The 161632-nt window shown below is 62.2% G+C and carries 144 protein-coding genes, 5 tRNA genes and 5 pseudogenes; 97 read left to right on the top strand and 57 right to left on the bottom strand.

The genetic code is table 11. The features are described 5' to 3' along the window. The 5 genes and pseudogenes from HMPREF2757_RS11900 to HMPREF2757_RS05360 form a co-directional block, all read right to left on the bottom strand. Positions 1-1456, bottom strand: a pseudogene (locus tag HMPREF2757_RS11900) (hypothetical protein); the annotation flags it as partial. Between the two features lie 188 nt (positions 1457-1644). Further along, positions 1645-2892: a hypothetical protein gene (locus HMPREF2757_RS11895; protein ID WP_070574026.1), complete on the bottom strand. Its 1248-nt coding sequence runs from the start codon at positions 2890-2892 to the stop codon at positions 1645-1647. 174 nt (positions 2893-3066) lie between these two features. After that, positions 3067-4992 (bottom strand): alkaline phosphatase, encoded by a 1926-nt coding sequence (locus HMPREF2757_RS05370; protein WP_070574024.1) that lies wholly within the window; start codon positions 4990-4992, stop codon positions 3067-3069. Positions 4993-5144: 152 nt separating this feature from the next. Further along, positions 5145-5486, bottom strand: coding sequence for an LPXTG cell wall anchor domain-containing protein (locus HMPREF2757_RS05365; protein WP_070574022.1), 342 nt, complete (start codon positions 5484-5486; stop codon positions 5145-5147). A 164-nt stretch (positions 5487-5650) separates the two neighbouring features. Next, positions 5651-6112, bottom strand: coding sequence for a hypothetical protein (locus tag HMPREF2757_RS05360; RefSeq protein ID WP_070574020.1), 462 nt, complete (start codon positions 6110-6112; stop codon positions 5651-5653). Between the two features lie 106 nt (positions 6113-6218). Here HMPREF2757_RS05360 and HMPREF2757_RS05355 point away from each other — a divergent pair, with 106 nt between their 5' ends. Both HMPREF2757_RS05355 and HMPREF2757_RS05350 read left to right on the top strand, forming a co-directional pair. Then, a complete protein-coding gene (locus HMPREF2757_RS05355; RefSeq protein ID WP_070574017.1) occupies positions 6219-6803 on the top strand; it encodes a TetR/AcrR family transcriptional regulator in 585 nt (194 codons plus the stop codon). 57 nt (positions 6804-6860) lie between these two features. Continuing rightward, positions 6861-7793 carry an acetamidase/formamidase family protein gene (locus HMPREF2757_RS05350; RefSeq protein ID WP_070574015.1) on the top strand — a complete coding sequence of 311 codons (933 nt, stop codon included), beginning with the start codon at positions 6861-6863 and terminating at the stop codon, positions 7791-7793. 142 nt (positions 7794-7935) lie between these two features. Here HMPREF2757_RS05350 and HMPREF2757_RS05345 read toward each other — a convergent pair whose 3' ends face one another. The 7 genes from HMPREF2757_RS05345 to HMPREF2757_RS05315 form a co-directional block, all read right to left on the bottom strand. Beyond that, positions 7936-8895 carry a siderophore-interacting protein gene (locus tag HMPREF2757_RS05345; protein ID WP_070574013.1) on the bottom strand — a complete coding sequence of 320 codons (960 nt, stop codon included), beginning with the start codon at positions 8893-8895 and terminating at the stop codon, positions 7936-7938. A gap of 15 nt (positions 8896-8910) precedes the next feature. Continuing rightward, entirely contained in the window at positions 8911-9774 is an 864-nt protein-coding gene (locus tag HMPREF2757_RS05340) for an ABC transporter ATP-binding protein (RefSeq protein WP_070574011.1), read from the bottom strand. A gap of 29 nt (positions 9775-9803) precedes the next feature. Then, positions 9804-10820: a FecCD family ABC transporter permease gene (locus HMPREF2757_RS05335; protein WP_256278267.1), complete on the bottom strand. Its 1017-nt coding sequence runs from the start codon at positions 10818-10820 to the stop codon at positions 9804-9806. Continuing rightward, positions 10817-11863, bottom strand: coding sequence for a FecCD family ABC transporter permease (locus tag HMPREF2757_RS05330; protein ID WP_141750183.1), 1047 nt, complete (start codon positions 11861-11863; stop codon positions 10817-10819). The genes HMPREF2757_RS05335 and HMPREF2757_RS05330 overlap by 4 nt, the downstream gene beginning before the upstream one ends. Further along, the gene (locus HMPREF2757_RS05325; RefSeq protein ID WP_256278266.1) at positions 11844-12704 is read right to left on the bottom strand and encodes an iron-siderophore ABC transporter substrate-binding protein; all 861 of its coding nucleotides are present in this window, start codon (positions 12702-12704) and stop codon (positions 11844-11846) included. Before HMPREF2757_RS05325 ends, HMPREF2757_RS05330 begins: the two co-directional genes overlap by 20 nt. Positions 12705-13028: 324 nt before the next feature. Further along, complete coding sequence (purU, locus tag HMPREF2757_RS05320; protein ID WP_070574008.1) at positions 13029-13871, bottom strand: formyltetrahydrofolate deformylase; 843 nt, start codon at positions 13869-13871, stop codon at positions 13029-13031. Positions 13872-13998: 127 nt separating this feature from the next. Then, positions 13999-15060, bottom strand: coding sequence for a 2,3-butanediol dehydrogenase (locus tag HMPREF2757_RS05315; protein WP_070574004.1), 1062 nt, complete (start codon positions 15058-15060; stop codon positions 13999-14001). 305 nt (positions 15061-15365) lie between these two features. Here HMPREF2757_RS05315 and HMPREF2757_RS05310 point away from each other — a divergent pair, with 305 nt between their 5' ends. The 18 genes from HMPREF2757_RS05310 to HMPREF2757_RS05225 all read left to right on the top strand — a co-directional run bounded on the left by HMPREF2757_RS05310 (position 15366) and on the right by HMPREF2757_RS05225 (position 33832). Further along, the gene (locus HMPREF2757_RS05310; RefSeq protein ID WP_083304115.1) at positions 15366-17177 is read left to right on the top strand and encodes an ABC transporter substrate-binding protein; all 1812 of its coding nucleotides are present in this window, start codon (positions 15366-15368) and stop codon (positions 17175-17177) included. Positions 17178-17293: 116 nt separating this feature from the next. Next, on the top strand, positions 17294-18358 hold the full coding sequence (locus tag HMPREF2757_RS05305) for an ABC transporter permease (RefSeq protein WP_070574002.1): 1065 nt from the start codon (positions 17294-17296) through the stop codon (positions 18356-18358). Beyond that, complete coding sequence (locus tag HMPREF2757_RS05300) at positions 18359-19321, top strand: ABC transporter permease (protein WP_176745891.1); 963 nt, start codon at positions 18359-18361, stop codon at positions 19319-19321. Further along, positions 19321-21093 carry an ABC transporter ATP-binding protein gene (locus tag HMPREF2757_RS05295; protein WP_070574001.1) on the top strand — a complete coding sequence of 591 codons (1773 nt, stop codon included), beginning with the start codon at positions 19321-19323 and terminating at the stop codon, positions 21091-21093. Before HMPREF2757_RS05300 ends, HMPREF2757_RS05295 begins: the two co-directional genes overlap by 1 nt. After that, on the top strand, positions 21086-22057 hold the full coding sequence (locus HMPREF2757_RS05290) for a S66 peptidase family protein (RefSeq protein WP_070573999.1): 972 nt from the start codon (positions 21086-21088) through the stop codon (positions 22055-22057). Before HMPREF2757_RS05295 ends, HMPREF2757_RS05290 begins: the two co-directional genes overlap by 8 nt. 14 nt (positions 22058-22071) lie before the next feature. After that, positions 22072-23244 (top strand): DUF819 family protein, encoded by a 1173-nt coding sequence (locus HMPREF2757_RS05285; RefSeq protein ID WP_070573996.1) that lies wholly within the window; start codon positions 22072-22074, stop codon positions 23242-23244. A 54-nt stretch (positions 23245-23298) separates the two neighbouring features. After that, the gene (locus HMPREF2757_RS05280; RefSeq protein ID WP_070573994.1) at positions 23299-24105 is read left to right on the top strand and encodes a serine hydrolase; all 807 of its coding nucleotides are present in this window, start codon (positions 23299-23301) and stop codon (positions 24103-24105) included. A 33-nt stretch (positions 24106-24138) separates the two neighbouring features. Further along, positions 24139-25179, top strand: coding sequence for a dipeptidase (locus HMPREF2757_RS05275; protein ID WP_070573992.1), 1041 nt, complete (start codon positions 24139-24141; stop codon positions 25177-25179). Then, complete coding sequence (locus HMPREF2757_RS05270; protein ID WP_083304114.1) at positions 25176-25913, top strand: type 1 glutamine amidotransferase; 738 nt, start codon at positions 25176-25178, stop codon at positions 25911-25913. Before HMPREF2757_RS05275 ends, HMPREF2757_RS05270 begins: the two co-directional genes overlap by 4 nt. Before the next feature lie 163 nt (positions 25914-26076). Beyond that, positions 26077-26709 (top strand): hypothetical protein, encoded by a 633-nt coding sequence (locus tag HMPREF2757_RS05265; protein WP_070573990.1) that lies wholly within the window; start codon positions 26077-26079, stop codon positions 26707-26709. Further along, positions 26706-27224, top strand: a complete 519-nt coding sequence (locus HMPREF2757_RS05260; protein WP_070573987.1) for an OmpA family protein — start codon at positions 26706-26708, stop codon at positions 27222-27224. Before HMPREF2757_RS05265 ends, HMPREF2757_RS05260 begins: the two co-directional genes overlap by 4 nt. A gap of 17 nt (positions 27225-27241) precedes the next feature. After that, entirely contained in the window at positions 27242-27961 is a 720-nt protein-coding gene (locus HMPREF2757_RS05255; RefSeq protein ID WP_070573985.1) for a response regulator transcription factor, read from the top strand. Beyond that, positions 27958-28869, top strand: coding sequence for a sensor histidine kinase (locus HMPREF2757_RS05250; protein ID WP_070573983.1), 912 nt, complete (start codon positions 27958-27960; stop codon positions 28867-28869). Before HMPREF2757_RS05255 ends, HMPREF2757_RS05250 begins: the two co-directional genes overlap by 4 nt. Positions 28870-28939: 70 nt before the next feature. Next, a complete protein-coding gene (locus HMPREF2757_RS05245; protein WP_070573981.1) occupies positions 28940-30445 on the top strand; it encodes an MFS transporter in 1506 nt (501 codons plus the stop codon). 85 nt (positions 30446-30530) lie between these two features. Continuing rightward, on the top strand, positions 30531-31811 hold the full coding sequence (locus HMPREF2757_RS05240; protein ID WP_070573980.1) for a dicarboxylate/amino acid:cation symporter: 1281 nt from the start codon (positions 30531-30533) through the stop codon (positions 31809-31811). After that, positions 31811-32224 (top strand): YchJ family protein, encoded by a 414-nt coding sequence (locus tag HMPREF2757_RS05235; RefSeq protein WP_070573978.1) that lies wholly within the window; start codon positions 31811-31813, stop codon positions 32222-32224. The genes HMPREF2757_RS05240 and HMPREF2757_RS05235 overlap by 1 nt, the downstream gene beginning before the upstream one ends. Before the next feature lie 4 nt (positions 32225-32228). Beyond that, positions 32229-32879: a phosphoribosylanthranilate isomerase gene (locus HMPREF2757_RS05230; RefSeq protein ID WP_070574058.1), complete on the top strand. Its 651-nt coding sequence runs from the start codon at positions 32229-32231 to the stop codon at positions 32877-32879. Positions 32880-32986: 107 nt separating this feature from the next. Continuing rightward, positions 32987-33832, top strand: a complete 846-nt coding sequence (locus HMPREF2757_RS05225) for a poly(ethylene terephthalate) hydrolase family protein (RefSeq protein WP_070573976.1) — start codon at positions 32987-32989, stop codon at positions 33830-33832. Between the two features lie 77 nt (positions 33833-33909). Here HMPREF2757_RS05225 and HMPREF2757_RS05220 read toward each other — a convergent pair whose 3' ends face one another. After that, complete coding sequence (locus tag HMPREF2757_RS05220) at positions 33910-34887, bottom strand: aldo/keto reductase (RefSeq protein WP_256278265.1); 978 nt, start codon at positions 34885-34887, stop codon at positions 33910-33912. A 92-nt stretch (positions 34888-34979) separates the two neighbouring features. Here HMPREF2757_RS05220 and HMPREF2757_RS05215 point away from each other — a divergent pair, with 92 nt between their 5' ends. The 4 genes from HMPREF2757_RS05215 (at position 34980) to HMPREF2757_RS05200 (ending at position 38375) form a co-directional block, all read left to right on the top strand. Next, a complete protein-coding gene (locus HMPREF2757_RS05215; protein ID WP_070573972.1) occupies positions 34980-35237 on the top strand; it encodes a hypothetical protein in 258 nt (85 codons plus the stop codon). A gap of 127 nt (positions 35238-35364) precedes the next feature. Next, positions 35365-37371, top strand: coding sequence for a BCCT family transporter (locus HMPREF2757_RS05210; protein WP_070573970.1), 2007 nt, complete (start codon positions 35365-35367; stop codon positions 37369-37371). Between the two features lie 73 nt (positions 37372-37444). Next, the gene (locus tag HMPREF2757_RS05205; protein ID WP_070573968.1) at positions 37445-37813 is read left to right on the top strand and encodes a DUF488 domain-containing protein; all 369 of its coding nucleotides are present in this window, start codon (positions 37445-37447) and stop codon (positions 37811-37813) included. A 40-nt stretch (positions 37814-37853) separates the two neighbouring features. Continuing rightward, on the top strand, positions 37854-38375 hold the full coding sequence (locus HMPREF2757_RS05200) for an O-acetyl-ADP-ribose deacetylase (RefSeq protein ID WP_070573966.1): 522 nt from the start codon (positions 37854-37856) through the stop codon (positions 38373-38375). Positions 38376-38541: 166 nt separating this feature from the next. On the opposite strand, the gene HMPREF2757_RS05195 is transcribed toward HMPREF2757_RS05200, so the two are convergent. Then, positions 38542-39057 (bottom strand): adenine phosphoribosyltransferase, encoded by a 516-nt coding sequence (locus HMPREF2757_RS05195; RefSeq protein ID WP_070573964.1) that lies wholly within the window; start codon positions 39055-39057, stop codon positions 38542-38544. Positions 39058-39152: 95 nt separating this feature from the next. Here HMPREF2757_RS05195 and HMPREF2757_RS05190 point away from each other — a divergent pair, with 95 nt between their 5' ends. The 4 genes from HMPREF2757_RS05190 (at position 39153) to tpx (ending at position 41934) form a co-directional block, all read left to right on the top strand. Beyond that, positions 39153-39953 carry an alpha/beta fold hydrolase gene (locus tag HMPREF2757_RS05190; protein WP_070573962.1) on the top strand — a complete coding sequence of 267 codons (801 nt, stop codon included), beginning with the start codon at positions 39153-39155 and terminating at the stop codon, positions 39951-39953. Positions 39954-40036: 83 nt separating this feature from the next. Then, the gene (locus HMPREF2757_RS05185) at positions 40037-40942 is read left to right on the top strand and encodes a sulfurtransferase (RefSeq protein ID WP_070573960.1); all 906 of its coding nucleotides are present in this window, start codon (positions 40037-40039) and stop codon (positions 40940-40942) included. Beyond that, on the top strand, positions 40939-41379 hold the full coding sequence (locus HMPREF2757_RS05180; RefSeq protein ID WP_070573958.1) for a SufE family protein: 441 nt from the start codon (positions 40939-40941) through the stop codon (positions 41377-41379). The genes HMPREF2757_RS05185 and HMPREF2757_RS05180 overlap by 4 nt, the downstream gene beginning before the upstream one ends. A 57-nt stretch (positions 41380-41436) precedes the next feature. Next, positions 41437-41934: a thiol peroxidase gene (gene tpx, locus HMPREF2757_RS05175; RefSeq protein ID WP_070573956.1), complete on the top strand. Its 498-nt coding sequence runs from the start codon at positions 41437-41439 to the stop codon at positions 41932-41934. An 87-nt stretch (positions 41935-42021) separates the two neighbouring features. Here the strand turns inward: tpx and HMPREF2757_RS05170 are convergent, their stop codons facing one another. The 6 genes from HMPREF2757_RS05170 to HMPREF2757_RS05145 form a co-directional block, all read right to left on the bottom strand. Beyond that, the gene (locus HMPREF2757_RS05170) at positions 42022-42936 is read right to left on the bottom strand and encodes a patatin-like phospholipase family protein (RefSeq protein ID WP_070573954.1); all 915 of its coding nucleotides are present in this window, start codon (positions 42934-42936) and stop codon (positions 42022-42024) included. Continuing rightward, the gene (locus HMPREF2757_RS05165; RefSeq protein ID WP_070573952.1) at positions 42933-43643 is read right to left on the bottom strand and encodes a PIG-L deacetylase family protein; all 711 of its coding nucleotides are present in this window, start codon (positions 43641-43643) and stop codon (positions 42933-42935) included. The genes HMPREF2757_RS05170 and HMPREF2757_RS05165 overlap by 4 nt, the downstream gene beginning before the upstream one ends. A 112-nt stretch (positions 43644-43755) precedes the next feature. Beyond that, positions 43756-45522 (bottom strand): N-acetylmuramoyl-L-alanine amidase, encoded by a 1767-nt coding sequence (locus HMPREF2757_RS05160; RefSeq protein WP_070573951.1) that lies wholly within the window; start codon positions 45520-45522, stop codon positions 43756-43758. 328 nt (positions 45523-45850) lie between these two features. Further along, positions 45851-46174, bottom strand: coding sequence for a putative quinol monooxygenase (locus HMPREF2757_RS05155; RefSeq protein WP_070573950.1), 324 nt, complete (start codon positions 46172-46174; stop codon positions 45851-45853). A 48-nt stretch (positions 46175-46222) separates the two neighbouring features. Beyond that, on the bottom strand, positions 46223-46615 hold the full coding sequence (locus tag HMPREF2757_RS05150) for a LapA family protein (RefSeq protein ID WP_070573948.1): 393 nt from the start codon (positions 46613-46615) through the stop codon (positions 46223-46225). Between the two features lie 149 nt (positions 46616-46764). Then, positions 46765-48984, bottom strand: a complete 2220-nt coding sequence (locus tag HMPREF2757_RS05145) for an NADP-dependent isocitrate dehydrogenase (protein WP_070573946.1) — start codon at positions 48982-48984, stop codon at positions 46765-46767. Positions 48985-49129: 145 nt separating this feature from the next. Between HMPREF2757_RS05145 and HMPREF2757_RS05140 the strand changes: the two genes are divergently transcribed. The 3 genes from HMPREF2757_RS05140 to HMPREF2757_RS05130 are packed head-to-tail and all read left to right on the top strand — an operon-like array spanning position 49130 to position 51677. Continuing rightward, positions 49130-49759: a thymidine kinase gene (locus tag HMPREF2757_RS05140; protein ID WP_070573944.1), complete on the top strand. Its 630-nt coding sequence runs from the start codon at positions 49130-49132 to the stop codon at positions 49757-49759. Positions 49760-49811: 52 nt separating this feature from the next. Further along, the gene (locus HMPREF2757_RS05135; protein WP_070573942.1) at positions 49812-50597 is read left to right on the top strand and encodes an alpha/beta fold hydrolase; all 786 of its coding nucleotides are present in this window, start codon (positions 49812-49814) and stop codon (positions 50595-50597) included. Positions 50598-50603: 6 nt separating this feature from the next. Beyond that, positions 50604-51677, top strand: a complete 1074-nt coding sequence (locus tag HMPREF2757_RS05130) for an NADH:flavin oxidoreductase/NADH oxidase (protein ID WP_070573940.1) — start codon at positions 50604-50606, stop codon at positions 51675-51677. Here the strand turns inward: HMPREF2757_RS05130 and HMPREF2757_RS05125 are convergent. Both HMPREF2757_RS05125 and HMPREF2757_RS05120 read right to left on the bottom strand, forming a co-directional pair. Next, positions 51625-52002, bottom strand: coding sequence for a DMT family transporter (locus HMPREF2757_RS05125; RefSeq protein ID WP_070573938.1), 378 nt, complete (start codon positions 52000-52002; stop codon positions 51625-51627). The two genes, HMPREF2757_RS05130 and HMPREF2757_RS05125, sit on opposite strands and share 53 nt — an antisense overlap. Next, a complete protein-coding gene (locus tag HMPREF2757_RS05120) occupies positions 51999-52328 on the bottom strand; it encodes a DMT family transporter (RefSeq protein WP_083304112.1) in 330 nt (109 codons plus the stop codon). The genes HMPREF2757_RS05125 and HMPREF2757_RS05120 overlap by 4 nt, the downstream gene beginning before the upstream one ends. A 78-nt stretch (positions 52329-52406) precedes the next feature. Between HMPREF2757_RS05120 and HMPREF2757_RS05115 the strand changes: the two genes are divergently transcribed. From HMPREF2757_RS05115 to HMPREF2757_RS05100, 4 genes are all read left to right on the top strand, one after another. Beyond that, a complete protein-coding gene (locus tag HMPREF2757_RS05115) occupies positions 52407-53039 on the top strand; it encodes an MBL fold metallo-hydrolase (RefSeq protein WP_070573936.1) in 633 nt (210 codons plus the stop codon). 88 nt (positions 53040-53127) lie between these two features. Then, positions 53128-55041, top strand: coding sequence for a translational GTPase TypA (gene typA / locus HMPREF2757_RS05110; RefSeq protein WP_070573934.1), 1914 nt, complete (start codon positions 53128-53130; stop codon positions 55039-55041). Beyond that, a complete protein-coding gene (locus tag HMPREF2757_RS05105) occupies positions 55041-56306 on the top strand; it encodes a PIG-L family deacetylase (RefSeq protein WP_070573932.1) in 1266 nt (421 codons plus the stop codon). The genes typA and HMPREF2757_RS05105 overlap by 1 nt, the downstream gene beginning before the upstream one ends. 1 nt (position 56307) lies before the next feature. Next, positions 56308-57978, top strand: a complete 1671-nt coding sequence (locus HMPREF2757_RS05100; RefSeq protein ID WP_070573930.1) for a VanW family protein — start codon at positions 56308-56310, stop codon at positions 57976-57978. Here HMPREF2757_RS05100 and HMPREF2757_RS05095 read toward each other — a convergent pair. Continuing rightward, entirely contained in the window at positions 57975-59033 is a 1059-nt protein-coding gene (locus HMPREF2757_RS05095; RefSeq protein WP_070573928.1) for a GNAT family N-acetyltransferase, read from the bottom strand. The genes HMPREF2757_RS05100 and HMPREF2757_RS05095 overlap by 4 nt on opposite strands. Positions 59034-59153: 120 nt before the next feature. Here HMPREF2757_RS05095 and fdxA point away from each other — a divergent pair, with 120 nt between their 5' ends. The 8 genes from fdxA to HMPREF2757_RS05055 all read left to right on the top strand — a co-directional run bounded on the left by fdxA (position 59154) and on the right by HMPREF2757_RS05055 (position 65462). Continuing rightward, complete coding sequence (fdxA, locus tag HMPREF2757_RS05090; RefSeq protein ID WP_061942434.1) at positions 59154-59480, top strand: ferredoxin; 327 nt, start codon at positions 59154-59156, stop codon at positions 59478-59480. After that, positions 59477-60616 (top strand): succinyldiaminopimelate transaminase, encoded by a 1140-nt coding sequence (dapC, locus tag HMPREF2757_RS05085; RefSeq protein WP_070573926.1) that lies wholly within the window; start codon positions 59477-59479, stop codon positions 60614-60616. Before fdxA ends, dapC begins: the two co-directional genes overlap by 4 nt. Positions 60617-60721: 105 nt before the next feature. After that, positions 60722-62002: a citrate synthase gene (locus HMPREF2757_RS05080; RefSeq protein WP_070573924.1), complete on the top strand. Its 1281-nt coding sequence runs from the start codon at positions 60722-60724 to the stop codon at positions 62000-62002. Positions 62003-62063: 61 nt separating this feature from the next. Continuing rightward, positions 62064-62840 carry an LOG family protein gene (locus HMPREF2757_RS05075; protein WP_070573922.1) on the top strand — a complete coding sequence of 259 codons (777 nt, stop codon included), beginning with the start codon at positions 62064-62066 and terminating at the stop codon, positions 62838-62840. Then, positions 62837-63709: a dihydropteroate synthase gene (gene folP, locus HMPREF2757_RS05070; RefSeq protein WP_070573920.1), complete on the top strand. Its 873-nt coding sequence runs from the start codon at positions 62837-62839 to the stop codon at positions 63707-63709. The genes HMPREF2757_RS05075 and folP overlap by 4 nt, the downstream gene beginning before the upstream one ends. A gap of 22 nt (positions 63710-63731) precedes the next feature. After that, positions 63732-63998 (top strand): DivIVA domain-containing protein, encoded by a 267-nt coding sequence (locus HMPREF2757_RS05065; RefSeq protein WP_070573918.1) that lies wholly within the window; start codon positions 63732-63734, stop codon positions 63996-63998. Next, positions 63979-65196 (top strand): hypothetical protein, encoded by a 1218-nt coding sequence (locus HMPREF2757_RS05060; protein WP_070573917.1) that lies wholly within the window; start codon positions 63979-63981, stop codon positions 65194-65196. Before HMPREF2757_RS05065 ends, HMPREF2757_RS05060 begins: the two co-directional genes overlap by 20 nt. 95 nt (positions 65197-65291) lie before the next feature. Then, entirely contained in the window at positions 65292-65462 is a 171-nt protein-coding gene (locus tag HMPREF2757_RS05055; RefSeq protein ID WP_070573915.1) for a DUF3117 domain-containing protein, read from the top strand. 58 nt (positions 65463-65520) lie between these two features. Here the strand turns inward: HMPREF2757_RS05055 and HMPREF2757_RS05050 are convergent, their stop codons facing one another. Then, positions 65521-66144, bottom strand: coding sequence for an O-methyltransferase (locus tag HMPREF2757_RS05050; protein ID WP_176745890.1), 624 nt, complete (start codon positions 66142-66144; stop codon positions 65521-65523). 129 nt (positions 66145-66273) lie between these two features. On the opposite strand from HMPREF2757_RS05050, the gene HMPREF2757_RS05045 reads away from it, so the two are divergent. Beyond that, positions 66274-66654: a twin-arginine translocase TatA/TatE family subunit gene (locus tag HMPREF2757_RS05045; protein ID WP_070573909.1), complete on the top strand. Its 381-nt coding sequence runs from the start codon at positions 66274-66276 to the stop codon at positions 66652-66654. 87 nt (positions 66655-66741) lie between these two features. Here HMPREF2757_RS05045 and HMPREF2757_RS05040 read toward each other — a convergent pair whose 3' ends face one another. From HMPREF2757_RS05040 to HMPREF2757_RS05030, 3 genes are read right to left on the bottom strand one after another with little or no spacing between them, the layout of a single operon-like run. Then, positions 66742-67869 carry an Mrp/NBP35 family ATP-binding protein gene (locus HMPREF2757_RS05040; RefSeq protein ID WP_070573907.1) on the bottom strand — a complete coding sequence of 376 codons (1128 nt, stop codon included), beginning with the start codon at positions 67867-67869 and terminating at the stop codon, positions 66742-66744. Positions 67870-67924: 55 nt separating this feature from the next. Beyond that, entirely contained in the window at positions 67925-69073 is a 1149-nt protein-coding gene (locus tag HMPREF2757_RS05035; protein ID WP_070573905.1) for a P1 family peptidase, read from the bottom strand. After that, a complete protein-coding gene (locus HMPREF2757_RS05030; protein WP_070573903.1) occupies positions 69074-70567 on the bottom strand; it encodes an aminopeptidase P family protein in 1494 nt (497 codons plus the stop codon). It lies immediately after the preceding gene. Positions 70568-70623: 56 nt separating this feature from the next. Between HMPREF2757_RS05030 and HMPREF2757_RS05025 the strand changes: the two genes are divergently transcribed. Continuing rightward, positions 70624-71469: a PHP domain-containing protein gene (locus tag HMPREF2757_RS05025; RefSeq protein ID WP_070573901.1), complete on the top strand. Its 846-nt coding sequence runs from the start codon at positions 70624-70626 to the stop codon at positions 71467-71469. Positions 71470-71494: 25 nt separating this feature from the next. Here HMPREF2757_RS05025 and HMPREF2757_RS05020 read toward each other — a convergent pair whose 3' ends face one another. Then, complete coding sequence (locus HMPREF2757_RS05020) at positions 71495-73000, bottom strand: DEAD/DEAH box helicase (RefSeq protein ID WP_070573900.1); 1506 nt, start codon at positions 72998-73000, stop codon at positions 71495-71497. A gap of 58 nt (positions 73001-73058) precedes the next feature. Here HMPREF2757_RS05020 and HMPREF2757_RS05015 point away from each other — a divergent pair, with 58 nt between their 5' ends. Further along, positions 73059-73688, top strand: coding sequence for a ferritin-like fold-containing protein (locus HMPREF2757_RS05015; RefSeq protein WP_070573898.1), 630 nt, complete (start codon positions 73059-73061; stop codon positions 73686-73688). Positions 73689-73806: 118 nt separating this feature from the next. On the opposite strand, the gene HMPREF2757_RS11890 is transcribed toward HMPREF2757_RS05015, so the two are convergent. Then, positions 73807-74028, bottom strand: a complete 222-nt coding sequence (locus HMPREF2757_RS11890; protein ID WP_070573896.1) for a DUF3107 domain-containing protein — start codon at positions 74026-74028, stop codon at positions 73807-73809. Between the two features lie 55 nt (positions 74029-74083). Next, on the bottom strand, positions 74084-74698 hold the full coding sequence (locus tag HMPREF2757_RS05005; protein WP_083304111.1) for a TetR/AcrR family transcriptional regulator: 615 nt from the start codon (positions 74696-74698) through the stop codon (positions 74084-74086). A 194-nt stretch (positions 74699-74892) separates the two neighbouring features. Here HMPREF2757_RS05005 and HMPREF2757_RS05000 point away from each other — a divergent pair, with 194 nt between their 5' ends. Further along, complete coding sequence (locus HMPREF2757_RS05000) at positions 74893-78135, top strand: PD-(D/E)XK nuclease family protein (RefSeq protein WP_070573892.1); 3243 nt, start codon at positions 74893-74895, stop codon at positions 78133-78135. After that, entirely contained in the window at positions 78132-81548 is a 3417-nt protein-coding gene (locus tag HMPREF2757_RS04995; RefSeq protein WP_070573891.1) for an ATP-dependent DNA helicase, read from the top strand. The genes HMPREF2757_RS05000 and HMPREF2757_RS04995 overlap by 4 nt, the downstream gene beginning before the upstream one ends. Before the next feature lie 73 nt (positions 81549-81621). Here HMPREF2757_RS04995 and HMPREF2757_RS04990 read toward each other — a convergent pair whose 3' ends face one another. After that, a complete protein-coding gene (locus HMPREF2757_RS04990) occupies positions 81622-82683 on the bottom strand; it encodes a phosphotransferase (RefSeq protein ID WP_070573889.1) in 1062 nt (353 codons plus the stop codon). Positions 82684-82774: 91 nt separating this feature from the next. On the opposite strand from HMPREF2757_RS04990, the gene nudC reads away from it, so the two are divergent. Together nudC and HMPREF2757_RS04980 are read left to right on the top strand one after the other, a co-directional pair. Then, positions 82775-83773, top strand: coding sequence for an NAD(+) diphosphatase (nudC, locus tag HMPREF2757_RS04985; protein ID WP_070574053.1), 999 nt, complete (start codon positions 82775-82777; stop codon positions 83771-83773). Continuing rightward, entirely contained in the window at positions 83770-85848 is a 2079-nt protein-coding gene (locus HMPREF2757_RS04980) for an ATP-dependent DNA helicase UvrD2 (RefSeq protein WP_256278264.1), read from the top strand. Before nudC ends, HMPREF2757_RS04980 begins: the two co-directional genes overlap by 4 nt. Here the strand turns inward: HMPREF2757_RS04980 and HMPREF2757_RS04975 are convergent. Beyond that, on the bottom strand, positions 85743-86729 hold the full coding sequence (locus tag HMPREF2757_RS04975) for a hypothetical protein (RefSeq protein WP_141750180.1): 987 nt from the start codon (positions 86727-86729) through the stop codon (positions 85743-85745). The genes HMPREF2757_RS04980 and HMPREF2757_RS04975 overlap by 106 nt on opposite strands. Before the next feature lie 474 nt (positions 86730-87203). Here HMPREF2757_RS04975 and HMPREF2757_RS04970 point away from each other — a divergent pair, with 474 nt between their 5' ends. Further along, positions 87204-87752: a M48 metallopeptidase family protein gene (locus tag HMPREF2757_RS04970; protein ID WP_226829139.1), complete on the top strand. Its 549-nt coding sequence runs from the start codon at positions 87204-87206 to the stop codon at positions 87750-87752. Between the two features lie 120 nt (positions 87753-87872). On the opposite strand, the gene HMPREF2757_RS04965 is transcribed toward HMPREF2757_RS04970, so the two are convergent. Beyond that, a complete protein-coding gene (locus HMPREF2757_RS04965) occupies positions 87873-89165 on the bottom strand; it encodes a zinc-dependent metalloprotease (RefSeq protein WP_070573883.1) in 1293 nt (430 codons plus the stop codon). 166 nt (positions 89166-89331) lie between these two features. Here HMPREF2757_RS04965 and HMPREF2757_RS04960 point away from each other — a divergent pair, with 166 nt between their 5' ends. The 3 genes from HMPREF2757_RS04960 to HMPREF2757_RS04950 all read left to right on the top strand — a co-directional run bounded on the left by HMPREF2757_RS04960 (position 89332) and on the right by HMPREF2757_RS04950 (position 93621). Further along, positions 89332-90411, top strand: a complete 1080-nt coding sequence (locus HMPREF2757_RS04960) for a YlbL family protein (RefSeq protein ID WP_176745889.1) — start codon at positions 89332-89334, stop codon at positions 90409-90411. A 20-nt stretch (positions 90412-90431) separates the two neighbouring features. Next, on the top strand, positions 90432-93392 hold the full coding sequence (locus HMPREF2757_RS04955) for a UPF0182 family membrane protein (RefSeq protein ID WP_070573880.1): 2961 nt from the start codon (positions 90432-90434) through the stop codon (positions 93390-93392). A 152-nt stretch (positions 93393-93544) separates the two neighbouring features. Then, positions 93545-93621: transfer RNA gene (locus HMPREF2757_RS04950), tRNA-Met, on the top strand. 341 nt (positions 93622-93962) lie between these two features. Here HMPREF2757_RS04950 and HMPREF2757_RS04945 read toward each other — a convergent pair. Next, positions 93963-95045 carry a hypothetical protein gene (locus HMPREF2757_RS04945; RefSeq protein WP_070573878.1) on the bottom strand — a complete coding sequence of 361 codons (1083 nt, stop codon included), beginning with the start codon at positions 95043-95045 and terminating at the stop codon, positions 93963-93965. A 787-nt stretch (positions 95046-95832) separates the two neighbouring features. Between HMPREF2757_RS04945 and HMPREF2757_RS04940 the strand changes: the two are divergent. Both HMPREF2757_RS04940 and HMPREF2757_RS04935 read left to right on the top strand, forming a co-directional pair. Continuing rightward, positions 95833-97046: pseudogene (locus HMPREF2757_RS04940) on the top strand (ammonium transporter). 42 nt (positions 97047-97088) lie between these two features. Next, positions 97089-97427, top strand: coding sequence for a P-II family nitrogen regulator (locus HMPREF2757_RS04935; protein WP_070573876.1), 339 nt, complete (start codon positions 97089-97091; stop codon positions 97425-97427). Positions 97428-97740: 313 nt separating this feature from the next. Here the strand turns inward: HMPREF2757_RS04935 and HMPREF2757_RS04930 are convergent, their stop codons facing one another. Genes HMPREF2757_RS04930 through HMPREF2757_RS04910 form a run of 5 tightly spaced genes read right to left on the bottom strand, consistent with a single transcriptional unit; the run spans position 97741 to position 102551 of the window. Further along, a complete protein-coding gene (locus HMPREF2757_RS04930; protein WP_070573874.1) occupies positions 97741-98988 on the bottom strand; it encodes an aminotransferase class I/II-fold pyridoxal phosphate-dependent enzyme in 1248 nt (415 codons plus the stop codon). Beyond that, on the bottom strand, positions 98985-99749 hold the full coding sequence (hisN, locus tag HMPREF2757_RS04925) for a histidinol-phosphatase (protein WP_070573872.1): 765 nt from the start codon (positions 99747-99749) through the stop codon (positions 98985-98987). The genes HMPREF2757_RS04930 and hisN overlap by 4 nt, the downstream gene beginning before the upstream one ends. A 23-nt stretch (positions 99750-99772) precedes the next feature. Further along, a complete protein-coding gene (gene rsgA, locus HMPREF2757_RS04920; RefSeq protein ID WP_070573870.1) occupies positions 99773-100783 on the bottom strand; it encodes a ribosome small subunit-dependent GTPase A in 1011 nt (336 codons plus the stop codon). Then, entirely contained in the window at positions 100783-102081 is a 1299-nt protein-coding gene (gene aroA, locus HMPREF2757_RS04915) for a 3-phosphoshikimate 1-carboxyvinyltransferase (protein WP_070573868.1), read from the bottom strand. Before aroA ends, rsgA begins: the two co-directional genes overlap by 1 nt. Continuing rightward, entirely contained in the window at positions 102081-102551 is a 471-nt protein-coding gene (locus tag HMPREF2757_RS04910) for a DoxX family membrane protein (RefSeq protein WP_083304108.1), read from the bottom strand. Before HMPREF2757_RS04910 ends, aroA begins: the two co-directional genes overlap by 1 nt. A gap of 263 nt (positions 102552-102814) precedes the next feature. Here HMPREF2757_RS04910 and HMPREF2757_RS04905 point away from each other — a divergent pair, with 263 nt between their 5' ends. Beyond that, positions 102815-103426, top strand: a complete 612-nt coding sequence (locus HMPREF2757_RS04905) for a sigma-70 family RNA polymerase sigma factor (protein ID WP_070573867.1) — start codon at positions 102815-102817, stop codon at positions 103424-103426. A 29-nt stretch (positions 103427-103455) separates the two neighbouring features. Next, positions 103456-103695, top strand: a complete 240-nt coding sequence (gene rsrA / locus HMPREF2757_RS04900; RefSeq protein ID WP_083304107.1) for a mycothiol system anti-sigma-R factor — start codon at positions 103456-103458, stop codon at positions 103693-103695. A gap of 151 nt (positions 103696-103846) precedes the next feature. Here the strand turns inward: rsrA and HMPREF2757_RS12200 are convergent, their stop codons facing one another. The 3 genes from HMPREF2757_RS12200 to HMPREF2757_RS04890 all read right to left on the bottom strand — a co-directional run bounded on the left by HMPREF2757_RS12200 (position 103847) and on the right by HMPREF2757_RS04890 (position 108327). Then, a complete protein-coding gene (locus HMPREF2757_RS12200) occupies positions 103847-103927 on the bottom strand; it encodes a 50S ribosomal protein bL37 (RefSeq protein WP_370919328.1) in 81 nt (26 codons plus the stop codon). A 78-nt stretch (positions 103928-104005) separates the two neighbouring features. Next, complete coding sequence (locus HMPREF2757_RS04895) at positions 104006-104584, bottom strand: GDSL-type esterase/lipase family protein (protein ID WP_370919384.1); 579 nt, start codon at positions 104582-104584, stop codon at positions 104006-104008. Positions 104585-104610: 26 nt separating this feature from the next. Next, positions 104611-108327 (bottom strand): multifunctional oxoglutarate decarboxylase/oxoglutarate dehydrogenase thiamine pyrophosphate-binding subunit/dihydrolipoyllysine-residue succinyltransferase subunit, encoded by a 3717-nt coding sequence (locus tag HMPREF2757_RS04890; protein ID WP_070573861.1) that lies wholly within the window; start codon positions 108325-108327, stop codon positions 104611-104613. 267 nt (positions 108328-108594) lie between these two features. Here HMPREF2757_RS04890 and HMPREF2757_RS04885 point away from each other — a divergent pair, with 267 nt between their 5' ends. The 4 genes from HMPREF2757_RS04885 to HMPREF2757_RS04870 all read left to right on the top strand — a co-directional run bounded on the left by HMPREF2757_RS04885 (position 108595) and on the right by HMPREF2757_RS04870 (position 112330). Further along, a complete protein-coding gene (locus HMPREF2757_RS04885; RefSeq protein ID WP_256278263.1) occupies positions 108595-109902 on the top strand; it encodes a hemolysin family protein in 1308 nt (435 codons plus the stop codon). Next, positions 109899-110948 carry a hemolysin family protein gene (locus tag HMPREF2757_RS04880; protein WP_070573859.1) on the top strand — a complete coding sequence of 350 codons (1050 nt, stop codon included), beginning with the start codon at positions 109899-109901 and terminating at the stop codon, positions 110946-110948. The genes HMPREF2757_RS04885 and HMPREF2757_RS04880 overlap by 4 nt, the downstream gene beginning before the upstream one ends. 154 nt (positions 110949-111102) lie before the next feature. Beyond that, a complete protein-coding gene (locus HMPREF2757_RS04875; RefSeq protein ID WP_226829143.1) occupies positions 111103-112215 on the top strand; it encodes a M15 family metallopeptidase in 1113 nt (370 codons plus the stop codon). Between the two features lie 42 nt (positions 112216-112257). After that, a tRNA-Arg gene (locus HMPREF2757_RS04870) sits at positions 112258-112330 on the top strand. A gap of 377 nt (positions 112331-112707) precedes the next feature. On the opposite strand, the pseudogene HMPREF2757_RS11395 reads toward HMPREF2757_RS04870, so the two are convergent. After that, positions 112708-112905, bottom strand: a pseudogene (locus tag HMPREF2757_RS11395) (integrase core domain-containing protein); the annotation flags it as partial. Positions 112906-113296: 391 nt separating this feature from the next. On the opposite strand from HMPREF2757_RS11395, the pseudogene HMPREF2757_RS12090 reads away from it, so the two are divergent. Further along, positions 113297-113667, top strand: a pseudogene (locus HMPREF2757_RS12090) (IS21 family transposase); the annotation flags it as partial. A 279-nt stretch (positions 113668-113946) separates the two neighbouring features. Here the strand turns inward: HMPREF2757_RS12090 and HMPREF2757_RS04860 are convergent. From HMPREF2757_RS04860 to HMPREF2757_RS11670, 5 genes are read right to left on the bottom strand one after another with little or no spacing between them, the layout of a single operon-like run. Continuing rightward, positions 113947-115005, bottom strand: coding sequence for an ArsO family NAD(P)H-dependent flavin-containing monooxygenase (locus HMPREF2757_RS04860; RefSeq protein WP_070573856.1), 1059 nt, complete (start codon positions 115003-115005; stop codon positions 113947-113949). 11 nt (positions 115006-115016) lie between these two features. Next, positions 115017-115427 (bottom strand): arsenate reductase ArsC, encoded by a 411-nt coding sequence (locus tag HMPREF2757_RS04855; protein ID WP_070573854.1) that lies wholly within the window; start codon positions 115425-115427, stop codon positions 115017-115019. Between the two features lie 20 nt (positions 115428-115447). Next, positions 115448-116449: a metalloregulator ArsR/SmtB family transcription factor gene (locus tag HMPREF2757_RS04850; protein ID WP_070573852.1), complete on the bottom strand. Its 1002-nt coding sequence runs from the start codon at positions 116447-116449 to the stop codon at positions 115448-115450. Further along, the gene (gene arsB, locus HMPREF2757_RS04845; protein ID WP_070573851.1) at positions 116446-117540 is read right to left on the bottom strand and encodes an ACR3 family arsenite efflux transporter; all 1095 of its coding nucleotides are present in this window, start codon (positions 117538-117540) and stop codon (positions 116446-116448) included. Before arsB ends, HMPREF2757_RS04850 begins: the two co-directional genes overlap by 4 nt. Beyond that, positions 117537-117650, bottom strand: coding sequence for a thioredoxin domain-containing protein (locus tag HMPREF2757_RS11670; RefSeq protein WP_370919382.1), 114 nt, complete (start codon positions 117648-117650; stop codon positions 117537-117539). The genes arsB and HMPREF2757_RS11670 overlap by 4 nt, the downstream gene beginning before the upstream one ends. Positions 117651-118312: 662 nt before the next feature. On the opposite strand from HMPREF2757_RS11670, the gene argS reads away from it, so the two are divergent. From argS to murA, 21 genes are all read left to right on the top strand, one after another. Then, entirely contained in the window at positions 118313-119950 is a 1638-nt protein-coding gene (argS, locus tag HMPREF2757_RS04840) for an arginine--tRNA ligase (protein ID WP_070573849.1), read from the top strand. Then, positions 119950-121389, top strand: a complete 1440-nt coding sequence (gene lysA, locus HMPREF2757_RS04835; protein WP_070573846.1) for a diaminopimelate decarboxylase — start codon at positions 119950-119952, stop codon at positions 121387-121389. Before argS ends, lysA begins: the two co-directional genes overlap by 1 nt. Beyond that, complete coding sequence (locus HMPREF2757_RS04830) at positions 121386-122681, top strand: homoserine dehydrogenase (RefSeq protein WP_070573845.1); 1296 nt, start codon at positions 121386-121388, stop codon at positions 122679-122681. Before lysA ends, HMPREF2757_RS04830 begins: the two co-directional genes overlap by 4 nt. A gap of 8 nt (positions 122682-122689) precedes the next feature. After that, on the top strand, positions 122690-123760 hold the full coding sequence (gene thrC / locus HMPREF2757_RS04825) for a threonine synthase (protein WP_070573844.1): 1071 nt from the start codon (positions 122690-122692) through the stop codon (positions 123758-123760). Between the two features lie 2 nt (positions 123761-123762). Continuing rightward, positions 123763-124692, top strand: coding sequence for a homoserine kinase (gene thrB / locus HMPREF2757_RS04820; RefSeq protein WP_070573842.1), 930 nt, complete (start codon positions 123763-123765; stop codon positions 124690-124692). A 304-nt stretch (positions 124693-124996) separates the two neighbouring features. Beyond that, positions 124997-126805, top strand: a complete 1809-nt coding sequence (gene rho / locus HMPREF2757_RS04815) for a transcription termination factor Rho (RefSeq protein ID WP_370919383.1) — start codon at positions 124997-124999, stop codon at positions 126803-126805. Continuing rightward, positions 126805-127884: a peptide chain release factor 1 gene (gene prfA / locus HMPREF2757_RS04810; protein ID WP_070573840.1), complete on the top strand. Its 1080-nt coding sequence runs from the start codon at positions 126805-126807 to the stop codon at positions 127882-127884. The genes rho and prfA overlap by 1 nt, the downstream gene beginning before the upstream one ends. Continuing rightward, a complete protein-coding gene (gene prmC, locus HMPREF2757_RS04805; protein ID WP_083304104.1) occupies positions 127885-128796 on the top strand; it encodes a peptide chain release factor N(5)-glutamine methyltransferase in 912 nt (303 codons plus the stop codon). It abuts the gene before it with no gap. Beyond that, on the top strand, positions 128780-129541 hold the full coding sequence (locus tag HMPREF2757_RS04800; protein ID WP_070573838.1) for an L-threonylcarbamoyladenylate synthase: 762 nt from the start codon (positions 128780-128782) through the stop codon (positions 129539-129541). The genes prmC and HMPREF2757_RS04800 overlap by 17 nt, the downstream gene beginning before the upstream one ends. Further along, positions 129541-130653 carry an MraY family glycosyltransferase gene (locus tag HMPREF2757_RS04795; protein WP_070573836.1) on the top strand — a complete coding sequence of 371 codons (1113 nt, stop codon included), beginning with the start codon at positions 129541-129543 and terminating at the stop codon, positions 130651-130653. The genes HMPREF2757_RS04800 and HMPREF2757_RS04795 overlap by 1 nt, the downstream gene beginning before the upstream one ends. Then, positions 130650-131090: a Cg1360 family ATP-synthase-associated protein gene (locus tag HMPREF2757_RS04790; RefSeq protein WP_070573834.1), complete on the top strand. Its 441-nt coding sequence runs from the start codon at positions 130650-130652 to the stop codon at positions 131088-131090. The genes HMPREF2757_RS04795 and HMPREF2757_RS04790 overlap by 4 nt, the downstream gene beginning before the upstream one ends. Positions 131091-131283: 193 nt before the next feature. Continuing rightward, positions 131284-132072, top strand: a complete 789-nt coding sequence (gene atpB / locus HMPREF2757_RS04785) for a F0F1 ATP synthase subunit A (RefSeq protein WP_070573832.1) — start codon at positions 131284-131286, stop codon at positions 132070-132072. Between the two features lie 85 nt (positions 132073-132157). Further along, entirely contained in the window at positions 132158-132388 is a 231-nt protein-coding gene (gene atpE, locus HMPREF2757_RS04780) for an ATP synthase F0 subunit C (protein WP_062021720.1), read from the top strand. A 20-nt stretch (positions 132389-132408) separates the two neighbouring features. After that, positions 132409-132963 (top strand): F0F1 ATP synthase subunit B, encoded by a 555-nt coding sequence (locus HMPREF2757_RS04775; RefSeq protein WP_083304103.1) that lies wholly within the window; start codon positions 132409-132411, stop codon positions 132961-132963. Further along, positions 132963-133763 (top strand): F0F1 ATP synthase subunit delta, encoded by an 801-nt coding sequence (locus HMPREF2757_RS04770; protein ID WP_070573828.1) that lies wholly within the window; start codon positions 132963-132965, stop codon positions 133761-133763. Before HMPREF2757_RS04775 ends, HMPREF2757_RS04770 begins: the two co-directional genes overlap by 1 nt. Before the next feature lie 42 nt (positions 133764-133805). Continuing rightward, entirely contained in the window at positions 133806-135437 is a 1632-nt protein-coding gene (gene atpA, locus HMPREF2757_RS04765; RefSeq protein WP_070573826.1) for a F0F1 ATP synthase subunit alpha, read from the top strand. A 25-nt stretch (positions 135438-135462) separates the two neighbouring features. Beyond that, a complete protein-coding gene (locus HMPREF2757_RS04760; RefSeq protein WP_070573824.1) occupies positions 135463-136383 on the top strand; it encodes a F0F1 ATP synthase subunit gamma in 921 nt (306 codons plus the stop codon). 39 nt (positions 136384-136422) lie between these two features. After that, a complete protein-coding gene (gene atpD / locus HMPREF2757_RS04755) occupies positions 136423-137877 on the top strand; it encodes a F0F1 ATP synthase subunit beta (protein ID WP_061942531.1) in 1455 nt (484 codons plus the stop codon). A 3-nt stretch (positions 137878-137880) separates the two neighbouring features. Next, positions 137881-138138: a F0F1 ATP synthase subunit epsilon gene (locus HMPREF2757_RS04750; RefSeq protein ID WP_070573822.1), complete on the top strand. Its 258-nt coding sequence runs from the start codon at positions 137881-137883 to the stop codon at positions 138136-138138. Between the two features lie 34 nt (positions 138139-138172). Next, complete coding sequence (locus tag HMPREF2757_RS04745) at positions 138173-138640, top strand: DUF2550 domain-containing protein (RefSeq protein WP_070573820.1); 468 nt, start codon at positions 138173-138175, stop codon at positions 138638-138640. After that, positions 138640-139923, top strand: coding sequence for a UDP-N-acetylglucosamine 1-carboxyvinyltransferase (gene murA, locus HMPREF2757_RS04740; RefSeq protein WP_070573818.1), 1284 nt, complete (start codon positions 138640-138642; stop codon positions 139921-139923). The genes HMPREF2757_RS04745 and murA overlap by 1 nt, the downstream gene beginning before the upstream one ends. A gap of 10 nt (positions 139924-139933) precedes the next feature. Here the strand turns inward: murA and HMPREF2757_RS04735 are convergent, their stop codons facing one another. Beyond that, complete coding sequence (locus HMPREF2757_RS04735) at positions 139934-140914, bottom strand: pirin family protein (protein ID WP_070573815.1); 981 nt, start codon at positions 140912-140914, stop codon at positions 139934-139936. A 135-nt stretch (positions 140915-141049) separates the two neighbouring features. Further along, complete coding sequence (nucS, locus tag HMPREF2757_RS04730; protein WP_070573813.1) at positions 141050-141745, bottom strand: endonuclease NucS; 696 nt, start codon at positions 141743-141745, stop codon at positions 141050-141052. 22 nt (positions 141746-141767) lie between these two features. Here nucS and HMPREF2757_RS04725 point away from each other — a divergent pair, with 22 nt between their 5' ends. Next, the gene (locus tag HMPREF2757_RS04725) at positions 141768-142076 is read left to right on the top strand and encodes a hypothetical protein (RefSeq protein ID WP_226829147.1); all 309 of its coding nucleotides are present in this window, start codon (positions 141768-141770) and stop codon (positions 142074-142076) included. Between the two features lie 86 nt (positions 142077-142162). Here the strand turns inward: HMPREF2757_RS04725 and HMPREF2757_RS04720 are convergent, their stop codons facing one another. Further along, the gene (locus HMPREF2757_RS04720) at positions 142163-143581 is read right to left on the bottom strand and encodes a cell division protein (RefSeq protein WP_070573809.1); all 1419 of its coding nucleotides are present in this window, start codon (positions 143579-143581) and stop codon (positions 142163-142165) included. A 220-nt stretch (positions 143582-143801) separates the two neighbouring features. Here HMPREF2757_RS04720 and HMPREF2757_RS04715 point away from each other — a divergent pair, with 220 nt between their 5' ends. The 8 genes from HMPREF2757_RS04715 to ettA all read left to right on the top strand — a co-directional run bounded on the left by HMPREF2757_RS04715 (position 143802) and on the right by ettA (position 153572). Beyond that, positions 143802-144992 carry an acetyl-CoA C-acetyltransferase gene (locus HMPREF2757_RS04715; RefSeq protein ID WP_070573808.1) on the top strand — a complete coding sequence of 397 codons (1191 nt, stop codon included), beginning with the start codon at positions 143802-143804 and terminating at the stop codon, positions 144990-144992. 129 nt (positions 144993-145121) lie between these two features. Further along, positions 145122-145194 (top strand) — tRNA-Arg (locus HMPREF2757_RS04710). 143 nt (positions 145195-145337) lie between these two features. Continuing rightward, a complete protein-coding gene (locus HMPREF2757_RS04705; protein WP_218079071.1) occupies positions 145338-146963 on the top strand; it encodes an inorganic phosphate transporter in 1626 nt (541 codons plus the stop codon). Between the two features lie 266 nt (positions 146964-147229). Beyond that, positions 147230-148942, top strand: coding sequence for a GTPase domain-containing protein (locus HMPREF2757_RS04700; RefSeq protein WP_070573806.1), 1713 nt, complete (start codon positions 147230-147232; stop codon positions 148940-148942). Continuing rightward, positions 148939-150528: a GTPase gene (locus HMPREF2757_RS04695; RefSeq protein WP_070573805.1), complete on the top strand. Its 1590-nt coding sequence runs from the start codon at positions 148939-148941 to the stop codon at positions 150526-150528. The genes HMPREF2757_RS04700 and HMPREF2757_RS04695 overlap by 4 nt, the downstream gene beginning before the upstream one ends. Positions 150529-150677: 149 nt before the next feature. After that, positions 150678-151244, top strand: coding sequence for a single-stranded DNA-binding protein (locus HMPREF2757_RS04690; RefSeq protein WP_070573803.1), 567 nt, complete (start codon positions 150678-150680; stop codon positions 151242-151244). A 67-nt stretch (positions 151245-151311) separates the two neighbouring features. Beyond that, entirely contained in the window at positions 151312-151836 is a 525-nt protein-coding gene (locus HMPREF2757_RS04685; protein WP_070574032.1) for a DUF6993 domain-containing protein, read from the top strand. Positions 151837-151889: 53 nt separating this feature from the next. After that, the gene (gene ettA, locus HMPREF2757_RS04680; RefSeq protein ID WP_070573801.1) at positions 151890-153572 is read left to right on the top strand and encodes an energy-dependent translational throttle protein EttA; all 1683 of its coding nucleotides are present in this window, start codon (positions 151890-151892) and stop codon (positions 153570-153572) included. 86 nt (positions 153573-153658) lie between these two features. Here ettA and HMPREF2757_RS04675 read toward each other — a convergent pair whose 3' ends face one another. Next, positions 153659-154567 (bottom strand): acyl-CoA thioesterase, encoded by a 909-nt coding sequence (locus HMPREF2757_RS04675; protein WP_070573799.1) that lies wholly within the window; start codon positions 154565-154567, stop codon positions 153659-153661. A gap of 99 nt (positions 154568-154666) precedes the next feature. Here HMPREF2757_RS04675 and HMPREF2757_RS04670 point away from each other — a divergent pair, with 99 nt between their 5' ends. Further along, the gene (locus tag HMPREF2757_RS04670) at positions 154667-155203 is read left to right on the top strand and encodes an acyl-CoA thioesterase (protein WP_070573797.1); all 537 of its coding nucleotides are present in this window, start codon (positions 154667-154669) and stop codon (positions 155201-155203) included. Between the two features lie 2 nt (positions 155204-155205). Next, entirely contained in the window at positions 155206-155868 is a 663-nt protein-coding gene (locus HMPREF2757_RS04665) for a DUF8185 domain-containing protein (protein WP_083304101.1), read from the top strand. Positions 155869-155926: 58 nt separating this feature from the next. Here HMPREF2757_RS04665 and HMPREF2757_RS04660 read toward each other — a convergent pair whose 3' ends face one another. From HMPREF2757_RS04660 to pepN, 3 genes are all read right to left on the bottom strand, one after another. Further along, the gene (locus tag HMPREF2757_RS04660) at positions 155927-156370 is read right to left on the bottom strand and encodes a globin (protein WP_070573795.1); all 444 of its coding nucleotides are present in this window, start codon (positions 156368-156370) and stop codon (positions 155927-155929) included. Positions 156371-156418: 48 nt separating this feature from the next. Then, positions 156419-157441 (bottom strand): mechanosensitive ion channel family protein, encoded by a 1023-nt coding sequence (locus tag HMPREF2757_RS04655; RefSeq protein WP_070573794.1) that lies wholly within the window; start codon positions 157439-157441, stop codon positions 156419-156421. 69 nt (positions 157442-157510) lie between these two features. Further along, positions 157511-160123: an aminopeptidase N gene (gene pepN / locus HMPREF2757_RS04650; protein ID WP_070573791.1), complete on the bottom strand. Its 2613-nt coding sequence runs from the start codon at positions 160121-160123 to the stop codon at positions 157511-157513. Between the two features lie 133 nt (positions 160124-160256). Here pepN and HMPREF2757_RS04645 point away from each other — a divergent pair, with 133 nt between their 5' ends. Continuing rightward, entirely contained in the window at positions 160257-160718 is a 462-nt protein-coding gene (locus tag HMPREF2757_RS04645; protein ID WP_070573789.1) for a ribose-5-phosphate isomerase, read from the top strand. A gap of 78 nt (positions 160719-160796) precedes the next feature. Here HMPREF2757_RS04645 and HMPREF2757_RS04640 read toward each other — a convergent pair. Next, positions 160797-160870 (bottom strand) — tRNA-Pro (locus HMPREF2757_RS04640). Positions 160871-160990: 120 nt separating this feature from the next. Between HMPREF2757_RS04640 and HMPREF2757_RS04635 the strand changes: the two genes are divergently transcribed. After that, positions 160991-161064: transfer RNA gene (locus HMPREF2757_RS04635), tRNA-Gly, on the top strand. 114 nt (positions 161065-161178) lie between these two features. On the opposite strand, the pseudogene HMPREF2757_RS04630 reads toward HMPREF2757_RS04635, so the two are convergent. Beyond that, a pseudogene (locus HMPREF2757_RS04630) lies at positions 161179-161632 on the bottom strand (IS256 family transposase); the annotation flags it as partial.

Here is a 161632-nt window from a genome sequence, read left to right as displayed (position 1 = left end):
CTGCGAGTGCTCCCATGATGTGGGTGCCTGTTCGAGGCATGGCGCTCGGTGAGTCACCCGGGGTCGGTGTTGTGGATTCCTTTGGCGCTGGTGCGGGGGTGGGAGCGCTGGTCTCGCTCGGTTCCGGAGTCGGCGCTTCGCCCGGCGTTGAACTCTCACTTGGCGTTGGCGAAGGTTCAGGTGACCGAGTTTCTTCAACGCTCGGACTGGGTGACGGGTCCGGTACCGGGGTCTCATCACCTTCAGGGGTGGGAGCGCTGGTCTCGCTCGGTTCCGGAGCTGGGGTTTCGCTCGGCGCTGAACTCTCACTTGGCGTTGGCGAGGGTTCAGGTGTTGGGGTCGGGGTTTCGCTTGGGGTTGGCTCTGGGTTAGAGCTGTCGCTGTGCGAAGGGTCAGGTGTCGGAGCTTCCTCATCGCTTGGAGTGGGTGAGGGCGCCTGCGTCGGGTCTTCACTTGGGTTAGGCGAAGGCGCGGGTGTTTCAGGCTCGTCTTCACTTGGGGCTGGTGAAGGATCCGCAGTTGGGTCGTCGCTCACCGCAAAAGAGGAACATGCAGTAAGGGTAGAAATATGCCTAACGATGCCATCGCGCGGCAGTCCTTTTCTTTCAAGCGATTCCACCCTGTTCTTTAGCTTCTGGCTGGAATCGCGAAAATACTGCTTGACATCTTCATTGTCAAACTCTTCAGCGTAGCTTTCGCCGAAGTCTGGTTCGAATTCTACTGCTCCAAAACTTGTCGAAGCCGAAGTTCCGTCGAAGAAGAAGCTATAAGGCCCTACAGGGAAGCTTCCGTCAGATTCTCCAAAGGAGTCTGAGCTGAGATTGAAGCCGATGGAATAGGTGCCCTTGACGTCTACAGTGTCGTTTGCTGCCCTGGGGAAATCCGGTGCGCTGTCGTTAAGTCCAGCTATTAAGTCGTCAGCTTTGTCGCCATACTCGTTTCTAAGCGCCTGTTCTAATTCAGGTGGAACAGGCGAGCTCCGCTGGTTCTGTTCTTTTCCACCAAAGGTGAAGGATACGGTTCCGTCAGGCCTCGGAGTGAAATACTGAAAATGGACGATCCTTTCGGGATCAATGGTCTCGAAGAAAAAGCCGCTTAAAGTAGAACTGAAAGGGAAAAACTTCATGTTCGTTTCCTTCATCAGGGAAGCGAACTGCTGCATCTCTGGACTGCTGTCTTCAGTGAGTTCATCTACGTAGGGGTGATTTCTCAAATCGCCTTTGACCACAACCATTTGGCCAAGCGCCTTGGGGTTTCGAGGCAGTCCCTTAGCGGTAATGGTGACGCCGTCCTGTCGGAACTGGGTTTCGGTGACGGGCATGGGCGCAGTGTTGATGAACCCCGGCGAATTCAAACACAGTGCCGACGCAGCTTGTGCTTGAGCTGGTGTTGTTGCGGCGATCGTGCTGGCAAGTGCAGTGCAGACAACAGCGGCGCTTGCAATGAGTTTCTTCATGGAGAGATCCCTTGGGTTGCTGTAGCTGTCCCTGACAGCACTGAGCTTCTAGGTGTAGTTCCTTCTGATGATGTTGTTCGGTTCCACAGTTCCACGCGCGGCGTTTATGGTTTGCGTTCCTGCTGAGCCTGAGAGGGGCTTGGCCCCTCTCAGGCTGCTGCTGGGTCAGTGCCCGTGGGCTGTGGTTATCACTGGCGCTGTGAACGGCGGCGTGAGAGCACGGTGATGGCTGTTCCCACTGCCAGGAGCGTTCCTGCTGCCGCGAGTGCGCCCATGATCTGAGCGCCTGTGCGCGGCATGGTACTCGGTGAGGAATCACCCGGGGTTGGAGGGGTGGATTCCTTTGGTTCCGGTGCGGGAGTAGGAGTGCTGCTCTCGCTCGGTTCCGGCGTTGGGGTTTCGCTAGGCGTTGAACTCTCACTCGGCGTCGGTGACGGCTCCGGCGTGGGAGTGCTGCTTTCGCTCGGTTCCGGTGTTGGGGTTTCGCTGGGCGTTGAACTCTCACTCGGCGTCGGCGAAGGTTCCGGCGTCGAGCTTTCGCTCGGTGTGGGCGAAGGTTCAGGTGTTGGGGTTTCGTCAGGTTCCGGTGTCTCAGGCGGAGCGTCGGTGACTGTGAAGCCGGTGCAGCCTAGAACCGGTGTGAATTCAGCATAACCGCGCGATCGATCTTCTGACACCCCCTGTTCGCGAAGCATGGCCTCACGGTTGTCGATGATCGGTTTGTACTCATCTTCGTACATGCGGTCGAGGGGAATCGGGACCAGGGAGTTGTTTTCATCGAAAGCAAGTCCGTACAGGTCATACGGGCCGCTTCTTGGAAGGGCCAGCAGCACAGTGTAATCGCCCCGATAATCGTCGTCTTTGCTTTCTGGAAGCTGCGATGACCACGGGGTCGTATTCAATTCATTGACGAGTTCTTCTTGTTCGGCACTCAGCGGTGATTTTTCTTTTGCCTCTTCTGCGCCGCCGAAAGTAAACGAAACCGTGCCGCTTTCATCAGAGACGACGTACCCTGTGCGCGCGATAACACCGGTGTTGTTCGGGTCAATGTCATCGAATATATAATTGTTGGGGTTTGCGTGCGAGATGTTCATAGCCTTAAGGGCTTTGAATTCTTCTAACCGAGAGGCGCTAAGCTCGCCGCCTGCCTCTTCGCGCGCCTTTTCCAGTAGGTCGTCGGTCGTCTGAAGCTTGCCCTTGATCACCAAAGCCACTCCCAGTGTGTTCGGGCGCAGGCCTTTGGCGTTGACGGTGATCTTTGCACCCTGCTGTTTCAGCTGAGTTTCTGTTATAGGCGAGGGGCTGATATTGAGAAGCCGCGGATCATCGAGGCAGAGGGGCCAGCGTCTGCTGTCTGCGTTGGCAGGCGCCGCCGTGGTGATGGAGCTGGCGAAGCCAATGCAGACAATGGCTGCCGCAGCGAGAAGTTTCTTCATAAACAGGACCTCAGTGTGTTGTCAAGTGTCGTATTAGCTACCATTTTCGTGATTTTGTTCGAACTTGCAAGTAGAGGTCAGGATTCACTCAGACTCTTTGGGCATGCAAAGGGCGGGCCTCGGGTTTCCCGAGGCCCGCCCTTATATCAGGCTGCTGTTGACTGAGCCCGTCGATCAGGCGTCGGCAGCTTCGCGCTTGCGCCTGCCGACCAGCACGGCTGCGGTGCCAGCTGCCAACAGGCCTGCTGCGATTGCAGCTGCTGCGCCGATCTCCGTACCTGTGCGGGGGAGCGCACCGTCGCCGCTGTTCGAGCTGGTGCCCGCTGCAGCGGGTGTTTCCGATGCCTCGTCATCCGAAGCCGGTGAGGAATCGTCGTCCTCACGCTGCTCGTTCCGCGGTGCCTCGCTGTTTGACTGTTCGTCTTCGCGGGGTTCCTCTGCCGGTTTCTCGGAATCGCTGCCCTCCGGCTGCTTGGTGGGCTTATCAGAGGGGTCTTCGCTCGATTCCTTCATAAGGTCGAACGAAATGTTGGCTACGTCGGTGTTGTCGATGTAGTCCCCGCGCACGGGGTCGGTGCCTTTCACGTAATTGCCGACGCTGTCAGCACCAGCGCCCTGGGTGAAGAACGGAACCAGGTGATTGGTGTGCTCTGGGGAGTTCCAGCTGTCGACGGGGAGGGCGCCCTTCTCACCAGTCATCGGCGCCCACTGTTTGGTGTCCGCCTTGTCTGCTTCCGAAGGCGACGGTGCCGCTGCCGCAGGAACACCGAAAGCAGCAGGGGCAGCAGGATTCTCTTCAGTGGCGCTGTCGTCAGATGTGCTGTCATCGGTCGCACCCTCACTGGGCGTGCCCTCACCGGCAGCTTCTTCGTCGGTGGAGCTGTTCACAGCACCGTTGAGGTAGCCGGTTTCGTGATCCGCGGTCACAATCAGGAGGGTTTCCTCCCAACTGGAGTTCTTTTCAACCCAGTCGGTGACGGCTTCCACGGACTTGTTGAAGTCGTCCATTTCTTCCAGGTTGCCGACGGTGGCGTTGCCGTGGCCGGCCCAGTCGATTGCACCTCCTTCGATCATGGTGAAGAAGCCGTCTTCGTCCTGCGACAGGACGTTCAAAGCGGCCTTTGTCATGTTCTCCAGCGATACGACGTCGTTCTTCTTTGCCTCGCCCGGCAGAGGTGCGTCGCCGGTGATCGGCTGACCGTCAACGCGACCGTTGTTGGTGTTTCGCGGTTCGGCTGCAGCCAGGCTGGATCGGTTGAACTGGAGTGTTTCGGCGACGGGAGCGAGGCCGAACAGGCGTTCGGGAACGTTTTCTCCGCGGGCAATGGCGTCAATGCCGTTTGAATCCTCGACGAATGTGCGTCCCGAACCGTCCTTTTGAAGGCCGGTGTACTGATCTTCTGTCAGCCAGTCCCACTTTGCTTCGCGCGGCTTGGCGTCATCGTCGAACTTCGGGTGGCCTGCGCCCATGACCACGTCGAGCGAACCGTCGATCATCTGCTGCGCGATTTTGTGGTTGTCTTTGCGGCTGTTGACGTGAGCGCCCCATGCTGCTGGGGTCGCATGGCCGAAAGGCACCGATGACACGACGCCGGTTGCCCGGCCGGTTTCGTGCGCGTGCTCAGCGGCGTTCTTGACGGGGTTCTTCTTTCCGTCGATGCCCAGGTAGCCGTTGTGGGTTTTCTTGCCGGTGGCAAGTGCGGTGCCCGAGGCTGCCGAATCTGTGGGGTTGTTGTTGGCCCAGCCGAAATCGCCCCAGGCGTCTTCGCTCTTGTATTCGGGGGAGTCGAGTGAGGGGTGCTTCATAGAAAGCTGCACGTCGAAGCCCTCGTATACCTGCGACGGTGTTTTTCCGTAGCCGTCCTGCTTGGCTATCTTCTCTCCGGGCTTGCCCTGAATCTGCCAGTTGGTTTTGCCGTTTGTGTAGAGGCTGGAGGCGTCAACGTGGTTGAAGCCCATGCCGTCGCCGATCATGATGATGATGTTGCGCGGTTCGGACTGCGGTTCGGCCATGGCGGGTGCGGCGAAGCCCGTGGAGCCGGCCACAGTGCAGACGACCGCGCCGCCGAGTGCTCTGCGAGCGGTTGATGCGAAGCTCATTGCGTTCCTTCAAGTTGTAGTTGCCTGTCTCTACAACCTCATCGAAGGGGCTTGACCGCGGGCTATCTGCGAAGCGAGCGTGAAGTTAACTTCGCGTCAATTCGCCACTGTGAACGGCGGACTTCCACATTAGAGTCTCGCGGTTTTGAATCTCAGGCTTCGGCGGCTGTGCGTTTGCGCCGACCGGCGAACACCGCCGCGGCACCGGTGGTCAGCAGACCGCCGGCAACAGCGGCCGCAACTGTGAGTTCAGTTGTCGTCTGCGGAAGTGAGCTTCCGCCGCCGTCGTAGACAGCGCGAATGCTCTCGACATCCGGTGGGCTGCCAAAGTGCTGAGGGACGGCTGCCTTTGATTCCGTCGTCGAGGCGCCGCCTGCCATGATCTGTTCCGTCTGGTCTGGTGCCGCTGAAGCCGGTGCGGCACCAGACACAGCCAGGGCGGTAAGGACAGCCGTGCCGATCGCGAAGCGGCCGACAGTGCTCGCGAAGCTCATGCTGTGCTCCTCAGAAGATTGTTCATCGGACCTATTGCACGCGCAAAGAGTGGCTGGATGCTGGCCGGTGGTTGGCCCGGCGGCAAGCCCGAGGTGAACGCACGGACAATACCGTGCGTTCACCTCGGGCGTGGTGCGGTCAAGAGGGCTGCCTGAGTCCGTCTTCAGCCCAGAAGATTGAATCCAGCGACTGTCAGAACCCCAAACAGGATGCCCCACACGGCAATCGAAATGATCTGCCATACGGCAACAACATTGCGCGAAGCGCCAAAGGAAACCATTGCCATTGATGTGATCTGACTGGGCAGGACCGTCTGCCCGAGCAGGCTGACGCCGGGAACGCCCCAGCGGTCGAACATTTTGCGCAGACGCTGTGTGCTGCGTTTGGGTTCGCGTTTGGCAAAGCGGCGACGCAGACTGTGTGCGCCGAAAACCAGAACGAGCATTGACACTGTGTTGCCGATGACTGCGGAAGTCACCGCGACAACAGGGTGGACGCCAGCGATGATGCCCACAGCGGATCCGCCGTAGGATTCAACGAAAGGCAGTGCGGCAATGAGCATGACTCCGGCCCATCGGGCCCATTCGGGCAGTGACTGCGTGAAGTTCTGAAGTGCTTCGATCATGGTTCCTCCGCGATTGGTACACCGTGCTAGTTCAGTGTACTGGCACAGCGTGCTAGGTTGTCAACAGAAAAACGGACACCAGTTTCTCAGCCAGGTGGGGGTCTAAGTGGCTGATAGGCGCGAACAGATTCTCGAGGCAGCACTGCAGTTGGCGCATGAAAGCGGGCCAGGTGCGCTCAGCGTGCGTGCGGTTGCCGAACGAGCGGGGATCGGAGCGAGCACTCTTCGCTACTACTTTCCAGCGCAGAGTGATCTTGCGTTTGCTGTATCGGAGCGAATGATGCTGCGCACCATCCCCGACCTCAACATCGAAGACTCGTCATTGCCCCCGCAGCAGCGGCTCACGGAGTGTGCGATGCAGTTCCTGCCGCCGAGTGCTGACGAGGTTTCGCATCTGGTCAGCGCCTGGGCGGAACAGATTGGTGCGGGATTCGGCCCGGGTGCGGGCGAGGCTTCGAGGCGTCTTTTGGAACGGCTGTATCGACTGGGCATAGGCCGCTTTGAGGCGTGGCTGGGCGTCCTTGCCGCAGAGGGGCACGTGGATGAAGGCGAGGTTGCCGAAACAGCTTCGATCTTGTCGGCTGCCTGCGACGGCTTCATGCTGCAGCTGGCCGCGGGCGAGGTTGACCTTGAGCAGGTGCGCGAGCGTTTAGAAACACTGTGCGCTCTGATTGTGCACGGTGAGCAGTGAGGGTCCGCATGGCGAATCCGCCGGTCACGCTGCCGTGAAATCGGCGATGGTTGAGCCATGACAACGATTGACCATTTCCTCTCCAACGAAAACGGCAAAGGCTCTTTCAGCGCCGCCATCGAACCAGTCCTCAGGATCAAACCGGGAACTGGTGAAACCATCGGCTTTGAAACTGACGACGAGGTCTACGACCAGCTGTACGAAGGCAAAACCCTCGACCAGATCACAGCACAGATCAACCCCGTCACCGGACCGGTCTACGTCGAAGGCGCAGAGCCGGGGGATACCCTCGCAGTCCACATCCACGACATTGAGCTGACCGAGTTCGGCTACTCGGTGTACCTGCCCAGTGCCGGCGCCCTGGCCGAGCGCATGGGCCAGGACCAGATGGCCCGCCGCATACCAGTGAAGAACGGCAAGGTGGCCCTGCTCGATGGTGTGGAAGTCGATGCCCTGCCGATGATCGGCTGCATCGGCACCGCGCCCGCCGAAGGCGAAGGCTCCGTCGTCATGCCCAGCTTCGCAAACGGCGGCAACATGGACCTCACGGATGCCAAGCCCGGCTCGACCGTCTACCTGCCGGTGGACGTGCCCGGTGCGCTCCTGTCGATCGGCGACATCCACGCCATCATGTCCCGCGGTGAATCCAGCTTCGTTGCGATCGAAGCACAGGGCACGACGATTGTGTCTGTCGATCTCATCAAGGGTGTGAAGCACCGGGCCCCGCGCATTGAAACGGAAGATGAATGGATCTTCATCGGCCTGGGCAACCCCGTTCAAGAATCCATCCAGCGCGGCTACGAAGACCTTTTCGACTTCCTCGTTGAAGACAACGGCTATTCGCGCGAGGACGCCTACGTCGTCATGAGTGCTCTGGCGCACTCTGAGCTGGGCGGGCCCACCGGTTCGGAAGATCCCGACCCGCTGCACCCGTTCACCGCAATCGGCGCGGTCACGGTCCACCGCCTGCCGAAGTCGCTGCTGAAGTGATCCCATGGCTGGCCTGTGTCCCTACTCGTGGTGCACTTTGCAGTCGTTGTTCGGACATTCCGGTGCTCAAGCGGTGTGGGCTGACATGTAACCCTCGGCGTGGCGCGCAAGGGGCTAGGCGTTGGAAACGCTGTGAACTGCCTCAACCCTTATGGGCAACGCCCTTCTTCCAATAGCCCATGAACGACACGCACTGGCGTGGGACGCCACGCTGCTGGACGAGAAGGCGTCGCATGGCAGTGACCGCCCCGGATTCTCCGGCAATCCAGTAGTAGACATCGTCTGCTTCGGCGTGCTCGACAGGGGTGAGGTCCTCTCCGCTGCGCGAGAACTGCGGTGTTTCCCATACCATTGCGCTCGCGCCGTCAGCAGGAACATCGAGTTTCAGCTGGTCGCTGGGTTCGCTGCCAGACTGCGCGATGGGTGCAGCTGCTTCGAGTGCGCTGATCAGGAGGTCGCCGTGGTCGGCATTGTCGCTTTCGCGGACGAGCCAGTGGATCCTGACACCAGCAGGAGCGTCGATGCTCTGCTTGTCGGCCTCGGTCGGGACCTCGATGAAGGCTTCCCCTATGGTGCCCTCCGGCCATTCCGAGAGAGTCTTGGCAATGGCCGGCAACGCGGTTTCGTCACCGTACAGCTGCACGGTCTTGCAGTCTCCGGGCGAGAACTCAATACCAGCGCCTGAATCATCGTCGATGCTCGGGGCGATTACGTACAGCTCATCGCCCGGCTTGGCTTCTTCTGCCCAGCGCGAGGCGGGGCCGGAGTGTCCGTGCTCGTCGGTGTGGAGAACGAAGTCGATGTCGAGCTCTGCTCGGTCCTGCGTTCCCTGGTCCGGGTCTTCGGGACGGCGGAAGTCGCGAACGCTGTATGTTCGCATGATTCCGCGCTCGTCTGCCGGCAGGGCCCTTCTGACGTGGATCGCTTCCGGGGACTCAGGCAGATCTGGAAGGCCTGGTGGTCCCGGGAGGATGATCTTGATGCGCAGGTCGCGGGTCACTCGCGCCGGTCCCATCTGGTCGACACCTGTGAACGTCACCCGCTGAAAGTTCGGGGTGATGCGCTCGCTGCGCAGAACGCTGACGCGAAACGGCAGGTACATGGGTGCTCCTTACTATCAGTGGGGTGCGTTGATGTGTGATTGGCGGATGAAGCCGCCAGCGTGGTGGCGGCCGATGGGCATGATCGACGGCAATCCCGATACAGGATCAGCGACGATTGACGCTTCGAGGTCAAAGACTTCCCGCAGCGCTGCATCGGTGATGACATCGTGAGAGCTTCCAGCGCGCTTGACAGTTCCGCTGCGCATTGCGACAAGCTCATCCGAGTACCGGGCTGCGAGGTTGAGGTCATGGAGAACCATGATGATCGTTGTGCCGCGCTGCTGGTTGAGATCTGTCAGCAGGTCGAGCACCTCAAGCTGGTGTTTCAGATCCAGATACGTCGTCGGCTCATCGAGCAGCAGCACATCTGTCTGCTGGGCAAGCGCCATGGCAATCCACACGCGCTGGCGCTGGCCGCCGGACAGCTCGTCGACAGGGCGGTCTGCGAGATCTGCGGTCTTCGTGTCCTCCAGTGCGCGCGCTGTTGCCTCGAAGTCCTCGGCACTCCAGCGGCCGAAGAGTCCCTGGTGAGGTGTTCGTCCGCGCCCGACGAGGTCGAACACCGATATGCCCTCAGGCGCGGTCGGCGTCTGCGGCAGCATCGCAACCCTGCGGGCCAGCTCCTTCGTCCCGAAGTCAGATAGTGTCCGTCTGGCCAGCTTCACAGTCCCGCCACTGGGCTTGATGAGGCGGGCAAGTGTTCGCAGGAGAGTCGACTTGCCGCAGCCGTTGGGGCCGATGATTGATGTGATCCGCCCTGCGGCGAATTCATGGTTCACCGAGTCGACGATGCGGCGATCGCCGTAGCCCGAGCTGAGGTTCTCAGCCGACAGGCTCCAAGCGTCTTCGGGCGACGGGGGTGAGGAGAGCACAGTCATCGTCGATCAGGCCTTTCTGTTTCGGTGTGTCATTTTCGAGTGCGGATGAGCAGGGCAATGAGGAGCGGAGCGCCGAGTGCGCCGGTGACGACGCCGACGGGATAGCGCGTCCCGAACGCGAATTGGCCGATCGCGTCGGCGGTGAGGATGAGTGCCGCACCCACCAGACCGGAGGGAAGGATGAGGGACGTCCCGGCAGGGAAGAGCCGGGAAGCAATCGGACCGGCCATGAAAGCCGCGAACGCGATGGGGCCCGCAACGGATGCAGCGGCCGCAAGGAACAGAACTGCGGCCATCAGCAGCGCTGGACGAAGAGCCCGCGAGCGGACGCCCAGAGCTTCGACAGTGTCATTGCCGAAACGCAGCAGTGCTAGGCGATTCGAGCCGAGAACTCCCACACTCAGAGCAGCGGCCGCTGCGATGAGGGCGGGCCAGCCCTGTTCAAAGCTCACGCTGTTGAGAGACCCTGTCAGCCACCGAACCGCCGCCGGAGCGTCCCATGCGGCAGCTCGTGACAGAACATAGGACGTCCACGACTGCATCACGGCGCCAACACCGATGCCGATGAGGATGAGCTTCGGTCCCGAACGAGGTTGTGGCACCAACCAGAAGACCGCCGCGGCAACGACAAGCGAGAAGATCAGCGAAGACGCAGACACCGCCGCGGTTCCCCAGTGTAAGAACACGATTGCCGTTGCGCCGGCGGCCGAGGCCGCGCTGGAGATTCCGATGATGTCCGGTGAGGCCAGCTGATTGCGAAGCAGAGTCTGGAACAGTGCGCCCGAGACGCCGAATGCAGCCCCGACGGCCGCGCCGACCGTGGCGCGCGGCAGCCGCAGGTCGCCAACGGCAAACGATGCGCCAGGGACGGTGTGGCCGGTGAGAACGGCCCAGACTTCGCCAGGGGAATAGAACACATCGCCGATCATGAGGCTGCAGAACCACAGGACGAGGACCACTGCTGTAAGAGCCGTCAACCGGACCGCTGCGCTCAAGCGCGCTGACCGGCGAGCAGAGCGCAGACTTTGGGTGATAGCAGCAGTCACAGTCCGCCTCCTTTCGCTCGCCGAGCCAGCCAAATGAACAGAGGTGCCCCCAACAAGGGCGTGATGATGCCGACCGCAATCTCACTGGGTCGGCCGACAACGCGCCCGAGGGTGTCCGCCGCGGTGAGGATTACGGCACCTCCCAGGAACGAGGCTGGAATGAGAAGTCTGTGATCTGTACCCAGAAGCAGGCGCAGGGTGTGGGGAACGATGAGCCCGATGAATCCGACCGGCCCTGCGACCGCGACAGCGGTTCCGCACAGGATCACCGCGCCGATGACGGCAAGCAGTCGGGTTCTGCTCGCTGGTACGCCCAGGCCAGTCGCCGCTTCATCGCCCAAAGCCAGAGCGTTCAGTCCGGGAGCGGACATCCACACGATGACAGCGCCGATTACGAGCAGGGGAGCGGCGGCCGTGAGCGACGACCACTCGGCGCCTCCTACAGAGCCGATCTGCCAGAAGCGGAACCGGTCCATGACGTCTTCCCGCGGAAGTATGACAGCGCTGGTCAGGCTCGACAGGGCGGCGGCGGTCGCAGCTCCCGACAAAGCGAGCTTCAGGGGAGTTGCACCGCCTCGGCCCAGGGACCCGACGGCGTAGACGAAGGCGGCCGCGACGAACGCTCCCACAATGGCGACGGCCATAGTGGGAGCGGGAAGCGACATTCCGGTGAACGCCATAGAAGCTGATACAGCCAGTGCGGCACCCGCGAGTATCCCGAAGATGCCGGGGTCCGCCAGCGGATTGCGGGTGACAGCCTGCAGTGTGGTTCCCGCCGCGGCAAGCGCCGCACCGACGCTCATGGCCAGCGCGGTGCGCGGAATCCTGACCGCCGCGGCTGCCTCGCCGGCAGTTGACGTGCCGCCGGTCAGAGCGCCGAGTGCGTCAGAAGCCGAAATGCTTCGCACTCCGAACATCAGCGAGCACACCGCGGCAGCGGCCACAAGGCCAATGAGCAGGACAATCGCCGTTGCCGACTTGAGGCCGCCTGCTGACGAAGCAAGCGGACTCAGCGGCTTCGCGTCAGCCCTTGAGGCCTTCATTCAGCTGTTCGAAGTAGCGGTCAATGCCCCACGGAATCGACAGCGGCGACGGGTTTGCGGCTGCTCCCACAGGTCCGTTCTCAAGGAATGCGACACGGCCGTCGGCGATTGCGGGGATCTTCGACAGGAGCGGATCGGACTGCATGCTCTTCAACTGCTTTTCGTCGTCTTCCTTGCTGCCTGACGAGTACGACACAACGAGGTCGGCGTCCTTGAACACCTCGGGCTTCTCCGCTGACACCTCGAGCCAGAACTCATCGCTCTTCTCGGATTCGCTCTTGACGTAGTCCGGTGCGGCAAGGCCGTGTTCAGCCAAAAAGCCCATGCGGGGATCTGTTGTTGAGAAGAAGCCGACCTTAGATGAATCCTCGGTACCGCTGAACGACGTGAACAGCACCTTCTTGCCCTTCAGGTCTGGATGCTTGTCGAGAGCGTCGGCAACCTTCTTTTCAGCGTCCTGAACAAGCTTTTCGCCATCGGCCTTTCGTCCCAGGGCCGCAGCGTTCATCTCCGTCATGTCCTTCATCGACGTTCCCCAGGGAATGTCGGGGTAGGCCACAACCGGGGCGATCTTGCTGAGGGTTTCGTAGTCTTCCTTCGTCAGCCCGGAATAGGACGCGAGGATGACATCGGGCTTTGTGTTGGCAACTTCCTCAAACGGGATGCCGTCGGTTTCGTCGAAGAGGACCGGCGCTTCTCCGCCGAGTTCCGAGAGCTTCTCTTCGTTCCACGGCATGATGCCGTTGCCATCATCATCTCCCCACGTGGCCTTCGACATTCCGACCGGCACAATTCCGAGGGCCAACGGGACTTCGTGGTTGGCCCATCCGACCGTCGCCACTCGCTGAGGGTTCTGCTCGACGGGGTCTTGCCGAATGCGTGCTCGACCGTGACCGGGAATTCGTCAGTGGCCGTGGCGGCCTGTGTTTGGCTGCCGCTGCTGCCGGACTGCTCGGTGCCGCAGGCAGCGAGGGTGAATGCGAGTGAGCCGGCGATTGCCGCTGCTGCGAGAGCTCGCCTGGCGCGAGCGGTGGGGAATGGAGACACAGGGTTCCTCTGTTTCGATCTGGATTAAAGAGACGAAACATTAGGTTAGGCTAACCTCATCTTATAACGCAACAAAACTATGTCGTATGTTCTCCGACAAGGGCTGAAGAGGGGTGTATCAGCTGAACACGACGGTGCGGGTTCCGTCCATGAGCACACGGTGGTCGGCGTGCCAGCGCACCGCCTGAGCCAGAGTCCGCCCCTCAACATTGCGGCCGATGGCGATGAGCTCACCCGGTGACTTGCTGTGGTCGACGCGTACGACGTTCTGTTCGATGATCGGGCCTTCGTCAAGGTCGGCCGTCACATAGTGGGCCGTGGCACCGATGAGCTTTACGCCGCGCGCGTGTGCCTGATGGTAGGGGCGGGCCCCCTTGAATGCAGGCAGGAACGAGTGGTGGATGTTGATGACTCGCCCCGCCAGCCTCTCTGCGAGGTCGTCTGACAGGATCTGCATATAGCGGGCGAGGATGACCAGCTCGATGTCATGTTCCTCGATGAGTTCCAGCAGGCGAGCTTCGGCATTGGCTTTCGTGTCCTTGGTGATCGGGACGTGCTCGTAGTCGATGCCGTAGAAGTCGGCGTGCTTCTTCAGGTCCATGTGGTTCGACGCCACGAGCGGCACATCGATGTTGAGCTGGCCCAGGTGGTGATCGAACAGCACTTCGTTGAGGGTCCGCGGGTCTTTTGAACACATGATGAGAGTGCGCACCCTGTCGGCCTTGCGGTGCAGGCCAAGCTCCATGCTGAAGCGCTCCCTGACCGGCGTCATTGCTGCTTCCAGCTGGTCGCGGCTGCACGGTGCGTCGACTTCAACGCGCAGGAAGAATGTTCCGGAGTCCGGCGAGGTGAACTGCTGGGACTCGACAATGTTCCCGCCTAAGCCAACGAGGACCTCCGTGACGGCGTGGACTATGCCCGGTGTATCTGCGCAGGCGACGGTGATGATGAAGCGCTCCATGGCTCTCACTTTGTTTGACGAGATCGGTTAAGGCTATTGAACCAGCAGCCGTCGGCCCGGTGGGAAACCGTACTGGTTTCCCGCCGGGCCGGATCATCTGTTTGAGCTTCGTTCAGCCCTGAACCGATCAGGCGTTCGGGTCTACGAGAATCTTCACGTGCTGCTCATTGTTGTTGATGAGCTGGTCGAAGCCCTTGTCAACCAGTTCCTCAAGCTTGATGCGGGCGGTGATGAACTTCGACAGGTCGAGCTTGCCTTCCTGCACCAGCTTGATGGTGGCCGGGTGGTCGTTCGAGTAGCCGATGGTTCCGCGCAGGTCGATTTCCTTGAGAACCAGAGTCGGCATGTCGACCTCGGGCTTGTGGCCCCAAATGGACACGTTGACGATGACACCGCCGGGGCGAACGGCGTCCATGAGCATGTCGAGGACAACCGGGACAGACGAGCATTCAAAGCCCACATCAGCGCCCTTGCCGCCGGTGAGTTCCTTCACCTTGGCTGCGACATCGACTTCGCGGGGGTCGAAGACTTCGTCGGCCACACCGGTGTTGCGGGCCATTGCCTTGCGGGCCTCGGACAGTTCCGAAATGTAGACGGTCAGACCCTCAGCCTTGAGCACGGCTGCCGTCAGCAGGCCGATGGGTCCTGCGCCGCCGACGATCGCAACGTCGCCGGACTTGGCGTCGGAGCGGACAAAGGCATGGTGGCCCACTGACAGCGGCTCAATAAGAGCGGCTTCGTCCAGCGGGACGTCGCCGATGGGGTGGACCCAGCGCTGCTCGACGACGATCTTCTCGGACAGGCCGCCGCCGCGGCCGCCCAGGCCGATGAAGTTCATGTTTTCGGACAGCTGGTATTCCTGACCTTCGCCGGTGTCGACATCTTCACCGATGATGTAGGGCTCGACGACGACGTTCTGTCCGACCTCCAGGCCGGTGACGCCCTCACCGAGAGCGGTGATGGTGCCGGAGAATTCGTGGCCCATGGTGACCGGCGCCTCTTCGCCCGAAATGGGGTGCGGGTGGCCCTTCGGCGGGATGAAGATGGGGCCTTCGAGGTATTCGTGGAGGTCCGTGCCGCAGATGCCGCACCACGCGACGTCAATGGCAACGGTGCCGGGCTTCAGTTCGGGTTCGGGGATGTCTTCAATGCGGATGTCTTTACGGTCGTAAAAGCGTGCGGCCTTCATACCACTGCTCCTCATGCACTGTGATGTCTGTGTGTGAGAACAACTGTGAATTCGAGCTTGTGGCCCGATCATCGTCGCTGCCCTCACTTCCAGGGTACTCGGCTGAATTTCATGCCGACAGGGGTGGGGGATGGGACTCGAGCACTTCGCACCAGGTTGTTCGGCGAATGATTTTGATCACTCAGGAGTCTGTGATGTAACTTACAGAAACAGCTTCTGAGGGGCGGTCGAATCAGCACACATTCGGCCCGCCCCAAACGCCACGCGAAGAAGCTGGCGCTGAAGAAGCAAGCCGGAAGGAAGATATGTTCAGATCAGCTCTCAAACGGTGCACGGCAGCAGCCGCGGTGGCCGCTATGACGGTTCTCGGATCAACCGGAGCCGCACTGCCCGCAGCAGCCCAGTCGACCGAGCAGGCGGCGTCGGAAACGACCATGCGGATTGCCACATCGGGCCTTGTTGACAATTTCAACCCGTTCACTTCGATTTACCTCACGCCGACGGCCATCAATCGCTACGTGTACGAAAACCTCGTGCAGTACGACTCGAAGGACTTCGCTCCGACCGAAGGACTGGCGGAGAAATGGGACGCCAATGACTCAGGTGACGAATGGACGTTCACCATTCGCGAGGGAATGAAGTGGTCCGACGGCGAGCCGATTTCGGCAGACGACGTTGTCTACACCTACAAACAGATCATGGACGACTCGGCCATGGGTGCGGCCAACGGCTCGCTGGTGGAGAATTTCGAATCGGTCGAAGCCTCTGACGAACACACCGTGGTCATCAAACTCAAGTCGCCGCAGGCGCCGAACCCCGGTGTCGAAATTCCTGTCGTCCCCGAACACGTGTGGTCCAAAAAGAAGGACCCCGCCAAGGACGCCAACGACTCTGAAGTCGTAGGCTCCGGTCCGTACGTTCTGGACAGCTACAAAGCCAACCAGTCGATCACGCTGAAGGCCAATCCGAACTTCTGGAAGGGCAAGCCGAAGATCGACACCATCCAGTACACCTACTACACCAACAGCGACGCCATGGTGCAGGCGCTGCGCGCCGGTGACGTCGACTTCGTGACCGGGCTGACCCCCGAACAGATGTCAGCGCTGGAAAACGCCGACAACATCGAAACCAATGTGGGCGAATCCCGCCGCTTCACAGCTCTTGGCGTCAACCCCGGCTTTGAAACCCCTGAAGGCGAAGCCTACGGAACCGGCAATGAAGCGCTCAAGGACGGCAAGGTTCGCCAGGCTCTGCGCTTGGGCATCGACACCGACACCCTGCGCGAACAGGTCATGAAGGACTACGCGACGGAAGCGACCAGCTTCGTTCCCGAATCCTTTGAAAAATGGCACCTGCCCAAGTCCGACAAGATCGTCTCCCACGATCCCGAAGCGGCCAAGAAGCTGCTCGATGAAGCCGGTTGGAAAGAAGGCTCTGGCGGCATCCGCGAAAAGGACGGCAAGAAGCTCTCCCTGCGCCTGCTGACAGATGCCGAAACCCCGACGGAACAGTCCATTGCAGAGTTCATCACGCCCTGGCTGAAGGAAATCGGAGTTGAAATCAAAGCCGAATCCAGCGACTCCGACACGATTTCCGACCGCACGATGAAGGGTGACTTCGACATCTACGTGACCGGCTGGTCGGTTACCCCCGACCCGGAATACCAGCTGTCGATCAACACCTGCGCATCACGTCCAGACGCTGAGGGCAACGGCCCGACCTCGCAGGACGGCTACTGCAGCAAGGAGTTCGACGAACTGTACAAGAAACAGCACACCGAACTCGACGAAGGCAAACGCCAGGAGTACGTCCACCAGGCCCTCCAGCAGCACTACGACGACGCCCCGCAGATCACTCTGTGGTACCCCAAGCAGCTCGAGGCCTACCGCTCCGACCGCTTCGGCGGCTTCACCACGCAGCCCGAAGACGGCGGTGTGATCGGCAACCAGTCCGGCTACTGGGGCTTCCTGACGGCGGCTCCCGCAGACGAAGTCGACGACGGCAAGGGAAGCGGCTCCTCGGCAGGACTGTGGATCGGCATCGGAGCGGTCGTCGTGATCGCCGCTGTGGCAATCCCGCTGATCCTGCGGCGCCGCAGCGCCGACGACCGAGCGTGAGACCACGGGCCACCTAGCCCACAGATTCGAGGCGCCGGACACACGAGTGGTGACCGGCGCCTCGAGCACCGTTAACGCCCTGCCGCAGATCCAAGCAGAGCGTGGAAAGCAGAAACATGTCTGTGAACGCAGAAACACAGGCCGAAGAGCAGAAGCTCAAGAGCGGAGCTTCCGGCGGTCCTGACGACACTGACGCGCCCCCGGCGGGCCAGTACTACCTCAATTATCTGCTCAGAAAGGTCGGCGGAGCTCTCATCAGCCTCCTCATGGTTGTTGTGCTCGGCTTCTTCGCCTTTCGAATCCTGCCGGGCGACCCGGTGCAGAAGATTGCCCGCGAAAGGCAGATGAGCCCCGAACAGATGGCACAGCTGCGCGCTGAATACGGACTTGACAAGCCTGTGCTGGTCCAGTTCTGGGACTACCTGGTGGGCATCTTCACCGGGAACCTGGGCACCAGCTACGTCTACAAGCAGTCAGTCAGCAGCCTCATTGCCGAATACGCGTGGCCGACCCTGCTGCTGACCGGCACCGCAGCGATTCTGGCCATCAGCCTGGGCCTGTGGATGGGGCAGTTGGCCGCCTGGAAGCGCGGATCGCTGTTCGACAAGCTGACAACCTCCACGAGCCTGATCTTCTGGTCCGTGCCGACATTCTGGCTCGCACTTCTGCTGCTCATGGTGTTCTCCGGCAGGCTGCAGTGGCTGCCGACCGGCGGCATGGTCTCACCGGGAATCGAACCGGGCGGTATTGACTATATGCTCGATGTCGCCAAGCACCTCATCCTCCCGGTCATCACGATGACAGCGGTCGTCTACGCGCAGTACCTCATGGTGATGCGCGCATCACTGCTGGGTGAGATGAGTGCTGACTACCTGACCACCGCCCGCGCCAAGGGGCTGCGCGAAGACGACGTCCGCCTCAAGCACGCCGTCCCCAACGCCCTGCTGCCGACGGTGACGCTGGTGTTCATGCACATCGGCGGCCTGATTGCCGGTGCGCTCACGGTCGAAACCGTGTTCTCGTGGCCCGGGCTGGGGAAGCTGACCTACGAGGCGATATCCGGGCCTGATCTCCCTCTGCTGCAGGGGACCTTCGTCGTCTTCTCAGCTGCCATCATCATCATGAACCTGCTGGCTGACCTCGTGTACCGCCAGCTCGACCCGCGCGTCAGGAGGGCCTGAATGACATCCCGCAACGCCTCCTCTGAACAGCAGACGGCAGCCGATGACGCTGGACAGCGTGCCGCGGTTCCCTCGAGCGCCCGCGCACTCGCGTGGAACCGGCGTGCCGAGGCTGCCAAGAAGAACTGGAAGATCTTCCTGGAAGACCGCGCGGGCATCATCGGTGCGATCGTTCTGCTCCTGGTGATCATCGTGGCCGTGTTCGCCCCGCTCATTGCCGACCGTGCAATGCTCGACGTCACCCAGAACCTCGATAATCCGCGCTACGCACCCCCGAGTGCCGAGCACCCGCTGGGCACAGACAACTACGGTCGCGAACTGTGGGCGCGCCTGGTGTGGGGCGCCAGGGTTTCGCTCATCGTCGGTGTGGCCGCCACCGCGATGTCCATGATCATCGGAACGATCATGGGCATTGCAGCCGGTCACTTCACCGGCTGGGTCGGCGGGCTCATCATGCGGATCATCGACTTCTTCCTCGTGCTGCCCTCGCTGCTGCTGGCAATTGTCCTTTCATCCGTGCTTGAACGCGGTGTCTTCACAATCGTCATTGCGATCGGCGTGACCTCGTGGGCGGGGACAGCGCGCATTGTCCGCGCACAGACGCTGTCGGCCGAATCCCGCCTCTACATTGAGCGGGCAAAGGTCTTAGGCGCCGGTCACTGGCACATCATCACCACGCACCTGCTGCCGGCGGTCATGCCGCTGGTGTTGGCCAACACCACACTGACGGTGGGCAGCGCGATCATCGCCGAATCGACACTCGCCTTCCTTGGCCTGGGCGACACAACACAGCAGTCCTGGGGAACCATTCTGAAAAACGCCATGGATGTTTCGGCAGCAACCTCCGGCTACTGGTGGTTCATCCTCACCCCGGGACTTGCGATCGTCGCGGTGGTCCTCGCCTTTACCCTGGTGGGCCGCGCCATTGAAGCCATTGCCAATCCGACACTCAGGAGCCGCTGATGAGTCCAGCAGAAAAATCTGCCGCTGCATTGGGCAAGGACCTTGTTTTTGACGATGTGTCGATTACGTACTCGTCGAAAACCTCTCGCGGCGACATTCCCGCCGTGTCGAACGTCAGCCTCGAACTGCCGGCTGGCAGCACCCTGGGCATTGCGGGCGAATCCGGTTCGGGTAAGTCCACGCTGATCCTCTCCGTGCTGCGCCTGCTGCCGGACAATGCGACTCTGACTGGACGGGTGCTGCTGGGCGGAACCGATATTGCCGAACTGAACTTCGGCCAGATGCGCGCCGTGCGCTGGTCAGAAGCCGCGATCGTCTTCCAGGGTGCCCTGCACTCGCTCAATCCGGTGCGCGCAGTGGGCAAGCAGATACTCGAAGCGCTCAACCTGCACGTCAAAGACGAATGGCGGTCCGAAGCTGAGCGCAAAGCGCGTGTGGTGAGCCTGCTGGAACAGGTTGACCTCGACGCCCAGATCGCCCAGGCATATCCGCACGAACTGTCCGGTGGCCAGAAGCAGCGGGTCATGATCGCAATGGCGCTGGCGTGCGATCCCGACATCATCATTGCCGACGAACCGACCACGGCACTCGACGTCATCGTCCAGGCGCAGATCCTCACGCGCCTGCGAGAACTCGTCGAGGCTCGCGGAATTTCGCTGCTGATGATTTCGCACGACCTCTCCGTGCTTGCCACGGCGTGTGAGCGGATCGCGATTATGAAGAGCGGGCGAATCGTTGAAATCGGCCCCGCCGAGCAGATCTGCAGCAAGCCGGAGGAGCCCTACACCCAGCAGCTGGCGGATGCGTTCCCCACCATCGGCGACCCTGCGTCAAGGCTCAACCCGATCACCCGCAACCCGGCCCGAGTTGACGTCGAAACTCCCCACACCATGACCGACGAGGTGGTGCTCGAGGCGCGCAGCCTCAACGTCACCTTTAAGGCTCGCGGGCGGTTGACAAAGGCCGTCAACAACGTTGACCTCAAGCTGCACCGCTCTGAGATTCTTGCTGTTGTCGGTCAGTCCGGTTCGGGCAAGACTACGCTTGCGCGCACGCTCTTGGGCCTGCAGCCGCCCGACAGCGGATCAGAGCTTCTGTTCCAGGGCGAGTCCCTGCCGAGCACCAAGCGCGGTCTGCGCAGGTTTCGGCGCGACGTGCAGATGATTCTGCAGGACCCGTCGGGATCGCTGAACCCTTCGCGCTCGGTCTATGAGTCCGTCGCCGAAGGCCTGCGCGTGCAGAAGTTCACCGGTGACGAACGGGCGCGGGTGCGCGAAAGCCTGGAAGCTGCGGAGCTGACCCCCGGGGAGGACTTCTTCGAGCCCATCCCGCAGGAGCTTTCCGGCGGGCAGCGCCAGCGCGTTGTTATTGCCAGCGCGCTGGCACTCGAGCCCGATGTGCTCATTGCCGACGAACCGGTGGCCTCCCTCGACGCTTCGGTGCGCGGCGAGATCCTGTCTCTTTTCCTGGCTTTGAAGAAGAACATCGGGCTGACCGCGCTTGTCATCACCCACGACCTCGGTCTGGCCTGGAACATCGCCGATACGGTTGCGGTCATGTATCGCGGTGAAATCGTTGAGCACGGCCCGGTTGAGGACGTTCTTCTGGACCCCCAGCACGACTACACGCGCAGACTGCTGGCAGCTGTGCCCGGCTTCCGTGCTGAGCGGGCCGCACAGTCGAACACCGCACCGGCACCTGCGGCACAGGTGAGCGCCGCTTCATCAAACACCACCGAAACACCGGAAACAGGAGGCGCCGCCGATGGCTGATCGCAATCCCTTCGCTGAGCAGGCTCCGCTGGCGCCGGGCGATCGAGTGTGGCTCGTAGCCCCCTCGGGGCCGGCTCCCGAAGGCACGGTTGAACCGGCAATCGCAGCGCTTGAACAGTGGGGGCTTAACGTGCAGGTCGGTGAGAACCTCCGCAAAGTCGACGCTCGGGCCTCGTACCTGGCTGGCAGCGACGACGAGCGCCGCCGCGACCTGGTGGAAGCCTGGTGTGATCCTGAAGCGGCGGCGGTCATCGCACTGCGCGGCGGCTATGGAGCCATGCGTCTGCTTGATGAAATCGACTTCGGGCGCATGGCCGACAGCGCTCTGAGGCCCGATGGCCGACCAAAGCTGCTGACGGGCTCCAGCGACATCACCGCCCTGCACCAGGCCTGGGCGCACCACGTGGGAGTGCCCACGCTGTTCTGTCCCATGGTCGGCAATGCTGTTTTCGGTGACAGTGAACGCGTGCGCGCCGACATCAAACGCTGGCTGTTCTCGTCGTGGTCAGATGAGCAGATCCGCCTGGGCAAGTCCGCACAGACTCTCACGGCCGGTGAGTTCACGGGAATCACCTACGGGGGCAATCTCAGTCTGCTCGCTGCCGGGGTCGGCGCACCCGAATTCCAGCCGGGAGCGCCCGATCAGCCGGGCATCCTCTTTCTGGAAGACGTTGACGAGGACGTGTACCGCCTGGACAACCTGCTTCTGCAGCTCAAGCGCATCGGCTGGCTTGAACGCGCCGGTGCGGTGGTCTTGGGTTCGTGGGAGAGCTGCGGTGAAGATGCCGACCGCAGGGCGCTTCTGCGGGAGTACTTCGGTGAGGCAGGGGTGCCGGTCGTGTGGGAGGTTGAACTGGGCCATCACCCGCACGCCGGTTCGATACCCTTGGGCGTGCGCGCCAAGCTGAGCGCACCGGAAGACGGCACAATGCCCACTGTGACGATAGAGCCGAGCGAGGAGTGAAGCCCTAAGCAGCCATGATCACTGACGGTTTTCTGTTCATCAGCCTGCTCATTGCGATAGCCGCGATTCTCGTCTACCTGGACAAAGCCCGCGGGCTTCCGGTTTTCCGGTACGTACCTGGATTCGTCTTTCTCTACCTGATAGCAGCGCTGCTGAACACCGTCGGGGTCTTCGGTGAGTCTGATTCGATCGACGCTGTTGGCGGAGGAGTCAAAGACGCTCTGCTGCCGGCGATGATCATGTTGCTGCTGTTCCAGTGCGATGTCCGAAAGATCATCAAACTGGGACCGAAGCTGCTGCTGACCTACGCTGCGACCGCAGTTTCGATCATGCTGGGATTCATCATCACCTTCGCCGTGTTCAAAGGTGTGCTGGATGCCGAAGCGTGGAAGGGCCTGGCAGCACTCGCGGCTTCGTGGACCGGTGGTTCGGCGAACATGGCTGCCGTGCAGGGCATCCTCAACCCACCGGAGAACATCTTCGGTCACGTGCTCATCGTCGACACCATCGTGTACTCCCTGTGGCTGCTGGTGATGTTTTCGTCCGTCGGCGTATCCGACAAGTTCAACGCGTGGACAAAAGCCGACACCGCGGCCCTGTCTCATGCCGCATCGACCGCTGAAGGCGCCGAGGAAAGCGCATCTGATGCCGACACAATGGACCTCGTGGCACTGTTGCGAGTGCTGGCCATCGGGCTGTTCGGTTCGGCGCTGGCCACCGTGATCGGCGGAAAGCTGCCGGAAATCGGCGTCGTCGTGAACTCGACAACCTGGACCATCCTGATCGTGAGCATCGTGGGTCTGGTGATCGGTTCGACCCGGTACGGGAAGATGACCGGCGCTTCGGACGTCGCGTACATCATGCTGTACATCATCATCGGCGTCATCGCAGCCGGTTCGGACTTCACATCGCTGTTCGAAGCGCCGATCTACCTGCTCGCAGGACTCATGGTTGTGGCCATCCACATGGTCCTCATGATCATCTACGCCAAACTCACCAAAACGGAGCTGTTCAGCCTGGCTGTCGCTTCGACCGCGAACATCGGCGGTGTGGCGTCCGCCCCCGTCGTCGCCGGTGCCTTCAACCGCGAACTTGTTCCCGTGGGCGTTCTCTTCGCCCTCATCGGGGCATTCGCCGGTACGTTCTTCGGTCTGGCCGCCGGCCAGGTCATGAGCCTCTTCGCATAGTTTTAACGTCGTCTAAACAGCCGGTTGCCAACAGCGCCGGAGAAAGGCAGCACAATGACAGCGGACCTGTTCACACGTCTAGACGAAGTTGAATTCTCAGCACGTGCAATCGACATCGACACGGGCGAAGAGGTATTCAGCCACGAACCCCACCGGGTGCTCTCAACCGCCTCGATCGCCAAAATCTTCCTGCTGCACGCAGCACTGAAGATGAAGAACAACGGCGAACTGCGCCTGGATGAACGGCTGACCCGCAACGCCGCCGAACGCGTCGACGAATCCGGCATCTGGTACCTGTTGGACCAGCCGGACCTCACAATCCACGACGTCGGCATGCTCATCGGAGCGTTCAGCGACAACTTCGCCACAAACGTGCTCATCTCTCGGGTCGGCCTGGACCGCGTGGCCAAGGAAATCGAAGCACTGGGCTACAAAGACTCTGCACTGCACGATTTCCTGCGCTGGCCGCGACCGGCAGGAGCACCCCGTCGTCTGTCATCGGGCACCGCCTATGAACTGAGCGACTACATGGCGCGGCTGTCACGTGACGAACTGTTCGACCCGATGTCTTCTGAAATGCTGCGCCGCTGGCTCGGCGCTGGGGCGGATACGTCGATGGTGGCGTCCTACTTCGAACCCGATCCGCTCGCGCACTACTACTACACGCGCGGCGAATGGATTGTGAACAAGACCGGCACCGACTCCAGCGTTCGGGCCGACACCGGAATCGCGTTCACGCGCGAACGCCGCGTGGCCTACGCTGTCTTCGCCAACTGGGCGGCAGATGAGGACCGAGTGCTCGAAGTCATGCCGATCATGCGCGAAGCCGGCGGTCTCATCAGCGCCCACCTGCACGCCTGACTAACCCCATCCGGACTGAAGAAAGGACCCGCGATGTCGTCTCCACTCATCCCCATTTTCGATGGCCACAATGACCTCCCGTATCTGCTGCGCGAAACCCGCGGCTCATCGGTCACTGATCTCGACCGGCCCGACGAGGTTGTCGAAACCAATATTCCGCAGCTGCGCGACGGCGGTGTCGCCGCACAGTTCTGGTCGGTGTTCGTCGACTCGGCCATCAAGGGCGACGAAGCTGTCCGCTGGACACTCGAGCAGATCGACCTCGTTGACCGCATGATCAGCACCTATCCGGCTGACCTCGCCTGGGCGACAACAGCGGAAGCCATCCGCGCAGCACGAGCTGCCGGGCGCATCGGCGGTCTGCTCGGTGTTGAGGGCGGCAACCAGATCAACGAATCACTTGGTGCCCTGCGCATGTTCGCCAAGCTCGGCGCTCGCTACATGACACTGACGTGGTCGACCACCCACAGCTGGGCAGACTCCGCAACTGACGAGGCGGTGCATGGGGGACTGAGCGACTTCGGCCGGGAAGTGGTCACGGAGATGAACCGGATCGGCATGATCCCGGACCTGTCTCACGTGGCGCCCAGTGTCATGGACCAGGTGCTTGGCATGACCGACCTGCCGGTGCTCTTCACCCACTCAAACGCTATGAGCCTGTGCTCGCACCCGCGCAATGTGCCCGATGACATCATCGACCGGCTGCCGGCAAACGGGGGAGTGCACATGCTGACCTTCGTGCCCTCCTTCGTTTCACAGGACCGATACGAGTGGGTCAAAGACGGCGAAAAGGGCACAGCTCCGGAAGTCACCATCAGCGAAGTCGCCGACCACATCGACTACGTGCGCGAACGCATCGGAATTGATCACGTGGGCATCGGCTCGGACTTCTGCGGAACGGATTCCTTCCCCACCGGGTTGGACAATGCCAGCACCTATCCGGCGCTCATCGACGAACTGCGCTCGCGTTCCTGGTCAGAAGAAGACCTTGAAAAGCTCGGCTTCGACAATGCGCTGCGCGTGCTGGAAGCTCACGACGACCGCTACCGCAGCTTCCTGCGCTCGGGAGAGTGAGCATCGTGGCCCGCATCCTCATAGTCGTCAACGACATCGATTCACAGCCCAGGCGACTGCTCCCACGCCTCATTGACCACCACATCGAGTTTGATCTGCGGATCGGACCGGGACCCGACGGCACTGTCAACGACATTCCAGGCCCGGAAGTGGTCAATGACTATGACGGCTTCGTCTACTTGGGCGGCGGGTACATGCCGGATGAAACCGACCGGGCGCCGTGGCTGGAGCGTGAAGCTGAACTCGTACGCGCCGCGTGGGATGCCGACAAACCGCAGCTGGGCATCTGCTTGGGCGGCCAGCTGCTGGCCCACGTGGCAGGCGGCACGGTGAAGGCCGAAACCGGGGCACCCGAAAAGGGCGCAACCGAAATCACATTCACCTCAGAGGCTGCCGATGACCCCGTGTTCGGCAAGGTGGGGCCGAAAGCCCACTTCATCGAAAGCCACGTGGACCGCATCACCGAGCTGCCGGCCACAGCCCAGCTGCTGGGCAGCAGCGAACTGTGCGAAATCCAGGCTTTCCGCATTGGACGGTCGTGGGGCATGCAATTCCATCCCGAAGCGTCCGCTGACTCGGTGCGCCGTTGGGAAGCAGACGGTCTGGCCAAGCTGGGCTTTGACAAGGACGCTCTTGTTGAACACGCAGACCGCGTTGAAGCAGACAGCGCACGCAATGCGCAGGCGCTGTTCGACGGCTTTGCACGCGAGGTGATTGAGTCAAGCCGCCGCTGAGGCGTACACGCTGAGTTCACCTGTGTGTCTCAGAATGTCGCGAAGCTGGTACAAGTTTCCGGACTCTTGCGACTTCTGTGCGACGAACAGTGCTTTCCGCGTTCGTAGTCTTGAGTCAGCAAGCACGACAGGGCCCACCCGGTCCGCTACCGAAAGGTTTCGCATGCGCACGACAAAAGCACGAACAGTCATCGCCGCTGCGGCCGTGGCTGCATCCCTGGGTCTGACAGGGTGCTCGGTTGACTTCAACACCGGCTCTGACGACAAAAAGGAAACCTCTGAAGAGTCGCAGAAGAACGACAGCTCTGACAGCTCTGACAGCGGTTCCGGTGAAGCGGCGTCCCAGAGCGGTGAAGATTCTGCCGGTGACGATTCGCAGGACTCAGGCAGCGGTTCAGAAGCGGCTGCTTCGGGCGAATCGCTGGGTGAAGCCGAAGTTCCGGTGGAGATTGACGGCGACAAGAATGCCAAGCTCAAGGTTCGCCTGATCAGCGTCAAGCGCAACCAGCAAACGGTAGAAGCTGTCTACGGCTTTACTCTGGAAACCACGATGGACGACCAGAAATCGCTGTTCAGGGTCCGCGGTTCCGGTTTCCGTCCATACGCGGTTGACACGAAGAACTTCAACAAGCACAAGGCTATTGACGAACTCACCGATGTCACAGACACCAAGCTGAACCCGGGCCGAGAGGCACAGGCCAAGGCCGCTTTCGGTGCTCCGCCGGAAGACGTTGACACGATGGACATCTTCCTGTGGGAAGGTGAGCCGCTGGTCAAGGGCGTGAAGATCCAGTGAGCGCCCGCGCCAAGCTCGCAGCCGTCGGCTTGGTCGGAGTCATGGCGTTCGGCGCTGTTCCCGCAGCAGCTGCCGTGAAAGCGGAAATCAACCCGATCAAGGCCGAGATCATCCCGCTGGAAGACAACATCGAGCCGATGGACGACACGCGCGAAGACGCCGGCGAAAAAGTCGTCACGCTGTCCTCGGATGTGCTGTTTGACCTCGGCAAATGGGACCTGTCTGACGGTGCGAAGAAGAAGATCGCCGAACTGGTCAAGAAAGTGCCGCAGAACGCTACCGTCCGGGTTGAAGGGCACACGGACAATCTGCCCTACAAGGAAGGCAACGACGTTCTGTCTAAGCGTCGCGCCGAGGCAGTGTCGAAAGCCATTAAGGAAGCCCGGTCTGACATCAAGACCGAAGTCAAGGGCTTCGGTGACAGCAAGCCGATCGAACCGAATGACAAGGGCGGCAAAGACAATCCGGAAGGTCGCGAGAAGAACCGACGGGTTGAAATCCGCTACGACGGCTGAGTCCGCGAAGGAACACAATGTCCGCCCAGACGCGACCGCATGTGCTGCTCGTCGATGATGACTCCACCATCCGCGAGCACTTGGCCCCCGTGCTGCGCCGCAGCGGCCTCGACACTGAAACCGCAGCTGACGGTGTCGAGGCGCTGCAGGCTATCGAAGCCCGCCGCCCGGACCTTGTCATCCTTGATGTACTTATGCCGAACCTCGACGGTCGTGAGGTCTTGCGCCGCATCAGGGCCGACGACGAATGGCTGCCCGTCATCCTGCTGACCGAGGTGGGGGAGACTTTCGAACGGGCAGCCGCCCTCGATGACGGTGCGGATGACTATATGACCAAACCGTTCGATCCGGTTGAGCTCATGGCGCGCGTCCGCGCGGTTCTGCGCCGCACCCAGCGGGGCCAGACGCCGTTGAGCGCCGCCCAGGCTCTGGTATCGGGTGAGCTTCGTTTGGACCGACCGGCCCGCAGGATTTTCGTCGACGGATGCGAACGACAGCTGACGCCGCGCGCCTTCGCTCTGCTGGAGTTCCTCATGAGCCACCCTGACGAGGTGTTCTCTCGCCAGCGTCTGCTGGAAACCGTGTGGGGCTTCGAAGCGATTGTGACCACGCGCGCGGTTGATCACAGAATTGCTGAAATCCGCAGGGAACTGGGTGATGATTCGAGCGATCCCGCCTACATTGAGACGGTGTCGGGTGCAGGATATCGATTTCTTGGAGCAGTGGATCGCGGATGAGCGAACAGAAACAGCAGCGGACGCCGCTGGTCATCGCCTCTGCGCTGCTTGCGCCCCTGCTCATCGGGCTGATCGTGACGGTGGGGTGGCTGTTCGTCGACTCCCAAACCCAGGCGGTCATCACGGCCCGGGTAGCGTGGGCGCCCCTCGTTTTCGGCCTGCTGCTGTCCGGCCTGTTCGCGGCTGGTTTCGCCGCCGTCGTCCTTGCCAGGCGCGGTGCCGTCAAAGCCTCAGCGCAGGTGCGCGATGAGCAGATGCGCCGCCGCCAGCGCCTGCTGGCCCGTCTGGACCACGAACTGAAGAACCCCATTCAGGGCATTCGCGCAGCCCTGGCCGACGAACCGTCCCAGCGGCAGCGCGACAGCATCGATGCTCAGGCTGTGCGCCTGAGCAGTCTGCTGAACAATCTGCGCAAGATCAGCGAAGTCGAACACGCTGAACTCGAACCCTCCGCGGTCAACATCGGCGCTCTTGTTCACGAGGCAGTGCAGACGGTTCTTGAAATTCCGGGTGCCCGGGAGCGCAGGTTCCAGGTGTCTCTGCCTCAGGCACCGCGGCCCCTGCCGCACGTTCGAGGTGACTCAGATCTTTTGTTCTTGGCCGTGTCAAACGTGTTGAGCAACGCGGTGAAGTACTCGCCACCGGGAGCACACATTGAAGTTCGCGGCCGTGAAGAGAACGGTTGGGTTGTCATTGAATGTGCCGACACGGGCCGCGGGATAGCGCCGGATGAGATCGAAACCGTATGGGAAGAGCTCGGCCGTTCACGCGAGGTCCGCGGGACGGAAGGCAGCGGGCTCGGACTGCCGATGGTCCGTGCCATCGTCGAACGCCACGGCGGCACCGCCGCGCTGCAGTCCTGGTACGGACAGGGTTCAACTGTCACCCTGCGCCTGCCGGCCATGTAGATTTTCCTGCTTTAGCCATCGTCACTGCTCTCCGTTACAGTGATTGATGTCTCGAAACAGGAAGGTTTGTATGAGTTCTGACAGCAGCTCAGAAGAATTGCTCGCATCAGACTACGCACGCGAAGCCGAAGACCACGCGGCTGATCCAAAGGTTGTCCGCAGGGCAACAGCAGCCTCGGCCATCGGCAATATGACCGAGTGGTACGACTACGGCGTCTACGCGATCGCCGCAACGTACATCGCCCATCACTTCTTCGATGCACTCGGCGAATACCAGATCATGGCCACCATGGCGACGTACGCCATTTCCTTCCTGGCGAGACCCCTGGGCGGATTCTTCTGGGGGCCCATGGGCGACAAGATCGGCCGCAAGGGCGTGCTGGCCGCCACGATTCTGCTCATGGCCGGGGCAACAACCCTCATCGGCCTGCTGCCCACTTATCAGACGATCGGCATCTGGGCGCCCATCCTGCTCATCGTCCTGCGTCTGGTGCAGGGCTTTTCCACCGGCGGTGAGTACGGCGGTGCAGCCACCTACATGGCTGAGTACGCTCCCAACCGCCGTCGCGGCTTCTTCGGTTCGTTCCTCGAGGCGAGCTCGCTGACCGGCTATGTCATCGGTGCGGCACTCATGCTCATCATCCAGTTCACCGTGACCCCGGAGCAGATGGACTCCTTCGGCTGGAGGATCCCGTTCCTCATCGCACTGCCCATGGGCTTCATCGGCTGGTACCTGCGCTCGAAGCTTGAGGACACCCCGGTGTTCAACGAAATCCAGGAAGATCCGGAAGAGGACGACACCTCGACAATGGACCGCTTCCGCGCGGTGTTCAAGGAGTACCGCCGCGACGTCATCATCCTGTTTGCACTCGTTGCAACCGTCAACATGGTCAACTACACACTGCTGACCTACATGCCGTCCTACTTCGAGGCGCAGATCGGCATGGATTCACAGACATCGCTCATCGTGATCCTCGTGGGCGAGCTGTTCATCGTGCTGTTCATGCCGATCTTCGGCGCGGCATCGGACAAGTTCGGCCGTCGCCCGCTGTGGTTCTTCACGACCATTGCGGTGGGCGTTCTGGCCATCCCCATGTTCAAGATGATGTCGCTGGGCTTCGGCTTTGCGCTCGTGGGCTTCGCCGTTCTCGGCATCGCCTACGTACCGATGCTCGCCACGATTTCGGCGACCTTCCCGGCGATGTTCCCCGCACACGTGCGTCTGCTGGGCTTCTCGGTCACCTACAACCTGTCCGTGTCGGCTCTCGGCGGCACGGCCGGCCTGATCAACGAAGCCGGCGTCAAGGCAACAGGCGACCTCCTGTTCCCGGCGTATTACATGATCCTCGCCTGCGTCATCGGTCTGGTGGCCACGTGGTTCATGCCAGAAACTGCGGGTGCTTCGATTCACGGCCGCCAGCAGCCCGGCACTATCGGCACGCGCGTTATGCCGCAGTCTCCCGCGGACAAGGCGCTGGCTGAGGGACGCCAGCCCGACCAGCGCGACATGACGCATGACGAAATGGTCGAAGAGGCCGAACGGGTCGCAGAAGAAGACGAGTCCAGCGGTGGCTGAGTGCACCAGCCGCACAGGGTTTTCCTAGAATCCTGTGTATTCCCCTCATCCGCCTCTTTGCCCACCGCAGAAAGCACAACGACCAATGAAGCTGTCCCGATCACTCCCGCTGCTGGTGTGGATCGTCATCGCGATCGTCCTCGGAATCCTTACCGGCCCAATCCTGCCGGAATGGCTCGGCGGAATCTCCGCCACCTACAATTCGGTGTTCTCGGGACTGCTGGCGTTCGTGGTGCCGCTGATCATCTTCGGTCTTGTCGCCCCGGCGATTGCGGAACTGGGCAAAGGGGGAGGCAAGCAGCTGGGCCTGACCGCGGGAATCGCCTACACCTCGACCTTCATTGCGGGCCTGCTGGCCTACTTCACCGCCAGCTGGCTGTTCCGCTCTTCACTTGAGGGTACTGACATCAAGGGCATTGCAGAAGCAGAGGGGGACGGCTTCGAACCCTACTTCACGGTGGTCAGCGCACCCACTGAAGTAGATGCCGCTGATCCGACGGCAGCTGCGGAAGTCGCCACCGAAATCGTGCTCGAACCCGTCATCGGCGTTATGAGCGCCCTCGTTCTGGCGATCATCATCGGCGCTGGCCTGACGGGGTTCCGCAGCCGGGTTCTCTACCGCGGCGCAATCGAGTTCCGCTCGATTGTCGAAAGCCTCATCCGCAACGTCATCGTCCCGGCCCTGCCGCTGTTCATCTTCGGCATATTCGCGGACCTGTCCCACAGCGGTGCAGCCGTCATCGTGGTGCAGAAGTTCCTGCTGGTGGTCATCGTGTCGTTCGCGCTGACCGTGCTGATGCTGCTCATCCAGTACACCGCGGCCGGAGCGATTGCCGGGCGCAATCCGCTCAAATCCCTGTGGAACATGCGCGATGCCTACTTCACCGCTCTGGGAACATCGTCTTCGGCCGCCACGATCCCGGTGACCCTGCGCTCGGCGAAGAAGAACGGGGTGTCCGACACTGTGGCCGGTTTCGTCGTTCCCCTGTGCGCAACCGTCCACCTGTCCGGTTCGATGATCAAGATCACGTGCTTCTCCATGGCGGTTCTCATGATCACCGGCGGTGATACGGCGTTCCTCACGTATCTTCCGTTCATTCTCATGCTGGGAGTGATGATGATTGCCGCACCGGGCGTTCCCGGTGGCGCGATTGCCGCTGCGGCCGGTCTTCTCACTCAGATGCTCGGCTTTGGGCAGATGGAAGTCGGTCTCATGTTCGCCGCCTACATAGCGCTGGACAGCTTCGGAACTGCGGCAAATGTCACCGGCGACGGTGCGATTGCCATGATCGTCGATAAGATCGGCGGTCGCCGCGCAGAAGGTTCGGGCCAAGACGAAAACGACCGGATCATAGAAGCCAGCTGATGATTCCACGCCCTACCTCTGACGTGTGCCCATGCGGCGGCCTGCCCCGCGGGAGTGCCCTGGGCGAGTGCTGTCTGCCTCTGCTTGAGGGAACTCGTACAGCGGACACGGCTGAGGCGCTCATGCGCTCGCGGTTTACGGCTTTTGCCTTAGGCGATGCCGATTACCTGTTCCGCACGTGGCATCCCCGCACCAGGCCGGCTGATACTCAGCCGGATGCCGAGGTGGAGTGGACTTCTCTTGACATCCTCGACGCGGTCGACGGGGGAGTGTGCGATCAGACGGGGGTCGTCGAGTTCGCGGCCCACTATCGTGAAAACGGACGGCCAGGCACCATGCGGGAGCGCTCGTCTTTTGCTGTCCGCGCCGGCCGTTGGTTCTACGTTGACGGTGAACACGAAAGCGCAGGCTGAAACTGTGACCGACTCCCTTTTCGTCAAAATCTGCGGTGTGCGAACACGTGAGGACGTGCGGGCAGCTGTCGAAGCGGGTGCGGACGCGATGGGCATCATGCACTACGCGCCATCGCCTCGGCACGTGGACGAGGACACCGCGAAACAGATTGTCACGTGGATTCACGAGGCGGGGTCAGCACTCGCTGTTCTCGTGGTCTTCGACATGGACGCGGCTGATGCTGCTTCTATGGCTCAGCGGATCGGCGCTGATGCTCTGCAGCTGCATGGCCACTACGAGCACTCTGATTTCACTGCCGCACGCGCTGCGGCACCGGGTCTGAAGCTGTGGCGTGCTGTGTCGCTCGCTCACGACCCTGAAGCCCGCGCCGGTGCCTATGGTGACGACCTCCTGCTGCTTGATGCTCCCGCGCCGGGTGCAGGCCAGCGCTGGGACCAAACACAGCTGCACGAACGCGACCGCGGGCCGTTTGTCCTCGCCGGAGGCCTGACACCCGACAACGTCGCGCAAGCTGCGGCTTCATCGGGGGCGATCGGCGTCGATGTGTCATCCGGCGTGGAATCCAGTCGGGGAGTGAAGGATCCCGAACTCATTCGGGCCTTTATCGAAAAGGCGCGGACCGTGCGGAAGCAGGCGGCGCCTCGTCAGTCCTGAGCCTTCCAGTACAGCCGGGCGGACCAACACGCCCGGTCGGCACTTCAGCCGAAAACGAGCAGGCGAGCGTTACATTGAATGGGTCTTCCCCACATTCCAGGAGTGCCATGTCCGGCAGGTTCGTCAGCAGACGATCATTTGCACTCGGCAGCCTCGCAGCCGCCGCACTGACAGTCATGCCCGCTGCCCGCACACAGCCGGGACAGTTCGGTGCGGTCAGCGCTTCCGCCGCTGATGTGCGCGTTCCCGGACCCCACAAACTCCTCCAGTCGCGCCTGGTCAGGACACCCGGCTACGGCGCTGCCACCCTTTTCTGGCCCCGAGAACCGCAGAACCGCTGCCCCGTGGTCGTGACCTTCCCCGGCTATACGGGCAGGGCGGAGGAAATGCACATCATCGGCAAACGGCTTGCCACCCACGGCTGTGCGGTTCTTGCCGCCGGTTCAACCGAACCGAAGGCGTTTCCGGAAAACCGAGCCGAACAGATCCTCAGAGCACTCGACGACGCGCGCGGCCGCGGTGAATGGGCAAGCGTCATCGACCCTGCGAAAACCGCTTTCGTCGGCTATTCCATGGGCGGGGGAGGATCCTTGATCGCCGCGGAGCGCGAAAGCGTCTCCGCGGTCGTCGCCCTCAACCCGTGGGCCAAGCGCGGCTTCAGCAAGGTCACAGCGCCGGTGCTCATTGTCGGCGGCAGCAACGACACGGTCGCACCCATGAGCGAACACGCCCGGCCCATCTACACCAGCATGAAGAAGTCGCGGCAGCGCGCGATGCTCACCCGGATTGCCGGCCGACACGACAGCGGAATCATCAACGACCCGCGCATTCTGTCGCGCATCACGGCGTTCATCAAAGTGCACGCCGCGGGTGAAGCCGCCTACCGGCCAGCCCTCACGGCCGAAGCAGAGCCACTGACCCGCTGGCAGATCGACCCTGCACCGGGTGCGTAAAGTCTGTCGGGCAGCCGGATGCTTCGGCACTGTCCGTGCAGAGCGCCCCGTCTTGCACAGCACTCTGCCTTACGGATTCAGCTGAAGATCTCGTCCAGCTGAGCTTTGGCGCTGTCGTCAAGGCGCTCCTTGGCCGCGAGCGCACCCATATTGTCCTTGACCTGGTCGACGGAGCTTGCTCCCGTGATGACCGTCGAAACACGCGGGTTCTTGAGCAGCCAGGCCAATGACAGCTGCGCCGGTGTGACATTGAGGTCGCGGGCCATGTCGACAACGCGGCGCACCCGGTCAGCGGTTTCCCGCTTTGCGGACTCTTCGGCCAAATGGCTGTGGCCTTGTGCCGTCGCACGTGAACCTTCGGGAACGCCGTCGAGGTACTTGCCTGTGAGGATGCCGCCTGCAAGCGGGCTCCACGTGGTCAGACCCAGCCCGATGTCGTCATAGAGGCGCGCGTATTCGTCTTCCACGCGGGTGCGGTTGAGCAGGTTGTACTGCGGCTGTTCCATGTAGGGCTTGTGCAGGTGGTGGCGCTCTGCGATTTCGTAGGCGCCGCGGATCTCCTCGGCAGACCATTCGGAGGTTCCCCAGTAGAGAGCCTTGCCGCTGGAGACGATGTCACTCATCGCCCACACCGTTTCCTCCAGGGTCGTCTCCGGGTCTGGACGGTGGCAGAAGACAAGGTCGACGAAGTCAAGCCCCAAGCGCTCAAGCGAGCCGTCAATGCCCTGCATCAGATACTTGCGGTTGAGGGTGTTCTTGAGATTGACGTTGTCCTCAATGCCCCAGAACAGCTTGGTCGAAATGACATAGGAATTGCGCTTCCAGCCGAGCTCTTCAATAGCCCGGCCCATGATCTCTTCGGACTTCCCACCGGCATAGACCTCGGCGTTGTCGAAGAAGTTCACACCCGCCTCGGCAGCTGTCTGCATGCACTCTTTGGCAAGACCGGTGTCGATGGAATCGCCGAATGTGACCCACGAACCGAACGACAGTTCGCTCACTTTGAGGCCCGCACGGCCCAGGCGGTTGTACTTCATCTGCGTGCTATCACTCATACGCCCAGCCTAGGTGCGCATCGGGCAGAATGTCAGCCGCGCTGTGGGGTCGCCTGGGAGCTGCGCGCGGCGTTTGCTTGAATAGAAAGGTGATGAAGACAGATGTAAACATCCGCCCGTTCACAGAAACCGCACCCGCTGCGTTCAGCCGCGAGCAGTTCGCCGAGGAATTCGGCATTCCCGAAAGCGCCTGCGAAGAGTTCATTCGACTGGCTGTTCTCAACGACAGCTTCGCCTACGACGCACAAACGGACGTCTTTTCCGAAAAAGCCCCGCGCGAAGACTACGCCCCCTGGGTGCGCGGCCTCCTCAACTACAACCGGGCCCGCCAGAGGGCGGCAGCTGTCTGACTCAGCTCAGCGAACAACCCCAAGGCACGAGGCGGAAGGCGACTTCCGCCTCGTGCTTCTGTTCTGCTTTCCTCTCCGAAAAACGGTGTCCTTGCAATAGTTCTGCGGTTTCCTAAGGTAGAAAACTATGAACGACAAACCACAGACGCCTTCGAAAGCAGAGGACACTCCGCCGGAAAAGCCCCACGGCAAGCTCGATAAGACCCTGCGTGCGGGCAAGAAGATCTTCCAACCGCCAAAATATCCGCACGGGGTTCACCCCGCCCTGGTGCCCGGCGTGTCCATCGAAGATCAGCGCGTCCGCTACGGCATTGACAAGCCGATTCTTGTGGTTGTCGGTGCGCTGATCATTGCATTCGTGGCCTGGGGCATTGTTCAGCCAGAAGCTGTGAAGAGCATCTCCGGCACCATGCTCACCTGGACTATGCAGAACCTCGGCTGGATATTCACGGTGATCGCAGCCGGTCTGCTCGTCTTCCTGTTGGTGCTGGCCTTCAGCCGAGCCGGCTGCATTCCCCTTGGGCTCGACGGCGAAAAGCCCGAATTCTCCACCGGTTCGTGGGCGGCCATGCTGTTTGCGGCAGGAATCGGCATTGCGCTGATCTTCTTCGGCCCCTATGAACCGCTGCTGCATTACCTTCAGCCGCGGCCGAACGCATATGAAGGCGGCACTGACCCCGCGATCGTCGGCGGTCTCGTGCAGACAGCGCTGCACTGGGGCCTCAACGCGTGGGCCATCTACGCGATTGTCGGCCTGGCTGTTGCCTACTTCTCGTTCCGCCGCGGCCGTGTGCCGCTTATGTCGTCCATCCTCAGCTTCATCACGGGTGACTCGAACTCGCTGGGTTCGAGGATCATCGACGGTCTGGCTATCATCGCGACCCTGTTCGGAACCGCCGCCTCGCTGGGCATCGGCGCACTGCAGATCGCCCGCGGCGCAGAGGTTGTCACCGGCTGGAACACGACCGGCAACACGATCGCCATTCTCATCATCATGGTGCTGACAATCGGCACCATCATATCCGCAGTATCCGGTGTTTCGAAGGGCATTCGCCTGCTGTCGAACACCAATATGTGGCTGTCGGTGGGCCTGGCGTTCTTCTTCCTCATCGTCGGTCCCACTGCGTTCCTGCTCAACGTCGTACCGGGTGTTGTCATCGACTACGTGGGCGAACTGCCGACAATGCTGGCACGCAACATGTCCGAAGGCGACGACACGGAAGAGTTCCTGACCAACTGGACGATCTTCTACTGGGCGTGGTGGGTCAGCTGGTCGCCGTTCGTCGGCATCTTCACCGCGAAGATCTCCCGTGGTCGCACCATCCGCCAGTTCGTCATGGGCGTGCTGCTCATCCCATCGTCGATCATCGTGCTCGCATTCACCATCCTGGGCGGCACCGCGATCTACCTTGAACACACTGCGGGCGCAGTCACCGGCGGAACCGGTGAAATGCCCGCACCGGAAGAGACCATCTTCATTGTCCTCGACCACCTGCCCGGCGGGCAGATTGTGGCGCCGCTGCTTATGTTCATGCTGGCGATTTTCTTCATCACAACCGCTGATTCAGCATCGCTGGTCAACTCGCAGCTTGCGCAGAAGGGCAATCCCTTCCCACGCCGCGGTGTGACCGTGTTCTGGTCGCTGTGCATGGCGGGAATCGCCATCGTGATCTTGCTGACCGGGGGAGACGACGCTCTGACCGGCCTGCAGAACCTCATCGTCATCACAGCGCTTCCGTTCTCGGTGATCATCGTGCTCATGTGCGTTGGACTGTGGAAGGCACTGCGCAGCGACCCACGCACGTACCGGCAGAACTACCAGCGCAAAATCCTCGACAGCGCCGTGCGCTACGGGCTGGAGAACTACGGCGATAACTTTGCCGTCAAAGTTGTGCAGACCGAACCGAACTCGGAGTACTCCGCCGGGTACGGGTTCGATTCGACATCGCCAGAAGCCACCGACTGGTACCAGCGAACCGATTCCGAGGGCAATCCGGTGCCATACGACTACGAAACCGGCGAATACCTCGACCCGCACGGACAGCTTGACTCCATGACAAAGGAACAGCGCCGCGAACGCGCCAAACTGGAAAAGGAAGCACGCAAGCGTGCCAAGCGCATGAACAAGCGCTGAGCCGTGTCCGCTCGCCTCACCCGGGGTGCAGCGAGGCACTGGGAATCAGAAAAGCACAGTGAAAGGAGCCGCAATGGCTGAGCTCAGTTCGAAGTGGACCTTCCGGCGGACCTACGGAGAAGAGTCCGAGACAAAGGGCACCCGTGTCCTCGTGGATCGCATGTGGCCCCGAGGCATCAAGAAAGAAGACCTCAACATCGACGAGTGGGCCAAAGACGCTGCCCCCAGCAGCCAGCTGCGGTCGTGGTTCCACGATGACCGCGAAGGCCGCTGGCAGGAATTCCAAAGCCGGTACCGGGCGGAGCTCGATGAGAACAGCGAAGCCGCAGCCCTTGCCGAGCGGCTTTCCCACAGCGCCCACGTCACCCTGCTGACAGCCGCCAAAGACGTTGAGCACTCCCACGTGCCCGTACTTGCCCAGTGGCTGCAGGACAGCGTCTGAAACGGTCAGCCGTTTTCGACCGCACAGAGGAGCGATAGGCATGGAACTGATCATTGAACCGGGCGATATCACTGAGCAGAAAGTCGACGCGATCGTCAACGCGGCAAACTCCACGCTCATGGGCGGTGGAGGCGTTGACGGTGCGATTCACCGCGCGGGAGGGCCCGCGATTCTGACCGAGTGCAAACAGCTGCGTGAGCAGTCGTACCCTGATGGGCTGCCGGCGGGCCAGGCTGCCGCAACAACCGGGGGAGAGCTTTCCGCATCCTGGGTGATCCACACCGTCGGTCCGGTGTACGCGAAGAAAGAAGACCGTTCGGCGACACTGGCGTCTGCTTACCGCGAATCGCTGCGCGAAGCCAAGCGGCTTGGCGCGCACAGTGTTGCGTTTCCGGCCATCTCCGCCGGTGTGTACGGCTGGCCCATGGACGATGCCGCCCGCATTGCGGTCGAAACCGTCAAGAGTACGGATGACGAGGTCGGGGACACCGTGAGTCGGGTTGTGTTTGTGCCCTTCGGGGAGAAAGCTGAACGCGCTTTCCGCGCTCAACTCGATTCTTGACGCACCGACTGCAGTTCGACGCTCTGGGCAGCGCGCCGTCCCATCGCAGGTTCACGCTGTAATGCAGGTTTGCGCGTTAATGCGCTGCATCAGCGCGTGAATCTGCACTACAGCGCAAACCTGGCTTCGAGAGGGCGGGCAGCACCAAGGGGGTCCGCACCGACGGTCACACAGCGAACAGCGAATGCACGTTCGGGACTCGCCTATGGCCCTCAAGATCCTGCAGCTCCAGCAGGACGGACGTTCCGACTGTCTGTGCTCCCAGCGTGCTGATGAGCTCCAGGCCCGCGGCGAGCGTTCCGCCGGTGGCGAGGATGTCGTCGATGAGCAGCACTCGAACTCCGGGGGCCAGTTGGTCGCTTGCTTCGATTGCCGCCGAACCGTATTCGAGGTCGTAGTCAACCCGCGCAGCGGCGATCGGCAGTTTGCCGGCTTTGCGCAGCGGCACAAAGCCCGTGCCCGTCAGGGCGGCTGCGACACCGGCGAAGATGAATCCGCGCGCCTCGATTCCTGCTACAACATCGAACTGTCCGGCAAACGGCTCAACCATGAGTTCGGCCGCCCTGCGCAGCGCCCAGGCATCAGCCAGCAGCGGCGTAATGTCCTGGAACTGGATGCCCTCGGACGGGTAGTCCGGAATGACGCGAATATACGAGCTCAAGCGAGAAAGATCATCAGTCACGCCCCGCAGTCTAGCGGCGGGGCCCACCGGCACCTCGCCCGCGGAGCGGCTGCGGACGACTAAGATCGAACACTGGATCAGTTTAGGGAGGCCCCATGCAGTTGTCCTACACCGCCTACGGCACGACCGGACCGGCAGTCGTCTTCCTCCACGGCCTGATGGGCCGCGGACGCAACTTTCTCACCGCCGCCAAGGCGCTTGAAGATCAGTACCGCTGCTTCCTGGTGGATCTGCCCAATCACGGCAGCTCGCCGTGGACCGAGGATTTCAACTACGAGGACATGGCCCAAGCCGTCATAGAGTTCATAGAAACCACGGTGCGTCCCGAAACCGGTGAAGAATCAGTGGTGCTGCTGGGACATTCGATGGGAGCGAAGACGGCAATGGTCGCAGCCTTGCGCAAACCGCAGCTGTTTAAGTCGCTGATTGTCGAAGACATGTCGCCGGTCAGTTCGGAGGACTCCAACTTTGTGCCGCTGCTGAGCGCACTGGCCGGCCTCGACCTCGCCGCGCTTGAAAGCCGCAGCCAAGCCGATGCTGAACTCGAAAAAGCCGGTGTGTCTGACTCCACTGTCCGCGGTTTTCTGCTGCAGAATCTGCGCCGGACAGACAGCGGCTTTGAGTTCCAAGCGAACGTCGCCATGCTCAACAGCGCGGTCAGTGACATCAACGCGTTCCCCGATTTCGCCGGCGAGACCTACGACGGTCCCGTCCTGTGGATGGGCGGCGCGAAGTCGAACTACATCCGCGATGAACACGATAAGCCGATGCGGGCCCTCTTCCCGCGAGCACAGAAAGTCATGGTCAAAGACGCCGGCCACTGGGTGCATTCAGAAAAGCCGGAGGAATTCCTGGCGGTGCTTCGCGGTTTCCTTGGGCAGACCGCCGACAGCTGAGGTCGTCCTCAATTGCTTCGACGGCACATATGTCTATTAGGCTAGAAAACAATGACCTATTGTCTAAGCCGTACGGAGGCCCAGTGAACGCTTCACCCGACACGACCGACCCGAAGTTCGCCGACTACGCGCACCCGGAAGCGCTTGTCTCCACCGCGTGGGTGGCAGAGAACCTCAAGACCCCCGGAGTTGTCATCGTCGAATCTGACGAAGACGTCCTGCTCTACGAAAGCGGACACATTCCCGGCGCCGTCAAGATCGATTGGCACACCGAACTGAACGACCAGGTGATTCGCGACTACGTGCAGGGGCCCGAATTCGCCGAAATGATGAGCTCCAAGGGCATCAGCCGCGACGACACGATCGTCGTCTACGGCGATAAGTCCAACTGGTGGGCCGCATACGCCATGTGGGTGTTCAAGCTCTTCGGCCACGCCGATGTGCGGCTCATGGACGGCGGTCGTGCCAAGTGGGAGGCCGAAGGCCGCGAAATGACGCGCGAGAAGCCGCAGCGTGAACGCTCCGACTACCCGGTTGTGGAGCGCAACGACGCACCCATCCGTGCTCTCCTGCCAGAGGTGCTGGAAGCCATCGGCCAGATCCCGCTGATCGACGTGCGCAGCCCGCAGGAATACACCGGTGAGCGCACCCACATGCCGGACTACCCGGAAGAGGGCGCTCTGCGCGGAGGACATATTCCGACCGCGCACTCCGTTCCGTGGGCAACCGCGGCCAATGACGACGGCACGTTCAAATCGGCTGAGGAACTGCGCAAGATCTACATTGACGATCTCGGATTGGGCAAGACCGATGTGGCCTACGCTTACTGCCGGATCGGCGAACGCTCCAGCCATACCTGGTTTGTCCTGTCTTACCTGCTGGGCTTTGAAAACGTGAAGAACTACGACGGCTCCTGGACCGAGTGGGGCAACGCTATGCGCGTGCCCATTGTTCAGGGAGACCAGCCGGGAGAGGCTCCGCAGAAGTGACCATCCCGCAGGCACTGCAGGAAATCGCCGACGACTTCGGCGCTATGGAGGAAAGCCAGCGGCTGGAGTTGCTGCTGGAATTCAGCGACGAACTGCCGGACCTTCCGCAGCGGCTGAAGGACGACCCGAAGCTTCTCGAGCCGGTTCCGGAGTGCCAGTCGCCGATCTTCATCCGGGTGGAGGTTGACGGCACCCAGCCGGACAGCACTGTGCACCTGTTCTTTTCGGCACCGCCAGAAGCTCCGACCACGCGCGGCTTTGCGGGCATCCTCAACGAAGGGCTCAACGGATCGACCGTGCAGACAGTCCTCGACGTTCCCGCAGATTTCCCGCTTAAGCTCAATATTGAAAAGCAGGTCAGTCCACTTCGGCTGAACGGAATGTCGGGGATGCTCGCCCGCATTCAGCGGCAGGTTCGTGAAAAGGCCGACCAATGACCTCCCGTCCGGTGGTCTGAGCACCGCAGGATCGGCCAATCTACGAAAGGAATTCTCATGGCAGACATCACTTTCCAGAGCAATCCCATCACCACCGTCGGAACGCTCCCCGAGAAGGGCGCGAAAGCTCCTGTGTTCACACTTGTGGGAACGGACCTTTCTGACGTCGCACTGACAGATTTTGGGGGCAAGCAGATTGTCCTCAACATCTTCCCGAGCATTGACACGGGTGTGTGCCAGGCAAGCGTCCGTGCGTTCAACGAGAAGGCCGGCGGCCGTGACAACACGGTCGTTCTCAACGTTTCGAAGGACCTTCCGTTTGCGCAGGAGCGCTTCTGTGCGGCGGAGGGCATCGACAATGTTGTAAGCGGGTCGGCCTTCCGCTCGTCTTTTGGTGAGGACTACGGGGTGACGATGACTTCCGGCCCGCTGCAGGGTCTGCTGTCGCGCGCTGTCGTCGTCGTCGATGCCGAAGGTTCGGTTGTCTACACCGAGCAGGTTCCCGAAATCGGTCAGGAACCGGACTACGAGGCGGCGCTGAGCGCTCTTCAGTAAAGCTCAGTTGGTCAGCACGCGGCTGACGTCGTGGGGTCGGCGGGACTTTTCCCGCCGACCCTTCTGCTTTGCAGGAGCCTCAGAAGCTCAGGCGTAGGGCAGCCCCAGGAATTCCCGCAGCCTTGGAAGTTCGCGCCGGCCGATGAACAGTCCGTGTCGGTGTGCGGCAGCCAGCTGTGAAAGGTTCCGGGTGGAGTTGCCGATGCGCATGATGTCCGGTTCGATGATGAAGGCCTTGCCGTCTGCTTCGAGGTCGAACAGCTGCTTGCGGGTGCTGTTGTAGCGCTGCGCCCGGGTTTCCATGGCTGCGGGAACTGCCGGCAGGCGGCGGAAGATCTGCCGGGTGCTGTGTTTGAACCGTGAGGGCGGTTTGCGGTAGTTCCGCTCTTGGGTGAGAACAAATACGCCCCGGTCGAAGCCTGCGTTGAGCATGGCCGGCAGCGCGATTCCGCCGCCGTCGCCGAGTGCACCGTCCACGTAGAGCGTGCCGTCGACGTCGGTGACAGGCATGACGATGGGCATAGTCGAGGATGCGCGCACTCGCAGCAGGTAGTCGTCCATGGCGGGAAAATCTGCGCGCTGCCATTCGACGGTGGATCCGTCCTCAGCGTTGAAAGCCACTACCGACACCTGCGACGGGTGGGCGCAGAAGGTGTCCCAGTCAAGGGGGAGGGCCTGGTCGGGCAGTGCTGTGTTCTGATAGATGTACTCGGCGTTGAACAGTCCCTGCCCGCGGGCGAAAGTGCGCAGTGAACCGAACTGCGGGTCGGTGGAGAACTCGACAAAGCTGCGTCTGGCCCGCGTGATGTCGCGTGACACCAGGTTCGCGGTGGTCGAACTGCCCGCACTGACCCCGAACGTGTGCGGAAAGTCGATGCCCGCGCGAATGAGCGTGATGGCTATCCCCGCAGAGAACGCCGCTCGCATGCCTCCGCCCTCAAATACGAGTGCCGTGTCGGTGACGCTCGGCTCGGACTCCGGCTGCCAGGGGTTAACAGTCATAGTCGCACCTCGCGCAGCGGCAGGGCAGCTTCAATCCCGAGGCGCCTGCCGGCTTCCTCCGTCACACCTCGGTTGATCTCTTCTGGGCTGGGATGTTCGGGCAGCGCTTCGAGATACTGCGTGTGGGCGGCCAGTGAAGCGATGCCCTTCTGCAGGGGTTCGCCGGATACGTCTACGTAGTGCGTTGGGCGGTTTGCTGCGCAGAAGAGGGCCCGGTCCACCTTCCAACGTTCAAGGTCCAGGTCTTGGAAGATCCAGGGGTTGTCGGCGTCCCGGATTGCATCGATCAAAGCCATTCCGCAGGCGCGATGGTCGACGTGGTTGATGCCGAATCCGACTTCGAGTTCCCACGTCAGAGAGATTGCCATGTGCGGGCGAACCGTGCGGATTCTGCGGGCAATCGCCTTGCGCACACTGTGATCGGGTTCCAGCATTCCGTCGCGAAAGTCGAGGATCTCCAGCGAGGCCGCACCGACGATCTCACAGGCGGCTTTCTGCTCCGTAGCGCGAATATCGGCGGTTCTGCACGGTTCGATTGAGGCGATGCCCGCTTCTCCGGCGGTCAGAAGCAGATAGTGGACGTCAATTCCCTCAGCCGCCCATTTGGCGACTGCTGCCGATGCGCCGTATTCCATGTCGTCCGGGTGGGCGACGACCGCAAGCACCCGTTCAACGCCTTCGGTGTCCAGCTTCGCAAGCTCAGTCATATCAACCACTCTAACCTCCGCCTCGGCGTCGGCCGCAGATGCTCAGCCAAGCCACCGCAGGCAAGTGGGGCGGCAGTTCGCAGAGAACTGCCGCCCCACAGGCTTTATACGATCATTTCTTGTTGTGCTGCTTTACTCCTTCACCCTTCTTCCAGGTGAGGTAGCCGCCTTCGAAGTTGACGCGCTTGTACTTGCCCCACGTGAACTCTTCGGTTGTGGGGTAGCCGAGTTTGCCGCGTTCAAAGCCCTGCTTGGCCCATTCCTTGCGGATACCGGAGTTGTACATGAGCTTGCGCGCACCGACCTTCGGCGACCAGTGGATCGAGCCGTTCTGGAACGCCTGGTAGCAGCCGCCGTCCTTGATGGTGCACGACTCTTCGCCTGTCGGGTAGCCGAGCTTGCCGCGTTCGTAGGCCTGAGCGGCCCACGCCTTCTGAATACCGGAGCCGAACCGGGTGAAGTGGGTGCCTGTCTTGGGGGAGTGGTGCACCGCGCCCTTTTCAAACGCACGGTAGGCGCCGCCGCCGGGCAGTCCACCGTGCTCCTTGCCCGTGGGCTTGCCGGTCTTGGACTTGTTGGCCTCGTGGAACTTCTGGATGGGGCTCTTGGGCTTTTCAGCCGGTGCCGGAGGCTTGCCCTTCTGGAAGCCGATGGCCTTCTTGCGGATGTCACCCAGCTGGCTGTACAGACCGTCGCCGGGGCAGTCGGTGTTGCCGATGTCCCTGTGGCTGGATACGCGCTGCACGGTCATCTTCGCACCCTTGGGGTACTTGCGGGTGGCGCCGCCTGCCGAGGTCAGGGTGACCTTGGAGTCGATCTTCCAGTTCCACTTCGAGGACTGCCAGGCGACGATGCGGGCAACCGAGTTGATTGCTGCCTCAGGCGCCTTCTTCTTGTAGGAGCCGATCACCGAAATGCCGAACGTGCCGCGGTTGACGCTCGATGCGTGGGCACCGATGGCGGCTTTGTCGAGCTTGGGGCGACCCTCGTAGATGTTGCCGTACTTGTCAACGAGCATGTTGTAGCCGATGTCGCACCAGTGACGGCTGCCCTGGTGGTAGGACTGGATACCGCGGAGGATGCCCGGAACCTGCTCCTTGGAGTAGCTGTTCGAGCCTTCCGTGTGGTGGATGATCGTCGCGGTGTTGCGGTTGGTCGTCGAAGTCGAGCAGCGAGCCTTCCGCGCACCCCACTGCTTGCGCGAGAAGTACTTGAAGCCGCCGATGGATGCGGCTTTCTTGGCGTTGAGTTTGCCGCCGGCGATGGGGCCGCTGCCGGCTGCCGAGGTGGAGTCGGCTTCCGGCGCGGACGATGCGGGTTCGTTGAGGTCGGGGGAGGAGAATGTGCCTTCGTCGTTGACGCCGCCGACCATGGTGCGGTCGGCGTCCGTGATCGGGGTGGTCGTGACGGTCACGGTGACGGGTGCGCCCTTGGTGCGCACTTCGATCTTTTCGTTGTAGGCAGCGCTGACGGCTCCCGTGCCGGGGGTGTTGGCCTCGTTCGAGCCGTCGTCGGGGCCTTCGTCAGGGTCGGCCTCGAGTTCCTGCCACATCGACCATTTGAGGCTGTTGGTGACTTTCGAGCGGTACTCGATGGTGGGGTCAGCGTCTGATGACCATGTGGCACCGAAGATGACAACGGAGTTTTCATTGCCCTTGCCGGTTGCGCTGATGAGGGCCGATGTGCCGTCGTCAACTTTCTGTTTGACGGTTTCGACCTTGGGATCCTGCCCGTCGCTGTCCTTTTCCTGCGGAGTGCTGGCGGGGGTCTCCTGCGGTGCCGGTTCGGAGCTGCTGCCGGCGCTCGGCGCCGCGGCAGCGGGCACGGCTACCGCAACGGCGAGCCCAATGGCGCCGAGTGTTGCCGGTAGGTGTCGCATGTGAGTCCTTTTCATGGGGAAGACAAAGGTTTTTCTCACTGTACGGGCTGATAAGCCGCTGTCGGCGTATTGTTGTGGGCGTTTTGCAAAAGAGTCCTAGCCCGTGCCGCGCTGCGCGCACTGTCGAACGGGCCCTCGCCCACGCCCACGGGAAGACGTGCAGTGTTGCACGCACCCTTGAGAGGACAGCCGAGGTGCGGGCAGAGTCCGAAGTGAGCTTCAGCTTGGGCGAGGAAAGCTCGGAAGACTAGGGCACCAGCAGAAACGGGGACCGCGGAAGGTTCCGCGGTCCCCGTCTGTACGCATCGACTGCGTGTGCCCTAAAGGGTCAGTCGACCGAGATTTCGCCCATGCGGTCCCAGTCGCTGCCTTCGACCTTGCGGGACACGATGAGCGGGGTTTCCTTCAGGTGCTGCGGGAAGTCCTGCTGCATCTTCTTGAAGTGCTCCGAATTGACGTGAGTGCTGGCGGCTTCGTCATCGGCAAAGCCCTCGACGAGCACGTATTCATCATCGCGCTCCAGGCTCTTGGACCAGTCGAACCACAGGTTGCCCGGCTCTGCGCGCGTGGCCTCCGTGAATTCGCGGGCGATGTTGGGCCAGTCGGCCACGAACTCGTCTTTGACACGGAATTTGACGACGATGAAGTACATATCCTGTCCTTTCTCAGGGTGTGGCAGATCCTCGGTGGGCCTGCCGTATCAGCGCTTGTTGGCGCGTTTGATCTGCCGGCCGAGGATGAACATGCGGACTGTGCCGAAGATGCCGGCGATGACGATGCCCGCAATTGCGGCAAGCAGAATGGATACGCCCAGCGGCAGGGTGAACTCCCAGCCGAAGTAGTAGAACTGGGTCGGCTCGTTGTTTTGGATGATGAAGATGAGCAGAAGCACCAGAATGAGGGCACCGATGATGAGCGAAGCCCAAATGCCCGCCGACAGTCCGCCGGAAGCCTTCACAGCAGGCGGCGGTGTCTGGGCCTGGGACTGTGCCGGTGTCTGTGCCTGCTGGGGTGCAGTTTCAGCTGCCTGTTCGACGGTTTCGGGGGAGCTGCTTTCAGGAACGGGGGAGTGATCGCCGTTGGGCTGAGTCATGGGGACGTCCTTTCTCTCTGCACCCATTCTTTCATCCGCGCCCGCGCAGGTCAGCTTGTCGGGGCATCGGGTTTGTCACTGTGCACACAGCGCTGAGGGCCGGAAGCGGTGAACTTCCGGCCCTCAGCTGTTGTCTGTCAGATCGACGCTCAGCCCAGCTCGTCGATAATCGCGTTGAACGTCTGCGACGGGCGCATGAGTGTGCTCAGCGTTTCGTCAGCAGGGTTGTAATAGCCGTTGAGGTCGACCGGCTGGCCCTGAACAGCCAGCAGCTCCTCGGTGATGACGCCTTCCTTTTCGCGCAGCGCTTCGGCAATGGGAGCCAGTGCCTTGGCGAGCTCGGCGTCGTCAGTCTGCTTGGCCAGCTCTTCTGCCCAGTACAGGGTCAGGTAGAAGTGGCTGCCGCGGTTGTCGATTTCGCCGACCTTGCGCGAAGGCGAGCGGTTCTCGTTGAGGAACGTCTCCGTTGCCCGGTCCAGGGTGTCTGCGAGAACACCGGCACGCTGGTTGTCCTGCGAGTGCAGGAAGTGGCGGAAGGACTCGGCAATGGCGAAGAACTCGCCGAGCGAATCCCAGCGCAGGTGGTTTTCCTGCTGCACCTGCTGGACGTGCTTGGGCGCCGATCCGCCAGCACCGGTCTCAAACAGCCCACCGCCGGCAAGCAGCGGAACCACCGAGAGCATCTTCGCCGATGTGCCCAGTTCGAGGATCGGGAAGAGATCGGTGTTGTAGTCACGCAGCACGTTGCCGGTCACCGAAATGGTGTCCTGGCCGTTGCGGATGCGGGCCAGGGAGTGCTTGGCGGCATCCACGGGGCTCATGATCTGGATGTCCAGGCCCGAGGTGTCGTGATCCTTGAGGTAGGTGTTGACCTTCTCGATGAGGTTGCGGTCGTGTGCCCGGTTCTCATCGAGCCAGAACACGGCAGGGGTGTCCGACAGACGAGCGCGGGTCACAGCGAGCTTGACCCAGTCGCGAATCGGAATGTCCTTCGTCTGGCATGCGCGCCAGATGTCGCCGGTCTGGACTTCGTGGGACATGAGGACATCGCCCGCGGCGTTGACGACTTCAACCGTGCCGGGGCGGTCGAGGATGAACGTCTTGTCATGGCTGCCGTACTCTTCGGCTTTCTGCGCCATGAGGCCGACATTCGGCACGGTGCCCATAGTGGCGGGATCGAGCGTGCCGTTGGCCTTGCAGTCCTCAATGGTGGCCTGGAAGACCCCGGCGTAGCTGGAGTCGGGGATGACAGCCAGGGTGTCGTGCTGACCGTCGTCAGCGCCCCACATCTTGCCGCCGTCGCGGATCATTGCGGGCATGGAAGCGTCCACGATGACATCCGAGGGCACGTGCAGGTTTGTGATGCCGCGCGAGGAGTCGACCATGGCCAGTGCGGGGCCGTTTTCGAAGCCCGCGTCGATTTCGGCCTTGACACCCTGAGCAACTTCGGGGTCGAGAGCGTCAAGCCCGTTGAGCAGGGCTGCCAGGCCGTAGTCCGGGGTGAGGCCTGCGGCGGTGAGCTCTTCACCGTACTTTTCGTAGACCTCCGGGAAGAACGCGCGGACAACGTGGCCGAACAGTTCGGGGTCGGACACCTTCATCATGGTGGCCTTGAGGTGGACGGAGAACAGAACGCCGTCCTTCTTGGCCTGGGCGATCTGCTCCTTGAGGAACTTCTCCAGGGCGCGGACGTTCATGAAAGTCGAGTCGACGACTTCGTCCTTGAGGACCTTCAGGCCGTCCTTGAGAACAGTGGTTTCGCCGTCTTCGCCGCGCAGGCGGATCTGCAGGGTGTCGTCGGCTTCCATGACGACAGACTGTTCGTTCGAGCGGAAGTCGTCAGCGGACATGGTTGCCACGCGGGTGCCGGAGTCCTTCGTCCATTCGCCCATCCGGTGCGGGTGGGCCTTGGCGAAGTTCTTCACAGCCTGCGGTGCCCGTCGGTCGGAGTTGCCTTCGCGCAGGACCGGGTTGACGGCCGAACCGAGGGCACGTCCGTAGCGTTCGCGGATGTCGCGCTCTTGTTCGGTCTTCGGCTCTTCTGGGAATTCGGGAAGGTCGTAGCCCTGGCTCTGCAGTTCGGCAATAGCCGCCTTCAGCTGCGGAACGGATGCGGAGATGTTGGGCAGCTTGATGATGTTGGCTTCAGGCTTCTTGGCCAGTTCGCCGAGCTCGGCCAGGGAGTCGGGGTGCTGCTGGTCTTCGGGGAGGACATCGCCAAACTGTGCCAGGATTCGACCGGCCAGTGAGATGTCGCGTGTTTCGACCTCGACACCGGCGGTGTGCGCGAAGGCTTCAACGATCGGCTTGAGCGAATACGTTGCAAGCAGAGGCGCTTCGTCGGTGCGGGTGTAGATGATCTTAGCCATTAAGAGGATCACTCCAACTCGCTATGGGATTGACGGGGGCCATTCTATCTATCCGCGGGTTCGCCCTCCGGCGGCCCTCGCATCAGCTGGGCGCCGCTGCCGGTGCCGGTATCCTGTTGCCGTTCGCGAAGGAAGGACGGACAGGGTGGCCAAACTGTATTTTCGGCACGGAGCGATGAACTCCGGAAAGTCGACAGCACTCCTGCAGGCTGCGTTCAACTACGAAGAGCGAGGACAGCGGATTCTGCTGGCCAAGCCGCACGTCGACACAAAGGGTGCGGACAAGATCATTTCGCGTCTGGGAGTCTGTCGCACCGTCGACATCCTCGTGCGCGAAGACGACGATGTCGAGACCGTTTTCCGCGAAGCCGCCGAGTACGCCGATCCCTCCGCCCTCATCACCCACGTCGACCAGCCGGTGCAGCCGGTTTCCTGCCTTCTGGTGGACGAAGCCCAATTCCTCACCGCTGAACAGGTTGAGGGCCTCATGCGAATCGCGGTGGGCCAAAACGTTCCTGTCATGTGCTACGGCCTGCGCACAGACTTCCGCACGCAGGCGTTCCCAGGTTCGCGCAGGCTGTTGGAGATCGCCCACACCCTCGAAGAGCTCAAAACCATCTGTCGGTGCGGAAAGAAGGCCATGTTCAACGGGCGCAAGGCCGACGGCGATTTCGTCTTCGCCGGTTCGCAGGTGGCGATCGAGGGGGCTGATGTCACCTATGAGTCGCTCTGCCCGCAGTGCTATCTGGAGAAATCAGGCGGATCATTCGGCTGACCGCCGTGTGCTTCGCAGGAAGAAATAACGAACACTCACCGTTGGAGCTGATATGACTACACTGACCTACTCCGTTCTCAACCCCGAATCAGAAGACCTCCCGCTGCTCATCTTCGGCCCGCCCCTGGGCACACACGCTTCCGTGTGGGCATCTGTCGCAGCACGGCTTGCCGATGACTTCCGGGTGGTTCTCACGGAACTGCCCGGTCACGGCGCCGATGCTGGACGGGACTTCTCTGCTGAAGAGCCGGTGTCAGTTGCCTCCATGGCCCGAGGCGTCGTTGCGGTTGCCGACGAACTCGGTGCCGACTCCTTCGGCTACGCAGGCTGTTCGATCTCCGGTGGGGTAGCGCAGGAACTGGCGCTCAATCACTCCGACCGGGTGCGCGCGGCAGCTCCCGTGGCAACCGCGGCGAAGTTCGGTCAGCCGCAGGACTGGCACGACAGGATCGCAGGCGTGCGCAAAGACGGCATCGCCCCGTCCGTGCCGGACACACTCGACCTGTGGTTTGCGGCAGGCTTCCTCGATGACGACATCGCCGCGGGCCACATGGCCGCCCACCAGCTTCTGACAACACCGGCTGAGGCCTACATCGCGTGCTGTGAGGCGCTCGCCGACTACGACCTCTCCGAGCGCACCGCCGACATTGCGGTGCCCACGCTGTGGATATCGGCAGCCCAGGACGTCGTCAACACACCGGAGTCCATGGTGCAGTTGGCTGAGACGGCGCAGAACGGCACGCATGTCACCATTCCCGATGCCGGACACGTGTTCATGATCGAACACCCCGAACTCGCCGCCGAACACCTGGGCAAGTTCTTCCGCACCCACCTGTGAGGACCCATGACACAGCTGTTCAGTCCCATGACCCTGCGCGGACTCACCGTGCGCAACCGCGTGTGGCTGCCACCCATGTGCCAGTACTCGTGCGAAAACCGCGACGGAGTGCCGGGTCAGTGGCATCTGATGCACCTCGGCGCGCGTGCCGCAGGCGGCTTCGGCCTCATCATCACCGAGGCTTCCGCCGTTGTTCCCGAAGGACGGATCTCACCGCAGGACGCAGGCATCTGGAACGACGAACAGGCCCAGGCGTGGAAGCCCATTGTCGACTTCGCTCACGCTCAGGGAGCGGCCATTGGGATTCAGCTGGCGCACGCCGGTCGGAAGGCGAGCACGCACCGGCCGTTCCCCGGGGAAGAAAAGGGGACGGTGTCCAAGGAAGCCGGAGGATGGCCGACACTTGGACCCAGTGACCTCGCCTACCCGGGGCTTGCCGAACCGACTGCCATGAGTGCCGAAGACATCAGGGACGTCGTCGAAGCTTTTGGTGCGGCCGCCGAAAGAGCCGTCGCTGCCGGATTCGACACCGTCGAAATCCACGGCGCACACGGCTACCTGATCCATTCCTTCCTCAGCCCGCTGTCGAATGACCGCGACGACGAATACGGTTCAGGCACCGGCCGGTGGAAGCTGCTGCGCGACGTGCTGGCCGCGGTGCGTGCTCGGGTGCCGGAAGACTTTCCCGTGCTCGTGCGCATCTCCGCTGAGGAATGGGTCGACGGCGGTTTCGGGATTGACGAGGCTGTTGAACTTTCGCGCGTTCTGCACGAAGAGGGGTGCGATCTCATCGACGTGTCCGGGGGTGGGAACACTCCGGCTGACATCCCCGCAGGGCCGGGCTATCAGATCGGCTTTGCGCAGAGAATCCGCCAGGCCGGAGTGCCGACGGCGGCGGTCGGCCTCATCACCGACCCAGCACAGGCGCATACCATACTTGCCACGGGCCAGGCAGACGCCGTTCTCATCGGGCGGGCGGCGCTGCGCGAACCGTCGTGGCCGCTGCGCGCAGCCTGCGAACTCGGGCTCAGTCCTCGGGGGATTCCGTATCCGCCACAGTACGTGCGTGGCCGCTGGTGAGCTCCAGACCGGCAACACCGATCACCACAAGGACCAGACTTGCGATCTTGAGCAGGGGAAACGGCTCACCGGCAGCAGCCGCCCACACGGCGGTTGTTGCCGCGCCGATCCCCGTCCACATGGCATAGGCGGTACCCATCGGGATGATCCGCATTGCCAAGCGCAGACCCGTCAGAGACACCAGAAGTCCCGCATAGAACAGCAGAATCCAGCCGAAGCTTCGCAGTCCGCTGCTCAGGGCGTGTGCCCACAGGGCCTCACACGCTCCGGAGACCAGCAGAACAATCCACGCTCCGGCACGGGTGTTGGGTGCAAAGCGGTTCACGAGAACACCCCCAGGCCCACGATTCCGGCAATGAGGACAAAAACGAAGAAAAGCCGCTTCAGTGTGAGCTGTTCGCGACCGCGCAGAGCCGAATAGACAAGAGCGGCGACTGCGCCGACCCCAACCCACGCGGCGTAGCCTGCACCGACGGGAATCACCATCAGGCCCGCGTAGAGGCCGCCCATCGACACAATCGTGCCGATGCTGAACACAATGATCCGCTTGCGCATTGACCACGACGATTCACCCATAGCCGCAGCCCACATGGCTTCGAACGCGCCGGATATCAGCAGCACTGCCCACGCAACAGCAGAAGACTCGAACACGACACCCTCTCTGTGATGGACTGGGACTCAACGATAACAGCAGCATCGGGCCTTTCCCGGTGCGTCAGGGAGGCTGAGATGACCGAAAACACGATCAACACCCCTTCGCTCGAGATCCGCTGGACTGCGGTTTCGGATATGGAGAACAACGTCTACCTGGTCACCGACCGCGACAGCGGAGCCCGTCTGCTGGTCGACGCGGCGGACGACTGGCCCGCCATCAGGCAGTTCATAGGGGATGAGCCCGTGGAGCGCGTGCTCACAACACATCGCCACTGGGACCACATCCGCGCTCTGCGCGACGCGCTCGCAGCCACCGGCGCCGAATCCGCGGCAGGAGAATACGACGCGGCGGCCATTGAGGAAGAAACGGGCGTCGTCATCACCGAGCGCCTGCACCACGGAGACATCATCACCGTCGGCGACGTTGCCATTGAAATCGCCCACCTGCGCGGGCACACACCCGGTTCTATTGCGCTCATCATCCGCGACGGCGAGGACACCGTGCTCATTTCCGGGGACTCTCTGTTTCCCGGCGGGCCCGGCAAAACCTGGTCCGCCGAGGACTTTGCGAGCCTCATGGCCGACCTGCGCTCTAGGATCTTCGACGCGCTGCCCGACAACACGGCAGTGCTGCCGGGCCACGGTGCGCCGACCACAATCGGCGCGGAGCGACCACATCTGGATGAGTGGCAGGAGCGCGGCTGGTGAACACCGCCCGAATGCGCCGGGCACAGCCTTATAATTAGGGGTTGGGCCCACGCAGTGCGCCCGGATCTTCTGAGAAGAAAGTGAATTGATGGCAGCTGAGACATCACGCAAAAACAACCTCCGCAACGTAGCGATCGTGGCGCACGTCGACCACGGAAAGACCACGCTGGTCAACGCGATGCTCAAACAGGGCGGCGCGTTCGGGGACCACGGCGAGGTCCAGGACCGCGTGATGGACTCCGGCGACCTGGAACGTGAAAAGGGCATCACGATCCTGGCGAAGAACACCTCGATCATCTACAACGGCCCGTCAGCACCCGGTGAGCCCGTCACCATCAACGTGATCGACACCCCCGGCCACGCCGACTTCGGAGGTGAAGTCGAACGCGGCCTGTCAATGGTCGACGGGGTTGTGCTCCTGGTCGATGCTTCGGAAGGTCCGCTGCCGCAGACCCGCTTTGTGCTGCGCAAGGCCCTTGCGGCCAAACTCCCGGTGATCCTGCTGATCAACAAGACCGACCGCGGGGATGCCCGCATTGACGGTGTTGTTGAAGAAGCCCAGGACCTCCTGCTGGGACTGGCCAGCGACCTTTCCGAAGAAGACCCCGACATCGATGTCGACGCCGTTCTCGACGTGCCCACCATCTTCGCCTCAGCCCGCGCTGGAATCGCCTCGGCCGAACAGCCCGCAGACGGCGAAGTGCCAGCAGGCACCGACCTCGAACCGCTCTTTGCGGCCATCATGGAGAACATTCCAGCCCCGACCGTCACCGACGACGGCGTGCTGCAGGCCCACGTGACGAACCTCGACGCATCGCCGTTCCTGGGTCGTCTGGCACTCGTGAAGATCTACGGCGGCGTGCTGCGCAAGGGCGCCCAGGTCGGCTGGATCAACAAGGAAGGCGACCTCAAACAGGTCAAAATCACCGAACTGCTGGAAACCCGCGGTCTGGAGCGCGTGCCAGTCGAAGAAGGCGGAGCCGGTGACATCTTCGCAATCGCGGGCATCCCAGACGTCATGATCGGCGACACCATCACCGACCTTGACGATCCGCGCCCGCTGCCGCCCATCCACATCGACGATCCGGCGATCTCCATGACAGTCGGCACCAACACCTCGCCCATGGCCGGCCGCGAAAAGAACACCAAGGTCACCGCCCGCATGGTCAAGGACCGCCTCGACCAGGAACTGGTCGGCAACGTCAGCCTCAAGGTGCTGCCCACCGAGCGCCCCGACGCTTGGGAAGTCCAGGGCCGAGGCGAACTCGCCCTGGCCGTGCTGGTCGAGCAGATGCGCCGCGAAGGCTTCGAACTGACCGTCGGCAAACCGCAGGTCGTCACCAAGACGATCGACGGCACCCTGCACGAACCCGTCGAGCTGCTCACGGTCGATGTGCCCGAAGAGAACCTCGGGGCGGTCACCCAGCTGCTGGCCAGCCGCAAGGGCCAGATGGAGTCGATGACAAACCACGGCACCGGCTGGGTCCGCATCGAGTTCCGGGTCCCGGCACGCGGTCTCATCGGCTTCCGCACGCGGTTCCTCACCGAAACCCACGGTGCGGGCATTGCCAACTCCATCAGCGCCGGCTACATGCCGTGGGCCGGTGAAATCGAGTTCCGCAACACCGGTTCGCTCGTCGCCGACCGCGCGGGTGCGGCAACCCCGTACGCCATGATCGCCCTGCAGGAGCGCGGTTCGTTCATTGTCGAACCCACCTCGGAGGTCTACGAGGGCCAGATCGTCGGCGAGAACAGCCGCAACGAAGACATGGACGTCAACATCACCAAGGAAAAGAAGCTCACGAATATGCGCGCAGCCAGCGCCGACAGCTTCGAACACCTGGCCCCCTCGCGCAGACTCACGCTCGAAGAGTCCCTTGAATTCGCCGCGGAAGACGAATGCGTCGAAGTGACTCCCGGCGCCATTCGCCTGCGGAAGGTCATCCTCGACCAGGCTGAGCGGCGCAAGGCGGCCAACGCCCGCCGTCGCCGGGATTCCTGATGGACGGAGTCCTCTTCGTCCACGCCCATCCGGACGACGAATCTATCCTCACCGGCGGCACCATTGCCAGACTGCGCGAAGCTCAGGTGCCCCTCACGGTCCTCACCGCCACCCGCGGGGAGGGCGGTGAGGTCATCGGTCCGCTGTCAAGCACCCTGGAAGGCCGCCGCGAAGCGCTGGCCGCCCACAGGGAGGGCGAGCTTGCCGATGCGATGAGAGTCCTCGGCGTGGACGACTGGGCGTTTCTCGGCACTCCCACCGGCGGGGCCGGTCAGCTGCCAGAACGCCGCTTTGAGGACTCGGGAATGGAATGGGGTCCTGACGGCCATGCGCAGGTGCCAGCGGACACCCCGCCCGAATCGCTGTGCGCAGCGAAAGTCGATGACGTCGCCGCATATATTGCAGCAGTCATCGAAGACCGTCGGCCGCGCCTCGTCGTGACCTACCCGGCAGGCGGGGGATACGGCCATCCGGACCACGTGCGCGTGCACGAAGCAACACTGCGCGCGATGTCGAAGCTCAAACGCAAACATCGGGCGCGGATCATCTACGTCGACACACCCCAGGATGCCGTCGACCAGATGTTCAACGTGGACCGTCCCGGCTTCGACCTCACCGGCTTCGAAGCCGCCCAAAAAGTCCCCACGATCCCGGCCGAAGACCCTGTTGTTCTCAGCCAGGACATCAGCGCTCAGCGCGCCCGCAAAGCCCGCGCGATGGCAGCCCACGCCACTCAGCTGCAGGTTGCCGGGGATTTCTACGCCCTGTCGAACAACATCGGCACCGTGCTGCTGGACACCGAATACTTCACAGCCCCCCGCGGTGCATCCGGTGCCGACATCCTCGAGTTCCTGGTTGAGGATGACCACCCAGAGCCGCCCACTCCTGCAGCGATGGTGTTCTCAAGTGTCTTCCTCGGGTTCATCGCCGGTGCTCTCGGCACATTTCAGCATCTGGGAGCGTCCCTGTTCGATCTTGCCGGACAGGCGGTCATTGTGCCGTGGGGACTGCTTTTGGCACTGGCTCTGGCCGGCTGCGTGCTGTGGTACGTCGCCGAAGCCAACCGCTCAACTGCGGCACTCGTGCTCAGCGCGGTGACCATGAGCCTGACGGCGTTCATCGGCTCACAGCCGGCCCTGCTTCCCGGCGGCAGTGTCCTGGTCACTGGGACTCTGCGATCCGTGGCCTGGCTTTTCGGACCCATGATCATCGCCGCCGTCTTGTCATTCACCCTGCCGAGTCTGCGCACAAACCGAAAGCTCTGATATGTCAAAAGCTCTGCGGGCCACCCTGACGGCTGCCGCGGTTGTTGTCATCGGCTATGTGGCTTTGGCTTTTTGGACGGGCCGGGCTGTTCCCGCCGGAACTCACGTGGCTGGAATCGATATCGGCTCGATGAGCCGCGAGGAAGCCGTGAAGGCTCTCGACGAAGGGCTTGCGGAGCGTTCTGAAGCACCCGTCCTGCTCAGTGCGGGGGAGGGCACGGAGGCCGAGTTCTCACCGGCTGATGTTTCGCTGGACTATTCGGCCGAAAACACGGTCGATGCGCTCACCGGCGCCCGGTTCAACCCAGTTGACATCTTTCGCGGCCTGACCGGAAGGCCAAACCACAAATCACTGGCCATTGAGGTCGACAGCCAGGCGCTCGACACGACGGCGGAATCTTTGGCTGAAGACCTCAGCGTGACTCCGAAGAACGCCGAGCTGGCCTTCTCCGGGGACAAGCCGGAAATCACCGAGGGCAAAAACGGGCGCGAGGTCACAGCAGCGGACATTGTCGATGCCGTTGAGACCCAGTGGCCCGCACAGGACGGTAAACCCCTGAGCGCGGAGGCGGAGGCCGTTGAGCCCGACATCACCGATGCTGAAGCACAGCGGGCAAAAACGGATATTGCCGAACCGGCCGTCGCATCCCCGGTGATCTTGGAGGCAGCCGGCGAAAAGTCCGGTGAAGAACTCAAGCTCTCACCCAAGGCAATTGCCCAGGCGGCTTCCTTTGTTCCCAGAGACTCCGAACTCGCTCTGGAACTCGACGGCAAGGCGCTGAAGACAGCGCTGTTTGAGGAAAACGACGGTGTGGGCGAAGAAGCCCAGAACGCCAGCTTTGAGTTCTCCGACGGCAAGATGTCGGTGGTGCCTTCGAAGGACGGGATTTCGGCAAAGGACGCTGATGTGCAGAAAGCCGTCGACGCCGCCCTGTCAGCTGACGACCGCAGGGCCGAGGTTCCCCTGACTGCGAAGAAGGCGTCATTTACGACAGACGATGCCAAGAACATGAAGATGGAGACGATCGGCAAGTTCTCCACCCCGTACTCGTCACAGGCGGGTCGAGACACGAACCTCAAAGTCGCGTCCGGAAAGGTCGACGGCACCGTTGTTCAGCCGGGTGAGCAGTTCAGCCTCAACAAAGCACTCGGGAAGCGCACCGCCGCCAACGGCTATCGCAAAGCCGGTGTGATCTCGGGTGGAGAGATGAAAGACGACTACGGCGGCGGCGTTTCGCAGGTGTCGACGACGCTGTTCAACGCCGCGTTCTTCTCCGGTATGCAGCTGGACGAGCACAAAGCCCACTCGCGCTATATTTCGCGCTACCCGGAGGGTCGCGAAGCCACGCTCGACTGGCATTCGATCGACATGGCCTTCACCAACACCTCGGACAAACCAGTCGTGCTTCACATGTCGGTGTCCGACGGCAAGGTCAATGCTGAAATCAAGGGTGAGAAGACTCTCGAAGTCGAAGCCGGAAAATCGGGCCGCTTTGCCCACACGAGTCCGTCCACCGTGAAGAAGTCCGGGCCGAGCTGCAAACCGCAATCGCCCAGGGGCGGCTGGTCGATCACGATCTATCGCACGATGAAGAACATTGAGACCGGCAAAGTGAGCAAGGATCAGTTCACGACCGTGTACTCGCCGGTCAATCGGATTGAGTGCGACTAGGCTCCCTGGTTCTGCGCCGCGTCGTTCTGCACTGCGAACCAGAAGCGGTGGTGCTCCGCAAAGCCCAAACTGGACAGCAGCGCCGTCGCATCTTCGTTTGCCGCGGGAACATCGCAGCCGAGAGACCGAATGCCCTGAACCGCAGCCAAGCGGGCGGCAGCCTGCACGAGGGCCCTCCCGGCACCGCGGCGGCGAAGCTGCGGATTGACAACCAGATTGTCCAACCAGCCCCACTTGCTGGCAACAGCCAGCCGCACAGCACCCACAAGCGACTTCGACCCATCAGGGTGCACTGCGACGGCTGAGAGAATAATCACCTGCGGTGCACTGTGGACAAGCGCGCGCACGTCCTCGGTGTCGTCATGACCCCACGCTGACAAGTGCACCGCGTGGGCCCTGTCGGACTGCACGATCTCGAGCCCCTGCGGCGGCTGGGCGGCACCAGCGGCTTCGCGGGCCGGAGCTGTCATCGTGATCCAGGTGTCGCTGGGGGTGAAACCTGCCGGTCGCAGCAGCTGGGACACCTGGGCCGAGGCGGAGTCGAGTTCGCCTTGTGCTCCAGCTGAGAAGATCTGCAGGGCAGGGTGAAGGTCTCGGTCGGCGTACCACTTCTGAACGGCCCCCAGGGCCTCTTCCGCGGGGAACTGAGGGTCGGTGAGCACGAGGGCGGAGTTCGCCCGCGCATCGGCCCCGGGAGCGGCGCGCAGAAGCCACCCGGACTCCACTGCCGACTGCGCACCCTCATCAGAGCTGAGCTCTTCGGCAACCGCGTCCCGGTTGAGCCACACGGTTTCACCCGGCAGCCACACCTGCGCTGAAATGCGGCGCAGATCCGCTGTCGACACCGTGGAGTGGACAGGGCCGGGGCGCTGAGGCGCCGGTGGGATTTCGTGGGCGAGCTCAATTGAGGACCGATCAATCCGCACGGGGCCGCGCTTGGAGTCGACCGTCACGGAGTCAGCATCTGCGGCGAGAACACTCCCGAGAGCGTCTGTCAGCTGTCCGCCGTCGCTGTAGCGGATGACCACGCGCATGCCCGGCTGCGGTTCGAACACTCTTCTGACCTCCGATGGCGACCGAGACTGGAAACGTCACCACCTTAGCGGGGGAGTAGTCTTGGACCAGACGAATTCAGCCGGGAGCGTGTCACCGCACGCTCAGCAGAAGGAGCCCCAGTGACCTACATCATTGCCCAGCCCTGTGTTGACCTCAAGGACCTCGCCTGCGTCGACGAATGTCCCGTTGACTGCATCTACGAAGGCGAGCGGATGCTCTACATCCACCCCGACGAATGTGTGGACTGCGGCGCCTGCGAACCGGTCTGCCCCGTTGAGGCCATCTACTACGAAGACGATGTTCCAGAAGAGTGGGCGGAGTACTACACGGCCAATGTCGACTTCTTCAACGACCTCGGCTCTCCCGGCGGTGCCGCCGGAGTCGGCAATGTCGGCTACGACCACCCGATCGTCGCAGCACTTCCCAAACAGGAACACGACGAGTGACCTACGAACGCTACGGCCTTCACCTGGAGGCCTACCCGTGGGACCGCCTGGCCGCCGTACGGCAGACAGCCGAAGCACACCCCGGTGGCATCGTCGACATTTCGATCGGCACGCCCATCGATCCCACACCGGAACTCGTGCAGGAGGCCCTGCGGGCCGCGGCAGACGCTCCGGGCTACCCCACAGTCGACGGCACGGCACAGCTGCGCGAAGCGATTGCCAGCTGGTCCAAGCGCGTGCGGGGAATCGAACTTGACCCGGACAGTGAAATCCTGCCGACCGTCGGGTCGAAAGAGTTCGTTGCCGCCCTGCCGAGCCTGCTGGGGCTCGCTCGACTGGGACTGCGTGTGGCCTGCCCGTCCCAGGCGTACCCCACGTACGAAATCGGTGCGCGCCTGGCCGGTGTCGAATGCGTGCGCATCAATGCTGCCGACATTGCCGCGGGAGCATCGCTGGAAGGCGTGGGACTGCTGTGGCTCAATTCGCCGAGCAATCCCACCGGTCGCATTGATTCGCTGGAAGAGCTGCGGGCGGTCGTTGCAGAAGCGCGTCGCCACGGCACTGTGGTGGCCGGGGATGAATGCTACGCAGCTCTCAACTGGAGGGGCGAAAGGCCGACCCCGTCAGTGCTGGACCCGGACGTCATCGGGGATGACCGCAGCGGTGTGCTGAGTGTTTACTCGCTGTCGAAGCAGTCAAACCTCGCCGGATACCGAGCGTCATTCGTCACGGGCGACCGGGTGCTCATCCGCGAGCTGACCACCACGCGCAAGCATCAGGGCATGATTGTTCCCGCGCCCGTTCAGGCCGCGATGGTTGCCGCACTGAACGACGATGCGCACTGGAAACAGCAGCGTGAAGCCTACCGGCGCCGCCGTGAGATTCTGCGCCCTGCCGTCGAACAGGCTGGGCTGCGCATCGACCATTCGGAAGCGGGCCTGTACCTGTGGGCAACCCGCGGCGAAGACTGCATGGCAACGCTGGAGTGGCTGGCTGGACTGGGCATTATGGCCGGCCCCGGCTTCATCTACGGACCAGAGGGCGGGCAGCACGTCCGGCTTGCCCTGACAGCACCGGACGACAGGATCTGCGCGGCAGCGCAACGACTGCGCGGAAGCTCAAATATCACACGTTGAGTGAACTCTCAGCGATTTACTGTTTTTCCCACAATTGGGTAATCTTCTTCATGTCTCTCAACCACAGCGGAACAGAGAGTGCGAAGTTCGAACAGAGGAGAATCAATGGCGGCGGACGGCTTCCTTCGGGTAGATGACCATGAGCTCGAACTCGAAGGCATCGGGTCAACAGCCGGTACTGAGGGGCTGAACATCAGCAAGCTCCTGACCGAAAGCGACCGTGTGACGTTTGACCCCGGCTTCGGCAACACCGCCCCGTCAACTTCCGCCATCACCTTCATCGACGGGGCTGAAGGCATCCTGCGCTACCGCGGCTATGCCATCGAAGACCTCGCCGAGAACGCATCATTCGTCGAAGTCGCCTACCTCCTCATCAAGGGCGAACTGCCCACTGCTGAACAGCTGAAAGCCTTCGAAGACCGCATCGCCCAGCACGTGGAAGTTCCCCAGGGCGTCTACGACATCGTCGCGGCCATGCCAGAAGACGCCCACCCCATGTCGATCCTCTCAACCGCCGTTTCGGCTCTGGGCACCTTCAACCAGGACACCATCGACGTCTACGACGACGCACAGATGGAAGAAGCTGCCGTTCGCCTGCTCGGAGCCATGCCGGTTCTGACCGCTCTTGCCCACCGTCGCCGCTTCGGCGTTGACTCAGTCGTCCGCCCCGAACCGCAGTACGGCCTCGTCGGCAACTTCTTCCGCAGCAACTTCGGCGTCACCGGCGAAGAATTCGCCGACAGTGAGAATGTCCGCAAGGCACTTGACCTGCTGTTCATCCTGCACGCAGACCACGAACAGAACTGCTCGACATCTTCGGTGCGCCTGGTCGGTTCGTCGGAGGCCAACCTCTACCAGTCGATTGTCGCCGGCATCAACGCACTTGCCGGTCCGCTGCACGGCGGCGCGAACTCCGCAGTGCTGGAAATGCTCGAAGAGATTTCGCAGTCCGACGACGGCGCTGAAAGCTACATGGAGCGGGTCAAGAACAAAGAGCGCGGCGTGCGGCTGATGGGCTTTGGCCACCGGGTCTACAAGAACTACGACCCGCGCGCTGCCATCATCAAGCACACCGCACACGACATCATCGAAGAACAGGGCGGCAACGACGACCTGCTTGATCTGGCAACTGCGCTGGAGAAGGTTGCCCTTGACGACGACTACTTCGTCAGCCGCAAACTGTACCCGAACGTCGACTTCTACACCGGCCTGATCTACAAGGCCCTTGGATTCCCCACGGACATGTTCACGGTGATCTTCGCCATGGGCCGTCTGCCCGGCTGGATTGCCCAGTGGATTGAAATGCGCGGTGACGACACCACCCGCATCGGCCGTCCGCGCCAGATCTACACCGGCGAAAAGCATCGGACCTACCCGTCGCACTGACGGCTGGGCGAAGGCGGGGTGGGGCACTGTGCCCGCCCCGCCTTTTTCGTGAAAGGACACTATGACCAGCTCTGATATTTCGAACGACGAACTCTTCTACACGAAGGGGTCACTGCACCTGCGCAGCCAGCACGTACCGGAGACAACCGCTGACCAGAGGCTGCTGGACAACCGCCCGGATTCGGAGTGGGTACACGAAGACCCGTGGCGGACCATGCGGATCCACGCGGAGTTCATCGAGGGGTTCAGTTCGCTGGCAGGACTGCCGACGGCGGTGTCGATCTTCGGCTCTGCGCGCCTGAACGAAGGAACAGAGGAGTACGCCCTGGCCGAAGAGCTCGGCCGCAGACTCGTGGCCGAGGGCTATGCTGTTGTCACCGGAGGCGGGCCCGGAATCATGGAGGGCGGCAACAAGGGCGCGGCCGAAGCCGGCGGGACATCGGTGGGGCTGGGCATCGAGCTGCCGTTCGAATCGGGGCTCAACCCCTACGTGGGCATCGGCATCAACTTCCGCTACTTCTTCGTGCGCAAGACGATGTTCATGAAGTACTCCTCGGCAGCAATTGTGCTGGCCGGCGGCTTTGGAACCCTCGATGAGCTGTTTGAGGCCCTCACACTTGTCCAGACCCGCAAGAAGAACCGCTACCCGGTGGTGCTCATGGGCACGGATTTCTGGTCGGGTCTCGTCGATTGGATTCGCACCGCGCTCGTTGAACGCGGCACGATTTCGCCAGGTGATGCTGAACTGTTCCACCTGACCGATTCGGTCGATGAAGCCATAGCCTTTATTCACGAATCCGCTGACAAGCCGATTCCCACCGGTCGTTTTCGTCCGTGACGTTCCGAGTTCGCGGGGTTGAGGCAGGGCCGCTGCAGCCGGTCATCATGGCCGTCATCAACCGGTCGACGGATTCTTTCTACACGTCTGCCGCAACCGTCGATGATGCTCTGCGCAGCGCCGAGCCAGCCGTCGGCGAAGGCGCCCGGATCCTCGACATCGGGGGAGTGCGTGCCGGTCGCGGGCCGGCCGTGTCTGAAGCCGAGGAGATTGCTCTGGTCACACCGGTGATCTCTGCTTTGGCCGAGGAGCACCCGGATGTGCTCATCTCGTGTGATACCTACCGGGCGCCGGTAGCCCGCGCTGCCGTTCAGGCCGGTGCTGGCCTGATCAACGACACGTGGGCGGGTGCTGATCCGGACGTCGCATACGCCGCCGCCGAGGCGAAGGCCGGCTTGGTCTGCTCCCACACCGGCGGCCTGACGCCGCGGACGGACGCGCATCGCAATCAGTTGGGACTGTCTTCGGCTGAGGTCATGCCCACGGTCATGGCGGGGCTTGCGCAGCTGCGCACAAAGGCGCTGGCGGCAGGCGTACCCGAGCGGGCCATCATTCTTGACCCGACACCAGACTTCGGAAAGAACACCTATCAGTCGGCTGCTGTTATGCGGGACCTCGGCATGCTCACGGCCGGGGAGAGCGCTGTGATGCTCGCGATCTCGCGCAAAGACTTCGTGGGCGAGCTCGTGGGCTCGCAGGGGCCGAACGATCGCCTGGCTGCCACGATTGCCGCCACCGCGCTGGCGGTTGATGCAGGCGCCGCCGTCATCCGCACGCACGACCCGGCAGAAACCCGTCAGGCGGTTGATGTGGTTGTGGGCATACGCGGTCTGCGGCCGCCGGTGCGCGCACAGCGGGGCCTGCGCTGAGCACCTGTGAGAGGATAGGCCCATGGCCTGGATGATCATTGGAGTGTGCGCTGCTCTCATCATGTTCGCAGCGGCTGCCGCCGGCGCCTTCGGCATTTTCGACTCCGGTATGAGTCAACCCGAAGCAGCTCTGCCCTCGCAGGATGCATCCGCGGCTGATATCGCCCAGATGCGGTTCTCACCGGCCGTCGGCGGCTACCGCCGGGATCAGGTCGATCGGGCCATCGAGATCCTTGTTGCACGCATAGAAGAACTCGAAGAAGCAGACGGTGTCTCAAGCGAACAGTGAAGCAGCGCGGGAACGCACGTCGTGGTTTTCCGCCGAGCAGCTGACTTCGTCGCTGCTGCGGCTGCCGGTGTGGGCGCAGGCCGCGCTTGTGTATGCCGTCAGCCGTGCGGTGTCACTGCTGCTGTTCAGCATTGTCATGCGCTTCCAGGCGCCCACGTTCTGGTCGGAGAACAAACCGCCGACTCTCTATGAGTTTCTGGGGTTTTGGGATGCTGACTGGTACCGCCGAATTGCCGATGAAGGCTATCCGCGAGTCCTTCCGCTCAATGACAGCGGCGAAGTCAAGCAGAACCAGTGGGCCTTCTATCCGCTGCACCCCACGATCGTCGGCTGGCTGCGCGACCTTACGGGCATTGACTACAAGATCCTCTCGCCGATCGTGTCGCACATCTTCGGGCTTGCCGCAGCGATCGCCATTCTGTATCTGTTCCGTCGGCACGCAGATGGTGTCCGCGCTCTCGCCGGGACGGCGCTCGTCTTCTTCTTTCCCGCGGCGGCCGTGTTCTCGACGGGCTATTCGGAAGCCGCCGGCATCTTCTTCTTGGCCCTGGCCCTGCTGTGCGTTGACGCTCGTCGCTATGTGCTGGCCATTCCGGCCGTTCTGCTCATGGACCTCGCCAGGCCCATAGGGGTGGCGTTTTCGTTCTTCATGCTCATCCACCTGCTGGACCGGATTCGTCGACGAAGAACAGAGCCGTATCCGGTGCGCGAAGCCGTCACGTCGTGGACGCTGGGTGTGCTGTCGTGCTTCTTTGCAGTGCTGCAGCCGCTGGGCGCCTGGATGCTCACAGGAGAGTTCGACGCGTACAGGAAGACCGAGGCCGCGTGGACGGGACACACGGAGGTCTTCACGCAGTGGCTGACCGCATCGACCCGCTACCTGGGCTGGTGGGGGCCGATTGCGCTGGCACTGCTGATCGTGCTGTTCGTGTGGGGAACACTCGGACCGAGCGGTGAGCTGATCGGCCGGACGCAGAAGCAGTTCCTGTTCGGCTACGCCGTGTATCTGCTGATGTTCTTCACTCCGCAGACTTCAACCCTGCGCCTGATCCTGCCGATGTTCGGACTGGCGATGGTGCAGGCGCGCAGTCGATCCCGCACCGCTTTGGCCACTGCGCTCATCGGCTTCACGATTCTGCAGCTGCTGTGGATATCGCTTCTATGGCGTCTTGTCCCGCCAACGGGCTTCCCGCCGTGATCGGTGCGCGTATGACGAAGATGGTCTCGTTATGTGCGAAACCCTACAAAGTGTTGGATAATGGCTGATAACTGTGTTCGGCGAAAGGATTTGGAATGGCAGCTCAGAAGCCTCGCACTGGTGACGGCCCTCTTGAAGTGACGAAAGAGGGACGCGGCTATGTCCTTCGCCTGCCCGTCGAAGGCGGCGGTCGTCTGGTAATTGAAATCAGCCAGGACGAAGCTCAGGATCTCAAGGGTGTCCTTGCCGGAGCTCTTGACGGCTGATCATCGCTTCGCAAATCCCGTTCTCCCGGTGGGGAGGGCGGGATTTTTCGTTCTGGGATCAGTGCCGCACCGCAAGCAGTCCCGCATCAACGGGCAGGAGTACGCGGTTGGGGGAATCTTGAAGATCGGCCAGAACACGGCGCAGAGCAGTCGAGGTGGCGTCGCGGGTCGCAGGGTCAGCGACGGTTCCCGACCCCAGAGCGTCATTGACTACCAGCAGCCCACCGCTGCGCACTTTCGTCAATGCCTGCGGCACGATCTCCGGAAAGCCCGCGGGGTCGGTGTCAACGAAGACGAAGTCGTAGCCACCCGGTGAGAGTCGGCTGAGAACAGATTCTGCGAAGCCCTGAATGAACCGGATCCGGTGGGCTTTGAAACCGGCGACCTCGGCCAGTTCAGCGGCGACCGACTGCCGCTCACGGTCGATGTCGACGCTGGTGAGCATTCCGCCGGGCCCGAGTCCGGCGAGTATCGCCAAGGTTGAAGCTCCGGTGCCCGTGCCGAGCTCGACGACGTTCTTGGCACCCGTCAGCTTGACGAGCATCGTCACCAGTCTGGCCGATGTGGCGCCAAGCGGTGCACTCTGGTAGTCGGCCGCGATTGTGCGCGCAGCTTCTTCCGCAGCTGTCGCGGTGTTGAACCGAGAAGCGTAGTGGCTGTCAGCCGCCCAGTTCCTGGACAATCGCTCCTCCTGTTCAGCATTCGCTCGCTTCGGGCTTGCAAAACCCCGTGAGATAAGCATAGTCACAGGCCCAAGCGCGTGCTTGACCTCGGCGGAAGGCGGTGGTTGCCACGGCTTAGAATGGTGTGCATGTTCGGGATCAACGGGACTGAGTTCATCATCATCGTGCTTGTTGTTCTCATTGTCGTAGGACCCCAGCGCATGCCGGAGTACGCCGCCCAGCTGCGTGATTTCGTGAAGACCCTGCGTCGGCAGATAGTCAGCCTGCGCGACAGCGTGCAGGACGAAATGGGCGATGACTTCAAAGACGTCGACTGGCAGAAGTTCGATCCTCGCCAGTACGACCCGCGCCGGATCGTGCGTGAAGCCCTCATGGAAGACGATGAGCCTGAACCTGCTGACGATCGCCCCCTTGAGCCCATGCGGCTCTCACCGCTGCAGAGGTACTCCGAACAGGCCAGCCAGCGCGACACATCGAAACCGGCGCCGTTCGATACGGAAGCCACCTGACAGCCGACCCACTGTTGTGAAACCAGAAGAGGGGCGTGCGAAGGTTCAACACCTCGCACGCCCCTCTTCTTCAGCTGTCTGCAGCGCTCAGGCCGGCGACAGTCCCAGCGAACGACCGGCGAGGCCTCGCGAACGGCGGCTGAGCTGCTGGGCAATTGCGCGCAGCGTGACCGAGGCGGGGGAGTCTGGGTGCGACAGAACCGCCGGTGCCCCGGCGTCTGCGCCGGAGCGAACCGGTTCGTCCAGGGGAATCTGGCCCAAGAGGGGAACTTTAGCCCCCGTGGTGCGGGTCAGCTGTTCGGCAACCTCGGTTCCGCCTCCGGAACCGAAGATCTCCATGCGCTCACCCGAGGGCAGTTCGAGCCAGGACATGTTCTCAACAACACCGGCAATGCGCTGGCGGGTCTGCGTGGCCACCGTGCCGGCGCGTGCGGCAACCTGAGCGGCCGCCTGCTGCGGAGTGGTGACCACCAGAAGTTCCGAAGTGGGCAGCAGCTGGCCCACCGAAATGGCAATGTCGCCCGTACCCGGCGGCAGGTCAAGCAGCAGAATGTCGAGGTCGCCCCAGAACACGTCGGTGAGGAACTGCTGCAGAGCGCGGTGCAGCATGGGGCCGCGCCACACGACAGGCTGTGACGGCGGGACGAACATACCGATCGACATGACCTTTACGTTGTGCGCCACCTGCGGGATGATCATGTCGTCCACGCGCGTGGGGTTGCCGGACAGTCCCAGCATGCCGGGGATGGAAAAGCCGTAGATGTCAGCGTCCACAACACCCACGGACAGGCCCTGCTGGGCCAGGGCGACAGCGAGGTTGGCGGTCACGGAGGACTTCCCCACGCCGCCCTTGCCGGAGGCCACCGCGTAGACGCGGGTGAGCGAGTTCGGTTCGTTGAAGGGGATGGGGCGCGAGGCGCCGGGGCCCTGGAGCTTTTCGCGCATCTCCTGGCGCTGCTCGGGTGTCATGGTGCCCAGCTCCACGTTGACCGCAGTGACACCGTCAACGGCCTGCACGGCCTTCGTGGTGTCGCTGATGATGGTGTCCTTGAGCGGACAGCCGGCTACTGTCAGCAGAACCCGGACGTCGACGGTGCCGTCTTGCGCGATGGTGAACTCGTCGAGCATACCCAGTTCGACGATGCTGCGGCGGATTTCAGGGTCTATGACGCCTTTGAGGGCTTCATAGACCGCGTCCCTGTTGGGAGATGTCACTGACCGGCCTTCCTCTGACGACGATATTCGACTGGCTATTCTACTTCGCCGCCATTCAGCGCGGCTTCGCGGTGTCCGCCACCGCCAGCACCGTGTCCAGGCGCTGTCGCGCGTGTCGGCTCCATGAGCTGTACAGCTGCGGAAAGACATCGGCGAGCGCCGGTGGAAGATCAGCGCTGGCAGGTCGGCAGTGCTGACCGCCTGCGGTGAGCACCGCATCGACGATTGCAGCCGACAGAGCATCGGCTGCTGCGATATTGAGCCGCGTGAGCATTTCGACTGAAGCCGCGCAATCCCCGGCGGCGCCAGCCGCTGAGCTGCCCGGACGCTGGCCGGTGCTGAGAGCGAAGACGGTATCACCGTCGAACATGGTGTGTGAGGGCCACACGGCCCGGGCGATGCCGGCGTGGGCGGATGCCGCCAGCCGGGTTGTCTGTGAGTCTGTCAGAGAAGCATCAGTGCAGATGACGGCAATCGTCGTGTTCGTCGGCGCCTGTTCTTGACGCTGTCGAGCACGTTCGCTCATGCGGGAGGTCTCTTCCGGATCAGCCGACGGCAGCTGCAGTCCGTAGGCGCTGAGCACACCCGCGGCGGCCAGTCTGCCGTCAGGCTCAAACACGGTGCCCATCGGGTTTGCGATGACGACCGCACTTACCCACTGCCCGTCGGCGGTGAGAATGGACGCACAGCCCATTCCGCCTCGGCAGAAGCCCCGGCCTGTCCACGCGCCGATGCCGGCACCTGCGCTGCCGCGGAACTCACACAGGGCGGCAGCGGTGGCAGCCGGGCGATTCAGCGCATTGTCCGCCGCCCGATAGCCATCCGGAGCCGATGGGGGAGAAGGCGGACCGCCCCGGCCGATGTCGAAGATCGCGGCAGCGGGAACAATCGGCACCCGGGTGCCCGCAACCGGTGTGCCCACACCAGCCTCCACCAGGCGGTCCTGCACTCCTCGGGCGCAGGCCAGTCCCAGAGCACTGCCGCCGGTCAGCACAATCCCGTCAGCACCGAACGGCAGAGTTCCCGGCCGGGCGATGTCGGTTTCGTGCGTGGCCGGACCCCCACCTCGGGAATCAACCCCGACCGTGCTTCCCGCGGGCGGAATGAGAGCCGTGACACCGCTGAGAGATTCCACAGCGCACGTGCCGACCCGCACACCGATGTGCTCGGGACCGACCCCGGGAAGCAGACGGCCCGGTTCCACTCAGCTGCGCCCCTGCACCCAGGCTTCGATTTCTTCGCGGGTTCGCGGGAAGCCGACTGACAGGTTTTCCACGCCGTCGTCGGTGACGAGAATGTCGTCTTCGATCCGCACGCCGATGCCGCGGTACTCTTCGGGCAGCAGCAGATCCTCTTCCTTGAAGTACAGCCCCGGCTCAATCGTGAAGATCATGCCCGGCTTGAGATCAGCTCCCAGATACATGTCAGCACGCGCCTGAGCGCAGTCGTGAACGTCCAGACCCAGGTGGTGGCTGGTGCCGTGGACCATCCACCGGCGGTGCTGCTGCCCTTCCGGTTTGAGCGATTCCTCAGCCGAAACGGGCAGAAGCCCCCACTCTTCCAGCCGATGCGCGATGACGCGCATAGCGGCGTCGTGAATCTCCGCGAACTTCACGGGCCGGTTGACGTGCTCACCGGCGAGGGCAAAGGCGGCATCGGCAGCTTCAAGGACCGCGTCGTAGATGCGCGCCTGGACATCCGTGAAGCGACCGCCGATCGGGATGGTGCGGGTGATGTCGGCCGTGTACAGGCTGTCGGCTTCTGCCCCGGCGTCTACCAGCAGAAGATCACCGGGGTTGACCTTGCCGGTGTTCTTCGTCCAGTGGAGGGTGCAGGCGTTGTTGCCGGCAGCGGCGATCGTTTCGTAGCCGACGTTGTTGCCCTCGGTGCGGGCGGCCTTCCAGAATGCGGTTTCGATGACCCTCTCGCCGCGGTGGTGGCCTACGGCTTCGTCGAGGCTGTCGATGATGTGGTCGAACCCGTCGCGGGTGATGGCGATTGCCCGGCGGACTTCGCTGATCTCGTAGTCGTCCTTGATCAGGCGCAGCTCAGACAGGAACTGGGCGAGTTCGTCGTCACCGGCCTGGCTGGCCTCGAGGTCGGCCTGGACTGCCCGTCGAGCGGAATCAACCTGGGCTTCAAGGCTGGTGTCAGCACCGCGCAGCAGACGCACCGACGTGCTTCCGAGGTCTTTCGTGATCGAATCGGCGGCTTCGGAGACGGGCCGGCAGGACACGCCTGTCATGGTCTCCATGGTTTCCAGCTCCGGGCGCTTGCCGACCCAGTATTCGCCGTAGCGTGAGTCCGAAAAGAACTCTTCTGTGTCCGCTCCTGCACGCGGGCTGAAGTAGAACGTGACATCGTGGCCGTTTTCGGTCGGTTCGAACACCAGCACCGAGTCCGGTTCGAGATCAGCGTGCAGCCCGGTCAGATGAATGAACGCCGAGTGCGGGCGGAAAGGATAGTCGGTGTCATTGGACCGGACCTTGAGACTTCCGGCCGGCACGACAACCCTTTCGCCGGGAAACGCCTGGGAGACTGCTTCGCGGCGGGCGGGGGTGAAGCGGGACGCTTCGAGGGCTTCGGCGGGAACGGGAGTGCGCTCCCACCCCTGAGCTACAAAATCGCGGAATGCTTTTGAGTTCGGCCTGCGGGAACGGTTGTTGACACGGTCTTCAAGAGCCTGATCAGTAGTCATGCCACCAGCATAGTCGCCAGCCCTGTCGTGTCAGTCGCCTCAGTAGACTGTGTGGCATGTCGATCGATCTGCACACCCACTCGAGCTTCTCCGACGGCACACAGCCGCCTGGCGAACTGCTGAAAGAAGCCGCGCAGGCCGGTTTGACGACCGTGGGGCTCACAGATCACGACACGGTCCGCGGATGGGCCGAGGCGGCCACGGCTGCCAAGCGGGAGGGCATCAGCCTGGTGCGCGGTATGGAAGTCTCGTGCAAACACGACGGGGTGACAGTGCACCTGCTGAGCTATCTGCACAATCCCGAGGGCACAGAGCTTGCTGCCGCGATTGCCGATATGCGCAGAGCCCGCCTGGAAAGGGGCCGGCGCATGGTCGAACTGCTCAGCAGAGACTTCCCGCTGAACTGGGACGATCTTCTGGCAGTCGTAGGCCCCGAAACTACAATAGGGCGGCCGCACATTGCCGATGCACTCGTGGCAGGCGGATTCGCAGCCGACCGGACCGCGGCGTTCGCCCATCTGCTTTCGCCGCGCGGACCGTACTACGTTCCGATCCCAGCGATCTCCGCGATCGACGCGGTGCACATGGTTCACGACGCCGGGGGAGTCGCCGTGTTCGCTCATCCGCTGGCATCAGCTCGCGGCCGCGTACTCGGCGATGCGGCTATTCGCGAACTCATTGAGGCAGGGCTGGACGGCCTGGAAATCGAACACAGGGACAACCCACCCGAAGGCCGACGCCGACTGCGGCGCATGGCTGCGAAGCACGACCTCATCGTCACGGGATCATCCGACTACCACGGCGCGGGAAAGCCGAACCGGCTCGGGGAGAACACCACCGAACCGGAGCAGCTGGAAAGAATCGCCGAACGAGCTCGCGGAGTCGAGATCCTCGAAGCCTGAGCCGTTCGGCACTTTCTGAAGCTGGTCAGCCTTCGGAAGCTCCACCCCGGGTGCGACGGCGACGGCGACGAGGTTTCGGGGCATCTCCACCAGAGTTCTTCGGCTGCTGCGCTGAATCGGACTTCTGCGCGACTGAACCCTGCTCGACGCTCTTGCCCCCGCGGGTGCGGCGACGCGGGCGCCGAGGTCTGCTGTCATCGCGACGGCGCTCGCCGCGTGCTGGTCTTCTCTTGTCACCGCCGCGTCCAGAGCGTCCGCCCGAACCTTCAGACCGCGCAGCCTGAGCCCGCGGCAGGCGCCCCTTGGTGCCCTTGGGAATGTTCTGCTCTTCAAACAGGTGAGAGGACGTGGAGTAGGTTTCCTTGGCTTCGAGGTCCTGCTCCAGAGTGCGCGCGATCATGTTCCAGCGCGGAATGTCGTCCCAGTCGACGAGTGTGATCGCGATGCCGGTGCTGCCGGCACGACCAGTGCGGCCCACCCGGTGAATGTAGGTGCTTTCGTCATCCGGGCACTGGTAGTTGATGACGTGGGTGACATCCTCAACGTCGATGCCGCGGGCAGCGACATCGGTGGCGACCAGAATGTCGGTTTTGCCGGTGCGGAAGTTCTTCAGAGCGCGCTCTCGCGCCTGCTGGTTGAGATCTCCGTGCAGCGGACGGGCGTTGAAACCGCGATCCGTGAGCTCTTCGGCCAGACGGTCGGCGGTGCGCTTGGTTTTGGCGAAGATGATGGTTCGGCCGCGGCCCTCTGACTGCAGGACGCGGCCGACAAGCTCAGCCTTGTCCATGGCGTGTGCACGATAGGCGAACTGCTTGATGTTCGCAGTCTTTTCGTGAGCCGACTGCTCATTGACCGCGCGAATGTGAGTGGGCTGACTCATGTAGCGACGAGCCATGGTGACAACCGCACCCGGCATAGTCGCCGAGAACAGCATCGTCTGACGATTGTCCGGCAGGGCGGAGATGATCCGCTCGACATCCGGCAGGAAGCCCAGGTCGAGCATTTCGTCGGCCTCGTCGAGAACCACGGTCGTGATTTCGCTGAGCTTGAGAATCCGGCGGCCGTACAGGTCCAGCAGGCGGCCCGGAGTTCCGACGACGACATCGGCGCCGGCCTTGAGCGATTCAATCTGCGGTTCGTAGTCCCGACCGCCGTAGATGGTGACGACCTTGACCTGCAGCTTGGCCGCAGCGGTCGCAAGCTCACCGGCGACCTGCTGGGCGAGCTCACGCGTCGGCGCAACAACGAGACCGCGCGGGGCACGACCGGCTTCGGGAACCAGCGGGGCAGGGCTTTCCGCCGGAGCGAACTCCGGACGGACCGGGGCGTCGAGGCGCTGCAGCAGCGGCAGGCCGAAGCCGAGGGTCTTGCCGGTGCCCGTCTGCGCCTGGCCGATGATGTCTGCCCCGCCGAGCGCGATCGGCAGGGTCATCGATTGGATGGGGAAGGGCTCGGTGATGCCGTGATCGGCAAGAGCCGCGACAATGGGGCCGGAAACCCCGAAGTCAGCAAAAGTCTTCTGTTCAGTCACATTTTTCCTATTGTCTATCCGGTGCGGCGAACGCACTCGCGGCGGTTAGGCTAGGGCCATGCCCGACTCCAACACGCCTGAAGAAGTCCACGCGGCAACGCTGTCCGTTTTGGCCTTCCACGCACTTTCGACGTTTGAACTCACATCAACGGACTCACAGCACGCGCCAAGCATCCGCGAATCCATCGGCCTTGCGCGTCTTGCGGGGCATTCGCTCGAACACTTCGAGCGGCTGGCGTCGCGGGTGGCGGACTTGGGCGGGGATCTGACGAGCCTCATGGAAAGCCAGGCGGGTTCGTTCCGCGCTTTCCGGGAACGCACTCGACCCAAAGACTGGTACGAATCCGTCATGAAGGTCTACGTCTACGACGGGATCATGACCGAGTACTGCCGAAGCGCCCTCACAGCTCTTGACCCCAAGAGTCGAGAGGTCGTCGATTCCGTGTTCGATGATACACGCTCGGCCGACTATCTCCGGGAATGCCTGCACTCTGTTGTTGCAGGCGACGAGGTGATCGGCAGCCGCCTGGCACTGTGGGGACGCAAGCTCGTCGCCGAATCGCTCACCCGCATTCGCGAATTCGCAGCGATTCCGGACACGGTGTTCAAAAAGCCTGACGAACCTCTTCTGCAGCGGCTGCTCGCAGGACACTCCAAGCGCATGTCGGACCTCGGGCTCACCGCCTGAGCCCGCGTTCACCCCGGCGTGAACGCGGGAGGGGCCCGGCGCCTCGTGCGATGGACGCCGGTGCGAACTCAAAAAAGGGGGGGGGGAGGCCCACAGCCTCCCCCTTTTTCTGTGCCGATCAGCTGATGCCGAAGCCGACCCTGCCCTGAGTGGACGGACCGGAATCAACATAGGCGATGGAATCGGCCGGCACGACAACGCGGCGCTGACCGTCCTCCAGTACGAGAGGGGTGCGGTTCGTCAGCGCGGAATCGACGAGCTCTTTGAGCTGTTGAGCGTCAAGATCGGATTCGACGGTGATCTCACGCGTGGACTGCGTGATGCCGATTTTGATTTCCATAGCGCCTCCTTGGCGGGTTCGCGGTTGGCAAGGGCAACCTCTCACGAGGCTGAGCTTATTCCCCCAGGCGCAGATCCACCTGGGGGTCCTCAATGGCCGACAGCCCGTCAAAGGCGAGGATGCCGACCAGACGAGCACTTTCATAAGGATCGTAGTCGCGGTTGCGCGACCATTCGAAAGCCGCCTGCTTCGCCATCCCGACAAGGGCGTGGCCGAGGATGTTCGCTTCGGCCTGCGTGACAGTCGTGTCGCGGCGGATAGACCGGCTGACGGTGTCGGCAAAGCTGTCCAGCGCGTCACGCCAATGCCTGCGGCTTTCGTCGTTTTCGTTGTCGGCGCGGATGAGCACATCAAAGGCCTCGCGGTCTTCAACCGCGAACATGAAGAAGCTCTTAATGGTCGAATGCACGCGCTCGCGTCGGTCGTGACCGCTTTCGAGCAAAGCGGCGAGCATCCGCTTGAGCTTCTCGATAGCCTCGTCGAGGACCGTAAGGAAAAGGTCGAGCTTAGATTCGAAGTGCTGGTACAGGACCGGTTTGGACACCCCTATGCTCGCGGCAATCGAGTCCATCGATGTTGCGTGGTAGCCCTCTTGCGCAAACTGGCAAGTGGCAACGCTGATGATCTGCGCGCGGCGCTGAGCGCGTCTCATACGAGGTGTCGGCGGCATGCTGTAGCTCTTATCTGGCGGCGGGTGCGGGACAGGATCCGGTGCGGGGTGAATGACAGATCATTCTAGTGCTTTTCAAAGCACGCGGATGGGCCCGGCGTGGTTGCCGGGTTCGGGCTGAGCCCCTGGACGGCGGCTGACAGCTGTTCGACACGCACGCGACTCGTGTCAGTGCTTCGTGGTCGAATAGCAGTATGAGGACAAACGAAGCCGCAGGAAACTGCGCTGCAGAAACTCTGCTCGCCGGACAGCGGACCGCGGTCTTCGGCGGTCCGGGCACGGGAAAGACCGCGCAGCTGATCGATTCCTACTCCGTGCTGGCCAAGCGCGGGGGAGAACCGTCCGTTCTTGCGCTCACGCCCAGCCGAGAGCACGCAGATGCACTGCGCGATCGCCTGCCGACGGGTGACGGCATTCGCTCCGCACCAGCCGCCCGGTCAGTCCACTCCTACGCCTTTTCGCTCGTCTCAGCGCACTCTGCCGCCGTTTTCGGCCGGCCTCTTGACTTCATTTCCGGTGCGGACCAGGAATATCTTCTCGCCTCAGTTCTCGAAGGCTATGAATCCGGGCGGGTTTCGGGCCCCCGGTGGCCAGGCGGATTCAGCGCCGAACTCCTGACAACCGCAGGCTTTCGCCGTCAGCTGCGCGACGCTCTCAACGCCGTCATGGGCTACGGCGTGACACCAGCCCAGCTCGAACGGCTGGGCAGACAGCGAGGACTTGCGCAGTGGCAGGCCCTGGCTGTCGTGCTCAAAGACTACGAAAACCTCCTGGCGGTCCCCGGTTTCGGCGGAGTCGACACCGCTGCGGTCTTCGCCCGCGCAGCCGCAGTCGTCACAGCCGACGGCACGAGGGCCGGTCAGAAGTGGTCTTTCTCCTCTGAACCCCTGCCGGCGCACATTCTGCTTGACTCAGCACAGGACTTCCCGGACACCGCGCTTGACTTCCTGCTGGCGCTCGAATCCAAAGGCGCCACGATAGGACTGTGGACATCTCCCGACACGACCGTGCAGGGATTTCGCGGTGCCGGCGGCAGGCTGTTCCAATCGCTTGCAGCCGGCGCGCAGACCTTCACTCTCGACGGAGCATCCCGTGTGCACCGCGGTGCAGGTGGTGTGCGCCGCGCCTACGATTCCCTGGCCCGCATCATTTCGTCTGATCTGCACCGCCGGCACGTTCCAGCTTCAGCCGAAGATTTTGCCGCCGGAGCGTCAACCGTGTGTGCCAGTGCCGTCAGCACCCAGTCCGACCAAGCGCGCTTGGCGGCCTCCCTCATCCGCACGTGGCACGACGACGGCGCACAATGGGACGACTGCGCTGTGCTGTCACGCTCATCCGGGTCTGCGTCCGCGCTCGCGGCAGAGCTCGCAGCCCACGGAATACCGGTGCAGAAGCAGGTTCAGCCGCTGAGTTCGCAGCCGGCAACCGCCCACATTCTTCGTCTGCTGGCCCTTGGGGACAGCTGCGAACCGGGTGAACGCGAACGCCTGTGCGAAGACATCGCCACCGGCCCCTACGGGGAGCTCGACGTTGTCGGCGCGGGAAGTCTGCGTCGAGCGCTGATGCGCACTGACAGCAGGGACGACGGCGGTGACCGCAGTCTGGGTGCTCTTCTGGCGGCCGCTGCAGCAGCACATGCTGAAAGCGCCGACGCGCCGACAGGTGTGCACGGCCCAGACGCTGCATCGAGCGCGCCCCGGACGGTGCGCATGCTCGCAGACGTGCTGATTGCGGCAGACCGGGTGCGCAGGCTCGAACCCGAAGCGGCCGTATGGGAGGTCTGGGAGGCCTTCGGTGTTGCCGATGACTGGCAGCGGCGTGCGGAATCTGATCCAGAAGACGAACGCAACGCGGACCTCGACGCCGTCATCCGACTGCAGACGCTGGCACAGAAGTTCACCGACCGGAGAGAAGTCGACGCCGAAAGCTTTGCGGTGACAGTTCTCGGCCAGGCGGTTGCCCAGGACTCCCTGGCGCACTCCGGACAGAGCCGCGAAGTCATTGTGTCCACACCGGCCGCGGTGGCACATCGCGATTTCGAACACGTCATCATCGCCGATGTCCAAGAGGGCACGTGGCCCAACACCAGGGTCCGGGGATCCGTTTTCCTCCAACAGCGTCTCGACGAAGACCTAGCCGCCGGTGTGTGGCGCATCGCCGATGGTGACGAAGGCGGCGGTGGCATCGATGCTTTCGCGGCCCTCGACAGCGCCCCCAGCTACCGTGAACTGCAGAAGGCCACGGTCCGCGACGAAGGCCGCATGTTCCTAGCAGCGCTGTCCCGGGCCCGCTCCACGGCGGTGGTTCTTGCCGTCAATGACGGTGAAATCCTGCCGTCAGTGTTCTTCGAGCACACGCAGAAAGCCGCCGCCCAGTTCGGCCGTGAGGGCACACAGCCGGCCCCCGAACCCCGTGTTCTCAGCCCTGTATCCGACCACGCGACCGTGGGGCCGGCGTCAATGCGCCAGCTGGTGGGATTTGCGCGCGGCCGGTTTGAAAACAGCAGAGACGACTCTGCACCGTGGGCGCTGCTTTTGGCGGGCCTCGCCGAAGCCGGTGTAGAAGCCGCGTCGCCTCATACGTGGAGTGCATGGCGCGAACGGTCCACCGTCGATCCCGCAGCAGCCGATGACGCCCCCGTGACGATCTCACCGTCAACCCTCGAAATGTTCTTGGAGTGTCCGCTCAAATGGCTGCTGTCGCGCCACGCCGGCGCACTGCCGTCGACAAACGCCCAGCGGCTGGGAACCCTCATACACTCTCTGGCCGAAAGACATCCGCACGGCGGTTACACAGAGCTGAAAGCGGCATTCGAAGAGGGCTTTGAGCATCTTGAGTTCGCCTCACGATGGGAGCGCGACAGACAGTACGCCGAAGGGCTCGACATGGTGGGCAACCTCAACGACTTCCTCGTGAGCAGACGCAGCGACGGCTACCGGTTTATGGGCGCCGAAAAGACCCTTGTCGCCGACAGCCGCGAAGGCTGGCTGATTCGCGGGCGCATCGACCGACTGGAACGCGACAGCGAGGGCCGGCTGCACATTGTCGACTTCAAGACCGGAAAAACCCCGAAATCCAAAGAAGACGCGCAAGCCGATCCGCAGCTGGCCGCCTATCAGGCAGCCATGGGTCTGCCCGGGGCCCGCATAGCGGAGGAAACCGCTTCGGCTCCGCTGCAGGACTTCGGCAACGGCGCCGGGGGCGGCATGCTCATGTATCCCCGCAAAGCTGCCGGGGCGCGTGGAACATCGAACGTGCGCACCCAAGACGCCATGAGTGAAGAAACACGACGTGCATTCCTGGCCGACAGCGTGCGGCCAACCGCAGCCGGCATTCGCTCGGCCCAGTTCCCAGCCACACCTAGTGCCCAGGCCTGCCGCTATTGCCCGGTCAAGCGCTCGTGCCCCGCCGTCCAGACCGGAGAGGACGAATCGTGAACCAAACCCCGCCGCAGTATTCAGCCGAAGACCTAGCCCAGATTGTCGGGACGCCTCTCAAAGACGGCACCAAACCGATGCCCACGGCCGAACAGAAGAGGATCATCGAAAGCCCCGTCGACGCCCCGGCAGTCGTCATCGCAGGTGCTGGTTCGGGCAAGACCGCGGTTATCGCCCAGCGCGTGCTGTGGCTCGTGGCCAACGGCTACGTCGCCAAGGACCGCATTCTTGCACTCACTTTCACCCGCAAAGCAGTTGGTGAACTCGCCAAGCGCATCAATGACTTCATCCGCGCATTCGAAGTCCACGCAGCATCCTGCCGCGACGGCGCAGAGCGGTGGAACGTCGAGAGGCAGACCCGCGCGGCAGAAGGGCAGCGCGGCACAGTGGGCGCATCTGACCCGCTGGATGCACTGTTCGGGCCGACCGTCCAGACCTACAACTCCTATGCCGCCGCACTCGTCAGCCAGTACGGCCTGGCCGTTGGAATCGAAGACGGCACCGCCATTCTGGACGACGCCGAAGCCATCCAGGAGTTCGGTTCGCTCGTCGACCAAGCGACCGACGCAGATATTCCCTCTGAAAAATCACGCGCCACAGTCATCAAAGACGCACTGCACTTGGCCTCGCAGATTGACGAACACCTCAAGACATCCGCTGATGTCATCGACTACCTGGACCTCTCTTTGGCCCACGCGGTCGGCTCCGAGCAGCTGGTCAAACACGCTGCCGCGGTTCGCCGCAAACGCATTCCCAAAGAAGAAAAAGACGCCCTGGGCGCCCGTCTTGAACAGCTGGCCGGCGAAGCCGCGGGCATGCGCACGCTGACACCTGAATTCACCGACCGAGCCGTGGCAGCAGTGCGCGAAGCCGGAACATCGGAGCTCATCGAATCGCTGATGCGCAAAAAACAGTACGCGCTGCTGGCCGGCCGGTGGAAAGAACACAAGCGCGAAACCGGGCGCATGCAGTTCTCCGACCAGGTCGCATCGGCCTACACCATCATGAATGCCGACGAACAGGCCCTCACCGAAGAGCGCGGCCGCTGGGACATCATTCTGCTCGACGAGTACCAGGACACCTCGGACAGCCAGTTCAAACTTCTGCAGACCCTGTTTGCGGGCAAAGCAGTGACCGCGGTCGGGGACTACCGGCAGTCCATCTACGCCTGGCGAGGGGCTTCGGCCGGAAGCCTTCGAGACTTCCCAGAGCAGTTCAGATTCCGCGGCCATCCGGCACAGGAATACACGCTCAGCATTTCCTTCCGAAACGCGCAGCTCATCCTCGATGCTGCCAACGCCGTGTCAGAACCGCTCAAAGCAATTTCCGAAACCGCGTCGGAGCCGCTGAAGCACAAATCGCACGCCAAGACAGGCGGCCCCGCCGAGCCGCAGTCAGACCAGGCGGCGGTCGGCACCGTCACCTTCTGTGTGACAGAGGGCAACACAGATGTTGACTACGGCCTTGACCAGTACCGAGAACTGGCCCTGTGGATGAAGGATCGGACGGGCAGCCGCGCGGTGCTGGTTCGGGCTCGCAAGTCCATCGGGCCCATTGCGGACGCGCTGCGCGCAGCGGGAGTGCCGTACGCGATCGTCGGGTCGCGCGGGTCGCTCGACAACCCATACACCGCCGATGCGGTTGCAGCCCTGGCATCGGCCGTCGACATTACGGCGGCAACCGAGGTCATGCGACTGCTCAGCGGTCCGCAGACCGCACTGGGGGCTAAGGACATACGCGCACTCAGCCGATTCTGCCGGATGCGCGGTGAAGGACTCGACGAAGAAGCAGTCCCAACGCTCATTGAGTGCATTGACGAGTTCGTCGACGACACCACATCAGCCGATCTCGCAGAGCAGGCGGGACTGTCCACGGCGGCGGTCGGCCGCCTGCGCTCCCTGGCGCTGCGGCTCAGAGCGGTCCGCCGCAGTGCGTCTTCACCCGTCGAAGCCCTGCGCTCCGTCGTCCGCGTATTCAATCTCGACTTGGACATCGAAGCTCTGCCCAATCCCGAACCCCACCGCAGGGCCGTCGATTCTCTGAAGACGATGGCGCAGAACTACGGGGCACAGCACCCGTCTGCAACGGCTGCGGACTTCCTCGCCTGGCTCATGGTGGCAGAAGAAAGCGAAGCGCTCGAAGCAGCTGCAGAAGAAGCCGACCCAGATTCTGTCCAGATCATGACGATCCACGCGTCCAAAGGGCTTGAATTCAGTGCGGTGGCCATTCCCGACAACACCGTCGGCGACCTCCCGACCCTCCCGAAGAGCACAAAGGCCTGGCTGACGGGCGCCGAACTGCCATACCCTCTCCGCGGAGACCGGCAGCACCTGGTGGACCTGGACACAACGCGGCAGGATCTGAGCACGGCAGCGGATGCGAAAGAGCTGTTCGGAGGGCCCATCGGCGAGCAGATCAAAGACGATCATCTGGCGGAAGAGCGTCGCCTCGCCTATGTTGCGGTCACTCGCGCGGAGTCACACCTGTGGCTCGGCGCATCGGCAATCACCAGCCGTACCAAGCCGAACACCCTGTCGCCGTTTTTGGAGGAGATCGGCGCAGCACTCGGCCGGGAGGTGCAGATGCCCGAAGCAGTTGACGGCGTCAGCCGACCCCCGACGAGCGTGGAATGGCCGCCGGCGATTGACGATCAGACACGCTCGCACAGGCAAGAACTTCTCGCGGTCTACCGGTCAGCTGCCGGGATCGAACTGCACGAACTTGCCGACAGGCCCGATATCGGACCGCTGGTCAGAAGCGCGCAGGCGCTGCTCGAACCGGAACCGCACAGCGAACCGGCAGAACTGAGCCGGCTGTCAACGACAGCCCTGGTCGACTTCGTGGGAGACCGCGAAGAATTCGACCGGCAGCGCAGCAGGCCCATGCCGCAGAAGCCCTCTTCGGCGGCAGCCCTTGGCACGGAGTTTCACGCCTGGGTCGAGAACAGGTTCGGCCAGTCCAGTCTGCTCGAACTGGACGACCATGCTCCCAGACGTCTGGGGGAACACGAAAGAGCACGGCTGGAGAAGCTCAAAAACAGGTTCGAAAGCTCAGAGTTTGCCAGGCGGACGCCGGCTGCGGTCGAACTGCCCTTTGAACTCAAGGTCGGACCGAAGGTCATCTCCGGAAAAATCGATGCCGTATTCGACTTGGGAAGCGCGCTTGAAGTCGTTGATTGGAAGACCGACTCCGCGCCGCGCAGTGAACGCGAAATGACAGATCGTGCTGTCCAGCTGTCCATGTACGCCCACGCCGTCGCCCGCATGCCGCAGTTTGCGGGCCGGGATGTGTCAGCGGCGTTTTACTTTTTGGGAAGCGACACCGTCGTGCGCTTCGCCGCGGCGGGCACGCCCGGCAGCGAACCGAGCCTGCTCACGTGGGAACAGCTGGTGGCAGCCGTCAGCGGTCAATGACGTCGGTGGCATCACCGTCGTCATCAGAAGCGTCGAAGGACAGCGGGCGCAGGCGGTCGGGTTCACCCGCCGACTATGGATCGTCGACTGCTGCGGTGTTGCCGGAAGCTGCTTCGTCGGCCGCAGCGTCACTGTCCTTGTCGACTGCCTGCGAGGTCTCTTCCTGCGAGGCGTCGGGTTGGGGTGCAGCTTCGCTGTCCGCGGCAGCGTCATTGCCGCCCTGCGGAGCAGTGAGCGCGGCAAGGTCAGCGAGCATAACCTCTACTTCTTTGATCTGTGCTTTCTCACCCGAATCGACGGCGGTCAGAAGAAGTTCGAGAACAGCCATTTCGCTGCGCAGGTCAATACGACTGCGCAGACCAGCGTCGTCATGGCGCACACGTTCCGCGTACACGCGGAGGAAACGGTCAAACTCTTCGGGATCCAGCAGATGCGATACCGCTTCGAGGTCAACGGCAGGGTCGCCCACGCGCAGGGAACTGAAATCTGCGACCGTCACAATGGACTTTCCGTTCGTGCGCAGGGCATCGATCGTGAGATCGCCGTGCAGGGGAACCGGCAGAAAATGCCACACGGCGGGAGTTTCGAGAACAGTCTCCCACCGCTCCAGCAGTTCGGGTGGCACTTGGCCGGTGGCGGCACCTCGGTCCAGGAGGTCCCACAGCAGGCCCCGAACCTCCTGAGACTCGTGAACCACAAGCCCCGCATCGGCAATCGGACCGGTCTCCGCACTGTGCAGAACCGCAAGACACTCGGCGAGAGAATCAACGTGACTCGGTGCCGTGCGGAAATCCTCCGTCGACATGGGCGCGCCCTCAAGCGGCTGCGAAATCGCAATGCAGCATTCGTCGTCGCTGAACTGTCCCGGACGGAAAGTCCGCGACTCAATAACGCGGGGCACGGCGAAGCTGCGTTCTGTCGGCAGAATAGAGCGCAGAACAGCGGATGCGAGTTTTTCCGCTTCGGCGTCAATCGCCGCCGCCTGGTCAAAGGCTGCTACGACGACGGTGCGGTCATCGTCACTGACCAACAGGCGCGGGCCGCGTTCGTCATCGAGCCGTTTCCAGCGCTTGGCCTTGAAACCGTCCAACATGACGGTGCTGATTGCCACTGCACGAAGATCGAAAGTGTCCACGTCCCCCAATCTACCCGGGCAGGACCTGCTCTTCAGGTTCGCCGAGGCGCGTGTCAGATCAGTGTCAGTGCTGACGGCTATCGTGGTGGTCATGAACCGCTACCTGCTGCCGACCCGCTCACTGTCCCGTGTTGGGACAGACCGCAACCACACCGACCGCGGCGCTGACGGCAGCGTTGCAGATGTCCTGGCCCGCAGCGGCACACGGATCTTCTTCTGCCACCGCGGCAGTCTTCTCGTGTCCCGCGAAGGTCTGCACATGTTCTCATTGGCCGATCTCAAGCCGCACTGGGACAAACTGACCGGCACGCGGGTCTACATCGGCCGCAGCGGGGCCGCGGACCTCGTGGCGCTGCTGCTTGATGACGCCGGCCGCTCAACAGCCGACAGTGCTGTTCTTGACGACAGCGCGGCCTCAGCCGACGACTTCCTGCTGGCCCCGGCGGCCGGTGCCGCAATGGACGACCCCACGTGGGTTGACCTGCGCGCTCTTGCCGCAGAACTCAGCGATGCTGACATTGATGCGGCAACCACCGCCGTGGCACTCGACAACTGGCACAGAACCCACACGCATTCACCGCGCACTGGAGACCCTACGGTGCCTTCGGCAGGCGGGTGGGTGCGCGTCGATCCCGCAGCCGGAACGGAGCACTTCCCGCGCACGGATCCGGCCGTCATAACAGCCGTTCTGCACACTGACGACAGCGGAACGGAGCGCATTCTGCTGGGCAACAACGCACTGTGGCCAGAAGGCCGCTATTCGCTTCTGGCCGGGTTCGTCGAACCCGGAGAAACTCTGGAACAGGCAGTGCGGCGCGAAGTCCAGGAAGAATCCAACATCGACTGCGACACCATCCGCTATCTCGGCTCGCAGCCGTGGCCGTTTCCCTGTTCGCTCATGCTCGGGTTTGCAGCGCGAGCCCGGTCGGCCACGATCACAGCCGACGGCTGCGAAATCGCTGACGTCAAATGGTTCAGCCGTGACGACATCGCATCGGCAACAGCTGACGGCTCGCTTTCCCTGCCCGGCGAAGTCTCCATTGCCGGACAGATCATCAGCGCGTGGATGAACGGAGAACAGCTGCTGTGACATCCAATGCTGTGACATCCAAAGCGGCACAGCTGCTGGAAGCGCTCGACACCGAACAGCGCGCAGTAGCCGAACACTCCGGCGGTCCTCTTGTCGTGCTGGCAGGGGCCGGCACCGGCAAGACCAGGGCCATGACACACCGCATTGCCTACGGTGCGCTTACCGGCCAACGTGACCCCAAACAGACTCTGGCTCTGACGTTCACGGCAAAAGCAGCGGGTGAGATGCGCTCTCGGCTGCGCTCCCTCGGTGTTGCGGGCGCCCAGGCTCGCACATTCCACGCCGCGGCACTGCGCCAGCTGCGCTACTTCTGGCCGATGTTCGCCGAAGGGCCGTTCCCGGAACTCATGCCCAACAAAGCTGGTTCCGTTGCCCGCGTTATGGGAAACCTCGGCTTGACGGTCGAGCGCGAACTCGTCCGCGACGTAGCTGCGGAAATCGAGTACGCGGCTGTCAGTCTGCTGGGCATCGACGAATACGCCCAGCAGGCCCACAGTCGGGAACTGCCCGGCGGGCTCAGCGCTTCGGCGATTGTCGACATCATGCGCGGCTACAGCGACCTCAAAACAGAACGGCGCCTGCTCGACTTCGAGGACGTTCTGCTGACGCTCTCGGGAGTGCTGGGCACGCGTGCCGATCTCGTTGCCACGGTGCACAGTCAGTATCGTCACTTCGTCGTCGACGAATTCCAAGACGTGTCGCCCCTGCAGTACGACCTGCTCATGCGCTGGCTGGGCGATCGAGACTCTCTGTGCGTTGTCGGGGACCCCGCTCAGACTATCTACACCTTCGCGGGAGCCACATCGAACTACCTTCTCAGCACCGCCCAGCGGTTCGCAGGCACCACGACCATCGAACTGGTGCGCAACTATCGGTCACGCGCATCCATTGTCGAGGCCGCCAACAAGGTCCTCTCTCACACCGGCAGCGGCGCCCTGCAACTGCAGCCGGTGCGCGAAGGCGGTCAGCCGCCCTCCGCCTCGGAATACGCTGACGACGCTTCGGAAGCCGCTGCGGCAGCCCAGAGGATTCAAGCGCAGATAGCGCAGGGCGTGCGGGCATCTGACATCGCCGTGCTGTTTCGCACCAACGGGCAGAGCAGAGCTGTAGAGGAAGCCCTCGAAGCCCGCGGTATCAGCTACGTGCTGCGCGGGGGAGAGCGCTTCTTTGCTCGCAGGGAAGTCAAAGAAGCCATGGTCCTTCTGCGCTCGTCTGCTGCCGCACGGCGCACGGAGCGGCTCGATACGGCAGTCGCCGAGGTGCTCTCCAGCATCGGATGGCAGGCCCAGCCTCCCTCGGCAACGGGTGCGCTGCGAGAAAAATGGGAATCGCTCAATTCGCTCGTGCAGCTGGCCTCGGATATGCAGCGCAACTCGCAGCTGCCCATTACTCTGCCGCAGTTCAGCGCAGAACTCGAAGACCGCCGTGAACACCAGTTCGCCCCGACCGTTGACGGAGTAACGCTGGCCAGCGTGCACGCCGCGAAGGGCCTGGAGTGGAGCTGCGTACACCTCATTGGGCTCACCGAGGGGCTCATGCCCATTTCCTATGCGCAGACTCCGCGCGACATAGCCGAAGAGCGCCGACTGTTCTATGTTGCAGTGACCCGTGCCCGGGATTCACTCGACCTGTCATGGGCGCGCATGCGGCAGTCGGGGTCGCGCACCCAGCGCAGAGTGTCGCGCTTTGTTGCAGAAATGCGCGGGGCTCAGGCTGTACGCCGCGAAGATGCACCGCGCAGCACAGTAGTCAGCAGAGCCTGTCGGCAGTGTGGAAAGGCACTTTCGGAACCTGCCGATCGGCGCATGGGCAGATGCGCCAGCTGTGCGTCTCCTGCAGACAGCGGGCTGCTGAGCGAACTCAGCCGGTGGCGGGCCGCCAAAGCCGAAGAACTCCGCGTGCCCGAATACATGGTGCTGACACAGGCGACGCTGAGTGCTCTAGCCGAAGCGATGCCGGGCAACAGGGATCAGCTGGCTCTTATTCCAGGGCTTGGGTCGGTCAAACTCGCACAGTTCGGATCGGAGCTGCTGGACATTACGGCCGCCGCTTCCGGAGTGGCTTCGGAACCCTGACGGCACCGGCAGTCGGGGTGGAACGCGACATCGTCTTCTTCGATTCCCCAATCTGACACGATCAGCTTTCTGTGCAGGCCCGGCATCCCTGCGCGATCTGCGCGCAGTCGGGATGCCGTGTGAGCGGCCGTAATGGCTACGAGTGCAGGGTCAGCCTGCGAAGCCCGCGGGCCGCTGCGATGAACAGCCTTCCAGGCGTCCAGCCAACCGGGATCATGCTGTTTGGCCCAGCGCACGCCGCAGTGTGAGCACGGTGATGCGCCGGGAACAACGACTCCGCCGACAGTTCCGAAGTGGTCGCCGATGACAGCATGGACGTGGTCGATGTCGCGGGCATACAGCGAATCGGCGCTGAGCAGGTCCGGCATCCACACCGCAGTGAGGATCACCAGGCTGCCGGGGTGGATTCGCGGGTCATTGCTGCTGTCCGCCGGTGCGGCCCGCATTCCCGCAGCCTCAGCTGCCGAGGCGAACTCGCCTTTGAAAGGGCCGATGGCGTAGACGGGGGAGCGGCGCACCTTTGCGGCGAGCTCGAGGGGATCGGCCGAGTTCTGTGCTGCCCAGGTGCGCAGGCGCCACGGGGCAGATGCGCCGGGAACCTGGGTGACGACAAGCACCCCTGCATCCGTCAGGAGTCTGCACAGTTCGTGCGCTCGGTCCGCTTCGACTCCGAGTTGTTGGGCTTCGGATATGAGGTCGTGTTCTTCAATGCCCAGGCGCAGGGCGTCCAGCAGGGCGGACTCGCTGTCGCTGAGTCCGGACAGGATAACGGGGGCATCGATTCCGAATTGAACGCACGCGTGTGTTCGGCTGATGACGGCAACGGCCGGATCGACTATGAGCATCTTCACCTCCGGTAGTGCAGTCAATCTACGGGGCATGCTCAGAAGATGGAAGATGCTTTCCGCATCTGTGGAAAACCTGTGGATAAAACGCAAGCAGGGCCTACTGTGAGGCCGTCGGCGGGTGAGCGCCGAAGTCACTGTGCAGGCCCTGCTCGGGTGGCGGACCCGCAGGGCCGTCAGTTTTCACGTGCCTTCCCCTTGCCCGTGATCACTGCGTTTTCCGCGGGTCCATTCCTAAAGTTAGAGGGCTGTGTGGGGTGCCGTCAAAGCGATTTCCCGGCGGCAGTGTGGACATGTGCGGATTCTCTGTGGAGACTTCTCCCGGGCTTGTGGAAACTGATGTGGATAACGGTGCTGGCAAAGGGTGCGGAATCCCGGAAACACAAGGCTTTCGGGTGTTGATTCATAAAATTCGAGAAACTGTTGGATTTAACAGTGTGGTGTCTATCACACCAGTTGTCTTTTGGTGTCACTTTGTTCTCGAACGCGGCCTCTGCTTGGATGAGCACCATGACTGCGGCAGAAGTTGAACGGATGCTGCGCAGCGGCGAGATGACGGTTGTGCGCTCTGCGCGCAGAAAGAAAACCTACACGCTCCAGCCTGCGGGCGACGCTTGGAAGCTTGCGGTGCCCCAGCGTTTTGACGTCACTGCAAACCTTGCTGGAATAGCCGAGCTCTTAGAGCGTGCGCAGCGCCGGCGGGCTAACGCTCCGCGAAGTGACGACAAGCTTCGCGCCTTGGCAGAAGAGCTCAACCAACGGTATTTCGGCGATGGAATCGAACCGGGCTCGGTGCGCTGGACAGGCAACCAGCGGCGCAGATTCGCCTCTGCCAGCGGCCTGACGGGCGACATCAGGGTGTCGGACCGTCTGCGGAACGTTCCTCGCTGGGTGCTTGAAGCGGTTCTTGTTCACGAACTCGCGCACTTGCGGCACCTCGACCACTCGCCGGCTTTTCGGGCGCTGGCGAACCGGCACCCGCGAACGGCTGATGCGGAGATCTTTCTCGCAGGCTTCGCTCACGGCGAGGATGCCGCTGAGGCCGCGGTGTGCGGCTGACGCACGATCGTGCGGCAGGCAGCTGAAGTCCGCAGCTGACGCGAAGGGCGCTGGGGGTATGCCCACAGCGCCCTTCCGTTGAGTTCGGCTTCAGCACGGTACAGCAGAAGCCGCCGATGCTCAGTCGTTCTTGCCGGACTCCTCGTCCAGAAGCCGCTGGAGTGCTTCATCCATGTTGTCAATATCGGCATCCCCGGTTTCGGGGCTGCGGCGCTCCAGGTAGCCCAGTGGGTCGTCAAGATCAACAGCAGACGGCAGGGACTCGGCCTGGTTGAACACCGCGTCGCGCGCTTCGGCGCCTTCTGTCTGTTCGAGGAAGGTGAACAGCTGAACCGCATCGTTGAGGCGGGTCGGGTGGATGTTCAGGCCGATGAGCGAAGCGAATTCGGCTTCTGCTTCGGACTGGGCGCTGTAGCGCTCCCGCAGTGCTTCGCGGATCTGGTCGCGCTTCTCGAGTGGTTCAACCGCGGCGTAGGCGACGACATCAGTCCAGCCGGCCACCGTCGACAGCAGGCGCTGGAGATTCTGCTCGGCGGCTCGGCGCTCCGCCGTGTCGGCTGGTTTGAACAGTTCCTTCTGCATCTGTTCGGCCGCTTCCTGCATTTTCTGCGGATCCATGTCCGGTGCGATTCCGCCGAGTGCGCTGCCGTTGACTTCCACCGTCGCGGCGTAGGCGCGCACGGCGTCTTCAATGTGCTTGCGCAGCCACGCAGCGCGCGCAAAGAGTGCGTAGTGCGCCAGTTCCAGTGTGGCCAGGTAGACGCGCAGCTCGTTGACGTCGACGTCGATTTCGGCGGCGAAGCCGGTGATGTTCGCGCTGACCATGGACGGACGTCCGCTGGCTGCAAGCGGCAGGCCGTACTCCGTGCCGGTGAGTACGGAGCCGGACAGTGCCGCCGCGGCCTGTCCCAGCTGAGAGGCGAACATCGAGGTGGTCATGGAGGCGAGCATCGGCTGCGCGCTGCTGAGAAAGCCGCGCATCTCCTCGGGAATCTGCTCAGAAATGCTCTCGGTCAGTCCCGAGGCGGTGCGCTCCTGAATGGGGGAGGCCAGCGACAGCCAGCCGCCGATGGTTTCCTTGACCCAGCCTCGACGGCTGAGTGCTTCAACACTCGCAGCCTCTGACGAGGCGTCTGTCACCTTCGACAGCCACAGTTCGGCAAGTCGGAATGCGTCTGCCGCGGCTTGGCTGGTCTCGCTCGTGACGGTCGGGTCAGGTTGGGGGACGGCGCTTTCGGCTGTCTGCAGAGCGGCGTCTTCGGGATCGGGAGGGGTCATCATCGATTGGAAGCGGCTCATCATCGAGCCCAGCTGGCCTGGATCCATGCTGAAAGGTCCCTGCCCGCCGCTGAAGAACATGCCGAACATGTTGTTCATCGGGTCGTCATCTGGACGGTCTTTGTCATCACTCATGTTGGCCCCCAAGGGTTGATCGTTCTTCTCAGAGTAACGAAGCCCGGGCTCAAAAGATTTCCCTGCGCCGCAGGGAGTGCGCATTTCGCTGAGGACGTAATGCCAAATGGTGGTCGCGCTGCAGCACCGACTAGAATGCTGCAAGCCGACAAACCGAAAGGACACTGTGGCCAGGCCCTCTCACCAGCCCCGCAGGCGGATCTCCGCATTCGCTCTTTCGGGCTTTCTCGCGTTCGTGTTCGTGCTCATCGCCGCTGTTGTGCCCGTGGCGTACATCGTAGAAACTCCGGGGCCGGTGTTCAATACGCTCGGCAAAGTCGAAGACACCGACAAGGACGTCGTTGAAATCACGGGTGCGCAGACCTATCCCACTGACGGGCAGCTCAATATGCTCACCGTCGGCGTGGTGGGAGGCCCAGATCGACACATGAGCGCCCTGCGCGCATTCATCGGGCTGGTCAAGGGTACAGAGACGGTCGTGCCGACCGAGTCCCTCTACCCGCTGGAAATCACGGGAGAGCAGGTCAGCCAGACGAACACGGCGCAGATGACCAGTTCGCAGGACGTTGCGACAGCCGCGGCACTCAGCGAACTGGGCATGGACTACACGGTGCGCATGCGGGTGGCTGAAGATCCAGCAGACGGGCCGGCGCGCGGCAAAGTCACCCAGGGCGAAACTGTGCTCGCCATCAACGGCAAAGAAGTCGAAGGGCCCGACGCCCTGCAGACAATTCACGGCGAAGTCGAAAAGGGCCAGCCAGTGGAGCTCCGCCTCGAAAGCGAAGGGCAGCAGCGGACCGAAACGATCCAGCCGACGATGCTCGACGGCGAACACCGGATGGGAGTCCTGCTCGACCAGGACTTCGATTTCCCCGTTGACGTGAAGTTCAACCTCGACAACGTCGGAGGGCCGTCAGCGGGCACCGTGTTCGCCCTGACGATCATCGACAAGCTGACCGAAGGCCCGCTCGCAGGCGACAAGAAGGTCGCCGGAACCGGAGCGATCACGGCCGACGGCACAGTCCAGCCCATTGGGGGAGCGCGCCAGAAGGTAGCTGCCGCTGACGACGCGGGCAGCGAGTATTTCCTGTCTCCGCGCGGCAACTGCCCCGAAGCGCTTGAAGCCGCCGAGAACCGTGAAATCACGGTCATAGGAATTGACAATCTCCACGCGGCGAGGACCGCGCTGGAGGACATTGCAGAAGACCGAACATCCGACCTGCCTTCGTGCAGCGCCGACAAGTGAGAGCCTTCGAAAGGAACCCAGTGTCCAACAGTCAGGAAACAGCGAAGCGAAAGGGCCCATCGCCCCTCGTGCTGACGATAGCCGCGGTCATTGCCCTGCTGGCGCTCTACGTGCTCTTTGCGCAGATCTATACGGATGTCCTGTGGTTCTCCCAGGTTGACTACCTGGCGGTGTTCACCAAGGAGTGGATCACCCGGATTGCACTGTTCGCAGTCGGACTCATCGTCATGGGTCTTGCTGTCTTTCTTCCGCTGACGCTGGCGTACCGCAAGCGTCCGGTCTATGTGCCGCAGACTCCGCAGCAGGAAAACCTCGACCGCTATCGGGAAGCCATTGAACCGCTGCGCCGTCTCATGACGATTGTCATGCCCCTGGTCATCGGCGGTATCGGCGGAGTGTCGTTGAGTGGTGCGTGGAAAGAGGTCCTCCTTTTCCTCAATCCCACGCCGTTTGGCAAAGCAGACCCGGAATTCGGTCTGGACATTTCGTTCTACGTGTTCACCTTGCCGATGCTGAAAGTGGTTGGTGACTTCCTGGCGATGGCGGCGCTGCTGTCGCTTGTCGCTGCAGCTGTCGCCCACTACCTTTTCGGCGGGATCCGACCCGGCGAAGAGAAGGGCATTCAGCTGACCCGCGCAGCTCGCGTGCAGCTGGCGGTGACGGCAGCGATCCTGGTTCTTATTCAGGCTGGCCGCATCTTCCTGCAGCGCTACACTCGGCTGATGGACGAATCCGGTCTCATGGCCGGTGCCACCTACACCGCCGTGAACATCACGATTCCGGCACTGCTCATCATCGCCATTGCCGGCGTGGTCGTTGCGGCCCTGCTTGCTGCCAATGCCTTCCGAGACATGTGGAAGCTTTCGGTGGTGTCAGTCGTCATGCTGCTGGTGCTCGGCGCTGTTTCCATCATCGGCCTGCCCGCGGCAGTGCAGCAGTTCATGGTGCAGCCGAGTGAGCAGAGCCTTGAGAAGGACTACCTGCAGCGCAACATTGATGCCACGCGGGATGCCTACGGCATTGACGATGTCGAAGTGCAGCAGTACAAGCCCTCCACAGAAGGCGAACGAGGTGCCCTTCGGGCTGACGCTGAAACTGCGGCTTCTATTCGACTCCTGGACCCGAACCTGGTGTCGGACACGTTCCGACAGCTGCAGCAGCAGCGGTCGTTCTATTCCTTCCCCGAGCAGCTGGACGTCGACCGCTATGAAATCGACGGCAAACAGCAGGACACCGTGATTTCGGTGCGTGAACTCAATCCGGAATCACAGGCTTCTGCTTCGTGGCTCAACCAGGCGGTTGTCTACACGCACGGCTTCGGAATTGTTGCCGCCTACGGCAACAAACAGGGAGCCGACGGGCGTCCGGCGTTCCTTGAGTCCAACATCCCGCCAACCGGCGAGCTCGGCGAATACGAACCGCGCGTCTACTTCGGCGAACAGTCGCCCACCTACTCGATTGTCGGCGGACCCGAGGACGGTGAGAAGCGCGAAATCGACTACCCGACCGACGATGAAAAGGACGGCGGCGCTCAGGTCTACACGACCTTCCAGGGTGAGGGCGGACCGAACGTGGGCAGCCTGTTCAACCGTCTGGCCTTCGCGGTGAAGTTCCAGGACGAGCAGATCGTCCTCTCGGATGCCGTCAATCCGGAATCGCAGATTCTGTTCAACCGACAGCCACGCGAACGCGTCAAGAAGATCGCACCGTTCCTCGAAGTGGACGGCGATCCGTATCCGACCGTGGTCGACGGCCGCATCAAGTGGATCGTCGACGCCTACACCACGAGCTCGAACTACCCGTATTCAACACCGCAGGTTCTCCAGAATGTGACGGAAGACTCCAACACCCAGCGGCAGGGTTCTGTGGCTGCGCTTCCGCCGCAGAAGGTCAACTACATTCGCAACTCAGTCAAGGTTGCTGTCGATGCGTACGACGGTTCTATTGACATGTACGCCTGGGATGAAGAAGATCCGCTTCTGCAGTCATGGTCGAAGATCTTCCCGAACGCGCTCAAGCCGATTTCGGAGATCAGCGGTGACCTCATGAGCCACGTCCGCTACCCGGAAGACCTCTTCAAGGTTCAGCGTCAGCTGCTCACGCAGTACCACGTGCCGGATGCGAACTCGTTCTACACCAAGCAGGACTTCTGGACCACTCCGCTCGACCCGACGGTTGACCGCGAGGAACGGCTCATGCAGCCGCCGTACTACATGACCCTGCAGATGCCGGGTCAGGATCAACCCACGTTCTCGTTGACCTCGAGCTTCATTCCGCGTCCCATTGAGGGGCAGACGCGCAACAACCTCACCGGCTACTTCGCCGCCAGCGGTGACGCGGGCAGCGAAAAGGGCAAGGTCAGCGAGGAGTACGGCCGGCTGCGCCTGCTGCAGCTGCCGCGCAACACCACCGTGCCCGGTCCCGGTCAGGCGCAGAACAACTTCAACACCGAACCGGCCATTCAGCAGAACCTCAACCTGCTGCGTCAGGGCGAATCGAAGGTGGAGAACGGCAACCTGCTCACACTGCCAATCGGCGGTGGCCTGCTCTATGTGCAGCCGGTCTATGTGCGTTCGCAGGGTGAAACCTCCTATCCGGTTCTGCAGCGAGTCCTTGTGGCATTCGGCGAGCAGATCGGCTTTGCGCCCACTCTTGACGAAGCGCTCGACCAGGTGTTCGGGGGCGACTCCGGTGTGTCCGCAGGCGACCACGGTCAGTCCGGTCAGGCTTCAGACGAAGAAAAGGGGTCCGTCACCGCTGACGGTTCGGATGGCGGCGACAAGAACGCCTCTGGAGGCGGTTCCGGACTTGACGCGGCTCTGAAGGAAGCTGACAAGGCCATGAAGGACTCGGACGATGCTATGAAGGAAGGCAACTGGGACGAGTACGGCAAGGCTCAGGATCGCCTGCGTGACGCACTGGACAAAGCCATGAAGGCTGACGGTGCAGACGCCGGTGCGGGACAGGGCGCAGGGGATTGACCTCAGCGGCGTCCGTTCCGTTCGCTCCGGCGACCGTGAGGTGGTCGGAGCGGGCGCGGTGGCCCCGCTCGCTTCAGCGAGGGTGGTGCGATGCACATCACATGCCTGTAATTTGGTGTTCACCGCAATGTTCCGTATAGTTGAACACGCACCGCGGGGTGGAGCAGTTCGGTAGCTCGCCGGGCTCATAACCCGGAGGTCGAGGGTTCGAATCCCTCCCCCGCCACCACGTAAAAATCCCGGGATACCTAGCACAGGTATCCCGGGATTTTTTGTGTTTGGGCTGCATATGCGTCGGGTCATGGTTCCTGCGCTGAAGGCTCTATATGTTCGCCGCCGTCGGTGCTTGTCGGGACGAAGTGCGGCGCGGCGGCCGTGTTGGCTTCCCGCCGATGTTCGTTGCGATGGGTGCTCGCTTTAATGTGCTTTCACGCTTTAATGCAGCGCATTTGCGCGTGGATCTGCATTAGAGCGCGAGGCTGGGTTGCGCTGGGCAGCGGACGGCAGTCGTCTTAGCGGGAACAAGGGCGGGGCCGCCCAAGCTGGCGCGCAGCCCCAGCCAGATATCGCTCAGCTGTTCTCGACCGTGTCGTCTGTGCTGTTGTCTGTATAGATTCGCTGCCGCATCCGCTGACCATGAGTCAGCCTTCGCACGTCGGTGTCAGTGTCGAAATTGGCGCCGATGCCGCCGGCCACCACACCCATGGCTGCGCTGAGCCATGCGATATCGAGATAGTTGGTCAACGATGCGTCTTGCTGAATCTGCTGGGTCATAAACTCCGGATCGATCACGACGAGGCCGCCCAGGAGAATGAGGACGACCAATGTCGCGAAGAGTGCGAACACAGTGACCAGGAGTGTGAGCACGGTGGAGAGGTTGTAGTACATGACCACTGTGGCCAGTCGTTCGTTGATCGGTTGGTCCCAGAGTCTGTGACTGATGATCAACCAGGCGACCATTACCACGATGGCGAGAGCGCCGATTGAGAGCAGGCGGAGCGTGGACAGGTAGGTCGACATCTGCCAGATCGAACTGTAGAAGATGCCGAAAGCTCCGGTTGCAGATGCTGCGGCGAGAGCTCCTGAGAGTTTTGGCGCTGTGCGCCAGGGTTCGTTGGAAATCGTCATTCCCAAGATCAGCCGCGGGCCTCCGGTGAGGGTGTGGGCATGCAGGGACTGATGGCCGGAATCTTCATTATGGGACCAGTTCGACCATCGGAGAGAAAATCTGGGCGTTGTGGTTTCGGGACCCCAAGGAACCAGTTTGTTGACTGAGCCCATCATGACTTTGATGATGCGACGCTTGGTGGCCCACGCTCCGAGTGTGGGGCAGGAAACAACTGCGAGGCTGCGGTCGGAGTAGGCCTCGGCAATGAGAGGGGCACCCTGGGTGTGTCGGGGGATCTCTGTGAGGATGAGGATGACGCTGACATCGGGGTAGTCAGCACGAAGGTCTTCAGCTGCGTCTAAATCCAGCTCGCTTTCGGGCGTCAGATAGACCGTATCGGTGCAGGTCTGCAGCGTCGTTGCGGCCCCATACGCCTCGCGCAGGCAGCGTTCCAACGAGGCCTGGATAGACGCCGCTCGTCTGCTGGGCAGCCCTGGATCAGCTACGAGGAGTACGTGCAGGGGCTGAGATGAGGGGGTGGGCATCGTGGTCCTCCGCGAGTCGACGAGCGAGCTGACTAGAAGATTGTTCTGTTGGAGAAGCCTACTGCGGATGGTCGCCAGGGGGGGGGCAGTCCGATTTGTCGGCGTCGCCGTCTGAAATTCCGTCGCCGGCGTGACCGCTGCGCCGCGGAAGCACGTGACAGGCCCGTGCCGAGATACAGGGCGAGATGCAGTTTGCTGTACTGCATAAGGCGTGGTCCCGGGAGGGGTTGAGCCAGGGGAGCCATGAAGGAGTTCCGAAATCGCGGACAAATGCGGGTGTGCAAATACAAAGATTGTTGGGGTTGGGAGGCTCCGCCAAAATGTGCATACCTGTTTATATGCGCATCTTGAATAGTGGGCGCGTGGATCTTTGAGCGAATGGCACTTATGCAGCTCGCTGCTGTGCCGGAATGGGTTGGTGAGCCGCGTCTTTTAGGGGAAGTGTCGGTGCGTGGGGATCTGTGGATCGTAAGGCTGCGCATCCCTGCGCAATTCGCGGAACCCCTCGGAGGGGTGAAAGCATCTTTTGGATTCTATCACCCGGCTTCAAATATTCAATGGACATTTCAGCTAGCTTTGTGAAAGCAGTTGGAGTGGGCGCCCGCTCACAGCTTCACGCCTCTCCGTAAAGCCAGCAATCCATTACATATCCGAGTTATGTGTTGTAGCGTTAATCCGTCGATCGCCGGGAAAGAGGTCAGAGAGATCAGAAAGACGGTCGACGGCACAGGAAGGAAGAACAATGACTCCGGATCAGGCAGCGGCGGCATCGGGCAACGCGAGTTGGATGCTGATCGCAGCCTCTCTCGTATTATTGATGACTCCCGCATTGGCGCTGTTCTACGGCGGTATGTCAAGGCAGAAGTCCGTTTTGAACATGATGCTCATGAGCTTCGGTGCGGTCGCCGTCGTGAGCATCGTGTACGTGCTGTGGGGCTGGTCGATGTCCTACGGTTCCCAGTCAATAGGCGGTCTGTTTGCAAACCCATTCGAATTCTTTGGTCTGAAAGATTCTATTCTGGATTCGCGCGGAAACTATATTGAAGGTGCTAATGGATATGCCAACATTGTTGACGTTGGGTTTCAGCTGACATTTGCGGCTATTTCGGTTTCTCTAATATCCGGTGCTCTCGCGGAGCGCGTGAAGTTCGGCACTTGGTTAGCATTCGCGGCGCTTTGGGCCACCTTCGTCTACTTTCCACTTGCTCACATGGTGTGGGGCGGAGGGTTCCTGTCGCATTCGGCATCCGGCCTGTCGGCAGCGCTGTTCGGAACAGCGAGTGAGGAGGCATCGGTCGCACCCATCGATTTCGCGGGCGGCACGGTTGTTCATATCTCAGCGGGAACTGTCGCGTTGGTGCTTGCGCTCATCGTGGGTAAGCGCGACAACTTCATGAAGTCTCCGCACCGGCCACACAATGTTCCGTTTGTCATGCTCGGCTCGGCGCTGCTGTGGTTCGGCTGGACTGGCGTGGATCAACACGACTGTCGCAACCGGCGCGGCGATGCTCGGGTGGCTCGCTTACGAGAAAGTCACGGAAGGTCAGCCGACTTCACTCGGTGCGGCCTCCGGTGTTGTTGCGGGGTCTCGTCACAATCACCCCGGCAGCGGGAGACCTCACACCTCTGACGGCAATCGTTCTGGGCTTCATCGGCGGTCTGCTGGGAGCTTGGGGAGTCGGCTTGAAGTTCAAGTTCGGATTCGACGATTCGCTTGACGTCGTCGGTGTGCACTTGGTGGCCGCGCTGTGGGGAACAGTCGGCGTCGGACTGCTTGCAACCGATCGAGGACTGCTGACAGGAGGTGGCGTTGAAGGCCTCAAGCTGTTCGCTGTTCAGATCCTCATTGCGGTCGTCGCAATGCTGGTTTCGGCCATCTTCACTGCGCTCATCGCCTGGGTTCTGAAGGCGACCATGGGCTGGCGCGTGCAGCCGAAGCAGGAGTTCACCGGCATTGACATCACCTGTCACGGTGAATCCGCTTATGAGCGCAGCGTTTGAGCGTCAAACACCACGGATCGAAAAGCACAGTAGGGAGTTCACATGAAGCTCATCACGGCAGTCGTAAAGCCGTTCAAGGCATCTGAAATCAAACAGGCGCTCGAAGCCCAGGGGATACACGGAATGACGGCCTGGCAGGTTCGGGGCTACGGACAGCAACAGGGACACACCGAGATGTATCGCGGCGCTGAGTACGAAGTCGACTTCGTAGACAAGGTCCGCATCGAAGTGCTGGTTGATGATCCACTACTGGATTCTGCTGTCGAAGCAATCGTCTCTACGGCCCACACCGGAGAAATCGGGGACGGAAAAGTCTGGGTCACACCAGTTGAAGATGTGATCCGCGTGCGCACAGGCGAGCGGGGAACAGACGCAGTCTGACCGACACCGCGTCCTGCCCCCACAGCCACCGGAAAACGCCCGAGGTGGAAGGCAGGGGAGCGTGGCACCTCGGCAGGGGTGAGCAGACCGGGCCCCGGCACAGAAGTGCCGGGGCCCTAGACGTTCCTGGTCATCGCCATGGCGAGCTGTTCTCACGCTGTAATGCAGGTTCGCGCGTTAATGCGCTGGATTAGCGCGCAAATCTGCATTACAGCGTGAGTCTGGTCTACGAGCCGGGACGTACGCGGCTTAGGCGTACATCTGCGGTGAGGGGAGAAGCCCGCGCAGCTCGTACCCGCGCCCACTTCAAACCTCAGAGATTTTGGAACACATCGAGGTTGCTGCGAATGCGCTGGGCGGCGTCTTCGACCTCTTCGGTTGACTTGCAGAAGCTGAAGCGAATGAAGCTGCGGAAGCGCTTCGCGGTTTCCGAGCCCTTGCGGCACAGCGCGGGTGCGGGAATGCCCGTCACGCCCACCTTTCGGGTGAGTGTGTCATTGACCTCCGTCGCATCCTTGTCCGTCAGCTGCGAGAAGTCAGCCAGCAGGAAGTAGCCGGCCTGCGGTGCGTGGACACGCAGACCGGGAACATCTTCGAGTGCTCTGACGATGATTTCGCGGTTGTGCTGCAGAGTGTCGCGGTTCTCCTGTGGGAAGGACCAGCCTTCGCCGATTGCCTGCGCAAGTGCTGCCTGCAGCGGATTGCCCGCGGCGAACGTCATGTACTGCTGAATTGCCTGGCAAGCGGCACGCACGCGAGGTGCTGCAATGAGCCAGCCGATCTTCCAGCCGGTGATGTTGAACGCCTTTCCGGCAGAGGACACTGAGACGATGCGTTCAGAATCCGGGAAGCGGGCGGCAAACGGCTGATATTCGTGTTCGTCGAACACCAGGTGCTCGTCGAACACCAGGTGCTCGTAGACCTCGTCTGTGAGGATCCACGCGCCCGCGCGCTCCGCCGCGTCATAGATGCGATCGAGAGCCTCAGCGGAGAACACGGTGCCGGTGGGGTTGTGGGGCGAATTGACCAGAATGATCGAGGCACCCTCGACCTCGCGTTCGAAAGCATCCCAGTCCGGCTGCCAGCTGCCTTCAGCGGGCAGGAGCGGCACTGTGGCGAATGCGCCCCCGGCCATTGCAACAGCCGCAGGGTAGGAGTCGAAGAACGGTTCAAAGGTGACAAGTTTGCCACCGCGGGGCAGCAGCGCCATGATGGCGCTCGTCAGTCCCTGAGTGGCACCCACAGTGATGAGCACCTGATCGGGCTCAATCCTGTGATCGTATTCGCGTTGCCGCTGCGCGCACACCGCTTCAATGAGATCAGGGCGGCCCTGCCCGGGCGGGTACTGGTTGTCGCCGCCGCGCATAGCGCGGTCGACCGCGTCGAGCAGCCGTTCCGGCGCGGGGATTCCAGGGGCTCCCTGCCCGAGGTTGACGGCACCGTGTTCGGCCGCGAACTTCGTCATGACGCCGAAGATCGTTTCGGTGGGATTGCCGTTAGCATCCAGCAGTCCGGCAGCGCGGTTGACCTCTTCGGGCAGCGGGCTGAGCTCAGGTGTCATGCGAGTTTCTCCAAGGCGGCTCGGTGCAGGTGTCCGTTTGATGCGACCGCGTTGGGCCCAAACGGCCCGGGACGACCGTCGACGTCAGTGAAGACGCCGCCGGCAGCCTGCACAATGGGAACAAGGGCGGCCATATCGTACAGTTCGAGCTCAGGTTCCGCTGCAATGTCGACGGCCCCTTCTGCTACGAGCATGTACGACCAAAAGTCACCATAGCCGCGCAGGCGCCACACCTGGTCCGTCAATGAAATAAATGCGTCGCGGCGGCCCAGGTTGCGCCAACCGGACAGCGATGAGAACGCCAGCGACGCATCGGCCAGTTCACTGACTTCGGAGACCGAAATCCTGCGGTCATCACCGTCGAACCTCAAGAATGCCCCACCTTCGGGAGTACCCCACCAGCGGCGGCCGAGTGCCGGAGCGCTCACCATGCCCAGAAGGGGAGTGGCACCTTCGTACAGGCCGATGAGTGTTGCGTAGACGGGAACTCCGCGGACAAAGTTCTTGGTTCCGTCGATGGGGTCGATGATCCAACGACGCGAGCTTTCTCCAGATGCGCCGAATTCCTCCCCGTACAGCGAATCGTCGGGGCGGTTGTCGACGATGATTTCGCGCAGGGCGTGTTCAACAGCGCGGTCGACATCAGTTACGGGGGTCATGTCCGGTTTCTGTGCGACGCTGAAATCCTGAGCGCGGAACGCCGGCAGCGAAAGCGCGTCAGCCTTGTCTGCCAAATAGTGGGCAAGTTCGAGGTCGTCCATGCCCACCAGGCTAGTCGAATGGCCTAAGCAGTGCCGAGACTGTCCAGAAGGCGGCGAAGCGAGTCCAGCCGCGCGGCCCCTCCTTGGCCGGCGCGGCCATCGGCGACCCACCTGTCCAGCGCACAGCCGGGGGAGTCCGCCCGGTGTTCGCACCCGCGCGGACAGTGTGCGGTCGCCGGTGCGAGGTCGGAAAATGCTGTGATCACAGTGTCAACATCAACGTGGGCAAGGCCGAAGGAGCGCACTCCGGGAGTGTCGATGACCCATCCGCCGTCGGGCAGCGGAAGGGCGAGGGCCGATGAGCTGGTGTGCCGGCCGCGTCCGGTCACCTGGTTGACGTGCCCGACAGCACGGTCGGCCTCGGGGACGAGCGCATTCATGAGTGTTGATTTGCCCACCCCGGAATGTCCCAGCAGAACGCTGATTCTGCCGTGCAGACGGGCAGCCAGCTCAGTCGTCTTCGGCTTGCCAGAAGAATCGAAACCGCACGCGATGATGGGGACGCCCGTGTCCGCGAATCGTTCACACAGAGAGTCAATCGGCGCAAGGTCGAGCTTGGTGACCGCGAGGATCGGTTCGATGGACGCATTGAAGGCCGCAGCAATCGCCCGGTCGATCAGCCCTTCCGAGGGAGCTGGGTCAGCTGCCGCCGTGACAATGACCAGTTGGTCGGCGTTGGCGACGATCACCCGTTCGGAGTCGTCATTGTCGTCTGCGCTGCGCCGCAGAATCGTCTTGCGGTCGTCGAGCACGACAATGCGGGCCAAAGTTCCCTCGGTTCCCGAAGTATCGCCCACCAGCCGTACACGGTCGCCCGGGACCAGGGGAGTGCGCCGCAGGTGCGAGGCGCGCACGCCCGTAACGTCAACACCCGTGTCGAGCTGAACCCTGTAGCGGCCCCGGTCGACCGATGTGATCATCCCGCCTATCGCTCCGTCATAGCTTGGCAGCTCTTTTGTCCGCCGACGCTTGCCCTTGCGGTTGGGGCGAGGACGATAGTCCTCTTCTGTGAAGTGCGCGTAGCGGCCCGCCATCAGCCGAAAGCCTCGTCCCACATTCGGGTGAATGCGGGCAGTGTTTTGCCGACGGTGTCGGGGTCGTTGATGACAAGCCCCGGGGTGACCAGCCCGAGGACCGCTCCGGCCATGACCATGCGGTGATCCGCGTAGGTGTTCCAGCCCCGGTCTGTGCGTGGGCTGACGGAGTGGGAGGGCTGGCCGGTGATCGTGAGGGAATCCTCACTTTCCTCTACTTTGACGCCTAAGCTCGAAAGTTCGGTCGCCAGTGCGCTGAGCCTGTCGGTTTCGTGCCCGCGCAGATGCCCGATTCCGGTGATTCGCGAGGTGCCGCCGACCGCAGCTGCCACTGCTGCTGTCACCGGGGTGAGTTCGCCGACGGAGGACAGATCGAGGTCCACGGGTGTCAGCTGCCTGGGGCCGCGGACTGTGAGTTCGCCGCCGGTGAGTTCACATTCACCGCCGAATGCCTGCGCAATGCGGCGGAACTCATCGCCTGCCTGCGTTGTGCGATCCGGCCAGTGGGGCACTGTCACTTCGCCGCCGGTGACCAGCGCGGCAGCGAGGAATGTCGCGGCGTTCGACAGATCGGGTTCCACCGTAACGTCCAGCGGCGCAATGGGGCCGGGGCGAACGCTCCACACATTGGGCTTTGGGGTGTCGACCGCGACACCGGCTAAGCGAAGCGTTTCGATCGTCATGTCGATGTGCGGAACAGAAGGCAGGGACGCGCCCGTATGGCGCACGGTGAGGCCATTGGCAAAACGCGGTGCGGCCAGCAGCAGGCCGGAGACGAACTGGCTGGATCGGCTGGCGTCGATGTCGATGGATCCGCCCCGGGGCACAGAGTCGACCGTCATGGTGAACGGCAGGGCCTCGTTTTCGGAGCTGACAGCAACACCGAGGTCGCGCAGTGCCGTGAGCACGGTGCCCATGGGGCGAACGCGGGCCTGTTCGTCTCCGTCAAAGCGGGCGGAAACACCGGCGGCAGCACACGTAAAAGGAACAAAGCGCATGACAGTCCCGGCCAGACCGCACGCGACCTCAACAGGAGCACTGCTGGAAACGCCCGGGATGGGTGTGATACGCACGGAGTCGCCGTCGAGCTCAGCAGAGCCGCCGAGAGCGGTGACCGCATCGAGCATGAGCTGAGTGTCCCGCGAGATCAGCGGTGCCCGCAGAATCGAGGGTGCCTCGGCGAGGGCTGCCAGCACAAGCAGACGGTTGGTGAGAGATTTCGAACCGGGGACAGAAACACGAGCCCGCACCGGCTGAGAAACAGCGGGTGCGGGCCAAGTAGTGCGGGTGTCAGTCATCAGGATGTCGGCGAAATTGCGTCCATTGCCTTAGCGGACTGCTTTTCAATGCTGTCCCACGCGCTCTCGGCAGCGTGGCGGGCACGCCATGCCAGGCTGGGGCGGCCGGCGGTGTCGACAGCGGCCAGCAGGGCTCCGCCCAGCAGCGAAGTCTTGGTGACCAGGGAGGTCTTCTTCTCAGCCTCACTGTCGAGCTGTTCGGCAACGACATCGATGAGGTAGGTGCTCACCAGCAGACCGGCCGACAGGCGCGGCATTTTGCCGATGGCAAGCAGGCTGCCGGCTGCGATCTGTGCAGCACCGGCACCGCGGGCAACGAGTTCGGGGCTGACCTGGACGTCGAACTTTTCGTCCAGCAGTCGGGTCAGAGGGGCGATAGAAGCGGACTGGGGGCGGCGTGCCCGGCTGACGCCGTTGGCGATGAACGACGTGGCAAGCATTGGGCGGGCAATAAGCCGTACGAGAGACAAAGCTGCGTCCTTTCTTTCGAGAGCAGTTCAAGCATATCGCCCACGACCGCGAACGGCAGAGTCGGCCGAACCTGCGGTCGGGCTGCCGCGGAATAGTTGCCCGGCACCGGCCGTTGTGCCCAGTGAAAAGACCGAGAGGAGATCGCATGGTGCTGTGCCAGGAGCGACGGTCGCCAGCTCAAACCGAAGCGACAGGCTCCGCTGGTGCTTCCGCGGATAGTTTCCCAGAGCGCGCACATCGCGGGGACGTAGCATTGACCGTGATGAGTGAACCGATTGACCTTGAACGCGAAACGGACGAAGAGCGCGCAGCGCGCTTTGAAGCCGACGCCCTGCAGTATGTCAACCAGCTGTATGCAGCCGCCATGCGCATGACGCGCAATCCGGCAGATGCCGAAGACCTCGTGCAGGAGGCGTATCTGAAGGCATACGCGGCCTTCCACCAGTACAAGCCGGGAACCAATCTCAAAGCATGGCTCTACCGGATCCTGACGAACACGTTCATCAACAACTACAGGAAAAAGCAGCGTCAGCCGCTGGAATCCAGTGATGACGACATACAGGACTGGCAGCTGCACCGAGCGGCCAGCCACACCTCGGATCAGGGCCGTTCTGCAGAACTCGAAGCGCTCGACCAGATGCCTGACTCCGACGTCAAAGAGGCGCTGGCCAGCCTGCAGGACGACTTCCGCATGGTGGTCTACTACGCGGACGTCGAGGGACTCCCGTACAAAGAAATCGCCGAAATCATGGATACGCCCATCGGCACGGTGATGTCACGACTGCACCGCGGACGCCGCCAGCTGCGTGAAAAGCTCACCGACTACGCAGCTGAGCGAGGCATCGGCACTGCGAAGACGGAGGTCAAGAAATGACTGAGACAAACCGATGGAGTTCGTGTCGCATGGAAAGCCTGGAACGCATCTACGGGTACCTCGACGGTGAACTCAGCCCCGAAGCCTGTCGGGCAATCGAAGCTCATCTGCGTGACTGTGAAGAATGTTCGGATGAATACCAGATCGAATCAATGCTGAAGAAGCTTGTGCGCCGTTCGTGCAACTGCGATGTCGCACCTGAAGGACTCGTCGAGCGAATCCGGGCCAGGATCACAGTCGAGAGCACCCAGATACGCTGGCAAAGCTGAGATGTGCCGGGTGATGCTGCGGTTTGACAGGGAACCTCGGAGCATCAGACAGCTGAACCAGGCTTCGCGTTTCATAAAAGCCTGAAGCAGACAAAGAAGGGCGTGATGGTGAAGAACACCATCACGCCCTTGCGTCTGTAGAGACCGAGGATCAGCGACCTGCGTTGGGGCGCTTGCCGTGGTTAGCGGGCTTATTCCTGCGGTCCTTGCGCTTACGTCCGCGCTTGCTCATAATGATCTCCTCCTGGTCAACTACGGTATTCTTTCACACTGCCGCTCCCACGCCAAATAGAGTGAGCAGCGCCTCGAATCAGACGACGGCGTCCTCCACGCCCAACCATTCAAACCATCCTCGGTTGAGCACGAGCCACGACAGCAGTCCGTAGCCCTCCTGGCGCGGCAGACCGTCGTTTGACGCCGCCAGTTCCCGCTGCCAGACAGCGTGGTCTGCCAGGGGAGTGAAGCAATCCACGTAGGGGATGCTGCGGCGCAGGGCAACTTCTGAAAATCCGCGGTTGAGTTCTTCAATCCTGCGGTTGTCGGCGTGGTCGCGTGCGGGGGTTGGGCCGACGACAAAAGCCGAGTACCCGCGGCTGAGAGCCTGGTCGAGAAGATTAGCCAGATTCAGCCGGGAACGCGCCGTGGAAGTTCCGGCGGCGATATCGCCGCAGCCTGGAGCGAGCACCAGCCGATTGTCACCGTCATCGTCGAAGCGCAGTGGGGCTTCGGCCATGCAGCGGTCTGCAAACTTCGCGGAATCTTCGCCCGGGGCAGCCAGAGTATAGAATCTGGCCCCCTCGAGCACTGGGTGCGTGCGGACAGCCACACGGCCAACCCATCCCAGGGCACGACCATCGCCGTGGCCGGCAACCAGATGGTCACCGGCCACGACGATCGATGTGCTCCTGTGCGGAGTCACTTATCGAAGACCCGCTTGATGACTTCGGCCTGTTCGAAGTCGTGAACCTTCTTCAGGCCGGTAGCCGGTGCTGCAGACGATGCGCGGCCGACGGGGCGCAGCGTGCGACCGTCGAGCGCGGGGTCCAAGTGCAGGGCCATGAACGGGTAAGCGCCCTGGTTTTCGGGCTCTTCCTGCGCCCAGACGATTTCTGCATCGGCCGGGTAGGCGCTGAGTGCTTCCTTGACCGCGTCGGTGTCGAGCGGGTACAGCTGCTCCATGCGGACAATAGCCGTGGTTTCGTCGTTGCGCTTGGAGCGCTCAGCCACGAGGTCCCAGTAGAACTTGCCGGAGACAAGAACCACCCGGTTGACCTTCGAAGCATCGACGGTCGTGTCGGCAATGACCGGTTCGAAACGGCCCGAGGTGAACTGCTCGACATCTGTTGCGGCAGCCTTGAGGCGCAGCATGGACTTCGGCGTGAAGACCACCAGGGGGCGCTTGTTCTCGGTGTGTGCGTGGCGGCGCAGCAGGTGGAAGTGCGAGGCGCCGTTCGACGGGTTTGCAACCGTCATGTTGTTCTCTGCACACAGCTGGAGGAAGCGCTCAATGCGGGCCGAGGAGTGGTCCGGGCCCTGGCCTTCGTAGCCGTGGGGCAGAAGAAGAACGAGACCGGAGAGCTGTTCCCACTTCTGTTCAGAAGACGCGATGTATTCGTCGATGATCGACTGCGCGCCCTGAGCGAAGTCGCCGAACTGAGCTTCCCACAGCACGAGGGCCTTCTTGTTCTCAACGGCGTAGCCGTACTCGAAGCCCATGGCGGCATATTCGCTCAGCAGCGAGTTGTAGACCCAGAAGCGAGCCTGATCATCGGTGAGGTTGGCAAGCGGAGTCCATTCGTTGCCGTTGTCGTGGTCGATCAGCACAGCGTGGCGCTGGGTGAAGGTCCCGCGGCGGGAGTCCTGACCGGCAATGCGGACCGGGATGCCCTCCATGAGCACCGAACCGAAGGCCAGCAGCTCAGCGAAGCCCCAGTCGATGCCGCCCGAACGCGACATTTCCTGACGCTTCTTCAGAAGGCTGCGCAGCTTCTTGTGAACTTCGAAGTCTTCGGGGACGTCGACGTGGGCGTCGCCGATCTTTTCGATGACGTCGCTGGACACAGCGGTTTCGATCTCCGTGCCGAAGTCGGTCGGCGCGATGTCGATCTTCTGCGGGAATCCGGCGTCGGCACCTGCGGACTTCTCGGCTTCCTTCGTCTCTTCGAAGGCGGCTTCGAGCTTGTTCTGGTAGTCCTTGACGACTTCGGAGACCTGTTCGTCGCTGATGAACTTCCTTCCGACAAGGGATTCGGTGTAGAGCTTGCGCACCGAGGCCTTCTTGTCGATGAGCGAGTACATGACCGGCTGGGTCATCGACGGGTCGTCGCCTTCGTTGTGCCCGCGGCGGCGGTAGCACACGAGGTCGATGAAGATGTCGCGGTGGAACGTCTGGCGGAATTCGAATGCCAGGCGGGCCGCACGGAAGACGGCTTCGGGGTCATCGCCGTTGACGTGGATGACCGGAGCCGAGATCGACTTGGCGACATCGGTGGAGTAGAACGACGAGCGGGCCGATGCCGGTGATGTGGTGAAGCCGACCTGGTTGTTGATGACCACGTGGATCGTACCGCCGGTGCGGTAGCCGCGCAGTTCGGACTGCTGAACGGTTTCGAAAGCCACGCCCTGACCGGCGACGGCTGCATCGCCGTGGACCAGAATCGGAAGAACGCCGAAGCCCTCTTCGCCGTGGTCGAGTTCGTCCTGCTTGGCGCGCACAATTCCGCCGAGAACGGGGTTGACGGTTTCGAGGTGGCTGGGGTTTGCCGCGACCGACACCTTGGTGGTGTTGCCTGCCGGCGAGGTGAAGGAGCCGTCCATGCCCAGGTGGTACTTGACGTCGCCGGAGCCCTGGAAGGATTCGGGCGACTGCACACCGTCGAACTCGCGGAAGATCTGTGCGTAGGACTTTCCGGCGATGTTCGTCAGAACGTTGAGGCGGCCGCGGTGGGCCATGCCGATAGCCACTTCTTCCAGGCCTGCGTCGGCGGCTTCGTTGGCGATTTCGTCCAGCAGGACGATGGTCGATTCGCCGCCTTCGAGCGAGAAGCGCTTCTGGCCGATGTATTTGGTCTGCAGGAAGGTTTCGAAGGCTTCTGCTGCGTTGAGCCGGCCGAGGATGTGGCCTTGTTCTTCGCGGGTGAGCTCTTCGTGCGGAACTTCGATCTTCGACTGGAACCAGCGGCGCTGCTCCGGGTCGGCGATGTGCATGTACTCGTAGCCGGTCGTGCGGCAGTAGGCGTCGCGCAGCAGCCCGAGGATGTCGCGCAGAGGCATGACCGGTTTGTCACCGAAGCCGCCGGTTGCAAAGGAGCGCTCGAGATCCCACAGGGTGAGGTCGTGGTTGTTGATGTCGAGGTCCGGGTGCGTGCGCTGGCGGTACACCAGCGGGTCGATGTTCGCCATGAGGTGGCCGCGGGTGCGGTACGAGTCGATCAGCTCGATGACGCGGGCGGTCTTGTTGACATCGTCGGTATCGGATGCATCGAGGTCGGGCAGCCAGCGCACTGGTTCGTAGGGAAGCTGGAGGGACTCGAAGATTTCGTCGTAGAAGCCGTCGGCGCCCAGCAGGTATTCGTGGACGAGTTTGAGGAATTCGCCCGAGCCTGCACCCTGGATGACGCGGTGGTCGTAGGTCGACGACAGGGTCACGACCTTGGAAACGGCTAGACGGTTGATGGTCTCCTGGCTTGCGCCCTGGAATTCTGCGGGGTAGTTCATGGCGCCGACGCCGACGATTGCGCCCTGACCGCGCATGAGGCGGGGGACGGACATCATGGTGCCGATGCCGCCGGGGTTGGTCAGCGACACGGTGGTGCCCGCGAAGTCTTCGGCTCCGAGCTTGCCGCCCCGGCCGCGTTCGACGAGGTCGTCGTAGGCCGCCATGAATTCGCGGAAGGTCAGAGTGTCGGCTGCCTTGACGTTGGGCACCAACAGCATGCGCGTGCCGTCGGGGCGGGGCACGTCGATTGCCAGCCCGAAGTTGACGTGGGCCGGCTGTACCATTGCAGGTTTGCCGTCCTGTTCGTCGTAGTAGACGTTCTGGGTGGGCATCGCCTTGAGTGCCCGGATCACGGCAAAGCCGATGATGTGGGTGAAGGAGACCTTGCCGCCGCGAGTGCGCTTGAGGTGCGAGTTGATGACGATCCGGTTGTCGATCATCGCCTTAGCCGGAAGCTGACGGTAGGACGTAGCGGTGGGAACGTTGATGGAGTCGTCCATGTTGACGGCTACGGCCTTGGCAGGTCCGCGCAGTTTGGTGACCTTGTCTTCAGCATCTTGAGGCGCTGAGGTGGTCTTCTGCGCACTGCCGGCTGCGGTCTTCTTGGAGGCGGCGGTCTTGGATTCGGCCTTAGGGGTTTCCGCTTCCGTCGACGAAGGGGTTACGCCCTTGGACGACGTCGAGCTCTTCTTCTTTGTGCTCTGCGAAGATGTGGCAGGGGCCTTCTTCTGCGGAGCCGCCTTCTGTGCGGCAGGGGCCGAATCGCTGCTCTGAGCTTCGTACTTCTCAAAGACGGGCCACCAGGCCTTGTCTACTGAGTTCTTGTCTTTTCGGTACTGCTCGTAGAGTTCCTCAACCAGCCATTCGTTCGAGCCGAAGTCATCGGCCGTGATGGTCGGGTTCGATTCAGACACGGCGCTGATCGCCTTCTTCCTAAGCTTTGGTGGGTACAACGACGTCGCGAACCAGTCTAGCCAATTGATTCGGCAGTATCCCGCACGGTTTAGATTTCTCCTGTGTCGTCCGTCACCCCGGTCGAAGCGCGGCCGATCTGCCGCGCGGTTGGCGACTCGAATCCCGCTGACTGTTCGCTAGGATGGCGTCATGAAATATGCCAGTTTCGGCCCGGCGTTGACCGTCGGGTTCTTGTGCGCCTCGGTGACGTTCGAGGTGGTTTCGTAGTGGAGTGGCTGTATCTGGGCTTGGCCCTCCTCATGATCGTCGGCACGGGCTATTTTGTGGCCGGCGAATTCTCTCTTCTGACACTCGATCGGCACGATGTCGACAAGGCTCTCGCCGAAGGGAAGCGCAGTGCTAAGTACCTGGATTTGGGGCTGAATCACCTGTCGACGCAGCTGTCTGCAGCACAGCTGGGCATTACGCTCACCACGCTTCTCACGGGCTTCTTGATGGAGCCGTCAGTCGGTGTGCTGCTCAGGCAGCTGTTCACCGGCTTTGATGTTCCCGCTGCTGCGGCGCAGACCCTGTCAATTGTCATTGCGCTCATCATTTCGACCGTGCTGTCGATGGTGGTCGGCGAGCTCATGCCGAAGAACATGGCGATCTCCGCTCCCATGACCGCGGCTAAGATCGCCGTGCCGTTTCAGTACTTCTTCTCTGTTGTCTTCAAGCCGGTGATCGCGCTCCTCAACGGTTCGGCCAATAGGGCGCTGCGTTCAATGGGAATTGAACCGCAGGAAGAGTCGACGGCGGGGCGGTCGGCAGATGAGCTCACCGCACTTGTGCGCCATTCTGCCGATGAAGGTGCGATTGACGAACAGACGGCCGACCTGGTTACCCGCACTCTGAGCTTTTCTGAACTCACGGCGGAGGACATTATGACTCCGCGCACGCGCATGGTGTCGGTCAACAAGGACTCGACTGCCGCGGACATCATCGCGCACGCACGTTCGACTGGCTTTTCGCGCTTTCCGGTGGCGGGTGACTCGCGCGATGACATCGTGGGCATTGTGCACGTCAAGCACGCGATTGCCGTTCCGTTCAGCAAACGTGAGGACGCCTACGCCGGGGGTCTTATGTCCGATCTGCGCGAGGTGCCGGACACCTTGGAACTGGAGCCTCTCCTCCTGCTCCTGCGCCAGGAGGGCAACCAGGTGGCTGTCGTCATCGACGAGTACGGCGGCACCGCGGGTCTTGTCACGCTGGAGGACGTTGTGGAAGAGCTCGTTGGGGAGGTCGCCGATGAGCACGATCGTCTGCGCGTCATGGTGCGGCCGGCCCGCGACGGCTCGTGGATTGTGCCGGGCATGATGCGCCCGGACGAGGTGGTGGAGGCTACCGGCATGGCGATTCCCTCGAATTCCGATTACGAAACCATGGCCGGCCTGGTTCTCTATCGTTTGGGAGAGATCCCGAAGGTCGGCGCGCGCATCAGCATTGACGGCGCCGATCTCGTTGTCGAGAGGATGATGGGCCATCGGATCGAGCGGCTGCGCATGATCCCCGACTTTTCGAGGACGGCACTGTGAACGACTGGTTGGGACTTTTCTGGCTGGTGGTGCTCATTCTGGGCAATGCCTTCTTCGTGGCCGCTGAATTCAGTGTTGTGGCGGCTCGCCGTTCGCAGATCGAGCCTTTGGCTGACGCCGGGCGCCGTTCAGCCAAAACCGCGCTGTATGCAATGGAGCACGTGTCGCTCATGCTGGCCATCTGCCAGTTGGGCGTCACGGTCTGTTCGCTTATGCTCGGCGGCATTGCCGAGCCTGCAATCCACCACCTTTTGGCCGGCCCGCTCGAGTGGATGCAGATACCTCCCGCGGCTGCCGGTGCCCTCGGCTTTGCGATTGCGCTTTCGGCTGTGACCTTTCTGCACGTGGTCGTCGGCGAGATGATTCCGAAGAACATTGCGCTGGCAGAAGCGAAGCACTCTGTGCTGATTCTGGCTCCGCCGCTGGTCTTCCTGGCGAAGATCTTCGGCTTCGTCATTCATCCGCTCAATGCCTTTGCCAATGGCCTGCTCAAGCTGTGCGGGATCACTCCGCGCGATGACGTCAACGCCGCCTACACGGTCGAAGAAGTGCAGGCGATTGTCGCTGAGTCCAAGCGCGAAGGTCTCTTGGCCGACGACGGCGGACTGCTCAAAGGGGCCTTGGAGTTCTCCGACAAAAAAGCTTCCGATGTCATGGTTCCCATCCAGAAGGTTGTCACTGTTGCGCCGGACGTGACGCCTGAGCGCATTTCAGCTCTTGTTGGGCAGAAGGGCTTTTCGCGGTTCATTGTGCTCGATGCCGACGGTGCGCCCGACGGCTATATCCACGTCAAGGACGTCCTGTACGTCGAAGACGAGGTCGACTATGAAAGCCCCGTGCACTCCAAGCGCTTTCGCTCGCTGGTGACGATTTCGGCGGACGCTGAAATCGAAGATGCTCTGCAGAAGATGCAGGAGGCGGGAAATCACGTCGGCTGCGTGATCAGCGCGGCAGGAAAGCCGGTCGGCGTTCTGTTTCTGGAAGACGTTCTCGAAGAGCTTGTCGGCGAGGTCCGCGACGTGATGCAGCGCGGATCGGCCAGCTGACGGGCTGAATGAGCACTCCATAGGTGATCTGTCTGTGATTAACATGCCAAGGCGATAACAGAATTGTGAAGATGGCTATTGGTCGTTACACTGTTGTGACATCGGACGCTGTCGATGACGGCGCATCCGTGAGGTTGTTACCCGAGGGAGGATTGTGGACGCAGGAACGAATGGCCAGCCTATGAGCCGCCGTGAAGCGCTCCTGGCTGAAAAGCGCGCCGCCCGCGGGGAAGCCTCCGCCACGATGCCGAATGCGCAGCCTATCAGCCGCCGTGAAGCGCTCCTGGCTGAAAAGCGCGGCATGCGCGGAAGTGCTGTCGAGGCGGTGCCCAATCGCCAGCCTATGAGCCGACGCGATGCTCTCATGGCTGAAAAGCGCTCTGCGAAAAAGAGCAAGTTCAGCTTTATGCGCCGTGCGGACGCCGTGTCGTCGGCTGCGGGTAGGCGCGCCTCTGTTGTCCCCTTGGCTCCGGTCAATAACGGGCCGGTCCCGGCGGCGATCGGCCGTGGCTCTGACGGTTCTCGCCTGCGCGCATACCGCATGCGCCGCCAGCTTGCCGGTTCCTCAGTCGCTGCAGTCGCCGCGATCGGCGTGATCGGAGGCGGTTTCGCCGTTATGAGCTCAAGTCTGGGCTCTTCGGCCTATGCCAAGGCCGAAGAAGTCGGGGATTCACCTGATGGCCTGCTGCTGGAAGCAGTGGACGGTGCAGGCGCACAGAGCGGCGATTCGACTCTCGGCCAGACGAGCAGCCTCTCGGGCGGTGTTCTGCAGTCTGAGGGCGACAAAGCCCACGCTGCTTCGCGCACCATTGAACGCACCGCTCTTCCCGGCTGTTCCGGCGATGCTCCCTCGGGCGATGCCCAGAACGGACAGCTTCCGGACGAATGGATGTGCAAGATCGGTGTTGGTGGACACCAGCTTCGTGCTGACGCTGCGGTTGCCTTCGCTCAGATGAACGCTGCGTACAAAGCGGACACCGGCAAAGAGCTTGAGGTCACCGACAGCTACCGGCCCATCGGTTCCCAACAGGCAGTAGCGGCCTCCAAGCCGGGACTTGCCGCAAAGCCTGGAACCTCAATGCACGGCTGGGGCATTGCCATCGACTTCGGCGGCGGGACGGAAACCGCCAGTGGACAGCAGTACGAGTGGCTTGTCGCAAATGCCGGGGAATATGGCTGGGAAAACCCGGACTGGGCAAAGTCGAGCAAGTACGAGCCCTGGCACTGGGAATACGTACCAGCTCGCAAAATGATCAAGGGCCAATGACCGACACGGCTCTCTGATGCGTGATACAGTTGGAGAGCTTTTGCCCGCGTAGCTCAGTGGATAGAGCGTCTGCCTCCGGAGCAGAAGGTCGTAGGTTCGAATCCTGTCGCGGGCACGAGAACGAGCCCCTGGTCAGCGGAAACGTCGATCAGGGGCCTTCTTCATGCCTGTCTCTAGGGGCATGTATGCACTGAAGTGCGCAATATTCAACGGGCCGCCGGCTGCACGTGGGGGCCGCCCAAGGGATGATGAGCTCATGCGCATCGACGAGTTCTTCCAGGAGTCGCCAGTCACTGGGAGCCCCTGGGGCTCACATGAGACCGTGCTCAACGCTGAGCTGCTGACCTGACAGGTCCAGGGCACTGCGCAAGACCCGAATCCTCTGGAGGCAGCGTTGTCGCTCACCAGACTCGTCCGCGCAGAGCTGCGAGTCCTACGGCACTGAGACGGCGCATGGTCGTCGATCGGCTGTCGTGTCGATCTTCCGCCGCTTTAGGTGTATGGGGTCACGACGTGGTCGACACGTTCGTGGACGCGGGTGGCCGGTGGCTGATATGCACAGGGGGTATGAGGCCGATGACAGTTGTAGTGATGGCCCCGCACCTCTATTGCCTTCCGGTGATCCTGCTTGGACTCATTGACGCGGGCAAAGAGGCATTCCTCGGAAAGCAGTCGCTGGTATCGCTCGATAACTTGGTCCCTTTCTCCGGCACGACGCGAATGAGGCGCGTGATGCCGGTGCGCAGGCCGCGGTGGTGGCCCAACTGTGTCAGTTCGAGATGGATGCGCCGAGCTGACCGTTTGTGTTCGGGACGGAGCCGGCTGTCGTCGAGGACGCGGGTTACGAAGCTGTGTCTTCTTTCCGGGGCCAGCGGGGTAATAGCGTGGGTCATCGGAACGGGGCTCGTTCTGCTGGATGGTTGCTCAGACACCACCCATCGTGCAGTTCGGGTGCCCGTTCCTTCATCCCGGTTGGCGACTGCAGCGTCATGCCCACAACATCTCGGCTCCTTCTGCCGTGTGGCCGATCACACGGCAGAAGGAGAAAGTCGAATAGCACGCAAGTATACGCGATTGGTCGCCGGGGCGCGGGGAACGCGAAAGCGTCTATGCACCCAGCCTGATTGGGACTTCGTCCACCGCGAACTCGCCGGTGTCGGAGCAGCGCTGAAACTGCTGCATGGTGAGCACCGCGATGCGTGCACTGCGATGGGGGCGCCGTCGATGGGGTGCAACAGGTTCTGCAAGACGTGTCAGCAGCATGGCCTCGTCACCGGACTCTCAACGCGAGTCCGCCGCAAAGCAGGTCAGAGCGTCGAGGTCGACTGGTCGGGCAAGACGATGCGTCTGTCGGATCCCGTCGGCGGTCGCAGTCAGCGGGTGCACGCGTTCGTCGGGTGCCTGCCGTTCTCACGGTATGCATTCGTGTGGCCGACGTTGGACATGAAGCAGGGCGCCTTGCCAAGCTCCGGGTTTCATAGATGCTCTGCTTCTTGGTCTTCTGCGCAGTCTCCACCGCACCGATGACGTTTGTCGGTGCCTTTGCCCCTGTGGCCGGACCCGCTTGAGCCGGTCTGCTGAGCGGATATCCTGCTATGGCAATTGTGATGGCAGTATTGCTCATTGGTGCCGGTGGGCTGACAACTCGATACTGATGTCAGGTTCCAGGGCTGTCCCGTCCACTGTAGCGCCAGCTGAAGCAGTACTCGATCCGCATTGGTGTCGCGGTAGCTACTGTGCTTGAGTGCTTGGCACGTATTCGCTCACGTCCGCGACCGCAGACTTCGCTGTGCGGGCGGCACCGATGATGGTCGCGGAGGAAAACCCCGTCCAATCGCCATACCCCAGCAGGTGCAGACCAGGAACATCGATGCTTCGAGTGCCCACGGTGACTGGATGCCCGTTCTCCCAGGTCAATTCGAGCCCCTTGAGATGCTTGAGGTGTGGTTTGAAGCCGGTGCACCAGATGATGGCATCACAGCTGTACTCACTGCCGTCGGCCCACGAAACCCCAGCCGAGGTCAATCGCTCGAACATCGGCGAAGCGCTCAGGTCGCCACGATCGCGTGCAGCCCGCACGGGAGGGACCATGACGATATCGCCGAGCCCCGACACGCCATCGTGGTCGCGCCCGGCCCGCTGGGCCGCCTCGCGGGCGGTGGCAACATCGAAGAGCACTCGTCCATCGACGTCATCAGGCATGAACCGTGGTCGGCGCTGCGTCACCCACAGTGTCTGCGCCACGGTCGAGACTTCCGAGACGATCTGGGCGGCGGAGTTCCCACCGCCGACGATGACAACCCGTTGGTCGGTGTAGTCCTCGGGCGAATAGTACTCAACGGTGTGCAGCTGTCGTCCCGTGAAATCCTCACAGCCCGGATAGTGAGGGACATAGGGGCGTTGCCATGTTCCGGTGGCGCTGATGACCGCCGTGGTCTCCAGGGTGCCGGTATCGGTATCGACGAACAGCTGCCCCCGATCCTGGTAGACATTGCTGACGTGAACCGGGCGTTGAACGGGCAGATCGTAACGGTGTTCGTACTGGGTCAGGTAGTCAACGACATGATCGGCGGTGGGAAATGACTCACCCTTCTGCGCAGGCATCGGCCAGCCTGGCAGTGGACTGTATTCGGCGGGTGAAAACAGACGCAACGACTGCCACCCGTGCTGCCAGGCTCCGCCGGGGCCGGCGTGGTCGTCGAGAATCACGAATTCGAGACCTGCTCTGCGAAGAAAATATCCAGCGGCGAGGCCGGCCTGCCCACCGCCGATGACTACGACATCAGTCATCCGGTGCCCCCTCAATCTTGACCGAGTAAGTCAGCCACGAGCGCCTCGATGCGGATCTTGATGTCGTCGCGGATCAGGCGAACCGCTTCGATGCCCTGGCCTGTTGGGTCATCGAGTTCCCAGTCTTCGTAGCGCTTTCCCGGGAAGAAAGGGCATGCGTCGCCACAGCCCATTGTGATGACCACGTCTGAGTCCTGCACAGCCTCGTCTGTGAGAACTTTCGGCTGCTCGGCGGTGATGTCGATGCTGTCTTCGCTCATCGCCTCGACCGCGATGGGGTTGATGTGTTCGGCCGGGACGGATCCTGCTGAGCGGACTTCGATGCGGTTGCCCGCATAATGGCGCAGGTAGTCGGCGGCCATTTGGGAACGTCCAGCGTTGTGGACGCACACGAATAAGACAGATGGTTTGTGGTCAGTCATAGGGGCGGTCTCTCTTTCGATCAGCTGGTGAGGGAATCGAGTAGGGCCTGGACGCGGGCCGCAAGATCGTCGCGGATGAGTGTCGCTGTTTCAGGAGAGGCCAGTGCTGGGTCGGCGACTGGCCAATCCTCGTAGCGCAGCCCGGGCACGATGGGACAGACGTCGCCGCAACCCATCGTGATCGCAACATCAGCCGCACGAATCGCGTCATCGGTCAACGGCTTTGGGAACAGTTCCCCGACGTTCTCCCCGTCCAGGTTGCTGATGAGTTCGGCGACGTTCGGGTTGATTCCGGCCGCGGGAGTCGAACCTGCGGAGCGGGCGATGACCTTACCTCCGGATAAGTGACGTGTCAGGGCCGCGGCGAGTTGGGACCGGCCTGCATTGGCGACACAGATGAAGAGGACCTGCGGAGGCGCGCTGGCTCGGTCCCGGGTGATGTCAGCCAAGCGCTGCTTCGCGAAGCGCTCGGTCAAGGGGAAGAGGCAGCGAGTGGTTTTCGCCGATCGAGCCAGCGCTGTGTAGGAATCGCGCACGATGCCGGTGACGGTCTCTGGCGACACACCAGCCGACGTTTCCGACAGGTCTGCGGCCAAACGGCTGATGTGGGCATCGACGTCGAAGGCAGTGCCCACCATTGTTGCCTCGCGCGGCGGGTTTGGTGCGATGACGGCGGGGGCGAACCCTTCCAGTAGAGCGCTCACAGCGGCATGGCGACCAGCAGCAATCGAATACCAGACCCAGGTGCCGCGACGTTGAGAGTCGAGCAGCCCCGCTGTCTTCAGCACTTTCAAGTGATGAGAGACAGTTGGCTGGGAAACATCGGCAAGCTCTGCAAGGTCGCAGACACATGACTCTCCACGCGGATCGGTGCTGATCGCTGAGAGCATCCGCAGCCGCAGAGGGTCAGCGAGTGCCTTGAGTGTGCCGGCAAGCGTCGTCGCGACGTCGAGAGCGATGGCGTGGGACGGGTCGGGGGCGCACGGTTCATCGGCAGTCGCGATCACAGTGGTTTCAGTCATGACGATCTCGACTCCGTGGCGTAGGGGTCAGTGCGGAACCATGCCTTCGCGGCCCAGAGTGAGACATAGACGAGGCCGACCAGAACAGGAACCTCGATGAGGGGGCCGACGACTCCAGCCAGGGCCTGGCCGCTGGTAGCGCCGAAGGTGCCGATGGCGACGGCAATCGCGAGTTCGAAGTTGTTGCCCGCTGCCGTAAACGCCAGTGTTGTGGATCGAGCGTAGCCAAGACCGAGGCTCTTGCCGAGCAGGAGGCCGGCGAACCACATCAGCGAGAAGTAGACCAGCAATGGCAGTGCGATTCGAGCCACGTCCAACGGTTGACTGGTGATCTGCTCGCCCTGGAGCGCGAAGAGCAGCACGATCGTAAACAACAGACCGTAGAGCGCCCACGGCCCCACTCGGGGAATGAACTTCTCTTCGTACCACTGACGGCCGCGACGTTTCTCGCCGATCCACCGTGAGGCGAATCCGGCGATCAGGGGGACGCCGAGGAAGACGAGCACGTTGAGAGCGATCTGGCCCATTGACACATCCAGGCCCTGTGTATCAAGTCCCAACCACGTGGGCAGGACAGTGAGGTAGAACCAGCCGAGGACTGAGAACATGACCACCTGGAAGATCGAGTTGATCGCGACCAGCACAGCGGTTGCCTCTCGGTCACCGCAGGCGAGGTCGTTCCAGATCACGACCATGGCAATACAGCGGGCCAGGCCGACGATGATCAATCCTGTGCGGTATTCGGGGAGGTCTGGCAGGAACGTCCAGGCCAGAGCGAACATTACGGCGGGCCCGACCAACCAGTTGAGGATCAATGACGAGATCAGCAGCTTCTTATCGCCGGTGACATCGGCGACCTTGTCATAACGGACTTTAGCGAGGACGGGGTACATCATGACCAGCAAGCCAAGGGCGATGGGCACTGAGATGCCGCCGACTTCCAAATGGGAAAGAAGCTCAGAGACCCCTGGGGCCAGCCGGCCGAGGAGGAGGCCCGCGATCATGGCCAGGCCGATCCAGGCCGGTAACCCCTTATCCAGTGTCGACAGGCGTGCGGGTGTTGCCTGCTGTGTGGTGGTGTCTGCAGTCATGCCGGGAGTTCCTTGATTTTGTTCACGATGTCTGGGTGCGGGTGTGCTCTGATGGGGACGTCGCGTCGTTGGCCGTCCCGGTAAAAGCCGAGCGTAGGAATGGATGTCACTCCGGCCGCTGTAACGGCTCCGGGATTGGTATCGGCATCGATCTTGACGACTTTGCTTCACCCAGGCCAGTGTCGGCGGTCGTGACTTCCCCCAGGCAGATCGAGGTAAATGGAGTTATCAAAGATGATGCGTGCACCAAACCGTTCGGCCTGAGCACGCGTCGCCTCCATCATCTCCGTGCCCGGGACTCCATCGGTACAGACGGCAGGGTCAGACCCGACAACCATTGACTTTTGTATCGACATGCATCGATATTGATGCATGTCGATACAAAAGTCAATTGTCCGACCCGCCCCGGGTTTCCAAGACGCGCGGCGAACGCAAAGCCCCACCAGAAGCAGGCTCGCTCCGGGCTGCACCAAGAGTGAGGCGCGCTCGCGGGCCCGCGAGTTCCTCGCCGCCGCACCTAGCGACCCAGAGGGCAAAAGGTCGTGGCTTCGAATTCTGTCGCGGGCACAATCGTGGGAATCTCGGGACCTCGACTGCCGATGCCCCGAGATTCTTCTGTTCTGCGTGGCGCGTCGCCGAACGGGCCGTTCACAGAAAAGCCGCTTCACGCAGGGTGCTTCGATGCTGATGTGCGATCCGGCGGCACGCGGCTGAGTCTGTGCCGCGGCACCTGGTTGCCCGCTGGGGGCGCGGGCGTAATATCGTTGTCCCTGTGACTCCGGAAGATCTCAAAGCAGCAATTGCACAGGCCATCCAGGTTCTCGCCGATGGCGGCCTGAACCTTGCAGTCCCCGACAAGCTCACGGTCGAACGACCCAAAAACCGAGATCACGGCGACTGGGCGGCCAATGCGGCCCTTCAGCTTGCCAAACAAGCGGGAGTTCCACCTCGGGAACTGGCAGAAAGACTTGCCGAACAGCTGCGTGAAAACCCCGGTGTCGACACCGTGGACGTCGCCGGACCCGGCTTCCTCAACATCACCCTCAACAAAGCGGCAGCAGGTCAGCTTGCCCTCGACATTGTCGAGGCCGGTGGAACCTATGGGCAATCGACAGCTTTGGCGGGCGCACCGGTCAACATGGAGTTTGTGTCAGCCAACCCCACTGGCCCGCTGCACCTCGGACACACGCGCTGGGCCGCCGTCGGCGATGCTCTGATCCGCGTTCTGCGGGCTGCCGGAGCCGATGTCACTGCCGAGTACTACATCAACGACTTCGGCTCTCAGATGGACACTTTCGCCGGCAGCGTCCTGGCGCGTCTGCGCGGTCACGACGTTCCCGAGGGCGGTTATCCCGGCCAGTACGTGCAGGCAATCGCCGACGCTCTTCGGCAGCGCCACCCCGAATGGGCAGACAGCGCCGACGCTGACATCTACGACCAACTGCGCGCAGAAGCCTACGAACTGCAGATGGCGGACATCAAAGACACGCTCGCCGCATTCGGAGTGGACTTCGACGTATTCTTCTCAGAGAAGTCCCTCCACGATGCAGGCAAAGTCGCCGAGGCAGTAGAGCGCCTGCGCGAACAGGGCCACATCTTCGACGAAGACGGAGCCGTGTGGCTGCGCACCACGGACTTCGGCGACGACAAGAACCGCGTGCTCGTCCGCGCCGATGGCAGCCCCACCTACTTTGCTGCTGATGCCGCCTACTACCTGTCCAAGAAGGACCGCGGCTTCGTCAAGAAGATCTATCTGCTGGGCGCTGACCACCACGGCTACGTGGGACGACTCAAAGCGCTGGCTGCAACTGCCGGAGACGACCCCGATGAGAACATCGAGATTCTCATCGGCCAGCTGATCAGCGTCAACGGCGCGCGGCTGTCCAAGCGGGCGGGCAACATCATCGAACTGCGCGACCTGATCGAATGGCTCGGAGCTGATGCCCTGCGCTACTCGCTGGCGCGCATTCCCACCGATTCGCCGCTCACGCTCGATCCGGAGGTGCTGCGCTCAGCATCGAATGACAACCCCGTCTACTACGTGCAGTACGCCCACGCCAGAGCCTGCAGTGTTGAGCGCCGCGCGGTCGAGGCGGGAGTGGACCAGGCCCCCGTGGACCCGGCGACGCTGACAGATCCCACCGAGGCCGTCCTGCTTTCGGCACTGGCAGACTTCCCGAGAGTAGTCACCGACTCCGCCAAGCTGCGTGAACCCCACAGGGTTGCCCGCTATCTTGAATCTCTCGCTGGCAGCTTCCACAAGTGGTACGACGCGTGCCGTGTTGTGCCGCGGACAGACGAAGATCTGACTGCTGTTCACGGCACTCGCCTGGTTCTCGATCGGGCAACGAAGACTGTACTGGCCAACGGGCTGCGCATGCTCGGAGTTTCTGCACCGGAGAAGATGTAATGCCGGCTCACCCCTCGGGCGTTCTGCACGCCGGACCGTCGCCCGTCTGGCTTCCCGTGCCCACCGACGTCAACGAACTCATGGCCTCCCTGTGGTCGCGCAACACCTCCAAAAACGCTGACGGCGTACTCGAAGTCGCCGGCGTTGTGGCGACAGCGCTTGCCGAGCGCTTCGGAAGCCCGCTGTATGTGCTCGACGTCGACGACTTCCGCCACCGTGCCCGCAGCTTCGTCGGAGCATTCAGCGACGCGTTCGAAGCTCACGGCATGCAGGCGCGCGCTTACTACGCAGGAAAGGCCTTTCTGTGCACCGCAGTTGCCCGTTGGGCTCACGAGGAGGGCATGGGAGTCGATACGTGCTCACTCGGTGAAATGCGCACAGCCCAGGCCGCCGGTGTTCCCGCTGAAGCGGTGGGCCTGCACGGGAACAACAAGTCCGATGACGAAATAGCAATGGCCCTCGACTGGGGAATCGGCCGGATCGTCATCGACTCACTCGACGAAATTGAGCGCGTCTCCCAGGCCGCTGCGGTTCGCGGCATTACCGCGCCCGTCATGCTGCGTTTGACAGTCGGCGTTGAAGCGCACACGCACAGCTTCATCGCCACAGCCCACGAAGACCAGAAGTTCGGCCTGTCCATCAGCGGGGGAGCGGCTGACCGCGCCGCCCGTGCTGTCATCACGGACCCCAATCTTGAACTGGTGGGCCTGCACAGCCACATCGGCTCTCAGATCTTCGAAGAAGACGGCTTTGCCCTCGCCGCCCGCAGGATCATTGAATTCTCCGCCCGCCTGCGCGCAGACACCGGATTCGCAATACCGGAGATCGACCTGGGCGGAGGCTTCGGCATCCGCTACACATCGCAGGACAAACCCGTCGCGTTTGAGCAGATGGCGGCTCTCCTGGCTGCCGCGGTTGCCGAAGAGTGCGACGACGCCGACTTTCCCCGTCCCGCGGTGTCCTTTGAGCCGGGGCGAGCGATTGTCGGGCAGGCGGTGTTCTCCCTCTACACCGCTGGAACCATAAAGGAAGTCGAAACCGATTCGGGAATCCGCACCTATGTGTCAATTGACGGCGGAATGAGCGACAACATACGGACCGCTCTGTACGATGCCGACTATTCGTGCACACTGGCCTCGAGGTCGTCTGACGCCAAAGCGACTGTCGTCCGCGTAGTCGGCAAACACTGCGAAAGCGGCGATATAGTCGTCCGCGATGAATATCTGCCGGCGGACATCAGCCGCGGTGATCTCATTGCGGTCCCCGGCACGGGCGCCTACTGCAGGCCGCTGTCGTCGAATTACAACCACGTGCCGCGCCCCGGCGTCGTCGCCGTTGAAAACGGACAGGCCGAGTGGGTGGTGCTTCCTGAAACCTACGAACAGATGTTTGCATCGGATCCCGGTTTCGCCCGGGCCAATGAGAACGGAGAAAAATGAGCGCACAGCCTCTCAAGGTAGCCCTGCTCGGAGCGGGAACCGTCGGCAGTGAAGTTGCCGATGCGATCCTCAACCGCGCCGACAGCTTCACCGAGCGCATCGGAAGCCAACTCGAGCTCATGTCCGTCGGTGTGCGCGACATTTCGAAGGCCCGCCCCGGTATTCCGACTGATCTCATCACCGATGACCTCGAAGCGGCAATCGAAGGCGCCGACATCGTCGTAGAACTCATGGGCGGACTCGAACCGGCTCGCGAACTGCTGGTCAAAGCCCTCAATTCCGGTGCATCGGTTGTGACCGCCAACAAGGCGCTGCTGGCCAAGCACTCCGGGGAACTCTTCGCCGCCGCCGACAAAGCCAAAGTTCGCCTTGAGTACGAAGCCGCTGTGGCCGGGGCGATCCCCATCATCCGCCCCGTCGGAGACTCCCTGGCCGGTGACCGCATCACCCGTGTGCTCGGTATCGTCAACGGCACCACCAATTTCATCCTGGATGCGATGGAAGCCAAGGGCTGGGACTACGAGCACGCTTTGAAGACCGCTCAGGAGCTCGGCTATGCCGAAGCTGATCCAACAGCTGATGTCGGCGGGCACGACGCTGCCGCCAAAGCTGCGATTCTCGCCTCGCTGGCCTTCCACACCTCAGTGAGCATCGACGATGTTCACGTGGAGGGCATTGAGAACATCACCGCCGACATGATTTCAACCGCAGCCAGCCAGGGCTTCACCATCAAGCTGTTGGCCATCTGCGAAGAGATTCCGGCAGCGGGGGTCTCAGCTCGCGTCTACCCGGCCCTCATTCCGGCGGACCACGCTCTTGCCAGCGTTGGAGGAGCGTTCAACGCCGTGTTCGTCGAAGCCGAATCCGCCGGCGAACTCATGTTCTACGGCCAGGGAGCCGGGGGAGCCCCGACATCGTCCGCAGTGCTTGGCGACCTCGTCTCCGTGGCCCGCCGCAAGGTGCTCGGCGGAGCAGGACAGTACCGCAAGCTCGAAAGCGGATCGCTGCCGATCATTCCGATTGACGACATCAACACGCGCTACCACATCACGCTGGCTGTCCAGGACCGCCCGGGTGTGCTTCACGCAGTAACCGGGGTGTTCCTTGACCAGGGGGTCTCCATCAAGCTCGTCGAGCAGACGAGCCTCGATGATGCGGCTGACCCGCGGGCCAAGCTCGTCATTGCGACCCACGGCGGAACCGAATCCGCGCTGGCATCGACGGTCGAGCGGCTGCGCGCGCTTGACGTGGTCGACGAGGTCGTCTCGATTCTGCGCATTGAAGGACAGTGAGAAAGACCATGGCACACCAGTGGCGCGGGGTCGTGACCGAATACCGCGAACACCTTGCAATCGACCCGCAGGCAGACCCGGTTTCGCTCGGTGAGGGCGGGACGCCGCTCATCTTCGCCGAAAAGCTTTCCGAGCGCACCGGAGCCGAGGTCTACGTCAAATACGAGGGGATGAACCCCACCGGTTCGTTCAAAGACCGCGGTATGACCGCGGCCATCACCGCAGCCAAAGCAGCCGGTGCCAAAGCTGTCATCTGCGCATCGACCGGGAACACTTCGGCGTCTGCTGCCGCCTATGCGACCAAGGCGGGCATGACCTGCGCGGTTCTTGTGCCCAAGGGCAAGATCGCCCCCGGAAAAATGAGCCAGGCGGTAGCCCACGGCGCTCAGCTGCTGGAAGTCGACGGAAACTTCGACGACTGCCTGATGCTTTGCCGAAAGCTGTCGGAATCGTATCCGGTTCACCTGGTCAACTCGGTCAACCCCGATCGCATCGAAGGTCAGAAGACAGCCGCTTTTGAAATTGTCGACGCGCTCGGCAAAGCCCCGGACATCCACGCGCTGCCGGTGGGCAACGCGGGCAACATCACGGCCTACTGGAAGGGCTACACCGAGTACGAACAGAAGGGTCTGGCGGACTCAGCCCCGCGCATGTGGGGCTTCCAGGCCGCCGGTGCGGCTCCGCTTGTCACCGGCCATCCGATTGACGAACCGGAGACTATCGCGACGGCCATCAGGATCGGCAACCCCGCGTCGTGGGACAAGGCGATTGCCGCTCGTGAAGAATCGGGCGGACTCATCGACTCGGTTGAAGACGAGCAGATCATCCGGGCTCACCGCCTGCTGTCTTCCACAGAGGGCATTTTCATCGAACCCGGTTCGGCAGCGTCTATTGCCGGTCTGCTGAAGATGCACGAGGCCGGTCGAGTGCCGCAGGGGGCTGTCATAGTGTGCACAGTCACCGGTCATGGACTGAAAGACGCCGACTGGGCGCTGAAGGCCGCAGAAGGTCAGTTCGAAGCGGGGAGCGTGCCCGTTGACGCTGTCAGCGCTGCGCGCGCACTGGGTCTGGAGGACTGAGAGTGCCCTGCAGCATCGAGGTCTCGGTTCCTGCGACTTCGGCCAATCTGGGGCCCGGCTACGACACCTTCGGCCTTGCCCTCGACATTGCCGACGAGGTGGTGGCCGAACTGCACTCCTCTCCCGTCGACCTCAGCAGCTGTGTCGAGGTTACGGGCCAGGGTGCCGGCCAAGTGCCCGCCTCCTCGGATCATCTGATCCACAGGGTCGTGCGCGAAGTGCTCGACCACCACGGCAGCGCCGAACTGGCAGACCGGCTGACTTTGCGATGCGCCAATACGATTCCGCATTCGCGGGGGATGGGCTCATCGGCTGCCGCTGTGGTCGCGGGGATCTCGATTGCCGATGCCCTTCTCGCGTGCGTCGGCCGAGGCGAGCTGTGCGAAGCCGAGCGACTCGCCTGGGCTGTTCACTTTGAGGGGCACGCGGACAATGCTGCACCGGCGCTGTTCGGAGGCGTTTCCATCAGCATGGCCGATGCACAGGGCAGTCCGCGCTCGGTTTCAGTTCCCGCCCACCCTGCTGTGAGGGCGGTGCTCGTGGTTCCCGACACGACGCTGGACACCGATTACGCGCGATCATTCATCCCCGAACAGGTTCCGCACGCTGATGCCGTGGCGAACTCGGCGGCCGCGGCGCTGTTCATCCACGCAATCGGGCGTGATCCCTCGCTGCTCTTTGCGGCGACAGAAGACCACCTGCACCAGGAATATCGCAGGCCGGCCATGCCCGAAACTCTGGCCCGGGTCGATGCGCTGCGCGAACACGGCCTTGCCGCTGTTGTGTCCGGAGCTGGTCCGACGGCGCTGGTGCTGGGCACCGGCGAAGATCTGCGCGACGAGGTCGTCTCAGTCATCGGTGAAGACGATGCCGACGTCATTGCCGCCTCGATTGCCGATTTTGGGGCAACCATCACTCGAACAGGCGCATAAAGCCAATCAGTACGCTGTTCTGTCGGCGTGCTGATTAGCCTTGCACCGTTTTTTCACGTTATGCTTAGGCTGTTCTTCCGCAGCGATTGCTGTGATGCTCGGATCGACAGATTCTGTCTCCGATGAAGAACAATCACCTCAGCACCCACGTTGGTGCTTTCACAGCCACTTTCATGTGCAGACCACTGCTGAATGCCTCTGTGTGCTTCAGCCGAACGAGGGAGAAGGAACCTTCGTGTCAGAAAACACTGACTTCAACCACTCCGGAAGCCTGTCCGCCCTTCGCCTGCCGCAGCTGCAGGAAATGGCCGCAGGATTGGGCATCAAAGGCTACCGCCGCCTTCGCAAGAGTGATCTGATTGACGCAATTCTTAAGGCTCAGGGCGGGGCCGCCCCTTCTGGTTCTGATGCCGGCGCAGACAAGAAGGAGCGCTCGGACGCTCCCGCGGAGAAGACCGAGACCGCTGACGAAAAGACGGACGGCGAAAGCGCTGGCCAGAAGGACGACGACAGCGCCAGCCAGAGTGCCGAGGCGAAGCCCGAAAGCGGCGCAGACGCTGAGGACAACGGTGAAGGCGGCGGTCGTTCACGCCGTCGCGGCCGCGGTGGAAAGCGCGGAGATAACAACTCCGAGGACGCTGCTAAGTCCGGTAATGGCAAACGCGGCGAGAAGAACCGCGACAACAATGAGCGCGATGATAGCGCCCACGACGACAAAAACGGTCGTGCCGACAAGAACGACCGCGACGACAAACACGGCCAGAAGAAAAACAAGAACGGCCGAGGCCGCAAAAACAACGGCGATGACGGCGCTGACAATCGCAACAGCGGTGACAATCGCGACAACCGCGGCAACCGCCACGACGATTCGGGTCGGGATGACAACAACGACCGCGGTCGCCGCGGGCGCGGCCGCGACCGCAAGCGCCGTCGCGGTGACGATGACCTGCGTCCGGACGACGTCCTCATCCCCGTCAGCGGCATCCTCGACGTGCACGACAACTACGCTTTCCTGCGCACGTCCAGTTACCTGCCGGGTCAGAACGACGTCTACGTGTCGAACAACATGGTCAAGCGCAACGGGCTTCGCAAAGGCGACGCCGTTGTCGGCGCCATTCGCCAGCAGCGCGAAGGCGAACGCAACAACCGCCGCGAAAAGTTCGACGCCCTCGTCCGCCTGGACTCCGTCAACGGCCTGTCAGTCGAAGATGCCAAGCGCCGTGTGAACTTCTCGAAGCTCACCCCGCTCTACCCGCAGGAGCGCCTGCGGATGGAGACGACTTCGTCCAACGTCACACAGCGGATCATCGATCTTGTCGCCCCCATCGGCAAGGGCCAGCGCGGTCTGATCGTCGCCCCGCCCAAGGCAGGCAAGACCACGATCATGCAGCAGATCGCCAACGCGGTGAAAGCAAACGACCCCGATGTTCACCTCATGGTCGTCCTGGTTGACGAACGCCCCGAAGAGGTCACGGACATGACGCGCGCCGTCGACGGCGAAGTCATTGCCTCGACATTCGACCGTCCGGCCGATGACCACACGGCAATTGCGGAACTCGCCATCGAGCGCGCTAAGCGGCTGGTCGAAATGGGCCAAGACGTCGTGGTCCTGTTGGACAACATCACCCGCCTGGGCAGGGCCTACAATCTGGCCCAGCCGGCCTCCGGCCGCATCCTCTCCGGTGGTGTCGACGCGAACGCCCTCTACCCGCCCAAGCGCTTCTTCGGCGCTGCGCGAAACATCGAAGGCGGCGGTTCGCTCACCATCTTGGCAACTGCTCTCGTTGAGACCGGTTCGAAGATGGACGAAGTCATCTTCGAAGAGTTCAAGGGCACCGGCAACATGGAGCTTCGCCTGTCGCGCAGCCTTGCAGACAAGCGCATCTTCCCGGCCGTTGACGTCAACGGCTCCGGCACGCGCCGCGAAGAGAACCTCATGGGCGCAGAAGAGCGCAAGATCATGTGGCGTCTGCGCCGTGTGCTCGCAGGCCTTGAACAGCAGCAGGCACTTGAGCTTCTGCTGTCGAAGCTCAAGGAAACGCAGAACAACGCCGAGTTCCTCATGCAGGTGCAGAAGACCACTCCGTTGCCGAAAGCCGCCTCTGACGACTGATGGCGCTTGACTCTTCGCAGCTGGAAGCCAGCGTTCGCTCTCTCATTGACGAGCACGACCGGATCGAGGCGGAACTGGCCGACCCGGACGTGCTCGCCGATGCCGGGCGGACGCGGAAGCTGACCAGGCGGTACTCCGAGCTCGGTCAGGTCAAGACCTGTGTCGATGCAATCGACACTGCGCGCAGCGACCGTGAAGCTGCCGCTGAGCTTGCCGAAGAGGACAGTTCTTTTGCTGACGAGGCGCATCGTCTGGACGGCGTGATCGCCGACCTCGAAGAGCGGCTGCGGGAACTGCTGGTTCCCAAAGACCCCGACGATGTTCGCGACGCCCTGCTGGAGGTCAAAGCCGGCGAGGGCGGGGACGAATCGGCCCTGTTCGCCGCGGACCTCGTCAACATGTATCGCCACTGGGCATCCAACCGCGGGTGGAGCGTGGAGGTTCTCGATTCCACTGAAACCGCTTTGGGCGGTTGGAAAGACATCACTCTGGCTGTCAAGTCGCGCGAAGGCGGAGTGTACGGCTGGATGAAGTTCGAAGGCGGTGTTCACCGCGTACAGCGGGTTCCCGTCACGGAATCGCAGGGCCGCATCCACACATCCGCGGCGGGCGTGATGGTCTTCCCGGAAGTCGATGAGCCCGATGAAATCCGCATTGACGACAATGATCTGCGGATCGACGTCTACCGTTCTTCTGGCCCCGGCGGCCAGTCTGTCAACACAACGGACTCCGCTGTGCGCATCACCCACCTGCCCACGGGGATCGTCGCCAGCTGTCAGAACGAAAAATCGCAGCTGCAGAACCGTGAGGCCGCCATGCGGATTCTGCGTGCACGCCTGCTTGCAAAGCAGGCCGAAGAAGCTGCGGCAGAAGCCCAGAGCGCGCGCCGCCTGCAGGTGCGCTCGGTCGACCGTTCAGAGCGCATCCGCACCTACAACTTCCCGGAAAACCGGATTGTCGATCACCGGACCGGGTATAAGGCCTACAACCTCGACCAGGTGCTTGACGGCAGACTGGATGAGGTCGTCGAATCGCTGCGTGCTGCTGAGCGGGCTGAACGGCTCGAAGGGATCGGCTGATTGTCTGCTGAGCCGATCCGCGCTCGGCAGGCGCTGTCCGCCGCTTGCGCACGGCTGCGCCAAGCGGAAATCGAAACCGCCGATGCGGAGGCGCGCCTCCTGCTGGCGTGGGCTTGGGAGTTCGACGTTAAGAGCCTCTCTCTGACGCTCCTTTCGGATCCCGCTGTGCCCGACGACGTTGCACAGCGCCTTGAAGAGGGCCTTGCCCGGCGGGCCGAGCGGGTTCCGGTTCAGCACATCACCGGCAGGGCGGCTTTCCGGCATCTCGATCTTGCGGTGGGCCCTGGAGTCTTCATTCCCCGCCCCGAAACTGAGCTTCTTGCCCAGTGGGGCATTGACTTTCTGCGCAGCCGTCCCCGCGGCAGTCGGCGGGTTCTTGATCTGTGCACCGGCACCTCGGTCCTGGCACTGTCCGCGGCCAGTGAGGTCGGCGCCACTTCGGCAACGGGTGTCGAGCTGAGTCCCTCAGCCACTCGGTGGGCAAAGGCAAACATCGAAAACCACGTGCCGTTGCTCAGCCGCTGCGGTTCGCAGTGCGCAGTCATCCAGGCAGACGCGTTGCAGTTCATTCCCGAAAGTCCAGTGGACCTGGTCGTGTCCAACCCGCCGTACGTTGACCGTGCCCGCCAGCCCAATCTTCCCGAAGTCGATGCTGACCCCGAAATCGCCCTGTACGGCGGGGGAGAGGACGGTATGGACTTTCCCCGTGCACTCATCGCCCATGCAGCGGAAATCGTGGTCGGCGGCGGGGCGTTGGCAGTCGAACACGCAGAGTACCAAGTCCAGCAGATGCGGGCCGCCTTTGCAGACGCAGGCTTTGAACAGGTCGAGGTCCACCGCGACTACACTGGCAGGGAACGTTTCACAACCGGCTTCAAACCACACGAGGAGACCCATGTCGCGGCACTATGACCTTCGCAGCTCAGAGGTCCACGACCTCGTGATAGCCGAAGCCGCACGGGTCATCGAAGACGGCAAGCTCATCGTTCTGCCCACTGACACCGTCTACGGTGTAGCAGCCGACGCATTCTCTCCCGAAGCGGTTGAACGGCTGCTCGATGCCAAGGGCCGCGATCGAACCATGCCGCCGCCTGTGCTCATAGCCCGCCCGGAAACTCTCATGGGCATTGCCGAGGGTGTCGATGCGGTGACAATGGCGCTCACGGCAGAGTTCTGGCCCGGTGCGCTGACCATCATCTGTCGAGCCCAGCCCATGCTCGACTGGGACCTCGGCGACACTCACGGGACCGTCGCTGTGCGCATGCCCGATCACGAGCCCGCTCTCGACGTGCTGCGCCGCACGGGTCCTCTGGCTGTTTCCTCCGCCAACGAACACGGACAGCCGGCAGCGCAGACCGTTGAAGACGCTGAGGCGATGCTGGGGCAGAACATCGAACTGTACCTCGATTCAGGTCCTGCCGAGGGGCAGGGGGCGTCGACCATCATCGACATGACGGCGCAGCCGCCGCGGGTTGTGCGCTCCGGTCCTATTCCGTACTCCGCCCTGGCCGAACACGTGCCGAACCTTCTCGACGTCGGTCAGGAGCCGGCTGGCTCTGAGGCCAATGCGCCGACTGCCGCAGAAGCACAGTCTTTCGAAGATGAGCCAGCCGCGGTGGAAAAGCCGACTTCCGGAAAGGCCGATAGGGACGGCTGATGCGCGTCTACCTGTTCATTGTCGTCATATCGGCCATCGTGTCCTATCTCGTGACGCCCATGGTCCGTCGCGTCGCCGAACGCGGGCTCATCTTCTCGCCGCTGCGCGATCGCGACGTCCATTCGGTTCCCACCCCCAGGCTCGGCGGAGTGGCCATCTACACGGGTGTTCTCGTGGGACTGCTGTTTGCTTCCCAAACGCCGTTTCTGCGGCACCTGTTCGACAACCCCGCCCCGATCATCGGCGTAGCCGGGGCAGGCGGATTGCTGGTGCTCATCGGGGTCATCGACGACATCTGGGACATCAACTGGGCGGCGAAGCTTGCCGGGCAGGCGCTGGCTGCCGGCTTCATGGCACTCAACGGCGTGGCTATGCTGTCGATCCCGTGGGTTGACATCATCGTGGGGTCGCCCCGCATGTCGGTCATCCTCACGGTGTTCGTCGTTCTGGTGACAATCAACGCCGTCAACTTCGTCGACGGGCTCGACGGCCTGGCCAGCGGCGTCGTCACAATCGGCGGCGTGGCGTTCTTCATCTACAGCTATCAGCTCGCGGTGGACACCAGCCCCGCCAGCTACGCGAATCTGGCCTCGCTGATCGTCGCCCTGCTGGTGGGAGGCTGCATAGGCTTCCTGCCCCACAATTTCAATCCCTCACGCATCTTCATGGGCGATTCGGGATCAATGCTCATCGGCCTTCTGCTCGCGGCTTCGACGATTCGAGTCACCGGTCAGGTCGACCCCGCGCTGCTGTCAAACGAACGCGTGTTCGCCGCCTACATGCCGATCATTCTGCCCCTGGCCGTCATGGCCCTGCCGCTGATCGACCTTTTCTTGGCCGTCGTTCGGCGCATGGCTGCGGGCAAATCGCCGTTCAGCGCGGATGCCAAGCACCTTCATCACCGCATGCTGCGCCTGGGTCATTCACACGCACGCGCAGTGCTCATCATGTACTTGTGGACGGCGAACTTCGCCTTCGGTGCGATCGGCTTCCTGCTGTTTCCAACAGACATCGTCATCATCGTCATGGGCATCAGCCTCCTCATAACACTCGCGGTCACCTTCTACCCTGTGATCGCCCGCCGTCGGTATCGAAGGGAAATAACCAGATGAGCCAGCAGTCCACCAGCGCGGCAATCATCAGCCAGCTCATGCGGCGCATTCTCCTGCTCAGTGCGATCGCCGGTATCGCCATCGGGCTGATCGGCGCGGTGATCGGGGGACTGGTCGTGGGCGTGAGCGGTGTCTACAGTGCGCTCATCGGTGCGGCTGTCGCGTTTGTGTTCTTCGGCATAACCGCGATCATCATGCTCTTCACCGCAGACTCGGGGCCGGCTGTGACAGCCGGTGCCGCAATGGGCGGTTTTCTCGTCAAGATCGCACTCATGTTCGCGGTGGTTGCGGTTCTGTCGGGACGGGACTTCTACCATCCGATGGTCCTGTTCATCACGCTCGTCGCGGGAGCCGTCGCGTCGTTGGCAATCGAAACCTGGGCTGTTCAGAACGCGCGGATTCCCACTGTTGATCCGACTGCTGGGAAACGGGACTGAGTTTTGAAAGAGTAGTCGTGCTTGGTAGGATTCAGTGAAACCGCGATGATTCCACTGGGAATCGTGTGTGTTCTTCCGGGGCCGTCAATCGTAGCCCTGCAAACACATCGACCATCCGCATATGGCCACCGCACGCGTGTGCCCTGAGCTTTGGGAGTTCGCCCTGTTTAACGCGTCAGCTCTGACTTCACCGATGTCCCTCGTCGCAGAGGGAGGAGGCTTCCACGCACCAGGGCTCGAAGAGTTCTTCCCAAGCGCTGTGCTCTTCGCTGGGACCCCTTTCGAACTCAATCGAATCATGATCATTCGGATTGCAGTTGCCCTCCTCATGGTGCTTGCATTCTGGCTGATGCTGCGCGGCGGACGCCTGGTTCCCACCCGTGCACAGTCGATCGCGGAAATGGCGCTTGATTTCTGCCGCAAGGGCATCGCCCACGACATCCTCGGCAAGAAGGATGGCGACCGCTTCTTCCCGCTGATCGCCGTCATCTTCCTGACTGTGTTCTGCATGAACATCACGGGCATCATCCCGTTCCTGAACATTTCGCCCAACTCCAACATCGGCATGCCCCTGGTGTTGGCCCTCGTTTCCTACTTCGTCATGATCGGTGCGGGAATCAAGGCCCAGGGCGGTGGCGCATATCTCAAGAGCCAGCTGTTCCCGGCTGGTGTCCCGCCGCTCATGTACATCATCGTGACGCCGATTGAGTTCGTCTCGACCTTCATCGCCCGCCCGGTTTCGCTCACACTGCGTCTGACTTTCAACATGATCGTCGGTCACCTGCTGCTGGTGCTGTGCTTCGCTGCCACCCAATTCTTCTTTTTCGAAGTCGGGGGCGGTCTCTTTGCGCTCGGCGGACTGACGCTGATCGGCGGCTTCGCGTTCACTCTCTTCGAAATCCTGGTCGCCGTGCTGCAGGCGTACGTCTTCGCACTGCTGACCGCTGTGTACATCCAGCTGAGCATCTCTCAGGACCACTGAGGCACAATCCCACAAACTCCTGTAACACACGGGACCACGGTCGGCTTAAGCGAGTCGGCCAAGATACTGGAAGGAAAAACATCCCATGGATACCACCATTCTCGCTGAAGTCTCGGGCAACATCTCAACGGTCGGCTACGGTCTGTCCGCTATCGGCCCCGGTATCGGTATCGGCATCCTCGTCGGCAAGACCGTCGAGGGCATGGCTCGCCAGCCTGAGGTCTCCGGCCAGCTGCGAACCACCATGTTCCTGGGTATTGCATTCGTCGAGCTCCTGGCCTTCCTCGGCATTGCAGCCCACTTCATCTTCGTCTGATCTGGAATAAGGACTGACTCTTGACCCCGACTACTTTTATCGCCGCTGGGGCTTCTGACCAGAACCCCATGATTCCGGCTGTCTACGACATTGTGTGGTCGATGGTCTGCTTCGTCATCATCCTGCTCGCTTTCTGGAAGTTCATCCTTCCGAAGTTCAAGGAAGTCCTTGACGAGCGATCCAGGCTTATCCAGGGTGGCATCGAAAAGGCCGAAAAGGCACAGGCTGAGGCCGATGCAGCGCTGGAAGAGTACCGGATGCAGCTCGCCGAGGGCCGCGCAGAGGCAGCCCGTCTGCGTGCCGAGGCTCAGGAAGACGGAGCTCAGATCATCGCTGATATGAAGCAGCAGGCCAACGAGGAAGCCGAGCGCATCATCTCGACTGCCAAAGCGCAGATCGCAGCTGAGCGCCAGGCAGCAATGATTTCGCTGCGCAGCGAAGTCGGCACGCTGGCCACAGACCTCGCATCCCGCATCGTCGGCGAATCGCTGCAGGACGACGCCCGCTCCAACGGTGTTGTCGACCGCTTCATCGCTGACCTCGAAGCACAGGCTCCGGCCGGCAAGGACGCGTGATGCTGGCATCGAGCAGAAATTCACTGCTGCAGACCGTTGACGAGGCATCGTCTGCAGTCACGCCCGGAACCGGCTTCGCCGCCGATCTTCTGGCAGCTGTCGGCGTGTTCGCTTCGGATGTTCAGCTGCGACGCGTTCTGACGGACTCGGCAGTCGACATCGAAGCCAAGCGGAACCTGCTGAACTCACTGTTCGCAGGCAAGCTCTCGGCTCCCGCTGTCGATCTGCTCGTCAACGCCGCTGGCCGTCGGTGGGCGCGCGTTCAGGACTACGTGACCGCTGTCGAAACCGCGGGCGTGGCGTCTCTGGCTGCACACGTTCAGTCGCAGGAGCGCCTGGGGGAGGTTGAAGAAGAGCTGTTCCGCTTTACGCGCCTGGTTCTCTCCGACCACGACCTCGAACGCGCTCTCGAATCTGACGCAGAGCCGGCAGCCAAGGAACAGCTGCTGAAGCAGATCGTCGGCAATCGCGTTTCGGCAGAAACGCTCATGTTGCTCGTCCACGGTGCAGTCAACCCGCGCCGCCGCCGAGTCGCCGAAGCCTACGAGAACTTCTCGGAGGTCTTGGCGTTCCGCCAGCAGCGCGCAGTTGCTGACGTCACGGTCGCACGGGAGCTGAGCGAACAGCAGAAATCCCGTCTCGAGGCCGCTCTGTCGGCCAGCTTCGGCCGCAAGCTCGTCCTCAACATCCGCATCGACCCCGGCGTTGTCGGCGGCGTGCGCGTGCAGGTGGGAGACGAAGTGATGACCTCGACGATTGCCGACCGACTCGCAGAAGTCGAGCGCAGGCTCGCAAGCTAAACGCGGCCGCGCCGCAGAAACCAAGGAAGCAGGGAAACCGCGATGGCGGATCTGACAATTCGCCCGGAGGAGATCCGGGACGCGCTGGGGAAGTTTGTAGAGAACTACAAGCCGACCTCGGCTGACAAAACGGAAGTGGGCACCGTTGTGACCGCTGGCGACGGCATCGCCAACGTGTCCGGGCTGCCCGGAGTTATGGCCAACGAACTGCTGCGCTTCGAAGACGGAACGCTCGGCCTGGCCCAGAACCTCGATGAACGCGAGATTGGCGTGGTCATCCTCGGTGAATTCGCCAACATCGCCGAAGAGCAGAAGGTGTACCGCACGGGCGAGGTCCTCTCGGTTCCCGTCGGCGACAAGTTCCTCGGCCGTGTTGTTGACCCGCTCGGCAACCCCATCGACGGGCTCGGCGACATCGAAGCCGAAGGACGCCGCGAACTCGAACTCCAGGCCGCCGGCGTTATGGACCGCAAGGAAGTCAAGGAGCCCATGGAAACCGGCCTTAAGGCCATCGACGCCATGGTTCCAGTCGGCCGCGGTCAGCGTCAGCTCATCATCGGCGACCGCAAGACCGGCAAGACCGCACTCGCGATCGACACGATCATCAACCAGAAGGCCAACTGGGAATCCGGTGACCCGAACAAACAGGTTCGCTGCATCTACGTGGCATGCGGTCAGAAGGGCTCGACTATCGCTTCGGTCCGCCGTTCTCTGGAAGAAAACGGCGCTCTCGAATACACCACGATCGTGGCTTCGCCAGCCTCCGACCCGGCAGGCTTCAAGTACCTGGCACCCTACGCCGGTTCGGCTATCGGCCAGCACTGGATGTACCAGGGCAAGCACGTGCTCATCGTCTTCGACGACCTGTCGAAGCAGGCTGAGGCATACCGTGCGATCTCGCTGCTGCTGCGCCGCCCGCCGGGCCGTGAAGCCTACCCGGGCGATGTCTTCTACCTGCACTCGCGCCTCCTTGAACGCTGCGCCAAGCTCTCCGACGAACTCGGCGGCGGTTCGATGACCGGTCTGCCGATCATCGAAACCAAAGCCAACGACGTCGGTGCGTTCATTCCGACGAACGTCATTTCGATTACCGACGGTCAGATCTTCCTGCAGTCGGACCTCTTCAACGCCAACCAGCGTCCGGCCGTCGACGTCGGTGTTTCTGTTTCGCGCGTCGGCGGTTCGGCTCAGCGCAAGCCGCTGCGCGGTGTTTCGGGAACCCTGAAGATCTCCCTGGCGCAGTACCGTTCGCTCGAAGCGTTCGCGATGTTCGCCTCAGACCTCGACGCGGCCACCAAACGTCAGCTCGACCGAGGTGCGCGTCTGATGGAACTTCTGAAGCAGGGCCAGTACGACCCGATGCCGTCGGAAAAGCAGACCGTTTCCATCTGGGCAGGCTCCGAAGGCCACCTCGACGACATTGCGGTTGAAGACGTCCTGCGCTTTGAGCGGGAGTTCCACGACTACCTCGAGCGCAAGACCGAGATTCTGTCCACGATCGCCAACCTGAACGACAAGCTCGGCAAGGATCTCCTCGGAGAGCTTGAAACCGCGATCACCGAATTCAAGCGCGAGTTCCAGTCCTCGGACGGAAGCTCGGCGGTCGGCACTGAAGACTTCGACGCAACTGACGAAGAAGAAGTCGTTCAGGAGCAGATCGTCAAGCAGCGCTGATCCGGTATAGGGAAAGGAAGTACTGATGGGAGCTTCACAGAGGGTCTTCAAAGCGAAGATCAACTCGACATCGTCCTTGAGGAAGATCTTCAAGGCGATGGAGCTCATCGCGGCTTCCCGTATTCAGAAGGCCATCCGCAGGGTCAAGGACGCAACACCCTACGCCAACGCGATCACGCGAGCCGTTTCCGCCGTCGCAACGCAGTCGAATGTCGACCACGTGCTGACAACGGAACCGGAGAACGTGCGCCGCGCGGCTGTTGTCGTCATCGGCCCCGACCGCGGCTTCGCCGGTGCGTACTCATCGAACGTCATCCGGCGAGCAGAAGAGCTCGTTCAGCTTCTTGACGAAAGAGATGTCGAACAGCAGCTCTACGTGGTCGGACGCAAGCCCGAAACGTATTACACGTTCCGCGAGCGTCAGCTGGCCGGCGCCTGGACGGGATTCTCTGAGAACCCTTCGGTTGAAGACGCACAGAAGATCGGCAATGCCCTTCTGGAAGCATTCGACCGCGACTTCGGCAACGACGGTGTCGACGAAATCTACTTCGTCTACACACGGTTCGTGAACTCCGTTACCCAGGAGCCCGAACACCGTCGTCTGCTTCCGCTCGAGGTCGTCGAAGCCGATGACGAAAATCCGGCGCCGACGACCGCCGACGGTCCTCTGCCGCTGTACGAATTCGAACCTGACGCAGACACCGCGCTGGACGCGCTGCTGCCGAAGTACATCGAGTCGCGCATCCTCGCTGCACTGCTGAATGCGGCAGCATCCGAGCAGGCAGCGCGCCAGCAGGCAATGAAGACCGCAACCGACAACGCAGACGACCTCATCCGGACGTACACGCGGCTTGCCAACTCGGCACGTCAGGCTGAGATCACCCAGGAGATCTCTGAGATCGTCGGCGGTGCAGACGCACTCGCCGGCGCGGGATCTGCTGACTGAAGCGTCTAACGCCCTAAGAGAGCAGAAAAGAAAGAGAACATGACTGCAACCGTTACTGAAACACCCCAGGTCAAGGGTGGGGTCGGGCGGATCTCTCGAGTTATCGGCCCCGTTGTCGATATTGAGTTCCCGCTCGATTCGGTTCCCGCAATCTACAACGCACTCAAGACCGAGGTCGAACTGTCTGAGGGCACCCGCGAACTGACGTTCGAAGTCGAGCTGCAGCTCGGCAACGGCATCGTTCGCGCCGTGTCAATGCAGCCGACCGATGGCCTTGTGCGCGGCCAGGAAGTCCGCGACACCGGCGGTCCGATTTCGGTGCCCGTCGGTGACGTCACCAAGGGCAAGGTCTTCAACGTCACCGGTGACGTGCTCAACGACTCGATGATCGACGAACCTTACGAGATCACCGAACGCTGGCCCATCCACCGCACGGCCCCCAACTTCGACCAGCTCGAATCGAAGACCCAGATGTTCGAAACCGGCATCAAGGTCATCGACCTCCTCACCCCCTACGTGCAGGGTGGAAAGATTGGTCTGTTCGGCGGTGCAGGCGTCGGCAAGACCGTGCTCATTCAGGAAATGATCACCCGTGTCGCCCAAGACCACGGCGGTGTGTCCGTGTTCGCCGGCGTCGGTGAGCGCACCCGTGAAGGCAATGACCTCATCCACGAAATGGATGAATCGGGAGTTCTGCCCAACACCGCCCTGGTGTTCGGCCAGATGGACGAACCGCCGGGCACGCGTCTGCGCATCGCCCTGACCGGTCTGACAATGGCTGAGTACTTCCGCGACGTCCAGAAGCAAGACGTGCTTCTGTTCATCGACAACATCTTCCGCTTTACGCAGGCGGGTTCGGAAGTTTCGACTCTGCTGGGCCGTATGCCTTCCGCAGTGGGCTACCAGCCGACCCTGGCCGATGAGATGGGTGTGCTCCAGGAGCGCATTACTTCGACCCGCGGTCACTCGATTACGTCGATGCAGGCCATCTACGTGCCCGCAGATGACTACACCGACCCAGCTCCGGCTACGACGTTCGCCCACCTGGACGCCACCACGGAGCTCTCGCGTGACATCGCTTCGCGCGGTCTGTACCCGGCTGTTGACCCGCTGACCTCGTCGTCGCGAATCCTCGACCCGCTCTACGTTGGTCAGGATCACTACGACACCGCTGTGCGCGTCAAGCAGATTCTGCAGAAGAACAAGGAACTGCAGGACATCATCGCCATCCTCGGTGTTGACGAACTGTCCGAAGAAGACAAGCTCACGGTTCACCGCGCTCGTCGCATCGAACAGTTCCTGTCGCAGAACACCTACACCGCTCTGCAGTTCACCGGTGTTGAAGGCTCGACGGTTCCGATCAAGGACACGATCGAAGGCTTCAAGGGAATCTGCGACGGCGACTTCGACCACATCCCCGAACAGGCCTTCTTCAACGTCGGCCCAATCGACGATGTGCTGCGCAACTACGAGCAGCTCCAGAAGGAGAACTGATCCATGGCACTCGACGTCACCGTCGTCGCCGCTGACCGCGAAGTGTGGTCCGGCGAGGCCAAGCGCGTTGTCGCTAAGTCCGTTGAAGGCGAAATCGGCATCCTCACCGGTCACGAACCGGTGCTTGCCGTGATCGCCGGCGGCGACGTGAGGATCATTGACTCTGAAGATCAGCTGGTTACCGCACACGCGGCCGGTGGGTTCATTTCGGTCGAAAACGACCGTGTGCACATCGTTGCCGACACGGCAAAACTGGTCTGACCGCTTTCGACGCCCGCGAATTTAGACTGTTACTGTGAACGCATCCGTCCTGCTGATTATTCTGCTCTCGTTGGTGGGATTGGCTGTTATTGCAGTTGCAGCAGTCTCTTTTCGCCGCCGCGCCATCGGTCGCCTCAAGGGCGCCTTTGACTGCTCATACTGCGTGGGCGGTGGCTCTGGTCACCGCCCACGTTGGCGTTTAGGCGTTGCGGTTTTCAGCGTCCGCACTCTTGACTGGTATCCGATCTTCGGCTTTTCGTCCCGCCCGGCAGTGCGTCTGCCGCGTTCGACTATGGAAATCGCGGAGCGGACGAAACCGGAAGGCGATGAACGCTTCGCCGTTATGTCGGACGCCTACATCGCTACACTGGCGATCACCACTGGCAATCCGGATCCGCAGATCTGCAGGCTCGCACTCGATGCGGATTCGCTGTCTGCTCTGTCCGCCTGGATCGAATCGTCTCCTCCCGGCGACAACATAGCCGTCGGAAGGTTCAACTGATGGAAGTTCTGCGCGTACGCGGCCCTGTTCGGCTCGAAGGCTCAGTAGAAGTTCGAGGTGCTAAGAACAGCGTCCTCAAACTCATGGCCGCCGCCCTTCTTGCGCCCGGCCGTTCAGTCATCACGAACGTGCCGGCGATTCTCGACGTGTCTATCATGGCCCGTCTGCTGGAGCGGCTGGGTTGTTCTGTTGAATACGATGCGCCGGCCGGCATCGTATCGATCGACGTGCCTGAGCGCACAGACATTCAGGCCGACTATCAGCTCGTGCGCGCTATGCGCGCCTCCATTTCGGTTCTGGGCCCGCTCATCGGGCGTATGCACAGTGCAAAGGTTGCCCTTCCCGGCGGGGACGCGATCGGTTCGCGCGGCCTTGACCTGCACGCTGCCGGCCTTCGCTCTCTAGGTGCCGATGTTCATCTGGACCACGGCTATTTCGTTGCAGAGGCACCGGCTGGCCTTCACGGCGCTGAGATCGCCTTGGCGTTTCCTTCCGTCGGCGCGACAGAGAATCTGGTGATGGCCGCGGTTCTGGCAGATGGGCGCACCGTCATTGACAACGCGGCTAAGGAACCGGAGATCATCGACATCTGCGCCATGCTGGTGCGCATGGGCGCGCACATTGACGGCATCGGCACCGCTCGTCTTGTAATTGACGGCGTAGACAAGCTGCATCCGGTTGAGTACAGCTGTGTACCGGACCGGATTGTGGGCGGCACGTGGGCCTACGCTGCGGCGATCACGGCCGGCGATGTTGAAGTCGTGGGAGTGACGCGTGATCTCTTCCCGAACGTTCTTGACAAGCTCGATGCAGCCGGCGCCACGATTTCTGACACTGAGCGCGGTCTGCGTGTTATTGGACCTGAGCGGCCGCGTTCGGTGAACATCTCTACTCTTCCGTTCCCCGGTTTCCCCACTGATCTGCAGCCGTTTGCCATTGCCCTGAACGCGGTCGCCGACGGTGTTGGCGTTGTGACCGAGAACCTGTTCGAGGCTCGCTGGCGGTTTGTGCATGAACTTGCCCGCCTCGGTGCGAACATCGCGATTGACGGCAATCATGCGCTTATCACCGGCCAAGCGGACCTGACGGGTGCCGAGGTGGAAGCCTCCGATATTCGCGCAGGCGCGGGTTTGGTTCTCGCCGGTCTAGCTGCCAGCGGCACGACCGAAGTCGCCGGTGTCGATCACATTGATCGCGGATACGAGCACTTCGCTGAGAAGCTGCGCGCCCTGGGGGCTGACGTTGAGCGCGCTGCTGTTCCCGAGGTTCTCGACTTCAGCTGAGAGCCTAAGCTCACTCGGCTTCCGGCAGGGTCGGCAGAGCAAGTGTGTCAGCCGGATTGTGCGGCAGCGGGCCGAACACAGAGATCTGCTCGTCGGCTTGCTGCTGCTCGTCGCCGTCGACTTCGCTCTTGTACTGGGCGTACCACTGCTCGATCTCTTCGTAAGAACGGCCCGCAAAATTCCACCACATGACGACTTCTTCGTCGAATGGCCGACCGCCAATGAGCACCAGTCGCGTCGGGATATCCGCTGACAGTGTGACCGTGGTGTTGCCGCGAGGTAGAAAAGCCAGCTGTTCAGCTTCGATGACAGTCGTGGTGCCGTCTTCGAGCCCCAGGTGGGCTTCGCCTGAGTCAACGAGCAGACCGTGCTCAAAATGTTCGCTGAGCGTGATCTGCGTGTTGCCGTAGATGTCCAGCTGCGCTGCGACAACACTGACCACAGGGTCGATGGGGGAGCGCACCTCGCCGAGTGAGCCCAGATAGACAGTCACTTTGCAGTCACCGGCGTAGAAGCACTCAGCCTGATGAAGCTGGGCCGACGCCGGAGCGAAACGGTGTTTGTCCGGCAGCGCATACCACAGTTCTACACCGTGGAGAATCTTTGTGTCTTCCGTCGTGAACTCGGAGTGCGAAGCCCCTCGGCCGGAAATGAACAGAGACGCTTGACCGGGCTCAACCGTGACAGTGGACCCAGTCGAGTCGGTCTGTGTGAGGCTGCCGCTGAAGAGCATGGGAATCGAAGCGATGCCCGCGTGGGGGTGCGTGGGCACTGAGAGTCTGCCGGTTTCATCGTCAATGCCCTGTGGGCCGAAGTGGTCAAGATAGCACCACGGGCCGATCATCCCGAGCTCGGCGTGGGGCAGCGCCCGACGCAGGGGGATGCCGTGAGTGTCCACACTGCGAATGTCACGCGGTTCGACCACGGTCAGCTCAGCGACATCCGCTGCTGTGCATACGTGGACACGGGGCCGTTTTTCCAGATTGCTCATTGGTCGTCTCGCTCCTTGCGAGGGTAATCAGCTTGGGTCGACAGACTTCGACAGGCACCTTCCGCGCCCACCGCGTTGACCCTAACATTCGGGGATCAAAGCCGTCGTCAGTTTGGCGTCGCCGGCATGTGGTGGTCAGAAAAGGCGGGACTCAGAGTCATCGACTCCGCGCATGGCGTCGTAGTCCAGGATGACGCACCGGATTCCCCGGTCTTCTGCGAGGGTGCGCGCCTGCGGTTTGATTTCCTGGGCGGCGAAGATCCCGGTGACGGGAGCCAGGAGCGGGTCGCGGTTGAGCAGCTCAAGGTACCTGGTGAGCTGTTCGACCCCGTCGATTCCACCTCGTCTTTTGATTTCCACCGCAACCGAGGTTCCTTCTGCGCTGCGGGCGAGGATATCGACCGGACCGATGGCCGTCATGTACTCCCGGCGAACGGTTGTGTAGCCCTCGCCGAGTGTGTCGATCTGGTCGGCTAGAAGCTCTTGCAGGTGCGCCTCAACACCGTCCTTGATGAGGCCGGGGTCGACGCCGAACTCGTGTGTTGTGTCCTGGAGAACTTCGGCAATCGAGATGATGAGCCGATCCTCGGTCTTTTCAGCGCTGACGGTCCAGACTTCTCGAATGCCGGCCGCGACCTGATCGTCGGAGGGATCATCGACTCTAAGCTGAGCCGGAGCGGTCATCCAGTTAAGCGGTTTGTAGGAACCGCCGTCGGAGTGAACGAGTACCGAACCGTCGGCCTTGAGCATGATAAGCCGGGTGGCCATGGGCAGGTGGGCGGTCAGACGACCGACGTAGTCAACACTGCACTGAGCAATCACCAAACGCACGTCGCACACTCTACGTGACACAATGACTTCTATGCCACGCTCCCCGTCGAACCGCCGCCGCAATAAGTGGCAGCAGCCGCATCGACCGCTGTCGTCGATGAACTCTGTGCGCCGGTCGATCACAGAACCGGACGGCACGTGGGTTGTGCAGCAGATTCGCAGCGGCACTTCGGGCAAGGTGTACATCTGCCCCGGCTGCAATCAGGACCTACCGGCGTCGACACCGCATACAGTCGCATGGCGCTCAGACGATGAGTTCGGATGGGGGACCGGCGTGGGTGAGCGGCGCCACTGGCACACTTCGTGTTTCAATGCCCGCAGTCGGCGCTGAGGCAGCCGCTGTCGGATCAGCGCAGCTGAACAGACACAGAAAACCGGCGCCGCACCTGCGGCGCCGGTTTTGGCTGTTTGCTCAGATCACTTGCCTGCGTTCTTGCCATTGGCCGGACCGGCTGCCTGGCCCGTCTGCTTATTGCCAGACGCCGCTGCGGGGCTCTTGTTTTCGGCAGGCTGTTTCGAAGTCGGCCGGATGGAGGGCTTGCTGTTCTTGCCGGGGGCGGCTGCCGGGCCGGTCTTCTGTGCCGGTCCTTCGGCTTTCTTGAGCTTTTCGAGTTCTTCCTTAGACCCGATCTTTTCGGTGGGGAAGGAAGCTGCTTTGATCTGGTCGGATCGGTCATCCTCGAGGTCAACGTCGTCGAACAGCCCCGGTGCGCTGAACATAGAGCGCAGCTGTTCCAGCTGGGCAGTGATGGTGCGGCGCTGTTTGGTCAGCAGGTCAACCTGCGACTGCGCCGAGGAAACCGACCGCTTGGCTTCGGCCGCTGATTCTTCCAGTGTCGCTTCGGCGGTGTCGCGCGCCTCGTCGATGATCTCCTGTGCTCGCGCTTTGCCGTCGGCAATGATCTTGTCGGCCTTTTCGAGGGCTTCTCGGCGGGTCTTCTCAGCGCGTTCGGCAGCTTCCTTGGCGTCGGCATCGGCCTTTGCGGCGCGATCAGCGGCTGCTTTCTGCAGCTTCTGATTTTCTTCTTGGGCCTTGGTGAAGCGCTCGTTTTCTGCCTTTTCGTGGTCGGCGCGGATTTTGGCCAGGCTCGCAGTCTGAGCATCGGCGGCTTTCTTAGTTTCGGTCGACAGTTTTTCTGCTTCTGTTCGAAGAGCCTGCGCTTCGACCTTCGCCTTTTCCAGGAGCGTGTCCGCTTCCTTCTTAGCCGCGGCGATTGTATCTGCCGCTTCTTTCTCTGCTGTGGCCCGCTTTTCGCTTAGTTCGCGTTTGAGTGCCTCGTGAGAATCGGACTTTTCGGCAGCGGAGTCGTCGCGGATCTGCTGTGCTTCGCGCTCTGCGGTCTGCTTGAGTTCGGCAGCGCGCTTTTCTGCGGACTCAATGGTTTCTTTGGCGCGCAGGTCGGCTGCTTTGGCGGTGGCTTCTGCTTCTGCGCGGGCGCTGCTGAGGGTGTCGTTGCTTTCGGTGTGCATTCGAGCACGGGACGATGCAGCGTCAGCCCGGGCCTTGTTGCGAATTGTCTCCGCGTCCGCAGTCGCCTGGGCGAGGGTTTCGCGAGCCTGGGATTCTGCGATTTTGATCAGCTGGTCGATGCGGCTGCCGGGAGGGCCGGCCTGTGCTTCGCTGTCATCGGCTGCCTTTTTGAGCTGCTGTTTGACTTCGGAGAGCTCTCCTGCGATCTGCAACTTGGCGCGGTCGGCCGCGATGACTTGGCTGCGGGCATCGGAGAGAGCCTTGCGGAGGGATTCGATTTCCTGCTTGAGCTGGCTCAAACGCGAATCGACTTCGTTTTTTTCGTACCCCCGCATAGCTGTGCGGAATTCTTCCGGCTGTGTCACGGTTCCGATTCTCCTTAATCCAATTGCTCGGCGCGTCCGGCGCTGCGGTTGTTCGGTTCGCGTCGGTGTTGAACGCCTAGGACAATTCTACGTAGTCAGCTTCACATTTCCTCAAAGAGGGAGTTTCCGATGCCCGCAGTGTCGTGGGTCACTGTGCGGTGCTCTAGGATTGTTGCCAAAGTGAGGCGTGACTCACTGAAACCTCAGCAAAGGAGTTCTCATGGCAGAAGCCGTCATCGTTGCCGGTGCCCGCACGCCGCTGGGCAAAATGTCCGGTGGTCTGGCAAGTCTTTCCGCAGTCGATCTTGGTGCGCACGCTATCAAGGGTGCACTCGACAAGGCCGGAGTTGCTCCCGACGCCGTTGAATACGTCCTCATGGGCCAAGTCCTGCAGGCCGGCGTCGGTCAGGGCGCTGGCCGTCAGGCCGCAGCCAAGGCAGGCATTCCCATGAGCGTTCCGGCTGTCACCCTCAACAAGCTGTGTCTGTCGGGCATCAACACCATCACTCACGCCGCGATGTTGGTTCGCTCCGGTGAATACGATGTGGTCGTCGCCGGCGGTCAGGAATCGATGACGAATGCTCCGCACCTGCTGGAGAACTCGCGTGCCGGCTTCAAGTACGGCACCATCCAGATGCGCGACCACATGGACTACGACGGTCTGTGGGATGCCTTCACTGATAAGGCTATGGGCGGTCTGACCGAATCGATGAACGACGAAGACGGTGTGCACTTCTCGCGTGAAGAGCAGGACGCTTTCGCTGCTCAGTCGCACCAGCGTGCTGCGAAGGCCTGGGCTGACGGCAAGTTCGCCGACGAGGTCGTCCCGGTCACGATCAAGACCCGCAAGGGCGAAGTCGTCGTCGACAGCGACGAGGGTGTGCGCGCGGACACGACCGCTGAATCCATGGCCGGTCTGCGTCCGGCGTTCCGCAAGGACGGCACCATCACCGCCGGCAACGCTTCGCAGATTTCCGACGGTGCTGCGGCCGTCGTCGTCATGAACAAGGACAAGGCACTCGAACAGGGCCTGCCGATCCTCGCAGAAATCAAGTCCCACGCGTGGACGGCCGGCCCGGACTCGACTCTGCAGCACCAGCCCTCGCAGGCCATCAAGGCTGCCGCCGAGCGCGAAGGCGTGGCGGCGGACTCCTTTGATCTGTACGAGATCAACGAGGCCTTCGCTGCAGTGTCGTTGGCGTCGATGAAGGACCTCGGCATTGACGCTGAGCGTGTGAACGTCAACGGCGGTGCCGTGTCCCTGGGGCACCCGATCGGTGCCTCGGGAGCGCGCATTGTCCTCCACCTCGCCCTGGAACTGAAGCGTCGAGGCGGAGGCCAAGGTGTTGCCGCCCTCTGCGGCGGCGGTGGTCAGGGTGACGCCCTCATCATCCAGGTGCCGCAGGCCTGATCCCGTCCTAGTGACTGCTGGGTTCGGCCTCGGGGAGTTCCGATGCCGAGCCCAGCTGTCTGTACGGGTGCGGGTGCATGCAGGCCGCCGTTCTCACCGTCTCGGCGGGCGCTAGAATGACGAGCTGAAGCCTCCATAGCTCAATGGATAGAGCAACGGCCTTCTAATCCGTAGGTTGCAGGTTCGAGTCCTGCTGGGGGCGCTTCTTGGGCCCGGAGTCTCTGAACAAGCATCAGAGACTCCGGGCCTTTTGCATGCCGCACAATCGTCACACAGAATTCACACAGCTTTGTTCTGTGTGTCAACCGTCTGCGCCACGATGTTGCCACTACGGAAAGGCTTTGTATGTCGCAGACGATGAAACCCCAGCAGAACATCTCGGTGAAACCCGGCGGCCACGGCTTCTTAGGACCGGACCGCTGGTGGCATATTTCCTTCGGCGGCCTCATGACGATCGCGCTCGTCGTGTTCATGGTGTGGTCATTCGGCTACGTCGATGTCGGAGCGAACAAGGTGGTTTTGGTGCTGACGGTCCTCTTCGGACTGTTCATGGCCTTCAACATCGGCGGCAACGACGTCGCCAACTCCTTCGGAACGAGCGTCGGCGCCGGCACCCTGTCGATGAAGCAGGCGCTTGTCATCGCCGCCATCTTCGAAGTCAGCGGTGCTGTGCTGGCCGGTGGGGAAGTGACTGAGACCGTGCGGTCGGGCATCGTCGACCTCAATGCGATTGACCTTGAGCCCATGGACTTCGTGTTCATCATGATGTCGGCGCTGCTGGGTGCTGCCATCTGGCTGTTGGTGGCAACCCGCATGGGCTGGCCCGTATCGACAAGCCACTCGATCGTCGGCGGCATCGTCGGTGCAGCCTTGACCCTGGGCTTCACCACGGGCACCGGCGGTTTCGAAATGGTGCAGTGGGGCGAAATCGGCAAGATCGTCATGTCCTGGGTGCTCTCGCCGCTGCTTGGCGGAATCGTGGCCTGGGTGCTGTTCGGGCAGATCAAAAAGCACATCCTCGTCTACAACGAGGAAATGGATGTGAAGCTGCGCGAGCTCAAGCGCGAACGTGCTGAACTGCGCACTAAGCACAAGCAGGCGTTCGAACGTCTCGACGAACTGCAGCAGATCTCGTACACGAATGCCATGGCGCGCGACGCCTCGGTCTACCAGCGCGACGACTACGATCCGGAAGAGTTCGAATCGGAGTACTACCGTGACCTGCACCGCGTGGAAACCCGGGCGAAGGAAATCAACGCGCACCGCGCATTGGAAACATGGGTGCCTCTGCTGGCAGCCTTCGGTGCCGTGGTCATCGGCTCGATGATGCTGTTCAAGGGGCTGAAGAACCTCAACTTCGAACTGAGCTCGGTCGGCAACTTCCTCATCCTCGGCATGATCGCGGCAACCGTGTGGATGGCCGTCTTCATCTTCGCGCGCTCGCTGAAGAAGCGCGACCTGTCGCGCTCAACGTTCCTGCTGTTCAGCTGGATGCAGGTTTTCACGGCCGCCGCGTTCGCCTTCAGCCACGGCTCGAACGACATCGCCAACGCCGTCGGACCGTTCGCGGCGATTCTCGACGTGCTCAAGACCAATCAGATCAATGACGAGGCGGGGGTCCACCCGGCAGTTATGCTCACTGCCGGTGTCGCCCTGATCGCCGGTCTGTGGTTCATCGGCCGGTTCGTCATCCAGACAGTGGGCTCGGGTCTGACTGAGATGCACCCGGCGTCCGGCTTCGCCGCGGAGCTTTCGGCCGCCGGTGTCGTTATGTTGGCCTCGGTTCTCGGTCTGCCGGTGTCGTCGACGCACATCCTGATCGGCGCTGTTCTCGGTGTCGGCATCGTGAACAAGGCCGCCAACTGGAACCTCATGAAGCCGATTGCGCTGGCGTGGGTCATCACGGTGCCGGCGGCCGCGGTGATTGGTGCGATCGGAGTCTTGGGTCTTCGCGCCGTGTTCGGCGGCTGACAGCTGCTCCAAGGTCGATGGGGCAGATGTGAGCGGGGCGGTCGCCTGACCGCCCCGCTCTTTTGACTGTGCGACGCGCCTGCTGCAGCGGGCCAGTGTGAACGTTTCTGCCGTGTGAGATTCGCGGTCCTGCCAAGCGCAATGGCTGCCTCCAGCGCCGCAAAGCCCTAGAAAACAGGGGTTTTGGTGAGCAGACTTACCAAAGCTGTCCCGTTCTGTCGGCGCGGCGAGTGGAGACAAGCTGAAAATTTCGTCAAAGTGAATATGTGATTTCACAGCGAACGAACCTGCGTGCTAAGGCAGTGCCGATCCTATCGGACGCTGCGGCGCGAGTGCGAGCTGCCGATTTTCCCCTGCATACGCAGAGGGCAGAGGAGGGCGCCCGACTTCAACGTGCTCTCAGCACGCAGATCTCCGAGTATCTTCTGCCTCGTCTTCGTGACCCTGACGCGCCCCTGCTGGTCGTCGTCGGCGGATCCACCGGCTCTGGCAAGTCGACGCTCGTCAATTCGATTGTCGGCGAAGAGCTTACCGAATCCGGTGTCGTCAGGCCCACAACCGTTTGGCCGGTGCTCGTTCACCACCCGGAGGACCGGTCCTATTTCGCTTCAGACAGAATCCTTCCGCACCTTCAGCGCACCCGGGGCAATGATGAAGGATCCAAGAGTCAGCAGAAGCTTCGCCTTGTCGCCAGTACCGCCGTACCGCGGGGACTGGCGATTGTCGATTCTCCCGACATCGACTCCGTGCGCGATTCCAACCGCCGACTGTCCCGCCAGCTGCTGGCGGCTGCCGACCTGTGGCTGTTTGTCACAACTGCTGTTCGCTATTCCGACGCGGTCCCGTGGGATCTGCTGCACCAGGCTGACGAGCGCGGCACATCTGTTGCTGTCGTTTTGAACCGGGTTCCGCCTCAGGCCAACCGCGAAGTTCGCCATCATCTGTCCCGGCTGCTCGCCGAGGCGGGGCACGGTTCCGCTCCGATCTTCACTGTTCCAGAACTCCAGCTGGAAGACGACCTGATCCCCGAGACAGCCGTGTACCCGCTGAAGTCGTGGGTAGAGAACTTGGGACGGTCATCCCGTGCGCGCACCGCGGTGCTCGAGCGCACCCTCCGCGGCGCGCTGGCCTCCGTGCGCCCGCAGACAGAAGCCCTGGCTGACTTTGCGGAAGAACAGGTGGGTGCTTTCCGCGAACTGCAGGGGTCGGCCGAAGACAGTTTCGCTGCGGCAGGCAGAAACCTGGGTGAGGCTCTCGTCAATGACAAGGTGCTGCGCGGTGAAGTGCAGGCCCGGTGGCAGGACTTCGTCGGCACCGGGCAGTTCTTCCGCGGCCTTGAGCCCACGGTCAGCCGCCTGCGTGATCGCATCACATCGGCTGTCACCGGCCAGCGCGACAGCGCCGATCTGCTTATTCAGGCCATTCTGTCGTCGATTGTCGTTCTGGTGCGCGAACAGGCTGTTCGCGCGTCCGGTTCGATTGTCGAAATGTGGCAGGAGCTCCCACATGGCCGCCCGGTTGTTGAGCGTCACCCGCAGCTGGGCTCATTGCCCGCGGGCTTTGATCAGCTGTGCCAGCAGCGCGTGGCCGAGTGGGCGTCGAGTGTCGAGGACACCGTGCGCAGCGTCGGCCAGTCAAAAGTGGCAAAGGCTCGCATTATGTCCTTTGGCGTGGCAGGTGTTTCCGCCGTGTTGATGTACGCCGTCTGTGCCGGTGCAGGAGGAACGGGACCAGCCCACGCCGGCACCGGTGAGTCCGAGGATCGCCTCGCCGTGCACCGGCTGCTCAATACGATCTTCGGCCCGGAAGCCACTGAAGAGCTCGCCGCTGCCTCGCGCCGTCGCCTGCTCGATACAGGCATCAGCCTGCTGTCGCGGGCTCGCGAGCCCTTTGAAGACGCGCTTGCATCCGTTGCAGTCAGCGGAAGCCAAGCTGAAGACCTGCTCGCTACTGTTCGCCGACTGGAAGGCCTGACGTGAACCGCTCTGACGAACTGTCCAAGGGCATTCGCACTGCACTCGACCTCGAGGGCGGTGCGCTGTCTGCTTCGACCGCACAGGCTGCTGCCGAGGTGCTCCGCAGGGCAGACGGACGCCGTGGGCTCGGCAGCGAGCACACCGTGGTTGCCTTCGCGGGATCCACAGGGTCTGGCAAGTCCTCGCTGTTCAACGCGGTCTCCGGTCTGGAAATCGCCGAGGTGGCAGTGCGCAGGCCGACAACTTCCGAGCCGATCGCCTGTGTGTGGGGTGAGGGAGGCGACGATCTCCTCGACTGGCTGGAAGTCCCCGAATCCCGGCGCACCTGGCGTGAATCTGCCCTCGACGGTGATGACGAAGAGCCCCTGCGCGGACTGATTCTCATTGATCTGCCCGACCATGATTCGACCGCCTACGCCCACCGGGAAGTCTCCGATCGGCTCATCGAAATGGTCGATGTTGTCTTCTGGGTGGTCGATCCGCAGAAGTACGCCGACTTCACGCTGCACAACCGCTACCTGGCGAAGATGTCGGCAGCTGCCGAAAGCACTGTTGTGGTGCTCAATCAGGTTGACCGTCTGGACGCCGAGCAGAAGAAGACGACCATGGGCCACCTGCGCAGCCTTTTGGAAGCCGACGGCATGGAGAAGGCCGGAGTTGCAGCCGCCAGCGCTGTCACACGCGAAGGCGTACCGGAGATTCGCCGCGAGCTTGTGAAGATGATCAAAAGTCGCGAGGCCGGCCAGCTGCGCATTGAGCAGGAACTGGCAGATATCGCCGGCCGCATCCGCGCTGAACTGGGCCGACCGGTTGACGATCCCGAGAAGATTCCTCAGTCGGACATGCTCATCGGCGCTATGAACGAGGCCATCGGCACGTCCGCAATTGCGCAGACGGTGCACGATGACTACATTCGACGCGCATACGCCAAGACCGCCTATCCGCCTTTGGCTAAGGCCTCCCGCGGTAAGGCCGACCCACTGGGTGCTCGGCACGGGGGAGACCGGGAGGTTCTTCTGCGCGCCGCACAGCCCGAGCTGACCCAGCCGCAGACGGCGCGGATCAACCTGGCCGCCCACGAGGTCATCAGCGGCGCCACTCGCAGGCTGCCGACCGCGTGGAAACGCGCAGCGGCGGCTGCCGAAGACCAAAGCGCCGCACGCATCTCCGCAGACCTCGAGTCTGCTGTCTCAGAGGTTGAGATTGCGCATCGTCAGCCAGGTTGGTGGGGTGTCGCAGGCTTCTTCCAGTGGCTGTTCTTCATTCTGACGATCTTCGGAGTCATTACGACGGCCGCGGTTGCGGTGCTGGCCTTCTTCTTCCCGGAAATCCTGTCCAGCACTGTTCCGAATATGGACCTGAAGGTTTTGGGTCTTGTTGCTGCGGCCCCGCTGGTGATCGGCATCGTCGGCTCGCTCATTACCTCTATTCTGTCGGCCGGTGCCCGGCGCAAGGGTGCGGACGAAGCCCGAGCTCAGGTGGAAAGTGACATCGACCGGGCTGTTCAGTCGGCTGCCAAGGACAATGTGTTCGAACCTGTGACGCGGCTTCTGCGCAAACACAAGGAAACCTATGACGGACTGAGCTGACCCGCTGTGTTTTTGAGTGCTTTGCGCTGACTTGCGCTAGCGGCCCTGTGGAAGGCTTTCGGGCTGTCCACAGGGCCGCTTTCGATCTTCCGGTGAAGTCTCGTCGCCGATGACTATTGCTGTACCTCATCTGATTGAAAGGAACGGCAATGCAGCACTACACCTATCTTGTCGGCAATGTCGGCAGCGATATTCGTTCGGGAACTGCGTCGAACGGAAGTTCGTGGGCGAGCTTCCGCCTGGCAGTCAACGACGCCTACCGCACGGACGACGGCTCCTATGTCAATCGCCCAACTACTTGGTACGACGTCAAGGTCTGGCGCTCGTGGGCTCTCAATGTGGCGGGTTCTCTGCAGAAGGGCCAGCGGGTCATTGTGATCGGCAGAGTCTCCATGGAGCAGTGGGAAAACGAGAGCGGAAGTGGGGAGCGCCTGACGGTCAACGCGCACGCCGTCGGCCCGGACTTGGCTTTCGGCATGGCGGTGTTCCGCTCTACTTCTCTGACCGCCAAGGAACGCGAGAGAATGGACGAACTTGAACAGCAGCGCAGAGACAGCCCCTGGAGCAGAGTTGACGCTCCTGTTGCGGGAAGCTCCGAAAACACAGACCACCCGATGGATGCCGGGAATTCCGACGCTGTGGAAGGGCCTGCCGACGAATCCGAAATGGCTGTTGTCGGCACTGGTTCTCCAGGGGACGATGGCCCGCCATTCTGATCTTCGTTTCCGTTTTTCGGGCTGGTCTGCCGGTGCGGGCGTCGGAAAGGTACTACAGTTGTCTTCTGTGAAACTCTTCGGCGCCCGCGGGGCAGTGGTGATCTCATCCAGCAGTCTGGCTGCTCTTGTGCTGTCCGGGTGTGGGCTTTTCGGTTCGGCATCAGAGCCTGAGGGCGGCCCTGCCGGCAAGCAGACGGCGGAAGTTGAAAAGGTTCTCAAAGTCATTGAGCCGCTGACCCAAAAAGACGGGATCCCCACGAGTGAAGAAACCCTCGCGGTTCTCCAAGACGGGGGATACAAGCCCGAGAACATCGCCGCGACCCTAGACGAATCCCCTTTGGGCCATGACGTCCCGTCGAAGGTGTTCGCCGTCAAGGTGAAGAAGGGCTGCGTCATCGGAGAAATCCGCAACGGCGGCGCAACAGCCGCACTGTACCCGCCCTTGAAGTCCAATAAGGACTGCCTGCTCGGCGAAGTCGTCCGTCCAAAGGGCGTCAAGATGCCCGCGGGCGAAAAGCGGGAAGAAGGAAGCGACGACAACGGTGCTGGCCACCTGCCCGGTGAAGATATGCACAAGCGCAAAGACAACTGACTGCGATACCTCGGATTAGCTGATCGAGGGCCCTGCCGATACCCTTATGTTCTATGGCAGAGTTCATTTACACCATGCACAAAGCGCGCAAGGCGCACGGTGACAAGGTTATTCTTGACGACGTTTCCATGTCTTTCTTTCCCGGAGCGAAGATCGGCATGGTCGGCCCCAACGGCGCCGGAAAATCAACCATCCTCAAGATCATGGCTGGCCTTGACCAGCCCTCGAACGGCGAAGCTCGTCTGTCGCCCGGCTACACGGTCGGCATTCTGCAGCAGGAACCGCCGTTGAACGAAGACAAGACCGTCCGCGAAAACGTCGAAGAAGCAGTCGGCGAAATCATGGGCAAAGTGGCTCGCTTCAACGCCATTTCCGAGGAAATGGCTCAGCCCGACGCAGATTTCGATGCGCTCATGGAAGAAATGGGCAAACTGCAAGAAGAGATCGACAACGCAGACGCCTGGGATCTCGACTCGCAGCTGGATCAGGCTATGGATGCGCTGCGCTGCCCACCCGGTGACGAACCTGTCACACACCTGTCCGGCGGTGAGCGTCGCCGTGTCGCGCTGTGCAAGCTCCTGCTGGAAAAACCGGATCTTCTGCTGCTTGACGAGCCGACCAACCACCTCGACGCGGAATCGGTGCTGTGGCTTGAGCAGCACCTGAGCACATATCCGGGCGCCGTCATTGCAATCACCCACGACCGCTACTTCCTGGATCACGTTGCGGAATGGATTGCCGAAGTCGACCGCGGACACCTCTACCCCTATGAGGGCAACTACTCGACGTACTTGGAGAAGAAGAAAGAGCGCCTGCAGGTTCAGGGCAAAAAGGACGCCAAACTGGCTAAGCGACTGGCCGACGAACTCGAGTGGGTGCGCTCGAATGCCAAGGGCCGTCAGTCCAAGTCGAAGGCACGCCTTGCCCGCTATGAAGAAATGGCGGCAGAAGCCGAAAAGACGCGCAAGCTGGATTTCGAAGAGATCCAGATTCCGCCGGGCCCGCGTCTGGGAACAGTCGTGATCGAAGCGGAGAATCTGCAGAAGGGCTTCGACGGTCGCAAGCTGATCGACGGACTGTCTTTCTCGCTTCCGCCCAACGGCATTGTCGGTGTGATCGGCCCCAACGGCGTCGGCAAGTCCACACTGTTCAAGACAATCGTGGGCCTGGAAGAACTCGACGGCGGCACCCTCAAGATCGGTGAAACCGTCAAGATCTCGTATGTAGACCAGTCCCGCCAGGGCATCGACCCGGACAAGAGCCTGTGGGAAGTCGTTTCGGACGGGCTCGACTACATCCAGGTCGGTCAGGTTGAAATGCCGTCGCGCGCCTATGTTTCGGCATTCGGCTTCAAGGGCGCAGACCAGCAGAAGAAAGCCGGTGTGCTCTCCGGTGGTGAGCGCAACCGCCTCAACCTGGCACTGACGCTCAAACAGGGCGGAAATCTGCTGCTGCTTGACGAACCGACGAACGACCTCGACGTCGAAACCCTCGCTTCTTTGGAAAATGCGCTTCTCGAGTTCCCCGGCTGCGCAGTGGTCGTCACCCACGACCGCTGGTTCCTTGACCGTGTCGCCACGCACATCCTGGCGTGGGAGGGAACAGAAGAGAACCCGGCCAACTGGTACTGGTTCGAAGGCAACTTCGAGGGCTACGAAAAGAACAAGGTCGAACGACTCGGCGCAGAAGCGGCTCGCCCGCACCGCACCACGCACCGCAGGCTCACACGCGACTGACGCGCGACTGCAGCCTTCGGCTCAGTCAACAAGCATGTGGGGTGCCCGCCGTGTCTTCGGCGGGCACCCCACATGCTTTCAGCGCGTCAATCCTCTTTCAGCCGCACCATGCCCTGCTGGGCAACGGATGCGGCGAGTTCGCCGTGCTGGTTGTAGATACGGCCGATGCCCAGACCACGGCCGCCGTCCGAGGACGGCGAGGACATGTCGAACAGCAGCCAGCCGGTGACATCTACGTGCGAGTGCCACCACATGGCGTGATCGAGGCTGGCAACGCGAAGGCGGGGATCAGCCCACGTCAGGCCGTGCACGCGCAGAGCCGGTTCAAGCATGGCAAAGTCGCTTGCGTAGGCCAGGATCGCGGCTGTTGCCGCACGGCCCTGTACACCCGCGAAGGGCTCTTTCAGGCGGGCCCAGAAGCGGTTGATAGGTTCGGGCGAACCGAGGAATCCCGCATGAATGTCCGGCGAAATGGGCCGAATGTCGAACGGGCGCTGCATGAGCCATTCCCGCATCCGCTCAGCGCGGGTGAAGCGGCTGATGTCGAGCTTTCCGAGGATGTCCTCCAGGCTTGGGAGAGCTTCGGGGTGGGGGAGTGCCTGGGGCATTGGTTCGCGGTGTTCAAGGCCGGGCTGAACTTTCTGGAATGACGCCAGGCCCGACAGAATCGGCATGCCCTTCTGGTATGCCTGTACGCGTCGAGCGGAGAAGGACCCGCCGTCGCGCAGATCTTCAACGCCGATCGTCGTCTCTTCACCAACGGCTCCGGCCCGCAGAAAGTACCCGTGGAAGGAGTGAATGGGGCGGTCCTCATCCACCGTGGCCGCCGCGGCGACAACACACTGGGCGAGGACCTGTCCGCCGAAGAGCCTGCCGTCCGGTTTGGGCTGATTCCACACGCGGAATCCGAATTCTTCGCCGCCGGAGGGAGGCTCGCTGAGCTTTTCAAGCCCGAGGACCTTCTCGAGGACGTTCTTTTCGCTGGTGTCGGCCATGCTGCTCCTTTGTACGTGTCTTGGGTCAGGATACGCCGAGCAGGCCCGTTCTGGCTTGCAGCTGACGCGAAGCGAGTGTGCTCATGGGAAGATGGCACCATGACCGAACTTCGCAATCCGCTGATCGACGGGCCCTTCACTCGAACTCTCATTGAGCTGCGCTGGGGCGATATGGACGCCTATGGCCACGTCAACAACGTGACCCAGCTGAAGCTGCTCGAAGAGGCGCGCGTCAAGGCCTTCGGCTCTCCGACCGCGGCGCGTGACGTCTCGCCCGGTCTGCTGCCCGGCGGTGAGCGCACGGACGCTTTCGGCCTTGTCATGCCCCCGGTTTTTCGCGAAGCTTCCGCTGACGTGCAGATTCTGGTGTCCGGCCACGCGATTGAGTACCGCGATCCGATCCCGTACCGCGACGGTCCGATCGCGATCGACGTGTGCATTGTCAGAATCACCCCGGTGATCATCAAGGTCGGCTATGTGATCCTCGAGCCGGATGGTTCGAAGGTCTATTCCGTCGCCGAATCCGATCTTGTCTTCGTCGACGCGGAAACCGGGCGTGCACGCCGCCTGCGTGATGACGAGCAGGCGGCATTTGCCGACTGTGCCACAGGCCCGCTTCCGCTCAAGCGGAGGTGACCGTGGACCAGCCGGCGTTTGAACTGCAGTCGAAAGCCGATGCCGCTGACCTGCGGCAGTTCACGGCGCGGATGCAGCGCGTTGATTCCGGAGCTGCACTGCGGCTGACGGGCGTGGGTGACGTTCTTGTCGTATCGGGCGCTCCTCTCTATCCCAAGGGCCTCGGTGATGAACTTCCGCTGGTGATTGCGATGCGTGCTCTGCGGCTGCGCTCTGGCTCAGCCGACGGGATCGATGCGGTTGTTCCGGCTTCCGGACTGACCGACCGCTTTGCGCGCATGGAGCGCACCGGGGGGTTGGATCTCGGTGTTCCCCCTGCCGAGGTGAGGATGCCGTGGGCAGCCGTGACTCCGCCTCGTGCGGGGTGGAGGGAGGTTGCACAGCTGTCGGTGGAGAAGCTGCGAGAAGCTGCCGCTTGGGGGATTGCCGCTGTTGCCGAAGCCTCTCCGTCAGGTGCGGGAGCGCTGGCGGTGGACAAAGTGCGCCGCACGGTGTGGTCGCGGCCCCTGCCTGACTGTGAGATTGCGCCGCTGGGGGCGGCCTTCGGCATGGACGCGGCGGGGTTTGACGTGGGGGAGACCGCGACGGTCTATCGCACAGGTGCGTGGCTGCGTTTCGCTACGCCTGCCGGGTTCATCATCACTCGCTCAACTGAGGTCTGCTGAGCCTGTCTCGGCAAAGTTCGGTCCGGCTGTGTGAGCTTCTTCCGCGCAGCCGGTAGTGTCAGAGCAGCCGGCGGCTGGGATCGATCCGGTGTTCGTCTGAGTCTTCGTCCGGCGTGTTGAGCATAGCGGTCGCGGCTCGCTGGAAGTAGTCCCACATGAGGCTGTCGTACATGGGCGGCAGGTTCAGCTGATCGAGGGCGCGGCGCATGTGGCCCAGCCAGTGGTCGCGTGATTTGGGTGTGACCGGAAAAGGTGCGTGGCGCATCCGCAGGCGCGGGTGGCCGCGTTCTTTCTGGTAGGTGGCGGGGCCGCCGAAATACTGTTCGAGGAAAGTCTGCAGCCGGTGTTTGGCACCTTCGAGCTCGCGGCCCTCCGGATACATGGCGATCAGGTATTCATCCTGCGCAACGCCCTCGTAGAAGGCGTCGACCAGGGTGGTGAAAGCCGCGTGTCCGCCCACCATGTCGAAAACACTTGCGGGACGTTCATAGCCGTTTGTCATGCCGTCATTGTCTCCTATGCGCTCAGGCGGCCGGGCGGACTGTCGACTTCAGTTCGACGATGCGTGCGATCCGTCGTCGGCGTCTGCTCCGGTCGTGGCGGGCGGGGCCTGGCTCGCGGTCTGCTGGATGACCATCTGATCGGGCAGGGCGATCGCAACCCCCGCTTTGTCGAACTCCGCCTTGAGGCAGGAGCGGAATGCCCGCGCAATGGCCCACTGTTCGTTGGGGTTGGTTTTGATGAACACGCGGATTGTCGTGGATGAGCCGGTCAGCTCCTGAATGCCGATGATCTCGGGGTCTTCCATGATGACGGCAGCGCGGTTCGGGTCGGTCATGAGCTCGGCAATGGCCGCTGCGATGATATCGGTGGCGGTGGCCTGGTCGATGTCGACGGGTACGGGCACGTCGACAACAGCCCTCGACCATCCCTGCGACTGATTGCCCACCCTCATGATTTCTCCGTTGGGCACGTGCCACAGGGTGCCTTCGACGTCGCGAATGCGGGTGGTGCGCAGTCCGACTTCTTCGACCGTGCCGATTGCCTCGCCGAGGTCCACCGTGTCGCCGATGCCGTACTGGTCTTCAACCACGATGAAGAAGCCCGACAGATAGTCGCGCACGAGTGACTGGGCCCCGAAGCCCAGTGCGATGCCGGCAACACCTGCTGAAGCCAGGATGGGTGCGGGGTTGATGCCGACCTCCTGCAGGATCATAAGACCCGCAATTGCGACCACGATGATCGTTGCGAATGATGACAGCAAAGAGCCGACGGTGCTGGCCCGCTGTGCCCGCCGTGCCCGCGTAACGGCATCGGACCTTTCTCCCTCGTCATACAGTCGGCGTTTGTTTGCCGCCGTGGTGCCGTCGGCGATCTTGCCGGCAAACTTGCTGATCATGCGGCGCAGAATCAGGGCCGTGATAACCGCAAAAACCACGATGATCGCAATGTGCAGGGGAGTGCCCAGAAGGGCCGTCCACCATGCGGGGTCTGAAGCAGTTTCAGCGATTTCGCCGATCTTGTCGGTCGGGGCCGGCGACGGCGTTGGACGAGCAGATGTCAATAGAGTCATACACGGCTCAGTGTAGAGAGTCAACCTCAGAGGGAGCACAACGAATGCTGGCCGCAGCCTTGACGTGGGCTATGGCTGCTCGCTGCGACGCTGCACAGCCAGCGCGCGGCGAGCACGGTCGAGGTTTTCCACCATGGTCCGGCGCAGTCCGCGGTTGGCGTCCGGGTGTTGTTCAAGCCACTGTTCTGCTGTGGTGACAACAGCTTCTGAAGCAGGTGGGAAAAGCCACAGCGTGAGTGTCTGCGCAATCTCCAGGGTATGGGTGTCCCACCAGGCCTCAGCACGGGAGAAGTACTCGGCGGCGAAGTCTTCAAGCGGTGCTTCGGCACTGACAAGCGAACCGTCAGACTGCTGCAGCCCGGCAGCAAAACCGCGAGCGGTGGCTGAGATGACGGCGTTGGGCAGGCTGCTGTCATCCATCAGCGCAGTGAAGGCCGCAGACTTCGCAGCCGGTGTCGGCACCGCTGCTCGTGCTCGGGCGGCACTGCACCGGCCGCGTGCGGTGTTGTCCAGCTGCAGCGTGTCCTCGATGTCGGCCTCGCTGACACAGTTGTGACGGGCAAGCGCTGTGAGCATTTCCCAGCGCAGATCGTCATCGAGCTTCTGGCCTTCCGGCAGCTGGTGTGAACCCCTGAACATCTGCGACAGAAGCTGCAGCTGCTCAGCTGACTGGGCAAAAGTGACGAAGCCGCGGAGAAACTGGAACTGCTGATCGCTTCCCTCCGGCGCCGAACCGGCAGCATGCCACAGCGCCTGGGCGGTGCGTGCGGCAACAGCGTCCCTCTGCGCTGGGGGAGTGTACACAAACACGGCTGTTGCCAGCTGGCGCAGATGGGTCTGCAGACCCGTTGAATGCACAAGATGCTCAAGATTGTCACTGACCAGCGAAATGTAGTCGGCTACCGGGATTTCAGCATCGCGGGCCATGTCCCACACGGAGCCCAGCACGACAAGCTGCGTGAGAGAGTCATCCAGATCCCCGAAGTGTGCCCGAACAGTCTTAAGGCCCCGTTCGTCGAGGCGAACCTTTGCGTAGGTCAGGTCCCCGTCATTGACGACGATGAGGTCGGGCACCGTGGTATCGGGGTCGATCGGCACCGGGGCCGCCTCGCCTTCCAGGTCGATTTCGTGAAGCGCAGTTCGCCGCAGCCGGCCCTCGACAATCGAGTACAGACCAACCCCAAGCCGGTGCGGACGGAGGCTCGGCACCTCGTGACCGGGCAGCACACACGGCTGCTGAACCACGGTGAGCTCGGTCAGCACCCCGCTTTCCACCTCGGACTGGGGGCGGAGGATATTGACGCCGCTTTCCTGGATCCACAGCCGAGTCCAACGCTCCAGATCCCTGCCCGAAGCAGCTTCGAGTTCTGCCAGAAGATCGGCCAGGCGCGTGTTCGCCCAGGCGTGCTTATCAAAATAGGACTTCACACCGCGAAAGAAATTCTCACGGCCGACATAGGCCACCAGCTGTTTGAGAACCGACGCGCCCTTGGCGTAGGTGATGCCATCGAAGTTCGTCTCAATGTCCACAAGATCGCCCATGCCGGCGGCAATCGGGTGAGTGCTCGGCAGCTGATCCTGAGCGTAGGCCCACGACTTCTCAGAAGCCGCGAACGTCGCCCACGCCTCCGAAAAATCAGTGACCTCAGCCGTGGCCAGCGTCGACATGAACTCAGCAAAGGACTCATTGAGCCACAGGTCGTCCCACCACTTCATGGTGACCAGATCGCCGAACCACATGTGGGCCAGTTCGTGCAGAATCGTGACCGCACGGCGCTCCACGTAAGCCTCGGTGGGCCGGGAGCGGAAAACATAGTCTTCAACGATCGTGACCGCACCGGCATTCTCCATGGCACCGGCATTGAACTCCGGAACAAAAAGCTGGTCGTACTTCGCAAAGGGGTACGGAGTGCCGAAAAGCTCCTCGAAAAAGGCAAAGCCCCGCTTGGTGATGTCGAAGATGTTCTCCGGGTCGAGAAACTCAAAAAGCGAAGCGCGAGCGTACACACCCAGCGGCACCGTCGAACCGTCGGAGCTTACAAGCTCATCGTGGACGCTGCGGTAGGGGCCGGCAATGATGGCGGTGATGTAGCTGGAAATGCGCGGGGTCGCTGCAAACCGCCATGACCGCAGCCCCTGCGGGTCAAGGCCGAGAGCCTCGGCATCGTCACCGCAGTCAGCGGGCACAGGAGCAGGGGAGTTCGACACCACCTGCCAGTGCTCGGGGGCAACCACCGTGAACGAGAACTCTGCTTTAAGGTCCGGCTGTTCGAAAACCGCGAAGACGCGGCGCGCATCCGGAACCTCGAACTGGGTGTAGAGATACACCTCGTCATCAACCGGGTCAATGAATCTGTGCAGACCTTCGCCGGTGTTCATATAGAAGAACTCAGCATCGACTGTAAGCACATTGTCTTCGGCCAGATCTTCCAGAAGAATGCGACCGGGACGGCACACTTCGTCAGGATCGACGGTACGGCCGTTGAGGGTGATTGAGTGGACAGACTCGACAACCGCGTCAATGAACGTGCGCGCACCCGCCCGAGCTGAGAAGCGCGCCGTCGTCACCGACCGGAACGTGCGGCCACTGCCAGCAAGGCCCAGAAGAACCTCGTAGGAACTTACGCTCACGATCTCAGCGCGTTCAGCGGTTTCAGCCTCGGTCAGGTTGTACTGTGCCACTCCACGTCCTCTTCCAAAAGTCGAACTGAGTCCATACTTAGTTGAGCAGAGCTCATTCTTCCACGCGGTGGTGACAGCCGCTGAAACCTGCCAGGCCCTGAAAAAACAGGCCTGAAATCGGTAGGCTGGGCCCATGCGAATTCATTTGGGAACCGACCACGCCGGCTACGAGTTCAAAGAAACCCTGAAAACACACCTGCAGGCCCGAGGTCATGACGTTATCGACCACGGAGCCCTGGATTACGACGCACAGGATGACTACCCCCAGTTCTGCATTGACGCAGCCACTGGCGTGGTCGATGACCGCCGCGACGGAGCAGATTCCCTCGGCGTTGTCATCGGCGGTTCCGGCAACGGTGAGCAGATCGCAGCAAACAAGGTGCCAGGTGCTCGCTGCGCTTTGGCGTGGAACGAAGAGATCGCGCGTCTGGCCCGCCAGCACAACGATGCATGGCTCGTCTCGATCGGCGCTCGCCAGCACTTGGAAGACCAGGCGCTCGCCATTGTCGACGCGTTCATCGACGAACCCTTCTCTGAGGACGAACGGCACGTGCGCCGGATCGGCATCATCTCCGACTATGACAGCCGCCGCTGAGACTGCGAAAACCGGCTCTGCGCCGCAGAAGCGCCGAGGGCCCGAACCGACTTGAGTCGGTTCGGGCCCTGTCCGCTGTCGGGATGACAGGATTTGAACCTGCGACCCTCTGCTCCCAAAGCAGATGCGCTACCAAGCTGCGCCACATCCCGGACTGCTTCATACTAGCCCTTCGCCGCCCGAAAGGCACTTCGGTCCTTGCGCATGTCGAAATGTCTTGTCGATTTTGCAGATCCGACCTCTGTGCTTTAAAGTAGAGGAGCGCTCGACGCGGGGATGTAGCTCAATGGTAGAGCCTCAGTCTTCCAAACTGATGGTGCGGGTTCGATTCCCGTCATCCCCTCCATTCGTAACTTCGGGGCACCACTCATTCGGTGCCCCGAAATTTTTGCCTTGGGTGGGTCACGCGGCAGGCGGGTTAAGGGTCAAAAAGTGTGTCTGGCTCGGCGTGTCGTGGGGGTTAGATTTGGCCTTTTTGGATGCCGATTGAGTGGGTGTAGTTGGTGTCGATAGCGTTGTCGTAGAGGGCTGGTCGTCCTGTTTGGTGTTCGGCTTGGTTCTCGTTGTGGGTCAGGGTTGTTACTTTGGCGAGTTGGTCCTGGCCCCAGTTGGACTGCCTGGTGATTCGTATTGGGTCGTCAGGCAGTTCTGTTTGTAAGTAGAGCCACCAATCCAGCATGCGGCGTTGGCGCTCTCCGGATCTTCCGCGGTGTGTGCGGGCGAGTAGTTTGAGTTGGGCGTTGATGCCGCCTTCAAGGCTGTTGGTGGTGGATTTGATCCGGTTAGGGTCAAGGACTGCTTGAGGTAGACAAACAGCAGGTTAGACCGCCAGAGGTGGTTGAGGCTGTTGTAGGCCTTGCGCACGTTGTGGTGTGTCCACATGTGAAGTGCCCCAGGTTTTGTTCCGTTTGAGT

It is taken from the genome of Brevibacterium sp. HMSC063G07 (genome assembly GCF_001810665.1).
GTDB lineage: Bacteria > Actinomycetota > Actinomycetes > Actinomycetales > Brevibacteriaceae > Brevibacterium.
This window is presented reverse-complemented; position numbering and strand designations above follow the sequence as displayed.

What these genes read in the sequence shown, in the direction of transcription:
- HMPREF2757_RS05160 (WP_070573951.1), bottom strand. Translation starts at nt 45,522, where the DNA reads ATGCGACACCTACCGGCAACACTCGGCGCCATTGGGCTCGCCGTTGCG.
- HMPREF2757_RS05065 (WP_070573918.1), top strand. Translation starts at nt 63,732, where the DNA reads ATGGCCTGGATGATCATTGGAGTGTGCGCTGCTCTCATCATGTTCGCA.
- HMPREF2757_RS12200 (WP_370919328.1), bottom strand. Translation starts at nt 103,927, where the DNA reads ATGAGCAAGCGCGGACGTAAGCGCAAGGACCGCAGGAATAAGCCCGCT.
- atpB (WP_070573832.1), top strand. Translation starts at nt 131,284, where the DNA reads ATGTCCCTCGTCGCAGAGGGAGGAGGCTTCCACGCACCAGGGCTCGAA.
- HMPREF2757_RS05105 (WP_070573932.1), top strand. Translation starts at nt 55,041, where the DNA reads ATGGACGGAGTCCTCTTCGTCCACGCCCATCCGGACGACGAATCTATC.
- HMPREF2757_RS05300 (WP_176745891.1), top strand. Translation starts at nt 18,359, where the DNA reads ATGACATCCCGCAACGCCTCCTCTGAACAGCAGACGGCAGCCGATGAC.
- HMPREF2757_RS05115 (WP_070573936.1), top strand. Translation starts at nt 52,407, where the DNA reads ATGACCGAAAACACGATCAACACCCCTTCGCTCGAGATCCGCTGGACT.
- HMPREF2757_RS04800 (WP_070573838.1), top strand. Translation starts at nt 128,780, where the DNA reads ATGTCGCGGCACTATGACCTTCGCAGCTCAGAGGTCCACGACCTCGTG.
- HMPREF2757_RS05250 (WP_070573983.1), top strand. Translation starts at nt 27,958, where the DNA reads ATGAGCGAACAGAAACAGCAGCGGACGCCGCTGGTCATCGCCTCTGCG.
- HMPREF2757_RS05315 (WP_070574004.1), bottom strand. Translation starts at nt 15,060, where the DNA reads ATGAAGGCCGCACGCTTTTACGACCGTAAAGACATCCGCATTGAAGAC.
- HMPREF2757_RS05340 (WP_070574011.1), bottom strand. Translation starts at nt 9,774, where the DNA reads ATGACTGTGCTCTCCTCACCCCCGTCGCCCGAAGACGCTTGGAGCCTG.
- HMPREF2757_RS05000 (WP_070573892.1), top strand. Translation starts at nt 74,893, where the DNA reads ATGAGGACAAACGAAGCCGCAGGAAACTGCGCTGCAGAAACTCTGCTC.
- HMPREF2757_RS04725 (WP_226829147.1), top strand. Translation starts at nt 141,768, where the DNA reads ATGACTTCTATGCCACGCTCCCCGTCGAACCGCCGCCGCAATAAGTGG.
- atpA (WP_070573826.1), top strand. Translation starts at nt 133,806, where the DNA reads ATGGCGGATCTGACAATTCGCCCGGAGGAGATCCGGGACGCGCTGGGG.
- hisN (WP_070573872.1), bottom strand. Translation starts at nt 99,749, where the DNA reads ATGGACGACCTCGAACTTGCCCACTATTTGGCAGACAAGGCTGACGCG.
- HMPREF2757_RS05150 (WP_070573948.1), bottom strand. Translation starts at nt 46,615, where the DNA reads ATGACTCAGCCCAACGGCGATCACTCCCCCGTTCCTGAAAGCAGCTCC.
- HMPREF2757_RS05220 (WP_256278265.1), bottom strand. Translation starts at nt 34,887, where the DNA reads ATGAGTGATAGCACGCAGATGAAGTACAACCGCCTGGGCCGTGCGGGC.
- HMPREF2757_RS04975 (WP_141750180.1), bottom strand. Translation starts at nt 86,729, where the DNA reads ATGCCCCGTAGATTGACTGCACTACCGGAGGTGAAGATGCTCATAGTC.
- HMPREF2757_RS04965 (WP_070573883.1), bottom strand. Translation starts at nt 89,165, where the DNA reads ATGAGTGATGACAAAGACCGTCCAGATGACGACCCGATGAACAACATG.
- HMPREF2757_RS05280 (WP_070573994.1), top strand. Translation starts at nt 23,299, where the DNA reads ATGACAGCGGACCTGTTCACACGTCTAGACGAAGTTGAATTCTCAGCA.
- thrC (WP_070573844.1), top strand. Translation starts at nt 122,690, where the DNA reads ATGGCACACCAGTGGCGCGGGGTCGTGACCGAATACCGCGAACACCTT.
- HMPREF2757_RS05030 (WP_070573903.1), bottom strand. Translation starts at nt 70,567, where the DNA reads ATGACTACTGATCAGGCTCTTGAAGACCGTGTCAACAACCGTTCCCGC.
- HMPREF2757_RS05345 (WP_070574013.1), bottom strand. Translation starts at nt 8,895, where the DNA reads ATGTACCTGCCGTTTCGCGTCAGCGTTCTGCGCAGCGAGCGCATCACC.
- HMPREF2757_RS05165 (WP_070573952.1), bottom strand. Translation starts at nt 43,643, where the DNA reads ATGACTGAGCTTGCGAAGCTGGACACCGAAGGCGTTGAACGGGTGCTT.
- HMPREF2757_RS04670 (WP_070573797.1), top strand. Translation starts at nt 154,667, where the DNA reads ATGACCGAACTTCGCAATCCGCTGATCGACGGGCCCTTCACTCGAACT.
- HMPREF2757_RS04645 (WP_070573789.1), top strand. Translation starts at nt 160,257, where the DNA reads ATGCGAATTCATTTGGGAACCGACCACGCCGGCTACGAGTTCAAAGAA.
- HMPREF2757_RS05210 (WP_070573970.1), top strand. Translation starts at nt 35,365, where the DNA reads ATGAACGACAAACCACAGACGCCTTCGAAAGCAGAGGACACTCCGCCG.
- HMPREF2757_RS04905 (WP_070573867.1), top strand. Translation starts at nt 102,815, where the DNA reads ATGAGTGAACCGATTGACCTTGAACGCGAAACGGACGAAGAGCGCGCA.
- HMPREF2757_RS05170 (WP_070573954.1), bottom strand. Translation starts at nt 42,936, where the DNA reads ATGACTGTTAACCCCTGGCAGCCGGAGTCCGAGCCGAGCGTCACCGAC.
- atpD (WP_061942531.1), top strand. Translation starts at nt 136,423, where the DNA reads ATGACTGCAACCGTTACTGAAACACCCCAGGTCAAGGGTGGGGTCGGG.
- rsrA (WP_083304107.1), top strand. Translation starts at nt 103,456, where the DNA reads ATGGAAAGCCTGGAACGCATCTACGGGTACCTCGACGGTGAACTCAGC.
- HMPREF2757_RS05145 (WP_070573946.1), bottom strand. Translation starts at nt 48,984, where the DNA reads ATGGCTAAGATCATCTACACCCGCACCGACGAAGCGCCTCTGCTTGCA.
- HMPREF2757_RS04945 (WP_070573878.1), bottom strand. Translation starts at nt 95,045, where the DNA reads ATGCCCACCCCCTCATCTCAGCCCCTGCACGTACTCCTCGTAGCTGAT.
- prfA (WP_070573840.1), top strand. Translation starts at nt 126,805, where the DNA reads ATGGCGCTTGACTCTTCGCAGCTGGAAGCCAGCGTTCGCTCTCTCATT.
- HMPREF2757_RS05235 (WP_070573978.1), top strand. Translation starts at nt 31,811, where the DNA reads ATGATTCCACGCCCTACCTCTGACGTGTGCCCATGCGGCGGCCTGCCC.
- HMPREF2757_RS04830 (WP_070573845.1), top strand. Translation starts at nt 121,386, where the DNA reads ATGAGCGCACAGCCTCTCAAGGTAGCCCTGCTCGGAGCGGGAACCGTC.
- tpx (WP_070573956.1), top strand. Translation starts at nt 41,437, where the DNA reads ATGGCAGACATCACTTTCCAGAGCAATCCCATCACCACCGTCGGAACG.
- HMPREF2757_RS05305 (WP_070574002.1), top strand. Translation starts at nt 17,294, where the DNA reads ATGTCTGTGAACGCAGAAACACAGGCCGAAGAGCAGAAGCTCAAGAGC.
- rsgA (WP_070573870.1), bottom strand. Translation starts at nt 100,783, where the DNA reads ATGGCGGGCCGCTACGCGCACTTCACAGAAGAGGACTATCGTCCTCGC.
- HMPREF2757_RS04935 (WP_070573876.1), top strand. Translation starts at nt 97,089, where the DNA reads ATGAAGCTCATCACGGCAGTCGTAAAGCCGTTCAAGGCATCTGAAATC.
- HMPREF2757_RS05055 (WP_070573915.1), top strand. Translation starts at nt 65,292, where the DNA reads ATGGCAGCTCAGAAGCCTCGCACTGGTGACGGCCCTCTTGAAGTGACG.
- murA (WP_070573818.1), top strand. Translation starts at nt 138,640, where the DNA reads ATGGAAGTTCTGCGCGTACGCGGCCCTGTTCGGCTCGAAGGCTCAGTA.
- HMPREF2757_RS05225 (WP_070573976.1), top strand. Translation starts at nt 32,987, where the DNA reads ATGTCCGGCAGGTTCGTCAGCAGACGATCATTTGCACTCGGCAGCCTC.
- HMPREF2757_RS05240 (WP_070573980.1), top strand. Translation starts at nt 30,531, where the DNA reads ATGAAGCTGTCCCGATCACTCCCGCTGCTGGTGTGGATCGTCATCGCG.
- HMPREF2757_RS05155 (WP_070573950.1), bottom strand. Translation starts at nt 46,174, where the DNA reads ATGTACTTCATCGTCGTCAAATTCCGTGTCAAAGACGAGTTCGTGGCC.
- HMPREF2757_RS05015 (WP_070573898.1), top strand. Translation starts at nt 73,059, where the DNA reads ATGCCCGACTCCAACACGCCTGAAGAAGTCCACGCGGCAACGCTGTCC.
- HMPREF2757_RS04860 (WP_070573856.1), bottom strand. Translation starts at nt 115,005, where the DNA reads ATGACTGATGTCGTAGTCATCGGCGGTGGGCAGGCCGGCCTCGCCGCT.
- HMPREF2757_RS05365 (WP_070574022.1), bottom strand. Translation starts at nt 5,486, where the DNA reads ATGAGCTTCGCGAGCACTGTCGGCCGCTTCGCGATCGGCACGGCTGTC.
- atpE (WP_062021720.1), top strand. Translation starts at nt 132,158, where the DNA reads ATGGATACCACCATTCTCGCTGAAGTCTCGGGCAACATCTCAACGGTC.
- purU (WP_070574008.1), bottom strand. Translation starts at nt 13,871, where the DNA reads ATGGAGCGCTTCATCATCACCGTCGCCTGCGCAGATACACCGGGCATA.
- HMPREF2757_RS05200 (WP_070573966.1), top strand. Translation starts at nt 37,854, where the DNA reads ATGGAACTGATCATTGAACCGGGCGATATCACTGAGCAGAAAGTCGAC.
- HMPREF2757_RS04735 (WP_070573815.1), bottom strand. Translation starts at nt 140,914, where the DNA reads ATGAGCAATCTGGAAAAACGGCCCCGTGTCCACGTATGCACAGCAGCG.
- HMPREF2757_RS04705 (WP_218079071.1), top strand. Translation starts at nt 145,338, where the DNA reads ATGTCGCAGACGATGAAACCCCAGCAGAACATCTCGGTGAAACCCGGC.
- HMPREF2757_RS04655 (WP_070573794.1), bottom strand. Translation starts at nt 157,441, where the DNA reads ATGACTCTATTGACATCTGCTCGTCCAACGCCGTCGCCGGCCCCGACC.
- HMPREF2757_RS04660 (WP_070573795.1), bottom strand. Translation starts at nt 156,370, where the DNA reads ATGACAAACGGCTATGAACGTCCCGCAAGTGTTTTCGACATGGTGGGC.
- HMPREF2757_RS05205 (WP_070573968.1), top strand. Translation starts at nt 37,445, where the DNA reads ATGGCTGAGCTCAGTTCGAAGTGGACCTTCCGGCGGACCTACGGAGAA.
- HMPREF2757_RS05245 (WP_070573981.1), top strand. Translation starts at nt 28,940, where the DNA reads ATGAGTTCTGACAGCAGCTCAGAAGAATTGCTCGCATCAGACTACGCA.
- HMPREF2757_RS11895 (WP_070574026.1), bottom strand. Translation starts at nt 2,892, where the DNA reads ATGAAGAAACTTCTCGCTGCGGCAGCCATTGTCTGCATTGGCTTCGCC.
- HMPREF2757_RS05330 (WP_141750183.1), bottom strand. Translation starts at nt 11,863, where the DNA reads ATGAAGGCCTCAAGGGCTGACGCGAAGCCGCTGAGTCCGCTTGCTTCG.
- HMPREF2757_RS04855 (WP_070573854.1), bottom strand. Translation starts at nt 115,427, where the DNA reads ATGACTGACCACAAACCATCTGTCTTATTCGTGTGCGTCCACAACGCT.
- HMPREF2757_RS05045 (WP_070573909.1), top strand. Translation starts at nt 66,274, where the DNA reads ATGTTCGGGATCAACGGGACTGAGTTCATCATCATCGTGCTTGTTGTT.
- HMPREF2757_RS05360 (WP_070574020.1), bottom strand. Translation starts at nt 6,112, where the DNA reads ATGATCGAAGCACTTCAGAACTTCACGCAGTCACTGCCCGAATGGGCC.
- HMPREF2757_RS04715 (WP_070573808.1), top strand. Translation starts at nt 143,802, where the DNA reads ATGGCAGAAGCCGTCATCGTTGCCGGTGCCCGCACGCCGCTGGGCAAA.
- HMPREF2757_RS05370 (WP_070574024.1), bottom strand. Translation starts at nt 4,992, where the DNA reads ATGAGCTTCGCATCAACCGCTCGCAGAGCACTCGGCGGCGCGGTCGTC.
- HMPREF2757_RS04690 (WP_070573803.1), top strand. Translation starts at nt 150,678, where the DNA reads ATGCAGCACTACACCTATCTTGTCGGCAATGTCGGCAGCGATATTCGT.
- HMPREF2757_RS05005 (WP_083304111.1), bottom strand. Translation starts at nt 74,698, where the DNA reads ATGCCGCCGACACCTCGTATGAGACGCGCTCAGCGCCGCGCGCAGATC.
- HMPREF2757_RS04970 (WP_226829139.1), top strand. Translation starts at nt 87,204, where the DNA reads ATGACTGCGGCAGAAGTTGAACGGATGCTGCGCAGCGGCGAGATGACG.
- HMPREF2757_RS05350 (WP_070574015.1), top strand. Translation starts at nt 6,861, where the DNA reads ATGACAACGATTGACCATTTCCTCTCCAACGAAAACGGCAAAGGCTCT.
- aroA (WP_070573868.1), bottom strand. Translation starts at nt 102,081, where the DNA reads ATGACTGACACCCGCACTACTTGGCCCGCACCCGCTGTTTCTCAGCCG.
- HMPREF2757_RS05285 (WP_070573996.1), top strand. Translation starts at nt 22,072, where the DNA reads ATGATCACTGACGGTTTTCTGTTCATCAGCCTGCTCATTGCGATAGCC.
- nudC (WP_070574053.1), top strand. Translation starts at nt 82,775, where the DNA reads ATGAACCGCTACCTGCTGCCGACCCGCTCACTGTCCCGTGTTGGGACA.
- HMPREF2757_RS04795 (WP_070573836.1), top strand. Translation starts at nt 129,541, where the DNA reads ATGCGCGTCTACCTGTTCATTGTCGTCATATCGGCCATCGTGTCCTAT.
- HMPREF2757_RS05135 (WP_070573942.1), top strand. Translation starts at nt 49,812, where the DNA reads ATGACTACACTGACCTACTCCGTTCTCAACCCCGAATCAGAAGACCTC.
- HMPREF2757_RS04770 (WP_070573828.1), top strand. Translation starts at nt 132,963, where the DNA reads ATGCTGGCATCGAGCAGAAATTCACTGCTGCAGACCGTTGACGAGGCA.
- HMPREF2757_RS05100 (WP_070573930.1), top strand. Translation starts at nt 56,308, where the DNA reads ATGTCAAAAGCTCTGCGGGCCACCCTGACGGCTGCCGCGGTTGTTGTC.
- HMPREF2757_RS05290 (WP_070573999.1), top strand. Translation starts at nt 21,086, where the DNA reads ATGGCTGATCGCAATCCCTTCGCTGAGCAGGCTCCGCTGGCGCCGGGC.
- HMPREF2757_RS04760 (WP_070573824.1), top strand. Translation starts at nt 135,463, where the DNA reads ATGGGAGCTTCACAGAGGGTCTTCAAAGCGAAGATCAACTCGACATCG.
- ettA (WP_070573801.1), top strand. Translation starts at nt 151,890, where the DNA reads ATGGCAGAGTTCATTTACACCATGCACAAAGCGCGCAAGGCGCACGGT.
- HMPREF2757_RS04750 (WP_070573822.1), top strand. Translation starts at nt 137,881, where the DNA reads ATGGCACTCGACGTCACCGTCGTCGCCGCTGACCGCGAAGTGTGGTCC.
- HMPREF2757_RS05265 (WP_070573990.1), top strand. Translation starts at nt 26,077, where the DNA reads ATGCGCACGACAAAAGCACGAACAGTCATCGCCGCTGCGGCCGTGGCT.
- HMPREF2757_RS05255 (WP_070573985.1), top strand. Translation starts at nt 27,242, where the DNA reads ATGTCCGCCCAGACGCGACCGCATGTGCTGCTCGTCGATGATGACTCC.
- HMPREF2757_RS05190 (WP_070573962.1), top strand. Translation starts at nt 39,153, where the DNA reads ATGCAGTTGTCCTACACCGCCTACGGCACGACCGGACCGGCAGTCGTC.
- HMPREF2757_RS04930 (WP_070573874.1), bottom strand. Translation starts at nt 98,988, where the DNA reads ATGACACCTGAGCTCAGCCCGCTGCCCGAAGAGGTCAACCGCGCTGCC.
- HMPREF2757_RS05310 (WP_083304115.1), top strand. Translation starts at nt 15,366, where the DNA reads ATGTTCAGATCAGCTCTCAAACGGTGCACGGCAGCAGCCGCGGTGGCC.
- lysA (WP_070573846.1), top strand. Translation starts at nt 119,950, where the DNA reads ATGCCGGCTCACCCCTCGGGCGTTCTGCACGCCGGACCGTCGCCCGTC.
- rho (WP_370919383.1), top strand. Translation starts at nt 124,997, where the DNA reads ATGGCCGCAGGATTGGGCATCAAAGGCTACCGCCGCCTTCGCAAGAGT.
- HMPREF2757_RS05215 (WP_070573972.1), top strand. Translation starts at nt 34,980, where the DNA reads ATGAAGACAGATGTAAACATCCGCCCGTTCACAGAAACCGCACCCGCT.
- HMPREF2757_RS05080 (WP_070573924.1), top strand. Translation starts at nt 60,722, where the DNA reads ATGGCGGCGGACGGCTTCCTTCGGGTAGATGACCATGAGCTCGAACTC.
- HMPREF2757_RS05295 (WP_070574001.1), top strand. Translation starts at nt 19,321, where the DNA reads ATGAGTCCAGCAGAAAAATCTGCCGCTGCATTGGGCAAGGACCTTGTT.
- HMPREF2757_RS04675 (WP_070573799.1), bottom strand. Translation starts at nt 154,567, where the DNA reads ATGGCCGACACCAGCGAAAAGAACGTCCTCGAGAAGGTCCTCGGGCTT.
- HMPREF2757_RS04850 (WP_070573852.1), bottom strand. Translation starts at nt 116,449, where the DNA reads ATGACTGAAACCACTGTGATCGCGACTGCCGATGAACCGTGCGCCCCC.
- HMPREF2757_RS05130 (WP_070573940.1), top strand. Translation starts at nt 50,604, where the DNA reads ATGACACAGCTGTTCAGTCCCATGACCCTGCGCGGACTCACCGTGCGC.
- arsB (WP_070573851.1), bottom strand. Translation starts at nt 117,540, where the DNA reads ATGACTGCAGACACCACCACACAGCAGGCAACACCCGCACGCCTGTCG.
- HMPREF2757_RS05075 (WP_070573922.1), top strand. Translation starts at nt 62,064, where the DNA reads ATGACCAGCTCTGATATTTCGAACGACGAACTCTTCTACACGAAGGGG.
- HMPREF2757_RS04790 (WP_070573834.1), top strand. Translation starts at nt 130,650, where the DNA reads ATGAGCCAGCAGTCCACCAGCGCGGCAATCATCAGCCAGCTCATGCGG.
- HMPREF2757_RS05275 (WP_070573992.1), top strand. Translation starts at nt 24,139, where the DNA reads ATGTCGTCTCCACTCATCCCCATTTTCGATGGCCACAATGACCTCCCG.
- HMPREF2757_RS11890 (WP_070573896.1), bottom strand. Translation starts at nt 74,028, where the DNA reads ATGGAAATCAAAATCGGCATCACGCAGTCCACGCGTGAGATCACCGTC.
- HMPREF2757_RS05025 (WP_070573901.1), top strand. Translation starts at nt 70,624, where the DNA reads ATGTCGATCGATCTGCACACCCACTCGAGCTTCTCCGACGGCACACAG.
- typA (WP_070573934.1), top strand. Translation starts at nt 53,128, where the DNA reads ATGGCAGCTGAGACATCACGCAAAAACAACCTCCGCAACGTAGCGATC.